The organism is Thermosynechococcus sp. PKX82 (assembly GCF_031583255.1).
Lineage (GTDB): Bacteria > Cyanobacteriota > Cyanobacteriia > Thermosynechococcales > Thermosynechococcaceae > Thermosynechococcus.
In genome coordinates, this window is sequence record NZ_CP134169.1 from 1,202,053 (window position 1) to 1,425,871 (window position 223,819).

The window sequence follows — 223,819 nt, forward strand, 5'->3', positions numbered from 1 at the left end:
CCGGGCACCACCATCGTAATGCGGGAGATGCCAATTTGCTCCGCAGGGCCTACCGCTAAGCTCTCAATGTTAAAGCCACGCCGCGCAAATAAACCGGCAATGCGAGTGAGCACACCCGCCTCATCTTCCACTAAAACCGATAGGGTATGTTTCATAACTGGGATTGAATCTTGCTGCCATGCTGGGATGCTGATTCTCTCTAGTTTAGCGGACAAGCCGACACTCTGCGAAGAGGCGATGGGCAATGCGAAAGAGTTCCTGCCCAGTGTGCAAATAGCGATCGTCGTAACTGTGGCTAAATTGCTCTAGCTCATCGAGACCATCCACCAGTTGATTCAAACAGTAATAGAGGTGGGCTGCCACCTTGGCCACAGCAGCGGGGTTGGGTTGGGCTTGGAACGTATAGCGGGCGCGGGTGAGGGCGCGACGACAGTCCTGCAAGTAGGTAAGGAAATGATCCATGAGGTCATCATCAAAGGGATCAGCTGCAAGGGCATCAATCTGGCGGGGGAGCGATCGCAAGACCGCCTCAATAATCCGACTCACGGGGTTGTAGGTGAGGGTCAGCCATTGCTCTAGCTCGCGATCGGCAGCTTGGGAACGCTGCACATCAGGCTGAGCGGTTGTTTGCTGGACACGGTGCTGGGCATCATAGGCCTGCCGACACTGCTCATCCCCCAAGATTTCATAGGCGGCGTTAATGGCGGCCATCCGCTCATGGCTGGAGCGATCGCTAGGATGGTAGTCGGGGTGATACTGCTTGACTAAGCGGCGATAAGCGGCCTTAATCTCGGCTTGGGTAGCCGTTACTGCCACCTGTAGTGTCACGTAGGGATTGGGCTGGGACATCGAAATGGTGAGAAGACCTCCATATTTAGGTTAAAGTGCTGATTTGGCGGTGTCGAGAAATGGTTATCTATGGAACTGCAAGAACGCCTTGGAGGAGTCAATATCTATCTGGTGGGCATGATGGGTGCCGGTAAAACCACCACAGGTCGCATCTTGGCGCAACGCTTGGGCTACAGGTTTGTGGATACAGATGCGGTGATTACAGAGTTTCGCCAACGACCCATTCGCGAAATTTTTGCCCAAGAGGGGGAGGCTGCTTTTCGGGAGTTGGAACAACAGGTCTTAGCACAAGTCTCTAGTTACCATCATTTGGTTGTGGCCACCGGTGGCGGCATTGTCCTCAACCCGATGAACTGGAGTTATTTGCGCCATGGCATTGTGGTCTGGCTTCATGTCCCCCTTGCGGTGCTCTGTCAGCGCCTGCGCCAAGATCAGGAACGTCCCCTGTTGCAGGATCAGCCCCTTGAGGAACGCTTGAGTGAACTGCTGCAAGCGCGTCAATACCTCTATGCGCAGGCGGATTTAGAACTGGCGATTACGGCTGAGGATACCCCAGAAACGGTGTGCGATCGCCTGTGGGAAACCCTCCCCAATATCTTGAAACCCATAGAGCCATCATGCTAGAAGTTCTAGCGATTCTTTCAGCAGCAGCGGCCGGCGGGCTACGACTGGCACTGCCCCTCCTGTTGATTGGTCTATTGCAGGGGGAACAACTGTGGTCACAGGTGCCTTTACTGCGCCATTTTTCCCCCTATGGCGTGGTTGGTGTGTTAGCCGCTTGGTCGTTTCTGGAGATCTTCCTGTCCCGCAATGTCTGGGGCTACCGCCTGATTATCCTTGTACAACTGTGCTTTAGCCCCCTTGTGGGTGCCCTCCTTGGCATGACCGTGGCAACAGCAACAGAGACACCCCAGTGGCTCATTGGTACCCTGAGTGGTCTTTTTGCCTTTGTGTTGCAATTGGTGCAGGTGGGTTGGTTTTATCGGCTGGGGAAGTTACCCCGCTGGGTGATTGTCGGGCAGGATATCCTGTGTATGCTGTTAATTTTATTTGCCCTCAGGGCACCCAAGCAGGGCGGGTTAATTGCCTTACTCCTGCTGTGGTTGGCCGTTCGCAGTGCTAAGGATTGGCAACAACGACATCAGCGCTCCCGCCGCCAACGGCTAAATTCCTAGGACTTGTGCTAAAGTCTCTCTAGCGTGGCAGGAGGATGTGGATGTGAACCAGCAAGCGTTCATCGCAACAGCAATGATTAGTGCAGCGCTTACCAGCGGTGCTGCTTTTGCCATGCCCTCCCCCATGCAGCAACTGGTGCAAACCAATGCTTGTCCCGGCTGTGATCTGCGGAATGTCGATTTACGGGGCTATAACTTAGCAGGGGCAAATTTGCGCGGCGCCAATCTTCAGGGCGCCAACCTCCAGGATACTAACCTCATGGTGGCCAATTTGGTCGGGGCAAATCTGAGTAATGCCAACCTCACCGCCGCTTATTTAGAACGAACTAACCTAGAACAGGCCAATCTCAGTGGTGCTAACCTGAGCCGTGCGATTTTGCGCCATAGTCGTGCCCGCCGTGCCAATTTCAACAACAGCAACTTAACGGGAGCCGATGTCCGCTATGGGGATTTTCGCCGCGCCAATCTCAACGGTGCCACTTTTGAGCAAGCCAATATGCAGTGGGCACGGTTAAACAATGCCACTGTCAGTCAGACCAACTTTAGCGATGCTTACCGTCCCCGTATGCCCTATCGCCTCAATCTCCACTAGGCGCTAGGGGTAGCGCTCATCAGTTCGTAGGGCACCTTTGTGCCCCCAAGGCCGCAGTAGCCATTGACATTGCGATGGAGATATTGCTGGTGGTAGGGTTCGGCAAAGTAAAATTCGGGCGCTGGTAGAATTTCAGTGGTGATCGTGCCATAACCGGCGGCTTTTAGGGCTGCTTGGTAGCGATCGCGACTGGCCTCGGCAAGGGCTTTTTGCTCAGGGGAATAGTAGTAAATACCGGAGCGATACTGCGTCCCCACATCGTTGCCTTGGCGCATGCCTTGGGTGGGGTCATGGTTTTCCCAAAAGACCTTGAGCAATTCCTCATAGGTCACCTTCTGGGGGTCAAAGACCACGCGCACCACCTCGTTGTGACCTGTCATGCCCGTACACACCTCTTCATAGGTGGGATTGGGGGTATAGCCGCCAGCATAGCCCACAGCGGTGACATAGACCCCCGGCACCTGCCAAAACTTGCGCTCAGCCCCCCAAAAACAGCCCATACCAAACATGGCTAACTCCATGCCTTCGGGATAGGGCGGCGTCAGCGGGCGACCGTTGACTAGATGTGCCTCTGGCACCGGCATGGGTTCTGCTCGGCCGGGTAGAGCGGCACTGGGGCTAGGCATTGTCAACTTTTTGAATCCGAAGAATCCCATGGCTGATGTTCACTCGATAGTTCACTACGCTTTTATATTCTGACGAGCTTTTGGGGAGTCGTGCCAGAAGTCACAGCGTTCTAGTTTGCTGCTTGCTGACGCTCCCATTCCTGTAGGGGGCGCTGGAGGGCATTTTTAAGATCAAGGGGCACGAGGGTCACCGTCATTTTTTCGCGCGGTTCCGCTGGCGGGTCAATTTCCGCGTAGAGCTTGAGGCCGTCAAAGGTGGTGTCTCCCAAGTGTAAACGGTGCTGCTGGCCATCTTTAAGGGTGATATCCACAGTGGCCATGGGGGGAGCAAGGCCATAATCCCCGGCACGTTCAGTAGGTACATCGAGAGAGCGATCGCGCTGACCCGTGGCCAATAAGTTTAATAAAAAGACAACCGTGCCCTCTTCTGCGGGGGTTTGCTTTGCCCGATCAATTACCCAGTTACCTGTAGCCAACTTTTTCAGGTTGAGGCTGTAATCAGGGGCAATAATTTTCAAGGCCACCACATCCCCTTCTTGAAAGCCAAAAAGAGGTTTTTTGGCCGCTGTATCATTGCTATTGGGAGTCGGTAACTGTTTCTCAAAGAGATAGAGACCGCCACCCAAAATGGCCGCCGTTGTTAAAAGAACGAGTGTTTTTGTGCGGATGCCACTTGCCATAGCCTATCAATTATAGACTCATTGATAGGGGAGACTCTCAAGCCCCCTGGCGCAACTTATCCAGCACTGACCGATCTTCCAATGTTGAAGTATCCCCAGATACCTCTTGGCCAGCTGCAAGGGAACGCAGGAGCCGCCGCATGATTTTGCCCGATCGCGTTTTGGGCAGGGCATCGGTAAAGCGAATCTCCGCCGGCCGTGCCAAGGCACCAATTTCATTGACAACGTGCTGCTTTAATTCCTGTTGGAGGGCATCGCTGGGGGTAGCCGACCCGTCAAGAATCACAAAGGCAACAATCTCTTCTCCCTTGACCTCGTCGGGTTTACCAACAACGGCTGCTTCAGCAACAGCAGGGTGAGAGACCAATGCCGATTCAATTTCCATCGTGCCCAAGCGGTGACCGGAGACATTGATCACATCGTCAACCCGTCCCATCACCCAAAAGTAGCCATCTTCATCCTTGCGGGCACCATCGCCAGCAAAGTAAACGTATTGGCCATCGCGAGGGGGAATGTGTTCCCAATAGGTGCGGCGGAAGCGATCGGGATCGCCATACACCGTGCGCATCATTCCTGGCCAAGGGTGACGAATGACCAGATACCCACCCTCATTGACCCCCACGGGGTTGCCTTCCCGATCCACCACATCGGCAAGAATCCCCGGAAAGGGCTTGGTGGCAGAACCGGGTTTCATGGGAATTGCCCCCGGTAGCGGTGTAATCATGTGCCCCCCAGTTTCTGTCTGCCACCATGTATCGACAATGGGGCAGCGTTCACCGCCAATGACCCGGTAGTACCACATCCATGCTTCGGGGTTAATCGGTTCACCCACGGTTCCCAAGAGGCGCAAAGAAGAGAGGTTCCGTGCGCGGGGCAAGTGTTCGCCCATTTTAATGAAGGCACGAATAGCCGTGGGAGCGGTGTAGAAAATAGTCACCCCATACTTCTCAATCACATCCCAGAAGCAACCGGGATTGGAGGCGCGGGGTGCCCCTTCATACATGAGGGTGGTTGCCCCATTGGACAGCGGCCCATAGACAATGTAGCTGTGACCCGTAATCCAGCCAACATCAGCGGTACACCAATAGACATCGGTATCTTGGAGGTCAAAGACCCATTGAGTGGTGATGTGGGTGTAGAGGTTGTAACCCGCTGTGGTGTGGACAACGCCTTTGGGTTTGCCGGTGGAGCCAGAGGTGTAGAGAATAAAGAGTAAATCTTCGCTGTCCATGGGTTCGGCAGGACAGTCAGCGCTGACCCCCTTTTGCAGATCATGCCACCAGTGATCGCGACCGGGCACCATGGTCACTGGCTGCTGCGTGCGCTGCACCACCAAGACATGTTCAACGCTGGGAACTGCCTGATTGGCTAGGGCTTTATCCACTTGATCCTTGAGGGGCACAATGGCATCTTTGCGCCAGCCACCGTCAGCCGTAACCACCAGCTTGGCTTGGGCATCAATGAGGCGATCGCGCAAAGCTTCGGCACTAAACCCCCCAAAGACCACTGAGTGGGGGGCGCCGATCCGCGCACAGGCCAACATGGCAATGGCTGCCTCTGGAATCATCGGCATATAGATACCGACGCGATCGCCCTTTTTCACCCCCAGTTGCTTGAGGACATTGGCAAATTGGCAGACTTCGCGGTGCAGTTGGGCATAGGTGAGGGTGCGGCTATCACCGGGTTCTCCTTCCCAGATCAAGGCTGCTTTATTCTTGCGCCAAGTCTTGAGGTGGCGATCCAAGCAGTTGTAGGTGATGTTGATTTTGCCATTGACAAACCACTTGGCATTGGGGGGCTGCCAATCCAGCACCTGATCCCAAGGTTGAAACCACTCTAATTCCTGTTGTGCCAATTCGCCCCAAAAGGCAGCGGGATCGGCTTTGGCCTTTTCGTAGAGGGCATTGTAGGCCTCAAGGGAATTGATCCGCGCCTTGGCCACAAAATCAGCGGGGGGATAAAAAAGGCGGTTTTCCTGAAGAATGGATTCAATCGTGGGATGACTCATCCGTTTTATCCGTGGCAGCAAGATCTATCATAGGGGCGATCGCTCCCCTACTGAAGATGACCCCTGCTTATCCCCGTTGAATCCAATCCAAACCAATCCCCCGCGCCATCATCGCTGCTAAAAAGGGAATGGCACTGAGAAAGGCCAGTTCAGCCCGAATCACCCAAGTCAAACGCTGCACCGTTGGTAACTCGAGGGTGGGAGCCTTCTCTTCCCGCAGCGGTTTAATCCACAGTAGAAAAGAGATCGTTGGATACAGCGACAATAGCCCCACCAAAATAAATAAGCCCACCTTGAGGTGAAAGATGGGGTTGGCCAAATAATATTCAGTGCCTTTGCCAAAATAGAGAACCCGCAAAATGCCCGTGACAAGAACAGTCACCGCAGCAATGCCATAGAGGGCATCCGTAATCACTAATCGCCAAGCCTGTTTAAGGTCTATATCCTTGCGCAGGGTGAGGTGCTCCACCACAAGGGCAGCAAAAGCCACCATAAAGCTGAGGTAGTGCAGATAGGCGATCGCGGCACTGCTCCAAAGGGTGTTCATCCGATAGCGTTCCTTGGCGAGTGAGAGACTTTGCAAAAAGGGCTGTATTGATCCTAGGGGGCAGCCTTGGGATGCGCAAGTGCCAACCCCCACAAGTTTTTAGGCTTTAGCCACGGCGTAGATCTTTGGCCATGGAGCGAAAGCGGTCTAAGCTGGGATCACTGCGACGGCGTTCCTGTTCTTCCACTGGGGGCGTTACCACATCACTGACACTGGGTTCGGGTTTACCTTTGTTTTCTGCCTCTGGATTTACCCTTTCGATGGCGGAGACCAACTCCACCACTTCTACCTCTTCTTTGGCACCGCCGGTTGCAGGGAACGTTTTTTTCACGACCTTGGCGGTACGCATGTACTCAATGTTGCCGTAGGTCTTGGCTGCATCGGGATCGAGAAAAAAGTCTTTGCTGGGTTGGGCGTCAGCTTGCTTGCCCCGACGGAAAAGGCCATCAAAGAGTCCCATAGCGGAATTGTTACCTTTTGTGAAGAAACCGCTGATCAGTTTACAATAAAAATCTCAAGGGGGGTTATCAGAAATTCCGCAAATGAGGGGCGATCGCCAACCCTAGTAGCAATTTTTGTCCCCGAGGTTTTCCAAGACCTGAATCCTCATGGTAGGTTAACGGTGGAAATGCCACAGGATGCAGGACCATGCACGCCAAAACCAAAGGGGAATCGCTCGTCCGCTTACTGGATGTGGGTAAGGCCTACCGTCAGCCCAACGGTCAGGTCATTAGCATTATGGAAAATATTAACCTTGAATTGCGCACGGGGGAAATTGTTGCGCTCCTAGGGCCATCGGGATCCGGTAAGTCAACCCTGATGCGCATTATTACGGGTTTGGTTGCGCCTACGTCTGGGCAGGTCTTGTACCGCGAGCAGCCAATGCAGGGCCTGAATCCGGGGGCTGCGATTGTCTTTCAAAGTTCGGCGCTCTATCCGTGGCTAACGGTTTTAGAAAATGTGGAATTGGGGCTAAAGGCTCTAGGAGAAGGCCCGCGATCGCGCCGCCGCAAGGCACTGCGGATGATTGACATTATTGGCTTGGATGGCTTTGAAAACGCCTACCCCAAGGAACTGTCGGGGGGAATGCGGCAGCGGGTGGGATTTGCCCGTGCTTTGGCGGTGGAGCCGGAACTCCTGTGTATGGATGAGCCATTTTCCGCCTTGGATGTGCTGACAGCAGAGAACCTGCGCTTTGAACTTCTCGATCTGTGGCTAGAGCATAAAATTCCTACCCAGAGTATTTTGATTGTCACCCACCACATTGAAGAGGCGGTCATTCTCGCCGATCGCATTATTGTTTTGGGGAGCAACCCCGGTCGCGTCCGCGCTGACTTTCCAGTGACATTGCCCCACTATCGCGATCGCAAGAACCCTGAGTTTCAAGCCACCGTGGATCGCATCTATAAAATTCTCACCAATCCCCATGTGGATGAATTGGAGCAACTGGAACCCAAGCCAGCTACCCTGCCCACGAGTCAAGAACCGCGTTATCCGCTGCTCCCCCATGTGCGCATTGGCTCGATCGCCGGTCTATTGGAACTCCTAGAACACCGCAAAGAAGACCTCTACCGCATTGCCCAAGAGCTGCAACTGGAGCTAGATGATATTCTGCCCATTGTCGAAGCCGCCCAGATGATGGAACTGGTGGAACTCAAGGAGGGAGACATCAGCGTGACCCCGATTGGCAATGCCTTTATTCAGGGGGACATTGACCAGCGCAAGCTGATTATTCGCCAACAACTCCTCAAGCATATTCGCCTTGTGCAGCAAATCCACACTTTCCTAATGGCCAAGCAAAACCACCGCATTCCCGAAAGTTTGGTGCTGGATATTTTAGAGCGGCACTTTACGCCGCAGGAGGCCGATCGCCAGCTCAATACCGCCATTGACTGGGGACGCTACGCCGAACTCTTTAGCTACGACGAACCGGCCAAAGAAATTTTCCTTGAAGTCAGTGAACCCGAGGAGCCATTGCCCCTTGAAACGACAGCAGTCTGAGGGGAATGTCCTAATGGGTCTGCGCTTGGGTAAACTCCTCTAGCGCCTCCATCACATGGGTGGCATACATCAAGGCAGGGCCGCCATCCATGGCTACAGTCACCATGAGGGTTTCCATGATTTCTTCAGGGGTTGCGCCTGCATGCAAAGCAGCACGGGTGTGGAAGGCAATGCAGCCGTCACAGTGTTTGGCAACCCCAATGGCTAGGGCAATCAACTCTTTGGTTTTGGTATCAAGAGCACCGGGGGTTGACGAGACCCGACTCAAGCTATAAAAGGCCTTCATGGCATCGGGCATCGCTGCCGTTAGCTTTGCCGTGTAGGATTTGATGTGGTTAATTTGCTCGGTGTACATCGCTGTTCTCAAACAATCGTGTTACGCCTATCATCGCCGCTGAAGCAGGCTACCCGCCCGAAACTTCAACGTTTTTTCTTCTTCATTGGTCTATTGGCAACTCCGCTTCGCTACATTACCGCGCCTTAACCCCCACCTGTGACGCGAGGATGGGGGAGTGCAGGCTAAACATGTTCGACGGTCACCGCCCTTGGTGATGAGCATCATCGGTTGCGGGTGAGAAACGCCACGGATGTTCTTAGTCAGCCCACCTAGGATAAGAGTATTCACCCCATAGGGGCTAGACAAAACTGTTCTCTCCATTCACACAAAGGACACCCAAATGCTGAATCAAAAAGGTTTACTCCTCGCCTGCCTCGCCGTTGCCCTCAGCCCCGCTGTGAGCCGTGCTGTACCTCTAGCTGCCACCCAGACCGTGCAATTGCAACCCCCAAGTAATGTACGGGTGCGCCCTACGATTATCGGCAAGATCAATAAATCTCCTTCTATCTCCTGCAATGAGATTGTGATTAATGCCACACTGCATCCTCCCGGCGGCTTTCCAGTGGGGGGTGCCACCGCTACTTTGTCCCCTGCTGGTAGTCATGGTTGCAGTTACAAAATTACCGTTCCGCCCGAGCTACTCGGTAAGAAGGTTCATCTCTGGGGAACGTTCAAGAGTCCCTCACCCCTGTTGTCAATTCAACCCGTGGGCTGGCAAAGTCCCATTTCTCTGCCTCAGCAATTAGGGATTTCCCAGAGCTATGACTTTGTTGCTAAGGACACCGTGATTCATTAAGCCTAAATAAAGGAATTCTGAGAGCGCCACTAGGAGTGACTGGTTTCTAGCCAGTCAAAGATGCGGTCAAGCTGCTCAAGGCTCACCAAGCCATACTGCCAGAGAACAACGGGCAACAGATTCACCTGCTCATCGCAGTGCTTGAGGCCGAAGTCAATGGCAGCGGTGGGCAGTGCCATCTCCCGCTGTAGGAAGTCAATGAGTCGTGTCCAACGTGGCGTTTTCATGATTCCTATAACTACCACACCTTACCCTCTATCCTAGGGATTAATCTGAGAAAATGCAACATTTCGTTACAAAACCACAGAAAGTGAAATAATCAGCCTGCTATTTGGTATGATGCCTGGTATTTTCGGGGACACTCTCCCCAGAGACTTCCCCCACCAGAGGGAATTTATAGGGGGGATTGCCGAATCATTGGTCTTGGGAAAAACACCCTAAGTAAAGATACTCAACCGTAGCTCGTTATACTAAAGTCTGATGGGTGTTGTTCAAGCTCAGCCTAGAGAGAACAGCAGCCGAATCAGTTGTTTTACGGATGTGTTCATGACCCAAGCCACCGTTGCCAAACCCCCCATTGCCTGGCCTACGGCGACCTTTATTATTTTTGTGCACCTCGGTGCTCTTCTTGCGTTTTTACCCGGCATGTTTAGTTGGAAGGCAGTCCTGCTGGCGCTTGTACTTCACTGGTTGACTGCTGGCATTGGTATTACCCTTGGTTGGCACCGCCTCGTTACCCATCGCAGCTTCCAAGTGCCCAAGTGGTTAGAGTATTTCTTGGTCTTTTGCGGCACACTCTCAATGCAAGGGGGGCCGATTTGGTGGGTTGGGCTGCACCGCCATCACCATCTGTACTCCGATCAACCCAATGATCACCACGATTCCCGTAAGGGCTTTTGGTGGAGCCATATTGAATGGATGTTTCGTGAGGTGCCAGCGGAGGCAGAGATTCCCCGTTTCACCAAAGATATTGCGGATGATCCGGTGTATCAGTTTCTTGACAAGTACTTTCTACCAATTCAGGTGGTCTTGGCCATTGTTCTTTACCTCTGGGGCGGTTGGCCATTTGTGGTTTGGGGAATTTTTGTGCGTCTTGTAACGGTCTATCACACCACTTGGCTGGTGAATAGTGCCACCCATGCCTTTGGCTATCGCACGTTTGAAACCACGGATCACTCAACGAATTGCTGGTGGGTCGCCCTGTTAACCTTTGGCGAGGGTTGGCATAACAATCACCATGCTTATCAATATTCGGCACGCCATGGGTTGCAGTGGTGGGAACTGGATCTGACGTGGCTCACCATTCGCTTGTTGCAATTGCTGGGTTTGGCTACGAAGGTGCGTTTGGTAGAAGCACCAGCAGCCTCTTCCCAAGAATAGAGCGCAATGCGGGTTCTCATTCTCGGTTGCGGTTATACGGGAACGTGGTTGGCGCGATCGCTCCAAGCCCAAGGCATTGATGTGGTCATTACCAACCGTCGGGGAGAGCCGCCGCCAGAACTCAGCACTGTTCCTTGTTTTCCCTTTACATGGGAGCAGCAGGGGGAGCAAGTTCCCTTAGCACCAGCCGCCCTTGAGGGGGTAACCCACATCCTCAATAGTATTCCTCCCGATCGCCAAGGGGAGGATGCGGTTGCGCTGGCACTGTTGCCGCAGTTAGAGAAACTGAATCTGCACTGGTTTGGCTACCTTTCGACAACGGGGGTCTATGGCGATCGCCAAGGGGGCTGGGTAGATGAAACCACACCCGTCAATCCCCAAAATTTGCGTTCACAACACCGCGTCAGCATTGAGCAAACCTTTCTCAACTCCAATCTGCCCACCCATATCTTTCGACTCCCCGGCATCTATGGCCCCGGAGAAGGACGCAATCCCATTGCTCGTATTCTCAAGGGTGATGTGCAACTCATTGATAAACCGGGGCACTACTTCTGCCGTATTCATGTGGTCGATATTGTCCAAACCCTTGAGCGATCGCTGGCACAACCCACGCCGCAGGAAATCTATAACCTCAGTGATGATCAACCCTCAGAGTCGCTCCCTGTTCTACTCGAGGCCTATCGTCTTTTGGGTCGCCCAGCCCCACCAGCCATCCCGTTAGAGGCAGCCAATCTGAGTCCAATGGCTCAGTCCTTTTGGCGCGAATCCCGCCGAGTCCGCAATGACAAAATCAAGCGGGTTTTAGGCGTTCAGCTCCGCTATCCTTCCTACCGCGAGGGGTTACTAGCGATCGCCCGCGAATTAGGTCTTTGAGACGGCCTGCCATCCCCTGTGAGAAATAGGCACCTTATAATACCTAAGGATTCGGTCGCCGTCGCTGGAGAAATTCAGGAATGTCTAACTTCGGCTTGGCTTCAACCTCTGGTTGTGTTGCGGGGGCTTCCGGGGGAGGCGATGCCGTCGTTAGGGGGCGGTTCGTTAGGGGTGTCGTTTTGGTTGTGGCACGGGTGCGGCTAATGGGTTCACCACTAAAGCCAGTGGCAATAACGGTGACTTGAACTTCCCCTTGCATTTGGGGATCAATCACCGCACCGAAAATGATATTGGCGTTAGCATCGGCCACATTGTAGATCACCTCGGCAGCGGCATTGACCTCATGGAGGGTGAGATCTGTGCCCCCCGTAATATTGAAGACAACGCCCTTGGCACCCTCAATCGACCCCTCCAGTAGGGGCGAAGAAATTGCACTGACGGCAGCTTCCGTAGCTCGTGACTTGCCAGAGGCAATACCAATACCCATCATAGCAGAACCGGCATCAGCCATCACCGAACGAATATCGGCGAAATCAACGTTAATCAGCCCCGGCAGGTTAATAATGTCGGAAATCCCTTGAACCCCTTGGCGCAGGACATCATCGGCCACTCGAAACGCATCCTGAACCGATGTTTGCTCCGAAATCACTGAGAGAATCTTGTCATTGGGAATCACGATGAGGGTGTCAACACGACTTTGCAGGGCTTCGATTCCTTCATCCGCTTGGCTCGCTCGACGACGACCCTCAAAGGTAAAGGGACGGGTGACGACTGCAACAGTTAGGGCGCCCTGTTCCTTAGCCACTTCAGCCACAATTGGGGCAGCGCCAGTGCCGGTACCACCTCCCATGCCGCAGGTAATGAAAATCAAATCGGCATCCTTGAGTGCCGCAGCAAGGTCTTCGCGGGATTCTTCAGCCGCTTTTTGACCAATGGCGGGGTTGCCACCGGCGCCGAGACCACGGGTGAGTTTCTGGCCAATTTGCAGGCAGCGGTGGGCCTGGGATTGGGCGATCGCCTGCGCATCAGTATTGACGCACCAAAATTCAACACCCGCCACATTACTGGCAATCATGCGGTTGACTGCGTTGCCACCGCCGCCACCGACACCAATCACTTTGATGCGCGCTGCTGAAGTTTCCACCAAGCTGTCATAACTCCTTAACACATCGGTTGGTGCGCCATGGCCATTGTCGCCAGATGCAATGCCTACCTCTCCCGAAACAAAGGAGGCGGGGACTTCAGAGGGAACAGGTTCCGTAGGCCACTGTTGATCTGACTCCATAACGCGACTGTCTTCACCCATGATAAATATGGGGCAACTATATCATGAACTCTAGCAAAGGCATCGGCAACACCCCACAAAATAATCCTTAAACCTAACTCAGGGGAGAGCGGGCTTTGGCCAACAGACCGTGCTTGGGGGCAAAAATCATCGCCAGCAAAAAAATCACTGTTTGCAGGACAACAATACAGCCACCTGTTGACGCATCGAGATAGTAACTGATGTAGGTTCCCAATAAACTGCCAAGGCCACCCACCGCCAAGGCAATGAGTACCATGATGCCAAAGCGATCGCTCAGCAAATAGGCCGTTGCCCCCGGTGTAATTAGCATCGCCACGACGAGAATAATGCCCACGGTTTGCAGGGCAGCCACGGTGGTGAGGGACAGCAGCGCCAGCAGGAGATAGTAGAGCAGGGTTGTATTTAAGCCAATGGTGCGGGCATGGGTGGGGTCAAAGCAAAATAGGATGAAATCGCGATGCAGTAAGGCGATCGTGATCAGTGTCATGAGGCTCACAATCACTGTTTGCCAGAGGTCGCGATCGCTAATCCCCAAGACATTCCCAAAGAGAATATGCATCAGGTCAACACTACTGGCGGTCTTCGAGAGCAGCACTAACCCCAAGGCAAAAAAGCCCGTAAACACCAAGCCAATGACTGTATCCTCCTTCACCCGTGTCTGCTGTTGAATAAAGCCAATGAGGGTCACGGCCATCAGACCAAAGACAAAAGCCCCCAAAGCAAAGGGCAGCCCCAGCCAGTAGGCCAAGACCACACCGGGCAAGACCGCATGGGACACCGCATCCCCCATCAAGGCCCAGCCCTTTAGGGTTAAAAAACAGGACAATACCGCACACACACAACCCACAAGGGTGCTTACCCCCAGCGCCTTAACCATAAATGCATGTTGCAGTGGCTCCAATAGCCAAGTGATCATCATTTGTCCTCTATGCCTGAAAAGTATGATAAGGTGCTGCCAGTACAGTCGGAGTGCGGTTCTCGTGGATGGCATCCTTTTGCTGAACCCTTGGTGGATAGGTATTTTGCTCAATACCGTCCTTGGGGCGATCGCCCTCCTTACACGGCAAAAATTACTCACCCTAGCAGGTCTCTTCCATGCGTGGCTCCTCGGCGTGCTGATTTGGGGCACCTTAGGCTGGCAGGGCTATCTGATTGTCATGGTCTATTTCCTTGTCGGTTCAGCCGTCACCCGCATTGGCATGGCCGAAAAAGAGGCCGCAGGCATTGCTGAAAAACGCGCCGGGGCGCGCGGCCCAGAGAATGTCTGGGGATCAGCCTTTACAGGCACCCTCTGTGCACTCCTTGCTCTCCTGCTACCCCAATGGCGGGAGTTATTTTTGGTGGGGTTTGTGGCCAGTTTTAGCACCAAGCTGTCAGACACCTGTGCCAGTGAAGTGGGCAAAGCCTATGGTCAGCGCACCTTTCTCATTACCACATTGCAACCAGTGCCCCGAGGGACAGAGGGAGCGGTGAGTTTAGAGGGAACACTGGCCGGTCTAATTGGTGCCACCGTGATTGCTGCGCTAGGCTGGAGTGTGGGCTTGATGGGGGCGATCGCCCTCCCCATTTGTCTCCTTGCTGCTTTCCTAGCCAACCTTGTGGAGAGTCTCGTGGGAGCCACCCTTCAGGAACGCTACACTTGGCTGAGTAATGAAATCGTTAACGGCATCAACACAACGGTGGGGGCTTTGGTGGCAATGGTAGCCGTTTTTATCGCTTCGTAAGCGTTGTAAGCGGGCTGTTAGTGACCTAGGGATTTACCTCGTTTGATTTATTGACATTTATCAAATTTTTTAGGTATGAACAAAGTTTTAGACTGGCTTGACTCATTGCTAATTCAAAACTCATTTCAAAGAGAGGTTCGTCGCTGGTTTCGAGATAAAGGCGATAGTACCTTGCGGCTTGATTATCCACTTGATGCAGAGAGCATTGTCCTAGATGTGGGGGGATATAAAGGAGACTTTACTGCTCTCATTCATGAGAAATTCAATTGTCGAGTATTTGTTTTTGAACCGGTTTCAGTCTTCTATCATATTTGTAAGCAACGGTTTACTGGTAATGCAAAGATTATTGCCCTGAATTATGGACTGTCTGACGCCGATAAAATTTCTCAAATTCACATAGCTGAGGACTCGTCAAGTTTTTATAAAAGAAATTCAAAAACATCAGAGGAAATAGCCCAACTACGAAACTGTGCTACTGTTTTCAAGGAGCTTGGTATCGAAAAAGTAGATTTGATGAAAATTAACATTGAAGGAGGAGAGTATAATTTAGTGAAAAAGCTCATCGATTCTGATTTAATAGAAAAGATAAAATATCTTCAGATTCAGTTTCATAATTTTGTTGAGAACGCAGAGGAAAAGCGTCAGAATTTACGCTCTCAGCTAACAAGAACTCATATTGAAATGTGGAATTATGAATTTGTTTGGGAAAGCTGGCGCTTAAAGAGCATTTGAGTTTTAACCTAGAAAATCATGCAATGACAAAGCAAAGATTAACTGGTCTTTTTGTCTATCCTGATATTCCCACAGCCGTATTTTTTGATCCGAATGGATCTCCAGACGGGCTAACACAGCCTTGGGTTGCCCTGCGGGAGGGGTTTCGTGCTCAAGGCGTTGAACTTGTTGGCCTTGATGAATGCTGTCATGACCCCGATTTTGAACTCCATCTTAATGTTCAAGCTCCCCGCTCTAAGTCTCCAAAGTTTGTAATTCTCGCTGAACATCCCTTGATCTATCCAGCCAATGGGCAGCGGTTCTTATTGCGTCGCTATCAAAGTGTGTTTACTTGGAACCCTGATCTAGCTATCAAGCAGGCTCAGCAAATTCAACTGCCTCACCCGTTCAAGATAACAGGTGGTGTAGATGGCTATGGGCAACGTCCTCAGTTGGTTGTTTTAATCAACAGTAATAAGGCTTTGGCTTGGTGGGCTCCCTCTCAAGATCTCTACCGCGAGCGGGTCAGAGCTATTCGCTGGTTTGAACGTCATGCACCACAGGACTTTGCCCTTTATGGTCACGGTTGGAATCATTCAGCCCAACAGCCCGTGGTAGGAGATATCATTCACGCCTTAGAAAAAAGGTGGATTCACAGACCATTGCCCCCATTTCCGTCTTGGCGGGGCATTGTGCTCACAAAGAGTGAAGTATTACGACAGTCCCGCTTCTCGATTGTCTATGAGAACGCGATTTTTCGTGGTTACATCACAGAGAAAATTTTTGATGCCTTTTGCGCCGGGAACGTGCCGATCTACTGGGGGGCACCAGACATTACCGACTACATTCCTAAGGCTTGTTTTATTGACCGTAGAGAGTTTTCTTCCTACGACTCTTTATACAACTTTCTCAAGACGATGCCAGAAGAGATCTATAAAGGCTACCAGCAAGCGATTTGGAATTTTCTGCACTCTCCCCAAGCACAGCGGTTTTCTATTGCTCACTTTGTGCAGACCATTGTTCACGGCATTTTGGATCAAGTCAACGCTAGTCATAAACACTCGGAATGATGATCTTTGTCAATCTTATCGGTGGCCTTGGCAATCAGATGTTCCAGTATGCTGTAGGAAGGGCTTTGTCTATGACTAAGGGAGTACCCTTGCGTTTAGATATTTCCGATTTTGCAAGTTACCAGCTTCATCAAGGGTTTGAGCTACATCGTGTATTTTGCTGTGAGGCTCCGATTGCTTCTCTTGAGGATTTGAAGTCTGTTTTGGGGTGGTGGGGGGTACCAAAAATCAGGAGAGCGATCGCCAACCTTAGACTTTCAGCACTATGTAAGGGACGACTAATTCTTGAACCTCACTATCACTATTGGGAGAAAATTCATTCTGTCCCCGACATTGCCTACCTTCAGGGCTACTGGCAATCAGAAAAATACTTTAGCAAAATTGCTGACGTTCTACGGGAAGATTTCAAGTTTAGGCAACCCTTGTCAGAAATAAATGCTCAATGGGCAGATAAAATTACCCAGTGTCATTCGGTCAGTCTTCACATCCGACGTGGGGATTATATTTCTAATTTAACAACACAAAAAGTTCATGGTGTCTGCAGCCTTGATTACTATCACAGAGCAGTTGAATATATCACTACCCTTGTCGCTGATCCTGTATTTTTCATTTTCTCAGATGAAATTGAATGGGCAAAATCAAACTTAGAGATCTGGCACCCTGTTTACTATGTGGAAAATAATACTGGTCAGGAGAGCTATAATGATATGCGATTAATGAGTCTATGTCGTCATCATATTATTGCCAACAGTACATTTAGTTGGTGGGGAGCTTGGCTAAATAATAGCCCTGAAAAAATTGTAATTGCTCCTCAAAAATGGTTCGCCACATCTGATAAAGATGACTCGGATTTAATTCCAAAGACTTGGATTAGAATTTGAGATGATTTAGTTATTGTTAATGATGAATATACACAATAGTCCGACTATTTCAGTTATTTTACCAGTTTTTAATTCTGACCAATATATTGAATTAGCTATAAATTCTATTCTTGATCAATCCTTTAATGATTTTGAACTCATTGTTATTGATGATGGTTCTTCAGATAATTCCTTTGAAATTTTATCAAATTATGCAAAACTTGATGCTCGTATTCATTTAATTCGTCGGGATAATCAAGGTTTGATTTATACACTGAATCAAGCAATTGAACTTGCTAAGGGTCAGTATATCGCTAGAATGGATGCAGATGATTTGACTTTACCTAACAGGTTAGAAAGTCAACTTGAATTTCTAGAAAAAAATAAACTACATCTTTGTGGCTCATCTGTTCAGCTCATTGGGGCAGCGATTGGTTCTTGGCACTATCCTCCTTCCCATGAAGGTTGCGAAATTGAATTGTTATTTGGTGTACCTTTTGCCCATCCATCTGTAATGGGTCACTCCAGTGTTTTCAAAGAACTGAGGTACTCCTTTGAGTGGTCACTGGTGGAAGATTATGATCTCTGGCAGCGGGCATGGGCGGCAGGATTCAAGATGGGGAATGTGCCAGAGGTGCTTCTGCAGTACCGAGTGCATCGCAAACAAACCTCCAGCCTTTATCGTCGGCAGCAAGCTCAAAATAGTCAACGGATTCGTTCGCGCCACTGGCAGCAACTCCTAAGTGCCAAGCTAGGAATTTCAGCAACTGAGGCTCAAGAAGCAGAGAAAGACTTGTGGAAAACATTCCAACTCCTGCGGCAGTTAAAGCAATGTTATAAAGGAACAGAAGCAGAAAAAATTCTCCACCATGCCTTCCCACGCCTTTGTTACCACCGTTTTCATAGTTGGGTTTTAGATAGAACAAGCTAGTTGAGTAGCTCAAGACCACATTTCTGGAGTGATCATGTTTTTTAGTGTCGTAATTCCTACCTATAATCGCTTGCCCATTCTAGAAAAGTGTGTTCGCGCGATCGCCCATCAAACGTGGAATCCAGACTTAGGCATTGAGGGCTATGAGGTCATTATTGTTGACGATGGCTCAACAGACAACACCATTGAGTGGCTTGAGGCACATCGTGAAGCGTTTCCCTGTGTCCGCTGGTTTCAACAGGAACATCTGGGTCCGGCAGCGGCTCGTAACTTAGGTCTGCAGGTGGCCAAGGGTGACTGGATTATCTTTATTGATAGTGACTTGGTGGTGACGGAAACGTTTTTAGAAGCCCATGGGAAGTGCTTAACTCAAGAAAAAGAACGTCTTGGCATTGAGGATATTGCTCAGGTTCCTGCTTTTTCCTATGGTCGTGTGATTAATACCTGTAATTTTGAAGACCCAACCTCAGAACCCTATAAAATTGTTGATTTTTCAGCCGCCTATTTTGCAACGGGAAATGTGGCGATCGCCCGCCATTGGTTGGAAAAAGCAGGCCTCTTTGATACCCAGTTTCAACTCTATGGCTGGGAAGATTTAGAACTAGGGGTGCGCCTCAAGAAATTGGGTTTGCGATTGCTGAAGTGCCCCGCAGCCGTTGGCTACCACTGGCATCCCCCCTTTTCCCTCAGTCAAGTGCCCACCCTGATTCAGAAAGAGATTGAAAGGGGACGAATGGGGGTCTTGTTCTATAAAAAGCATCCCATTTGGGAAGTGAAGCTCATGATTCAAATGACGCCCTTTCACTATTTCCTTTGGGCCATCCTATCCCTCGGCGGCATTCTCAATGAAAAAACACTGGCGCCCCTGTTGCAATGGCTGATTAATATCGGTCGCCCTCAAGATGCCTTGGAAGTGGCTCGTATCTTTTTGAACTGGTATAATGTGCGGGCAGTCTACTCAGCCTATCAAGAGCAAACACCGCAGCAGCAGCATTGAGCTTTCGTGGGAGTTATGTTAACCCTGTCTCCAGAGCTAAAAGCCCGTTTGGCAACGCCATTGCAGATTGGCTCTGTTACGGTCAATAGTCGGGTCTTGCAGTCCCCGTTGGCCGGGGTAACTGATTTGGTGTTTCGGCGATTGGTGCGCCGTTATGCCCCCGACTCAATGATGTACACGGAGATGGTCAGTGCTTCGGGGTTGCACTATCTGAAAACATTGCCCCGGATCATGGAAGTGGATGCCAATGAGCACCCCATTAGTATTCAGCTTTTTGACTGCCGCCCTGATTTTCTAGCGGAAGCAGCGATAAAGGCGGTAGCTGAAGGGGCGGATACGGTAGATATCAATATGGGCTGCCCCGTGAATAAAATTACGAAGAATGGCGGTGGTTCTTCGCTGCTGCGGGATGTGCAAACGGCAGCAACAATTGTGCGGACGGTCTCCAAGGCGGTGCCTGTGCCGGTTACGGTCAAAACCCGCATTGGTTGGAGCGATCAGGAGATTAATATCCTTGACTTTGCCAAGGCGATGGAAGATGCTGGCGCTGCCATGATCACAGTTCATGGGCGAACCCGTGCCCAAGGCTTTAATGGCCCAGCTCGCTGGGAGTGGATTGCGCGGGTGAAGGAGCGCGTCAGTATTCCCGTGATTGCCAATGGCGATATTTTCTCGGTGGAAGCGGCGGTGCGCTGCCTAGAGCAAACTGGGGCGGATGGGGTGATGTGCTCGCGAGGAACGATGGGTTATCCCTTCTTGGTGGGGGAAATTGATCACTTTTTGAAAACCGGGGAATTGCGGCCTGCGCCAACGGTGGTTGAACGTCTGCACTGTGCGCGGGATCATCTCATTGCCCTCTGGGAATACAAGGGGGAACGGGGGATTCGCCAAGCCCGTAAACATTTGACGTGGTACGCCAAGGGCTTTGCTGATGCCGCAGAACTGCGCAGTGAATTGTGTCGCATTGAAACCCTAGAGGCTGGTTTAGCCCTGCTGGATGCAGCAATTGAGCGCTTGCAGGTAAGTTCAGACACCGAGGCGATCGCGGCCTAAATACCTAAACAAATGAAAAAAAGATCTGTGTTGCGCAACAATTCCGCAAAAATTTCGTAAAAAAAGTCCCTAGAACCCACGGGTTATAATGAAAGTGTAGGTGTGAGCAGGCCAAAAAAGAGTGATGAGGCTTGGCCTACAAAAAGTTCACTTGCATTTCTCGTTTGATCGCAATCGCTTAATCTCTTGCGTATTTTCTAGCATTTGCAGTTAGCAGGTTCTTGCTGGTTTGAAGGGGCGATCGCTATTGGTGAAGGGCGATCGCGAGAAATTGCTGCACACTTGATGAGGAACATTGATTATGAACTGTACACGCTACACAGAATTGCCCGAAGCGGCATGGCGAGAATTTACGGGTGGTGATTGGGTCGATCGCATTGATGTGCGCGACTTTATTCAACGCAACTATACCCCCTACGCTGGGGATGCCTCCTTCCTCACAGGCGCTAGCGATCGCACCCAACAACTATGGGCAAAAGTGCGCGACCTGATGGCACTAGAGCGCGAAAAAGGGGTGCTCGATGCCGATACCAGTGTCCCCTCTTCGATTACAGCCCACGCACCGGGCTACATTGATCGCGAGTTGGAGCAAATCGTTGGCCTGCAAACCGATCAGCCCCTGAAACGGGCGATTATGCCCTTTGGTGGCATTCGCGTTGTTGAAACCTCCCTCAAGGCCTACGGCTACGAATTGGATCCGCACACGAAGGAAATCTTCACCAAATATCGCAAAACCCATAACGATGGCGTCTTTGATGCCTACACACCCGAAATGCGCCGCTGTCGTAAATCGGGGATCATTACGGGACTGCCGGATGCCTATGGCCGCGGTCGGATTATTGGTGACTATCGCCGCGTGGCTCTCTATGGGGTAGATCGCTTGATTGCCGACAAACAGGCACAGCAGGCTTCCCTAGAAGTGGATGTCATGGACGAAGAAACCATCCGCCTACGGGAAGAACTCTCAGAGCAAATCAAAGCCCTCAATGAACTCAAGGAAATGGCCGCCAGCTATGGCTTTGATATTTCGCGGCCAGCGGCCAATGGCAAAGAGGCGATTCAGTGGCTCTATTTTGGCTACCTTGCGGCTGTCAAAGAACAAAACGGCGCCGCCATGTCCCTTGGGCGGGTCTCCACCTTCCTCGACATTTACTTTGAACGGGATTTGCGCCACGGCACAGCCACAGAAGCTGAGATCCAAGAATGGATTGACCACTTTGTGATGAAACTGCGGATGGTGCGCTTCCTGCGGACGCCGGAATACAATGAACTCTTCTCTGGCGATCCCACATGGGTCACGGAATCCATTGGTGGCATGGGTCTTGATGGTCGCCCATTGGTGACGAAAACCAGCTTCCGTATTCTGAATACGCTCTATACCCTTGGGCCTGCCCCCGAACCCAACTTGACGGTGCTGTGGTCGGAAAACTTGCCAGAGGCCTTCAAACGCTTCTGCGCCCAAGTTTCCATTGACACCAGTTCGATCCAATACGAAAACGATGACTTGATGCGTCCCTACTGGGGCGATGACTACGCGATCGCCTGCTGTGTCTCAGCGATGCGGGTCGGCAAACAAATGCAATTCTTTGGGGCACGGGTGAATTTAGCCAAAGCCCTCCTCTACGCAATCAATGGCGGTCGGGATGAAGTCTCTGGCCAGCAAGTGGCACCGATGTTTGCGCCGATTACAGGCGACACCCTGAAGTGGGAAGAAGTGCTGCCGCGCTTTGAACAGATGATGGCTTGGTTGGCGAAGGTGTATGTCAATACCCTCAACGTCATCCACTACATGCACGATAAGTACTGCTACGAGCGGCTGGAGATAGCGCTCCACGATCGCGATGTCTTTCGCACCATGGCCTGTGGTGTGGCGGGTCTATCGGTGGTGGCGGATGCCCTCTCGGCCATTAAGTACGCCGAGGTGAAAGTGATCCGCAATGCCGAAGGGTTGGCGGTGGACTACGAGATTAAGGGTGATTTTCCGAAGTACGGCAACAACGACGATCGCGTGGATAGTCTCGCGGTGTGGGTCGTGGAAACCTTCATGAATGAAATCCGCAAACACAAAACCTACCGCAATGCCGTGCCTACGCAGTCAATCCTGACGATTACCTCCAACGTCGTCTATGGCAAGAAAACCGGCAATACTCCCGATGGCCGCAAAGCCGGTGAACCCTTTGCGCCGGGCGCCAACCCCATGCACGGTCGCGATACGAAAGGGGCGATCGCCTCACTGGCATCCGTGGCCAAGTTGCCCTATGTCCATGCCCAAGATGGCATCTCCAACACGTTCTCCATCGTGCCCAGTGCCCTTGGCAAGACACGGGAGGATCGAATCAGCAACTTGGTGAATCTGCTGGATGGCTACATCCACGACCAAGGCTTCCACCTCAACGTCAACGTGCTTAACCGCGAAATGTTGTTGGATGCCATGGATCACCCTGAACTGTACCCCCAACTCACCATCCGGGTGTCGGGCTATGCGGTGAACTTTATCAAACTCACCCGCGAACAACAGTTGGATGTGATTAACCGCACCTTCCATGAACGCTTTTAGGCTCATCTTTAGGCTCTTTAGGCGAACTGCCGCCTAGATGAACGTCGCGTCCTCTACCTCGGTTGCTCTGGCGATCGGGGTAGATTTTTTATGGTGCTAGCGTGTGGTGTTTGCGTACATTGGTGAATGTCGTTAATCTTCCCTTTTTCTATAGCCATGCTGCGGGCGATCGCGCCTGCTTGTTACTCCATGGCTTGGGGGGTGGGGTTTATGAACTGCAACTTTTGGGAGAGGTTCTCTACAAAGCAGGCTGGACGGTTCAGGGCATCCTCTATCCGGGGCACGATCGCCCCAGTGCCCAAATGCCCGCCTCGACATGGCCGCAGTGGTATGAGGCAGTAGTGACAGCCTTTAAGACCTTACGAGACAGCCATCGCACGGTTGCCGTGGTGGGCTTTTCCACTGGGGGAACGCTAGCCCTTCATCTTGCCTATGAGTATGCCGTTGATTCTCTTGTACTCCTTGCCCCCTTTTTGCGCATCTATCGGCCTTGGTTTTGCCCCGTCGCTCCAGAGAGGCTTGTGCAGTCCGTTGGCCAGTGGATTCCCTTTGTGCCTCGGCGCAGCCTACCAATCCGCGATCGCCCCCTACGCCAAGCAGCAGAAGCCGCCTGCTTTTTCAAAAGTTTCAACCTGCAAGCGGTGCGCAGTGCCCTTGAGCTGATTGCCCAAGTGGAGCGGGAACTGCCGCTGATCACAACGCCAGCACTGATTCTGCAAAGCCTTGCTGACACGGTCGTTGACCCCCAAGGGGCACAGAGAATTTATGAACACCTAGGCAGCCCCGAAAAGGAATTGCACTGGTTCAAGGAGTCGGATCACTTGCTCCCCCTTGATGTCGAGCGAGAACAGGTATTCGCCAAGGTGGTCGCCTTTTTGGGAAGATAGTTGCAGTTGGTTACTTGCCCTGCCATGGAAACATTGGATCTACGGGGAACGCCCTGTCCTTTGAACTTTGTGCGCACAAAACTGCGACTGCAACAGTTGCCCCCCCAGCAGCCCCTTGAGGTGTGGTTGGATGCAGGAGAACCCATTGAGCAGGTGCCCGATAGTTTGCGCATGGCGGGCTACGATGTCCTTGGGATTGAGCCACGGCAGGACTATTTTGCCCTTCAGGTGCAGCGTCCGGCATGAGTGATCTAGTGGGCTTGGTGCGGGCTGTTCAGGCCAATTACTACCGTGTCCGCCTGCGGGAAGCCACCAATGGTATTGAGGAGTTACTGTGTGTACGCCGCGCCCGCCTCAAGAAGATGGGGCAACAGGTGTGTGTGGGGGATTGGGTAGTGGTGAGCCATCCCGACTGGCAAGGACACCGCGGAGCGATCGCTGAGATTTTGCCCCGCCGCAATCAATTGTCACGCCCAGCGATCGCCAATGTCGATCAAGTGTTGCTCCTTTTTGCCTTGGCTGACCCTCCTGCTGATGTCCATCAAATTAGCCGCTTTCTCTTGACCGCCGAGGGATTGAATGTCGAGATTCAGGTGGTTTTTACGAAAGCGGATTTAGTCGCCAAAGCGGAACAGGAGCAGTGGCGCGATCGCCTGCATCAATGGGGCTATCACTGCCATGTCCTCAGTCTCACCCAAGGAAGCGACTGGCAACATCTGCATCCCCACCTCGCTGATAAGATTACAGTTGTCTGTGGCCCGTCGGGGGTAGGCAAAAGTAGCTTGATCCGCCATCTGACACCTCGGGAAGATATTCGCGTCGGTGCGGTCTCGGATCACTGGCACCGGGGGCGGCACACCACTCGCCATGTGGAACTCTTTCCCCTGCCAGCGGGGGGCTGGATTGCCGATACACCCGGCTTTAATCAGCCGGAACTGCCCCAAGACCCCCAGCAATTGGCGGCGGCTTTTCCGGAGATTCGCCAACGGCTGAGCAAGGATCGGTGTCTCTTTGATAACTGTCGCCACGATCAGGAACCGAGCTGCTGTGTACGCGGTGATTGGGAGCGCTACCCCCTCTACATTGAGTATTTGCATGAGCTAGAAACAATGGCCAGTTCAGAGCCATCCTTAGGGAAGGCACCCCCAGTGAAGGCCAAGAGTGACCGCCAAGGGCAGCAGCGCCTTGAACCCCTCTTGGATCCGAAAAAATATCGCCGCCGATCGCGCCGACAGCAGCATCAGCACCTCAACCCTATGGCTGAAGAAGTCCTCGATAGCGAACTGTGATGACGATGCCCCTTGTGTTAACTCTCATCCTGTTGAGTGTAACGGGTCTTTCCTTGGTAATCTGGTTGGTTTTGCTGCTGTTTTGGGGACAGTTTTGGCGCCCGGATCAGCGGCTACAGGGGGGAGACCTCAGGGTTTGGCCAAGGGTGGTGGTTGTCATTCCAGCTCGCAATGAGGCGGCGGTGATTGGCACCAGTGTGCGATCGCTCCTCGAACAGGACTATGCTGGAACCCTACATCTGATCTTGGTGGACGATCAAAGTAACGATGGCACAGGGGACATTGCTCGCCAAACGGCTTTGGAACTGGGCAAGGGCGATCGCCTAACGGTGATTGAAGGCACACCGCTCCCCCCCGGCTGGTCAGGTAAGCTCTGGGCGCTGTCCCAAGGCATTGAGGCCGCCCGAGCGTTTGATCCCGATTACTTGCTGCTCACAGATGCCGATATTGCCCACGATCGCCAAAATTTGCGCCAATTGGTCGCCCACGCCCGTCAGCAAAACTGTGCCCTTGTCTCGCTGATGGTGAAACTGCGCTGCCAAAGTATTTGGGAAAAATTGCTGATTCCCGCCTTTGTCTTTTTCTTTGCCAAGCTCTATCCCTTCCGCTGGATCAACGATCCACAGCGATCAACGGCGGCTGCAGCGGGGGGGTGTATTTTGATTGATCCTCTGGCCCTGGACAAGATAGGAGGCATTGCCTGTATTCGCGATGCCCTAATTGATGATTGTTCCTTGGCAGCAGCGGTAAAGCGCGCAGGCTACCGCATTTGGCTGGGATTAACACCGACAACAGTGAGTTTGCGGGCCTACAATACCCTCAGCAGTATTTGGCAGATGGTGGCTCGCACTGCCTATACGCAGTTGTCCTATTCACCGCTATTGCTGGTGGGAACCGTGATTGGCATGACACTGGTGTATTTGTGGGCGCCCCTTGCCCTTGCTATCGGTCTGATCGGTCAGTCGCTACCCTTAGCCGTCATGGCGGGACTCACTTGGGGGAGCATGGCGATCGCCTACGGGCCAACGGTGCGTTTCTATGGCCTCAATGGCGCTTGGGCGCTGACACTGCCTGTGATTGCCTTCCTCTATACGCTGATGACACTGGATTCGGCGCGGCGCCACTGGCAAGGTCGGGGCGGTGCTTGGAAAGGACGGGTTTATCCCCGCAAGTCATAGATGGGGCGATAGGCCATGACAATCAGCGTGTCAGTGGGGTCAAGACTCTGAAAGTCTGAGGGACGAGGGTTGAGCAACACCTGCTGATTTTGGCGGCGAATCCCGATCAGGAGCAGCGGGTTCTCTGGATGGCGGCTACTGTACTCACTCATCCAAGCACTGAGGGCAGCAAAGGAGAGGCCACAGAGGGTAGTGGGATAGTGCCCTGGCTCAATGAAGTAAAACTCATTGGTGTGATCAGAATAGGTCAGGAGTTGCCGATAGACCTCGGACATTTGGCGAAAGAGGGCACTTTGAGCCAGAATCCCAGAACTATAGTCCTGACTCAAAATCACTTCATCCACCCCCGCTTCCTTGAGGTGGCGCTGGCGATCGCTATTCACCAATTCGGCCACCACATGAATATCCTGCTCTTGGCCAGGGGTTTTCTCTAGGTGCTTTACCGCAAGGGCAATGAGGGCATTTTTTTCATCGGGAGCTTCCATGTCGGCATCGGCAAGCAGAATAATGGCTTTGGCTTGGGGGGCATTGAGGCGCTCTAGGGTGCCATGGTGGGTAGGATCCCCTTGCACTACAAAGACATCCGGGCGCCCTTGGAATTCAGGATCCAGTGCAATCGGTTCAGCACATAAAAGCACAATGTCACGGGGATGGTAGGCGTTGGCGGCAATCAGTTGGCGGAGCACAAGGGGCGCCTTGGCATTCCAGTTGCAAATAATGATGTGGTTGCTAAAGGGTTTCATGGGTAGGGTTTGGCTAAGAGCTTGGGTGACAAAGTAGGCGGAAAATTTGCCAATCAGGGCACCAAAGGCAAAGGTGCCAAAAAGCAGTAGCACTAGCTGCAGGACTTGCCCTAGCAGGGTGCGCGGGCGATCGGGATACTCCCCCACCAAGGTAATCACTGCATTACTGAGGGTCTCCCAAGCGCGGCTCGGCGACTGAAGTGCCTCTTCGCTCCAGAGGAAAGCCACAATTAACAGCACCAGAATCGCGATCGCCCCTAGGGTAAGGAAGCGTTGAAGTCGCTCGTGCATTGGTTGGCGAGGGAAACATCACGTCTATTCTAAGATTCCGCCCCCTTGTAGAGTCTCCCAGATTCCAGTATCCTGACTGCTATACAACCCTTTTCCCTAAGGATGAAACCCCCTCGAAACAGCCAAAACTGCTTAATGACCCAATCGCATCCCCTCAACAGGTCGATATCACTGGCAGAGGGGCGATTTATTCAGCATGATAGAAACAACATCGGCAGTAAAGGAGCAGTCTCTTGAATAAGCCTGACGACCCACAATGCCGACTCAGACTGTATATCTGGGGTTCCCCCTAGAAGAATAGCTGCAATGTCTGCCGCTGCCTTAGAAATTTTACTTGTGCTGCTGCTCATCATCGCCAATGGCATTTTTGCTGGTGCTGAAATCGCAGTGGTCTCTGCACGCAAGGTTCGTCTTGAGCAACTGGCAAAACGGGGTCAACGCAAGGCGAAGGTGGCTCTGAAACTTGCCAACTCCCCGAATAATTTTCTCTCGGCTATACAAATTGGGATTACCCTGATTGGGATTCTCAGTGGTGCCGTGGGCGGTGCCACCCTCGCCCAGCGGTTACAGGCTGCCCTCAGTCCCGTGCCATGGTTGGGGCAGTATAGTCAGCCTTTGAGTATTGCCCTTGTGGTGACGGGCATTACCTATCTCTCCCTAGTGATTGGGGAGCTGGTGCCCAAGCGCATTGCCATGACGTACCCCGAGGCGATCGCCTGCAACATTGCCAAACCCATGACATGGCTGACGAAATTAGCGGCTCCGATTGTGCATTTACTCAGCGTCTCCACAGACACCATCCTGCAAGTATTGGGCATTACCACCATTGCTGACCAAACGGTTACAGAGGATGAAATTAAAGTCCTGATTGAACAGGGGGCACAGGCGGGTCTCTTTGAGGTGGCGGAGCAGGACATGGTGGCGCGGATTTTTAACTTGGGCGATCGCCCGATTCAGTCGATCATGACCCCCCGCACCGATATTGTGTGGCTGGATATTGAATCCTCGCTTGAAGAAATAGAAACAGAAATTCTGGCCAGTTCCCATTCGCGGTTTCCCGTGGCCGAAGAGACCATTGATCACTGCTTGGGAATTATTTCAGCCAAGGACTTTTTGGCCGCTCGTCTCACCCAGCAAGAGATTGACCTGCGCCAGCTTTTGCAACCAGCGCTCTTTGTTCCCGAAGGCCTACCGGCACTTGATGTCCTTGAACTCTTTCGTCAGTCGAGTCAACACATTGCCCTGATTACCGATGAATACGGGGGCATCGAAGGACTGGTGACGCTCAATGATCTCACGGAGGCGATTATTGGCACACTGCGCCACGACGAGGGGGAGGAACCGCAAATTATTCAGCGGGAGGATGGCTCGTGGCTATTGGATGGGTTGCTCTCGACCTATGAACTCAAGGAATTGCTGCGGCGGGAAAGTTTACCTGAGGAGGACACGGCCAACTACCACACCCTTGGCGGGCTAATCATTACGCTATTTGGGCGTATTCCCCAGTCGGGAGATTACATTGAAACCGATGGCCTGCGCTTTGAAGTGGTGGATATGGATGGCAACCGCGTGGATAAGGTGCTGGTGACCGAACTAGTGAGCGATGATGCCCTCGCCGATGACAGCAACCCCAAGGACAAGGATTAACGACGGCGCAGATGCAGATCCGCTACTGTACGTTGCAGCGATCGCCAGCGTTGTTGTCGCAGTTGATTCAGGGCGCGTTTCAGGGGTGGCAAGGGGGGCTGATCACCACCATAGCGCCAAGCCACATAGGCCTGCGTCAGGGTTTCAATGGCTCGCTGACTGACGGCATCAAGACGGCCAGCGGTTTGCAGCGATCGCGCGTATTCCCACGGAGTTTGATTGGGTCGCTTCGGTAATCCCTGCTGGGCGAGACCATCGAGCATTTGTACATAGAGGCGGGCGATCGGCGGCAGTTTTTGCAGGCGTTGACGATATCGCCACGTCTGGAGAGCGTACCACAAACCCCAGACCACAATGACGCCACCAAAGAGAATCAAAATCCCTTGGACAATCCCCCCCAGCCCTTGGCTAAACAGATCAAAGAATTTTTGCAAAGCAGTTTCGAGGGTAGCAAAGATAATGCCAAAAAATCCCGTCACCGGGGTCGGCAACCATCCCGTGACCCACTGCCAAAACTGCTGGAGGACGCTAAAGGTCTGATCTACCTCTAGGGTGGCTGGATAGAGATCGTGCCCCGGAATTGGATCAAAGAGAAACCAGCCCAAATTGGGAAAGTAGGCTTCCGTCAGGGCATAGGCATCGGTATTGCGAACCACATACAAGCCCGTGAAGGGGTTAAATTCCCCCGTTCCTAAACCGGTGACCAAGCGCGTGGGAATGCCAATACTGCGCAGTAACAGCGTCAACGCCGTGGAAAAGTGATCGGGATAGCCGCCGCGCCACTCAAACAGAAAGGCTGCGACCAAGTCTTGATCTGTGCCTAGTTCGGGAGTGTCGGTTTTCAGGGCATAGGATTGCTTCAGGGCTTGGGTGAGGTAGAGAGCTTGCTCGTAGGGTTCGGGAATCGAGCGATCGGCCTTGGCAAGGAGGTCTTTGGCCAGCGCTTGCAGCCGTGGTTTCAGGTCAGGGGGGACTTCAAGGTAAAACTGATAGCCTACGGTGTGATTTAATTTTGGCGCTCTGCGCAACAGGGAGCGATCGCGCACGGGCACTTGGGAAATCACAGAATAGGTCAGCCCCTCGGGCAAGGGCACCGGCGCCCGCAGGCCACCCTCGGGGTCACGGGCAATTTCACGGGTGGGAAAATAGAGTTCGCGGGGTTCGTAGAGATGGGGAATCAGGTTACTAAACTCAGAGACAATGGTATAGGTCTGAATCACTTCCCGCGTCGGCATTTGGGAGAGTTGCTGTGGCAGCAGATAGCGAAAACTCCAAGGGGAACGCCGCAGCACTTCTGCCTTATCGTTGCGACTAATGCGCCAACCCCGCCCCGTATATTCATCAAAGGCAAGGACGCGCCAAAAGCCGGGGGCTTGCGATCGCACCCGCATTAACTCCCTAGGCGTCATGCTCCCGCCAAAGGTCTGATCAATCTCAGAGCCAAAGCCATAGTAAAAGTTCGGGTCAAAGGTTTGATTGGCCAGTTCCTCGCCACCACCACCACCACCACCACGGCCACTGACATAGCCCGGATTGATCACCCGGGTTTGGTCAAACTCCCCTGCCACTTGAATTTCAGCACTGACAGGCAAGGTGCGAATTTGATAGCCGGGGAAGCGCGGCAGCAGCACAAAGACCACCATCCCCAAGCCAAGAATCAGGGCAAAGAGGCCGACCCATTGCCGCCAAGGCAAGCGTAGCGATTTCAGGGTGGTGGAGAGTAGGCCAAGGCGCGAGCGGTAGTCAAGGACGAGTACGGGTAGGGCGATCGCCAGAAAGATGACCAGAAAAACCCCAAAGGTCATGGTTTGACTGAGGGTGGCCGCCACACTAATTAAAATCAGGGCAATGACCATTGAGTAGCCCAAATCTTTGCGGCGGGGCAGGTCAAAGCTATGGAGCACTTGCAGTTGAATCAAGAGTTCCGTCAGCAAAATCCGTGAATCCTGGTTCAGTGCTGCCAACCGCCCTAAAAAGACCGCTAATGCCGTCAACATCCCAACGGCGATCGCCAGCTTTGCCACCACATTTCTTTGTCGCCGTGCCCACCAACTCCAACTAAAGCCCGCAATGGAGAGGGGAACTGCCCAGAGACTATTGGCAGTATCCGCCGCCACATCGGTTGCCACTAGGCCAACAATCACCATGCCCAAGACCCCTAGGCGCAGCAGTAGGGAATCCTCAACATCCTTGGCGGGAGCTAGCATCGGGGAATTGGCAATGGGCTGTAACCAAGACTGAACCATCGAACAGCAGCGGCAAACAGTGCCCTGATCCTAACAAATCTCTTCCCCAGAAGCGGTGGATACCTTGGCGGCGATCGCGTCCTCTATCAGCGGCTTGCAGCATGGCTTAAAAATCAGCCCCTGACGGCGCAAATCTACACCGAAGAGGAACTCCAATCGCTTTTGGGTCTCTCCCTTCCCCCAGAGCTAAAATCAGGGTTCAATCCTCTCAACAGGAGCAAATTCCTCTTGCTTAGCCGCCAGCGATCGCGGGAATGATGCTGACTTCGTCGCCATCCTTGAGGGGCGTTTCAATGCCATTGAGGAAGCGAATATCCTCATTGTTGACGTAGAAATTGACGAATCGCCGCAGTTGGCCACTTTCATCGCAGAGGCGCCCTTTAATGCCGGGGCAGTCCTGCTCTAGCTTTTCCAGAAGCTCAGCGATCGATTGGGCTTGACACTCCACCGTTGCTTGATCGCGGGTGAGCTTTTGCAAGGGCGTCGGAATCAAAACAGTAACAGCCATAGACCTCTACAAACCATCCATAAACTTCAACACAGCGTCGGGAAAACCGACTAGACCAATACCGGTTGCCAATCCAACCGTTCGAGGGTGCGCGATCGCTCCAAGGCACGCTCAAAGCTAGCCAACTTGGGTTCAATTGTCAGGGGTTGGCCAATCTCGTTTTGCACTGCCTCTTGGGTTTTCAGGCCATTGCCGGTGATATAGACCACCGTCACCTCTTCAGGGTCAATTTTGCCCGATTCCACCAATTTTTTGAGAACGGCGATTGTGGTACCGCCAGCGGTTTCCGTGAAAATACCTTCCGTTTCCGCCAGCAGCTTAATGCCGGCCACAATTTCTTCATCGGTGGCGGCTGCGATCGCCCCATTGGTTTTGCGGGCAATCTCTAGGGCATAGACCCCATCGGCGGGGTTACCAATGGCAATGGACTTAGCAATGGTGTTGGGCTTCACGGGTGCCACAAAATCCCGCCCCTCGGCATAGGCTTGGGCAATGGGGGAGCAGCCCACCGCTTGGGCACCACTACAGCGCACGGGTTTATCCGCCACTAGACCCACTTCCACAAATTCGCGGAAGCCCTTGTAAATTTTCGTGAACAGAGAGCCAGAAGCCAAGGGAGCCACAATGTGGTCAGGAAGCTGCCAGCCCAACTGTTCAATCACCTCATAACCGAGCGTCTTTGACCCTTCCGAATAGTAGGGGCGCAAATTGATATTGACAAACCCCCACCCGTGGGTATTCGCCACTTCCGAGCACAGGCGATTCACTTGGTCGTAGTTGCCCTCAACGGCCATTACCGTTGGCTCATAGATGAGCGTCCCCAAGACCTTACCCGCTTCCAGATCCGCTGGAATAAAGACACAGCAATCTAGCCCTGCATGAGCCGCGATCGCCGCCGTTGAATTCGCCAAATTGCCGGTACTGGCACAGGAGACGGTCGTAAAACCCAATTCCCGCGCCCGCGTCAACGCCACCGATACCACCCGATCCTTGAAGCTCAAGGTGGGCATATTCACGGCATCGTTTTTGATGTACAGATGCTTGAGTCCGAGTCGCCGAGCCAGCCGCTGGGCTTTGAGGAGGGGAGTCATCCCTGTGCCCACATCAATGGGGTTGGCCGATGTCACGGGCAAAAAGGGACGGTAACGCCAAATGGACTTTGGCCCCGCCTCAATCGTGCTGCGCGTTACGGCTGCCGCCAATTGGCTCAGATCGTACTTCACCTCTAGGGGGCCAAAACAGTATTCGCAGACATGAATGGCTTGGGGTTCGTACTCGGCGCCACACTCTTTGCATTTGAGGTGGGTAAAATAGGCGGTTTCGGTGGTAGAGGTCAACGTTGCGGTCATGGGTCTCAGCCTGCCTCAGACAAGTTGTTGACCATCCTAGCAGGGGGCGATCGCCCTGTCAAATATATCCGACTATTTTTATCGGGATTTGAATAGCCATAAAAATTCTCCCCGTTTTCCTTGGAGATGTGCTGCTAATCAGCGGTTGGCGCTATCCTAGGGCTTTTTGAGGCTTCAGCGAATGGGGGTATGCACGGTCACCCGCTTCGTGCCATCGGGAAATGTTGCTTCGACTTGTACTTCTGTGGGCATTTCCGGCACCCCCTCCATGACATCGTCACGGCTGAGCAGCGTTGTGCCATAGTTCATCAAATCAGCAACTGTGCGCCCCTCCCGCGCCCCTTCCAAAATGGCAGCAGAAATATAGGCCACTGCTTCGGGATAATTGAGCTTGAGACCCCGTGCTTTACGACGTTCGGCCACAAGAGCGGCGGTAAAAATTAGGAGCTTGTCTTTATTCTTGGGGGAACAGTTGCATCGTTCCTCAGGCTAAACACTCACTTTGGCCTCTATCTTAACTTGTGGCTTTGGTGCCCAGAAAATCAATGAGCGATAAAGTCAAACTGCGACAACACTATCTTGAATGGCGGCAGCACCTGAGCGATCGCGAGTGGCAAGATCGCAGTCAGCGCATTTGTCAGCACTTGCTTGATCATCCCCAGTTTCAACAGGCAACCACAGTGTTGACCTATGTGCCCCATCGCCGCGAACCCGACTTGCGCTTCCTCTGGTCACTCCCGAAACAGTGGGGCTTGCCCCGTGTCGTGGGTCAGGATTTGCGGTGGCATTGTTTTAATGGCAACCAAGACACTCTCCAGCAAGGACGCTATGGCCTTTGGCAACCGCCCCCCGAAGCGCCCCCGATTGATCCAGCGTGTGTTGATCTCTGCCTAGTGCCTGCCGTTGCCTGCGATCGCCAAGGCTACCGTCTCGGCTATGGCGCCGGTTTTTTTGATCGCCTCTTTGCCCACCCCGATTGGCAGCACGTGTGTCGCTGGGGAATTGTCTTTGAGTCAGCCCTTCTAGCAGAATTGCCCCGTGACCCGTGGGATCAGCCACTGCAAGCTATCTGCACTGAATCAGGCCTCTTGGCAATCAGCTAAAGCCCCAGTTTTGCCAACACCGGTTGCATTGAAACCACGTGTTTTCTCAAACCCAGTTCCTCAGGACGCAGGCCAAGGGCTAGACCCACCAGTTGCGGCAGATGGAGAATCGGCAAATTGAGGGTAACTCCCACCTGCTGGGCAATTTCTGGTTGGCGAGCATCCAGATTCAAATGACAGAGGGGACAGGGGGTGACAATGCAATCCGCGCCATGGGCGATCGCGCTCTGGAGTCGTTGTGCCGCCATGGCAAAACTGGCCGCCGTCGCATAGCTGGAAATGGGCCAACCACAGCACTGGGTACGTCCCTCATACTCGATGGGGGTAGCCCCAACTGCCTCAAACACCTGTTCCATTGAGGTGGGGTGAATTGGGTGATCAAAGGGCAGCCTCTCTTGGGCACGCAGCAGATAGCAGCCATAAAAGGCCGCACAGCGCAGTCCCTTGAGGGGACGACGGACGCGATCGCGCAACTCGTCAATGCCCACATCGCCGATAATCGCCCAGAGCAAATGCTTCACTTCTGTGGTGCCTTGGTAAGGAGCGCAGCCCTGTTGCGTCAACACTTGGTTAATTTCTGCCACGTACGCCGGGCGATCGCGCTGAAAGGTCTTGAGGCGTTCATCCACATGGCCAATCACCCCCTGACAGGTGCTGCAATGGGTCAACAGGGGCAAAGCCAACTGTTCGGCAAGGGCAATGTTGCGGGCATTGACGGTATCTTCTAGCAGCCACGAATTCTCCTTAAACGTGCCTGAGCCACAACAACTGGCTTCCTTCAGTTCCACCAGCTCGATATTCAACAGGGGGGCGATCGCCCGCGTTGAGAGGTCTAATTCCCGACAGGCCCCTTGAGCCACACAACCGGGATAATAGGCATAGCGTAAAGCAGACATACAACTTGAAACGCCTAAAATCTGCCCCTAGTCTAGCCAATCATCACAATCACTCGTGTGTCCTACTGCTCAGGTATAATCCTAGGATTTAGAAACCAATCCTTGTTTTTTAGTCAAAAGTCCGTGTTACCATAAACCAATTTCTTGCAGTTCTTTCAACAACCCATGCCATAGGAGTGTTATCTTGCGTTACTTATTTAGTTCGGAGTCCGTCACCGAAGGCCACCCCGATAAGATTTGCGACCAAATTGCCGATGCCATTCTGGATGCGCTGCTCACCCAAGACCCCCAAAGTCGCGTTGCCGCTGAGGTCGTCGTGAATACGGGTCTGGTGCTGATTACTGGGGAAATTACCACCAAAGCACAGGTCAACTACGTCAACCTAGCACGGCAGAAAATCCGTGAAATTGGCTACACTGATGCTGAAAATGGCTTTGCCGCCAATAGCTGTGCCGTTATCGTTGCCCTTGATGAGCAATCCCCCGATATTGCCCGAGGGGTGGACACGGCTCAAGAAGCACGGGAACGTCTCAGTGATGCCGAATTAGATCGCGTTGGCGCCGGTGATCAGGGCATTATGTTTGGCTATGCCTGCAATGAAACCCCTGAGTATATGCCCCTGCCCATTAGCTTGGCTCACCGCATGGCGCGTCGCTTGGCTGCTGTCCGCAAAACGGGTCAACTTCCTTATCTGCGTCCCGATGGCAAAACTCAAGTCACTGTCATCTACGAAGATGGCCAGCCGGTGGGCATTGATACCATCCTGATTTCCACCCAACACACGGCCACCATTGGTGACATCAGCGACGAAGCCGCCGTTCAAGAAAAGATTAAAGCCGATCTATGGGAAGCCGTCGTCAACCCTGTCTTTGCGGATCTGGCAATTAAACCCGATGACAAGACCCGCTTTCTCGTCAACCCCACGGGCAAATTTGTCATTGGTGGTCCTCAGGGGGATTCGGGACTCACAGGACGCAAACTGGTGGTGGATACCTACGGTGGTTATGCCCGTCACGGGGGCGGTGCCTTTTCCGGGAAAGACCCCACCAAGGTCGATCGCAGTGCTGCCTACATGGCTCGTTACATTGCCAAAAACATTGTGGCCGCAGGCCTAGCCGACAAATGCGAGTTACAGATTAGCTATGCCATTGGTGTGGCTCGCCCCATGAGCCTCTTTGTGGATACCTTTGGCACGGGTAAACTTGCCCCAGAGCAACTGCTGGAGTTAATTACAACCCACTTTGATCTGCGCCCCGCTGCCATTATCCAAACCTTTGGTCTGCGCCACTTGCCCCAGGAGCGCGGTGGTCGCTTCTACCAAGATGTGGCTGCCTACGGTCACTTTGGGCGTCATGACCTCGACCTACCTTGGGAAAAACTCGATAAAGTCGCCGATCTGCAAGCCGCTGCCGCTCAATTTCTAAGCGCAGTCTAGGAACATATTGGGGGGGATTTCTCCCCCCTGCACTACTGGGTGACTCGTTGCAGGCAGGTTTGTGCCGTGTTGGTGAGCATCTGGCGCACTTCGGGATTGACATTGGTCTGTACATCTTCACCGATCGCCTGAAATTCTGCCAAGGTGAGCGAGGATTGCAGTTCATTGATCACACAGGTACAGTAGGCATTGCCGTATTGCGCCATTTGCGGCACCTGTTGTTGCAGGGCAGTCGTACATTCACTGGTAAATCGGGAAACCACTTCTGGGGGGTAGGGAGCAGCGATCGCCCCCCCGCCGAGGGACACCGCACTTAAAACCGTCAAAGAGATGGATGATTTTTTGAGTAAAGACATTGTTTCTATCCTTCGTGTATCAAAGTTTCATGCCCATTCTTTAGGGACTTCTCTAGTCTAGGCAGGTTCCAGAGAATGTGCCACTTTGGGCGATCGCCACAAAACGCAGATTTACATTCCTAGGGGCAAACGTTAAAGTAGAGGATTGGACTACTACAACACCGTTCACCTTAGCCCTATGACCCTATACAACCCCTCTTTGTACGAAGAACCCATTTCCCAAAAGAACTTAACCACTGCGGGTCGTTCCGATCGCTCCATTTTGGAATGGTTACAGCAAACGGGTCGATTAATTGCCCGTGATGCCAATGAGACAGACCCGATCGTGGATAGCACCCTCGATGATATGGGTGAAATTGAGGAATTTGTTGGTGACTCCTTGGGCGATTACGACGAAGAAGATGACCTAGGGCTTGAGGAGTAGGGCACCAATCCCCCTATTATCGGAGTGATGTGCTAGAGCTATCCCCATGCCCTCCACCAAAACCACGGCTGCCATTGAACCCCGTTGGCTGACAGGACAGCGACTTTTTGGCCTTCTCGCTATTGGCCTGCTCATGGCTAGCATTGCCTACGATACCGGAGCAAACCACTGGCAACAGCCGTTGAAAACCTTGACACTGCCTTGGTTGGTGAGCTTTGCCATCGTTGTAGGGCTAGGGATGGCGGTGGTGCCCCTGTTGCGGCGGTTGAAAACTGGGCAGATTATTCGCGAAGATGGTCCACAATCTCACCTGCAAAAATCGGGCACACCGACAATGGGGGGAATCTTTTTTGTGCCGACGGGGTTAGGTCTAGCCCTCCTGTGGACTGGAGTTGCGCAGGGGAAAGTATCCGCAACGGTGGGGGCGATCGCCCTCCTTGTTCTCTGGTATGCCGCCATTGGCTGGTGGGATGACTGGCAAGTTCTGCGGCGCAAATCCAACAAAGGGTTATCGGCGCGGCTGCGGCTCCTCCTTGAGGGCATTGGGGCAGCTCTTTTTTGTGCTTGGCTGGTGGGCAGTGATCCAACGGCAGCGGTGGTGACCGCGCCTTGGGGGTGGGTTTGGCCTTTAGGGATCGCCTTTATCCCTTTGGCGATTTTTGTGCCGATGGCGGAAGGGAATGCCCTCAATCTCACCGATGGTCTCGATGGTCTTGCCGCGGGCACGGCGGCGATCGCCCTCCTCGCTTTAGGCATGATTCTGACCGCCCATCCCGATTTGCAAATTCTGGCAGTGGTCATGAGTGGTGCCTGCCTCGGCTTTCTCTGGCACAATCACCATCCGGCACGGGTGTTTATGGGGGATACGGGTTCCCTAGCCCTTGGGGCACTCCTTGCGGGCATTGGCTTGGCCAGTCATCACCTCTGGGAACTGTTGATTGTCAGTGGTCTTTTCTTTGTGGAGTCTCTCTCAGTCATTGCCCAAGTGCTCTACTACAAAGCAACCAAAGGTTCCGATGGCGTGGGCAAACGGCTGCTGCGGATGGCCCCTCTACACCATCACTTTGAATTGGGGGGCTGGTCAGAACTGCGGGTGGTGAGTACGTTTTATGGGGTGGTTGCCCTCTTGGGACTGCTCTGTGGCCTCCTGCAATGGTTGGCTTGATGGGGGAAGTGCAATGAAAGCAGCAGTACTCTACGGCAAAGAAGATGTCCGCATTGAAACCGTCGCCGATCCCACGCCCGGTCCCGGAGAAGTGGTGATTCGTGTTCAGGCTGCCACTACCTGTGGTACCGATTTGAAGGTATGGCGGCGCGGCGGTCATGCACGGATGCTAACGCCACCGATTCTCTTTGGCCATGAAGCGGCCGGGGAAATTGTTGCCCTTGGGGCTGGGGTGACCGGCTGGCAGGTGGGCGATCGCGTGGTAGCGAATAATTCTGCCCCCTGTGGCCAGTGTTTTTACTGCCAACGCCAAGCCTTTTCTCTCTGTCCCCATCTGGAGTTTAACAATGGCACGTTTGCCGAGTATCTAAAAATTCCCGCCAGCATCGTCCGCCAGAATCTGCTGCCTATTCCGGCGTCCCTCTCCTTTGCCTTAGCTGCCCTCACCGAACCCCTCGCCTGTGTCCTCCACGGTGTGGCTCGCTCTGGCTTTGACCCCGCAATGGTTGAAACGTGGCCAAGTCCACCGCAAATTGTGGTGCTGGGGGATGGTGCCATTGGCCTGATGTTTATGGGGGTTCTGGCACAGCAGGGAGCACGGGTTCTCGCCTTTGGCGGTTCCGATCAGCGGCTGGCGATCGCCCGCACATTCGGGGCAGAGCAGATAGTAAATCATCACCAGTGCAGCGATATTCCTGCTGTGGTTAAAGACTGGACCCAAGGACGGGGTGCCGATATTGTCATTGAAGCCACTGGCGTACCTGAAGTCTGGGAAACGGCGATCGCCTGTGGTCGCCCCGGTGCCACCATTAACCTCTTTGGTGGCTGCCCCCGCGAAACTTCGATCCGCGTTGATACCGAACGCCTGCACTACGAAGAACTCACCCTCAAGGGGGTCTTTCACAACACACCCACATTTGTCCGCCAAGCCTTGCAACTGATTGCCAGCGGCACATTGCCTTTCGAGAAACTGATTAGTGGCCAAGCCCCCCTCACGGAGATTGAAAACGTCTTGCAAGCAATGAAGGCGCGCCAAGTGATTAAAGTAGCGCTGCAGCCCTAGCTATTCCCGCAGGAGCAAATAGTACAACTGCCCCGGTGTATTGATCAGACCCGCCCGCGCTTTGGCCACCTCCCCCGTGCCCATGAAAATATCGACACGACCCGGCCCGCGAATGGCACTCCCCGTATCCTGATCCAAAACAAAACGGCTGACGGGGGTTTGCTGCCATTGGCCTTGGGCTTTGAGGGGAATTTTCGTGTTGATCACCGCCAAGGCACCCGGAGGCATCAGGGACTTATCAGTGGCGATCGAACGCTCTGGAATCACCGGCGTTGAGAGACTGCCCGTGGGGGGGCGCCCTTGGGTATGTTCAAAAAAGACAAAGCTGGCATTGCGAGGTAAATAGCGATCTAACTCAGCGGGGTTGGCCTCAAAGTAAGCCATGAGGCGCGGTAGCGTCAGTTCCTCACGGGGAATTTTGCCATCGCGAATGAGTTCTTGGCCAATACTCGTGTAGGGGTGATTGGTCTTACCGGCATAGCCCACCGTAAAGCGGCGACCATCGGGCAGTTGCAGCTCAGCCGACCCTTGGACGTGAACCAGAAAGGCCTCTAGGCGATCGCGCAAATAGACCAGTTCCAGACCCCGCAAAGGCCCATTGCGCCACTGCTGACCATCCGCCCCTTCCAGTTCCAAGCGGGTTGGGTGCGGCTCTCGCCACTGCTCAAAATTGGGGGGGCGACGAAATAGGGGATAGCGGTATTCTGCGGTGGGCACTAAGCTGGCACGATACGTCGGTGCATAATAGCCCGTGAAATCCACTCGCCCTTGGCCATCGGTGCCAATGGATTGATAAAAGACAAATTCTCGCTTGACAGATGCTTGCAGTTCTGCCGCAGAGCGACGGGTTTGTACCAGATGGCGAAAGCGTTCGAGGGAGCGGATCACTCGCTGATGGAGATTGGGGCCAAGGGCGGCGCCGGGTTGACCGGGAGCAGTGTAGGCGGCGTAGTCGCGGCGCGCTTTATCGGTGCGCAGGTAACGCAAACTATGATCAATGGCTTGCAGCAGTCGTGCTCGTTCCCTGGGGGATTGCCAGAGGGCCGTATCTAGGGCAACCCTTGGGGGCAGTTGGCTTTGGCGCGTTAAGGGAGCAACCGTTGGTGCTGTGGCGATCGCGCTTGTTGCGAGGATCACGACCCCCTGAACCCATCCTGCGAATAAACCCGCCATAGACGTTAGGCAAACCGATCCACACTAGAGGCAAACACGGGTTCTACCCGAATTGCAAATACCTTTGAGGGGCGCACCACCATGTATTCCCCTTGAATGTTTTTAATGGGAACGGAAATAAAGTCGTTGGAATCTGCTTTGGCCACTAACTCGTTGCTGTACCACTTCTGGAAGTCTTGAATGGTGGGGAAGCGCACCTCCTCACGGTGACCGCCATCCAGAAATAAATGCACCGCAAATTCAGAAGGGGTTCTGGGCATAGGCGCGATCGCTCATCCTCATCATGCACATTATTCCCCTATTATCGCCGCAATCGGTGGCTTCAGGCACTAGGGACCGCCAGTGAGGGGACGGGGGGCGCGATCGTAGTACTGGGCTGTCATCGCTGGGTTGAGAGCGCGAGCACGCTCATAGTCCCGTTGCGCCAATTCCACATTGCCACTATCGAAGTGAGCCATGCCCCGACTATAGTAGGCAGCAACAAATTGCGGATCCCGTGCTAGGGCAGCATCAAAGTCGGCAATCGCCGCTGTGTAGTTTTGCAGAGCCAGATAGGCCATGCCGCGGTTGTAGTAGGCGGCAATAAACTGGGGATCGTTGCGCAGCGCAGTGCTAAAGTCCGCGATCGCCCGCTGCATATCCCCTTGGTCATAGTAGGCTAGGCCGCGCGCAAAGTAGTAGTCAGCACTGGGGTTGAGTCTGATTGCTTGGCTAAAGGCATGAATGGCAGCGGCCAGATCACCCGTACCTTGGTGCATTAATCCCACGTTGTAGTAGTCCTCGGCACTGCGGGGCACGAGGCGTTGCAGTTCTTGCAGTTCAGGAGGTGTGAGGGTGGCGATCGCCATGGGCTGTGCCACAGCAGCACTGCTGAGACCAACAAAAGCAGCTAAAACTGTCAAAGCACTGAAGAGTTGTTGGCGCATCGTCGGCCTCCTTTGGGCATCGCTCAGCCTTACTTCGATCCTAAAAGAAAATGAAGAAATCGCCCAGCAAACGATAACAGTTGTAATAAGTCGCTCGCTCCGACCCTTTTCTTGGCTACATACACAGCATTGCGCTCTGGAGTCGTAGTGCATGCCATGCTTGGGAAAGGGCTGTATGTTGATATCTTTAAGTTTTTCTGCGCAGAGGGCAGTGCGCGAGCTCTTGGATCAGATGTGATCTAGGGCACTGGCGCCGAACTCAAAGTCATGTTCAAAGGAGCTTGTAATTAACGATACGCCCAAAACTCTCCGGCTGCAAACTAGCGCCACCCACTAGCACCCCATCAATTTCTGGCTGCGCCATGATCGCATCAATGTTGTTGGCATTGACCGAGCCACCGTACTGAATGGGGACATCGGGATTCTGTAACTTGCTGCGAATCAGGCCAATGACACGGTTGGCTTCCGCTTCTTCACAGGTATCGCCCGTACCGATCGCCCAAATGGGTTCGTAGGCAATCACCAAATTGCTCTGATCGACATCCACCAAGTCCAGGGTCAACTGCTGAAGGATGTGGTTTTCAGTTTCCCCAGCATCCCGTTGGGCTTTTGTTTCACCGACACAGAGAATGGGGGTCAGGCCATAGTGTTGGGCAGCCTTGAGCCGTTGGTTGACCGTAGTATCGGTTTCCCCAAAATACTGCCGCCGCTCACTGTGGCCAACAATCACGTAGCGCACGCCCAACTCCACCAGCATCGGTGGCGAAATTTCCCCTGTAAACGCCCCTTGATCCGCCCAGTGGACATTTTGGGCACCCAGCTTCACCCGCGTTCCGTGCAGACTCTTGGACAATACACTTAAACAGGTGTAGGGAACACAGAGCACCACCTCGCGATCGCTGGGGGTGTCCACCAATTTCCCTAAGAACTCCTGTAGGAAGGCCACCGCCTCCTGTTGAGTTTTGTGCATTTTCCAGTTGCCAGCAAGAACTTTTGGGCGCACTCGTCCTGACTTTCCTCTGCGAAACTTAGCGTAATTAAGCGTACCACACGAGTTGCCTCATATAATTAGAGGTTTAACTGAGGAAGTGGCTCAGACTTAACCCAGCTTGTCCCAAACCGCCGCAATTCGGGGAGATTGACGCTTGGGTTGCACGCGCGGAGTCCGCCGTCCGAGTTTGACTTGGTAGGTGTCGTTGTCAACTGTCACATAGCCGAGTTGGCGAACCTCTGCGAGGGTGGCACTGACCTCTTCCGCAGACCACTGCAACTGCTCAGCCAATTCTGGCACGGTGAAGGGCGTTGGCTGGCGCATCATCAGTGTCAAGAGCGATCGCTGGCGATCGGGCAAAACCAACAAATCTGCTGGATTGAGACCCCCACCGCAAGCACTGCTAGCATTTTGACTGTCTATCATTGGCAATGTTCCTCAATGGCAGTGACTGGCAGTGGCACTCGAGAAGGATCAAAAGGATCAAAATTCAGTCAGTCTCCTTACTCCTAGGCTACCCTAATCCAACAGATGCTGCACAACACTCCTGACAACGAGACTGTAGGGATGCTCAGGGTAGCGTAAACAGAAAATATCGCTGCTCCCCAGTTGAAACATTTCTTCACAAACAGGCAAGATACCCGCAACGGGCACACCATAGGTCGTTTCCACCTGCTGCTTGAGGGAGTCCTTATTAAAGGCGCTGGGGACTTTGTTCACCACCATCACCATTTTGGGCACATCCAGCTGCCGCGCCACATCAACCGTGACCGCTGTTCCTTGAAAGTCTTGGCGATCGGGTCGCAGAATCAGCACCAAGGCATCGGAGACTGTAATCGAGAGCAGCGTTTCCTCATTCAGCCCTGGGTGGGTATCAATGAGCAAAAAGTCGAGATTCAGCCCTTGGAGCAACTGCTGAAAACCATCATTGAGCAAGCCGACATCGTAGCCTTCCCGCAGCACACGGGTAATTTCACTGGTTTTGAGGCTAGAGGGAATGAGATAGATTGCTCCTTTGGCTTGCTGGCCGTGAGCCGTAATCAGATGGCTGACATCCCGCGCCACATCAGTAATTTCACAGCGTCCCCACAGGTAGTCATTCAGGGCATGTTCCGTATCTTCCGACTCAAGGCCAAAGAGCACATGGATACCGGGGGATTGAATATCCGTGTCCACGATCGCCACCCGATAGCCCAAGGTTGCCAAGGTACAGCCCAGATTTGCTGTTGTATTTGACTTGCCTGTGCCACCACGAAAAGAATGCACAGAAATAATGCTACCCATGAGCTGTCCTCGCTGCTCTGAACAATTCAACGTCTATTTTCACATCCTGCCGTCGAGGAAACATCTCATCCCAAATTCAGAAGATAGAATCCAAACGGCCAGCCCATCAGACAAGGGGTCATTCCGCGTCTTGGAAATACTGCTGGGCGTAGAACTGGGCGTAGCGGGCAGACTGGGCAAGTAGTTCTTGATGGCTGCCACTTTCAATGATCCGCCCCTGCTCTAAGACAAGAATGCGATCGGCGCGACGAACCGTGGCCAAACGGTGGGCAATAATAAAGACGGTGCGCCCCTTCATTGCCTTTTCGAGAGCACTTTGCACCAAGGCTTCCGATTCAGAGTCCAAAGCAGAGGTGGCCTCATCCAAGATCAAGATACGCGGATCGGCATAAACTGCACGAGCGATCGCCAGTCGTTGGCGTTGACCCCCAGAGAGATTAATCCCCCTTTCCCCGACCCATGTCTGATAGCCATCAGGAAACTGAGTAATAAAGTCATGGGCATTGGCGATTTTGGCGGCCTCAATCAGTCGCTGCCAATCCGGTTCAGAGTAACCAAAAGCAATATTTTGGGCAATACTGCCTGAGAAAAGAATCGTTTCCTGAGGAACAATGCCAATTTGCCGCCGCAGGCTTTTCAGGGTCACAGTTTTAATGTCAATGCCATCAATCAAGACTTTTCCCGCTTGGGGGTCATAAAACCGGGGCAACAGGTTAACAATGGTGGATTTACCTGCTCCTGAATGTCCCACAAGGGCAATCACCTCGCCCGGCTCCGCCAAGAGATTAAAGTCCTTGAGCACGGGACGCTCTAGATCATAGCCAAAGCACACATCTAGGTATTGCACTTTGCCAGAAATGGGGGGTAGGGGCTGCGCATGGCTCATTTCCTTGATCGTGGGTTCGAGAGCCAACAGGCCAAAGCTACGCTCCACCGACGCCTGTGCCATCTTGAGTTCATTGTAATCAGCAGAAATCATATTAATGGGTTCCATCAGTAGCGCTACTGCGGCAACAAAGCTGAGGAACTGCGGCCCTGTGAGATGACCGGCATTGATTTGCCACGCCCCCAAGATAAACAGCAGCATAATGCTCAGAGCCTCAAGAAACCCCACCACCGGGTATTGCATTGACTTAATGCGTTCTGCACGGTAGCGAGCACGACGGTTCATATCAGCCTGCTGTTCAAACTGCTCTACAGCATAGTCCTCAGCCGCAAACGCCTTAATCAGACGAATCCCCGAAAAAATCTCCGTGAGGTGGGAGGCCAAATCCGCAATGCGGGCTTGACTCAGGCGCGACTGTCGCAACAACCGATTGCCAAACCAAGCGATGAGAAACGTCATCAGTGGCGCAATGATCATCGTCCCCAATGTCAGTTGCCAGTTGAGGTAGAACATATAACCAATGACGGCAACTGTGGTTAAAGTTGAGGGGATGAGGCGATGAAAACTGCTATTGACCATGACGCCAATGCGATCCACATCCTCAGTGAGGCGGTAGGTGAGATCGCCGGTCGCTGCCTTTTCAAAATAGTCCACCCCCAAACGATGCAGATGACGGTACAGCCGCACCCGAATGTCATAGACAATCCGTAGGGAAATATCGGACATTAGGACATCTTGGCCAAATTGGCAAAAACTACGACCGACAAACAGCAGCGAGGAGGCGGCACACCATTGAATCAGGCCTATCAAATCCCCTGCCCCGATGAGCTTCGCCGCTTGGCCAATCAGGTAGGCGATCGCCGGCATGGTCGAGACGTAGCCGAGGGTACACAAAAAAGCGACCAGCAACCGTCGCCGATAGGGAAGGATATAAGCAAGTAACGGCCGGTAGCTGGTATTCCAAAGCATGGGCTATTTTCCAATGCAAAAACGGCTAAAGATTTGTTCTAGCACAGACTCCGTCACCTCTTCCCCGGTTAGGGTACCAAGGGCACGAGCGGCAGCATGCAGGTCAATTGTCCAAAAATCGAGGGGGAGTTGGGCATCAATGGCCGCAAGCACATGATTCAGGGATTGGTGAACCTGCTCCAAGAGCGCGGCTTGACGTTGGTTGATGGCAAAGTCTAGGTTGGCGGCGGTAACCCCTTGGCCTTGGACAAGGTCTAAAATGGCGTCCTCGAGAGACTCAATTCCCCTTTGACTGAGGGCCGAGAGCAGCACAGTGGGAATGGGGGCAATGGGCAATGGAATATCTTGAACCTCTACGGTTTCGCTGAGGAGATCAGCTTTATTCAAAACCACCAAGACGGACTGAGGCGCTTGCTGCCGCCGCTGCTGCAGCTCGAGTTGGTCGTAAATCTCCTGATCGGCGGCTGTCCACCCTTGACTGGCATCAATGACAAGGAGGATGAGATCAGCACTGGCTGCGGCTTGGCGCGATCGCTGGACGCCAATTTGTTCGACAAGGTTATCGGTCTCGCGAATGCCTGCGGTATCAAGTACTTGGATTGGAATGCCACCGACAACCAATTGGGACTCGACAATATCGCGGGTGGTGCCGGGTAAATCTGTCACAATGGCGCGATCGCTACGGCTCCAAGCATTGAGCAGACTCGACTTACCGACATTGGGGCGACCCACAATGGCCACTTTTAGCCCAGTGCGGATCAGTGCTCCCCGTTCTGCTGTGGCCAAAAACGCTGCCACTTGGTGTTGCAGCTGGCGAATGTCCTCAGCAATGGCTGCGGGGTCAAGGGGGGGTAGCTCGTCCGTAAAATCGAGTCGCGCTTCAATTTCCGCCAAGAGGGATAAACAGGTCTGACGAATCTGCTTGAGGGGGCGGGCGAATTTTCCTGTCAGACCCGCCAAAGCAATTTGAGCGGCGGTTGTGGATTGGGCAGCCACCAGTTCAGCCACACTTTCGGCTTGGGTGAGATCAAGGCGACCGTTGAGGAAGGCGCGCAGCGTAAATTCCCCCGGCTCGGCGAGGCGTGCCCCGGCGGCGACACACAGTTGCAGCACGCGCTGGACAGGGATGAGGCCACCATGACAGTGAAATTCCACCACATCTTCGCGGGTGTAGGAGCGGGGCGCCAGCATTAACAGCAGGAGCGCTTCATCGACCCGTTCCCCAGTTTGGGGGTCGCGGACATAACCATAGAGAATGCGATGGGATTCCCAAGGCTGCTTGCCGGGGGCTTCAAATAAAGACTGAGCGATCGCGACTGCTTTGGCGCCTGAGAGACGGACAATGCCAATACTCCCTTGCTGGGGCACAATAGCCGTGGCGATCGCCACAATCGTGTCATGAAGGGATTGCACTAGCGTTGGCGCTATGACGCCCTAGAGACTCATCTCGGCGGCTTGCACTTTCTCGACCTGTTTCTTCTTCAGAACCAGCAGAATCTGCGAGAGGGTGATGGCGGCAAAGAAGACCAACAGCCACTTAATGCGGTTGGGATCCTGCAGGACAATTTCCGTATCCTTTTGCCCAAAACCACCCACATTGGGATTGTTGGTGAGGGCTTCACCCGCTGCCACCGTTTGGCCTTCACTGACAATGAGGTCAGGGCCAGCGGGAATGGTCTCTGTCACTGCTTCACCACTCTCGGGGGTGATCACCACCGCAGTACTGCCATCGGGGTTAGCGGTAATACTGGTAATCGTGCCCGCGATCGGTGCAGTAAAGACGTTATTGTTGCTCTTTTCACCATTGGGATAGACTTGGCCGCGACCGCGGTTGCCCCCAGCGTGAACGGAGTATTTACCGAAGTGGATCGATTTATCCGTGGCAGGGTTGGGGGCGAGGACGGGGAAAACAATTTCCTGATACTGCTCACCCGGTAAGGGCCCCACCAGAATAATGTTTTGCTTGTCCTCACTGTAGGGCTGGTAGTAAATGCCGCTGGTTTTGGCTTGTAACTCCTCGGGAATGCGATCGGGAGGAGCAATTTTGAAACCCTCGGGCAGCATGAGAACTGCACCGACATTCAGACCGCCCTTAGAGCCATCCCCCAACACCTGTTGCACACGGGTGTCGTAGGGAATTTTCACCACGGCTTCAAAAACGGAATCGGGGGTGACGGCTTGGGGCACTTCCACTTGGGTGGGTTTGGCGGCGAGGTGACAGTTGGCACAGACAATTCGCCCGGTCGCTTCGCGAGGACTGTCATAGCCCTGCTGCGCATAAAATGGATAGGCCTGTGCTTGCGGTGACCAAAGAAGCACACTGGCGGCAAGGGCGATCGCCAGCGTCAACGATTTGAAAAAGCGTTTCATACCACTCCCTAATTTCTTTTTACGTCCACCAAGGTTCTTTGCCCGTGCGGAAATCGGTTTCCGTCCAAGGGGTAAACACCAGTTTGTCATCTTCGGTAACCGTGGCATTCACCAGTGCCAAGGAGAGGGGAGCAGGGCCACGCACCACTTTACCCGTGCTGTCGTATTGAGAGCCGTGGCAGGGGCAAATGAACTTGTTTTCACTGACATTCCAAGGCACCACGCAGCCAAGGTGAGTGCAGACGGCATTCAAGCCGTAATTGGCAATTTGGTGATCCTCAGTAACAATCACGTAGGTGGGATCCCCTTTAATCCCTTGGACAAGGGAGCGATCGCCCGGCAGGTGCTTCGTCAGGTAGTCGGAAACCTTAATATCGTTGCCTAATGCATCCTTGGCAACTACACCACCACCCGTGCCGCCACTGGAGGGCGGAATGAAATACTTGACGACAGGGTACAGAGCGCCCAACGCTGTACCGGTAATGGTACCAAACGTCAGCAGGTTCATAAACTGTCGCCGCCCCATATCGGGCACATCAGACATTCCAGAAACTTGAGCCATGGTTTACGCTTATTTACTAAGGAATCGAAACGAACAGCCGTAAAATAATTACGTTTGTTAACTATTATCACACTGTCCGAGCCGTCCTAGCCGCAAGGGCTGAAATTCTTGCCAATGCTGACGCCCCTCACTGGTGATGAACTCCATGCCTTGCTCCTGCGCAAATGGGGGCGCTCCTTTGACCTTCAGTTTCGCCGCGTGGGCGATCGCATCTTTTTGCAAGTGATGTGGCGTTACCTCGAGCAGGCCTCCTATCCCGATACGCCTGAAGATTATGCCGCCCACCTTGGGGCGATCGCCCAGCACCTCAATGACTGGGGCTGTGCCCAGCAAGTTTGCACCTTTATTGAGACCACCCGTGAGAAACCCCGCCTCGGCAAAGCGGTGAATATTCCCCTCAACCTTGGCACCCGCATTATCGAATGGCTGGAATAGCTGCCCTTAGCAGATTTTTGAAAAAATGTTAAGAATGTTAAAAAGGATTGCGATGATGTGGGAGATGTCCCCCCTATGCCTGAGAATGTTTGCGGAAGGTTACGTCAGCCCGTCGGGTTCATCGCCGTACCTATCTCTCCTACAGGAGTGCGGTGAATCGTAACATTCCAATGGCAAATGCCACATTATCAAGACCCTTGTTTTACAATTCCAACTTTGGAGGAACTCAATGAGCGTCGTCACGAAATCGATCGTGAATGCAGATGCCGAGGCCCGTTACCTCAGCCCCGGTGAACTGGATCGCATTAAAAGCTTTGTCAGCACCGGCGAGCGCCGTCTGCGCATTGCCCAAACCCTGACCGAAAACCGCGAGCGGATTGTCAAGCAAGCGGGCGATCAACTCTTCCAAAAACGTCCTGATGTGGTCTCCCCCGGTGGCAATGCCTACGGTGAAGAAATGACCGCCACCTGCCTGCGTGACCTCGACTACTACCTGCGGCTTGTGACCTACGGTATTGTTGCGGGTGATGTCACCCCCATCGAAGAAATTGGTTTGGTGGGTGTGCGTGAAATGTACAACTCCCTCGGCACCCCCATTCCTGCCGTGGCCGAAGGGATCCGCGCCATGAAGAACGTTGCTTCCTCGCTGCTGTCTGCAGAAGATGCCGCTGAAGCCGGTTCTTACTTTGACTTCGTGATTGGCGCCATGCAGTAGGTCGCCTCAGCATCCTTCATTGATCCATCATCCAAATCAGTTTTTGAGGAAAAAGAACTATGCAAGACGCGATTACCGCTGTCATCAACGCCTCTGACGTACAAGGCAAATACCTCGACACCGCCGCCATGGAGAAGCTGAAAGCTTACTTCGCAACTGGCGAACTGCGGGTGCGGGCTGCGACCGTGATCAGCGCCAATGCCGCCAATATCGTCAAAGAAGCAGTGGCCAAATCTCTGCTCTACTCTGACATCACCCGTCCCGGTGGCAACATGTACACCACCCGTCGCTATGCGGCCTGTATCCGCGACCTCGACTACTACCTGCGCTATGCCACCTATGCCATGCTGGCTGGGGATCCTTCCATCCTCGATGAGCGGGTGCTCAATGGGTTGAAAGAAACCTACAACTCCTTGGGCGTGCCCATCGCTGCCACTGTGCAAGCCATCCAAGCTATGAAAGAAGTCACCGCCAGCTTGGTGGGTGCCGATGCCGGCAAAGAAATGGGCATCTACTTTGACTACATCTGCTCTGGCTTAAGCTAAGTACAGCTCTCCAGTCGCACATCTGTCTGGGAGTTAGGGGTTAGAGTGTCAGCCTGTCATGGCAATTGTGCTTAAACAGTCTGAGTCTGGCCTTTAGCTCCCAGACGTGTAATCACCCTACACAGATTTGGAGTCCCATCCCATGCGCATCTTCAAAATTACCGCCTGTGTGCCGAGTCAAACCCGTATTCGCACCCAGCGCGAACTGCAAAACACCTATTTCACAAAACTGGTGCCCTACGAAAACTGGTTCCGCGAGCAACAACGCATCCAAAAAATGGGTGGCAAAATTGTGAAAGTGGAACTGTTTACGGGTAAGCCGGGGGTCAACACTGGTCTAGCCTAGGTACCCCTCTAAAACTGTTTCCTAGCGATTTTGAGGCTTCACTGTTGAGATAGTTGATTGGGGGGGTGCTCCCTTCTGAGGCAATTATCTGGGCGGTGGAGCTTTGCTCATCAGAGAAGCTTTAGAGAACTTTTCCCAAGGCTGCTAAACGAGAAAACGCTCCCAGCCATCGCCATATTGGAACCGCATTTTCGGGAAAACGGCCTCTAAATTCTCGTGGGGGCGCGGGATCACCGTTGACGACAGATAGAGCGTTTTTTCCTTAGGACTTTGAGCTGGAATTTTCTTGGCGGCTTCCACACCCGCTGCAACCGCAATTTGCACTTCAGAAACGTCGCCGCGCACAATAATCGTCAGGCGAGCACCACTGACCACTTCATAGCCCACAAGGGTAACACGCGCCGCTTTCACCATGACATCGGCAACGGCTAAGGCAGGGGGATGACCCAGTACTTCTACCATCCCAAGGGCAATGGGCATGAAGACCGCTCCTAAACACAAAAATTTGTTAAAGTAATGCCATTCTTGCGATCGCGAAGGGATGCACTAATTTGGCAACATCAGCATATCATCTCTATTGAGAGCCTTGATAAGTTCGAGGGGCGATCGCGATAATTGATTTTTATCGCCAAAATCATCTTTTCTGATTGAGTCTTTTTTGAGGGTATTGCAAGTTTAAGCCTCAGAACGCCCCACCCCCATCAGCTTGGCCAAGCCAATCCCCGTAAAGTAGAGGGCAAGCAGAGCACCCGCCAACAGTCCTTGAGTAATCGGATCAATGGAGGGGGTCAAAACCGCTGCCACGGCTACGGCAATAATCACCACGTAGCGCCATTGGCTGAGCATTTGCGGGATGGAAACAATGCCGAGGGCAATGAGTACCAACTGGAGAATCGGGACTTGGAAGGCAAGGCCGGTGGCAAGGAGCAATAGCAAAATAAAATCCACATAGCGATCGATCGACCACAGTTGCTCAACCACATCTGCCCCATAGTTAATGAAAAAGCCAAGGGCTGCGGGTGCCAAGAGGGTATAGGCAAAGGCCAAACCGGCAATAAAGAGAATGGATGAACCAAAAACCACCGGTGCCAGCAAGCGTTGCTCACGTCGTGTCAATCCCGGCAGGATAAAACGGATGGCTTGGTAGAGAATCATCGGCGTCGCTAGGAGGATGCCACTGTAGGCCGCCGCTTTACAGGAGACAAAAAAGTACTCCCCCGGACTTAGTTGCAGGAATTTCGCACCATGGGCTGGTTTTTCAAGGAACTGAATGATCCAGCGGACTTGGGTAAAGCAGAGAACAATGGTGACAGCAACAGTGCCGAGGACAACAAAGAGCCGCTGTCGCAACTCCTCAAGGTGATCCCAGAGGGACATTTCCACTTCATTGGGCAGTTCATCCTCAGGGTCAATGGGGTCGCTTGCCTCAAGGGTGCTGTCAACAATCGCTGAGGATTCTGGAGCCGGACTATCAATATCGGGCGATCGCGTCATTCAATCTCTGCAATTCCTACTCTTTCACAATTATGAAGGAAGTGCCGACGGGGTTCCACCCTCTCTTCAGCAGTGATGTAGCTCTTTTTACAGGGATGGCACACACTGAAAACAGCCAAAGCAGCTACCAAACAGGAGCATCCCCCCTTCTTTACCCCCTAATTGTCGAAAAGCGCTTTAGCTAGAGTTTTCTGAATCCTTGTCCTGCTTTTTACAATGATAGGAGAGCGTAAGAATTATAATGCGTTAGCGCTGCCCCAAGGGGTCGCAATTCAATTCTGCAATCTTGATCACCTGCACTGACACTCGTCTATGTCCTTAATGGCAATTCCCCGCAGTTGGGGTAAGCTGCCGCTGACGGCTGAACTGCTCAGCAAATTACAACACCAACGGGAACTGATCCTCACGGGGATGCCCCGCCTTGTCAAGGGCTTTGTGGCCACCACATTGGCGCAGCAGAGTCAGCAATCGCTGTGTGTGATTACTTCCACCTTAGAGGAGGGGGGACGCTGGGCGGCGCAATTGGAACTCATGGGTTGGGAGGCGGTGCTCTTTTACCCGACATCGGAGGCCTCTCCCTATGACCCCTTTGACTTGGAAGCGGAGATGGTCTGGGGGCAACTGCAAGTTCTAGTCGAGAGCGATCGCCCCAATATTGCAATTGTCACCACCGAACGGGCACTGCAACCCCATTTACCCCCACCAGAGCAGTTTCGTGCCGCCTGTCTAACTTTAGAGGTGGGTCAAGAGCACTCCCTAGGGGAAGTGGCCACCGCCTTGGCAGCCCTTGGTTATGAGCGGGTTTCTCTCGTGGAAACGGAAGGCCAGTGGAGTCGGCGCGGCGACATTGTGGATATTTTCCCCGTCTCGGCGGAGCTACCGGTGCGCTTGCAGTGGTTTGGCGATGAGATTGAGTCCATTCGCGAGTTTGATCCGGCCAGTCAACGCTCCCTACACACCGAGGGCGATCGCCTTGATGCCCTTGCGCAGGTAACCCTGACGCCCATTAGTTTTACTCCCCTGATTGCCCAAGCCCTGCGGGCAGCAGATCACGCCCATCTCATTTCGGAGGATCAAGAGGGATTGCGGCGCTATCTGGGGGTGGCTTTTGCGCAACCGGCTTCGCTCTTGGATTATTTGCCTGCCCAAACCCTCATTGCCGTGGATGAGCCGCCCCTCTGTGCTGCCCATGGCGATCGCTGGTATGAGCACAGTCAAGCCTACTGGCAAAGCCTTGAAACGCCACCCCCCCCCATTCATCGTCCGTGGTCAGCCAGTGCCCAAGCCCTCGAGCGGTTTCAACGGGTGCACCTCTACGAACTGGCCAGTGAGGGACTCGGTCTCAATTTATCAGCACGGGCGGTTCCAGCCATTCCCCACCAATTTGGTCGCTTGGCGGCAACCCTGCGGGAGGAACGGGACAAGGGGTACACCGTGTGGTTGGTCTCTGCGCAGCCGAGTCGCTCTGTAGCCCTGTTGCAGGAGCATGATTGCCCCGCCCAGTTTGTGCCCAATCCCAAGGACTTTCCGGCCATTGATAAGCTGCAACAGCAGCGACTGCCCATTGCCCTCAAGGCCAGTGGTCTAGCGGAAATTAGTGGCTTTATTTTGCCTACGTTCCGCACGGTGCTGGTGAGCGATCGCGAGTTCTTTGGCCAGCACAACCTAGTCAACCTTGGCTATGTGCGCAAACGCCGCCGCGCTGCTGCCAAACAGGTGGATCTCAACACGCTTCAGCCGGGGGACTACGTCGTCCATCGCCAACACGGCATTGGTCAGTTCCTGCGCCTAGAAACGCTAACGATTAACAACGAAACCCGCGAGTATCTCGCCCTGCAATATGCCGATGGCATTCTCCGCGTTGCTGCCGATCAACTCAACAGCCTCTCCCGCTACCGCAAACAGAGCGATGGCGTTCCCCAACTCAATAAGTTAACGGGCAACACTTGGGAACGTACCAAAGCCCGGGTGCGCAAGGCCATTAAAAAAGTAGCGGTGGATCTGCTGCAACTCTATGCTCAACGTGCCCAACAACAGGGCTTTGCCTTCCCTCCAGATACACCGTGGCAGCAGGAAATGGAGGACTCGTTTCCCTATCAGCCCACTCCGGATCAACTCAAGGCCATCCAAGAGGTTAAGGCCGATATGGAGAGCGATCGCCCCATGGATCGGCTGGTCTGCGGTGATGTTGGCTTTGGCAAAACCGAAGTGGCCATTCGCGCTATTTTCAAAGCCGTGATGGCAGGCAAACAGGTGGTGGTTCTTGCACCCACAACGATTCTGACGCAGCAGCATTACCACACCCTCAAGGAACGCTTTGCCCCCTATCCCATTCAAGTGGGACTCCTCAACCGCTTTCGCAGTGAGCGGGAGCGCCAAGACATCCTACAAAAACTCAAAACCGGCGAAATGGATGTTGTCGTGGGCACCCATCAACTCCTGAGCAAAACCGTTAAATTTCGGGACTTGGGGCTACTGGTGGTGGATGAGGAACAACGCTTTGGCGTCAACCAAAAGGAGAAAATCAAAGCCCTCAAAATCCAAGTGGATGTGCTCACCCTCAGTGCAACGCCAATTCCCCGCACCCTCTATATGGCTCTGTCGGGGGTTCGGGAGATGAGCCTGATCACCACACCACCCCCCTCGCGGCGCCCGATTCAAACCCACCTTGCCCCCTATGACCCAGAAACGGTGCGCAGCGCGATTCGCCAAGAACTGGATCGGGGGGGTCAAGTTTTCTATGTCGTGCCGCGGGTTGAGGGGATTGAGGAGGTGGCGGCAAAGCTGCAAGGGATGGTGCCCAGTGCCCGCATTCTCATTGCCCATGGTCAGATGCCCGAAGGGGAGCTGGAATCGACGATGTTGGGGTTTAGCAATGGCGAGGCCGATATCCTTGTCTGTACGACCATCATTGAGTCCGGCTTGGATATTCCCCGCGTCAATACGATTTTGGTGGAGGATGCGCAGCGGTTTGGCTTGGCACAACTTTATCAACTGCGGGGTCGGGTTGGCCGAGCGGGCATTCAAGCCCATGCGTGGTTATTTTACCCCCGCCAAGAGGTGCTGACTGAAGCGGCACGCCAACGACTGCGGGCAATTCAGGAGTTTACCCAACTGGGATCGGGCTACCAACTGGCAATGCGAGACATGGAAATTCGCGGTGTGGGCAATCTCCTAGGGGCGGAGCAGCACGGTCAACTGGACAGTGTTGGCTTTGATTTGTATGTGGAACTGCTCGAGGAGGCGATCGCTGAAATTCGTGGCCAAGAGATTCCCACCGTTGACGATACCCAAGTGGATCTCAATGTCACTGCCTTTATTCCCGCCGACTATATGCCCGATTTGGAGCAAAAGATGGCCGCCTACCGCGCGGTGTCCGCTGCAACGACAAAAGAAGACTTGATGCAATTGGCGGCAGAGTGGAGCGATCGCTATGGGGCATTGCCCAAATCAGTTCAGCAACTGCTGCGGGTTGTGGAACTCAAGCAACTGGCACGGCAGTGTGGCATTAGTCGCATTCGCCCGGAAGGCAAGCAACATGTGATCTTGGAAACTCCGATGGCGGAGCCAGCATGGAAACTGCTCCTAGAGCAACTGCCCACCCATCTCCAAACTCGGTTTGTCTATAGTCAGGGCAAAATTACCGTGCGGGGTCTAGGGACGCAACCGGTGGAGAAACAACTGGCGCAACTCATCGACTGGTTCAGCCAAATGAAAACAACCGTTGCAACAACCCCCTAAAGCACGGATTGCGGATCTAGTTGGTCTAAAAGGGGCTGAAGAACCGCTTCCCAAGGGGGGAGGGGAGTCCCCAAAACCGCCTCCAACTTCTCGCAGTTGAGGGTGGAAAAGGCGGGTCGCTTGGCCGGTGTCGGATACTCACTGCTGGGAATCGCCTCTAGGGTGGCAGTTGCATAGCCCTTGGCACGCAGGTGATCAAAAATTTTTACCGCAAAGCCATACCAACTGGTACTGCCGCGGGGCGTCAGGTGATAGAGACCGCTCAGGGAGGAATCCACCTGCCAGTGTTCCAGCAGTTGATAGGTGACTTGGGCAATGAAGGGGGCAGCCGTGGGCGTACCGATTTGATCGGCAACGACCCGAACCACAGGACGGGTTTGGGCAAGGCGAACCATGGTGCGCAAAAAGTTCTTGCCCCGCAGGTCATACACCCAACTGGTGCGCAAGATCAGGTGGGCGGGGTGATGGGTGGCGATCGCCTGCTCTCCTAGCCACTTACTATAGCCATAGGCATTGAGGGGGGCAGTGGCATCGGTTTCGCGATAGGGTCGCGACTGCGTACCAGCAAACACATAATCCGTCGAGTAGTGAATCAACAGCCCTCCCAAAGAGGCCATCGTTTCTGCCAAAAGACCCACAGCTGTGCCATTAATCCGTTGTGCCCGTTCCGGTTCCTGTTCCGCCTGATCCACGGCAGTATAGGCCGCCGCATTGATGACCACATCGGGGCAAAGGGTTTTTACTAGGTTGGGAATGGCCTCTAAATCTTCCAAGTCCAGTGTTACGGCAGTGCCTTGGCGAGCAATGGGAATGACTTCTACCCCTTGGGGAGCCTGCTGCACCAATTGCCAGCCCACCTGCCCCGTTGCCCCCAAAATCACTAGCCGCATTTTCCGCCCTCCCTGATGATGAACTGATTGTTAAAATACTTTAAGAGTTTGCGCGACTGCCCATGAATACGGCAATTGTCCCCAGTGATTCCGCGCCCCAAGAGATTGCGATCGCGGCTGAAACCCTTCCCAATGATCCGGAGACCTTTCAACCCTATGATCCCGTGGCCATTGGTGCCTACTACCGGCAGCGACCTTTACTGGTCTTCAGTCGCTGGTTGCGGATTCTCTGGCCAGTGTTTTGGCTGCTCTTTAACCGTTGGTGGGACAGGGTCACAGGCCAAAGTAAACAAAATCAACACCAGCGAGCGATCGCCCTGCGGGAAACCCTCACCCGCCTTGGACCAGCCTATATCAAAGTGGGGCAAGCCCTCTCCACTCGTCCGGATCTCTTGCCAGCGGTCTATTTGGAAGAATTAACAAAACTCCAAGATCAGTTGCCACCCTTCCCCAATGAAGTGGCCTTTCAGTTTATTGAGGAGGAACTGGGCGCCCCCCCCAGTAAGCTTTTTGCTGAACTGAGTGATCATCCCATTGCGGCTGCCTCCTTGGGACAGGTGTACCGGGGCAAACTCCACAGTGGCGAAGAGGTGGCCGTCAAAGTCCAGCGTCCCGGCTTGGCAGAAAGTATCACCTTGGACATTTACATTCTGCGGGGGGTGGCCTATTGGGCAAAACGCCTGATCAAGGAGATTCGCAGTGATTTAGTGGCCATTCTCGATGAATTTGCTGGTCGCCTCTTTGAGGAAATGGATTATACCCAAGAGGGACGGAATGCCGAACGCTTTGCCCGTCTCTATGGCCACCTCACCGATGTCTATATTCCCAAGATTTACTGGAATTATACGCGGCGGCGGGTGCTCACCATGGAGTGGGTGACGGGGGTCAAACTCAACCAACCGCAGCAAATTCAAGCCTTGGGGCTTGATCCGCGCTACATGGTGTATGTGGGGGTGCAGTGCTCCCTGCGGCAGTTGCTCGAACATGGGTTTTTCCATGCTGATCCCCATCCAGGGAATCTGCTGGCCATGCCTAGCGGCAAATTGGCCTATCTCGACTTTGGCATGATGAGTGAGATTGCGCCAGAGCAGCGCTATGGCTTGCTGAATGCCATTGTCCACATTGTTAACCGTGAGTACGAAAGCCTTGCCTACGACTATGTTCATTTAGGGTTCCTAACCCCCGATACAGATCTGGAACCGATTATTCCGGCGCTGGCCTTGGTCTTTGAGGATGCCTTGGGGGCGAGTGTCTCGGAACTAAATATCCAACGCATTTTCGATCGCCTGTCAGAGGTGATGTACGAGTATCCCTTTCAGGTGCCTGCCTATTATGCCTTGATCGTGCGATCGCTCCTGACCATGGAAGGGATTGCCATGGGCGTTGACCCCAACTTTAAGGTACTCAGTGCCGCCTATCCTTACATTGCCAAACGACTGCTCACGGATCCTGCCCCAGAGCTGCGCACAAGTCTCACGAACCTGCTCCTCAAGGATGGTCAATTTCGCTGGACGCGCCTAGAAAATCTGCTGCGCAATGCCCGCGAGAGCCGTGACTATGACTTTAATGTGGTGCTGGAGCAGGCTTTAGATTTTCTCTTTTCGGAGCGGGGAGCGGAGTATCGCGATCGCCTAGCGGATGAAATTGTCAAGAGCCTTGACACGTGGGCACGGACAACCATAGGGCAATGGAACTTGGTGCAACTCTTACCCCTCGTCACCCGTCCCGTACCAGCAACGGCAAGTTCTAATATCATCAGTGAAGCCAATGCCCTAGAGCATTTGCGCCGCATTTTCAGCATTTTGCAGGATACCCCCGGCTTTGACTGGGGCAAAGTCATCCCTGCAATTCTGCGGATTATTGTGCGCCCAGAGGTACAGCAAATGGGTCAGCGTATTGTCAACGGCCTCCTGCAACGGGCGATCGCCCGCTTTATTCGGGAGATGTTGCTGGCGGACTCGCAGCCGGCGCTTCAGACGACGAGTTTGTCTCGCTAGGTTCTGGGGATACGGGCGGTGGTGCTTCTTCAGTGGGGGTGGGTGCTGGTGAGGCTTCACTCGCAGGGGATGGTCTAGCCTCTGGTTTTGGTGTTGGTGGTAGCGTTGCCGGTGCTGGCATGGCAGGCTGTGGTCTTGGGGTGGCAGCAGGTTGCTGACCTCGGCACACTTCGGGGCGATACTCAAAAGCAAAGGTGAGCGCTAGGGCTTGGTACTGCCCTGTGGCCTCAAAGGATTGCTGACGTACCCGTTCTAGGGCGGCTTGATCGAGGAGTACAGAACCACTGCTGCGAATAATCTGGGGATTGCGGGTGAGCAAACCCGTTTCTGGGGCGGCATTGGCAGGCAGCAATTGCCCTTGGGGAGTGACCACCACCGCAACGGTTGTTTCCCCCTGCAGGCGATCGCCACAGGCCTCTTGGGGATAAAAGTCCGTGATCCGCTGGGCTAAATTCACTTGTAGATTCGTCGTATTGAGGGTCAATCGCGTTTGATTCAACCACCGCGATAACGCTGCTGCCGCTTCGCCTTCTGTGGTTGCTAGGGGTTCTTCAGGGGTGGGTTCAGGCGTAGGCGTCGGTGAGACGAGTTCCGGCGCAACGGCCACCTCTTCATTCGGGGTTGTCGGGATAACGGGTAAGGGGCGGGCGGGCGGGGGCAATTGCCATAGCGGCGGCAAAGGTTGCAGCGGTACTGGATTGGGTAGGGGCGGCAGTTCCGTCAGCGGCGGCAAGGGGGGCAGGGGTGCCAAGGGGGCAAAGGAAAGAGGGGGTGGCTCAATGCCTGTAAACGGTAGAGGCGGTGGTGCGGTCGTGGCAAGGGGCGGCAGTTCCGTGGGCAAGAGCGGTTCAATCGAAGGTAAATCCGCTTCGAGTTCCGGAGAAAGGCTGACCAAGGGCACCAGTTGATCACTGGCCAACTCTGGCGGTGTGGGTTCGGGCACCCGCACAAAGGAAAGAATCACAGCGTGCAGCAGAATTGAACTAGCGATCGCCAGTCGTGTTGGCTCCCACACTGGCCACTGGGAAACCCTTTGCCAAATGGGTTGCATTGGTAGCCGCAGCACCCCAGATCCTCCACACCAATATTCATGACAATTGTATCTCGGCTGCTTAAATTTGTAACAAGACTTGCTATAATCATCCACATTTGCATTCTCTGTGAATCATGTTCGCCCAATTTCGAGAAGTTGAAGTTATACTCAATCGTTTTTTTGTGAAAAATCTGACTCAACAGGATCTCACATTTTATGAATACCAATGCCAATTTACTCAAGTGCCAGAGGAAGGTAGCGAGCAAAAAGCCCTTTCCAGCGTTTGCTACAAACTAGGTGTAACTGCTGTTCGACTAGGGAACCGCATTATTACAAGGCAGCCTATTGATACTAGTAAGATGCAAACTCAGGGTTGGCAGTTACAGCAAATAGGATGTAGAGAGCTGAGTTGTCAAAATGATCACGAAAGGCAGGCACTGGAATCCTTTGAACGCAAAATCCTAGAGTGCAAATTAAAAGAAAAATTTGAGAAAACCAGAATTGAAAAAGATTACGAAGTCGGATTGATTTGGTGGATTCCTGTTGAAAAAGGGATAGAAAAAAGGGGGGATGGCTGGGAAGTACATAGAGGTAGAGCAATCAACGTTAGAATTGAGCCAGATGGAAAATTATACTTGGAAATTGATATTCATCATCGCTTTTATACTCCATTTACACTTGAATGGTGGCTCAACAAATATCCCGATATTCAGATCAAGTACGTCAGAAATACTTACGAAGATAAAAAAGTTTGGATTCTTGAAGATTTTTCGAATAAAAGTCCAAATGACGTAGAAATAAAAGAACTCGGAATCAGTTTAGCGGATTACCACCGTCGAAAGGGTGCATCTGAAGAAGAAATAAATGAATCACGTGTTGTAATTGTTAGAAAAACTAGTGACTATAAAGCTAAGCCAGTATATCATCTATCTCAAAGACTATCACCAGTTCTCACAGTGGAAATTTTAGCACAAATTGCTGAACAAGGCAGAGAAAAAAGTGAAATTCAAGGTGTGTTTGACTGCATTAGGAAAAACATTAACCTGCGTTTGTCGGAATCCCAAAAAACAGCCGAACTCATTTTCAAACACATCTATAATCTTAGTTGTCAACCAGAGCCGATCAAAGTTAACGGGTTTGTCATGCCTCGCGCAAAACTATTAGCTCGCAATAATAAAGAAATTGACAAAACAGCTAAAATTAGCTCCTTTGGCTGTGCAAAAATTGGTGAAAAGAAATTTGGTTGCCTTAATCTTTCTGATGATAAAACTGAATATCCAGAAGAAGTACGAAAATGCTTACTGGAAATAGCGAAAAATAGTGGCACCCAGATACAAATAGACTCCTATTTTACCAAAAGCGAATACCCGGAAGGTTATCTGGCTCAACAAAGATTCTGGCAGCAATGGGCTGCTCAAGAAATTAAAACTGTCTTAGTGGTGATGCCTTGGTCACCCAATGAAGAAAAACAGAAATTGCGAAATCAAGCATTAAAAGCAGGTATAGCAACTCAGTTTATAGTGCCAGTTAATGTAAATAATTATAAATCTCTCAATGTTTGCCTAGGGCTGTTGTGTAAAGCCAAGTGGCAGCCTGTCTATCTAAAACCATTAGATCATCCTGAAGCTGCTGACTTGGTTATCGGTTTTGACACAGGTACAAATGGAAGACTGTACTATGGCACTTCTGCTTTTGCAGTTTTAGCCAATGGTCAAAGCTTGGGTTGGGAGTTACCACATGTGCAACGGGGAGAAACTATCTCTGGCCAAGCAATTTGGCAAGTTGTGTCTAAGCTAGTGCTTAAATTCCAAGACAATTGTCATTCCTACCCTAAAAAGATACTACTGATGCGTGATGGCCTTATTCAAAAAGGGGAATTTGAGCAGACAATTGAAGAACTAAATAAAAAAGATATTGCTGTCGATATTCTCAGTGTCCGTAAAAGTGGCTCAGGCAGAATGGGACGTGAGATTTGTTCAACTGATAGCAAAGTAACCTATCAGGACGCTGCAGTGGGTACTGTTGTCTTGTTCGAGGAAACGAACTCATTTATTTTACAAAGTAGCGAGGAGGCAAGCAAGAAAAAATATGGAGGCAGTGCTAGACCGTTGCGCGTTGTGCACACCCATGGCAAGACCCCTTTAGAACTACTGGCTTTACAGACCTATCATTTGACTCAATTGCATCCTGCTAGCGGATTTTGCTCTTCTCGACTGCCTTGGGTACTGCACCTCGCCGATAAAAGTAGCAAAGAGTTTCAGCGCATCGGTCAAATCAGCGTTTTACAGAATATTGATCGAGAAAAGTTAATTGCTGTTTGATAGAACAATAGATTTTAATCTAGCAAAATACAGGGCAACATTGAAATACCTTATGCAGTCTGCCCAAACAGCGGCAGAACCCTCTTAATCGAGCAATCAATCTATGAGAAGGTAACCAGTTTTAGATAAAATTCTATGGATTAACTGATTCATACTCACCTGCCTTGAGCTGAAATAGGGGTCAAGGGCTTAAAATTAGGTTTGATAATACGAGAAACTAGAAAATATTATCAATCATTATATTGTCAAAAGAAACCCCTGACCCTATGCTTGTTTTAGAAATAATGAGGACGGTGATTAACGTTACGATAACAATCGGCTATCCCGTCATTATTTTCTGTAGCGATCGCTCTGATTGCAACTCTAGCTTTTGTACTGCTTACCCTTATTCTAATTAGGAGAGCTTACTCATGCCAATTGCTGTGGGAATGATTGAAACGCGCGGATTCCCCGCCGTCGTCGAAGCAGCAGACGCAATGGTAAAAGCCGCTCGGGTCACCCTTGTGGGCTACGAGAAAATTGGGAGTGGTCGGGTCACCGTGATTGTGCGGGGTGATGTCTCCGAGGTGCAAGCCTCAGTGGCTGCCGGGGTCGATTCTGCCAAACGTGTCAATGGCGGCGAGGTACTGTCTACGCACATCATTGCTCGTCCCCACGAAAACCTTGAGTACGTATTGCCCATTCGCTATACCGAGGCAGTGGAGCAATTCCGAAACTAAGGGGTTTGGCAGTTGGGTGGAGTTTTCAGTTGCATCGCTTATCGATCCTCTAGTTCTTAACTTGTCTGACGTTTAGGAGTTATTACAATGGCAATTGCCGTCGGTATGATTGAAACCCTTGGTTTCCCCGCAGTGGTGGAAGCCGCAGACGCAATGGTGAAAGCCGCTCGCGTTACCCTTGTGGGCTACGAGAAAATCGGCAGTGGTCGGGTCACCGTGATTGTCCGTGGTGATGTCTCTGAAGTGCAGGCTTCGGTGGCGGCGGGGGTCGAAAACGTGAAGCGTGTGAATGGGGGTCAAGTGCTCTCCACCCACATCATTGCACGTCCCCACGAAAACCTCGAATACGTCCTGCCCATTCGCTACACCGAAGCGGTGGAACAATTCCGCGAAAGCGTTAGTGGCATTCGTCCGATGGGTCGCCCATAGTGAAAATCGCGCGAGTGTGCGGCACCGTTACCAGTACTCAAAAAGAAGACACCTTAACGGGAGTCAAGTTTCTCGTCTTGCAATATTTGGGTGAGGACGGCGAATTTTTACCCGACTACGAAGTGGCTGCAGATACGGTGGGTGCAGGACAGGATGAGTGGGTATTGGTAAGCCGAGGCAGTGCCGCCCGCTGTATTATCAATGGCACCGACAAACCCATTGACGCAGCCGTTGTCGCCATTATTGACACCGTAAGTCGGGATAATTATTTGCTCTACAGCAAACGTACCCAGTATTAGCATTGGAGACTTCTCCCTATGGCGGTTCAAAGCTATGCGGCACCTCCGACGCCGTGGTCTAGGGATTTAGCGGAGCCAGAGATTGCCCCCACGGCTTACGTCCACTCCTTTAGTAACCTCATCGGCGATGTCCGCATCAAAGATTATGTTCACATCGCACCCGGCACGTCCATTCGTGCCGATGAAGGAACACCCTTCCACATTGGCTCCCGCACCAACATCCAAGATGGCGTTGTCATCCACGGCCTCCAGCAGGGACGGGTGATTGGCGATGATGGCCAAGAGTATTCTGTCTGGATTGGTGATAATGCCTCAATTACCCACATGGCGCTGATCCACGGCCCTGCCTACATTGGCGATGGCTGTTTCATTGGCTTTCGTTCGACGGTCTTTAATGCTCGGATTGGCGCAGGCTGTGTGGTGATGATGCATGTCCTCATTCAGGATGTGGAGATTCCACCGGGAAAATATGTGCCTTCAGGAATGGTGATCACGACGCAGCAGCAAGCCGATCGCCTGCCGAACGTGGAAGAGTCGGATATTCACTTTGCCCAGCACGTGGTTGGCATCAATGAAGCACTGCTATCGGGGTACCACTGTGCTGAGAATATTGCCTGTATTGCCCCGATTCGGAATGAACTCCAGCGTCAAGAAGACCCACCCATCCTACACGTTGAAACGCTCACCGGGGAAAAGAACACTATGACCGCAGATTATGGGACTCATGTCCGCCAATTGTTGCAGCAGGGATACCAAATCAGCTTGGAATATGCCGATGCGCGGCGGTATCGTACGAGCTCTTGGCAGAGTTGCCCGACGTTGACGGGACGGCAGGAGTCTCAAGTGATGGCGGCGATCGCCCAACTCCTCAAGGAACACGAGGGTGAGTATGTACGCCTGATCGGCGTTGATCCCAAAGCCAAGCGTCGCGTTTTTGAGGAAATTATTCAACGCCCCGGTCAAGCACCTGTGGCCAGTACCAGTCCCTATCGTCCCAGCGCAACCGTGAGTGCGGCCCCAGTGGGTTCCTTGGATGCCTCCGTTGTGGCTCAGGTGCGGCAGTTACTTCAGCAGGGCTATCAAATTGGCACAGAGCACGCTGATGCTCGCCGCTATCGCACCAGTTCTTGGACCAGTTGTGCTCCGATTCAAGCAAAGCAGGAACGGGAAGTGCTCGCCGCCCTTGAGGCCTGCCTCCAAGAACATGCAGGGGAATATGTGCGCTTGATTGGTATTGATCAAAAGCAAAAGCGGCGCGTCCTTGAGCAAATTATTCAGCGACCCGATGGCGCGGTGGCGATCGCCACAAAAGCAGCAACCCCAGCGGCTACTAGCCCTGTCTCCGTCAGTTCGGCCAGCAATGAAACCGTTCTCAGCGCCGATCTCCTGAACCAAATTCAAGACCTGTTGCGCCAGGGCTGCCAAGTCACCACCGAGTATGCCGACCAGCGTCGCTTCCGTACCAGTTCTTGGCAAAGCGGCATCAAAATTACCTCAGCGCAGCAGCTCAATGACCTCAGTGCCTTCCTTGCCGAGCACCAGCGGGACTATGTCCGCCTCGTAGGTGTCAATCCCCAAGCCAAACAGCGGGTACTGGAAACGATTATTCACCGCCCCAATGGTAAAACCGCCAGCAATGGCAGTAGCACCCGTGGTCAAGGGTTCGCACCGCGCCCAACCGCCTCTAGTCAAGGGAGCACTAGCAGCCACAGTCTCAGTCAAGAGGTGGTTGAACAAGTACGGCAACTGCTACAACAGGGCTATACCCTCGGCCTAGAACACGTGGATGCCCGTCGCTACCGCACCAACTCTTGGCAAAGTGGCCCCCGCATTGAGGCCAAAAATCTCAATGAAGCCCTTGCTGCGATTCAGGCTTGCCTCCAAGAATACAGTGGCGAGTACGTGCGGCTGATTGGCATTAATCCTGCCGGTAAGCAGCGGGTGGCCGAAATCCTGCTCCAACAGGCTGCTAAGTAGCCCTCCCTGTGAGGTGCCCCAATGCCCCTGCCGCCTTTAGCCCTGCCCCCTTCACCTGCGGTTCGCATTGTTGGTGATGTGGTGGTGGATTCCCAAGCCGTTTTGGCACCCGGAGTGTTGCTTTGGGCAGAAGCAGGGGCTTCAATTCGCATTGCCGCAGGTGTCTGTATTGGTATGGGCAGCGTCATTCATGCCCACGGCGGCACCATTGAAATTGGCGAAGGGGTCAACATTGGCGCGGGCGTGCTGCTGATTGGGGCAGTGACCGTTGAACCCCATGCCTGTATTGGCGCCAGTACCACCGTGATGCAAACAACGATTCCGGCTGGTGCTGTGGTGGCCGCTGGTTCGCTTCTTGGTGATAGTAGTCGCCGTTGGCAGCCCCCCACAGAAACGAGTCCCCCCCAAGAGAGTGCCGTTTCCTCTGAGGATCCTTGGCAAGAGCCATCAACAACTGCCGATACTGCAGAGAATTCCACGCCAGAGCAGCAGGAGTCTACAGCCTCTCCCTCTAGCCCTCAGGAAAGTCCAACCGCCGCGCCACCAGAGACAAGCACTTCGCCAACAGCTAAGACCAGCGTGGTCTATGGCCAAGCCTACGTTAGCAAGATGTTTGCCAAAATGTTTCGCGTAGAGCCAATCCAACCCACTGGGGAGAATCCTGCCCTAGGAAGTAGTCAGTAAAGCAACCGTTTCTACATGGGCTGTTTGCGGAAACATATCGAGGGGCTGAATTTTGGTTAGTTGATAGGCACCGGTAGCGCAGAGGTGAGCCAAATCCCGTGCCAAGGTGGCAGGGTGACAACTGACATAGAGAATGCGCGGCGGACGGTGGCGGAGAATCGCCTCAAGAACGGGGCGATCGCACCCTTTGCGCGGTGGATCAAGAATTAGCACATCCACGGCCTGATCGGACTGGGGTAGCCACTCTTCTGCTCTGGCACAGAAAAAACGAGCATTGTTAATACCATTGTGTTGGGCGTTGGCGATCGCCTGTTGTACCGAAGCAGGATGCACTTCCACACCAATCACTTCAGCGACAGCGCCGGCAAGGGGTAGGCTCAGTGTCCCGACTCCACAGTAGAGATCGACCAGTCGTTCGTGACCTGTTGGGGCAATCCACTCTCGCAGGGTGCTAACCAGTTGCTCCGCTTGCGCCGTGTTGACTTGAAAAAAGGTGGTCGAAGCAATCTGAAACCTCACCCCTGCCATCTCTTCCCAAAGGTACGATCGCCCCGCCAATACCTGGGTCTCGTCACCAAAGATGCGATTTCCCACTTGATGATTGAAGTTGACACAGACCCCCACCACCCCTTGAAACTGCTGTAACCAACCTTCTGCCTCTGCCTGCAAGCCAGCGGGTAATGCCCCCGCAAGCACGAGGGTAATGAGCTGCTCCCCGGTACGCTGACCAATGCGCAAGCCCAAGTGGCGCAACCCCGGTTCATGGGTCTGCTCGTTGTATATCGGCCAAGGTTGTAACGCTTGCTTCAGGGCAGCCAAGAGCGGATTGAAGCGCGGATCTTGCACGGGACATTGATTCAGGTTTACTAGGTGATGGGAGCCTTTTTGGTAATAGCCCGCAACCACGGTACCATGGCGGCGACCGAGGGGGTACGTCACTTTATTGCGATAGCCAAAGGGGTTAGAGGCAGCCAAAATCGGTAGGAAAATTTGCGGTTTCAGATGAGCAATGCGAGCGATCGCGTCCTTCACCAGTTGTTCTTTGGCCGCCAATTGCGCCCCATAGGCCACCCGCTGCCACTGACAGCCGCCACATTTATCCGCCACAATACAGCTTGGCCGCACCCGCTGCTCTGAGGGTTGCACCACCTCCAAGACCTTGCCGTGGGCATATTGCCGCTTGACATGGGTCAGTCGCACCCGCAGGCGATCGCCCGGAACCGTATCCGCCACAAAAACCACCCGATCCTGCCAGCGTCCTACCCCCTCCCCCGTGTGGTTCAAGGAGTCAATTGTTAGCTCAATGGTGGCGCCCTGCTGCCAAACGCTCATCAATTTACGTCTAAGCCTACTAAACGTTAGGGATAAGTTAAGGAGAGCCAGCAAGCTCTATTTTCGCTGCTATACTGCTAGCGGTGCAATCCGACGTTTGTACTGAAGTGATTTTGGAGTCGATCCCCTATGCTGAAGCGTCTTTCGCCTTGGTTACTGGCACTGGCACTACCCGTGGGTGCCCTTTTCACCACCCCTGCCAAAGCAGCTAACTTTGTCTCCCTCACCTATGGTCCTTTTCAGCGCTCCTTCCCGATGTCGGAGCTAGAGGAATTTGTGTCCACTCAAGAAGCTACGGGAGAATTGCGAGCATTGATGCGGATGGTTTCCAAAGATGACCAAGCCAAGCTCCTTGAATTCTTGGGTATGCGGCTGCCCTTTAATGTTGTGCAAACCAATAAAATTTTGAGTAGTCCCATTGGCAAAGATTTACTCAAACAATTTTCTCAGGTCACGATTCGCCGCGATAAAGCCGGTGAAGTGGCTCTCCGTGGTGCCATGCTCACTGCCGCTGCTTCTCCGGAAGGGTTGAGCATGATGTCGTTTTTGAAAAACTATCCTGCTGAAACCATCAACCTTGATTTGCGCAAGCTCAACCAAATGCTCAAGAAACAAGATGGCATCATGAGCATGCTCGGGAAACTGCGCCCATAGCGCTAGACGATTGACGAAGAGTTAAAATTAACGATTCCAGTGCAGGGGCAAAGAGGCTCCTGCATTTTTTAGCAATCTACCAAAATTTGCCGTAGTACTCCGTCTATACCGCAAAGCGGTTAGGTGGTAGTGAGGTGATAGGCGACCATAGGGAGCAGTCACTCAATCTCAGCTTGTTGCTGGACATATTGAGCTAGCACCGAACATCGGGCGCGACTAATAGCTATAGTCCACTCATGCTCACCCTGACGTACGAGTACAGGCTAAAACTAACCCAGCAGCAGGCTAAGCAGATCGACCACGATCTAGACGTGTGTCGCCAAGTTTGAAATGATGCGCTGAGGGAGCGCAAAGACTGGATTGCTTCGCGCAAATGTCCAGTCAATGCCTGCTCTGTGCCTAGCGAGTACATCATCCCAGCGGATGCCCCCTACCCCAGCTTCAACGTGCAGTGCCAACGATTCACCCAAGCAAAGCAGACCAACCCTGATTTAGCGTCGGTTAACGCCCAAGCATCAGCAAGTCTTGAAGCGGGTGGTTAGCCTCGATGTTGGCTTGGAATACTTTCTCTCCATCTCGGACGGACTTCAACTAGCACGGCCTAGGTTTTTCGTAGAGATGCAACACAAGCTTCAATTGCTGCAACGCAGACTGAAGCGGAAACAGATTGGGTCAGCCAACTGGAAGAAGATTCAACGCAAGGTGGCGAAGCTGCATGAACAGATTGCCCGCACCCGCAGGGACTGTCACTTCAAGGTTGCCCACCAACTTTGCGACGGGGCTGATGTGATTGTGGTGGAGGATTTGAATCTGATTGGCCTCAGTCGTGGGACGCTGGGCAAGCACATGCTGGATGCGGGTCATGGGCCATTCCTGAACTCGGTGTTGCCTTGGGTGGCCTGCAAGCGTGGCAAGGTGGTTGTCAAGGAGAAAGCAGCGGGCACCTCTCAAGAGTGTCCCAACTGTGGCGAAGCAGTCCGCAAAACGCTATCAATCCGTTGGCATGAGTGCCCCTGTGGCTGTTCAATGCCTAGGGATATTGCCGCTGCGGAATCGATTGATAGGCGGTGGGGCGCACCGTCTTGAAAATGCCCCTGGAGAGGTTCTGGCGGGGATGACTTTCGGGTCATCTAGTCAAGACTCTGTGAACGGGGAATCTCCTGCTATACGCGTTGGCCTAAGCCTGCCGTTAGGCATAGCGTTACCGGGATGAGCGTCAACTCTGGTGGCGTAGTTGTTGAATGCTGTGGTGAATCTGCTGAAGCGCTAAATCAATCTCGGTCTCTGTGGTGGTACGTAATAAACCAAATCGCAGCGAAGCATGAGCAAGGGTGGGCGATCGCCCCAAGGCAAGCAGAACGTGAGACGGTGTTGGTTTGTCGCTACTACAGGCTGCCCCCGTTGAGAGGGCAACATGGGGATAAATCGACTGTAGGAGGGCATTGCCCTCAACCCCACCAATACTGACATTGAGACAGTTGGGTAAACTCTGTTGCCAATCACCATTGAGATAAATGTCTCCAAGGGAGGCTAAGCCCTGCCACAGCCGTTCTTTCAGGTGCCGCAGATGGGGAATATCCGTGGCTTGACGTTCCTGAGCGAGTCGTACTGCTACCCCAAAGCCGACAATGAGGGGAGTGGCCAAGGTTCCGGATCGCCAGCCCTGTTCTTGACTGCCACCATGAAGTTGAGGCGCAAGTTGGACGCGGGGGCGATCGCGCCGCACATAGAGGGCACCAATGCCCTTTGGTCCGTAGAGTTTATGGGCAGTCAGGGACATGAGATCCACCTGAAGCGCCTGAACATCCAAGGGAATTTTGCCCAAGGCTTGAGCGGCATCGGTGTGGAAGAGTACCCCGCGATCGCGACAGCGGCGACCAATCTCGGCCAAGGGTTGGAGCACCCCAATTTCATTATTGGCAGCCATCACGGATACCAAGATGGTCTCATGGGTAAAGGCTTGCTCTAACTCAGCCAGATCAATGAACCCTTTCTCATTCACCCCTAGATAGGTCACCCGAAAGCCAAGGGACTCCAAATAGCGACAGGGAGCGAGCACTGCATTGTGTTCTGTCTGCACGGTAATGATATGGCGACCGCGACTGTAGTAGGCTTCAGCCACCCCCTTGATTGCCAAGTTGTCTGCTTCAGTGGCACCACTGGTGAAAATGATTTCTTCGGGATGGGCATGGATGGCTGCGGCAATCGTTTCACGGGCAAGATCAATGGCGGCGGCGGCCTCCCAACCATAGGCATGGGCACGATTACTGGCATTGCCGGGGCGATCGCTAAAATAGGGCAACATGGCTGCCAGTACTTGGGGATCCACCGGTGTGGTTGCCAGTCCATCTAAGTAAATTGGCTTCATCCCCAGTCTTCTTGAAACCCCTTCTCCTTTAGCCTAGCAAGGAACCCCGCACTCAATGGCCATTCAGACCATCTGGCGGTAGAAAGCGCCAAGTGGGACTATATTGAAAAGTGATAGGCATTTTCCCAGGGTTGGCCGAGCGGATGAGGCAGCGAACTCATAATTCGCCATAGGCTGGTTCAACTCCAGCACCCTGGATCTTTTAATCCAGTCAACGCCAATCCAGCGATCGCCTTCCGCTAAACTGAAAGAAGTTTCGTGTCGCAAATTTTGCCATGAGTAGCACCTATAAACCGCAACAGGCCTCCGACAAAAATCTTGAAGCCATGCGCAAGTTTGCGGAAACCTATGCTAAGCGCACAGGAACCTACTTTTGCTCAGATTTGGGGACAACGGCGGTTGTTCTGGAAGGATTGGCCAAGCATAAAGACGACTATGGCTCTCCCCTGTGTCCCTGCCGCCACTATGAAGACAAAGAAGCAGAGGTAGAAGCGGCCTACTGGAACTGCCCCTGTGTGCCCATGCGCGAACGGCGGGAGTGTCACTGCCTTCTCTTTTTAACTCCGGATCATCCCTTTGCGGGTACAGCTCAGGAGATTTCCTTTGAACAAATTCGCGAGGAAACCAATCGCTTTACGGTTTCTTAGTATTCCAGTGTCACTACAATCGTATTGCTGTAGATGCCCGCAGGCACAAACTGCCGGGTGGGGATGCGACCAAAAATTTCAAGGGTTGTAGGGGCATGATTCACAGGCACTAAGGTACGCAAACTGCTCCCACCGGTACCATCCCCCCAGATTTGGGTGCGAGCGGCATCAATGTAAAGGTTGTAGTCAAGGCGCCCCCTGCCAGAGGTCATTTGTCGAGGGATAAAAGGATCGGCATTGCCAGTAGGCGCCAAAGTTTAGGCCAGTCACGCTGTTAATGGTGCAGTTTGCAAAAGTAACTGTCGGTAGAGCTAGGCCGCTGGCGATCGCGAGCAGGATACTGAGATGTAGCTGCACCACTCACAGGTATTTAAGAACAACCTACGCCAATCCAATCATAGTTCATCCGTGATTTCCCTTGGCAGACATCCCCCTAGGGGGGATATAGTAAACGCGTGGGTTCTGAGGTGGCCACCATGACCTTTCAACTTCCTCCCCTGTTGCAGTGCCTACGGAATCGAGCCTTTGCCGGTCTCTATACGGCGCAAACGATCAATCTGATTGGGGATGCGTTCACATGGCTCGGCTTAGCACTCCTTGCTTTTGAGTTAGCAGGAGAGAATTCAGGACTGTGGCTCTCAACTGCCTTAACGCTGCGGGTCACCATTTTTGTGCTATTGGCTCCTATTGCTGGTGTCTTAGCAGATCGATTGGATCGCAAGGGATTGATGGTGACTACCCATCTTGTGCGGATGGTTTTGGTATCCTTCTTGCCGTTTGTTACTGACGGCTGGCAACTGTATCTCGTAGTGGCTTTGCTGAGTGGCTTTCACGCCCTTTTTACCCCAACCTACACGGCCACATTACCCTTGATTACGACGGCTGAAGAGTGCCCACCGGCGATCGCCCTCTCGAATGCCACGTACCAACTCCTGAGTGTTTTAGGCCCAGCCCTCGCAGGTAGTGTTGCGGCGTTATGCAGTACCCGTTCAGTGTTCTTTTTGGATGCTTTGACCTTTTTGGTTGCAGCGGTGTTGATTGCTGGGCTGCCCACTGCTTTGATCGTACCTAGAGCAGGATCAGTCCCCCCCCGTAGCGGATTTCTTGAGGAGCTAAGTGTTGGTAGTCAGTGCCTTTGGTGGGATGCAGCAATTCGCTATGGATTACTACTGCAATTGGTGGCGGCGATCGCTGGCGCGGAAATTTTGGTGAATACCGTCGGCTATGTTCAGGGCACGCTACAGGCAGGAAGTCAGGCCTACGGCTCAATCATGGCGGCATTTGGTGTGGGTGCTACTTTGGCTGCGGTGATTTGGGGTTCTTCCTGTCGCAGGATGAGTGCAGTGGTGGTGATGGCCCTAGGGGGGATACTGACGGTGCTGCCGCTGTTGGCTGCCTATGGTGCCAATGTCCCTACCCTCGCTCTGTTGTGGGCGATCGCGGGTATCGGTAAAACCCTCGTCAATGTGCCTATGCAGACGGTAATTGCTGAGAGAGTGGCCGTGGACTTGCAGGGTCGGGTTTATGGCGCTCAGTTTGCTTGGAGTCATCTTTGGTGGGTCTTGGCCTATCCCCTAGCGGGATGGTTCGGCAGTCAGTTTCCAGCCCAACATTTTTTCTATACTGGCCTCAGTAGCATGGTGCTTTTCATCGCTTTTGTGGTGTTGACCCAACCGTGGCACCTGCGGCATCTCCCCGCTGGTTTTTGGCACACTCATCCCCATGAGCACGACAGCGAGCATGATCATTGCCATCGGCTACAGGCTCATCAGCACCTACACTTTCATCTCCAGCCAAGCCACGGCAATTAACTAACACCATCCGCAGTCAACAGGGCTTTGTAGAGGCCGGGTCGGCGATCGCGAAAGAAGCCATAGGCCGCCCGTAGGCGTTCAATTTCCTCTAAATCAAATCTATGGACAAGCACTGCTTCTTGGGTGCGATCGGCCTCGGCCACCAGATCTCCCCTTGGATTAGCAATAAATGAACTGCCATAAAATACCTGCCCCCCCTCGTCACCCACACGGTTGGCTGCCACCACTGGAATCACATTTGCCACTGCATGACCAACCATCACCCGCTGCCAAGGGTCTTTGGTGTCCAGTGTGGGATCGTGGGGTTCACTGCCAATGGCGGTGGGATACACCAGCACCTCTGCCCCCATGAGGGTCATCACCCGTGCAGCCTCTGGAAACCACTGATCCCAGCAGATGCCGACACCGATTTTGCCGTAGCGGGTACGCCAGACTCGAAAGCCTGTATTGCCGGGGCGGAAGTAAAACTTTTCCTCATAGCCGGGGCCATCGGGAATATGACTTTTGCGATAGACACCGAGGTTGACACCCCCCGCATCAATCATGGCCACACTGTTGTAATAGACGGTGCCCGCCTTTTCAAAAAAGGACACTGGAATCACCACCGCCAGTTCCCGCGCCAAGGCCTCAAAGTGAGCAATTGTTGGGTGGTTTTTCACGGGGTGTGCCCGCTGAAAGTGACTCTCCCGCTCTTCCTTACAAAAATAGTGACCTTCAAATAGCTCTGGCAGGACAATGACCTGTGCCCCCTGCTGATGCGCCTGCCGCACTAGATCACTGAGGTGCAGAATATTGGTCTCAACATCATCGGTCAGTTGAGCTTGAATGGCAGCAACGGTCAGTGTTCTCATAGTTCCTGCTGAGTAATGCAATGGAAGGCGCCTCCCCCTTCTAAAATCGTCCGTGCGGGAAGGCCAACAGTTTTGCGACTGGGAAAGAGCTTGGCGATCGCCTCAACCGCTTTGGCATCCGCTTCGACACCATAGGTGGGGACGACAACGGTGGTATTGGCAATATAAAAATTCACGTAGCTAGCGGGTAAAATCTCCCCCTTGCGACTCGTCACCCGCCCCGGCGAAGGCACTGGGATTACCTCTAGGGAGCGCCCCTTGGCATCCGTTAGCGTTTGCAACTGCTCATAAATCGTCAGCAGGACATCGTAGTTCGGATCCTCAGGGCTGTCGGGCAGCATACAAACCACGGTTGCCGGAGCCACAAAACGCACCAGCGTATCGATGTGACCATCGGTGTGATCGTTGGCCAGTCCCGATTCAATCCAGAGGATTTTGCTCACGCCAAGGGCGGGCTTGAGGCGGGCTTCCACTTCTGCGCTGTCTAAATAGGGATTGCGGTTGGGGTTGAGGAGGCACTGGCGGGTGGTGAGGCAGGTTCCTTCGCCATCCACTTCGATCGCCCCCCCCTCCAAGAATAACGGCATCGCCCCATAGGGGAGGCCGATGGCTAGAGCAAGGCGCACAGCCAAGTCACTATCGCCGGGAAGTTGATACTTCTTGCCCCAACCATTAAAGGGCAAACAGAGGAGTCGGCGCTCCCCTGCCTCATTGATTAAGCCCACAGGAGCGGTATCCCGCAGCCAAATGTCACCAAAGGGGAGCTGATAAAACTGTGGATTCAGATCCCCGAGATAAGAACGAGCAGTGGCTTCTCCCACCTCATCTAGCACCAGAATCTTCAGTTGCTCCCCGCGGCACTGACCTGTTACGGGATCGGGGTCAGCGATCGCGCGACACAGGGCAGTAAATTCTAAACGCACCTGCGGTAATAGTTCTCCCCACAAATCCTCGTGACTGGGGAAAGCTAACCAACAGGCGCGATGGGGCAGCCACTCAGCCGGCTGAAAAAAGGGGGACATGAAGAGCGATTAGCCCTTTTTGTTGGTTTTGGGTGCAGGTTTAGCGGCAGCTTTTTTCCCTTTAGCAGTTTGCTGGGGTTTGGCACCGCTGTATTTCCGGCGGAAGCGTTCCACCCGCCCTTCAGCGTCAACGATTTTCTGAGTACCCGTGAAGAAGGGATGGTTGCCTGACCAGATATCCACGTGCAGTTCGGGTTTCGTGGAACCCACGGTCATCACTACTTCACCGTCACAATAGACTTTGGCTTCGGGATACCACTGGGGATGAATGTTCGGTTTTGGCATAGGCGTCTCACCACAAACGAGAAGTAAAAGACGAAAATCCTAACGTTTTGAGTATTGGGGGGCTTTGCGGGCTTTGCGCAGACCGTATTTACGCCGCTCCTTGGCACGGGGATCGCGGGTGAGATAGCCTTCCGTTTTCAGCGGCTTGCGGTTTTCGATGTCCAGTTGACACAGGGCGCGGGCAATCCCTAAACGAATGGCATCTGCTTGCCCCGTCAAACCACCCCCCGTGGCATTGACATAAATATCATAGCTACTTTCAAGGCCAAGGGTTTCAAGGGGGGCTTTCACCAAGTTGAGATAGGTGGGGTTGTTTTGCAGGTAGTCAGCCCCATTGCGGCCATTGATCAACAGTTGACCGCTACCGGGGATCAGGCGCACCCGTGCCACCGCCGACTTACGGCGACCGGTTCCCAAATAAACTACCCGCTTAGACTGATCAGCAATCTGCATGTTAGGCTCCCGGAATCGTGTTAATGGTCAAAGGCTGGGGTTTTTGCGCTTGGTGGGGATGCTCTGGCCCAGCATAAACTTTCAGCTTGGTAAAGAGTTTACGGCCAAGGGAATTTTTCGGCAGCATCCCTTTGACAGCATGCTCAATAATCCGCTCGGGAATGCGGGCTTGCAGTTGATCAAAGGTTTCAATTTTCATGCCGCCGGGGCGTCCCGAGTGACGACGGTAGAGTTTTTGGGAGCGTTTTCTGCCGGTGACGGTGACTTTCTCGGCATTGATGACAATCACAAAGTCACCCGTGTCCATGTGGGGGGTGTAAATGGCTTTGTTTTTACCCCTGAGAATACGGGCAATTTCTGCGGCTAGCCGACCCAAGCGTTGATCAGCGGCATCAATGACATACCACTGGGGAGCAAGGTCATCCACGGCGGGCAGTGGTGTCTTTACGGTACTGGTCATCACAAACTCCATGATTCTATGCAATGGACAATTCAGGGCTAATGGAGGCTAACTGAAACTGGGGCATCGCCTCGGTGCACAGGGCAAGGGGGAAAGGCGATTCAGGATAACCCACCCCCAATAGACAAAGGCCTACAGGGGGGGCAGCATACTTGACGAGGTGGCGTTGCTCCTGCTGCCAAATTTCCGTAAAACTGGCGGGCGATCGCTGGCCTTGCCCCACCTGTACCAAGAGTCCCACCAACAGGCGCATCATGCCGTAGAGAAACCCCGAAGCTTGCACCTCAATTTCCACAAGGGCACCGCGCCGCTGGCAGCTCACCGCCTGCACCTCCACCCAAGAATGGGCACGATTCGAGCCCGAACGGTGAAAGGCACTGAGGTGATGCCGCCCCAACAATGGCTGAAGCACGGCTGCCATTTTTTCCACATCCAAAGGGGCATAGTAGTAGTGCCATGTCCAAGGGCGCAGAAAGATATTGGGGCAGGGATCGGTATAGAGGGTATAGCGATAGCGACGCCACAGCGCCGAGAAACGGGCATGCCAGTGATCGGGCACCACCGCCGCCGCACGAATCACCACATCGGCAGGCAAGCGAGCATTGAGAATCCCCGGCCAACGATGAACGGGAATGGGCGAGTTGACCGTGACGTGAGCCACTTGACCAGCAGCATGAACCCCTGTATCGGTGCGACCGGCTGCGACAACAGAGACGGGATGATTGACAACACTGGCGATCGCCTGCTCAATCACCTCCTGTACTGTGCGCTGTCCCACCTGCCGTTGCCAGCCGTGGAAATGGGTGCCCTGGTACTGAATAAGCAGTGCCAAGCGTTGGCCGCTCTGAGGAGGTGCGATCGCCGTCATCATTGCCTGCTACACCAGTTCAATGACCGCCAATTCGGCATTATCACCTCGCCGCCGCACACTGCGGATAATGCGGGTATAGCCACCCTTGCGATCGCCATAGCGCTCTGGAGCTTGGGCAAACAGAGCATGCACCAGTTGCTTATCGTAGAGATAGCCAAGGGCACGCCGCCGTGCCGCCAAGGAGCCATCCTTTGCCAAGGTGATCATCCGCTCCGCCTCTGCGCGTACCGCCTTTGCCCGCGCTTTGGTGGTGGTAATGCGGCCATGGCGAATCAATTCAGTGGTCAGTGCCCGCAGCAGTGCTTTTCGTTGATCGGCTGGCAGTCCTAGCTGGGGAACCCGACGTTGGTGACGCATAGACAAACCTCATTCAATCTCTCTAGTTACGGGCAGCTTTTTGGGGCGGTAGCGTAATGCCCAAGTGTTTTTGCAGTGCTTCGATCACTTCCTCGGCAGACTTTTGACCGAAGTTTTTGATCTCCAGTAGCTCTTCTTGGGAATACTCAAGGAGGTCAGCGACCGTATTGACTTGGGCACGCTTGAGACAGTTGTAGGCACGCACCGACAAATTGAGTTGCTCAATGGGAATTTGTCCCGTTTCGTCATGCTCATCGGTGGTGGTGGCCTCAGAGGTGTGCAGGGGCACTTCTTTCAAGGGGCTAAAGAGATCCACGAGAATCGTTGCCGCCTGATTGAGGGCATCTTGGGGGGTCAAGCTGCCATTCGTCCAGATTTCCAGTTTTAGATAGTCTTGGAGCTGGCGATCGCCCTCTGCACCCGCACTGCGCACCGAATCAACGGTATAGTTGACCCGCCGCACGGGCATAAAGACCGCATCCAATTGCAGATAGTCCAAGGCAAGGCGATCGTCCCGTACCCGCTCCACTGAGCGATAGCCGCGATCCTGTTCAATCTTGAATTCCATCTCCAAGGTTGCCCCCGGCATCAGCGTGGCAATATAGTGGTTGGGGTTGACCACTTCCACTTCAGAGCCAAGTTGCACCATGCCAGCAGTAACCGTCAATGGCTCATTCTCAGGGGCTTGGGCAAAAAGGCGACCCATTTGGGGTTCTGAGGTGTGGCTGCGAATCACCAACTGCTTCATTTGCAGCAAAATGTCCATGACATCTTCGCGCACACCGGGAATTGTTGAAAACTCATGATTCACACCGGCAATGCGCACCGCTGTCACAGCACTACCGGGTAAGTTGGCAAGAAGAACCCGCCGCAGGGCATTCCCCACCGTAATCCCTTGACCGGGGGCGAGGGGGTACAGCGCAAATTGGCCGTACTGCCCTTGATCCTCCTCAACCCGTGTTTCCAAACATTCAATTTGATATGCCATAACTGTGCTCCCAAGTGACCCAAACGAACCTAAACCCGCCGCCGTTTGGGGGGACGGCAACCATTGTGGGGAATGGGGGTCACATCCCGAATGAGGGTAATTTCTAGACCTGCGGCTTGCAACGCCCGAATCGCTGTCTCGCGACCAGAACCGGGACCACTCACCATGACCTCAATTTGCCGCATTCCCTGATCAATGGCACGGCGAGCTGCATTATCAGCAGCAGTTTGAGCTGCAAAGGGTGTGCCTTTTTTGGCACCTTTGAAACCACTGGAGCCAGCGGAGGCCCAAGCAATCACCTCACCATTGGGGTCGGTAATTGAGACAATCGTGTTATTAAATGTGGACTGAATGTGGGCAACGCCACTGGGGACATTGCGCTTTTGCTTACGAGGGCCAGAGCGTTTTGCAGAGGGTGCCATAATCTATCCAAACCGTGAATCAGGTAGTAGGAGCGGAAAAACTTATTTCTTAGCAGCGGGTTTTTTCTTACCCGCCACAGTGCGACGACCACCACGACGGGTGCGCGCATTGGTACGGGTGCGCTGACCACGAACCGGCAATCCAAGGCGATGCCGCCGCCCGCGGTAGCAGCCAATGTCCATGAGCCGCTTGATATTCATGGCCTCGAGACGGCGCAGATCCCCTTCCACTTGGTACTCGTCAATCGCAGCCCGCAGTGCCGCAATATCGGCATCCGTCAAATCGCGAGTGCGGGTATCTGGGTTAACACCCGTTTTTGCCAAAATTTCCTTGGAGCGGGTCAAGCCGATGCCATAGATGTAGGTGAGGGCAATTTCAATGCGTTTGTCGCGGGGTAAATCAACACCAGCAATACGAGCCATGAATCTAGTTCCTATGTGTGCAACAACAGTGGGTTACCCTTGGCGCTGCTTGTGTTTCGGATTGGTGCAGATCACCATGACCCGACCACGTCGCCGAATGACGCGGCATTTTTCACAAATACGCCGTACCGATGCTCTTACTTTCATATCAGTTGCTCATGTAGTCGCAAATTTTATATCTTAGCAGAGTGGCCAACAAAGATCAAACTACTTTTTGCGCAGGCGATAGGTAATCCGCCCTTTGGTCAGGTCATAGGGGGTCAATTCCACCTTCACGCGATCGCCCGGCAAAATTTTGATGTAGTTGCGGCGAATCTTACCGGAAATATGGGCAAGGACATTAAAGCCATTGTCCAGATCCACCCGAAACATGGCGTTGGGCAATGACTCGGTCACTGTCCCTTCAATTTCAATAGCATCCTGTTTAGACACGGTTCACCTCCCCAATACGTGCTTGAATGGCAGCAGTTACCTCTTCGATCGTACGTGTTCCATCAATGTGCACAAACTTGGGATGACTCATGTACTGTTGAATCATCGGTAGGGTTTCCCGCTCATAGACCTGTACCCGCTTGAGGATGGTTTCAGGGGTATCATCGGAGCGCTGCTGACCATTGGCCGCTTGCTGAGCACGCTTGAGGGCGCGTTCCTGGAGAATCGCAGCAGGCACATCTAAGAAGAGCAAGTAATCATAGTCTTGGTGAATGCTTTTGAGCATCTCCTCAAAGACTGCTGCTTGTACCACATTGCGGGGAAAACCGTCCAAAAGCCAACCCGCAGCCGTATCTGGCTGTTGCAAGCGATTGGCCACCATATCCACAATCACCTGATCCGGTACCAGTTCACCGCGATCCATGTAGCTTTGAGCCTGTTGACCGAGGGGGGTGCCCGCAGCTCGCTCTGCCCGCAGAATATCCCCTGTAGAAATATGGGGAATCCCCAAAAGTGTGGTCAGAATTGCTGCCTGTGTCCCTTTGCCCGAACCAGGGCCGCCAAACAAAATTAAGCGCATTACTGCTTCACCATCCCCTCATAACGTTGTGAAATCACATAGGTTTGAATCTGTTTTGAGGTGTCAATGGCCACCCCCACCAAGATCAACAGGGAGGTCGCCCCCAGCCCTTGAAATGTTGTTACTTTGGTTGCACTTTCGACTGCCGTGGGAATAATCGCCACCAGACCCAAAAAGATCGCCCCTAGGAATGTCAGGCGGTTGAGAACCCGCTCTAGGTAATCAGAGGTGGCTTTCCCCGGTCGAATTCCCGGAATACTAGCGCCCATCTTTTTCAGGTTTTGGGACATATCCACAGGGTTGACAATCAAAGAAGCGTAAAAGTAGCTAAAGAAGAGAATCAAGAGCAAGTAGAAAATCACATATGCCCATGGGGTAGGACCTGCGGGGGAAACATAGCTGGCCAGTCGTGCCACGAGTTCGTTGCGGGTAAACTGCGCCAAGGTGGAAGGCAGAATGAGTACCGCTGAGGCAAAGATAATTGGCATCACCCCCCCTTGGTTTAAGCGCAGGGGCAGGTAACTGGTTTGCTCGCGGTAGAGTTTGCGCCCCACTTGGCGACGTGCCGAAACAATGGGGATGCGGCGAGTCCCCTCTTGCACAAAGACAATGCCGACAATCATGGCCAAAAAGACGGCCACCAAAATAACGATGCCGCCAATATTGCCCCCACTTTCGGCGAGGGCGATCGTCTGACCCACTGAGGCAGGCAAGTAGGCAACAATGCTCAAAAAGATCAAGAGTGAGGCTCCATTACCCACGCCCCGCTCAGTAATCAATTCCGAAATCCACATCACCACCATTGAGCCAGCGGTCAGGCCAAGGACAATTTCAGCAACAAACCACGCCCCCGGATGCAAAGCCGCACCGGGAATGGAACTGACAAAAATGGCAATGCCAAAACTTTGCAGAACTGCCCAGCCCACAGCCACGTAGCGAGTAATTTGGGAAATTTTGCGGCGGCCGGCTTCTCCCTCATCCTTTTGCAGCCGCTCCAAGGAGGGGAGAGCAGCAGTCAGCAATTGCATGATGATGGAGGCGTTAATATAGGGCAGAATGCCGAGGGCAAAAATCCCAAGGGCAGAGAGGCCACCGCCTGAAAAGATGTCGAGGAAGCGAATCACGGCATTATCTTGGACGCTCTGGGCAAAAACGGCGCGATCGATCCCCGGAATGGGTAGATAAATCCCCAGCCGTACCAAGATCAATAGCCCAATGGTGATCAGGAGTCGACCCCGCAGACCAGCCGCTTGAGCCATCTGCATAAAGGTTTCTTGGGCAGTGGGTGCCTTGCCGCGATTCACAATCATATTGGGGTTCCTCTATTCACTGTCGGCAGCAACGGAGGTCTCCACACATACCCCACCAGCAGCTTCAATCTTGCTGCGGGCACTGCCACTAAAGGCAGCGGCATGAACCTCTAGCTTGACGTTTAGCTCACCATCCCCCAGCACTTTGAGGGGATATTTGGCGGTGGTGAGAATGCCAGTCTCAAGGAGAGACTCAACCGTCACTACACTATTGGCGGGTAGGGTATTGAGACGACCCACGTTGATCGTAGTGTAAACCTTCCGGTTGACGAGGGGAAAGTGCTTGAGTTTGGGGAGACGACGGTAGAGGGGGTTTTGACCGCCTTCAAAGCCGGGACGGGTGGGGCGACCAGAACGGGATTTTTGCCCGCGCATCCCAAAGCCACCACTTGCCCCTTGACCTGCGGCAATGCCCCGACCAATCCGCCGTTTGCGTCGTCGCGATCCCGCTTGGGGGTGCAGATCTTGAAACCGCATGGACAACTCCTACCTATTTGCTATAGAGGTTTTCAATGGGGATTTCCCGCTCCTCGGCAACTTCTTGGAAGGTGCGCAAGGCCGCAAGGGCTTCGAGGGCGGCGCGGGCATTGTTGAGGGGGTTGCTGGAGCCTAGTTGTTTGGCCAGCACGTTGCGTACCCCTGCTAGTTCTAGAACGGTGCGCACAGAGCCACCAGCAATTACCCCGGTTCCCGGTGCAGCGGGGCGAATCATGACGCGGGCAGCACCACCTTCGCCAAAAGTGGGGTGGGGAATAGAGTTGGATTTGGTGATCGGGACATCAATCAGGTGCTTTTTGCCATCGGCCACACCTTTGCGCACCGCACCAATGACATCGGCAGCCTTACCGACGCCCACACCCACTTGGCCACGCTCGTTGCCAACAACCACAATGGCGCGGAAGCTCAGTTTCTTACCGCCTTTGACTACTTTGGAGACGCGGCGGATCTGGACGACCCGCTCTTGCCAGTCGGTTTCTTTTTCAACTTTGCGGGGGTTTTTACGACGATTTGCCATCGGGTCATCCTCTAAAAGTCTAGTCCAGCTTCACGGGCGGCATCCGCCAAGGCCTTGACACGACCATGGTAGAGATTGCCACCGCGATCAAAGACAACGCGCTCAATGCCAGCGGCTTTGGCACGCTCTGCAATTAGTCGCCCCACTTCAATAGAGGCGGCACAGGTGCTGCCATCCCCCAGCTTTTGCCGCAGTTCTGGCTCAACACTGGAAGCGGCCACAAGGGTATGGTGCCGGGTGTCATCAATCACCTGAGCATAGATATGCTGATGAGAACGAAAGACAGCGAGGCGGGGGCGATCGCTGGTACCTTTGACTTTGCGGCGAATGCGCTGATGCCGACTTTGGCGAGCCGCAGTACGAGTTTGTTTCATCTATTTCTTCCCTGTCTTACCAACTTTACGACGCACAAATTCACCCATATAGCGAATGCCCTTGCCTTTGTAGGGTTCAGGGGGACGTACGGCGCGAATACGGGCAGAGGTGTTGCCGACTAGTTCTTTATCAATGCCACTGACAAGGACAATCGTGCCCTGCTGCACTTTTTTACCTTGGTTGTCCTCAATTTCTAGGGTAATGCCCTCGGGTGGCACAATCTCAACGGGGTGGCTGTAGCCCATACTGAGGACAAGGGTTTTGCCTTGGAGTTGGGCGCGGTAACCGACCCCTTGAATCTCCAGCTTTTTCGTAAACCCTTGGGAGACGCCTTCCACCATGTTGGCCAATAGCGTGCGGCAGAGGCCGTGGCGTTCTTTAGCAGGTCGAGAATCATCGCGGCGTTTGACAACAATATTTTCGCCCTCTTGGGCAACATTCACCTCGGGCGGCAAAACCCGACTCAGTTGACCCTTGGGGCCTTTGACCGTGACCTGCTGCCCGTCTAGGGTGAGGGTAACATTCTTTGGCAGGGGGATGGGACGCTTGCCAATACGAGACATGTGGGACTTCCTCCGAGCTTACCAAACGTAACAGAGTACTTCGCCGCCAATGCCCTGCTTCCGTGCCTCGCGATCAGTCATGATGCCGCTAGAGGTGGAGATGATGGCAATGCCGATGCCACCGAGCACCCGGGGCAACTCACGGGAATTGGCATAGACGCGCAGACCGGGTTTGCTCACCCGCTTGAGCGCAGTAATAATCGGCTGGCGCTGCTTACCGCGATATTTTAGGGAAACCACAAGATGCCGTTTGATGCCGTCCCCTTGCTCTTCAAAATCGCGAATAAACCCTTCCGCTTTCAGCACCTGCGCAATACTGCGGGTCATGCGCGTGGCCGGAATGGTGGTGGTTTGATGACGCGCAAGGTTTGCGTTGCGGATGCGAGTTAGCATATCGCCAATCGTGTCATTTACTGCCATAGTTGCTCCTTAAAAATCTGCCTCCGGCGTTAGTTCTCACGGAACGGCATGCCCATTGCTTTGAGCAGGGCGCGTCCTTCTTCATCAGTATTGGCAGTGGTGATGATTGAGACATCCATGCCGCGAATTTGATCAATGTCGTCGTAGTTGACTTCGGGGAAAATCAGTTGCTCGCGCAAACCTAGGGTGTAGTTGCCCCGGCCATCAAAGCTTTTGGGGTTGACACCGCGAAAGTCACGGATCCGTGGCAGTGCCAAGTTAATCAAGCGATCCAAAAAGGCATACATGCGATCGGATCGCAGCGTCACGGCCACACCAACGGGCATGCCTTTGCGAATTTTGAAGCCAGCGATCGCCTTCTTGGCGCGGGTGACCACGGGCTTTTGTCCCGTAATCGTGGCAATTTCGGCAATGGTGGCTTCAAGGGCTTTGGCATTTTGCGCCGCTTCCCCCAGACCGCGGTTGACGGTTATTTTGACAATCTTGGGGACTTGGTGAATGTTTTTGTACTGAAACTGCTGCATGAGCTGCGGCACAACGGTTTTGTTGTAGTGATCTTTGAGGCGTTGGGACATGGGGCTTCTCCTAGGGGCATTCTCTGGGCTGGGTCAGAGAGGGAAAACGGGTTAGACCTAATCAATGATTTCGCCAGTTTTCTTGAGCATCCGCACCTTACGGCCATCTTCGGTGTAGGTGTAACAGATGCGGCTGGCCACGTTGTGCTTGGTGGAGTAGAGCATCACTTTACAACTGTAGATGGGAGCCTCCTTGGTGATGATTTGGCCGGATTCTCCCTCTTGGCGGGGCTTCACATGTTTGGTTTTCAGGTTCACCCCTTTGACAATCACCTGACTGGTTTTGGGGAAGACCGCAAGGACTTCGCCGACTTTAGCTTTGTCGCTGCCAGCGATGACTTGAACCGTGTCCCCTTTTTTCACGTGCATGCGATAGCGCACTGGCTTTTTGTTTGCTTTCTTGGCCGCCATTAGAGTACCTCCGGTGCCAATGAAACAATTTTCGTAAAGTTTTTATCCCGCAGTTCACGAGCCACAGGACCAAAGACACGGGTACCGCGAGGGTTACCCTCTTGGTTGATCAAGACAGCGGCATTGTCATCAAAGCGAATGCTCATGCCACTTTCACGGCGGATGGTTTTGCGGGTGCGCACAATGACAGCGCGAACCACATCGGATTTTTTCACGGCCATATTGGGGGTGGCATCTTTGACGGTGGCAATGATCACATCGCCAACACTGCCGTAGCGACGGTTACCGCCGCCGAGCACACGGATGCAGAGGAGCTTTTTGGCGCCGCTATTGTCGGCAACGTTGAGATAGGTTTCCTGTTGAATCATGGCTGGCTCTCCTTAGGCAGTGCGAGGACTGAGAATCTCGGCAATGACCCAACGCTTGGTGCGACTCAGGGGACGGGTTTCCCGAATGCGCACGCGATCGCCCACTTTGGCTTCGTTATTTTCATCATGGGCTTTGTAGCGGCGGGTTTTGACGACAATTTTGCCGTACTTGGGGTGGGGGGCGCGGTTTTCGACGGCAACGACGACGGTTTTTTGCATTTTGTCGCTGACGACGACGCCAACACGTTCTTTAACTGCCATTAGTCTTGGCCTCCACTGCGGCGACGTTCATTCTCAAGGGTTAAAAGCTGTGCCAACTCGTGGCGCAGATGCTTAAATTGATGGGGCTTGACCTCTTGGCGGGTGGCTTTTTTGAAGCGGAGATCAAAGAGTTCTTTTTTAATGGCGGCAATGCGATCGCTCACCTCTTGATCACTCAGTTCCCGCAGGTCTTTCATTTTTGTCAGTGCCATTCTTAACCCTCCTGTTGTTCCTCTTCTTGATTGCGCACCAGAAAACGGGTCTTGATCGGCATTTTGTAGGCAGCAAGGCGCATGGCTTCGCGGGCAACCGCCTCCGGCACACCGGCAATTTCATACATAATGCGACCGGGTTTGACCACTGCCACCCAGTATTCCGGTGAGCCTTTCCCTGACCCCATCCGCGTTTCGGCAGGCCGCATTGTCACGGGCTTATCGGGGAAAATGCGAATCCAGATTTTGCCACCGCGGCGGATATAGCGGGTCATGGCACGACGGCCAGCCTCAATTTGCCGTGAGGTGATCCAAGCGGGTTCAAGGGCTTGAAGGGCATAGTCGCCAAAGTGGATAGAGTTACCGCGACTGGCAACCCCCGTCATGCGACCTCGCTGCTGTTTGCGAAATTTTGTACGCTTTGGACTTAACATCGCTGGCTTCCCTGTTAGTTAGAGCGATTTTCAAATTGGGGTAGGCGGCGTTGGGGACTGCGGCGACTGGGTTCCCGTGTTACGGCTTCGGTTTGTCCCGGCAGTACCTCACCTTTGAAGATCCACACTTTCACGCCCAAAATGCCGTAGATTGTGCGGGCGGTGCGGTAGGCATAGTCAATGTCTGCCCGTAGGGTATGCAGAGGAACGCGACCCTCCCGTGTCCACTCGGTACGGGCAATTTCCGCCCCATTCAGGCGACCCGCCACTTGGACTTTGATCCCCTCAATGCCTGCTCGCTGTGCCCGCTGAATGGCTTGGCGCACGGCGCGTCGGAAGGCCACCCGTCGCTCTAGTTGCTGGGTGATGTATTCCGCCAAGAGGCTGGCCTCAGCATCGACACGGTTGACTTCCACCACGTTCACTTTGATCGTGCGGTTGCTAGGGAGCATCTGCCGCAGTTGCTTGCGCAGTTCCTCAATCCCTTGGCCGCCTTTACCAACGACGACGCCGGGACGAGCGGTGCGAATTTGCAACTCCACTTGATCCGCTTTGCGCTCAATGCGCACTTCCGCAATGCCAGCGTTGGCCAGTTGCTTGTTAATAAACGTGCGGATGCGGTGATCCTCCTGTAATAGCTCAGGATAGCGATCGCTATCGGCGTACCAGCGGGAGCGATGTTCTTGTGTAATGCCGAGGCGAAAGCCAATTGGGTGAATCTTCTGTCCCACGGTGGTATCCTTCTACGATTCGTCAGCAGTGTTTTGGGGCGCCACAGCAATCGTGATGTGGCAGGTGGGCTTGCGAATTTGGTAAGCGCGGCCCTGGGCGCGAGGGCGAAACCGCTTCAGGCAAGGCCCTTGATCGGCATAGGCTTGACTAATTACCAAGGTGGCGGGATCCAAGCCTAAATTGTGGGTGGCATTGGCTGCCGCCGATCGCAAGACCTTTGTAATCGGCTCACAGGCACGATAGGGCATAAAGCGCAGCATAATCAGGGCATCGCGGTAGGTGCGACCCCGCAGTTGATCCAGTACCCGCCGCACCTTGTGGGGTGACATGCGGACATACTTGGCGCAGGCACGGGCAGTAGGAGAAGAGGTAGAAACCATAGACGGCTATCCCAGACGCGAACAAGAGAATCAATGGCGGGCTTTTTTATCGCCCTTAACATGACTGCGGAAGTTGCGGGTGGGGGCAAATTCCCCCAGTTTGTGACCCACCATCTGCTCAGTGATGTACACGGGCACGTGCTGCTTGCCGTTGTGGACGGCGATCGTGTGGCCAATCATTTCTGGCACAATCGTTGAGGCACGCGACCACGTTTTGATCACTTCCTTGGCATTGCGCTCATTGAGGGCTTCAATCTTGCGTAAGAGATGATCCGCCACAAAGGGGCCTTTTTTTAATGAACGTCCCATAACCTAACTTCTCCGCAAAAACCTAAGACTGACGACCACCGCGACCCCGCTTGGAAGACTTCTTACGACGCCGCACGATGAGAGCATCGCTGAGTTTTTTCTTCTTGCGAGTTTTGTAGCCAAGGGTGGGTTTACCCCAAGGCGTGACAGGCCCAGGACGACCAATGGGGGCGCGTCCTTCACCCCCACCGTGGGGGTGATCCACCGGGTTCATCACCGAACCGCGCACCTTCGGACGACGACCTTTCCAGCGATTGCGACCCGCTTTCCCTAAGCTGATGTTGTTGGCTTCAACATTCCCCACTTGGCCAATGGTGGCATAGCACTCCTTGCGGAAGAGCCGCACTTCACCCGAGGGAAGCTTGAGGGTGACCATATCCCCTTCTTTGGCCACTACTTGTGCCATCGCACCAGCAGCTCGCACCATTTGCGCACCGCGACCGGGGATAATTTCCACATTGTGCACACTGGTACCCAAGGGAATTTTGCCCAGAGGAAGGGAGTTACCCACTTCAATAGGGGCATCGGGACTGGCAATAACCTCGGTGCCGGGGGTCAAATCTCGAGGATGGATGATGTAGCGTTTCTCGCCATCGCGATAGTGGAGCAGGGCAATGCGGGCATTGCGGTTGGGATCGTACTCCACAGTTGCCACTTTGGCGGGGACATTGAGCTTGCTACTGCGGCGAAAATCCACAATACGATAGCGACGCTTGTGGCCACCCCCCCGCCGCCGACTGGTAATGACACCGCGATTGTTGCGGCCTTTGTCGCGCTTGAAGCCACGGGTCAGCGACTTTTCGGGCTTGTCGGTGGTAATTTCAGCAAAGTCAGAAACAGTTTTTTGGCGAACGCCGGGGGTGTAGGGTCGGTAAACGCGAATGCCCATGATCTACTCCGTTAAACTTCGGGGAAGAGAACGATCTTGCTGTCGGGGGCAAGGGTGACGATCGCCCGCTTGTAGCGAGGACGATGACCAACAAACCGACCCACACGGCGCTCTTTAGGGGGCAGATGATAGGTATTCACTGCTGTAACTTTGACGTTAAAGAGTTCTTCAATCGCAGCCTTGATTTGCGGTTTGGTGGCGCGCCGGTCTACATCGAAGCTGTATTGATTGTTTTCCAATAAAATCGTGGCCTTCTCTGTGATGATGGGGCGCTTGATGAGATCCGCAAGGGCGCGGGGTTGGACTTTAGTCACCGTACACCTCCTGAATTTTGGCGATCGCGCCAGTGGTGGCAACAATGCGATCGGCATAGAGTAAATCAAAAACATTCAATTGATCGGCACGCAGGAGTTTCAGGGTGGGCACATTTCGCGCCGAGAGTGCCACCATTTCGGCAATGTCTTCCACCAGTAGCAGCACCTTTTGCTCTGGCTCAATGCCCCAGCGTTGCAGCGCCGTCACCAGTTCCTTGGTTTTGGGACGGGGCAAGTGATCGGCAAAGTCTTGAACCACAATCAAGTCTTCAACGCGGCTCATCAGGGCTGTGCGCAGGGCAAGCCGCCGCTCCTTACGATTCATTTTTTGGCTGTAGTCGCGGGGCTTAGGACCAAAGATCACACCGCCCCCCCGCCAGAGGGGAGAACGAATCGAACCAGCACGGGCACGCCCTGTTCCTTTTTGCCGCCAAGGTTTGCGACCGCCGCCGCGCACTTCGGCACGGGTTTTGGTGGAAACGGTTCCCTGCCGAGCATTGGCTAACTGCCGCACAAGGGCACGATGAACAATATGACTGGCGGTTTCCGGTTTTGCCGTCGTTAGATCAAGGGTGGCTTCACCACTGTCGGCACCCTGCCAGTCTTTAACCACACATGCAACCATAACTACTCTCCAGCCCTTATTTGCGACCGACAACCTTGGCGGGGGTAATGCTCACCAGTGCCCCCGGTTTACCCGGTAGTGCCCCTTTGATCAGGATTAAGTTGCGCTCAGGATCAACGCGCACCACCTGCAATTTGCGAATGGTGACTGCCGTATTGCCCATGCGACCGGCCATCCGCTTGCCGGGGAAAACCCGACCCGGGGTGGTTCCTGCCCCAGTGGAACCGGGCAGACGGTGGTTTTTCGAGCCATGCGCCATTGGACCGCGCTTAAAATTGTGGCGTTTTTGATAGCCCGCAAAGCCTCGGCCAATGCTGGTGCCGTGGACATCCACAAGCTGCCCCGGACTAAAAATATCAACGGTGATGGCCTGACCCAATTGATAGGCAGAGGCATCTTCGAGGCGAAATTCCCGCAGATGACGCATGGGGGGCGTTTGCGATTTGTTGAGGTGGCCGCGCTCGGGGCGACTCAGGTTTTTCTGCCGCACTTCGCCGTAGGCCACTTGAATGGCCGTGTAGCCGTCGGTTTGGGGGGTTTTGATTTGTGTGATCGGACACGGCCCCGCTTGTACCACCGTAATGGGGACAGATCGACCCGCCTCGTCAAAGATTTGGGTCATGCCCAACTTTGTCCCTAAAATACCAACTGTCACGATCGCGTTCCTTAAAAATACGAATCACAACAAAACAGCGAGAGGCAGCCCGTAGGCTACACCTCGGCAGATTCCTACAGTTAGGAATGGTGGATTGACCCAGCAGTTACACGGTCAAGACGATGACGCTCAAGGCGCATCCATCGTTGATCAAGGACAGGCGCAGGTAAAGATGGCAAGGCTATGATTGCAAGTTGCGAACACGCTGCCACCCCTAGATCAGTGGAACCAAGGACTTAAGGGGGTTGAGGCGATCGCGCCCACTCAGTATCCGTTTTTGGTCACAAGTTTTAATCATAGATCAGCGATTGTGGGTTTGTCTAGGCATTTGGTAACATTTTTTACGCCTTCTTGTGGATCCAGCAGCGTGTTTGAATTTGTCTGCCAGCAGGACTGTGCCCATACCCAAGCGCGGGCAGGCCTGTTTCACACCCCCCATGGCGCAGTGGCAACGCCGCGTTTTATGCCCGTGGGTACTTTAGCGAATGTGAAAACCCTCACCCCAGAACACCTCAAGGCGGCGGGCGCTCAAATGGTTTTGGCCAACACCTACCATTTGCACCTGCAACCGGGGGAAGACATTGTGGCCGCAGCGGGGGGGCTGCACCGTTTTATGGGCTGGTCAGGGCCAATTCTCACGGATTCGGGGGGGTTTCAGGTCTTTAGCCTCAGCGAAATGCGGCAAATTTCCGATCAGGGGGTGGTGTTTCGTTCACCCCACGATGGTCAAATCATTGAACTGTCACCCGAGCGGGCGATCGCCATTCAAGAGGCCTTGGGGGCAGATGTGATCATGGCCTTTGATGAGTGCCCCCCCTATCCTGCAAGCCGGCAGGCAGTGATCCAAGCGACGCAACGCACCCTGCATTGGCTAGAGCGCTGCATTGCTGCAAAGCAACGATCCGATCAAGCCCTCTTTGCCATTGTGCAAGGGGGAGTGTATGCCGATCTGCGGCGAGAATGTGCTGCGGCGATGCTGCCCTATGACTTGGCGGGCTATGCCATTGGTGGCGTGAGTGTGGGGGAACCCAACAGTGCCATGCATGAAATTGTGGCGGTGACGGCTCCCCTCTTGCCTGCCCATAAGCCACGTTATTTGATGGGGGTGGGAACTCACTTAGAAATGTTGCGGGCGATCGCTGCCGGGGTCGATCTCTTTGACTGTGTGATTCCCACCCGCTTGGCTCGCCACGGCTGTGCCATTGTCCAAGGGCAGCGCTGGAACCTAAAAAATGCTCGCTTTCGCCGCGATTATGAACCCTTGGATCCCACCTGTCCCTGCTATACCTGCACCACCTTTAGCCGAGCCTACCTAAGTCATTTAGTGCGTGCCAAGGAGCTACTGGCCTACACCTTACTCTCGATTCATAATGTGACGGAACTGATTCGGTTCACCCAAGCAGCACGCCAAGCCATTTTAGAGGAGCGATTTGTGGCGTTTGCGGCAGAATGGGAGCAGCGACTGTTGGTGAATGCCGAGGAACCGGATGCTGCGCTTCTCTGATGCCGTTTTATCGAAACAGGAACGCTTGAGCCGCTGGGGCTTTTTGGGACTGACCACAGCACCTTTAGTGGGAGCGGCACTCTTTAACCATACGGGGACGCCGCCTTTTTTACTTTGTCTTTTTCGAGCAACAACGGGTATTCCCTGTCCAGGCTGCGGTCTGACCCGTTCCTTTATGGCGATCGCTCGCGGCAATGTTGAAGATGCCCTGAGAATGCATCTCTTTGGCCCTGTGCTCTTTCTCGCATTTACGGTGATGGCGGTTTTTATAGGCCTAGAGCTGAAAACTGGCCGGCGATTGCAGCACACCCCCTTTCGCTACATCAATGAACGCATTCAAAACTGGTGGTGGCTAGGGGTGATTTATCTTGGCTACTATGGTTTGCGGCTGTACAGCCTATTTCACACCGGGGAATTTTATATCAATCCCCTAAAAAACATCTTTCTGAGGAGTTAATCAATGACTATCTCCATTCATTACGTTGATCCCAAGACGAAAGCACCACTTAGAAAGGATCATACTGCGTACTATAGTGAGACGGGTTCTGTTTATCCAATTGTTAATCAGATTCCTAGATTTGTAGATTCAAGCCAAAACTACACCCAAAGTTTTGGTCTGCAATGGAATAAGTTCTCAAAAACACAAATAGATGATACAGATCAAAAACAATCTGAAACTCGATTCTTTGCAACAACAAACTGGCAGCCTGAGGAGCTTGCTGGCAAAAGTATTTTAGAAGCTGGTTCTGTACACGGGTTATCCTAGTCAGAGGCGTTCGCGAAACTTAAAGTAAAGATCACGGGAGTCGTCTTTAGCAAGAGTCCCTTTCATGGGATATTGAAATCGGTTGTGTGCGATCGAGAACCGGAGACCCATGAGATTACATCGCTTGCTTTATCTCAGTTGTGCCACAGATGGCCTGTCCTACCCAGACCTGCGGGATATTATGGCCAAGTCAGAGGTGAACAATCTCCGCGATGGCATTACGGGAATACTGTGCTACGGCAACGGCATGTTTCTGCAAACCCTAGAGGGCGATCGCCAGAAAGTGAGTGAAACCTACGCCCGCATCCTCAAGGATCCCCGCCACCACAGCGCTGAGATTATTGAATTCAAAGCGATCGCAGAGCGCACCTTCATCAATTGGTCAATGCGTCTGGTGCAGTTGGGCGAGATGGACAGTGATAAAATTCGGTACCTGCGGTTAAAATACTCACCAGCAGCAACCTTTCAGCCCACCTCAATGACGGCTGAGCAATGTTTTCACTTCCTCAAAGAACTCTATGAAATGAGCCAAGGAACTTAGTGTGAGCGATGCCCACTGGCTAAGTATTCCCGATCTACTGCGGCTGCCCGCCCAGACCTATGAGTGGCGGGTGGATACCGATTTTCCAGACTTGGCAACGTTGACTCCCGTGCAAGGAATGGTGACTGCCAGTCACCGCCACACCTACTTAGAAGTCAGCGCCAGTGTGCAGACAATTGTCACCCTCTCTTGCGATCGCTGTTTGCAGTACTATAACCATCGCTTGGTGTGTACCACTACGGAACTCATTTGGCTTGCAGAAACCCCAGCCAGTCAGCCCGACGATGATCTGGTGGAAACCTTGCCCGCCAACGGTCGCATTGATCTTGCAGACTGGCTCTACCAGCAACTCTGCCTTGCCCTGCCCTACCCCCAATACTGTGACCCCAATTGTGGCGGTATTCACCCCCCTGTCCCTGCGGAACCCCCCATTGATCACCGCTGGGCAATGCTTGCGCAACTACAATCGGTTCTGGAGCGTTCGGAACCATCGCCGTGAGTGCTCAGTCTGACCTTGAACTGTTGCTGCGGGCACGCTATCCCCTGTTGTATGTGGCCACAACAGAGGAAGAACGCCTTGAGGCAACACTGCACACAATTAGCGATCGCCTGAATCAGCGCCCCATCTACATTTGGGATTTTGTGGAGGGGTATCAGGGCAATCCCAATGATCTGGGGGTCGCCAAGCGCAATCCCCTCAGTGCCCTTGAATTCGTCGAAAGACTGCCGCGACCGGCAGCGGCCATGATTCTGCTGCGGGATTTTCACCGCTTTATTGAGGACGTGGCCGTCTCCCGCAAACTGCGCAACTTGGCGCGGCAGCTCAAGTCCCAGCCCAAAAACCTGATCCTGCTGGCTCCGACGGTGCAGTTGCCCCCGGAACTGCGGGATGTGATTACCGTTGTGGAGTTCCCTTTGCCCCAACGGGAGGAAATTCGCCTTGAACTGGTGAAGCTCTGTCAAAGCCTCGGCAACATTCCCGCAGAACCCATTCTCGATGAGTTGATCCGCGCCTGTCAGGGCTTGACCCTAGAGCGGATTCGCCGCGTCATTGGTCGGATCATTGCTTTGCACGGTGTGCTGGACGGCAGCCATGTGGATCTGGTCTTGGAGGAGAAACGGCAGATCCTGCGGCAAACCCAAATTCTCGAATTTTACCCCACCCAAGAAACGATTGCCGACATTGGTGGTCTTGATAACCTCAAGGAGTGGTTGCTGCGGCGCGGCGGTGCTTTTTCCGAGCGGGCACGGCGCTATGGGCTGCCCTATCCGCGGGGGGTGCTGCTAGTGGGAATTCAGGGCACCGGTAAATCCCTAGTGGCAAAGGCGATCGCCCACCAATGGCACTTGCCGCTGTTGCGATTGGATGTGGGGCGACTCTTTGGCGGCCTCGTGGGGGAATCCGAAGCACGTACCCGCGAGATGATTCAAATTGCTGAAGCCCTAGCCCCCTGCGTCCTCTGGATTGATGAGATGGATAAAGCCTTTGCGGGCATTGATGGCCGAGGGGATGGCGGTACCAGTAGCCGTGTTTTTGGCACGATTATCACTTGGCTAGCGGAGAAAACCTCTGCTGTTTTTGTTGTGGCCACTGCCAACAATGTGCAGGTCTTGCCCCCGGAACTGCTGCGTAAGGGTCGCTTTGATGAAATCTTTTTTGTCGGACTACCCAATGTGGATGAGCGGCGAGCGATTTTTGAAGTGCACCTCAGTCGTGTGCGGCGCGATCGCCTGCAAAACTATGATTTAGAGCGGTTGGCCTACGAAACCATTGACTTTTCTGGGGCTGAAATTGAGCAGTGTATCATTGAGGCAATGCACCTTGCCTTTAGCCAAGACCGCGACTTTACCACCGAAGATCTGCTGCACGCGGCCAGTGAGATTATCCCCTTGGCACGCACCGCCCGTGAGCAAGTGCACCAATTACAAGAATGGGCGGCCTCCGGGCGGGCACGGTTTGCCTCACGAATCCTGTCTCCCCCCACAGGGCGTTAGATCATGAAACCAGTGGTGCGTGTGCTGCAATGGCTCCTAGGAACCTTTTTGGGTTTAGGTCTGATTACCCTTGTGGCCGCTGCTATCATTACACCCCTTGTCTTTAACTTGCTCTGGCCACCCCCCCGCCCCGAGGTCGAAGCACAAAATTCACCACCGCCTACGCCACCAGAGTCGTCACCGAATTCCCCCTCACCCCCTCCTGAACCAACCCCGACCCCCTCACCGCAGCCAAACTCTGAAGGGCGGGTGATCTATGGCGATGGTTTACGGTTGCGCGATCGCCCCAGTCGCGAGGCAAATGCTCTGGGGGGTGTGGCCTTTGATGAAGTGGTGACGATCCTAGAGCGCAGTGAGGATGGGGAATGGCTGAAGATTCGCACCGCCAACAATCTTGAAGGCTGGGTACTGGCCTTTGGTGTGCAGGAAACAACAGCTCAATCTCCCACCTCCAGTGAGACGCCCCAGTAGGCGCTATTGGGAAAATTCCTGCATTTGCTGAAACGAACGGTACTCACGATCGCCACTCAGCCATTCCACGAGCGTGATTTTCACCCGCCCCCCCGCATTGGGAGTTGCCAGAAACTCCGCCTCTCCTTCGCTATTAATCACGCGATTGCGCAACTGGGTGGATCCCGCTTCCAGTAGTCGCTTGCTCGTCGGGTCATAAATCTCGTAGTAGATCTGGACATTGCGCGCTGGTGTCGCCGTTTCATTGCGCACGCGCCCCGTCAGGCGGTGGTACCAGACACCCGCAATATTCTCGCTCTGCAATTGGACATCGGTGACGCGCACCACTTTGGGCGCTTCGCGACGGCGGGCGATCGCGGGCTTGCCTTCAAAAGACAAGAACCCGACACTAGTCGTCAACAGCAGACCGCAGAGCCAAATTGTGCGTAAGCTAGGCATTGTTCTCTACCCGGTGTGACAATAATAGAGTCTAAGACGCAACATTTAGCGGGAGCGATCGGCCTCATTGGCCTTGAGGATACCACCTTAGTGACCGCTGCCCCGAGTCTGTACCTGCTGGATTGGATTCACCCCACTTAACTATGCCAACTGTTCATGTGATTGGTCTTGGTCGCTCTGGCATTGCCGCTGCCCGTTTACTGAAACGTCAAGGCTGGCAAGTGGAGGTGAGTGATAGTCGTCAAACCCCTGCCCTACAATCGCAGCAGCAACTCCTAGAAGCCGAAGGCATTGCTGTTCAACTCAACTACGACTTTGATTTACAAACCCTCGCCAGTGTGGGTCTGCGTGTCCCAGCGGAAATTGTCATTAGTCCCGGTGTCCCTTGGCAGTCTCCTGCTCTGATTGCCGCTCGCCAAGCGGGCATCCCCGTTCGGGGGGAAGTGGAAATTGCTTGGCAGACCCTCGCCCATCTGCCGTGGGTATGTATTACGGGCACCAATGGCAAAACAACGACCACCGCACTCACTGCCGCCATTTTTCAAGCAGCGGGGTACAATGCTCCCGCCTGTGGCAATATCGGCAATAGTATTTGCGAAGTGGCTTTGACCGCTAGCGCCCTTGATTGGGTGATTGCTGAGATCAGTAGCTATCAATTAGAGTCTAGCCCCCCCCTGCAACCCCAATTTGCCCTTTGGACAACCCTCACACCAGATCACTTGGAACGCCACGGCACCCTCGACGCTTATGTCGAAACCAAAGCTCACCTCATGAATGGTGCGAAACAGGCGATCCTCAATGGGGATGATCCCTACCTGCGTCAGCACATGGTGAATCGTTGGCCGCAAGCTTGGTGGATCAGTACCCAAGGGGCGGCAGCCCTACCCAAGGGGATTGAACAGGGCATCTATATTGCTAAGGATCAAGTGTGGTTTCAAGATCAACCCCTGCTGCCCACCCATGTCCTGCAAATGCCGGGTCAACACAATCAGCAAAACTTTCTTCTAGCCGTGGCAACGGCTCATTTAGCCGGTATTCCTGCCGAAACAATTGCCAAAGCGGTGGCAGGGTTTGCCGGTGTGCCCCATCGTCTAGAGCGGATTCGCCAATGGCGACAGGTGGAGTGGATCAACGACAGTAAGGCCACCAATTATGACGCCGCCGAAATTGGGCTGCGTTCTGTGACAGGGCCAGTGATTCTCATTGCCGGTGGACAGGCCAAAAAGGGGGACGATCGCGCTTGGCTCAAGCTGATTCAGGAGAAAGCCGCTTGGGTGCTCTTGATTGGTGAAGCGGCACCGCAGTTTGCGCAGCGCTTAGAAGCCACGGGCTTTACAAATTATGAGATCATGGAGACACTGGATCGGGCGGTGGCGGCGGCTGCTGAACTGGTGACCCAGTACCCGATCAAAACCGTTCTCTTTTCCCCTGCCTGTGCCAGCTTTGACCAGTACCAGAATTTTGAAGAACGTGGTGATCACTTTCGTCAACTGTGCTTAGAGCTATGAGCCAATCTGCGGCCTCGGGTCACTGGTGGAATCGCCTCTCCATTGCCAGTCGGTTTCTGATTATTGGCTTGGCAGGGCCTATCCTGACGCTGAATTTCTGGGCCTTTGCGACCATTCTCAAGTTTTTTGGGCCGCTGGTGGCGGTTCTGGTGCTGGCTTCCCTGTTTGCCTTTTTGCTGAACTATCCGGTGCGCTGGATGGAGGAGCAGGGAAATCCGCGAGGCCCCTCAGCCATTTTCGTCTTTCTGCTGGCCTTGGTACTGATTGCCATTATTGGCTTGGTGGTGGTACCCAATGTCTTTAATCAGGCACAACAGCTCATTGCCCGCTTGCCCGAATGGTTTAACTCCAGCCAACGGCGACTCTTGGAATTTGGCCAGTGGGTGGACTCCCTCAACCTGCCGGTAACGGTGGATGTGGATGCCCTTGCCAACCAACTCTTGGAAAAACTCAAGGATCAACTCCAAAGCTTGGCCCGTGAGGCTTTGAATTTAATCTTGGGCACCCTCAGCAGTGCGGTGGATGTGCTCATTAATCTGATTTTGACCGTTGTGCTCACGTTTTATTTGCTGCAGCATGGGGATGAATTGTGGGATGGCCTCCTCAGTTGGTTGCCAGATACGCTCCGCCCCACGGTTTCAGAAACGATACGCCGCAGTTTTGAGAGTTATTTCATTGGTCAGTTGGTGCTGGGGCTGTGCATGGGGATTGGCTTGACGACGATTTTCATTTTCCTCAAGGTGCCCTATGGACTGCTCTTTGGTGTCATTATTGGCGTGATGGCCTTGGTGCCCTTTGGCGGTACGGTGGGGATTATTTCAATTAGTTTGCTCGTCGCCCTTCAGGATGTGTGGTTGTCCCTCAAGGTGGCGGGATTTGCGTTTCTCTATCAGCAGTTTTTGGAGAATGTGGTTGCCCCTCGGATCATCGGTAGCTTTACGGGCTTAAATCCAGTCTGGGTTTTCTTGGCGATCCTGACTGGGGCTAGGGCTTCGGGGTTAGTCGGGGTTCTCATTGCGGTTCCGATCGCGGTAGTGATTAAAACGTTCTTGGTGAGTGTGCGATCGCGCCTCAATGCCGAGGATGTGGAGGAGACGGTCGCGTTGCCCAATAATCCACCCCCCTTGCCCCCTGTCTCTTCGTCAATGAAACCATCCTCAGTGGAGTAGAACGATGCTACGTGCCCTTCAACCCGGAGTTCTCACCTCCCTTGTGCTGATCAGTACCACAGCTGCCATTACCCTAGTCACGGCTTTTATTGGCTACCATTTGGGGCGAGAGTCATTGCGCGGTGTGTCCCAACCCGTCGTGAATCCGATTCTGGGCAGTGCCGTGAATGCCAATGATCAAACCCAAGGGGAGCGATCGCCCATTCTTGACGAGGCACAGATCATTGCCCAAACCAAAGCCCGCATTGCCGAAATGACTGAAGGTGCCAGCGATCGCGAGATTGTGCCTGCCCCCACCACTGCCAATGACCCCCCAGCAGCGGAACCGGCGACGAGTCGGACACTGCCCATCGTTGCTGAGGATAAGGGGGTGCGCCTAGAAATTAGCCATGTGGATACCATTGGCCAAGATTTAGCCCTGCACGTCAGCTTGAAAAACGACAGTAGCCAAGGGGTGCAGTTTATCTACACCTTTCTTGAAATCAAAAATGATAAAGGTACCCTTTTGAGTGCCCTCACCGAAGGCCTACCCACGGAATTACCCCCCGGTAGTGATCTGGTCAAAGGCACAATTTTGATTCCCAAAAGCCTCCTTGACAATGCAAAAACCTTGACCCTGCGCCTTGCCAGCTATCCGAATCAGGATGTGCAATTGCAGGCTGCCCATATTCCTGTGGAGTAGCCATGCCCGCCGCTGAATTTGTTCAAAAATGGTTGAGTGCTCGCGATTGGGTGCGGGTACGGGCAGATTTGACGGGCAAGACCACGTTTATGGCGTGGCAGGGAGCGGTGTATAGTTTTGTTCCCCAAGAGCGTCGCCGTCACCTCTTCAACATTGTTGGCATGAGTGCCGCTCGCTGTTTGCCCCATCCCGAGGGCGGGTGGTATTTTCTCTCCCGTGAATTGACGTTTTATCTGGATCCAGAAAAGCAATCCCTGTGCGATCGCTGGCACAATCCTTGGACAGAGGACGTGGTTCCCGTGATTCCCGTTGCTAATGATCCCGTGCAGGGGCTATTTCGCCGTGAGGTGCCTGCCCAAGTCAGTGAGCGAACCACTACGTTTCAGTTTGATCTATTTCCCTACTATGACAATCCCCTTGCGGGTGAGGAACGGTTTCAGGCCTACAGCCCCCAGCCGATCTACCAAGCGGCAGAACTCTTTAAGCTAACGGTGGCCACCGCCGATTTACAACAAGATACGGAGACGATTGCCGATGTCCATTTGTGTTGGAGTCGGATTGGGCCTTGGTTGCCTTGGATGAAGATGGGCGATCGCCCCGGTTATCTCATCTACAGTGCGACTGGCTGCAAAGCCCTGACCGTCGAAGACTTGCCCTCCCTCCTACAAGACCAATTAGAGCGACTGCCCCAATACCGTGAAGCCCCCACTGAATACCGCGAGGGTGCTGATATGACCTCTTGGCTGTATTTTCAGGAGCACTTTGAAGCCTATTTGGAGGGTGCACTGTTTCCAGTGACTTGATGAATACCAACCTGTCCCTATTCCCGTGGGGGCAGGCTAAAAAGCGGCAACTCGGTAAACTGTGGTTCTACAGGACGGGGTGAACGGGGGGTTGTTGGCGGAGCATGCGTTGACTGGGAATTTCGACGCGAAAGTGATCTCCCTCCAGAGAAATGGGAGCGCCAAAATTGCTCGCTGGCTTACTCATTGGGGATGCTACTGATACACGTCGTCGTGGGAGAGATTCAACTCTAGCTCTTTGGTAGTCTGCCCGACACCCTTGAGGACGAATGGATTGACAACATCGAGGAACTCGCAGACCTCATGGACAAGTACCTCCACCTACGCCAAGAAGCCCGCAATGCTTTTGAATTGCGCTATGAACGCCATGTCAGCGACGATCCCGATCAGTGGCGCAACTGTGCGCGGGTAGTGGCACGGCAGGACATTCTCAATGTACTCAGTCAACCGTGGTAAGCTCTTTGGGCTTAGAGGAGTCCTTGGTCAATCAGAGATTCAGCAATTTGCACTGCATTCAAGGCTGCCCCCTTGCGAATTTGATCGCCACACAGCCACAGTTCAAGGGCATTGGGTTCAGAAATATCTTGGCGCAGCCGCCCCACTAGCACTGGGTCTTTACCTGTGGCCTCTAGGGGCATGGGGAAATAATTGCGCTGCCAATCTTCAACAAACTGGACGCCTGCGGCCTGTTGCAGGCGATCGCGCGCCTCTTGCAGCGGAAAAGGCTCAAAGAACTCAACATTCAGCGCTTCCGAATGGGCACGCAGCACAGGAACGCGCACACAGGTGGCCGTTAGCCGCAACTCTGGGGCATGGAAAATTTTGCGGGTCTCATTGACCATCTTCATCTCCTCTTGGCAGTAGCCCTGCTCATTGAGGGGAGAATTGTGGGGAAAGAGGTTAAAGGCCAAGGGATAGGGAAAGGCCTCTGTGCGTGGTGGTTGCCCCTTGAGAATATCGAGGGCTTGATCCTTGAGTTCTTGCATGGCCTTTGCCCCCGCCCCACTGGCAGACTGATAGGTGGCCGCTACAATTCGCCGAATCGGTCGCACCTGATGCAAGGGCCATAGCGCAACCGTCATCAAAATCGTTGTGCAGTTGGGATTGGCAATGATGCCTTGGTGGGTTTTTAGATCTTCAGGGTTGACTTCGGGCACCACTAAGGGGACGTTGGGATCCATGCGATAGGCACTGGAATTATCAATGGCGATCGCTCCTTCCTGAACCGCAATTGGCAGCCACTGCCGTGACACACTTGCCCCCGCCGAAGCCAAAATCAAATCCAGTCCCTTGAGGGTCTCCTCACTCACCGCCTGCACAGGCAGCACTGTTTCCCCAAAGGAGAGGGTTTGACCGGCGGAGCGGGGCGAAGCCAACAGACGTAACTCTGCCACTGGAAACGAGCGTTCCGCCAAAATGGCCAAAATTTCCGTGCCAACGGCACCTGTCGCTCCTAAAATGCCAACCCGTAATCCCTGTGCCAACGTTATTACTCCTAGGAAGATAAGCTCATTTTACGATCGTCGGGGATTGAGAAATTAAGAAAGCGTAGCATTTTGGAAATTTTACTGCCATATCTATAATGGCTATAGCCAATTTCCACCACAGCCTCTGCACTCCCCCACAAGAGTCGCCAGCGGCAGGACTCGATAAATCATCTGGAGGCTGGGATCGTGAAAACTCTCCAACAGTACCTATTTTCCATCACCTTAGTCTTTTGGGGACTGTTGAGTAGCGCTGCTTACAGCCAAATTACCCCAGCCACCAATGGCACTGGAACCACCGTCATCCAAAATGGTCAACAGATTGATATTGGTGGTGGCCGCCTATCGGGGAATGGTCAGAATCTCTTTCACCTCTTCCACAACTTCAATGTCGGTAACGGCCAAGTTGCCAACTTTCTCTCTAATCCGCAAATTCGCAACATTCTCGCGGGCGTCAATGGTGGCAACGCCAGTTACATCAATGGCTTGATTCAAATTACGGGTGGCAACAGTAACCTTTATCTGCTCAACCCTGCGGGAATTGTCTTTGGCCCCAATGCCCGTTTGAATCTCCCCGCTGCCTTCCATGCTTCTACCGCTCAACGGGTGCTGTTTGAGGGAGGGATCTTTGATGTCAATGGCCAGAATCTCTATCAATCCCTCAATGGTCAGCCCACAGGTTTTGAATTTCTGAGTAAAGGCCTCATCATCAATGAAGGTGAGCTGAGGGTGGGTAGTGGTCAAACCCTCAGCCTAATGGCACACCAAGTGATCAATACGGGTACACTTGCAGCCCCTGCAGGAAATATCCACATTGCGGCTGTACCTGAAACAGGAATGGTGCGCGTCTCCCAAGAGGGAATGCTGCTCAGCCTTGAGATTCCTCAAGAGCGACTACCGACTGGGGGAGCGATCGCTGCCGTGGACTTACCCAGCTTACTCACTGGCAATGGTTCACAACCTGTCAACAGCGTCATTCAAAATCCCGACGGCACGATTCGCCTTGTCCATGACCCCAACAAAATTCCCACCACAACGAACACCGCCGTCATCAGTGGCAGCCTTTCCGTCGCCAATCCCATCGGTATGGGTGGCCAAATCACGATCACTGGTCAAAATATCGCCCTCATCAATGCCAACTTAACCGCCTCTGGTCAACTCGGGGGTGGCACGATTCTCTTGGGGGGCGATTACCTAGGGGGCACCACTGGCACTAACCGCTTGCATAGCAGTTTCAATGCCCAGAATCTCTTTATCAACAGCGGCAGTGTGATTGCAGCGGATGCCTTCAATCAAGGCAATGGTGGCACTGTCATTGCATGGGCAGACAACAGCACGCAATTTGCCGGCACGATCAGCGCACGCGGCGGGCAACTTAGCGGTAATGGCGGCTTTGTGGAAACCTCTGGGCGAGAATTACTCAGCGTTCGGGGAACAGTAGATGCCAGTGCAGTCAAGGGTCAGCCCGGTACATGGCTCCTTGATCCACGAAATGTCACCATTTCTAACTCCCCTACGAGTGGCGGGAGTTTCTCTGGGAGCAATCCTGATGTCTTTACCCCCACCACTGATGATGCTTTTGTTGTGAATACTGCCATTGAAGCTGCCCTGAATCTCGGCACTAGCGTCATCATCACAACTGGTGATACTGGAACCCAAGCAGGGGATATTTCTGTACTTGCCTCGATTACCAAAACAGGCGGCGGCGATGCCTCCCTAACCTTGCAAGCTGCAAATAACATTCTTGTTGCCGATGACATTCGCTCAGAAGAAGGCCGACTGAATATCATTCTCCATGCCGATGCCGATAACAGTGGTGCAGGAGCAATTAGATTAGACTCAGTTACACTCATTACCAATGGTGGCAATATTATTTTGGGGGGTGGCTCTAATCCCTTCACCAGTCCAGCGATCGGTGTCAGCACTGCTGGGGTTAATATCGGAAACTCTACTCTCAATGCAGGTGGCGGCCATATTAGGATTCATGGCAGCGGTGCAACAACTAATGGCCAAGAAGGGGTGCTGATCGGTGGGAGTTCAATCTTTACCTCAGGGTCTGGAGAGATCACCATTCTAGGGACAGGTGGTTCTAATATTGATAGCTATGGTTTTGTGAATGGTATCTCGATTCAAAACTCCTCCATCAGCGCCGAAGCTGGCAATCTGACCTTAACGGGTACTGGGAGCAACACCAATGCATTTTCCACCGTTGGCATCCATCTTGAAGAGTCAGGAATTCGAACCACGACTGGAAATATTACTCTGACGGGTACTGGGGGCAACGGCTTCTATGTAATTTCCTCCACCGTTGGCATCCATCTTGAAGAGTCAGGAATTCGAACCACGACTGGAAATATTACCCTGACGGGTACTGGTGGTACGGGCTTTGCCTTCAACCAAGAAGGTATTCTGAGTCGCTTCACATCCATCAGCGCCGAAGCTGGCAATCTGACCTTAACGGGTACTGGGGGCAACGGCTTCTATGTATTTACCTCCACCGTTGGCATCCATCTTGAAGAGTCAGGAATTCGAACCACGACTGGAAATATTACCCTGACGGGTACTGGTGGTACGGGCTTTGTCTCCATCCAAGAAGGTATTCTGAGTAGCTTCACAAGTATTACCAGTCAAAGTGGTGACATTATCCTGAGAGGTACAGGGGGTGAATTCGGTGCTGGTCTTGGCTTTAAGGCAGCAACTGACACAGAGTACTCTGCTGAGGTCAGAACGGCTGGAAATGGGAAGATTCTCATCGAAGGTCGCGCCACTGACGGCAATCCTGGTCTGGTCATGGAAGTCTCTGACGCCCCCCTGACATTAGCTGTTCAAGATGGCATGCTCACATTAGCAGCTCAGGGGGGGATTGAAGTCTTGGGTGATCTTCTAGATATCCATAGTGCCGGGGCAGGCCGCCTTGTCTTTCAACCGATTGATGCGCATACTCCCGTCGGCATTGGCGATGGTGCAACGGGTAACTTAATCATTGATCAGTCTCTCCTCAACCAAATCACGGGTGGATTTTCTTTGGTGACCATTGGTCACCCTAATGGTACTGGTCTCATTGATGTTCGTCCCTTCAGCCTCAACTACAATCTTGCGCTGCAAACCCCCGGCGTAAGTTCCCTAGGTATTGAGTTCAATGGCTCTGGCACGACGAATCTCAATGGTCGCAATCTCACACTCAATAGCGGTGGCGGCGTTACTCAGGGCAGCCATGTCATTTCTGCGGGAACGCTGCAACTTCTTGGACAGGGGACTTTCACCCTCAACAATGTCAACAATAGGTTTCAAACACTCTCAGGCAATGTCAGTGGAAATGTGAACTTGAGTAATCAAGGTGCCCTAGGTATCGTTAGTTTCAACAATGGTGTCAATGGCCTCACCACTGGCATCAATACCAACGGCAATACCCTAATCCTCAGCTTAAACAGTGGGAACCTAACGCAAAGTGCACCGATTCGAGCAGGCAACTTGGGTTTAACTTTACAAAATGGCAGTGCAATCCTAACCAACCCCAATAACCAAGTGGGGATCCTAGCTGCTGAGTTGAACAGTGCGAGTGATTTGCAATTTGTCAATAACAGTACCCTTACCGTTGGCAGTGTTAACCCAACAGGCATTACAGGGCGCAACATTTTCCTACAAACACTAACAGGCGATATTGTTCTCAATGCGCCAATTTCTGCCGTTGGGACTGGGGATGCGATTGTCCTTGCTGCCGAAAATAACTTTATTAACAACTATGGCTCTAGTGTCTTTAGTACCCCCAATGGTCGCTGGCTAGTTTATTCGACTGACCCGAATCTCAATATCAACGGCGGCCTCACAGGTTCAGAGCAATTCAACACCACCTATCCTGAGCTTGCCCTATTTTCTGGTTCTGGGTTTCTCTATCGGGTTTCTCAAGCACCGCCAACTCCACCCACGGAGCCATCCACACCGCCAACTCCACCCACGGAGCCGTCCACACCACCAACACCTCCAGAACCCCAAACTCAAGAGAATCTGGGTCGGATTTTATTGGGAGAGGAGATACAAGGCACTCAACTGCCCCAGAATACCGCTCAAGTCATTTACTTCCCCGGAGTTGAGATCATTCGTCAGCAAATCAGTACGGCTTTTGATCAGGGAGACTACAACAGTGCGATCAAACTGCTTCAGCAGCTTTATTCCTTTGAGTTTAGTGAGTACTTTGATGAATTTTTCAGCACTCCTAGTCAAGAGGGACTACAGTTCCTTGACATTGAGCAAATCAAGGAATTATTGGGGCGTATGGCTGAAGAAACAGGTCAAAAACCTGCCCTGAGCTATGTCTTTTGGCGACCTGAACAACTAGATATATTTATCATCACACCGGAAGGGGAACCCATTTACCAACCCCTTCGAGTGCCCCAAGAAGCAGTGCGCCGCGTCATTGCTGCTTTTAATCGTGAGGTGCGAGACCCAACGAAAACCAATAGTGAATCCTATCTACCCTTTGCGCAGCAGCTCTACCAATGGATCATGGGCGGCATTGATGCTGAATTGCAAAATCGAGGCATTAATACACTGGTTTTTGCCCTTGATCAGGGGTTGCGGAGTGTGCCGATCGCTGCTCTGCACACGGGGTCAAATCTTATTTCCTCGACGGTCAGCGATAGTCCAATCGGTCGTCGTAATGGTCAGTTTCTAGTGGAACGCTATAATCTGGGTCTCATTCCCAGTATCAACTTGGTGGATACCCGCTACCAGCCGTTGCAAAATGCTTCTGTACTGGCAATGGGTGCCTCTCAGTTCACAAAGCAAAGTCCTTTGCCAGCGGTTCCCATCGAGCTGCAAACCATTACGCAACTGGTAGGACGAGGGCAAGTATTCCTCAATGAAGCTTTTACGGTCTCAAACTTGCAAACCCAGCGGCGGCGCAGTCTCTACCCTATCCTACACTTAGCGACCCATGGTGAATTTAATGCGGGTAAGCCACAAAATTCCTATATTCAGTTTTGGGATAGCCAGCTTTCAATGGCTCAAGTGCGGCAGTTGCACTTATTCCGGCCACCCACAGAGCTAATGACGCTGAGTGCCTGTCGTACAGCGGTAGGAGATACCAATGCAGAACTTGGGTTTGCTGGACTGTCACTCCAAGCGGGTGTAAAGAGTTCGGTTGCTAGCCTTTGGTATGTCAGTGATGAAGGGACACTGGCTTTGATGACGGCATTTTATGGACAGTTGAGAACTGCTCCGATTAAAGCAGAGGCCTTGCGACAGGCGCAGCTTGCCCTGATCCATCAGCAGGTTGTGATTGAAGAGAATCACCTGCGCAGTGCTGGGGTGCGGGGAGGGCTTTCAATTCCTTTGCCCCAAGAAGTTCAAACTGGGGGTGGGCGTCAACTTTCCCATCCCTATTTTTGGGCAGGATTTACGATGATTGGCAGCCCTTGGTAGCCCTAGGAAGCAATTTCTGCTTCACCATTTGGATTACCCATCAGCGAGAACGGGGGTACTGGGGCTGAGTTTGGCTGTGGGTGGATTGATGCTGCTGGGCAGGGTTTGCATCAGGTTTGCCATTTCGAGGGCATTGAGGGCATATTCCCAACCTTTATTGCTTTTAATGCCAGCGCGCTCAAGGGCCTGTTGCATCGTGTCGGTGGTAAGAATGCCGTAGATAATGGGCACACCCGTTTGCATAGAGGCCGTGGCAATGCCTTTGGTGACTTCAGCAGCCACATAGTCAAAGTGGGGGGTTTGGCCACGGATGACTGCCCCGAGACAAATAATGGCAGCATAGCGACGACTGGCTGCCAGTTGAGCCGCCACAAGGGGAATTTCAAAGCTACCGGGAACCCAGGCGTAGTCCACCTGAGAACCATGGGGATTGGGATCAACACCATGGCGGCGCAGACAATCTTGGCAGCCCTCTAGCAGCTTGGTGGTAACCAAGTCATTGAAGCGGGAAATCACAATCCCAAAGCGAGGCGTTCCCAGAACGTGATAGGTGCCTTCAAAAACAGCCATAGGTGGAGGTGCCAAATCTTACCCAAAAGAGTATAACCTGCAATGGCCTAGGAGGAGCGATCGCCCTGCTCCACGAGGAAGTCTTGGGACTGCCACTGCTGCACAATACTAGTTAACTTGGTAACAAATGGGTCAGACGCTAAATCAGGGTGAAATTCACTAATTTTTGTATTGGTAGGTGTCTCTGAAAGGCGAGAGGGAGTAGGTTCCGGCACACTAATGGGCAATGACTGGCAGATAATGGCTTCAAACTCACTGTTGAAGTGATAAATCGGTTGCTCACGCCGTTGCCATAGCTCTAAAATTTGCTCTACGGAAATGGCTTTATAGCGCCCCAGATAGAGGGCTTCAATGAGGGCAAGACGAATCCAGCGGGGAGGAAAATGGCGCAACCAGCGATCTAGGATGACCTCAACTGAGGAGCCATCCAAATCAAACCCATATTGACGTAGCAGGCGATCGGCAGCCTGAATGGCGGCATTGTTGCCAATATGTGCCATGCACCAACTGTTGCACTCCCAAGGTTATGGTGCCTCTATGATGCCACAAGTTTTCCAAGGTCGCAGCAGCAGAGAGCGTAACCCTGATATGGTAGAAAGGCAAACTCTAGTGCTGTTCACTTCACAAGTGCATCATGGTGACTGCGCCTCCTCCTGAGCTGCTAATTGAAGATGCCCCGCTAACAATCGCTGGGCGGCAGTTTCGTTCACGCCTGATGACCGGTACGGGCAAGTATCGTTCCATTGCGGATCTCCAGGCCAGTGTTGCCGCGAGTGGCTGCGAAATTGTTACAGTAGCCGTACGTCGCGTTCAAACCAATGCCCCCGGTCACGAAGGACTTGTGGATGCCCTTGACTGGCGTAAAATCTGGCTGCTGCCCAACACCGCTGGCTGTCAAACCGCTGAAGAGGCGATTCGCGTTGCCCGTTTAGGCCGCGAAATGGCCAAGCTCTTGGGTCAAGAGGACAACAACTTTGTCAAGCTAGAGGTGATTCCCGACCCGAAATACTTGCTGCCCGATCCCTTTGGCACGCTTGCTGCCGCAGAACAACTGGTCAAAGAAGGATTTGCGGTTCTTCCCTACATCAATGCAGATCCCCTGCTGGCCAAACGCCTTGAGGAAGTGGGCTGTGTTACTGTGATGCCGTTGGCCTCCCCCATTGGGTCGGGGCAAGGTCTGCGTAATGCCGCCAATATTCAAATCATTATTGATCAAGCCAGTGTTCCCGTTGTGGTTGATGCGGGCATTGGCACGCCCAGTGAGGCGGCCGCCGCGATGGAGTTAGGGGCAGATGCACTCTTGATTAATACCGCGATCGCCCAAGCGGGCAATGCGCCGGCAATGGCCAAAGCCATGGCACTCGCAACCACGGCGGGTCGTCTTGCCTACTTAGCGGGTCGAATTCCCGTCAAAGCCTATGCCAGTGCCAGTTCCCCCCTGACGGGGACGATCGCGACAGCACCATGATGGTTGCCCTCATTCTCCTGAGCCTGCTGAGCCTCACGGGAAGCCTATTCTACATTGTTGCCACTGCCCTCACCTATCAATTTTTCACCCCCCAGCGGACGACTCGCCTAGAGTCCTTGCCGGCGGTCTCGATCTTGGTTCCTGTCTGCGGCTTAGAAGCAAGGGCTTGGCAAAACTGGTCTTCACTGTGCGAGCAAGATTACCCCGTCTACGAAGTCCTCTTTGGGGTTCAAGACCCCAGTGATCCAGCCATACCGGTGTTAAAGGCCATTTGCCAGACCTATCCCCACCGGGCTCGCTGGTATCTTTGTCAGCGGATTTGCGGGCTGAACCGTAAGGCCAGCAATGTCGCCCAATTGTTTACCCATGCGCGCTATGGGGTAATTGTTGAAACCGATAGTGATGTGCGAGTTAGACCCCATTACTTAGCCACTTTGGTGCAACCCTTGGCGGATCCCCAAGTGGGGGTCGTTACCTGTGGTTACATTGATCACCATCCGCGCCGCTTAGGAGCTGCGTTTCTGGCCATGGGGCGATGCCTTGACTTTATCCCCAGTGTGCTTGTTGCCCGCTTCCTTGATCGCGGGCTGCGCTTTGCCATTGGGCCAACCGTGCTGCTGCGGCGGGAAGTCCTAGAAACAATTGGTGGTTTTGAGATTGCACTCAATCGCATTGGTGAGGACTACCAACTGGGGTATGCAGCGTGGCGTGCTGGGTATCGCGTGGAGTTATCGTCCTATATTCTTGACAATGACTGCGCTGATGAGTCCTTTTTGAAGGCGGTGCAACGGGAACTGCGCTGGTGTCGCAGCATTCGTGCCAATCGCGGCAATCAGTATTTTGGCATGGTGTTTATGTTTGGCACCGTCTATAGTGCCCTGCTGTGGGGACTATTTCCAACCCCATGGACTCTCAGCGTCTTTCTGGGGGTTCAGGGTCTTCGCTGGTTGCAGGCGATCATGAGCATGGTGTTGATGGGTACCCCTCGGCTGCTGTTGTGGCTCTGGCTATTGCCCCTGCGGGATGTGATGAGCTTCCTGATTTGGCTGGGGGGCTGTTTTGGCAATCGCATCTACTGGCGCGGTCGCTGGTTGCGGGTCTATCGCCACGGTCAATTGCAAGAAATTGTTAAGGATTCTCAAGACTCGTAAAGTTCGCTTGTTAGAATAGCTGCACTGTAACGCTGAATTGAGGTTTGTTTCGATGCGCTATACCACCGATGAGGGCGGTCGCCTCAACAACTTTGCCATTGAGCCTAAGGTCTATCAAGCACAGCCTTGGACACCGCAGCAAAAAGTACGGGCAGCCCTGTTGGTTGCGGGCGGATTGCTCTTAGTGGCTGGCTTGGTGGCGATCGCCGTCGGAGTGAGCTAAGCTGCTTTGTCTTGGTTTTGATACCAGCGATGCCACCCTAGTGGCAGGCCTCTATGACTTGGGGGCAGATCAACTGCTGGAGATGAAAACATGGCCCTTGGGTCGAGAACTGGCCAGCCAACTTCACCCTTGCCTTGGGGAACTGATGGGTCGCTACACTTGGGGTGAACTAGGGGCGATCGCTATTGGCTGTGGCCCGGGCAGCTTTACGGGAACGCGCTTGGGGGTCGTGACTGCCCGCATCCTAGCCCAGCAACTGGAAGTTCCCCTTTTGGGTCTGTCTAGCCTTGGCACAATGGCGTGGCACTATCGTGATGAACTCATAGAACGGGATGGGGTGGTGTCGCGTCGTGCCCAGCAGGGGCATCAATACCTTGGCATTTACCGTTATCAGGGGGGGAGTCTCAACTCTCTTTGGGGCGATCGCCTGCTGGCAGACCACGAAGCAGAAACGCTTTTAGCCACTTGGCCTCACCCCTACAAACACCTGAGTCCCCCTAACCCCACCGACTATGGCCGCGCTTTGCTCACATGGGCAGCCCAACAGTGGCACGATACACTAAGGGCAGGGGAGAAACTTCCCCATTGGTCAAGCGTGGTGCCCCTCTATGGCAAATAACTGGGAACTTGGTCGCTTTCTCGATACACTGCGCTTTTTTCAAGCCCTTCCCTTTGTGGGAACCCTAGAACCTCTGCGCCCTGTGCTGTCACCCCTTTTACCGGATCTCTTTAAGCCGCCCGCCTATCGGGGCAGTGGTCTTGTTGTGGTGATGGGGGCAACGGGTCGAACCGGTCAAGCGGTGGTGAAAACCCTCTTGAGTCAAGGCTATGCGGTGCGGGCAGGGGTGCGCGATCGCGCCAAGGCGGAGAGTGTACTTCCCTCAGACCCTTTTTTAGACATTGTTGTTGCCGACGTGACTCAACCCTTGCCTGCCGATCTCTTGCAGGGCAGTCGGGCGGTGATCAACTGTGTTGGGGCAAAGGTACAGCCCAATCCCAACGCGCCACCCCCCGGCCTTGAAATTGTCGGTGCGAGTCCAGAGGCGGTTGAATTTGAGGGCATGCGGCATTTGTTGGAACGTGCCCAACCCTATTTTCAAAGTCAACCCAACACCTATCCCCTCTTTGACTATCGCTATCCCACACCCCCCCTGAAGGAAGTTTGGGGTGCCCTCGATGATGTGGTCATGGGCGGCGTCAGTGCCAGCCAGTTTTACCTCAAGGATCACAGTGCCCTCTTCACGGGGCTGGTTTCTACGGAAAATTCTGGGGGGTTTGTCTCGATTCGCACCCGCAACCTCACCCCAGCCCTCAATCTCCAAGGCTACACGGGCATTCAACTCCGGGTTCGCGGCGATGGGCAGCGCTATAAATTTTTCCTACGCAGTGACCCCGCTTGGGATGGCGTCGGCTATGCCATGTCCTTTGATACGGTGGCCGATCAGTGGATCACGGTTGAATTGCCCTTTAGCCACTTTATTCCGGTGTTTCGGGCCCGCACCGCCACCAATGCGCCGCCTCTGAATGTGGGGCAAATTTACTCGCTGCAACTGATGCTCAGCAAATTTGAGTATGACGGTGCCCTCAACCCCCACTTCCGCCCCGGCACCCTCAGCCTTGAGATTGAGTCGATTCAAGCCTATGGGGGGTTGCCCTTGCCCCGCATGATTCAGGTGAGTTCTGCGGGGGTGACCCGTCCGCAACAAGCGGATCTTGACCTGAAGGAGCAGCCCCTAGCGGTTCAATACAACGACCAATTGGGGGGCATCCTCACTTGGAAACTGGCGGCAGAAAATATGCTGCGCCAAAGTGGCCTCCCCTACACCATTGTCCGTCCCTGCGGTCTGACGGATCAGCCCGCTGGCAAAGAGCTGCGCCTTGATCAGGGCGATCGCCTGACGGGTTCTCTGAGTCGCGAAGATTTAGCGGCGTTTCTGGTCAGCTTACTGAATTTGCCCGTGGCCTGCTATCGCACCGTAGAAGTGGTGGCCACAGATCAAGCCGCCGAGGCCTATCCCAATTGGGCAGCACGCCTTGCCCAAATCCCTAGCGATCGCCCCTAGGAGACAGTGCGAAATGGTGCGTTTTCTCCATGTTGCCGATGTTCACCTTGGCTTTAACAAGTACCGCCAAGAGAATCCCAATCGCACGTTTGATTTTTTCACCGCCTTTGACAGTGCCCTGCAAACCTACGCCATCGAGGCACAGGTGGATTTTGTCCTGATTGCTGGCGATCTCTTTGAGGAGCGGATGATTACCCCCGGCATTCTCAATCAAGCGGAATACGTCCTCGACAAGGTGCGATCGGCGGGGATTCCCGTGCTGGCGATCGAGGGTAACCACGATAACTGCCCCTACGGTGTCAAGTCCAACTGGCTCCGCTACCTCTGTGAAAAAGACTATCTCTATCTACTGGAACCTGACGAAAGTGGCCAATTACAGCCGTGGGACGCCGAGGCAGCGCGGGGTGGCTATATGGATCTCCCCTGTGGCGTGCGCGTCATTGGTTCCCAGTGGTATGGTGCCAGTGCCCCCCGTGCCATCCAACAGCTGGCCAGTCAAATTCAGGCACTACCGCCCGCTGCTGGTGCGACGATTTTGCTCTTTCACCACGGCCTTGAGGGGCAAGTCTCCCGTTACCAAGGGGCATTGCGCTACAACGAACTCCTACCTCTGCGCCAAGCAGGTGTAGATTACCTCGCCCTAGGGCATATCCATCGCCATTACGCCGTTGAGGATTGGATCTTTAATCCCGGCTCCGTTGAGGCCAATTCGATTCAGGAAAATCAGCAGCAAAATCCGCGGGGGGTTCTCTTGGTTACCCTCGATCAGGGACCACCCCAAGCGGAACTCAAGCGCGACTATTGGCAGCGTCCCATCCATCGCTACACCCTCACCCTCACCCCCAGTGACACCGTGAGCCATATAGAAAGCCAACTGCAGCAACTGGTGCAGCGGCATCGCTCAGACATGGCAGAGGCGATTGTCGAAGTCACCCTAAAAGGCGAAGTGGGGTTTGAGCGGGGCGATTTGTCTGTGCGATCGCTCCAAGGGGAATTGCAGGAGGCAGCCAATGCGTTCATTTTTCGATTGGGGTTTGCCGCAACCCCTGTGGCCTATCAAACCTACCGTGATGCGACGGCTGAACCACCCCCCCGCGCCCAGATTGAAGAACAGGTATTTACGGATCTGCTGGCCAGTGTTGCTGAGTATCGCGATCGCGCCGAACCCTTGGCCAAGGTGCTGATGCACATCAAAGAAGATCTGCTGCAACCCAACGCCAATATTCCTGACCTTTACCAGTGGCTGGCAGACCTTTCCCTAGAGAGTTAGGGCTGGGGTGGTAAGGGGATGAGGGGTTGATTCGCCACATTGGCCAACTGGACAGCGGCAGACTGCAACAGGGCTTGCCATTTTTGCTGAAGTTGGGCATTCCCCGGCTGCGCTAGGCGTTGTTTGGCCAGTTGATTGAGGGTGTCGTACCAGTAGCCCGCCATGGCAAAGGCATCCGCCACATCTTTAGCTTGCACGATTCGCTGCTGTTGGCTTGGCGATAAGGGCATCGGTCGAAACCAACTGACGGTTTTGACGGCTGTGGTGCCATTGGTACAGGTGAGGGTGAGTTGCCACTGGTAATCCACACCATTTTTGAGGGCAACATTCTCCACAGGCCAGCCAATAATACCCGCTTCCGTGGGGGCAAGACGCTCTTGGCGATAGACTTCTGTGCCTTGGGGATCCCGCAGCGTCAGGGTTAGGGTGGCCCCCTTGTTGGCGGGAATGAAGCTATAGAGGGTAGGGGTGGGGGTGCTGCTAAGGCCATTGTTATCCTTGGGCACGAGGGCAACCACAGTTTGTTTTGGCTCAGTTAGACAGCTTTCGATGCCACCAGTACTTTCCCGCAGTAGCATGGGACGGGCAATCCGCGTTGCAGCTCCCTCACGGTTACCGGGGCGGCCAATATTAGCGGGTGGACGATAACTTGCCCAAGAGGCATGGGCGATCGCCCCAATCATGACCACTGCCAAACTTAGGGGAACGGCAAGGGGGCGGATCCTCAATCGAGTAGCCATGGCCACTAACCCCGTTGCTCCGAGCGTCGCACCCCTCACCCATGCGTAGCTCATCATACTTCCTACCTGACGACACCGATAGGACGATTCTAAGGGGCAAATTGTTGCCTTGCCAGTGATGGTGATCAGTGATTTTTTGTGCGTTGGGTCAACTTCCGTACCATTCTGTTTAGGCTGCTAAATGGGATGCGAGAAAGGCAATCACCTGATCTAGCCCAAGGCCAGTTTTCAAGTTCGTCATCACATAGGGGCGATCGCCCCGCATTTTCAGGGTGTCCCGTTTCATTACCTCTAAATCAGCACCCCCATAGGGGGCAAGATCAATTTTATTAATCACCAATAAATCCGACTTGGTAATCCCCGACCCGCCTTTACGGGGAATTTTATCGCCAGCAGCCACATCAATCGCGTAAATCGTTAAATCCACCAGCTCTGGGCTAAAGGTCGCAGCCAAGCGGTGTGGGGACATCCCCCGTTTCAACACTGAGAATTCGCTCGGGGGGAAGGGCTTGGGAACGCACCAAAAACTGGGCATCCACAAGGGCGGTTTTACCTGACCCCACAGGCCCTGCCACACCCACTCGCAATGCTGTCTCCATCGGCTTAATCCTTCTCAATGCGATAGCCCAACTCCGCCAAGCGCAACCGATCCTGTCGCCAGCGGGGGCGTACCTTGACAAACAGTTCTAAGTAAATCTTGCCACCAATGAGGGTTTCCATTTCTTGGCGGGCAGCGGTGCCCATTTGTTTGAGCAACTGACCCCCTTGGCCGATAATAATCGCCTTTTGGGTTGGACGCTCCACATAAATCACGGCGTGGACACGAGTCAGGTTGCGATCTTGCTGCACCTGTTCAATCGTCACGGCCACCGAATGGGGGACTTCCTCGCGGGTGTGATGCAAAATTTGCTCACGGATCAATTCCGCCATGATGAAGCGCTCCGGCTGATCGGTGACCATCTCTGGCGGATAGTAATAGGGGCCAAGGGGCAACTGCGCTTCAATCGCCGATTGCAATACACCAACTCCCTCTCCCGTGAGCGCCGAGCAGGGATAGGCTGGCCAAGGGCCAAGGGTTTGATAGTCCTGTTGCCGCTGTGGACGCTCCCCTGCCGGCAAGAGGTCAATTTTATTGATGGCCAAAAGCACAGGGGATTTTACTTTAGCCAGTAATTCTGCTACGTAGCGATCGCCCCCACCGGGGGCACTTGCCGCATCCACCACAAAGACAATGGCATCCACCCGATTGAGAACGCCCTTGGCATTATGCACCAGCACTTCCCCAAGGCGATGGTGAGGCTTATGGATGCCGGGGGTATCCACAAAGATCAATTGCGCCGTTGCCGTTGTCAGGATGCCCCGCAAGCGATTGCGGGTGGTTTGCGCTACGGGAGAGGTAATGGCGACCTTTTGCCCCAAGAGATGGTTAAAGAGGGTGGACTTGCCTACATTGGGACGACCCACTAAGGCGACAAAGCCAGAGCGAAAGCCGTCTGGGGCAACAGGAATACTGGAAATGGGTTCCACCGTCACTGCCTATGGCTTAGAGGGTATGGGTTGATCGTTGGCTGGTGGCGAGGGGAGAGGGTTAGGGCGGGTCTGTGTACTCAGCACCGGTTGTTCGACGGGTTGCGTGGCCAAGGCCACACGATTGCCCCCGAGCGATCGCAGGAGATCCAAGACTTGGATGACTTCGTTGTAGCTCACCACCTGTGATGCCCGCAAAATCACCATTCCTTGGGGATTCGTTTTCAAGTAGGTGGCCAAGCGTTCATAGAGTTCACTGCGGTTGACGGGGTCTTTATCCACAAAAAGTTGCCCCGCCGGATCAATGCTCACCACCAACATCTTTTGCGACTGCGCTTGACTGGTGCTGGCTTGGGGCAGATTCAAGGTAATCGCCTGCTGCCGCGTCAGACTCACCGCCGCCAAAATAAAGAACGTGAGGATACAAAAGACCACATCAATCAGCGGCAGCATTTCAATGCGAGCATTTTCACTCTCACTGGGCAAATGAATCTTCACGGCCATTCCTCAACCACGCTGCCTTAATGATAAAACTCTGAGCAAACAGAGTAGGATCAAAAAGTTTCCCCCCCGTGCAGTTATGACCAGTGCAACGCCCCAGCCCGGACAACTCATTGTGATTACTGGCCCTAGTGGGGTCGGCAAAGGGACGCTTCTACGGCAACTGCGACAGCGACATCCCGAACTGGCACTTTCGGTTTCGGCAACGACCCGTCCGCCACGCCCCACGGAGGTTGAAGGGGTGGATTACTATTTTGTCTCTGTAGAAGAATTTAAGGGAATGATTGCTGCTGGGCAACTCTTGGAATGGGCAGAGTTTGCTGGCCACTACTACGGCACCCCACGCAATCCGTTGCTGCAACTCATTGCCCAAGGAAAAACCGTCATCCTTGAAATTGAACTGCAAGGGGCACGCCAAGTTCGCCAGTCCTATCCTCAAGCGCGTCACATTTTTATTCTGCCGCCATCTTTAGCGGAACTTGAACACCGTCTGCGTAGCCGTGGCCAAGATAGTGAGGAGGCCATTGCCCGCCGTTTAGCTCAAGCGGAAACCGAAATTGCTGCGGCCCCAGAATTTGATGTTCAAATTGTCAATGATGATTTGGAAAAAAGCCTGATTGCTCTCGAAACAGCAATTTTTAGCCCTGTGCCCTAAGGCTCTGCCCGCACAATTCCGAGGTAGAGTTCCCCCACTTTAGGGTCATTGAGTAGTTCGCTGCCCAATCCCTCATAGCGATCTTTGCCCATTTCTAAGACATACCCGCGATCGCTCATGGCAAGGGCTTTGCGGGCATTTTGCTCCACCAGAATAATAGCGGTGCCTTGGGCATTAATTTCCTTGATTTTGGCAAAGACATCATTGACAAGAGCTGGGGAGAGAGCCGCGGAGGGTTCATCCAAGACCATAATTTGCGGGTCTAGCATCATGGCGCGTCCCATGGCCAGCATTTGCCGTTCTCCCCCGGAAAGTGTGCCTGCCCGTTGCTGTCGGCGCTCAGCCAAGCGGGGAAAGGTGTCATAGACCCGCTCTTTGAGGGTCTTGAGGTTGCCGCTTTTCGTAAAGGCACCCATCTCCAGATTTTCTTCAACCGTCAGGGTACGAAAGACATTGGCAATTTGCGGCACGTAGCCAATTCCCTTTTTGACAATTTGGTTGGGACGCAAGTAGGTAATATCTTCGCCAGCGAGGGTAATTGTGCCGAGGCGGGGCGTCAGTAACCCAGCGATCGTTTTTGCCAAGGTTGATTTTCCCGCTCCATTGGGGCCAATGACCGCCACTAGCTCGCCGGCTTCGAGACGAAAATTAACGCCCCGTAGAATATCCACATCGGGAATATAACCAGCATAGACATCAGCAACGTGGAGCAAGCTCATGGTGCAAAGGACATCGCCAGAGGTTCAACATCCTCAGTATAGAGGTTTCGCGCTGTGTCCCTAATTTTGCTCCTGAAGGCAAAAGATTGCTGTTGTGAATTGAGATCCTTGAGGACTTGATCAAGCACCTCTGGACAAAAATATCCTCTCAGCTCGGCAATTTTCTCAAACCCAGTCTCCACAACGCTTTGAGCAATTTCTAACAGATTTGGAGGTGCTTGAATTTTCCCGAAATTCAGTTCCAGATTGACTTTCACGTCCTGTGACCCTACGGATCTAAAAATTTTACAAAAACAAAAAAATGATCCCGTCTAGATGCTTGAAAATGACCTGTGCTATAGTAGTCGTAGAGCACCTTCTAGGAGGGTGCCGTGCTGGGATTCTTTCCCAGCCGAATTAATGGAAACTTAACAAATTCTCGATCTAAAAACTCAGCAATAAGTGCTGGGATTCTTTCCCAGCCGAATTAATGGAAACCTTAATAGACATAATAGTAACCCTCAAAAACAACAAGTGCTGGGATTCTTTCCCAGCCGAATTAATGGAAACAGAGTTTTCGTGAAACAATTACAAATATACCTTCTCGTGCTGGGATTCTTTCCCAGCCGAATTAATGGAAACTTAAAACGGATTTTATTGATTTATCTTGAAGTTTTGTGCTGGGATTCTTTCCCAGCCGAATTAATGGAAACTCAGCTCTTTGAATTTGCTTGGCAGGTAGTACAGAGTGCTGGGATTCTTTCCCAGCCGAATTAATGGAAACTTTTGCTGAATAAATAGCGCAAACACTGGCAAGTTTAGAGTGCTGGGATTCTTTCCCAGCCGAATTAATGGAAACTTTGAGTACGTGGATATTTGTAATGAACTTGATGGTGCTGGGATTCTTTCCCAGCCGAATTAATGGAAACTTAGAGCATTAGAATCAATTGCACGCACAATGGAAGGGTGCTGGGATTCTTTCCCAGCCGAATTAATGGAAACTTGTTGCTGCCACCCTGTTGATTATTCACAATGTGTGCTGGGATTCTTTCCCAGCCGAATTAATGGAAACGCATTGGAATATTTTCCTCTTTCCCACGATTGATATGTGCTGGGATTCTTTCCCAGCCGAATTAATGGAAACATTACAAGTGCCAACGGCTCGAGTACTACCTGAGTAGTGCTGGGATTCTTTCCCAGCCGAATTAATGGAAACAGCCCATAGTAAACTCCTACTAACTAACAACACTAGGGTGCTGGGATTCTTTCCCAGCCGAATTAATGGAAACGAAATGGCTTCCCGTCACTAAACTCGACGGGATGGTAAGAGGTGCTGGGATTCTTTCCCAGCCGAATTAATGGAAACACTTCCTCCTAAAAGGGGGCTTCAGGGGGGGAGATCAGTGCCTGAACCTGAGGTGGCAAGCAAGGTCGCGGAACCAGTAACAAGCATCCCTGACCTTTAGGGCGGGCAGTGTGTCAAAATTGGTGTTAAGTCGTGCACCCAGCGGAGTCAACGGAAACGCAGCAACAATGAAAGCCGTTGCCATCACAGAATTTGGTGACCCCGATGTTTTAGCGCTGCGGGAGATGCCTGAGCCGCAGATTCAAGCTGCCAATGAGGTGAAAATTCAACTGCGGGCGGCCAGTGTGAACCCCATTGATACAAAGCTGCGACAGCGGGGAACATTTTTTCCCGATCGCCGGCCCGCCATTCTCGGCTGTGATGGCGCAGGGGTGGTCGTGGCTGTGGGTGCAGCGGTGCAGCGGTTTCGCGTAGGGGATGAAGTTTATTTTTGCTATGGGGGCTTGGGCGATCGCGGCGGCTGCTATGCCGAATACACCGTTGTTCCTGAAGTTGCCGTTGCCCACAAGCCCAAAACCCTTTCCTTTATTCAGGCCGCTGCCTTGCCCCTAGCAGTGATTACGGCCTGGGAAGCCTTGGGCGATCGCGGGGCAGTCCCACCTTTGAATGTCCTCTCCACCGCAAAAACCGTTCTCATCCATGCCGGGGCGGGCGGGGTGGGGCATCTCGCTATTCAACTGGCGCGGCGATCGGGGGCAACAGTTGCCACAACGATTAGTTCCGCAGCCAAAGCCCGTTTTGCTGAACGTCTCGGAGCCACCCTTGCCATTAACTACACCACCAGTGATTGGGTACAGGCAGTCTTGGACTGGACAGAGGGCAAAGGAGTTGATTTTGCCCTTGATACCGTTGGTGGTACCACCTTTAGCGACACCTTCAAAGCGGTGCGTCCCTATGGCACCCTCGCCACCCTCTTGGAACCCGCCGCCGATACGCCGTGGAAAATTGCCCGCCAACGCAACCTCTTGATCCAACTCACACTGATGCTGACGCCGCAACTCATGGGGTTGAGTGATGCCCTTGCCCATCAGGGCAAAATCCTTGAGCAGGTGGCCACCCTCGTGGATCGCGGCGAACTAGAGGTTGTTGTCGATAAAACCTTTCCCCTCGGTGCAGCGGCGGATGCCCATCGCTATCTCAGCCAACGCTTGGTGCAGGGTAAGGTGGTACTCGTCCCATAATTGGGGATTTTCTGATGGTTGCTCAGATTCTTGGCGCCCTTCTCATCGGGCTGGAACAGGCTCAAGGGGTGCCGACATGGCTCAGCCAAACGCCCCGCAGTGATGTTTATCGGGTTTGCCGCATTTTTAACGGACGCCTTAGCTATTGTGGCCGTTGGTTCACAGGGGAAACGGTGCTGTTGCAGAACAACTTCTATCGCACCTGCCGCATCTTTAATGGACGCCTCAGTTATTGTGGCCGTTGGTTCACAGGGGAAACGGTGCTGTTGCAGAACAACTTCTATCGCACCTGCCGCATCTTTAATGGGCGCCTCAGTTATTGTGGCCGGTGGTTCACGGGGGAAGCAGTACTGTCGGAGCCTCGACGCTAACTTATTCTGGCTGCGAAGAGGGATACAATTCTGGTGGCATTGGCTCCGGTTGCAGGCTCACGGTTTGCCGGCGATCGCCCCGTTGAATCTCTAAGGTAATGGTCTGCCCTAGCTTTGTTTGCTCAACCACGCTTTGCACCTGTTGCGGGGTGGGTTGATTGAGATCGTTAATTTTGGCAATCCAATCTCCCACTTGCAGACCCGCTTTAGCCGCCGGCGAATTGGGGGCAATACCAACGATTAGCGTCCCTTGGGTTTGATTCAGTGTCCAGTTGGGCTGATCTTGACGGATTTGGGCAGCCACTTCTGGCGTCAATTGCACCATGCGAATCCCCAGATAGAGGTGCTGGGCGCGCCCCGTAGTAATAATCTGTTCAGCAATGCGATAGGCCGTATTGATGGGAATGGCAAAACCCAGGCCCTGCGCTTGGGAAATCACGGCGGTATTGACGCCCACCACTTGACCAGCAGCATTCAGAAGAGGGCCCCCGGAATTGCCCGGATTAATCGCCGCATCCGTTTGAATGAAGCTCACCCGCTTATCGGCAGCGCCAATTTCATTACTGGCACGCCCCGTTGCACTAATAATGCCGGCGGTTACGGTGTTACTTAGCCCCAAGGGGTTACCGATGGCGATCGCCCACTCGCCCGGGACAAGGGTATCCGAATTCCCCAGCTGTACGGTGGGTAAATTTTCGGCATCAATTTGAATAACAGCCACATCCGTCAGGGAATCAGCACCCACCACCTTGCCGTCATATTGGCGACCATCGGGGAGCGTGACTCGCACGGCAGTAGCCCCCTCCACCACATGGGCATTGGTCATAATCTTGCCATCGGGGGTAAAAATAAACCCAGAGCCTTGACCTTGGCGCAGCGGCACATCTGGTATTGGAAAAGGATTGAGAAAACTATCCTCTTGACTGCGGGGCAGTCGTAGGGTATCAATGCTCACCACCGCTGGCCCTGCCTCAGCAACCACCTTGGCAATGAAATTCTCCCCCGCATTGGGTCGCTCCGTGGGGGCAAGGGGAGGCAGAGACGCCTCCGTATTAGGGGTGGGGGAGTTGCGATCGGGCAAACGCAATGGACAGCCCGTCAGTGCCACAAGGGCGATCGCCATCCCAACGAGACTCAACCGCGTGCGAACCATACTCAACTCAACTCGGCAGCAGATCCACTCTAGCCTTATCCTGAAAATAGTGAGTTTGTCGAACCTCTGCTGGCATGCTGACTGTGATTAGCTACCTCGAACAGCCCATGACCTTTGATAGTTTCTTTGGACCTGTGACCCTGCAGCCCGGTCGCAATGAAAATGTCGATGAGCGGCGCTGGCGCAACTGCAAAACCCACAATGCTGACCTGCAAGCGCTGCTCAAAAAGGGGCTTATTGTGGTCGAAGACGTGGGGGTCAGCTCATAGGCCATGACGGATGCAGTCGCTGCCCTCTTTCAGCAAGGGCAACAGGCCTTCGAGCGGGGAAACTACCAACAATCGATTGCCCTTTTAGGACAGGCGGCGGCGCTGGCGGAGGGAAATGCGGTGCGATCGGGGGAAATTAGCCTCTGGTTAGTCACGGCCTATAGTGCTGCTGGCGATCAAGGGGCTGCCGTCAGCCTCTGCCGTCAACTCCAACGACACCCAGATCATCACACGCGGCAGGAAAGTCGTCGCTTGCTGGCGATTTTGGAGGCTCCCCAACTCAAACGCCGTCCGGAATGGTACAGCGAAATTCCCGACCTATCCCATGTGGGCGATCGCGCCTACACGTCCCCCTACAGCCGTTCCCCGAAAAAGCCATCGGCTGCCACCCCAAAACCCCAAGAACCACCGCCCCCTGCTACGCCTTTACCGAATGCCTTCATCTGGCTTGCCCTCACGGGCTTGGGCGTGGTCACACTCTTGGCAGCTTGGCTATAGTAAACTTCCCACCGACTAAAGTCGGGGGCTTTCAGTATCGGAATCTAGGAACACATGGGTAGAGAGCCACGGCAAGGAAACGCTGGTGTCTATCGATGAGAGGGGGTTTGACTCTCGAGTGGAGTGTGAGTATGGGTGGTCAGCGCAAGGCCAACGAATTGATGGAGAGCGAGCGGGGAAGCGTCAGAAAAGAGAGAGTTGAGTCGCAGGACGGTATAGACACCAGAAAGACTTCATCGCCCCAATCCTGTTTTCAGGATATTTGAATGCGGTAGGGTTTGTGAGCTGGCTGAGTCAGTACTGTTTGCCGGCATTAAAGAGACCTTCGTTGTTGATGATGGATAATGCACCAATTCATCCAAAAGGGGCGATTCAGGCAGTGGTGAAAGCGGCGGGTCACGAGGTGTTATTTTTACCGAAATACTCTCCTGATTTGAATGTGATTGAGCACGACTTCAGTGCGTTGAAGCGAGCGCGGATGTATGCAGGGTCAAACAGTTCGATTGATGAGGTGATTGGCAATTGTTGTGCTGGATAATGTCTTATTCTTTATTGGAATAACTATATTTGCCCACTTGTGCATCAGTGGAACCAACAACGTGTCTTTTCATCCGCCTAAAGTCACTAAAGAGGGGTATCAGCGCAGACCGGCCTAGGCGATCGCGCGCTGCAGATGATTTTGCAAGGTTTGAGTGGGCAGGCCACTCTGGAGATGCTGCCACGGTAAGATCGTCTCCTCTGGCCAATGGGCAGTGACGTAGGCTTCAAAGTCGGGCAACTGGCCTTGCAGTTCCTTAAATGCCCGCCGATAACTGCCCAAGGAAGTGCCGTAGTGGCGTACCTGCTCAAGCAGGGGAGCAAGCCGGCGATCGCCCCGCGAAATTAAAGCTTGAATCAGCGAGTCATTATAGGATTCAGGACGAAACTCAATCCCCAATTTGGCCAATTCTTTTTTCAGGAACTTAAGACGTTTTTCGGCCACGGGTTGCACGCCCCACCACTGAAAAGGAGTATGGGCCTTGGGCACAAAGGTACTACAGCCAAGGGTGAGTCGCAGGCGCGGCGCTGTTTTTTTCAATTGACGAAAAAGCTCTACCGTGGCTTCGACATCGGCATCGGTTTCTGTGGGCAGTCCCACCATGCCATAAAACTTTAGCCCCTTGAGGCCACCGGCTTGGGCATGGCTGGCAGCAGCAAGAATCTCCTCAGTCTCAAGCTTTTTGTTGATCACTTGGCGCAGCCGCTCAGACCCCGTTTCGATGGCGATCGTCAGGGATTGACTGCCCCGTTGACTCAAGAGTTGGGCAAGGGATGCAGTGACCGTATTTGTGCGCACAGACGCTAAACTCACCCGCACATGGTCAAATTGTGGTTGGCCTAGATGCTCAATCAAGGCGGGAAATTCGGGATGCTGGGTAATCGAGGCACCCAAAAGCCCTAGGCGATCGGTGACCGCTAGCCCCCGCTCAATGGCAGGAATCAGTGTTTCGAGACTGGGCGTGCGAAAGGGCAAGGTCAAATAACTGGCCAAACAAAAGCGACATAGCTCTGGACAACTGCGCACCACCTCCACCATGTAAATCTTTTCCCAAGCGGCGAGGGGGGTGACCACCGTTGAGGCAGCAAGGGTATTGCCGCGATGGACTTGTTTGGTCACTGTGGCGGGTACCGTGGGCTTTCGGGGTTCAATTCCTTGAATCGGGCCTGTGGCACTGGCATAACTGACGGCATAAAGACTGGGGACATAGAGGCCGGGCACTTGGGCAAGGGCTTCCAACTGTTGCGATCGCGGGGCAGCGCGCACCTGTGCCATGGTCGTCAAAAACGGCTCAAGGAGGGGTTCGGCATCCCCCAGTAAAATCACATCGAAAAAGTCGGCAAAGGGTTCGGGATTGGCCGTCAGCACTGGACCACCGCCAAAGACCAAAGGATGGCGATCGTGGCGATCGCGCTGCCAAATGGGAATGCCCAACTGCTCCAAGAGGGCCAATAGATTGCCGTAGTCCAACTCCCACGAGAAGGAAAAGCCCACCAACTGCGGATCCCGAGGCAGTGGCTCCTGCACATCGGTAAAGAGGCGACTCACGGCCACATCAGGACGGCTGGCCAGTTGTGCCCACACTAGTTGATACCCTAAGCTGGTGATCCCAACGCTGTAGGTATTGGGAAAGCCGTAGATGACCCGCAGTGCCTCTGGCCGCGGGCGGGATCGCTCAAAAAGGAGGGTTTCAGCAGTAAAGGGGGAATTCACCTAGGTTTCCGTTGACTTGCGGCGGCTGGTTTTTGCGGTCTTGGTGGCCGTCTTTGTACTGGTCTTTTTGGTGGTTGATTTTGGTTTCGGGGCAGTGGCTGTTGCGCTGCGGCGGGTTTTCTTCGGTGCTTTCTCCGCCAAGAGGGGCAGGGCTTGCTCAAGGGTCATGGTCTCTGGACTCACCCCCTCCGGTAGTGAGGCATTCACCTTACCGTGGTTGACATAAAGACCATAGGGACCATCAAAGACTTGCACTGGCTCGCCATCCTCTGGGTGAGTCCCCAACACCGCGAGCACCTGCTTCTTGGCACGGCCACGACTGGATTTTGGGATTGCCAGTAGCTCTAGGGCACGCTCTAGGGTAATCGTATAGACATCATCCTCCCCCTTGAGGGAACGATAGTCCTTCTCACCGTCAGGGTCATGGACAATGTAGGGGCCAAAGCGACCTTGATTGGCCTGAATCAGCTTGCCCGTTTCGGGATGAACTCCCAATGTGCGGGGCAGCGACAACAGCGTAATCGCCAAGTCTAGGGTAACTTCGTCGGGACTGACCCCCTTGGGTAGAGAAGCTCGTTTGGGTTTTGGATTGGCCGCTGTGGCTTCCCCCAACTGTACATAGGGGCCAAAGCGTCCCGTGAGTAAGAAGATCGGTTCCCCGGTCTCAGGATGCACGCCCAGCTTGTCGGGACCCTCTAGTTTTTGGCGAATTAATTGCTCCACTTGTTCGCGGGTGAGGCTACCGGGAGTGGCATCTTGGGGCAAGGAGGCTTTAATGGGTTCGCTGCCATTGCCATTTTGATAGACGACAAAAGGACCAAAGCGACCCACCACCACTTCGGCATTCAGTTCTGGCAGGGCGATCGCCCGGGCTTCTGTGGACTCAATTGTGCGCTCCCGCTCTTTGACCTGCTGCTCAAGGCCATTTTCACCCAAGTAGAAGGATTCAAGGTAGGGCTGCCACTGCACCTCCCCCGTGGAAATATCATCAAGGGTTTGCTCCATCCGCGCCGTGAAGTTAATGTCCACTAAGTCGGGGAAGTATTTCTCCAGCAGTGCCGTAACCGCAAAGGCAGTAAAGGTGGGTTCAAGGGCATTGCCCCGCCGAATGGCATACTCGCGGTCTTGGATCGTGCTGATGATGGTGGCGTAGGTGCTGGGACGCCCAATGCCGGCTTGCTCGAGGGCTTTAACTAGGCTGGCTTCGGTGTAGCGTGGCGGCGGCTGGGTTTCGTGACCGACACTTTCAAGGGCTTGGCAGCGGAGAATATCGCCCACCTGCATCAGGGGCAGCATCACCTCTTGGCTTTCGAGGGCGGCATCGGGATCATCCGACCCTTCCACATAGGCACGGAAAAAGCCGGGAAAATCAATGCGTTTACCGTGGGCACGGAAGAGGGCATCCCCTGCCGTAATCGAGACCGTTAGCAGGGTGACGCGGGCATCGGCCATTTGTGAGGCCACTGTGCGCTTCCAGATCAGGTCGTAGAGTTCCAGTTCCCGATCCTTAAGGCCAGTTTCTTGGGGGGTGCGAAACTGACTACCCGCAGGGCGAATCGCTTCGTGGGCTTCTTGGGCGCCCTTGGTTTTGGTGGTGTACTGCCGCGGCTGGGGCGACAAAAAGGCTTTGCCATACATGGCTTCCACACAATTGCGGGCAGCAGCGATCGCCTGTTCCGACAGATGCACCGAGTCCGTGCGCATATAGGTGATATAGCCCTCTTCATAGAGCTTTTGGGCAATGCGCATCGTCTCTTGGGCGGAGAGGTGCAGTTTGCGGTTGGCTTCCTGTTGCAGCGTCGAGGTGGTAAAGGGGGGAGCCGGTTTGCGGGTTTGTTGGCGCTCCTCCTGTTCAGTGACCGTCCATGTTTCCGTCAGCAGGCGATCGCGCAGGGCATTGGCCGCCGCCTCATCCAAAAGCAAGACCGCCTCAGGGTTGCGCACCTTTCCCGTGGCAGGATCAAAATCATTGCCCGTGGCCAAACGTTGACCGCCGACACTCACCAAACGGGCTGGAAACAGGGTTCCCCGTTGATCCAGCGTGGCCTTGAGATCCCAAAATTGCCCCTTGCGGAAGGCCAGCCGTTCTCGCTCCCGTTGCACCAATAGACGCACTGCCACTGACTGCACCCGCCCCGCCGACAGATGGGGAGCAATTTTCCGCCACAGCAGGGGCGACAGGGTATAGCCCACCAGGCGATCGAGGATACGCCGCGTTTCTTGGGCACGCACCAGTTGTTGATTGACATCGCGGCAATTGCGCAGGGCTTCTTGGATGGCCTCTTCCGTAATTTCATGGAAGACCATGCGCCGCACGGGCACCTTTGGCTCCAACAGTTGCAGTAAGTGCCAACTAATACTTTCCCCTTCGCGGTCTTCATCGGTCGCAAGCAGGAGTTCGTCAGCAGTTTTCAGTGCGGTTTTCAGGTCTTTGACAACTTTTTGCTTGTCTTTGGGGACAATGTAGAGGGGTTCAAAGCCAGCAGCGACATTCACCCCTAGGGTTGCCCACTCCTCCCCCTTGAGTTCAGGGGGCACATCAGCAGCGCTGCGGGGCAGATCACGAACATGACCCATCGAGGCTTCAACGCGATAGTCCGGGGGCAGAAATTTGCGAATGGTACGGGCTTTTGTCGGGGATTCAACGATAACAAGGGTGGACATAGCAGATGCTGCGGGATGGGTTTTTCGGCACTCTCAAGTTTAGCGATCGATCATAGAATTGTGTTCTCCCACCGTATCATGGGGAGCAAGGAGAAGCACTTCTTATATTGATAACCCTAGCCTAACCAATAGGCGATGCGGAGAATCTGTTTAGTCAGCATAACGGTTTTTTTGCCCGTGAAGTCTCTTGCCGCGTCGTCTTTCTTGCCGATGGCCAAATTATTGAGGAAGGATCGCCCCAAGAACTGTTTCGTCGTCCGCAACAGGAGCGAACCCGCCTCTTTTTAGAGCCTGTGCTGGTAAGATACTAGCCCTTGTAGGCCTTGATGCATTTTTCAACAAGGGGCTGCACCGCATCCACATCCTGCCAGCCAAGAATTTCAGTCACTTTCTTTTGCAGATTCTTGTAGGTACGGAAGAACTCAGCGATTTCTTCGAGGCGGTGGGGCGCAATGTCCTTGAGGGACGTCACCTCAGCATAGCGAGGATCATCAACAGGCACACAGAGAATTTTCTCGTCGCGATCGCCACTGTCAATCATCTCCAGCATGCCAATGGGACGGGCAGGAATCACACATCCCGGAAACGTCGGCTCATCCATGATCACTAGACCATCGAGGGGATCGCCATCATCCGCCAGTGTATTGGGAATGAACCCATAATCATAGGGATAGGTCACCGCCGAATAGAGCACGCGATCGAGGGCAAAGACGTTCATTTCCTTGTCAAACTCATATTTATTCCGACTGCCCCCCGCAATTTCCACCAGCACATTGACAACACCCGGCTTGGGTTGGGCAGGAATACGGCTCAGATCAATACCCATAGAATCATGTCCACGCAACAAGTCTCCATTTAATCGAGATCGGGACATTGAAGCAAGCACTGAATTGATCCCTTGGGTCGCTTTCCGCTAAGGTTTTGGGGAGTCCCTTGTCAGCTTTGCCCTATGTCTCTAAAGCGGTTGGTGCTTGCAGCCCTCAGTGTCGTGGTCGCTGCCCTCATGACGGTGTCGTTGCTGGGCAGTTATTTAGAACCCCAAACCCAAGGGCAAATTAACCTATTTCAGACCAATTTGTCACTACAAGCCCGAGAATGGCAGGGTCTGGGAGATGCCACAACCCGCGATCGCCTAGTGGGCAATTTAGAAGCTGCCATCCAAGCCTACGAAGCGGTGCTGGCAACCCCCACACCGCAAAATCAGCCTCTGCGTCTGCAGTTGGGACTGCTCTATGCTGAAGCAGGGCAGCGCGATCGCGCCCTCAACACATGGCAACTCCTCATTAATAAGGCTCAAGGGACAACCCGCAGTACCGCAGAAGTGCTGATGGCTTTGTGGGCTGATTCCCCCCAACTGCTTCCCGATGGGGAAACGTTGATTAAAAACACCCTTCAAGGCTGGTTTCGCGATCGCGCCCTCGAACGCCTCTATGAACTGCAACAGCGATCCGACGCCCTGATGACCTTGACCCGTGCAGAACAGCAGCGCGCCCAAGCAGCCTTCTATCGCCTTGCCCTGATTGGCACAACTCCTCTGCTAGGAAGTTTGATTGGGATTGTTCTTTGGATTGTCTGGATCTATCAACACCTGCGCCGCCGCCAGCACGGGAACACTCTGCCACCCCTGACCCCCGTGACATGGGGCTGGGAAACCCTCTGGGAAGGCATGGTAATCTGGTTTACTCTCTTTTTTGCCATTAGCTTGGTGCTCATGCCCTTGGTGCGCTCCCTGATTGGCATGGGACTGCCGCTGCGCTCTGCGATGGCTCAAACGCTGTATGCCTTAGTGAGCTACGGGATGATGATGGTTGCTGGCTTGGGCTGGCTGTGGTACTTTCTGCGTCCCTTTGGTAAGCGCCCTGCGGATTGGTTATGTTGGCAAGGGGGGTTAGGGGGTGCCTTGCGTTGGGGGGTCGGCGGTTATTTGGCGGCACTGCCCTTAGTCGTGGTCAGTTCGCTGATTAGTCAAGCCCTGCTGAAAAATCAAGGGGGCGGCAATCCTTTACTGGAAATTATTTTACAAAGCCGCGATTACACCACCTTTGCCCTACTCTATGTCATGGTGGCAGTGATGGCGCCCTTCTTTGAGGAGATTCTCTTTCGGGGATTCTTCTTTCGTTCGGTGCAATCCTATTTGCCCCTCGGCACTGCCATGGGGGTGACGGGACTCCTCTTTGCCATTGCCCACCTGAATTTAGCCGATCTATTGCCCTTGACAGTTTTGGGAACCGTGCTCAGCTACATCTACTGGCGATCGCAAAATATCGGTGCAGCCATGATTCTCCACAGCATCTGGAACAGTGGCTCCTTTTTGGGCTTGCTTCTATTGAGCGGCGGGACGGAAGCGGGGTTCTAACTGCTGCACCAACCACTGGCGGGGCACCAACCGACCAGCAAGGGCAAGGAAGCGATTGGCGGGCTGACCGGGAATGACCGTGGCCACATCGGTTTGCAACGCCGCAAGGGTTTCGGCAACCACCTGTTCGGGAGTGTCCTGCCGGGCAATGAGAGCCGAGTTGCGGGTCATATCGGCACGCTCAAAGAAGTTGGTGGCAGTGGGTCCGGGACAGACGGCAAGTACCCGAATACCCAAGGGTTTAACTTCTGCCCACAGGGCTTCGCTGAAGTGGCGAACAAAGGCTTTGCTGGCGGCATAGACGGCGAGATAGGGCAGGGGCTGAAAGGCAGCAATGGAGCTAACGTTGATAATCGTGCCTTGACGACGGGGGCGCATTTCTTGGAGCACGAGATGGGTGAGTTCTACTAGCGCTGTGATGTTCACTTGGAGCATGGCTGTCAATTGCTGGCGATCGCGCTCGTCAAAGGCCCCATAATCGCCAAAACCAGCATTATTGACTAATACATCCACCGTTAGTCCTAGGGATTGAATCTGTTCATAGAGGCGGAGCGCCGCATTGGGTTCGCTAAGGTCTTGGGGAATACCTACAACCGGTACTTGGGTGCTGAGCTGCGTCTTTAGCTTTTCTAGGGTGTCGAGGTGGCGACCAGTGAGAATCAAAGCGTGCTGGCGATCGGCCAAGGCTTGGGCAAAGGCCTGCCCTAATCCCCCCGTTGCCCCCGTAATCAGTGCGGTTGCCATAAAATAAAATTGTTACGAAACTTAAAGATCGCTATTCTAAAAGTAATACATTTCGGGAATGGGCAGAATGACCTCTACGCTTTCAGCCACCGCAGCTTTTCCCACCGCAGATTGGACTTGGCGTGGCCATCACATTCGCTACAGCGTCAATGGCAGTGGTGCCCCAGTGGTGTTGGTTCATGGTTTTGGTGCCTCTATTGGTCACTGGCGCAAAAATATCCCTGCCCTCACCGCCGCAGGTTACCGTGTTTATGCCCTTGATTTACTGGGTTTTGGTGCTTCGGCAAAGCCGGATTTAACCTACAGTTTGGATCTGTGGACCGAGCTACTGGCGGACTTTTGGCAAGCCCACATTGGGGAACCCGTGGTTTGGGTAGGGAATTCCATTGGTGGTCTGCTGTGTCTGATGATGGCGGCTCGCTATGGCCACACCTGCCGTGCGGTGAGTGTTCTCAACTGTGCCGGGGGACTCAACCACCGTCCCAATGAACTGAATTGGATGCAAAGCCTCTTTACGGCCATCTTTCGCACCTTGGTTGCCTCTCCCGGCATTGGTCATTTGATCTTTAACCAGATTCGGCAGCCGGAGCGCATCCGCAAAACCCTGACCCAAGTCTATGCCAATCCCGACGCCATTACCGATGAATTGGTGGAACTACTGCATCGACCCGCCATGGATGCCGGCGCCAAGGAAGTGTTTGCCCGTGTGATTTCAGCACCGCCGGGACCGAAAATTGTGGATTTGCTGCCAGAAATTCAAGTGCCGATTCTGGTGCTCTGGGGTGAGGTGGATCCTTGGACGCCGGTGTCGGGGACTCAGCACTTTGCAGCCCATCAAGATCGCTTGCCGATTCGCATTGAGCGACTGCCCAATACTGGCCACTGCCCCCATGACGATCGCCCGGAGCTGGTGAACCCGATCCTCATTGAGTGGTTGCAACAGTTGGGACACGCCTAACTCAAGAGGCAAGCAAGGGCATCGAGGCTTTCTGGCAACTGGGGCAAGAGAATGCGATCGCCGACCATGGCAGCACACAGCAGCATCATATAGAGAATCGAGAACTTAAAGAGGCTGCGTGCCTGTTCTTTGTCCTCTGGGGCTTGGGTCAACTGCCACGCGCGGTAAATAAACCAACTACCAAGGGCGATCGCCACCACACCATAGCCCCAGCCCACGACACCACAGGGGTAGATTAACAGCAGACTGGTGGGCACCAGTGCCAAGGTGTAGAGAAAAATCTGCCGTGCCGTGACGCGATCGCCGTTAACCACCGGCAGCATCGGCACCCGCACACGGGCATAGTCCTCTTGAATCAGCATCGCCAACGGCCAAAAATGGGGCGGCGTCCAGATAAAGATAATGGCAAACAGCACCCAAGCCGCCCAACTCAGTTCTCCCGTCACCGCTGCCCAACCCACCAAGGGGGGAATCGCCCCAGCCGCACCGCCAATCACGATATTTTGCGGCGAAGACCGCTTCAGCCAGTGGGTATAGACTCCCACATACACCGCAATTCCGGCCATAGCAAGGCAGGCACTCAGGAGATTGGCAAAGACCGCCAAGAGGCTAAAGGCCGTTGTTGCCAAGAGCACTGCTAGAAACACCGCTTCCCAAGGAGCCACCCGACCCGCTGGCAAAGGGCGATGGCGCGTCCGCTCCATAATGGCATCAATATCGCGGTCATAGAGACAGTTGATCGTATTCGCTGCCGCCGCTGCACAGGCACCACTGACAAGGGTTATTAGGAGCAATTGGGGAGCCACCCGACCTTGGCTTGCTACTTCCATTGCTGCTGCAGTTGTAATCAAAAAGAGCAGAATTAAGCGCGGTTTGGTGAGTTGGACATAGTCCACTAATTTTGTCGAGAGATCCCCCGTTGAGGAGGAAAGTCTGGCTAGGAATGTCATGCGAGCCTCAAGATCGTTCAAAATTCATGCTTCAGGGAACCAGCTTGGCGATCGCGCCATGCCAATGTGGAAATGGCAACCAACACCCCCAAGAGGGTGGCGCCAATCATTTGATGGGCAACGGTGAGTGCCGGCACCTGTAGCTTTAGTTGTAGGGTGCTCCAGCCCAAGGCTACTTGCAGAGCCACCACCGGCAGAAGCGAGAAACTCAGTTGCCGCAAGAGGGGAGCCGAGGCTGGGCTACGCCAAGCAACAATCACCACCCCTAAAACGCTCAGGGTGGCTGGGACAACACCGATCAGATGGCTATTGAGGACTACACACAGGCGATCGCCATAGAGGCACTGCTGCACTGCCCACTGCGAAGACACCAAGCCCCCTAACAAACTTTGGCCATAGACACATAGCGCGGCAATCACTGCGGCAATCCGCAACCAACGGGCGCTCCCCGTACCCCGAAAGGGAGCTAAACCAACGGTGATGGCTGCCAAAAGGCAAAAGAAGAGCAGTCCTGTGCCCAAGTGAGCGGTAACAATTTCAAAGCGCAGCAACTCAGTCACCGTCAGGCCACCGAGAATCCCCTGCACAATCACAAGGCACAATGCCGCCGCAGCAGCAGAGGGCACCCAAGGGGGCAGAGCTTGCCGCCAAGCCACACTCAATCCTACAAAGGCGATCGCCATCAGCCCTAAACTGGTGGCCAGCAGGCGGTGGAACCACTCTAGGAAGATCTGCAAATCCATTTGCGGTACCAGCGTGCCAAAGCACAACGGCCAATCGGGACAGGCTAAACCGGCATCCATCACCCGTGTGGCACTGCCCACCGCCATCAAAAAGAGGGTAAAGACCGTCATCAGCAGCACGAGGCGAAAAATCCACTGGCGACGGGCACTGGGATCACTGCCTAGGGTCAAGGGTGAGACATGAAAAGGCCCCAGCACGGATTTTTCCTCGACAGCAACAACTTCTTCATGGTAAAGAAGCTAAGGGGGAGATCAGGGCTGGCGTGAAAATCTATAGCTTTTCTTTAAGTTTTCGCTAGAGTATAAATTTTTCTTGCATTTGATTGCCGAGTTTGAAGGTCTAAAACGATGGCTCTCCGGCACTGGGTTGACGCTGCAAAAAGTGGAGAAAATCCAAGAGTTCTTCATCGCTCAGTTGCTGGCGCGATCGCTTGCCATAGCGTTGCAGCAAACAAGCCCGCCCTTGGGCTTCTGTCCATCCCAAGCGTTTCATTTCCACGGTAGTTTGGGCAATTTCATCCGCTAAATCCACGGGTTCGCGCTTAGGGGGGGGCTTCTCGCTAGTCGGTTTGACCGCTGGCTTACTGCGGCGGGAATTGGCAGGAGTGGTGGGTTCCAAGAGCAGATCAGTATTGCTGGCCTCTGACCAAGGAGCTGCCTCGAGGACTGCGGGGGTGCGGGGAATCAGTTCCGCCTCCGTTTGCACAGGGAGGTGAATACCGAGAAGTTGCAGGGCACGCTGGCGAGCACTATCTTCCGCCTGTTCTAGGGTGGGGGCAGCAGCCATCCCCGTGGCTAGAATCGTGTCGCCCACAAGGAGGGTGGTTTTGACAATAAAGAGGCCGTCATGGATTTGCAATAAATCACTGACAATGCTGCCGGTGGGATAGCGGCGGTGGAATTCGCTCATGGGGTTGCCGCAATAAAACGACGCATCGAGTTGATCTTATCCTATCCTTGCTGAAGGGCTGGCCTAGAGGAGATTCAGTACTGCCTTGTGAACCGCAGCCGATTGCAGGTAGGGTTGATAGTCGGGCACGGGGGCTGTGAAGGTGTGTTGCCATTGGTGGATCAAGGCAGTGGGGTCAGGGGGCAATGCTGCTAGTTCAACCCCCGCCATACCCGTATCGGCCATGAGGTAACTCACCTTGGGATCATAACTGAGGGCAAAACAGCGACAACCCACACTAGCCGCCATGATCAGGGCATGGAGGCGCATGGCGATCGCCCCCGCCGTTGTCGCCAACAGTCCCTTCATCTCGCGGGGATCCTCACAGGACACGAGTTGCGTCTGCTCAGGGACTAATGCCCCATAGAGATCCTCAGCCAAGGGCAAATCCTGTTGGGGCTGAAAGGGCAACAGCAAAAGCGGTACCCCCGTCTCTGCCTGCCACTGCCGCAAGGCCATTTTCAGAAGCTGCCAGCGATCGCCCGTGAGGTGTCGATGGGGACGTAAACACACAGCAATGGGTGCCTTGTCCTTGGGAGGTAGCACAGGACGGGCTGACATCAGCCACACGGGATCGGCACCCTGTTGATGGGGAATGCCCCACTGCCGCAAGAGAGCCGCTGACCCAGAATCGCGCACCGTGACTGCAAGACAACGCCGCAGAAGGGCCCGTGTCCACCAACGATAGAAAGGCGATCGCAGAGGGCCAATCCCCTGTGCCCAAGCAATAGTGCGACAGCCAAAGCGCTGTGCAAGGGTCATCAAACCAAGGTAATAGAGGGGGCTGCGCCAACTGGTGACATCCTGAATGAGGCTCCCACCACCCCAAATGAAGGCTTGGCTCTGTTGTAGGGTGCGCAGCACCTTTGGCCACTGGCGGCGATCGCAGGTAGCAACGCCATAGCGGGCTGCTGTGGCTGTAGGATTGCCGCTGAGGACAACCGGTGAAACGTGGGGCGGCAACTGTTCGAGGAGCGTTGCCAAGAGGGCTTCATCCCCGGCATTGCCATAGCCGTAGTAGCCACAGAGAAAGACTTGACTCATGCGACAGGCTCCACTAGCGGCACTGCCTGAAGAATGTCTTGAAGAACGTTGATCAAGGCGGAGGTGGGTTGAATGGCTGGCACCAAGGAAACAGCGTGGTGGGGATACCTGACTTGCAATGTCGCCAGTTGGCTGTGAACCTGATCAACGGTTTTACCGCCAAAGAGAAAGTAGCCATAAATTTTGCTACTGGTATACCCCTGAGCCATCCGCGTCTCAAGGGCATGGTCTAAACTTCCCACTTCGGTCAGCAGCGCTGGACGCACACCACAGGTCTGACACAGTTCCTCAAACCAAGGGTGAACTTCAGGCCGACGACTGCCGTGGCCAAGGAGAATATCGGCGGCTGCATCGGCGATCGCCTGCCGTAACCACGCTTGAAACAGGGGTTGCCCCCCTAAGAAGGTCAATAGTTCTAAAGGTAAAGGCGAGTCAGTACTCGCGATCGCCTGCGGCAGATCCACCACCACATGGTTGCCCGGTAGTAAAAACAGGGGTAGGATGACTACCCGCTGAGCGCCTTGACGTTGCGCTTGGCCACTGAATTCCTGAATCTTGTTAGGTAGTGGTTCTTCCTCAAGGGTGCCCCAGCCCACCATTCCTAGGCGGGTGAGTTGCTGACACAAAAAGGCCATTGCCGCCTGTGGCTCAGGGGCAGGACTGCCGTGGCTAATGAGAAAATAGGCCATCATGATGGGGCAGAAAAGCGCGATCGCCAAGTTTCGCTCAACAGTTCCTGTTGCGGTACCAAGACCTGTTCCCCAGAGGCCAGCCACTTCAGCTGTACTGTGCCATCGGCCGCTTCGCTCTCGCCAATCACCAAACAAACGGTGGCACCGACGCGATCGGCGCGTTTGACCTGTTTACCAAAGGCACTGCCGCTGAGATCCATTTCTACGGTATAGCCTTGATGCCGCAATTGCTGTGCCAAAATCAGGCCTTGGCGTTCGGCAGCTTTGCCACGGGTCACCATATAAAGGTAGGGTTGATCACGCGGCGGCAACGGGCGATCGCGCAGGAGTAAAATCAACCGTTCCAGTCCCATCGCCCAACCAATGGCGGGGGTGGCAGGTCCCCCTAATTCCTCAACCAAGTGATCGTAGCGACCGCCGCCACAGACGGTTCCCTCGTTGCCCAAACGCAAATCCTGAAATTCAAAGGCGGTATGGGTATAGTAGTCGAGGCCGCGCACAAGGGCAGGATTTATCTGGTAGCGGATGCCCAGATCCTGCAAGAGGGATTGCACCTGCTCAAAATGGTCGCGCGATCGCGGACTGAGATAGTCCAACAGCCGCGGCGCTTCCTTCACAATCGCTTGGGTGTGAGGGTCTTTGCTATCGAGAATGCGCAGGGGGTTGCGGTGCAGACGCTCTTGGGAATCGGGGTCTAACTCTGCTTTGTAGGGGGTGAGGTAATCCACCAAGGCCTGACGATATTCACTGCGATCCTCGCGATCGCCCACGGAGTTGAGCATCAGGGTTAACTCCTTCAGTCCCAAGGCCTGCAAAATATCTAAAGCCACAGCAATGACTTCGGCATCGGCACGGGGATCGGCACTGCCTAAAACTTCCACCCCCAACTGGTGAAACTGGCGATAGCGACCGGACTGTGGCCGCTCGTAGCGAAACATGGGCCCTAGGTACCACAGGCGTTGGACGCCCCCTTGGCTGTGCAAACCATGTTCAATATAGGCGCGCACCACCCCCGCCGTGCCCTCTGGCCGCAGCGTCAGCGACCGTTGACCGCGATCGCTAAAGGTGTACATTTCCTTACTGACAATATCGGTGGCTTCACCAATGCCCCGCTCAAACAGAGGGGTTTGCTCAAAAATGGGAGTGCAAATTTCGCGGTAGGCAGCGCGATCTAAAATCTGGCGAGCAATGGTTTCTAAATACTGCCAATAGACCCGCTCAGCGGGCAAAATATCGCGAGTTCCCCGTGGTGCTTGCAAACCCATGTGTGGTCAATGCGCAAATGAAACAGACGTATTATACCTGCCTAGCTTCCTAGTAACTTCTCCACCCGCTCTAGAACCTCGCGAATGTGCTTTAATTCCCCGAGAATTTCCTTGAGGAGATCATCTGTCGGATTGGGGGGCGTGGTTTTTAATTCCACTTGGAGGGTAGTAATGCCCATCACGTCACGGGCAAAACGAGCCACTTCATTGGGGTGAAACAGCAGCGGTTCACGGCGGCTTTTGCGATGCTCTGGATTGAGGCGTTGGGGATCAAAGGGGGGATTCATGGTTTCATGATTGGTGTTGACATAACGATAAATAGACGCACGGGAGCGGCGGAGAGTTTGCTGCACTTGATCAATGGTCATTAACTCATCCCCCCCCGCAGGATAGGAAGAACGCTGCATTGAGAACGGCCAAACGGTAATGTTGCTATCAAACTTATTTTACTGTAAGGATATGGACATCAAATCGTCAGGTTTTCATGCTAATTCCTTTGGCGTTAGGCGGAAAGGGGCGTTGTTGCTGTGCCAATAGGCCACTGGCAAATGACAGTGCCATTGCCGAGCGATCGCCCCCCGCTAAATCCGCAAGGGCTTGGACACGTGCCTCACTGGTTAAGTATTGCACACGAATTACCGTTGTGGCGGTACTGGGATCAATGTCCTTTTGCACCAAATAGTGATGATCAGCCGCTGCCGCAATCAAGGATTGATGGGTAACGCACAACACCTGATGGGTTTGCCCCAATCGGCTTAAACTCTCGGCGATCGCCCCCGCGACGCGGCCAGAGACCCCGACATCAATTTCATCAAAAATCAACGTTTTCGGTGTTTGCTGTGTCGTCAAGCAGGTCTCCAACGCCAGTAAAAATCGGCTCATTTCACCGCCAGAGGCCACCTCCCCAAGGGGTTGCAGGGGTTGACCGGGGTTGGCGCTCCAGAGAAAGGTAATCTCATCACTGCCGCTACTACTGGCTTCTGTGGTCGTCAACTGCACAGTAAAACGGGCTTGGGGAAGTCCAAGGGGGCAAAGGTGGGTAAGGAGGTCTTGTTCGAGGCGTTCTGCCGCCCTTAGTCGTAATTCGTGAAGTTCAGCACTGGCTTGTTCAAGGGCCTGCCGCAGTTGGGCAACTTCTGCCGCTAGGCGCTCTTGGCTGATGGATTGTTGACTCAGGGCTGCTAATTCTGCTTGGATGCGATCGCGATAGGCAATAACACTGGCCAAATCAGGGCCATACTTGCGACACAGGCGTTGTAATTGGTGAATGCGCTGAGCTAGGGCATCGAGCGTAGCTGGATCCGCATCGAGGCGATCAGCATAACTGCGCAGTTGGCGGGCGGCTTCTTCGGTGTGGGCGATCGCCCCCTCTAACAATTCGCTCATCGGCTGAAGCGCTGGATCCCAGTCGACAATGGATTGCAGTGCCCCTTGGGCTTGCGCCAGCAACGTCACCACACTGGGTTCCCCTTCGTAGAGGAGGTGATAGGCCTGTTGGCTTTGGCTTTGCAGTTCCTGCACATGGCTGAGGCGTTGGTAATCCTGTTGCAATTGGGTCAGTTCTTCAGGGTCGTCTAGGGCAGCCGGCAGCAGTTCTTGCAGTTGAAAGTGCAGTAAGTCGAGTCGCTGGAGCCGTTGCTGTTCCTGAGCGGCAAAATTCTGCAATTCCCGTTGCCGTTGTTGCCATACTTGGTAGGCGTCTGCCACCCGCTGCCGCTGGCTCATTAAGGCCTCGCCCCCATAGCGATCGAGCCAATCCCGCTGTTGAGAAGCGCTGGCCAGTTGCACTGCCTGTCCTTGAGCTGTCAGGCGCACAAGGTGCCGCCGCAATTCCTGAAGTTGCTGGCGATTCACTAGCACACCATTGACCCGGCTGCGACTGCGAAAGGTTTCCCCCTTGAGACTAAACTCGCGGCTACAGATCACCTCATCCCCTTCAGCATCAATTTCTAGGGTGGCCAGCCAGTCTCTCACTGGGGGGGTCAGGGTGAAAATAGCTTCGATACAGCCCTGCTCTGTCCCCGATCGCAATTGCCGCGCCGAGAGCTTCCCCCCAAGGAGAGCATCAATGGCATCGAGGAGAATCGACTTGCCTGCCCCCGTTTCCCCCGTGAGGACATTCAACCCCCGCTGAAAGGTCACCTCTAGCTCCGCAACGAGGGCAAAGTTCTGAATCCGCAGCGTTTGTAGCATTGTGGCTCCACTAGAGCAACGGTTCTAGGGCCATCCTTGAGCAAAGGGCGGTGACCCACTTTTGGGATCGTGCGACTTGATTTTGTACCGCTGATTAGCCTACATAGTATGAAGGTAACATTTTGCAACAATGTGAGGAGCGACCGCGCGGATGATCACGGAGGCAGCGATCCCGGCCACGGTTCCCAAGGAATTTTTAGGTCCACCAGTGGGCTTTAATCCCACTTTAGTGATGTTTTTTGCCGCATTTGCGATCGCCATTCTATCCACTTGGGGCTACTTTCAGGGTCACTGGCCGGGCTGGGTCTCATTTGTGGCCAATATGCTGGCCTTGCACCTCATGGGCACAGTAATCCACGATGCCTCCCACAATGTTGCCCACAGTAACCGCATCATGAATGCAATTATGGGTCATGGCAGTGCCCTGATGTTGGGCTTTGTTTTCCCTGTCTTTACGCGGGTGCACATGCAGCACCATGCCCATGTCAATGATCCCGAAAACGATCCCGACCATTATGTTTCCAAAGGGGGTCCCCTGTGGCTAATCGCGCCCCGCTTTTTCTACCACGAGGTTTTCTTTTTTAAGCGGCAGCTTTGGCGGAAGTACGAACTCCTAGAGTGGTTTCTCAGTCGCTTGACGCTGGTGGGCATTGTCACCTTTGCGGCGCTTAATGGCTATTTAGACTACGTGCTCAACTATTGGTTTTTGCCCGCTGGGGTGGTGGGTCTGATGTTGGGGCTATTTTTTGACTATTTTCCCCATCGTCCCCATACCGAGCGCGATCGCTGGCACAATGCGCGGGTCTATCCCAGTCGCCTCCTGAACATTCTCATTTTTGGCCAAAACTATCACCTCATCCATCACCTCTGGCCGAATATTCCTTGGTACAAAGTGCAGCCGGCCTACTACGCCGTTAAACCGCTTCTCGATGCCCACGGCTGCAAACAAACCCTTGGTATATTGGAACCAGGGAATTTCTTGCCCTTTCTCTATGATGCTTTGGTGGGTTTGCATTTCCATCGCCCTCGTTCTTCCTGAGGTGAATCTCCGATATGCTGGCTGACGCTGCGGGCGATCGCCCCCCTGTGGTGGCGGTTGAGAACTTACAAAAGTCCTACCGTAGCGGATTTTGGCTGCGGACGGTGCTCACGCCCCTCAAGTCTGTCTCGCTGCAAGTGCACCAAGGGGAAACCTTTGGCCTGCTGGGACCCAATGGTGCCGGTAAAACCACCCTGCTGAAGATTCTCTTGGGGCTAGTGCAACCCAGTGCAGGGCAGGGTACGCTGCTGGGACATCCCTTGGGCGATCGCGCTGTGCGACAGCGGATTGGCTACCTGCCGGAAAATCCCTACTTTTACGACTATTTAACCGCTTGGGAGTTTCTAGAGTTTACGGCGGGACTCTTTGGCCTCAGTGCTGCCACCCGCAAGGAACGCATTCCTCTGCTGTTGGAAATGGTGGGCCTCAACCTCAAGGATGCCCGCAAAAAGCAAATGCGCCGCTACTCGAAGGGGATGGTGCAGCGGGTAGGATTGGCGCAAGCCCTGATTAACGATCCCGAAGTGGTCTTTTTGGACGAACCCATGTCGGGTCTCGACCCCCTTGGCCGCTACCAAATTCGCGAGATCATTCTTTCTTTAAAACAGCAGGGTAAGACTATCTTCTTTAATAGCCATGTGCTGGCGGATGTCGAGGCCATTTGCGATCGCATTGGTATTTTGGCGCAAGGGCAATTGATTTGCGCAGGCGGTGTGGATGAACTCCTTGGCAGTAGCGAAGCTTATCACGTGGTGGGCAAAGGCGGTCATGTGGATGGCCTTCAGGAATGGCTCTATTCCTTAGAAATTCAGGGCGATCGCTGGCAAGGCGTGATCAAAATTCCCCTCCAACGCTTCCTCACCCTCGTTGAAGAGATGGGCGGCAAAATCCTCCAACTGCGCCTTGCGCGCCCCACCCTCGAAGAGTTTTTTGTCGAACAACTGCGTCAACAGGGGATTCAAGTGACCCATTAGGGAGCTTGGGATAGCGACAATCCGTCTGAAGCTCTAGTGATCTAAGGGTTGATTCATGCTGAACTGGCGCCGTTTTCTCTGGTTGAGTTGCTTGGCCGCTCTTTTAGTGGTTGCCTGTGGTACCTCTGCCTCTTCTGTGGCCACTGATGCCCTCAGCCAGCAAATTGAGCAATTGCGACAGGCGCCCCTCACCGTCGTTGTTGAGAATGGCCAAGGCCGTCCGATTCCCAATGCCCGCATCCAACTGCTGCAGCAAAGCCATGCCTTTCCCTTTGGCGTTGCCCTTGACACCGAGATGTTTCGCCCCTCCCCACCCGCGGCTGCGCCTTGGTACAAACAAACGGCTCAGGCAAACTTCAATGCGGCGGTTCATGAAAATGCCCTCAAGTGGTATCAATTGGAGCCAGAGCAGGGCAAGCTGGACTTTACCATGGCTGACACCATTTTCAGCTGGGTGCAGGCCCAAGGCTGGCCAATGCGGGGGCATACCCTTTTTTGGGAAGTAGAGCAGTTTAATCCCCCATGGCTGAAAACACTGCCACCAGAGCAATTGCGCGCAGCGGTGAAAAACCATGCCATTGCCGTGTGTCGCCACTATCGCGGTCGGATCAACGAATTTGATGTCAACAATGAGATGCTCCATGGCAATTTTTTCCGCAGTCGCTTGGGTGAGGGCATTGTCAAAGAGATGTTTGCATGGTGCCGTGAGGGCAATCCCGATGCGATTCTCTATGTCAACGACTACGGCATCATTGAGGGCGATCGCCTGAATGACTATGTTGAGCAGATTCGTCGTCTCTTGGCGCAAGGGGTTCCCCTTGGCGGGATCGGTATTCAAGCCCATCTGGAATATCCCTTGGATGAGGCCAAAATGCAGCGTGCCCTCGATACCCTCGCCCAGTTCAATCTGCCCTTGAAAATTACCGAAGTGAGTGTGAGTTTGGCGGACGAACAACAGCAGGCCCAGACCCTGCGCCAAATTTACCGCATTGGTTTTGCCCACCCCGCAGTCAAGGAAATTTTGCTTTGGGGCTTTTGGGCGGGGAACCATTGGCGTCCCCAAGCCGGACTCTATCGCCAAGACTTTTCCGCCAAGCCAGCGGCGATCGCCTACCGCAAACTCCTTTTTGAGGACTGGTGGACAAGGGTGACGGGTCAAACCAATGCCCAAGGCCAATGGCAAGGACGCGGCTATCTTGGTCGCTATCGCCTAACAGTGACAGCCCAAGGCCAAACCCGCACACAGGAGTTGACACTGCCTCAAGGGGGGAAAACCGTCACCGTTCGGCTATGAGCCTAGCCCCGCATCGCCGCCATCAAGAGGGACAGCCAACCCAAGGGATTGCCGCCAGCGTAAATGTCCATGACCGCCTGCGCCAGTTGGGGTAGGCTGCGATGGCCATAGAACCAAGGGGGCGTGACCGGTAACTGGAAGGGAACACGAACCACGGCTTTTTCGGGATAGTCAAACAGAAAGCTATTGTGAACCACGCCCACCCCAGAACCAATGGCCGCTGGTGTATGTCCAGGAAAGGCTCCCCAAGGGGTACAGCCCAACCCATAGGCCAAGGAAACCCATGCATTGATGGCAATAGAACCATAGCGCAATTGGGCGATCGCCTGTTCCAGCACGTCTGCATAGCTGGCCTCAGTACGCGGATCAACGATTAGACTACAGCCGAGGGTACCCCAGAGCCGCTCATTGACAAAGGGCACGGCAGTGGTGAGGTAGGCGGCGGCATCGCTAACGGGCAATTGCACCTCTGCCAACAGACCACAGAAGACCTCCTCTTGGAAAATGCGGGGATTGGCCGTGGGGGTGAGGCCTTCAATCAGGGTCCAGGGAATCGTGCCTTCGACAGCGGGACTCAGCACTGTGGCTTGGGGATAATCCGCCAGAAACGACTCATAGCGGGCGATCGCGCCCGGATAATAGGCAGGGCGAGGGGGAATCGCTTGCAGTTGTGCCTTCAGGGTGTTGAGGAATGCCTCTCGCTGGGGCCATCCCGCAGCCGTGACGAGGATTTGCGCCCCAATGCAGTTAAAGCTGGCGTTATGGACAAGGGCACTGGCCACTTGGCGGGCTTGGTAGGTCAGTTCTGCTGCTGTCCATTCGCCGGGAACGATCAACAGGGGAGTGACATTTCCCAATTCTGCTGTCACGGGTTTGGTCAGCTTCCGTTGTTGGCGGGCTTTGCGAATGGCCTGTTCTGCAGCGGTTTCCCCCCAAACTAGACGATTGTAGGTGTGGTGGGACCCAGTAATATGAATGTGCTGCGTCAATGGATGATGGCAGAGGGCTTCCCCTAGGGCGGCATCTCCTTCAACAATCTCAAGGAAACCCGCCTCAATTAAGGGCGCACAAATCTTGCGAAAACACTCCGTCAAAGGCGCCAAGAGGGGATTCATCTTCAGTAGTGCCACTCGATTGGCCGCCACCAGTTGATAGAGGGCATCCGCCAAGCACAATGATGTGATATTGCCCGCCCCCAGCACCACAGCGACCCCCGGCGGCGGTGGGTTACGGTAAGCACTGCCCTGACTTGGGGGTTGATCGGGTTGGAGCCAAACTTCGGCTTTCACCCCAAACCAAAGTAAACGCTCTTGCCAATTGCGCGGCAGAATGTCAGCGATCGCCTGACCACTGGGGGCAGTTCGCCAGCGCGGCACTGGAGGAGTTGCCTCGTGACGCAGGGCATGGAGATAGTGATCGAGCTTGAGAATTAAGCCCAAAGGGCCTGTTGTCCATTCTTCCCCTGCCCAAACCCCCTGGGGGTCAATACCTTTGATTTGACAGGCCAAGGTCACCCATTCTGGAGCATGGCGACGGGCAAGGGTCTTCATGGCTTGAAGATAGCCCATGCGCTCTCGCGGTGCGAGGCATTGCCAGCGGCTGGCCTGCTGATGGAGGCGTTCCAGTTCGGGAATGGTGGTTGTTGAGAGTGTCATAAAAGGTGGTTGATTTTCTCCTGTGGGCATGGTTTGACAGCGGTGCCGGTGTACTGTTGTCGTCAATACTCCTCTGCCAAGAAACTCAATCGCGATCGCCAGCCCGCTGCGCTACATTAAAAAATTATGAACGATGCAAGGGAGGTAAGGCGTGATTCGTCCCGACAGCGAAGTCATTTTAGAAGTTCGAGAGTTAACGGCCAGTGTGGAGGACACCCCCATTCTCAAAGGCCTGAACTTGACGATTCGCGCTGGGGAAATTCACGCCATCATGGGTCCCAATGGCTCCGGCAAAAGCACCTTCTCAAAAATTCTCGCGGGTCATCCCGACTACACCGTAACTGGTGGCGAAGTGCTCTACAAAGGCAAGAATCTCTTGGACTTGCCCCCTGAAGAGCGTGCCCGTGAAGGCGTCTTTTTGGCGTTTCAATACCCCCTTGAAATTCCGGGGGTGAGCAATCTCGACTTTTTGCGGGTGGCCTACAACGCCAAGCGCAAGCATCAAGGTCTCGAGGAACTGGATGCCTTTGACTTTGATGATCTCGTGCGACAGAAAATTGAACTGGTGAAGTTGGATGAAGGCTTCCTCAATCGCGGGGTGAATGAGGGCTTCTCTGGCGGCGAGAAAAAGCGCAACGAAATTCTGCAAATGGCTCTGCTGGAGCCGACTCTAGCCATTCTCGATGAAACCGACTCTGGGCTTGATATTGATGCCCTGCGCATTGTCGCCAATGGGGTCAACCAACTGACTCGTCCCGATAACTGCATTCTCCTGATTACCCACTATCAACGGCTGCTGGACTATATCGTGCCTGACTATGTCCATGTGATGGAGGGGGGTCGGATTATCCTCACAGGGTCGAAGGAACTGGCCCTAGAACTGGAAGCGCGGGGCTATGACTGGGTTCGCGAAGAGGAGGGGGCTGTATCATGACCATTACAGTCAACGCCAATTCCGATCAAGCGGATCTGCCCAAGGCCAGTCGCACGAATGAACTCAATGATCTATTAAACTGCGCACCGCCCCCGCGCCATGCTGAGTTAGAATCCCTGCGGCAAGCGGCCTGCGATCGCCTCCATGAGCAAACCTTGCCCACCCCCCGCGATGAGGATTGGCGCTTTACGGATTTATCGGCTTTACGGACGCGATCCTTCCAAGCCCCCATTGCCCCCCTCAATCCAGAAATTGTTGCCGAAGTGCGGCATCTGCTGTGTGAGCGCAGCTTTCCAACCGTTGCCCAAATTGTTCTGATTGATGGCTATTTTTGCGGAGAACTCTCCCGTGTGAATGCCGCTGGGGTTGAGCTATTGCCCCCTTCCTTACCAGCGATCGCGCCCCCAGAGGTCTTTAGTGATCTCAATACCGCCATGCTTGCGGATCGGGTTTGTCTGCGTCTATCGGGGACTCTCCCTGAACCTGTGGAGGTGTTCTGTGTCAGTAGTCGGCAGCAGCAGAGCGTTGTTTCACCGCGCCTCTCGGTTGAAGTGGCTGCCCACGGTCAAGCTACCCTGATTGAACGCTTTTTGTCCCTCACGGGCGATCAACAGTTCACCAACAGTGTCACGGAACTCTCCCTAGGCGCCAGTGCCCGCCTGCGCCATGTGCGGATTCAACACCAATCACCAACGGCGATTCACATTGGCTGTACAGCGGTGTGCCAAGCCCAAGACAGTGACTACGAGGGGCACGCCGTTGATTTGGGGGGATGCTTGAGCCGCCACAATTGGCAGGTGCAGATCCAAGGCAGTGGCAGCCAGACAATCCTGAAGGGACTGGCGATCGCCATGGATAGCCAAATTATGGACACCCACTCGGCAGTGTTCTTTAATGCTCCCCATAGCGGCAGTGAACAGATTCACAAGTGCATTCTTGGCGATCGCGCCCACGGCATTTTTAATGGCCGTATTGTTGTGCCACAGGTTGCCCAACTAACCGATGCCAGTCAACTGAACCGCACCCTGCTGCTTTCGGACAAAGCGCGTATTGATACCAAGCCTCAATTGGAGATTGTTGCCGACAACGTCAAGTGCTCCCATGGTGCCACGGTGAGTCAACTGGCCAGCGAGGATCTGTTCTATCTGCGCAGTCGGGGTCTAGAGGTGAGCCAAGCGCAGGATTTGCTGGTCAAGGCCTTTGCCCTTGAACAACTGACGGATCTTCAACCCGAGCCCCTGCAGCAGGAAGTGGAAGCGGCGCTCTTGGCTAAGCTACACTAACCCCTGTTCTTTGGGCAGCATGAATCTTGGCCAAGAAGAATCAGGTGGCGATCGCGCCCCCAGCGGAGCTGCTGTTGCTGACGCAGTTGGTGGAGCAAGCGGGTTACGGTTACCCGAGTAATGCCTGTGTAGCGGGACAGTTGGGCATGGGTGAGCCGCACAGGGAGGCGAACACCCGCGGGGGTGCTGACCCCAATCATTTGCCCCAAAACCACTAAAACTTCATACAATCGCTGCACAGCAGTGGGATAATGACCGGCCTTCAGTAACAGATCACTGTAGTACTGCCGATACTGTTGCCCCTCGCAAATGAGGCGTGGTAAGTGGGCAGATGCGTGTACCTCAGCGGCCGTAAATGAGAGGAGGCGACTTGGGCTTAGCGCCTGTATTTCATAGCAAAGATCAGGGGAGCCACAAACGGCCATTCCCGCCGTCCCTAACCCAATAAAACAGAGGTTGCCGTCGCTGTCGACGAGGTTGATCTCAATAATCCCTGTTTGAATCAGCCAAACACGCTCCCGCAGCACGAGGGATGCATTGCGGCCTAGCTCAAAAGCTGGGTAGGCTTTCGCCACAGTTGTGGCTGGATCAATAGGTGTATAGAGGGGGACGGACATCATTCCCATACCCAAAAACGGAATGATTACTATTATCAAAATTCAAAAGAGAGGCAACCCCGCATTCACTGAGTTGCCCCAAAACCATCTAGAGACCAAACTCTTGCTTGAGTTGTGCGACCCACTGCTGAACGCGTTGATCCGTAAGATCGGACTGGTTGTCTTCATCAATGAGTAGACCCACAAACCGATCTCCCCGCAGCGCTTGGGAGGCATTGAATTCATACCCCGCCGTCGACCAGTATCCTACCGTCTCACCACCCCGTTCACTAATTTTTGCCTCAAGAATACCAATGGCATCGCCAAAGTTGTCAGCATAGCCCACTTGATCTCCTGCGCCAAAGTAGGCCACTTTTTTGCCAGTGAAATCAATGCTGTCTAGCTCCTCGTAAAAGCCCTCCCAGTCGGCTTGAAGTTCGCCCACATTCCACGTTGGACAGCCGATAATCAGACGATCGTAGGCCTCAAAGTCAGAGGGACTTGCTGATGCTATATCATGCAGTTCTACCACCGCAGCATTGGCAAAGGCGGACTGGATTTTCTCTGCAATCATCTGGGTGTTGCCAGTTTGGGTTCCATAAAATAAGCCAATTGTTGCCATCGATAACATCCTCGTAAATTTTTGCTGGCGTTCTCCTAGGATGTTCTGGGGCGATCGGCAGGATTGGGGAGCCTGTGAACACTGTCGTGCTCCCCTATTTATTATTGCAAATTTATTTCAACTGGAAACCTGTTTTAGAAGACTCGCTGTTGATCGTCCAAAAATTTCGAGCCTCTGTTCAGCACCGATTGTGCCCTCAATGGAGTCGTCGTAGTTGGCAATCAAAGCTCCCTTGTACTGAAGCAGCTATGGTCAAGAGGCCAACCAAGGGCAGAAGGTTCTTAGGAATCTGAGTAAGCGATCCCCACCATCTAGGCGGTGCTGCTGGCGAGATCACCCGAAGCGCTTACCGCGCATTTTCCAGCCCGTTAAAAACATCAGGAGCAAGACGCCACTGAGCGCCAAGATGTAGAGAGGCTTGAAGACGACACCCAAATAGGCTCCTTCATGGATCTGGAGTAAGACAGCCAGCTGCTGTTTTGGCAAATGCAGCCACTGTTGACTCAAGTGGTAAGCAACTCCTGTGATGGCACTCACCAAAAGCGGCAGCAAGACAACAATAGCTCCATACTGATGGATGAGTCTCAGGCTGCTGCTTGGCTGAGCCAGCCGGTGGTACTGCTTGAGTCGTCTGGGATTGATTAACCTAAAACCACTGACGGTCAGTACGACCACCCCTAAGCCCAAGCAGAGCACATAGAGCAAACTGAAGGACTCCCCCAAAAAGGCGCCCGTATGGATTGTCATCATCAATTTGCCAAAGTCTTTGGATAGTCCTAACCAACTGCGACCCAACCGATAGGCCAAGCCTGTCCACATCGTTAACCCCAAGGGCAGCCACAGCGCGATCGCGACTTGACGATGCAGTTGACGTATTTTCATTCTCGCCCGTCTCCATTCAACTCAGTAGATTCCTGAAAGGAATACCTTGGCTTAAACATCTGCCCATTTGCGCAGTAAATTGGCGTGCACCTTGCAAAGCAGGTCAAACTCAATGGTTTTCCCCTGTTTTTCAAAAATGCTGCGGCGAACAGTATCCAGTTCAAACAGCAGTTCTCGTTCCAAAGGATCGCGAATTAAACTTTGCACCCATGTGACTGCTACAAGGCGAACACCCTGACTCAGCGGTTCCACTCGATGCAAAAAGATGGCTGGATACGCAATCATTGAGCCCGCAGGCAACCTAAAGGACTGTTCGCCCAAACTGGTATCGAGAACCAAGGCTCCCCCTTCATAGGTACAAGGATCACTCAGAAAGAGGGTGAGGGACACATCAGAGCGACTCAACTGCTCACCGCTACCCATTAGGGCATTATCCATATGGCTGCCATAGACCATGCCGGGTTCGTAGCGGCTAAAAAGGATGGGACGGATGACCTTAGGTTGTACATAGGCTTGGAAGAGATGATTTCTTGTTAAGGCTGCAAGCACGATTTCTGAAGCCAGCGCATACGCCTCACTGTCTTGCGCCAATTGTTGATTGTCTTTAACCGTTTTTGCATAGAGCCCGGCAGTCAATTTGCCATCTACAAAGACCCCTGACTCAAGGATGACATTTAGGCGATGCAGTTCTTCAGAGGTTAAGACTTGATGGACTTGCAGTAGCATTGGCTTGCTTTCCTAGGGGCTGACCCATAAAGACAACAACTTGGGGGGAGGAAAAACAAGGTTGACATCCTCCCCGGCCTGAAGGTTGTAGATTCCTCACCTCGGAATTCGGACTTCCTGCTCTAACTTTACGAATGGGAATAGGACCACCAGCGTCGGCGTCGATAACGACCCTCTCCACCTTCCTCGCCTTCGCCCCATTCACCTCCTTCGGCCATCAGGTAAATGCTGGAGCCAATAGTTCGGTTTTTCGTAGCAGCGACAGCAGAAGCGCTGGCAGCCGGCGCTGGAAACTCATAGGAGACCCCTCCCTCTTCATTACCGGCACTGAGATTGCTGCAACTCGCCATTGTGCTTGCCAATCCTAGGGAGACAAATAGGCAGAGGGCTTTTGAACCGTAACTATTCATAGGTTGCTCCTTGTTCAATGGGCTTTTACTCTATGATTGTGCTCAAGAAAAGTAACAATCTAGGGAAGGTTGCTGTACTTAGGAGCGGGCGAGGAGCTTGACTGTAAAGGTGGTTCCCTGATGCCGCTGACTCTGGACGTCTACCGTGCCCCCATAGTGCTCAACCAGCGCCTTCACCACTGCTAAACCTAACCCTGAGCCTTGGGCATGGTACAACTGTGCCTCCTGAGAACGCCAAAAGCGATTAAACACTTGGCAGATGTCTTCGGGAGGAATACCGATGCCAGTATCCTGAACCTCAACAATCGCAAACGCCCCCCTTTTTTTGAGGTTAATGGTTACAGCCCCATGGCTAGGGGTATAGTGAAGCGCATTATCCAAAAGATTGCTAAAAATCTCATAAATTTGTTCAGGATTGCCATAGACATAGGCATTGGTATCACAGTGATAGGTCAGATGAATCTGTTTCTTCTTAGCGCGATCGTACTGTAGCTCAACGAGTGACTCCAATAGCTCATCCAAGTCAACATTGACCCATTGACTCTGATCAAGTTTATGATGATCCATACGCGCTAGAAGCAATAGCTGATTGATCAAGGTATTCATCTGGTAACAGGCGGATAAAATTACTTTGAATTTATTTGATTGGGATGGTTCAAGATTCTTGGAGTATTGCTCTAGCAAGGAAATCGAAGATTGAATTGCCGTTAGGGGATGTCGCAATTGATGGGAGGCATCTGCAGTGAATTGTTTTAATTGATTGAGTAAAATGAGAATCGGTTGAAGACTTTGATTAGTTAACCAAAATGCTGCCAAAAGCGTAATCATACTAATGCCGAGGATATTCAATAGAAAGATAGATTTTAAGTATTCTAGCTCCCGATCTAACTCAGCGGTTGATTCTATGACACAGACATAGCCAATGGCTTGGCGATGAGGCTCCATTTTGTTTGCTCTGGCATATACCGGCAGAAAGAAATAGCGATATTGATCTTCTTTGACAATTGTTCCAGCGTCAGAAAGATGATTCGGTATACTCACTTTGTCCATCCTTCTGCCTTCATAAACAATTAATTTCTTATCCTTGTCATACCATTGAACACTCTGAGAAAAATGACTGGGGAAGTTTGTCATGACTTCATAGACAGACTCAAAATAATACTTGCCCATTAATTGAGAAACTGTAATTGGTTGCAAGTCTCCTGAAACATTTTTAGGAACATACCCTTTATATTTTGGTTCTTTCTTTAACTCTTCATACTCGTGCTGCAGGATTTCCAAGATATTTGCAGACTGGGTGCCTACTTCTTTTAGATGATCGTCGAGTTGATTGTAGCGGTGATAAACAATCAGAGAGTAAATTGAGAATGAAGAGATAGATAAAATTCCAGTAATCACCAAAAAGTATATAAAAAACAGGCGATGCCGCAGATTGCTAACTTGGCGATTCAAAGTTGGGATTAAGCCGATAGCCAAAACCATAGACAGTTTCAATAAAATTAGGAGGAGCCCCGCCTGCGTTTAGTTTGTGCCGCAGTCTCTTTAAGTGTACTTTAACGGCTTCTTCCCCTGGCACTTCCTCTAATGACCACGCATGATCGATAATTGCTGAGCGGCTAAGGATGCGACTGCCGTTACGCAACAACACCTCCAAAATGGCATACTCTTTGGGGGTCAGCTGGAGCTCTTGGTTGTTATAGGTGACTTTGGCTTTGTCTAGATACAGGGTGAGGGCGCCCCACCTAAGAACAGAGGAAAATGGTAACGACTGACGCCTCAGTAGGGCACGTACCCTGGCCAACAGTTCAGCCAGATCAAAGGGCTTGACTAGGTAGTCATCGGCGCCGGCATCAAGACCCATGACTTTGTCAGTACTGGTGTTTCGAGCCGTTAGGATCAAAATAGGCAGCTGGTAGGCTCTCTGGCGAAGGATTTGGCACAGTCTTAGGCCGTCCATGCGCGGTAAGCCCAGATCTAAAATCAGTAGGTCAAAGGCAGTGGCCTCTAAATACTCAAGAGCTGATTCGGCATCATGTACCACTTCAGGGGTGTAGCGCTGATGGGCTAGGGATTCGGCAATTAAGTTGGCGATGGTTTGATCGTCTTCAACAATTAAAATTTTCATTAAGGCCGGCGGCGTGGGGACACCCCTGTGTTCGTTGCCCAGCTGTAGGACTAGGTGGTGTACTCGGCATTAATTTTAACGTAATCATAGCTGAGATCACAGCCCCAAGCGACACCTCGACCACTGCCATGACCAATACTGACTTCAATCACCACCGGCTGTTCGAGGGACTGCTGGCCACTGGGATCGCTACTAGCGGCGGCTTGATTGACTAAGTAGGCATTGGCAGCGGCGCGATCGAAGGGTAAGGGTTGACCTTGGCGCATCATGGCAATTCCCCCAAGGGAAATGGCCAGATTACTGGCATCAAAGGGCACCCCAGCGCGGCCAGCAGCGGCGGCAATGCGTCCCCAGTTGGGATCCCGTCCATAGATGGCTGATTTGACGAGCATTGAACCCGCAATGGTTCTGGCCACTTGACGGGCAGCGGCATCATCACTGGCACCACTCACCTGAACTTCAATGAGACAGGTCGCCCCCTCGCCATCACGGGCGATCGCCTTGGCTAAATGGACACAGACCGCCGTTAACATTTCCTCAAGGCGGCTGGCTGCTGCGCCCGGCGCCGTAATCGCAGGGGTGCGCGATTGTCCATTGGCCAAAGCAATCACACTGTCATTGGTGCTGGTATCGCCATCAACGGTAATTTGATTGAAGGAGCGATCGCAGGCACGTTGCAGCATCTCCTGCCACAGAGGGGGCGACACAGCAGCATCACAGGTAATAAAAGCCAGCATCGTCGCCAGATTCGGGTGAATCATCCCTGACCCCTTGGCCATACCGCCAATGCGAATGGGCTGCCCCTCCCACTCGGCTTCGAGGGCAATTTGCTTGGGCACCAAGTCTGTGGTCATAATTGCCCGCGCCGCGGCATCTCCACCTGCATCACTCAAGTTCGCTGTCAGTGTCGGTAGAGCTTGGCGCATTTTCTCAAGAGGAATGGGTTGACCAATGACCCCCGTCGAAGCCACGAGCACCATCTCTGGACTTACCCCCAAGGCCGTTGCCACCATATCTGCTTGGGCGAAAACCGCCTGCCAGCCCTGTTCTCCCGTAGCCGCATTGGCCTGACCGGAATTACACAAAATCGCCTGCGCTGTTCCCTTCGTTTGTAACCGCTGACGACAGTAGGTGACAGGTGCCGCACACATGTGGTTCGTCGTAAATACCCCAGCGGCGATCGCCGGCACATCGGAAACAATCAAGGCCAAATCCAGTGCCCCCGAAGCCTTCAGTCCTGCCGCAATGCCCGCAGCTCGATAGCCTTTGGCGGCAGTCACACCACCCGTAATCTGTTGCCAGTGGCTCATAGCGTCGTCAATAAGAGAATCGTTGCGATTATATCAAGGGTCTTTCCCAAAACAGCCACTATTAACGGTTTTTGCAGAAGTCTAGGGGAAAATACGACTCAAGAGGAGCCGTTGTTCAGTGATCGGCAGGGCGATCGCTCCCGTCGCGGGCACAATTCGCCGATTCAAATACCCAAAGGTTGTCGGTGTAATTTGCGCTGGTTCACTATAGGCTTCGAGAGTGCGATCCACCAAGTTAAAAAGCCAGTAGTGGGGAATCCCTGCCTCGGCATAGAGCATCAATTTCACAGTGCGATCGTACTCTAGGGAAGAGTCCGCCACCTCAATTAGCAATTGCACTGCCGCTGCTGTCGGATGCGCCGTGGCGTAATCATCCTCCCGATTGTCAACAAGGGTAATGTCTGGCTCAGGTTCACTGTGATCTGCAATTACAATCGGCGATTGACAGCGTAGGGTTGCCCGCTCACCCACCATTGGCATTAAGACCCGCAGGAGTCGGGTGATACAGGTTTCGTGGGCTGTCCCCTTAGCCGCCATCTTAATCAGTTCCCCCCGCACTAATTCGATGGGATCATCCTCGCCCAAAAAGCCGAGTTCAGCTAAACGGTGATAGTCCTCAATGCGGAAGTGCAGCGGGGATGGTGTTAATGTGCGAGTCGTCGGGTTCATGATTGTTTAGCCCGTATTGCGCATACCTGCCGCCACACCATTGATCGTCAAGAGAGCGCCCCGCAGCAACTCACCCCGGCCATAGCGGGAGCGGAGAATCGCCCCAGAGGTGGTTTGGCTGTTGTGCTGGCGTAGCCGTTTCAGGAGAGATACTTGCAGGAACCCCAAGGGAACAATGGTGCGATTGCGCAGTTGCACCGATCGCTGCAGGGCGGGATCGCCATCGAGCAGCCGCTGATGGCCAGTAATCGTGAGCACCAATTCCGTGGTCAGGCGATGTTCCTGAGCAATCTGATCGTAGAGGCGGAAAAAGGCTTCACGGTTTTGGGGTTGGCTGAGTTCTTGGACATAGTAGCGGGCAATCTCTAGATCCACTTTGGCAAGGGTCATCTCAACTTTGGAGATCACCATGCGGAAAAAGGGCCATTTGTAGTAGAAGTAGCGCAACAGGGAGAGATGCTCAGCGGGTTTTTCCTCAAGGAATTCCTTCAGGGCAGTGCCCACACCATACCAAGCCGGCAGCAGGAAACGGGTTTGCGTCCAACTAAAGACCCAAGGAATTGCCCGCAAACTCTCAAGGGTTTTCTTACCTCCCCGCCGCGTGGGTCGGGAGCTAATTTGCAGTTGGCTAATTTCTTGAATCGGAGTAACTTCGTTAAAGAATTCAATGAATTCTGGCTGCTCATAGATGAGATGGCGATAGCATTGGCGCGATCGCGTGGCCAACTCCTCCATAATCTCGTGCCAAGGCTCAATTTCATCAATACTACTGCGCAGCAAACTCGCTTGGATCACCGCTGTCGCCACTGTTTCGAGGTTAAAGAGCGCCAATTCCGGCAACGAGTATTTAGAAGCCAGCACCTCGCCCTGCTCCGTAATCTTGATTCGTCCTTTGATCGTTTGCTCTGGCTGTGCCAAAATGGCTGCGTAGGCAGGCCCACCCCCCCGTCCCACAGAGCCACCCCGGCCGTGGAAAATCCGCAGTTGGAAGCCAAAGTTTTCAGCAATTTTTTGTAGCCGTTGCTGTGCTTTATAAATTTCCCAGTTGCTGCTGAGGAAGCCCGAATCTTTGTTGCTGTCGGAATACCCCAGCATCACTTCCTGTAAAAAGGGAGTGCTATGACTGCCTAGATAGCTGTGGCAAAAGGGGAGAGAAAATAATTCCGTCAACACCGCTGGGGCGTGCTTGAGATCCTCAACGGTTTCAAACAAGGGAATGGCCTGAAGGGTACTTGTCCCGGTGGCTGGGTCGAATAGCCCCGCCTCCTTGGCAAAGAGGAGCACCTCCAACAGATCGCTGACCTCGTGGCTCATGCTGATGATGTAGGTATTGCACAAATCCGTGCCAAACTCTTGCTGAAGTTGCCGCACCATGCGGAACGTTTCAATGATTTCATTGGTGCGATCGCTAAAGGGGAGTTCCCCCGGAATCAAGGGGCGACGGGTTGAGAGTTCACTGAGGAGCCAGCGAGTGCGCTCCGTTTCCGACAATTCCGTATAGGGACAGGGGAGAATGCCCAAATAGGCGGTAATTTCATTAAGCGCCTCAGCGTGACAGGTGCTTTCTTGGCGAATATCCAAGGCTGCCAAATTAAAGCCAAAAACCTCGACTTGGCAAATCAAATCATCCAGTTCGCGGCAGGCCAGTCCCGTTTCCTTGAGGTTGCGCTGAATTAGCAGCAGCTCCGCTAAAAAATCTTGACCATGGCGATAAAATTGACCGCTGTTGAGATCTTCGGCCTCATGGCGGCGAATACAGTAGGTTTGCAGCGCTCGGTTGCGATCGCGGGTATTTTGCAGCCGTTTGAGCACATAGGTGAGTTTCAGACGGTAGGGTTCCTGCCGATAGCGCACGGCATACTGGTCATAGACGCTAGGGAGTTGCCGTTGATCCTGCTCAAGGGAATCCAGTAAATCCGGCAGCACATCACACCAGTGCAGGGACAAACTCAGCAGATTGATCAACCGCTCAACGGACTTAATATATTCCTCAAGAACTAGGTTGCGCTGATAGCAGGCGGTTTGCCACGTTACTTCTGGTTTGACGTAGGGATTGCCATCGCGATCGCCCCCCACCCAAGAGCCAAAGCGACAGAAGCTGCAGCGGGGTGGCTGTAGCTGGGGAAAGGTTTCCTGTAGGGCTTGCCCAAGGCGGCGATAGAGCTTGGGAATAACAGCAAAAATCACCTCCTTAAAGTAGTGCAGGGTGTATTCCACCTCGTCGAGCACTTCGGGCTTAAATTGGTGCAGCTCATCGGTGCGCCACCAGAGGCGAATTTCCTCCATCAGTTGTGCCCGCAGGGTTTGGGCATCCCAATCCGTCAGGTGCGGAGAAGCCCCCTCTAGCACATCCAGTTGCTCGAGTAAGCGGGCAACCCGCCGCTGCTTATCACGAATCGTTTGCCGCACAATCTCTGTCGGGTGAGCGGTGAAGACCAGCTTAATGTCCAGTTGATCCAGCAGCTTTTGAATATGGCGCGGCGGTACATTCAGTGTATGCAGCCGCGGAAAAAGCCAAGCAAAGGAACCATACTGCTGAGTGGCGGGAATGGCTTCGTAGAGACTATGCTCTAGGCGTTCACTCGGTCCACTGCGCACATCCGTTGCATTGGCAGCATGATGGGGCAAGGGAAAGCCTTCACCACTGACACCGGAAATCGGTTCACTCATGACACTGCGGCGGCACAGTCCCTCTTGGGCAGCTCGTTCGCGATTGTATTGTTGCTCGTAGTGCTGCTCGACAATGTTGATAATTTGAAAGTAGAGGTTAAAAGCACGCGCTGCTCTGATCGCTTGATTGAGTTCGAGGGATTCAATGACCTTCAGCAGTTCCCCTTCTGGGGCATGGAGCGCATGGCCTTCTGGCGAAGAGAGAGCACCCAAGCGCCGCAATAGATCAACCAATTCTTGACCGGATTCTGCCGCCAAGACATCTACCAAGACCTCTTCCACCAGTCGCAAACGTGCCTGTAGGGTGCGGGCTGCTAAACTTTCACTTTCAATCAAGCGATCGCGATTGGTCGCATCGAGGACTGATGTCATATTTACCCCAGTCTGCAAAGATAATACTCCCTACTTTACCCAATCCTGAGCCAGGGCAGTACAACAATTGATAACAGGCGTATTAAGGATTTGTTAACAGTTCTAATCTTTTTTGCTGCTGAGAATCAGTTCTAGGTGTTGCAAGCGATCGCGCACGCCATAATTCACCAAAGTCATGCTTTGCAGACGTTCCAGCCAGCCGGCACTGATGCCATTGAGATACTGAAGTAGCGGCCAACGCTGGCTCAAGGGAGCAAATAGCTCTGGCCAACGGGCATAGACCAACCCACGAATCCCTTGCCGCTGTCGCAGGAGGTTCTCCGGCAGCCAAGACACCTTTTTGTGCTGGCTAGGGAACAGTACCGATAGGGAGGAGGCCAAGATCAGGCGATCGCCCCGTTGCTCATAGGCCGCGGCCACATCAGAGACCAAGCCTTCACTGGTCTGCGGGTCAAGAATTAATTTCACCCAAGCAGTGACGGGTTCTTTATTCAAGACCAATTGATTCACCTCATAGCCATTGGCTCGGGCAAGATCATCCAATTGTTGCAGCACAGTTGCCGCCTCTGGGGTATTGCGCGTCTGCCACCACCATTGCCACTGTTCATCGCCTTGGCGCCAAAGGGCAAGGCTAAAGCGATCGCTGCTGGCCAAGGGAAAAATTTGCCTCGTCACGTCCAAGGGTATCTCTGCTGTCAAATCCCGCAGCAGTTGGCTGGCAATCTCATCCCCTTGGGGCGTTCTGCCAAAGCGGTAGTCTGCCAAAGCCTTGGTGAGTTGGCTATAGCCCTCTGGCAAGTGGGAACCCGCAACCACCACCGTCGGCAGCGGTTCTTGGGCACGGCGGAACTCAAGGTCAAGGGGATCAGCAGCTAGTGTCGGATCACTGGTGCGGTGCAGCAGCGTTTCCAGATGCAGCTCGTTGTTTTGCGCCTTCACGGCCAACAGCAGGCGATCGTAGGTGGGTGCCAGTTCACGATCCTCACGACTTAGGGATTGCAGGTTGGCATAGTAGAGGGCCGTAGGTTGAGCGTCTAATTGAGATCGCGCCGCTTGATAAAAGCTCAAACCCGCCAGATTGCCATCCCCAGTCACCGCTGACCCCAAGCTAGCGATCATGGTCTCCACATCGGCAGCAAGGAGCAGGCGATCGCCCAGTCGTGCCGTCACCAAATCCTTACCCACTTGGAGGGGGATATTTTGATAGACTTGCGCCTCAAAAGGATGGCTCTGCCAGTAGGTCTCTAAGAAAGCCGTTGCTGCATCTGGCCGCTTCAGGGGCAGAACCCACAACTGCCGCGGGGATGGACACACTTCAGAACAGGGGAACTGGGCAACCGTCACCCCTTCTCCCACCCAAGTACTAACCTCAGACCACGACCAACCCCAATGAGCCAGTTGGGATACCCCAAAACGCTCCCACAAAAGCGGATCGCTACTGGGACGTTGATTGAGCTTGAGGACACTCTGGGCTTGGCGGGGGACAAAGATCAGGTCATCGCTATCGGCAGCGAAGGCTGGCTGGCCACAGGTGAGAACCAACCAGCAGAGGATAAAGACCAAAAACGATGACCATAGCGATCGATGGTGCGGTTGCATCAGTGCCCTCAATGTGGCAAGCCAAATTAGCGGTTGGTGACAGTGGCCACATCCCGCGAGGTCAAGCGCTCATAGGTCGCCCGCATTTTCAGCCCCGTCAGCACTTGGAACAGACCCGAACCATTATCGGAACCCGGATAGTCACGGTGCTTCAGCAGCAGTTCCGTCATTTCACCATAGTGCTTGGTGGAGGTGTTGCTCAGGTGGCTTTCGATGTAGATCAATTCATCGAGTTTTTCAAAGCGACCGTCCACTTCTAACACCGAAACGGGGTGACCATAGTATTCATCAGGCCCATAGCTGAGGCGGATGCCCGGATAAGAGCAGGTGAGCTTACGACCGCAGGGAATCCAAGTAATCGTGGAGCCTTCATCAAAAAGATAGACTGGCTCAAAGCCGGGGATGCCTTCCCGTTGCAGCATCCGTACCCGCAGGATATTGCCGACTTTTTCCTCTTTGACCAACTGGGTCGGCAGAATTTGCAAGACCACGTCAGCGTACTGCTTTTGGGGATCGATATAGGCCATGAAGTCGGGGCGACGGGCATTGATAGAGGCAATCACGTCTTCGTAGCTGTGACCCCGCTCGGCCATGTCGCGCTTGATCTTCCAAGCAATTTTTACATCGTCGCTGATGTCGAGATAGACACTAAAGTCAATCAGCGATCGCACCCGTTCATCGTAAAGGGGATGCAGCCCTTCAATCACAATCACGTGGTTGGGATCAACCCTCTCTGGCGGGTCAATCGTCCCCGTTTCGTGGTTGTAGATGGGTTTCATGATTGATTCGCCATTTTTGAGAGCCTTGATCTGCTCATACATCAGATCAAAGTTGTTGGCACGGGGATCAAGAGCCGTAATCCCCGTTTCTTTCCGCTGCTTGCGATCCAGACTGTGATAGTCATCCAAGCAAATCACAGTCATAAACTCTTCGCCAAACAGATCGGCCAGTCGGCGCAAAAACGTTGATTTACCACAGCCGGAGTCTCCAGCAACGCCGATGAGAACCACACGGTCTGGCTTACTGCTCATAGCTGACGATTCCCTTTGCTCGTAGAAGTGGACATCCCCTGATGGGGTGGTTCAGTATTCCCTTACTGATATTACAAGGGTGGTGTCCCTCTGTGATAGTTTTTTGGTCAAAAAGAGGAACATTGCCCTCCATAGGGGGGAGCGGTGGTTGCCCTAGGGAAGCGTTTGGGATACACTAGTAGATTGCGAAAGTTAGTCCTAGGGATCATCATGGCCTGCCCCAAGAAGAAAACCTCGAAGTCCAAACGCAGTATGCGTCGTGCGGTCTGGAAGCGCCAAGCTGCCCTTCAAGCGCAACGTGCCCTTTCCATTGGCAAGTCTATTTTGACCGAGCGCGCCCAAGGCTTCTACTTCCCTGAAGCTGAAGAAGAAAACGAAGACGAACAGGAGTAATCCATGGCCACTCCCACGGAGCCAAGCCGCACCCCAAAACTGGAAACCCCCAAGTACGGCTTTAATACTTTTGCTGAGCGGATCAATGGTCGTGCTGCTATGGTTGGTCTTGTGGCTCTTTTGTTATGGGAATATTGGACAGGAGAGGGCTTGCTCCACTGGTTGGGCTGGGTCTAGGGGACGCATTTAGCACTTTTTTGCATGATTCCCTACAACCTCAGTGACCCCCGCCTCTTTGGCATTATGGTTGGGGTCATGTTTTTGATGGTGGTCAGCCGCCTCGTTCTGGTGGCCGGCTTTTTTTCGCTTGTATATGTGGTGGCTCGCTGGACGCCCCTGAGGAAACGGCGGGTCAATTTGCGCCCCTACCAGCGGGGACAGTTTTGGCAGGAGTTTGGCTGGTCGTTGGTGACAGCGGCTATTTTTGCGTTGGCGGGGGCGATCGCCGCAGTGATGTGGCAGCGGGGCTGGACAGCCGTTTATCTGGAGTTAAATTCCCTCTGGGACTATATTTACTTTCCCTTGAGTATTGGCCTTGTGCTGCTGCTTCACGAAACCTATTACTATTGGCTCCATCGCTGGATGCACCAACCGAAAATTTATCGCCGTGTCCATCGGGTGCATCACCATAGCATTGTGGCCTCGCCCTGGACGGCCTTTTCCTTTCACCCGTGGGAAGCGCTCCTACAGGCCATTTTCCTGCCGCTGATTATTGTGCTTGTGCCGCTGCACCCCTACGCGATCGTGATTCAGCTCAGCCTGATGACGGTCTCCAGTGTGATCAACCACCTGAATTTAGAGATTTATCCCTGTGGCTTTGCCGAGCATTGGTTGGGGCAGTGGTTGATTGGCGCCACCCACCACAGTTTGCACCATAGTCAGTTTCGCTGTAACTATGGCCTCTATTTCACCTTTTGGGATCGCTGGCTGGGGACAGAGAGCCGCGATTACCTGCCCCTGTTTCGCGATCGCACCCAAGGCTAAGGCAACGATGAATTCTGCATAGGCCAATCGGCAAAGGCGTAGGACAGTTCGTCTAGTTCAGTGGCAGTGAGATGGTCAAGGCACTTTCCTTTCCGATGATGGCGGAGCGGCAACATCCTTTAATTCAGCCGCTACTCACTTGGTCTGATGAAGCACTGATCAAAGCCTTTCAGGAGGAGCGCGATCGCGGCTGCTACTTTGTTGCTCTGTATTGTCGCTATGCCGCCCTTGTCTATAGTGTGCTGCAACACCACGGGCGATCGCCCGTACAAGTGGACTATCTCTTTGCCAAGGTGTGGCATGGGCTATTTTTTAGCCTTGACCGTTTGGAATTTACTCCTGAAGGGGTGAAAATTGGCGATGAGGAAGCTCGCTCCCTGCGCAATTGGATTGTCAACCGCACCGCTACCCTGATTCAAGAGGAACTCCCCGGCATTGAGCACATTACCTATGTCCTGCAGGATGCGCCACCGCCCCTTTGGTGCTACTTAGAAGCCAGCCTTGCCTACTTGAGTCCCCTGAGCCGCCTCGTGCTAGTGACCACCCAAACCTTTCACTGGAACCTTGAGCGCGTGCGCGCCTATTTAGAAGTTCAAGGGGAAACCTACAGCCTTGAGGAACTCAACCAGCATTTAGAAGAGGGGCTAGTACGCATCGCGGAGTATCTGCCGCCGGATATTCGCCAAATTTACTTAATGCCCGATCTCGCTTCAGAGGAACCCCCCACCGTTCAACCCACTCTCGAAGAACTCTTTCCCAATAGCGTTGAGGAAGTGGGCACCCACCTTGAGAGTAACCCGACGGACGCTAGTATTGATAACCTACTGGCAGAGTGGGAGCGGATTCTCTCCAGCTAAGATTATTTTTCCACAGGTGAATCTCACAACGATCTGGGATGCCCCCAAGACCGTCCCTTGTATGCTAGACTCAATTTGTTGAGAAAAATTTCTAACAAGGTTTGACGTTCATGGGTCTGGGTGTTATTGATTTGCCGACATTTTCCCTTGAGGGCACTGTCGAAGCGGTCTTTTATAAGAAGGGGCGACCCAAAGTCGTGATTCTAAAAACCGCCACAGGAACGGTCTGGGTTAAGCTAGAAAAGTCTCTGCGCCGTGAGTTAGCGCAACCCCCCAAGGTGGGCGATCGCCTGCGGTTAGAGGGAATGATCAGCGATAAGTACGATGGCTGGGTCAAGCAATACAAGGCCAGCCATTTAGAATTTTTAGCAACGGCTCAACCCGCAGCGGCAAAGCGTTCTCAGCCCTGTAAGGTGCTCATTTGTCAAAAATCCTCCTGCTGTCGGCGGGGTGCCAAGGAACTCTGGCAAGAACTAGAGGCACAACAGCTCCCCATTGCCCTGAAGGCGACGGGCTGTATGGGGGAATGCAAACGGGGACCCGCGGTGGTTGTCCTGCCCCACAAGAAACGGCTGACCCGCGCCAATGCCCAACAGATTCGCGAGCTAGTTTGCTCGACTGAGGCTTAGGGAATTCAGGACAACGGCAATCGAACTCACAGCCATACAAGCGGCAGCAATTCCGGGGGTGAGACTAAGACCCCATAGGGGTAATCCAACACCGGCTGCAAGGGGTAAACCGACGATATTGTAGGCCACTGCCCAAAGAAGATTCTGCTGAATTTTGCGGAAGGTGGTGCGGCTAAGGCTTAGCACAGCGAGCACATCCTCTAGATGATTGCGGGTGAGGATAATATCCGCTGCTTCAATGGCCACCTCTGTACCCGTACCAAGGCTAATCCCCACCTGAGCTGCCGTTAGAGCTGGCGCATCATTCATGCCATCCCCGACCATGGCCACGGTTTTGCCTTGGGCTTGCCAACCTTCAATAAGAGCCAGCTTTTGTTGCGGTTGGAGGTCTGTGTGAAGATGGGTTGTGGGTAAGCCTAGTGGTTCTAGGAGTTGCTGTGCGGCTTTGGCCGTGTCTCCCGTCAGCACATGGATCGCATAGCCTTGGGCTTGCAGGGCTTGAACGGTGCTCACTGCCTCTGGGCGCAGGCGATCGCGAAAGGTCACAACGGCAATCAACTGGCGATCGCAGGCCAAGGCCACATGGGTTTCCACTTCTAGGGAAGGGCAGTCAACCCCCTGATCACGCAGCCAACTGAGGCGACCCGCCTGATAGTAATGCCCCTCAATCCAACCGCTGATCCCCAGTCCGAGGGCAGTTTCCACCTCTGTCACCGTTGCTAGCTCTGTTGTCTGGCCGGTCGCAACCCACGCCTTCTGAATCGCCACTGCAAGGGGATGGCGACTCTCGCGCTCTAAACTGGCTAGCAGATACAGCACCTCTTGAGAGGAGTGATCGCCATAGAGCTTGATCTCGGCCACTGCCAGTTCACCGGTCGTCAGTGTGCCCGTCTTATCAAACACAATTGTGTCCAACGTCTGACTGCGCTCAAGAACATCACCACCTCGAATAATTAAGCCTTTGGCAGCGGCGTGACTGGTGCCCACAAGCAGCGCGATCGGGGTGGCAAGGCCAAGGGCACAGGGACAGGCAATCACCAGAACACTCAAGGCTAGCTTTAAGGGCAATAGGGGTGTGCTATTGGTCATTTCTGGGAAGAAATGGGGGGCGATCGCGCTCCAAAAGAGAGCCGTTGCTGCCGCCAAGGCTAGCACCCCATAGCCAAAATAGCCGGCCACCCCATCCGCCATTTGCTGCACCGGTGCTTTGCGATTTTGTGCCTGCACCACGAGGTCTAGAATCTGCCCCAAAAATGAGGCACGACCACAGCGTTCCACCCGTAGGGTAACGGCAGCACCAACATTGCGACTGCCCGCCAGAACGGATGCCCCCACCCCCTTGGCCACCGGTAGAGATTCCCCTGTGAGCATGGATTCATCCACCAGGGTTTCCCCGGTCACAATCGTGCCATCGGCAGGAAAGGGTTCTCCAGCATCTACCCACAGCCAGTCCCCGACTTGGATACGACTGACGGGAATGGGCCAGCGATCGCTAGCGGTCAAACTGGGTTGCCATAGCGCCTGTTGTGGCTGAAGCGCAAGGAGGGATCGCAAGTCCCGTTGTGCCTGTTGACGTACCCGTTGCTCCAGCGATCGCCCCAGCAAAATAAAGCCAAGGATCATCACCGGTTCATCAAAGAAACACGCCCAGCCCAAGGCCGGCCAGAGCCACGCCACCGTACTCGTGAGGTAAGCCCCCAAGGCGCCAAGAGCCACCAGCGTATTCATATTCGGGCGACGTTGGAACAGGCCCATCATTCCTTCCCGCAGAATTTCCCACCCCGGTAGGACAAGGGCAATGGTTGCTAGCCCCCAATGCCAGATCATTGCCTCTAACATGGGCCAGTGCCCCGGCAGCAGATCAATCCCGTGGCCGACACTGGAGAGAACAAGGAGCACAAGGGCGATCGCCAACCTTGGCAAAGAGGTTTCCTCAGAGGCCGTGGGCAGTTCCAAAAGGGCATTGGCTTCTGCGAGGGTGGCTTGAAAGCGACCTTGGTTCAGGCTCTCGACAATGGCGCTGGGGGTCGTCTCAGCGGGGGAATAGGTGACAACGGCGGTTCCCGTGACCAGATTGACTGCCGCAGCATCTACGCCCGGCTGCTCTTTTAACTGATTTTCCAGCGATCGCACGCAGCCAGCACAACGCAAGCCGCTCACCCGCAGGATGGCTACCTCAGGGGCGTGAGAATCAACACTTGAACTTAGGGACACGTCGCACCCTCTCCAAAAAGAACTACGTTCAATCTCCTAACTGCGTCCCCACCGCCTATTGTGGCACGTTGGCTTTGGGATGTCAGGGAAAGGGCGAGCTATCCTAAAGAAGTGAGGTTTTCACGAGAAATACAGAGAATGGTGACTGCCAAGGAGACGGGCGATCGCTATTTCACACCAGAAGAATACTTCGCGTGGGAAGAGCAGCAGTTAGAAAGGCATGAGTTGATTGATGGTTACGTGTATGCGATGGCGGGTGGTACAAGAAACCACAGCGATATTGCTGGTAACTTTTTGTTAATTATTAAATCCCACTTACGGGGTAAAGGCTGCAAAACCTATACTTCTGATTGTCGCGTGAATATTTTTGAGACATCGAATTTTACCTATCCCGATCTGAGTGTCACCTGTGACGATCGCGATCGCCAGAGTCCCTTTTTCATCACTTATCCCTGTCTGATTGTGGAAGTGCTCTCACCCGCCACCGAAGCCTACGATCGCGGCAAAAAGTTTGATCTCTACCGTCGTAACCCCAACCTCGTGGATTATGTGCTCGCTAGCTCAGAGGAAATGGCGATCGACATTTACCAGAAAAATGAAGGGGGGGATTGGCTGCTGCGCTGCTACCGCGCGGGCGATCGCGTTGAGTTGAGGAGCATTGACCTCAAAGTGCCTATTGAACAGTTTTATGAAGACGTTGACCTCTCTGCCCCCGCCGTAAATACCACTGCTCCGTGAAACAGCAAGCGGCTCTCCCTATGAACGCCGAGGCTATCGAAAAAGCAAAATTGGGTATTCTTTGAGAGGAGAGTAAATTCAAGGGGTACCAGACATGTTGCCGTTAACGGTGAGTCGCCTCTGGACAATTAGCCGTAATGTTTTCAATGAAACCCTGCGGGAGCGGGTTCTTTACGTCACTGCTGTTTTTGCCATTGGCCTCGCCTTGGCGATTGTCATTTTGGGACAGGTCTCCGCAGGCACCCAAGACAAAATTAGCCTTGATGTGGGGATGGCAGGAATTTCCCTCTTTGGCTTGCTGATTGCTGCCTTTGTCGGGGGTGGTCTGCTCAATAAAGAGATAGAAAAGCGCACGATCTTAGTGATGTTGGCGAAACCCATCAGTCGCGCGGAATTTATTATTGGCAAACATTTGGGTCTATCGGCGGTTCTGCTGGTACTGGTAGCACTGATGACGCTGATTCTGTTTATTCTGATGAGCTTGAATCAGTTTGCCTATCCCGCAGGATCTTTGATGGTGACCTCTTTCTACATTGCGCTGCAACTCGCCCTCTTGACGGCAGCCGCTTTGCTCTTTGGCAGTTTCACCAGTTCCCTGATTGCCACGCTGTTAACGGTGGCACTGTACTTTATGGGGCACTTTAGTCAAAACTTGGTGATCCTCAGCCAAAAGATGGAGAGTGATGCCGTACGGCAACTGATGCAGTTTCTCTATCTGATCTTTCCCGATTTATCCCGCTTGGATTTTAAGAATACAGCGGTCTATGGCATGCTGCCCTCTGTACCAGAACTCGTGGCCAATGCCTTCTATGGCGTGATTTATACGGTAGCACTGCTGGCGATCGCCACTTGGATTTTCTCCCGTCGCAATTTTTAAGAAAAACCCACCGCCCCGCTGTGCAATTGCTCCCCCAATGGGCTATGATAAAGCTCTGGGAATTTTTGCCCGTGTAGCTCAGTGGTAGAGCACACCCTTGGTAAGGGTGAGGTCACGAGTTCAATCCTCGTCACGGGCTTTGTTTGACCAACCTCAGGGAATTTCCCATCTGCGGTGGGGGCATTTATCGCTGTCGCTTCCAGTAAATGAGTGCCAGCACAACAGCCAAAAGAACCACTGTACGGCGTAACAGCAGAGGGTTAACCGCACGGGCAAATTTACCCCCCAAAAGTCCGCCAACAATGGCAGCGATCGCCATCCCCAAGGCAACGGGCCACACCACCTCCCCCGATACAACAAAAAATGCGGCAGCGGCAACATTGATTCCAAAGGCCAAAATGTGCTTCAAGCCATTGAGGCGCGTCAAGCTTTCCCCGAGAACAATGCCCAGCACGGCGAGTAGAATCACACTCACCCCCGCGCCAAAATAGCCGCCATAGACCGCCGCTAAAAACACAAGGGGAATAGCTCCCACTTCAGATACGGCTGGCGCACTGATTCGCCGCAGTAACCAAGCCCGCACCTGCTCCTGAATCCCCAAGAGGACGGCGGCCAAAAGCAGCAAATAGGGAATCAAGGCATTAAAGAGTGCCTCGTTGGTGTGCAACAGTAACATTGCCCCTGTGATGCCCCCGGCCACCGCACTGGGAAAGAGCCAACCAAGGCGCCGTTGCTGACCCTTCAGATCCTGCCGTTGCGCCACTGTCGCCCCCAAGTAACCGGGTACCAAAGCCACCGTGCTCGTGAGATTGGCAACCACTGGCGGCAAGCCGATCGCCACCAAGGCCGGGAAACTAATCAGTGTTCCCCCACCGGCAATGGCATTGACAAAGCCCGCCGCCAGACCTGCAACGGTCAGCAGTCCGATCTCGCTGATCATGCCCCTGACTAGCTAGAGCCTAAGCAAGGTAGCGTTGGATGGTCTCGCGGTACTGACTCTTGGGTTTCATGCCCACCATCACCTCTAGGAGTTCTTTGTTCTTGAAGAGTTGAATCGTGGGTGTACTGGTAACCCCTGCTTGCTCGGCGATCGCGCTATCTTCAGTAATGTCAATTTCAATCAGCTGCACCCTGCCATCGAACTCCTCGACTAGGCGATCCAAAATCGGCTTGAGGGTGTGGCACGGGCCACAGGTGGGCGAGACATATTTCACCAGCAGCAGGCGATCGCTCTCGTGGAAAAGCTTGCGCAAGGCATAGCTACCCCGATGCTTAATGGCCTTGGGATCAAACGCCTGTTCTGGGGAGGTCGTAGGTTTCGTCGTTTCTGCGGGTTTGGTTTCGGTTTCCGTTTGGTGAAACTCCTGAATCAAACCCCGCGCCGAGAGCCAGCGTTCCGCATCAAGGGCGGCCATACAGCCACTGCCTGCCGCTGTTACTGCTTGGCGGTATTCATGGTCTTGAACATCCCCTGCGGCAAAGACCCCTGCCACATTCGTTTGTGTCCCGTGGTGGGTGACGATATAGCCCACACTATCCAATTCCAGAAAATCTTTGAACAGTTGCGTATTGGGGGTGTGACCAATGGCGTAGAATAGCCCGCGCACCGGCAGCACAGATTCTTCCCCCGTGGCTTTGTTAATAATCCGCAGACCCGTCATTAAATTGCCATCGCCAAGGATTTCCCGTGCTTCAGTTTGCCAGTGAACCGTAATTTTAGGATTGGCAAACACGCGATCCTGCATCGCCTTACTAGCGCGCATTTTGTCACTACGCACAAGAAGATGGACGTGGGAGCCATATTTAGTGAGATAGACTGCTTCCTCCGCCGCACTATCACCGCCGCCAATCACCGCCAACTCGACATCCTTGAAAATTGGCGTTGCCCCATCACAAATGGCACAGGCGGAGACCCCCTTAGTCCAATACTGCTCTTCGCCGGGGAGATGGAGTCGTTTGGCCGTGGCACCCGTACAGATAATGACGCTGTGGGCATAGACCTGCCGCTCTGCTGAGCTAATGAGAAAGGGGCGTTGACTAAAATCCACCTGAATCACATCTTCAGTGACCATTTCTGTGCCCCAGCGCTCTGCTTGCGCCTTCATCCGTGCCATCAGTTGCGGCCCTTGAATGCCTTCCGGAAAGCCGGGAAAGTTTTCCACTTCGGTGGTGGTCATGAGTTGTCCCCCCGGCAGCCCCCCAATTTGATAGCCTTCAAACATAAAGGGCTTGAGGTTGGCGCGAGCGGCATAGATGGCTGCTGTGTAGCCCGCAGGGCCAGAACCAATAATGACAACGTTTTCAATCCGTGGCGGTGTCATGGCTAAAACAAACTCGAAACGACTATGAGTTATTTGATTTTAGCTTGATTTTCCGTGGCAAACAAGGGAAGCATCTTTGGGCATAATGAAACGGTTAGGCACGCTCCTTGGCTGTGTATATCAAGCAGTTAGAACTCACGAATTTTAAGTCCTTTGGCGGCACAACCGTGATTCCGCTGCTGCCGGGGTTTACGGTCATTTCAGGCCCCAATGGCTCAGGGAAGTCGAACCTCTTGGATGCGTTGCTGTTTGCCCTTGGCCTTGCGGGGTCTAAGGGGATGCGGGCAGAACGATTGCCAGATTTGGTGAACCATAGCCAAACGCGGCGTGGCCATAGTGTGGTCGAAACGCGAGTCACGGTGACCTTTGCACTAGATGCTGAAACGGAATGGCGCGTGACGCGGCGACTGCGGGTAACCAAGCAGGGCACCTATACCTCGACCTACGCGGTGAATGATCAACCCTGCACGCTGAATGAACTGCACGACCAGTTGCAGGCATTTTGTATTTATCCCCAAGGGTATAACGTGGTCTTGCAGGGGGACGTCACCAGTATCATTTCTATGAATGCCAAGGCACGGCGGGAAATTATTGACGAATTGGCGGGGGTGGCGGATTTTGACCGCAAGATTGCCCAAGCTCGCGAAAAATTAGATACAGTCAAGGAGCGCGAAGAACGCTTTCGCATTGTTGAGCAGGAATTGATTCAACAGCGCGATCGCCTGCAACGGGATCGCCTGCAAGCGGAAAAATATCAAGCCCTACGGCTAGAACTGCAAGAGCGAGAGCAATGGCTGTTGGTGCGCCAATGGCAAGCCCAGGAAGCGCAAAAGGTGCAACTACAAACACAGATTCAGACGCTACAAAAAGAACAAGCCCAACGCCAAGAGCAACTGCAACAAAAGGCACGGGAGATGGCAGCGGCAACGGTTACGCTAGAACAACTCAATCAACAGGTGAAAGCCCTCGGCGAAGAAACGTACCTCCGCCTGCAAGCAGCGTTGGCGGATCTCCACGCCCAACAGCGGCAGTGTCAACGCCAGCAAACAGCCTACCAACAGCAGCAGGCACAGTTGGCAGAACAACTCCAGCAACGGCAAGCCCAGTACCACAGTCAACGGTTGCAGCAACAGCAACTTACTCAAGAGTTAGAACAGCAACAGGGCGATCGCCCCCCCTTAGTGACAGCGGTTGCCACCAGCCAAGCCACCCTCGACGCCCTACGGCAGCAAGCTCAGGAGTTGAATACGGCAGCCCAAGCTTGGTTTCAGGAGCACAGTCGGCGACGGCAGCGGATTGATGCCCTGATCCACGAACTGGAACCGAGTCGCAGTGAACTCTCTCGCCTTCAGGAGCGATCGCAACAATTGCGGCAACGGCAGGGGGAATTGCACCAAGCGGCCACCAGTTTAGAAGCTCAACAATTGGAATTGCAAGACGCGCTCACAAAAGCTGCAGCAGCAGTCCAACAAGAGGAGCAGCAACTACAAAACCTCGCCCAACAACTGGCCACAGCTCAGCAACAATTGAGCTTAACAGAAGAAACCTATCAACGCCTTGAGCGAGAACAGCGCCAAAAGCAGCGAGAACTGGATCAACTGGAAGCACGGCAACAGGCGGTTCAGGAAAGCCAAGGGAGTTTTGCGGCGCGGCTCATTTTAAGTGCTGATCTCCCCGGCGTGTTTGGGCTGGTGGCACAGCTCGGTCAAGTGGAACCCCGCTATCAACTGGCCTTGGAAATTGCGGCCGGGGCACGCCTAGGCAATATCGTTGTGGCGGATGACAGTGTGGCGGCAGCAGCGATCGCCATCCTGAAGCGGGAACGGGCTGGTAGAGCGACATTTTTGCCCCTGAACAAGATGGCACGTCCCAAGACCCTACCCCTTATCTCCTTGGCAGGCTGTATTGACTATGCCTTGAATCTTGTGACCTTTGAGCCGCAATATGCCCCCATTTTTGCCTACGTGTTTGGCAGTACGCTGGTCTTTGAGAGCCTTGAGGCGGCGCGACCCTACCTAGGGCAATATCGGATGGTCACCCTAGAGGGAGACTTGCTAGAACCCTCAGGGGCAATGACCGGGGGTAGCTATAGTCGCACAAATACCCTCCGTTTTGGTCAGGGGGCCACCCCCCAAGAATCGGCAGAAGTCCAACAACTGCGCGATCGCCTTGGGGAACTGGAACGCCTCTTAGATCGCCTCATTCAAGAGCGCACGCAAAAACAGGGGAGAGTGAATGAGCTGAGCCAAGCCCTGAGTGACGCCCGCCAAAGCCATCGCGATCGCCAGCGGCAATGGGAGCAACTTCAGCAGCAACAGCAGCACCTCAACCGCCAGCAAGCAGACTTAGCGCGCCAACAGCAGCACCTTAGCCAAGAGTTAACCGCCGCAGAGACTGAACTCGCGCACCTAGAGGCTCGTCTTCCTGAACTCGAAGCAGAACTCGCCGCCGAACGCCTTGCCCTCAATGCCCTTGAAGCCAATCCCAGCCATCAGCAGTGGCAGCAGCTTCAGGAACAGCTTCAGGCACAGGAAAAAATTCACGCCGACCATGTGGCCGCCCTGCAAGCGGTGGATCAAGCCTTGGGCGATCGCCACCGTCAACTCGAGCAACTAGCACGAGACCTAAAACAAACAGAACAGGAGATTCAGCGACTGCACCAAGCCCAACAGGAGACGCTTTGTCAGCAGCAAGCCCTCGATCAGATGCTTGGGGACTTAGCGACGCAAACTCAAAGCACGCAAACTGCCTTGAGGGAATTGGACGCCCGCCTTGGCCACCTCAAGGGCGATCGCGATCGCCAAGACTACCAACTACGACAGCAGCAAAAGGACTACCAACAACTGGAATGGCAATACCAAAAAGCCAGCGACACCCTCACCACGCTGCAAGCCCAACTTCAGGAATTCAGCACCATCGAGGCACCCCCTTTACCCCAGCCATGGCCGGAAGTGCCCGCCAATCTCTCCCTCAGCGACATTCAACAGCAGTGCCAAGCCCTCGAAAAACAGCTGCGTGCCATGGAACCCGTCAATATGTTGGCGATTCAGGAATTTGAGGAGACACAAGGGCGGCTTAATGAGCTACAGGAGAAGCTCGCCGTTCTAGAAGCGGAGCGCACGGAGATCCTACTGCGGATTGAGAACTTCACCACCCTGCGTCAGCAGTCCTTCCGTGAAGCTTTTGATGCCGTCAATGCCAACTTCCAAACCATTTTTGCCACCCTCTCCGAGGGTGATGGCTATCTGCAACTGGAAAGTCCTGAGGATCCCTTTGCCGGGGGTCTGAATCTGGTGGCACATCCCAAGGGGAAACCCGTACAACGCTTGGCCTCAATGTCGGGGGGAGAAAAATCCCTCACGGCCCTCAGTTTTATCTTTGCCCTACAACGCTATCGCCCTTCCCCCTTCTATGCCTTTGATGAGGTGGATATGTTTCTCGATGGTGCCAATGTTGAGCGCCTTGCCAAAATGATTCAGCAGCAGAGCCAAGAGGCACAGTTTATTGTTGTCAGTCTGCGGCGACCAATGATTGAAGCGGCTCAGCGCACGATTGGCGTCACCCAAGCGCGGGGTCAACATACCCAAGTGATTGGCCTCGATTTGACCGCTCACCATTGATGCCTAACGGTGGCTGAAAAATAATTCCTAGATTTTCGATAGTTGATCGGCGTGGATCGTAGAGGAACAGTAGAATCCATTTAACTGTCAAAACCTCGAAGTTCTGCTGAGGAGTGTCCCTATGAAATACTGGCAAAAATTTGGCCTGAGCTTACTGACGGTGGCCTGTTTGGGAACAATTGCCCCTCGACCTGCCCAAGCCAATATGTTTACACAAACGGAAGTGGATCAAAGCCGCTATGTGGTGATGGCTGTGCCCCTTGCCCGCGGTGGCTATCGCCTCTTAGTGGTGGAGCAAATTAAGGATACTCGTCCCTGCTGGAGTGAGTCGGGCAGCAACCCCGTGGTGATTGACCCACTGTTGACGACGTTTGACTTTACGGGCATTTGTGGGCGGGCTACGGATAGCAATGGCTACTCGATTCGGGTGGCGCAACAGGATTTAGGGTTGCAGTATGGTCTGCGCATTGAACAGGGGGATGGCGAGTTACTCCTTGTTGGCAGTAGCAATCGCGGTGGCCCGCGTATGGTCATTGGCCGCACCCACGGTATGCAGGAAGGGCAATTTCTCAAGTTTCATCTGGAACCCACTTGGCGGCTAACGCGGCGCACCTATGAGGGGCAAGTGCTGGGTCATGTGTATTTCACCAATGACTCTTGGGAAGCAGCAACCGGGAGTATCCCTGCCCCTGCAACGCCCATCGGCACGGAAACCAACATTGATCCCATACCCACTCCCCAAAGCTAGGTTTACCGCTGCTTCATTGCCCGCTCCATCTCCCGTTTATCTTGGCGCTGCTTGAGGTCTTGGCGTTTGTCGTGGAGCTTCTTACCACGGGCTAGCCCTAGGGAAACCTTGACCCGCCCATTTTTTAGGTAAAGCTTCAGGGGCACAAGGGTTAGCCCCTTTTGTTCCACCTTGCCCACTAGCTTGCGAATTTCCTGTTTGTGGAGAAGGAGCTTGCGATCGCGCAGGGGGTCATGGTTGTAGGATTGGTTAGTGCTCTCATGGGGCGAAATGTGCACATTCATCAACCAAACTTCACCATTGCGGATGCGGGCAAAGCCATCCCGTAAATTCACCTTGCCAGCCCGAATGGATTTGACCTCAGTGCCAAGTAACACGAGACCACATTCATAGGTTTCCAGAATTTCGTATTGGAAGCGCGCTTGGCGATTTTCACTCAGGACTTTAACGCTATCACCCATTTGAGACTCACAAGGGTATTGCCAATATACCGTAGTTTAGGGGTAGGCGGAGTTTTCATCTTATCACTGCCCTCCCACCCCCCTGCTCAATGGTTATGACGCTATGCCCAAGCCGCAGCAGTTAGCGTTTTTGCAAGGCCTGCCTTTGATTGCAGTGGTGCGTGCTGCTCATCCTACTGCAGCGATCGCCCACGCTCAAGTCTGTATCCAAGCGGGCTTCACCTGCCTAGAGGTGACTTGGACAACCCCCGATGCTGCTGGCGTCTTGCAACAACTCCGTCAAAACGCTCCCCACTGCACCATTGGCGCTGCGAGCCTGCAAAACCCAGAAATGGTTAAAGGAGCGATCGCTGCTGGCGCACAATTTTTAGTGACCCCCCATACAGCCCTAGAGGTGGTGCCCCTCGCAAAGGCGGCCAATTGTCCTCTGATTTTGGGGGCATTAACGCCAACGGAAATTCTCCAAGCGTGGCGGGCGGGGGCAACGGCAGTGAAGGTTTTTCCAGTGATGGCGGTGGGGGGGGCGAGCTATTTACGCGCCTTGCGACCCTTGTTTGGCGAGATTCCCCTCATTCCCTGTGGCGGTATTGGTTGGGGGGATGTGGTACCCCTCTGGAAAGCAGGGGCGATCGCCATCGCTATGGGCAGTCAACTGGGTACGGATGTCACAATGCTCAAGCAGCAGGTGAACCAGGCTCGTCAGGCGTATCAGGCACTGACGCAGGGGTAAGGGTGCGCACCCGCTCAGCATGGAATCGTTTGCGGCGCCAGCGTTTGCCCAAATCGAGGCCAATGGTTTTGTGGAAATCATCCTGCACCTTTGCCGTGAGGCGGTAGGACACTTGGCGGACAATTTGAGCCAAGACGCGATTGCCTGTCCCTTGAATCAGGCCATGGGGCAAACGGTAGATAAACCGCGGAAAGTACATTTCCACCCGCAAATCCAGTTCCCAATTGACCCGCGTGTAATCAATGACATTCAGCGCCAACAGGTCGCTATCCGTCTCAGGGGTGGCTCGCATCGGTACCAAGGCCATGGCCGCTTGAAAATTCACCTCATAGTTCAAAAACGGCTGTTCGGGCACAGGAATTGTTTCAATGCGATAGACCCCCTGCTCTTGGGGCAGTAGGTGCAGTCCAATTTTGGGTTCCACTTCATAGCCATGGGAACCATAGCGGCCAATGGTGAGAATGTAGCCATGCTTGCCCACAGGTTCTGTTTTCATGGGATGGGCGCAGCGGTGAAACCATTCTTGGTGATTGTTCAAATAGGTCTCGTAGCGTTGAACGGGCGCATAGACTTCCATCCAGCCTTGGAATTGGTTGTGAAAAATAAAGGGGGGTAGCTTTGTCCCCTCTTGGGCATCGGTCATAGTATTAGATCAGCATTAGATCAGCATTTGGTGATTTTGATCCTGACATACGGCTGGGGGCGATCGATCGCTACTGCGGGGAACCTTGGAAATATTGTCCCTGTCCAATGGTTGGTTTACATTTCGTTACATTACTATTCAGTTGCTTGAGGCTCCAGCGATGCCCCCTGTCCCTCCTTGGCTCGCCATTGAACACTTGGACAAGCCGTGGATTTTTTGGCCATTGTGCTTGATCGTGCTTCTCAGCAGTATTGTTTTGCGCTGGGGGAAAGTGCAGCAGCAGTGGGCGCGGGTCATTGTCGTTGGCAGTTTAATGGCCGTGATGCTGCATTATCTGCTGTGGCGATCGCTGGCTACCCTCAATCTACGCACTCCCCTAGAGGCCACCTTTAGCCTACTCCTACTGGCGATTGAAGGTTTTATGATGGCGGGCTATGGCCTGCAACTCTACCTCCTCTTGCACATCAAAAATCGTCGTCCTGAAGCCGATGCTGCTGCCCTTGCGGTCAAAAGTGGCCACTATCAGCCTTGGGTGGATATTTTTATTCCGACCTACAATGAACCCCTGACGATTTTGCGACGCACGATTGTTGGCTGCCAAGCCCTCGACTATCCCCACAAACGTATCTATGTTCTTGACGATACCCGTCGCCCTGCCCTACGGGAATTGGCCTGTGAACTGGGCTGTGAGTACCTCAGCCGTCCAGACAATCGCCATGCCAAAGCGGGCAACCTGAACCATGCCCTTACGCAGACCAAGGGTGAACTGATTGCGGTCTTTGATGCTGACTTTGTTCCCACTCGAAATTTTCTCACCCGCACTGTGGGCTTTTTTCAGACCCCTGATATCGGCCTTGTCCAAACCTACCAGAGCTTTTACAATCCCGATCCCATTGCCCGTAACCTCGGCCTAGAGGCGCATCTGCCCCCAGAGGTGGAAATTTTTTCCCGTCACTATCAAGTCCTGCGGGATGGCATTGAAACAGCGCTGTGCTACGGCAGTTCCTTTATGGTGCGGCGATCGGCCCTCGAGGCCATTGGCGGCTTTGTTACTGAATCCCTCAGCGAGGACTACTACACAGGAATTCAATTGGCGGCAGCAGGTCATCGGTTGATTTACCTGAATGAAAGTCTCAGTGCAGGCTTGTGTGCAGAGGACATGACGGCGCATATTCGTCAACGTCAACGCTGGGCACGGGGCACCCTCCAAGGATTATTCATTGTGGCAAGTCCACTGCGGGTACCCAATCTCACTGGGCTTCAGCGCCTTGCCCACCTAGAGGGGATCACGCAATGGTTTCACAGTCCCATGCGTTTGCTGTTGCTGCTGTTGCCCTTGATTGCCGCCTTTTGGGGTGTCGTCCCCCTTGAAACCACCCTGCGGCAGTGGCTCTACTATTTTGTGCCCTACTACTGGCTGCTGTTGAGTACATTCCGCTGGCTCAATGGTCAAAGTCGCTCTGCCTTGGTATCTGATATTTATGCGGTTCTTCAATGTGTGCCGTTGACATTGACAGTGATTGACACGTTGTTGCGTCCCTTTGGTCGCGGCTTTTGGGTGACTCCCAAGGGGAGTTATCGCGATCGCTACCATTTTCAGTGGCACCTAGCGGCACCGCTCCTCGTGCTTTTTCTTCTCTCTGTGGCGGCTGCTGTATTAAATTGGCAGGCATTACACACCAAGGGGCTACTATTGGCTTGGGTCTGGAACCTCTACAATCTGGTAATTCTCGCCCTTGCCCTCTACAGCCTCATCGAACGCCCCCGCCCCGATCCCTATGATTGGCTCAATGTCCAGCAAACCGTTGAACTCCATCTCGCTTGGGATCAAACCACTGCCCTGTGGGGCACGACAATTCGCCTTTCTGAAGGGGGGGCGATCGTGCATCTGCATCAACCCCTCCCCCCCTCCGCAATGGGTGTACCCCTCACCTGTCGGCTTTTGGAGGCAGGCATTGACCTCAGCGGCCAAGTTGTTGATATGCCCAATCCAACGACCCTAGAGATTTACTTTGACCCCCTGACCTTGGCTCAATACCGCCAATTGGTCACCTTACTTTTTTGTGAACCCAACCGTTGGCAATGGCAAAAAGCCCCCAGTGAATTACAAACCCTGTGGCTGCTTCTGCACACTCTCATCTCGCCTCCCCTGAGTCGTCACTGGATGCGGATCACCCGCCCTAGTCAGGCAAAAGCGTGGCATCGAGCCTACAGCTATGCCAAGGAAAAATGATTTTTGCTAGCTCTTTGTAACATTAAGCTTATAGGTCTTAAACGAGGGGACTATCCATCCAAAAGCCGTCCACAAATTGCCTAGTTGCTCCATCGCAACGAGTCCACCATTACTCGCTGGCTCAATGTCTATCGTCCAGTGTTGAATTCTGCATTGGCAGTCACTGTCTCTCCTCTGAAAAAAACACTTGAATGGTGCATTGGCTAAGATATAGCTTGGCTAGAGCGACAACACTTTCTTGGAACACTAAAGATGCACCGATACCTCCTCCGAATCTGTATTGCTCTGGTGTTGGTGCTGTCTCTTCAGTCCATTGCTCAAAGTGCCTTACCCGCTGGTGCAGGGGAATTTCTCACAGGTCGCGAGGCCACTTGGCAACGGGAATATGAAGTTTATTTTCAAAATCAATTTACTAGTCGGCGACTCAATCCCTCTGCCATTCAGCGCATTCTCAGGCAAATGTCCAAGCGTACGGGTTGGCACACAGCTCTTTTGCACTTGGCACCAACGGCCAACGAGATTAAGCTCTTAGTTACCTCTCTACAGGGAGAGCCACTGTTGCTGACTGTGCCAGCAGTGTCGCAAGCTGATCTGATGGCATCGTTCATCTGGCTACCCATGCCTTGTTTCGCCCCGGTCAAGCCCAAGAGTCCTTTATTCAACTGTGGGGCAGTGAAACAGTCACGCTGCAAAACCTCCCCCAACTTAATCTAGAGCAACCCCCTCTCGAACTGCTGGTTTTGAGTGCCTGTCAAACCGCTCTGGGAGACGATCGCGCGGAGTTAGGCTTTGCGGGTCTTGCCCTTCAATCGGGTGCCAAAAGTGCCGTCGCTAGCCTCTGGCAAGTGAGTGATGCGGGTACCCTAGAACTCATGGAACACTTCTATGGCCATCTGCACCACACTGCTAGTAAAGTTGCTGCTCTGCAAAAGGCTCAATTACACCTTCTGAGATATTCAAGATTCCAAGCACCTTATTTTTGGGCAGGCTTTACACTCGTGGGCGCTCCTTGGTAAAGCAATTTTCTGGCCATCGTTTTAAGATTTGTTAGAAGAAAATTTATTTTTGCAAGCAACATCTGAGAAAATTGCATTGAGAGATACAGGATTAAGCACAGATGGATTGGCAAGTGGCTTGGAAAAACGGCATTCGCTATCTTTTGCTGGCACTACTCGCTAGTACGTTGTGGGTCACCCCCGTCTGGGCAACCAGCGCGATCGATATCCCTTTGCCGGAAACAGCGGCCGGGGTCGTTGATGAAGGTAATGTGCTTAGTGCCGTCACCCAAGGCAGTGTCGGGCGATCGCTCCAAGACCTCTCCGAGGCAGCGGGCATCAATGTTCATGTAGTTACACTGCACCGCCTCGACTATGGTGAAACCCCCCAGAGCTTTGTGGATGACCTCTTTAACCAGTGGTTTCCCGATCCTGAGTCCCAAGCCAATCAGGTGATCATTGCCCTCGATACCGTTACCAATGGCACAGCGATTCACTATGGCGAGGCCGTGGCCGAACGCTTGAATCCTGAAACTGCCGAAAGTATTGTCCAAGAAACGATGCGGGTGCCCCTACGGGATGGCAACTACAATCAATCAGTCCTTGACACCGTCGATCGTCTTGCGAAAGTCCTCAAAGGCGAACCGGATCCAGGCCCGCCCGTAGTACGCGAAGTGGTTGTCGAGAAAACCTACAAGAGCAAAGAGGAAACCGACGATCGCTCCGCCACAATTATCGTCGTTGCCCTGCTAATCGCCGCTACAGTGATCCCAATGGTGACATACTTTATGTATCAAGGATCATCGTAGCCAAGCTCCCCTTCCATTTATGAAAATCTATACCTACCACACACCAGAGCGTGTACCAGCCGACTGGCAACCCGACTGTGCCATTGCTGTTGATGTCCTGCGGGCAACCACTACGATCGCCACTGCTCTTGCGGCTGGCGCAGAAGCCGTTCAAGTCTTTAGTGATCTAGCAGAGCTAGAACAAGTGAGTCAGCAGTGGCCGGCAGCCAAGCGGATTCGCGTTGGTGAACGGGGTGGGAAAAAAGTTGCTGGCTTTGACATGGGCAACTCTCCTGCTGAATGCTTGCCAGAGCGGGTAAAAGGATGTCGCCTCTTTATGAGCACCACCAATGGCACCCGTTCCCTTGAGCGAATTCAAGCCAGTCCCCTCGTTCTTGCCGCCGCCCTTGTCAACCGTGCTGCCGTTGCCGAGTTTGTCCAAAAACATCAACCGGAAACCATCTGGATTGTTGGTTCGGGCTGGGAAGGTAGCTATTCCCTCGAAGATACCGTCTGTGCTGGCGCGCTGATTCATTACCTCTGGGGTCAGCAGGATGCCCCCCTCGAAGCCCTTGCGGGTAATGACGAAACTATTGCTGCCACTGCTTTGTACCGCTACTACCAAGATGATCTATTGACCCTCTTTCACCATTCCAGCCACGGGCAGCGCCTGCTCAACCTTGGCAATGAAGCCGATCTCAAATATTGTGCCCAAGTGGATATTCTGGCCATTGTGCCGTGGCAGGTTTCCCCCAAGCTCTTGACTAAGGCCTAGGGCACCACATCCCCACCCAGAGCAAAAAGCCCAACCAGACATTTTCATTGAAGTAACGACCATAGGTCTGAATGGGGAGCGTTGTGGTTTGGGTGTCACGGCGTTCGTGGGTATAAATTTGTAGAGATTGCCGCAGCCAAAAGTAGGTGGTCACGGCCAAGGCCAGCCAAAATCGCCAAGTGAGTCCCGCACTCCAGCCAACAATGATCAGGAACACCACCGTCAGCCCATAAAATAGCGCGATCGCCAAGGGCGCATAGGCACCGAAAAATAAGGCACTGGAATTTACCCCCAGTCGGCGATCGTCGGGGCGATCGGGCATGGCATACACCGTATCAAAGGCCAATGTCCACATCACCACTGCCGCCCACAACCACGCGGTGGTCAAGGTTAAGCGTCCCTGTACCGCTGCCCAAGGAATGAGGACAGCAAACCCCCAAGCCACTGCCAAAACGAGTTGCGGAATGGGAAAGACTCGCTTCGCCAAGGGATAGAGCAGAATCACCGGCACTGCGGCCACCGCCAGCCAATACCCCAAGGGAGTGAGGTAAAACGTCAATCCCCAAGCACAGAGGAAGGCAATCACCATCAAGCCCAAGGCCACACTGAGGGAAAGGCGGCGACTGGCTAGGGGGCGGTTTTGAGTCCGCTGCACATGGGGGTCAATATTGCGGTCCCAGCAGTCATTGACAATGCAGCCCGCCGCACTGGTGGCGATCGCCCCCACCGTGATAATCAGCAGCAACTGCAACGACGGCAAGCCCTCACTCGCCAAAGTTAAGGACCACAGCGCCGGAATGAGGAGAATCAAACGACCCGCAGGCTTATGCCACCGCAACAGTTGGGCAATGGCCACCCAAGTTGGCACTGAGGTTCTCGAAACTTGAGAATTCACCACACCGCTCCCACCGTGAATGCCACTACACTTAAAAATCTTAACTTTTCAGGCGATTTTGGGACGTTGCCGCCCCATTTGCCCTAGGTTTCTAGTTAGCCCGTTTGCACTCTGTCGATTTCCCCTTTTATGGCCAGAAAACCCTTTCACTTTTTCCGTAGTGCTGCCCCGCCAGACCCCACACCCCCCGCCGAGGAAGAAGATAACTATCTCGAAGATTACTTCTTTGATGAACCCGGCGCCATGCCCGGTACCCTCAGTATTGAGGCCGATGCGCCACCGCCGACAATTATTCTCATTGACTATCAGCCGGATCAGGCCAGCCGTCGCGTTTTAGAAACGCCGGAAGAATGTGGCCCCTACCTCAGCAGTCCCTCCGTCAGTTGGATAGATGTTCAAGGGATTGGCGATGAAGACGTGATGCGGCGACTTGGCCAAGTTTTTCACCTGCACCCCATTGTCCTTGAAGATATTGTCAATGTCCCCCAGCGCCCCAAAGTTGAGGATCATGACGATTACCTTGTGCTGATTACCCGCATGGTCACCCCCAAGGAAAATGAACACGGCTTTTATACTGAACAAGTGAGCTTTGTCTTGGGGCCGCATTTCTTGCTCACAGTACAAGAAGAACCCGAACGGGATTGTTTTGACATGGTTCGGCAGCGGATTCGCACCAGTCGCGGCATCATTCGTCGCTATGGCCCCGATTATTTAGCCTATGCCCTTTTGGATGCCATTATTGATGGCTTCTACCCGGTTCTAGAAGACTACGGCGAGCGCATTGAGGAATTAGAAGATGCCGTAGTTACCCGTCCTAGTCGCGCCATTCTCGAAGAAGTCCACCAAGTGCGCCGCGAATTACTGGCGCTGCGCCGTGCCATTTGGCCACAACGGGATGCCATCAATGCCATGATTCGCGATCCCAGCCCCCTTCTCTCCGAGGAAGTGCGCATCTACCTACGAGATTGCTATGACCATGCCATTCAAGTGCTAGATATGGTGGAAACCTACCGTGAACTGGCGGCCAGTTTGATGGATGTGTATCTTTCTTCCGTTGGCAATAAAATGAACGAAATTATGAAAATTCTGACGATCATTTCGACCATTTTCATACCGCTGACCTTTATTGTCGGTATCTATGGCATGAACTTTGATCCCGATACCTCCCCTTGGAATATGCCTGAACTGGAGTGGTATTGGGGCTATCCAGCCTGCTGGGCGGTCATGCTTACCGTGGCGGGCAGTTTATTTTTCTTTTTCTGGCGCAAGGGCTGGTTCCAAAGCAGCACCAGTATAGGCTCCCTAGATACTGAACGCTAGTTCCCCATCGACTTTAGAAACTTGCCCCTTGTCCCTTGCGTCAAATTGGCTTAGGGTGGGAAAGCAAAGGGAGTACTTCATATGTAAAAATACTCACTTGTTACGTGCATAAGTTTTGGTGTGAGTTAGGTACTACAGGGCGATCGCCCCTCTCTCCACACGTGAAGAATGGGATTGGGAGAGTTAACCGACTGCAATCAAGCATGAATTAGGAGACTGTATGAAAAGATTGGCACACTTGGGTGTTTTGGCAGGGTTAGTGAGTAGCCTATGGCTAGCACCCGCCATCAGCCGCTATGACATTGCCACTGCCTTGCCCGAAGAACAAGTGTTGCGCATCCTCAACAATGTGCCCATTTTTATGATCACCAATGATAAGGGGGAACCGCTGACCTTTGAGATGCCCAATCCCCAAGATCAAAGCAAGAAAATTCAAGTTTTTACCTTCTTTGTCAATCAGCAGGATGCCCAAACTGCCCTGAACACCATTAAAACCCAGCAACCGGATGTGGGTCGCGTGGCGCGGGTCTCGGCAGCCGCTCTCAGTGGGGCGGTGAAAATTGCCCTCGAAAGCCAAAAAAATCCTGCCATTGGTGTGGACATTATCCCCTCCAGACCACAACTGGAAGCAGCGGTGAATCTGCTCAAACAAAGTGGCGATCTAGTGGAACGCGATGGCAAAATTCTCACCAAGGATGGTAGGCCGTTCATGGGCGGTACCCCCCTCTTTTTCCTAGCAGATAGCAAAACAGGCAACCCCATTGCCATTGAAGCCCAAATGCGCGAAAACGGCCAGACCCGCACCCAGCGGTTTATTCCCTTTTACTTTGATAAAACCCAACTCCAACGGGAAGTGGATCAAGCCCGCCAGCAGCGTCCTGAACTGGCCAAGGATACCGGGATTCGCGTCGTCATGCTGGATAATTTGGTGGCAACCATGTTGAGCACCAACGATCCTGTGGCGGGTCAAATTCAACTGGTACAAACCCCTGAGGCGATTCAGTTTGCCGTGCAACAGAGCGGTGGCAATAATGCCCAGCGACCCAATCAAGCGAATCAACCCGCGTCTCCCCAGCGCCCAAATCAACAGGGGGGCGGTCAAGGCACAAACCGCAACCGCTAAGACACACCCATGCCCTGGCGACACCTGCTAACGGCAATTCTGCTCCTTGGCTTCCTGTGGGGATGTGCCCTGCCTCAAGTGCGAGCAGAGGAGCGCCTGTTTCTGAATGTCGGGGTGGAATTTCGTGGCGAAGTGCAATTAGCCGTTGGCAGCCAGTGGCAGAATACCGAGGTGGGGGGGCTGTCGGGTTTGATCTACGATCCGCGTCAACAGCAGTTCTATGCCATTAGTGACGATCGCCAGCAACCTCGGTTTTACACCCTCGAAATCACTCCCGAAACCATTACCCCCAAGGACGTAACCTTTCTCCAGCAGCCTAATGGTGAGGTGTATCCGCCCAACACTGCCGACACTGAGGGGATTGCGCTGACGCCTGAGGGGCACCTTGTAATTAGCAGTGAAGGGGTAACGGCCACGGCTAGCCCCCCTTGGATCAAAGAGTTTGAGCGCGCGAATGGACGAACCATTGCAGCTCTCCCTATGCCCAAGTACTATCTCGCCAATGGTCAGCAGGGCATTCGCAATAATCTCGGTTTTGAGGCACTGACGCTTTCGCCGGCGGGCGATCGCCTGTTTGTCGGCGTTGAATCGGCCCTTGCCCAAGATGTCCGCCCCAATATCCCCATTTACTGCCGCCTGCTCCATTACCTGCGGGGGGATGTTGCCCCTGTGTTGGTGGCGGAGCATCTCTATCCCTTGGAACCCTCAGAGGCCGTGTTTAATGGCCTCGTGGAGCTACTTGCCCTTGACAATGGTGGCCATTTTCTGAGCTTGGAGCGCACCTATAGTCCGGGAGCAGGGCATGGCATCAAGCTCTTTGAAGTATCCTTGGCAGGGGCGACAGATACCCTTGGCATGGCCACGTTACCGGTTGATCTGCGCACTCTCCGCCCTGTGCAGAAACGGCTGATTTTGGATTTCAAGACGCTGGGGATTCCCTTGACCAATTTGGAGGGGATGAGCTTGGGTCCCCCCTTGGCCGATGGGGCGCGATCGCTCTACATCATTGGCGACAACAACTTTGATGGCAAGACGCCGACCCAAGTCCTGATTTTTGCCTTAACCTTCCAGCGCTAGGCCTCAACGGTCAAGAGTCCCAGTTGTGCTAACAGGCGATCGCCCTCCACATGCTCCTGCATCATTTGTTCGACGCATTTGACTTTAGCGATTTCATGGAGGCGCACCTGACCAAAGGCACGATCCACAATTTCCACGGCTGTTAGGGTGTCTAAGTCCACCGAGAGAATGGGAATTTCCAACTCTTCGGCACGGGCAAGAATCGCAGGGGAAGGCGGCAAATGCCCCGTGAGGATCAGACAGTGGGTGGAGGTCTCCAAGGCCGCCCATTGAATATCGGTGCGATCGCCCCCGGTAATCACCGCCATATTGTTTGCTTTACGGAAATACTTCAAGGCAGCACTGACGTTCATTGCCCCAATGGTGAGTTCTTCTACCAGCAAATCCAAGCGATCCGGGCGGCACAAAACTTCGGCATTTAACTGGCGTACCAATTCCCTGACACTGACACTGCGCAGCAGCTGACTGCGGGGCAACATCCCAAAAACGGGGATCTGATGGGTCTCCAGATAGTGGCGAATGGCAGGCAAGGGTTGGGCCTCGGGTTGGGGAATATCGTTGATGATCACCCCCAATAGGCGATCGCCCAATTCCGACTTGGCGAGGAGGAGCGATTCCACCACCAAGGGGGACTCGTAGCGCACCACCAGTAAAATGGGTGCATCCAACACCGCTGCCATCTGAGCTAACCCCAAATCAAACAGCCGCCCCTCGGCTAATGTGGCTGGCCCTTCGAGAAGCACCAAGTCTTCACTATTGATAGTGTGATAGGCTGCTAGGGCTTGGCGATAATCCTGCTGATCTGTGCCCATCAGCCGTGCCTTGATCACTTCTGGCGTCAGCGTGAGCAATGTCGGCCGCACATTCTCTAGGTTAAGGGTTTGCTGTAAAAAACTGACATCGGCTTCAGTGTCTTCACTCTCGGTAGCGGGTTGGTAGGTGCCCAAGGGCTTACCATAGGCAATGCGCAGATGGCGATCGCGACAGAGCTTGGCCAAGCCTAAAACCGTTGCCGACTTACCGCTATAGGGCACAATGGAACCAATTAATAAATGCTTCGCCACCGTTTAGTTACTCCTCCCACAACCCCAACCCTGAACACGCTATCCTTAGTCAAGCCGTAACAGCTTACGATAAAACGCTTTTGAAAAATCGGCAATACGATGTTTTTTATAGTTAATAATTACATCAATGAGATGATCCACCAGTTCAAACGTGGTGATGGACATTTCGTACTGGAGATCAGGCGAATTATCAAAGGTCACCGTACAACGGGATAAATCCGCCGGCAAATTGGCGATTGTCCATGTGGCAATAAAATCAACATTGTTACCGCCTTCAATCCCCCGTTGTCCCTCCAACTTCCCCAAACGGTAGAGGGCGATGCCCAAGGGCAGCAGCGGACGTTTCTCAGCACGCATATAGGGGGCAAAGATATTGACTTCCCGGGGGTTGGCAGGCTGAAGCTGATCGAGGGCGGTCATGCAAGAATCCTTGTGTATTCAGTCTCACCGAGTGCTGAGGTCTATTCTACAGGTAGAGCAGGTAGCACGGGAGTCTTCGCTCTAGTAGCGCATTTCGGTTTGGTAACATATAGTTAACATAACTAACGAGCACTGCCTATGGTTTTTGATCCCGGAAACGCTAATTTCTACCAGTCTTCTACGGATGATGGGCAGCCCAATCTGCTCCTGAAGTACCTGCAAAGCCAATCGCCAGAAGTTTTGACCCGTATTGCCCGTTCCGTCAGTCCAGAAATTCGCCAAATTATCAGCCAGAATGTCCAAGGTCTCGTGGGCGGCCTTCCCTCCGAGGATTTTAATGTCCAAATTGCCACCGATCGCGACAATCTTGCGGGATTATTGGCCTCAGCCATGATGACGGGGTATTTTCTGCGCCAGATAGAACAGCGCATGGAACTGGAAATGAGCCTCGGCGATTTACCTATGCCCTAGGGTCTACCCACATACTTATTGTGAGTCTTGCTTGTGTCCGATCCTTGGCAACAGTTTAAGGCACTGCCTTGGCGATCGCTGGTGCCCACAGGTCTTCTCGTTGCTTTGCTTGCAGCGCTGTTTGATACGGGGCTTTACTATATTGCCGGTGCCGTCGCATCTGTCGGCGAGGCGTTGATCATCCTACTTCAGCCTCCTTTGGGTCTGTTAGTCCGCCTTGGTCTGAGCATTGGCCTTGGAATGGTGGCAGTGATCTCTTTGGAGGTGTGGTTTAACCCAGCGCCGATCTATAGCGGCACCCTCTGGGCGTTATTTCTGTGTGTCCTAATGGCCAGTGTGTTCTTGAGCTTTTTTAGCGGTACCTTGGGACTGCGCCCCCTATTTTTTCCACTCACAGAGGTGTTCCTGATTGGCACAGCCGTGGGGATTTTTTGGCAGGGTCGTCGCTACTGGCGGTATTAATTCGCTTCCTCAAGACGAGACGCAGGGAGCTTCGGAACGACGGCACTAATCTCAGGATTGAAGGTGACATCAAAGGCATCGGCTCCCTGAAACAAATACCACACGGCCTCAATCACACAGGCAATGCGAGCAATGCTACCCAGAGAACCGTAGGGCACCGTCGAAAAGAGTAGCCCCAGCATGAGGTAAACGCCACCCCACAGGGGTTGGCGCAAATAAAACTTATGGAGTCCGGGGAGAAAGATGCCGGCCAAGGCTAAGAGAATGGCGATCGCGCGATTACGGTAGCCCATTATTGCTCACTGTGAATGACTCTAAATGCGATATTCAGTTAATCTTTAGCAAAACGCAACCTTGAGGAGTCTGGATTGCCACAACCACTATCTGTTGCTGTCTTTATTTGCCTAGAATGGCAACCCAATGCCGGGGGACACGTCAAATGTTGGGAACGTTTTGCGGCAGCTGCCAGCCACTACCCAGACCGCGTTGACCTGACCATTTACTTCCTTGGTGCCAAACAGCAAACCCTAGAGGTAGCAGCCAATGTTCGCTACCAATTGCTACCGCCCCAGTTCAGCACGCACTCACTGGAAATTATGCGCCAAGGGGCAGGCGTGACCGATGTAGCTCCCTTGCATTGGGGATTGCGCCGTTATTTACCCCAACATCAGGTGTTTCACATTACGGATACTTTTAGCTTTGCTCAAACGGTGCGCCGCTTTTGTCGCCAGTACCATCGTCCTCTCCTCAGTTCGATTCACACGGATTTGCCCTTATTGACCCGCACCTATTCGCGGGAAATTATTTGGCGCATGAGTGGCCGCAGTTGGGGGCGAGAATTTTGGCGGTGGCTATGGCTGGAGAAATTACAAGTGGATCAGTGGTTTGGTTACCGAGCCGAACGTAAATTAGCGGGTTTTATGCGTGCTAGCGATCGCGTCTTGGTCTCGCGGCAGCAGGATGCCGATTGGCTGCTCACGTTTTTGCCCCCTGAGCGGGTGGCGTGGTTTCAGCGGGGCATCGATCGCGATCGCTTTCATCCGCGATTTCGCAATCCCCAATGGCTACGGGAGGAGTATCACCTGCCAGAGGTGCCGATCGCGCTTTTTGTCGGTCGGGTAGATGCCAGTAAAAATGTGCTCCTGTTGGCGCAGGCAGCTCAAGTGTTAACCAATCAAGGAAAGGCATTCCATGTGTTGATTGTTGGCGAAGGGGCACAGGCTACCCTTGTCAAAGACCTTTTGGGCGATCGCGTCACCCTCACAGGCAAGGTACCCCAAGAAAAATTAGGGGCAATTTATGCCAGCAGTGATCTATTCGTCTTTCCCTCAGAGTCGGAAACAGGGCCCAATGTGGTGGTGGAAGCACGGGCGGCAGGATTACCCGTCGTCATTTCTGGGTTTGATGGCGGGCGCAAATATGTCCAAACCTCAGGGGAGGATGGGGTGGTGGTTTACAGTCGCGACCCCCAAGATTGGGCAGCCGCCATTACCCCGCTGTTAGATGATGCCCCCTATCGCCAGCGGATGGGAACACAGGCACACCAGATCACCCAAGCAACGTGCCCCACGTGGCAGGACGCCTTTGAGCAGAGCATTTTGTGCCAATGGGAAGCGGTTGCCCAAGCCTACGGCTGGCCTCAAAAAGCCTGATCCTCTAGGAGAGCCTCTAAAATCAAGGCCATATGGGTCCAGTGGGTTCCCCCCTGACAAAAGACAATATAGGGTGGACGCAAAGGGCCATCGGCAGACAGTTCCGACGTGCTGCCGTCAATAAACGTGCCCCCAGCCATCACTAGATCATCGGCATAGCCGGGCATGGGCGCAGGTACAGGATCAAGATAGGAACCCACCGGGGAGTAACGTTGCAACGTACGGCAAAAGGCAATCAGCTTTTCAGGACTGCCCAATTGGATCGCTTGAATGACATCGCGGCGGGGGGCAAGGGGGGCGGGGTTGACGGGATAACCCAATTGGTCAAAGACATAGGCCAAGAGATGGGCGCACTTGAGGGCTTCGCCGACCATTTGCGGTGCTAAGAACAGCCCTTGAAAGAGCAGACGATGTTGATCAAATGTGGCACCCCCTTCGTGGCCAATCCCCGGTGCCGTAAGGCGATAACTGGCTTGCTCAATGAGATCAGCGCGTCCTGCTAAGTAGCCCCCCGCGGTGGCGATCGTGCCGCCGGGATTTTTAATCAGAGAACCCGCAATCAAATCGGCGCCAACATGGGGCGGCTCTTGGGTCTCGACAAATTCGCCGTAGCAATTATCCACAAAACAAACCACATTGGGATTTTGCCCCTTGATCAGTTGGATCATTTTGCCAATGTCCTCAAGGCTGAGGCTCGGCCGCCATGTATAGCCACAGGAGCGTTGAATGAGCACCATGCGGGTTTGAGGTTGAACACAGGTGGCGATCGCCCCCCAATCCGGTTCGCCCGTACTCAGGAGGGGAATCTGGCGATAGTGAATCCCAAAGTCCTTGAGGGAACCTTGGCCGCGACCCCGCAGGCCAATCACCTCTTCTAGGGTGTCGTAGGGGGCACCCGCAAGGGAAATCAGTTCATCCCCAGGGCGGAGCACACCAAACAGGGCGGTGGCAATCGCGTGGGTACCAGAAACAAATTGCACCCGCACCAAGGCCGCCTCAGCCCCCATCACCTGCGCAAAAACGCGATCCAGCACCTCACGCCCTAGGTCGCCATGACCATAGCCCGTCATGCTACTGAAGTGATGCACCCCCAGCCGCTGCTGCCGAAACGCCCCTAGAACCCGATCCAAATTTTCCTTAACGCGGCCATCAATTTCGTTAAACGTTGGGGCAAGTGCCTCTTGGGCAGCAGTTACAAGTGGAGTTTTCACGTCGAGACTAATCATTGAGCAACGGCAAGTGTCATAAAGATAAAGACTTAAACCAAAGTCTGAGTCTTGGCAGGATAAATGCGTCCTCGCCACTGCTTAGGGCGTTGCCAAGAGGAGAGGGTAATTCGCAGGGCGGCGAGGGGATCCGCAAGGGGAGACAGCCAAAAGAGCCAGTGCCCTTGACCCGTCTGCCAATCATAGACAGGGGCGATCGCCAGTGTCATGCCGCAGCGGATCAGCACCAGCAAGCCATTGAGCAGTGTCGCCATCTCTAAAGGAAGGGTGGGAGTAGTCATTGCCAGTGCCATCAAGCCCAAAATCAACAGGGGCAACGGTAATCCCTGTACTGCCCAGAGGAAATAGGCATCGCCCCAGAGCTGGGCGGCTGGGGTGGCATCCTTGAGATCCAGCGATCGCCCCCATTCTCGCCATGTCTCCGCCATGCCCTCATACATCCGCACCTTGAGCACCTTGGAGCCATCGCGAAAGGCCACCCGTGCTCCCCTAGCTGCTGCCGCCCGCACTAACGTTACATCATCACAAAAGGAGGAAGCGGCAACTTGGTAGCCGCCCATTGCCTCGAGGCGCGATCGCCGAATGAGTAGGCACTGACCATTGGCCAGAATCCGCTCCGGCTGAGTTTCCACAGCGCGCGCTGCGCCAAAGCGGTAGATCAGCGTCAAGAGCAACGCCGGTTGCAGCCACCATTCACCGCCGGTCTTGAGGATAAAGCGAGGCGAGAGAGAAATCAGATCCAGTTGCTCCTGCTCTGCTGTCGCCAAAAGACTAGCTACAAGGCCGGGTTGCGGTTGGGTATCCGCATCAATGCCCAAAATCCACTCACTATCGGGATGGGCACGACAAAAGCCCGTATGTAAAGCCCAAGGCCGCCCCACCCACCCCGGCGGTAAGGGGGGATCAAACTCCAGTCGCAGACGCGGATCGCGGTGTTGTGCCGCGTGCACGATTTCAGCCGTGCCATCTTGGGAATGACTATCAACAATCAGAATTTCCCGCACCTCATAGCCTTGACGCATTAAGCCCTCTAAACAGGGTTGCAACCGCTGTGCCTCATTGAGGGTGGGGACAACAATTGAGACTTTGGCTAAGTTCTCTGGGCGGGAGGGCTGGGGGGTTAAGGGAGTCGGTCGTCGCCAACCTGATCCTAAACGGGCGATTAAAACAGCCGCCCAAGGTGCCTGTGCCAGGATCGCGGCGCTGGCGATCGCTGCTATGCCAACTGCAACGGTACTCAATTTTCTTCTGCCTCGTCCTCTGCTGGCGAATTTTCGGGGGGCGGAACATCCTCTGGAGACAGTTTCAGCCGTTTAATCGGTAAATTGGCAATCAAAGCCGTTGTCCGCTGATCCGACTCTAGGGAAACCGCTAGCCCCTCCGTTTCTAGCTCCACATAGCGGGAGACCACCTCTAAAATATCGCGCCGCAGATTGTCCAAAATTTGCGGTGTCAGGGCCGTGCGATCGTGGGCAAGAACTAACTTTAAACGCTCCTTGGCAGTGGTGCGACTGGGGGGAGTACGGGTAAACAGCCGCTCTAAAAGTTCACTGATCATCCCTTTGCCCCAAACAAGCGTCGAATGCGACCAAAGAGTCCACCGCTTGCCGCCTCTAAATCAAGAAACTCAACCTTTTCCCCCTCCAAGCGACGGGCAATATTCATAAAGGCCTGCCCCGCTAGGGACAGCGACTCTGCCAAGACCAAGGGTTCCCCTTTGTTGGTGGAAACAATCACCTTCTCATCCTCGGGGACAATGCCAATCAGGGGAATCGAGAGAATTTCTTGGACATCTTCGACGGACATCATATCGTTGGCAGCCACCATTGCTGGGCGTAAGCGATTCAAAATGAGATGGCTATTGCGAATGCGGTAGGCCTCCAGCAGGCCAATCACGCGATCGGCATCCCGTACAGCGGCAATTTCTGGCGTGGTCACCACCAAGGCTTCCTGCGCAGGGGCAATGGCATTGCGAAATCCCGCCTCGATCCCCGCTGGACAATCAATGAGCACGTAATCATAGTGCTTGCTCAGGGCTGAGGCCAACTGTCGCATCTGTTCTGGGGTAATGGCATCCTTATTGCGGCTTTGGGCTGCGGGCAGCAACACCAGCCTATTCAGGCGTTTATCGCGCACAAGGGCTTGATCCAAGCGACACTGCCCGGTCAGCACATCAATGGCGGTGTAAACCACGCGATTTTCCAAGCCGAGTAGTAGGTCAAGGTTGCGCAAGCCAAAGTCGGCGTCAATGAGCACCACCGATCGCCCCAATTTGGCCAAAGCCACACCAATATTGGCACTGGCGGTTGTTTTCCCCACGCCCCCTTTGCCCGAGGTAATGACAATCGTGCGCCCCATTGAACTCCCTAGGAATTGGCTTACTAGAATAGATTATCTCAAGGTGCCTCGGATACGGCGAAGGCTCGCCCCCAAGTATCGGCGGGGGCAATCTGAATCCCTTGGTCTGTGGCGTAGGCCACCTCTGGATAAGGCGGGTTTGGCGGCTCTGGGGTACGTGCCAACAGATCAGCAATCCGTAACTGTGTGGCTGCCATTTCAAGGGTCATAATCCGTGCCCCCCGATTGCCCTTGGCACCGGCGTGGGCGATACCGCGTAATCGCCCCCAGACGATAATATCGCCGGCAGCAATGATACTGGCTCCTGCATTGACATCGCCAACAATCACCACAGTGGCGTCATGGTGAATTTCCATGCCTGATCGCAGGGTTGTTTTCAAGTAAAGGGGGTTGGCCATGGGGTCTGAGTCCCCCTCAGTCTCTTTTGCAATTAAGGGTGGCAGTTCCCCCTGCTGGACACTGTAGCCAAGGGTAGCGGCAGCGATCGCCGTCTGGCGGCGTTCGGTAATAATCTTGTCCAGTCGCAACTGATGCTCGCTGAGAGCCTCGGCCAACTGTTGAAGCTGTGACTGATCTAAAAGCCGCTGTCCGCAGGCACAATCTACGGGTAAGGTCTCTGACCAGAGGTGTTCTTGACCGACAAGGTAAAGTTGCAACTGCGGCCACAGGTCAATCCAGTCTAAATCGGCCGGCAACGTGAGTCGGTAGCGCCCTCCACAGTGTTCTAAAGCAAGGCCGCTGACAATGGGTGTGCTTTGCTCCACCTCAAGAGTTACCGCAGGGCTTTCAGCAGGTTCCTCTACGGGGGTTGACTCAGACTCACTCATGGTTTTTCCACTCGCAGTCGCTGTGTAATCAGAACCATGCCCGTATCGCGAATTAAGGCCACAGAGACCCAGCGATTACCGGCTTCTTGAGGCGCACGTCCCACCTTAAAAATCCCGCCCGCAGAGAGGAGTTCCAATTTGACGGGGCTAGGATTGGCGTAGGTTTGGGCGTTGATGGGCTGATCGCTGGCGGCGCCGAGGAGAATGGCATTGCCAATGGGTTCTTGCACAATCGCATCAAGGCTAAATTCTTCACCCGCACGCACGGCTTGGGGGAGGGAGAATTGCACCGTAGGCGGTGTCGCACCAATCGTGATCGTAGTTTTTTCGCTGGTAATGTCTTGGCGGATGATTTTGCCGTTGCGGATGACTTGGGTGGCTTGCAGGTTGCCACGAATGTTTTGCGGGCGATCGCTCGTGCCGCCGGCTCCTTCAATGGTTGTACTAATCTCTAGAATCCACTCATTTCCCTGCTGTTGCCAACGGTTCACCGTCGTGCGGTAGCGGATGTCACGGTAGGGTTGCCAAAACGTCGGCAGTTGTTTGCGCAAAATTTCAAGGGTGAGGCCGTCCCCTGTTTTGAACTCAGGGTCATAAAAGGCTAGCACTGCCTCTAGATTCTTTTGACTGGCTGCTGTATCCAACCCGTTAAGGAGGGATTGCAACGATTCTGGCAGAGCAGCCGGAGTGGCTTGCGCGAGGGGAGCCGCCCAAGTCTGCTCCTGTATCCCCCCACAGATCACTGCCAAGCCAAGAACTGAAACCAAAAAAGAGCGACGCATCATTCACTGCCTTTGCGACTCGTTTGCCATTAAGGTCTATTCATCAAAATTGGCGGAGTTATCTTGCTCGTCAGTGGGAGGACGATCCAAGGGTTGATAGGGCACATACTCACTGCCATCCGTTGTGCCTTCCGGACGGGGGCGGGGGGGTCGCCGTCGCACAGGGCGATCGCTCACTTCCGCAGTTTCCGTAATCGGCGGCGGCGGTCGGCGGGTTGGCCGGCGGGTTGTCGGTGTTGGTGGACGATAGGGTTCATCGACAATCTCATCTGCCGGTGGTGGGGTCGGTCGCGGACGCCTTGAAGGGGGACGCCGAACACTGGGGCGGCTAGGGGGTGGGCTACTGCGGCGCGAGGGTAAACGTCCGACCGGGGGGGCATCCTCTACATCCTCGTCTTCATAGCGCGATCGCGACACCTCACGACTACCCCGAATTCGCCGCAGGGGTGGGTAATCCTCCTCCTCTTCCTCTTCATCCTCGTAGGGCTCGAGTTCCTCCAGCTCCGCTCGATAGGTGTAGCTACGGCTCACGGGTCGCTCTTCATCCACAATCGGGGTATTTCGCCGCGCCTGCTCAGTGGCCACCCGTCGTAGCCGAATACTCTCGTAGGCAAAAAAGGCAGCGGTGCCTGTTAGTAGAAACTGGCCAAACAGCAGAATTGGATCGAGGCGCCACCCTTGGAAAAAGAGAATCCCACCGCACAGAAGAGCCACTGCGGCGAAGAAAATATCGTGATCTCGCGCTAACTCTGGCTGAATCGAGCGCAGAAAATAGAGGAGCGCCCCCGCAACCGCTAGGCCAATGCCCAAAATACCAGCAGGCCCAAGCCCGACATTAACAATTTGACCAAGGAGGGGGGAAAAGGAAAGATACGTCATTTAACCGGTTGATTGAAGGGGCAAAATAAAACACAGAGTCACAGCGCTATGGCCATGACTCTATTTTAGCGATGATTGCAAAGCCCACCAGCTGCTTGGCTGCCTATGAAGAACGCTGCACTTTATCAATTTGACTAATGGTGATCAAAGCAGCGAAGGTTAAACCCAGCACCACCGCGCCGGACAATAGCCCAATAAAGAAACCTTTAAGAGAAGGGGTAATGGTCAACAGTAGAGGGTACGCAGAATGAATCATGGCTGTTGCTTGCAGGTCAAAGTGAACACTAGGATTTTAACAAAATCTGGCTTCGCTGCTATTAGACCCAGTGTCGCCAAGCTCGGAGTCGCGTCAGTAGCCGCTGCTGAAGGCGTTCCCAAAACGCAAAGGAAAGGACGCCTCGGGGTTGCTCTCGTGGGACTAAGCCGATATTTGCCCCGACCGGTCTGAGCGATCGCCCCATGGCCATCGCCGCTTCGCGAGCCTCTTCTCTAGGAGGAATAAACGTGAGGGTGGGAGCGGGTAGCCAACGCGCCAGTTCGCAATAGCGATCGCGGGGATGATTTTTTACTTGTCCCTGCACCACCAACGTCGTCGATTCGCCACCATCCACCGCCGTTGCATCAGTGACGCCCTGCTCCAGTAAAAACGCCTGAAGCTGCCCAAAGGAGACCCCCGGCGAACCACCATTGCCCCGCCCATCGCTGACGACGAAAATATATTCATTGCCCCGTCTGCCGAGAATCGCCTTAGGAGAAGTGCGATCGCTGTCATCCACAGGTAGCTTCCTGCCGCCCTCTAAAAGCTGCTGCGAGCCACTCACCACATGAAACGGCTGCGCAGGTAAGCTGCCTCGGTAAAACTCCATCCCCCCTTGAGCCGGGAAATGCACAATCGCTAAATAGCCCCCCTCATAGGGACGCACCACCTGACCATTCACGATGTAGGCTCCGAGAACCCCCGCTGGAATCGTGCCTCGACCGCTTAAGCAGGTCTGCCGTAGTGCCCCATAGTCAATACCCTCAGGCTTTAATTCCCCCATAACCCATTTCTGATAGTCCTGAAAGGAACGCAGGGAATTCGCATTTAACCAGCGGAAGAAATTCGTATTCATCGCTGCCACAGCTCCCGTCCGCCGCGCAAAAGCCGCTGTCGTTTCTAAATAGGTATCTTGGCCATTGGGGGCAGGTTCTGTCATGACCACCCGATAATCCGCCATCGGCGCAGCCACCATATATACCTGCGTTTGATCCACTCTATGGGTCGAGTACTGAAGAGTGGCTAATGAGAGGCCAACCCAAGGCAACACACTCAGCATCTATTTTCCTCCAGCACAGCCTTCAGTTTCGGTGGGCTATCTCTAACCTAGGACGCAAAAACAGATGATTCTGTCCCCAAGCTGCTTTAAGGATAGTGAATAAATCAACATAAATCTTTAGGTTCTTTTAACCCACATCCTTGGGGAATCTGCCTAGGATCAGGGTGGGATTTTCTGGACGCTTTGGCACCATGGAACAAATACCCGCTTCAATTTGGACACTCACCGCTGGCATTGTTGTTACCCTGATTAGCTTCTGGGTTGGTCATCACCATGGCCTCCTGCCGGAACAGGCCTCTGAGCAGGCTCCCTTGGTGGATAACTTCTTTGACATTATGCTCACAATTGGTACCGCTCTCTTTTTGGTGGTACAGGGTGCGATCATCCTCTTTGTGATTCGCTATCGCCGCCGTGCCGGTGAGGAAGGGGATGGCCTACCCATAGAGGGCAACTTACCCCTAGAGGCCTTCTGGACGGCCATTCCTGCCCTGATTGTGATTTTCCTTGGTATCTACAGCGTGGATATTTTCCAGCGCATGGGGGGACTGAATCCGGGGGATCATGCTCTGCACTCCATGCACACCCCTAAACCAGCAGTGGCGGTTGTTGCCGAAGCCCCCTCAAAAACCACCAGCGATGCAACTGCCCTTTTAGCAGCAGCGCCAACCCCTGAAATTGGCATTGGTGCCAGCCCCGATGTTCAAGGCAAAGCCCCAGACGTAGTGGTGGATGTGGCGGGTATGCAGTATGCATGGATTTTCACCTACCCCGACAGTGGCATTGTCTCCGGCGAATTGCATATCCCAGTGGGCAAGGATGTCCAATTGAACCTCTCCGCACGGGATGTGATCCATTCCTTTTGGGTGCCGCAGTTTCGCTTGAAGCAGGATGCGATTCCGGGTGTGCCCACTGAACTGCGCTTTAAGGCTACCAAGGTCGGGACATACCCCGTCGTCTGTGCTGAACTCTGTGGTGGCTACCACGGTGCCATGCGCACGCAGGTGATCGTGCATACTCCAGAGGATTTTGAAGCGTGGCGTAGTCAAAACCAAGCGATCGCAACGACTCCCGTGATCCCCTCCCTGAGCGATCGCCATGTCGAGGAGATGGGCGTCACCCCCCAATTAGTGGCGCAAGTAGAAGCAATGACCCACCACCATTCTCCGTCAAAGCTTTAGTTTTCTTCCTACTGTTGCATTCTTGAGAGAGTTATGGCGCAAGCACAACTGCCGCTAGATACCCCCTTGTCGCTCCCTGAGCATCCCAAGGCGTGGAAGTGGTACGACTATTTCACCTTTAATGTTGATCACAAGGTAATTGGCATTCAATATTTGGTCACCGCCTTTATCTTTTACTTGATTGGCGGACTGATGGCGGTGGCCATGCGCACGGAGCTGGCAACGGCAGATTCAGATTTTCTCAATCCCAATCTCTACAATGCTTTCATGACCAACCACGGCACCATTATGATTTTCTTTTGGGTGGTGCCAGCGGCCATTGGTGGCTTTGGCAATTACTTGGTGCCCCTGATGATTGGGGCGCGGGACATGGCCTTTCCCCGCTTGAATGCCTTAGCCTTTTGGCTGAACCCGCCGGCGGGGGCATTACTCTTGGCCAGTTTCCTGTTTGGCGGTGCCCAAGCGGGTTGGACCTCCTATCCGCCCTTGAGTACGATCACGGCCACTACTGCCCAGAGTATGTGGATTCTGGCGATCGTCCTTGTGGGTACCTCCTCGATCATGGGATCGGTGAATTTCATCGTTACCATCTGGAAGATGAAAGTGCCTAGTATGCGCTGGGATCAATTGCCCCTCTTTTGCTGGGCCATGCTAGCCACCTCTCTGCTGGCTCTAGTGTCAACGCCCGTGCTGGCGGCGGGGCTGATTTTGCTGCTGTTTGATATTAACTTTGGCACCTCGTTTTACAAACCCGATGCCGGTGGGAACGTTGTCATTTACCAGCACCTTTTCTGGTTTTACTCTCACCCGGCGGTGTACCTGATGATTTTGCCGATCTTTGGCATTATGTCTGAGGTGATCCCGGTTCATGCCCGTAAGCCCATCTTTGGCTATCAGGCGATCGCCTACTCCAGTTTGGCCATCTGCTGCGTGGGTCTCTTTGTCTGGGTACACCATATGTTCACCAGTGGTACGCCCCCTTGGATGCGGATGTTCTTCACGATTTCGACACTGATTGTGGCGGTGCCGACAGGAGTAAAAATCTTTAGTTGGGTCGCCACCCTCTGGGGGGGCAAGATTCGCCTCAACAGTGCCATGCTCTTTGCCATTGGCCTACTGTCGATGTTTGTCCTTGGTGGCCTCAGTGGTGTGACCTTGGGGACTGCCCCCGTGGATATTCACGTCCACGACACCTACTATGTGGTGGCACATTTCCACTATGTCCTCTTTGGGGGCTCCGTGTTTGGTCTCTATGCGGGGATTTACCACTGGTTCCCCAAAATGACAGGACGGCTCCTCGATGAGCGCTTAGGGATTCTCCACTTTGTGCTGACCTTTATTGGCACGAACTTGACCTTTTTGCCGATGCATGAGTTGGGTCTTAAAGGGATGCCCCGCCGCGTGGCCATGTATGATCCCCAGTTTGAGCCAATTAATCTCATCTGTACGATTGGTGCCTTTGTCCTAGCTTTCTCAATTATTCCTTTCCTGATTAACATCATTTGGAGCTGGAATAAGGGCAAAATTGCCGGCGATAACCCTTGGGGCGGTCTCAGCTTAGAGTGGACGACCAGTTCACCGCCGCTGATTGAAAACTGGGAAGTGCTGCCTGTGGTCACCAAAGGTCCCTACGACTACGGCATTGAGCAGCGCAAGGAAAGCACTGATGAGGATGAGGACGAGGAAGAGTAGGACGCTTTAGGAGCAAGCCATGCAAGGTACTGTTGACTCTCAAGCGACGGCCATAGCCGTTGATCATGCCCATGAGCACCCTGATTTTCGGGTTTTAGGGTTGCTGGTCTTTTTGATTTCTGAATCCCTAATGTTTGGTGGCCTCTTTGCGGCCTATTTACTTCTGCGGGGCATGAATGAGCAATGGCCGCCCGAAGGCACTGAGGTGGAACTTCTTGTGCCCACCATCAACACCATCATCCTTATTTCCAGTAGCTTTGTCATCCACTACGGCGATGTTGCCATCAAAAAGGATGACGTTCGCGGCATGCGCCAATGGTACTGGATCACGGCGGCCATGGGGGCAGTGTTCTTGGGCGGTCAAGTTTATGAGTACCTCACCCTCGGCTACGGCCTGCGCACCAATGTCTTTGCCAACTGCTTTTATGTGATGACGGGCTTCCATGGCCTCCATGTCTTTGTGGGGATTTTGCTGATTTTGGGGGTGATCTGGCGATCGCGCCGTCCCGGCCATTACAGTGCCCACAAGCATACGGGGGTCACCATGGCAGAGATCTACTGGCACTTTGTGGATGTGATCTGGATTATCCTCTTCACCCTGCTGTATATCCTGACTCGCTTTTAGGGGCAGGTCTTGAATTGGGGCGATCGCGGATCAAAGTTGCACTGATAGACCACAGGTGCTTGCCAACTCAAGGGAATTTCCAAGAGGTCACGGGTACCCGTAATTCCCTGCAAAAGAAAAAGAACAAGGGCAAGGGAATTCAAGCCAATGTGAATCCGCCGCCACCTGAGCGATCGATCTTGGTAAATCTCCCGCACAATGGCCACAGAAAAAATCATCAGCATCACCGCCGCCAAGCCAAAGTAAAAGTGGGAAACCCACCACTCGTCATCACGGCGAAAGACCCCCGGTTGAAAAGCTAGAATGGTCACCCCCATCCCTGAGAGGGTGGCAAAAACAGCACGCCATAGCTTCGATTGAGCACGATACAGCAGCGCCGTTGCTGCAATGGTGACAACAAACATCAGTGCCACGAGGACAACAGAGAGCGGTTGCAGTGTCTGATTCTCCGCCTGCATCAAGAAGCCCTGAAATCCAAACACCACTGAATAGGCCAAGGCCACCAATGTGATGCCAACCACGCCGGCTGCTAAAAGATTGCCCAATTTGACATGCAGGGTGCCCACTGTGGGTGGGATGGTGGTGTCTTTGAGACGACGCTGCCGCGTTTGCAGAGCAAAGAATGTGGTGATACCAATGACCGGAAAGACAAATGTGCAGGCCAAGATGGGATGCAACAGCAAAATGATGTCTTTGAGGTTGAGAAACATACTGGCTAAGAATGATAAGGCCAGTTTTAGGGTAACGAATCTAGGGGCGGGGCAAATCAAAGAACAGCACTGTTGTCAGTAAGCCAACTGTGGCCACCAACAAGGTCACTAGGAATCCCCAAAGCCGGGCATCTGTGCCCGCTTGTCGCTTAGAAATATCCTGCAAGGTGGACTCTACCGTATCAATCCGCTGCCCTAACTGTACTTCTATGGAATTGATACGCTGCTCCAGTTTGGCCTCCACGGCCTTCATCTGTTGCTCCAGCTTAGCTTCGACAGCATTGATGCGCTGCTCCAGTTTGGCTTCGACGGCGTTGATGCGCTGCTCTAGCTTAGCCTCCACAGCATTGATACGCTGTTCAAGTTTGGCCTCGACAGTATCAATTTTGTCCTCAAGCCTTTGGAATTTCTCGTTACTCGTGGCGATGTGAATATCCAGCTTTTTATCCATGGCTTGGATGGCAGCCTGCATTGACTGCATATCGGCCTGCATCCCTTGGATAGCATCTAAAACTTGGCTCAATTCGGAACGGGTAACGGGTTCAGTCATGATGCTGATGCTTGATTAACGGACGTGGAGGGATTCGAACCCCCGACCCTCAGAACCGGAATCTGATGCTCTATCCACTGAGCCACACGTCCAGCTTTCTCATCATAGCATTAACCAAGGTAGGCTTGCTGAACCCGTGGATCATTCAGGAGATCTGCTGCACGACCGCTGAGGGTCACTTGACCCGCTTCAAGCACATAACCGCGATCGCCCAATTGTAAGGCTAGGTAAGCATTTTGCTCGACCAGTAGCATTGTCATCCCCTGTTGCCGCAGTTGTGCCAAGATGGCAAAAATTTCCCGCACTAAATTGGGCGCTAAGCCTAAACTGGGTTCATCAAGGAGCAGTAAGCGAGGACGACTCATCAGGGCACGGGCGATCGCCAGCATTTGTTGCTCACCGCCACTGAGGGTTCCCGCCAGTTGGTATTGCCGCTCCCGTAGTCTAGGAAAGCGCTTGAGTTGTTCTTCGAGGTCTTGTGCAATCTGCGCCTCATCTCGACGACAGTAGGCACCGAGAAGAAGATTGTCGCGTACGGTTTGGCGGGCGAGAACCTGACGCCCCTCTGGACAATGGGCAATGCCCAGGCTCACTAATTCATGGGGCGATCGCCCTGCAATCGATTGACCGGCAAAGCGAATGGTACCTTTACTGGGAACGAGTCTAGAGATGGCACGCAGCAGGGTGGTTTTGCCAGCACCATTGGCACCCACAAGGGTAATGCACTCGCCGGCTGCAATGGCCAGACTCACCTCGCGCAGAGCGCAAATGCCACCGTAGTGGACACTCAGGGACTCAATTTCCAAGATGCGCGCTTGAGAAGTCATCCCCTAGGCCGTGGTCTGTGATTCCTCCGTATTGGGGGAGCTACCCCGCGCCTCTTCCCATTCAGCAATAGCGGCATTTTCGGTTTGGGCAGCAGCACTGGTGACGAGGGCGCTAATTTCCCGAGAAAAGAACCCTTCTTCCAGTAGCTCCATATAGATAGGATGGAGGTTGCGTTGCAGTTCTTTGAAGATGGCGCGGGCGCGATCGGTATAGCGAAAGTTTTGGTCAAATAAGCTGGCCATCTGAGAAATCCAAGAGCACTGCCACTATCCTAAATCCTATCGGCACACCCATTGCTAGTGGTGGCGCGGACTTTTGTTTTCTTTCCCTTGGGCAATGATGGCAAGTCAATTTGTTATTCATTTTTCGATTGAACTTGACTTGAAGGTGCTGGTGTTGTTAAAGGATGTGTTCCTGTAGATACACCTCAGCCTTGTCCGTAGTCAGCGGTGGGGCAAAAAGATAGCCTTGGCCAGAGGGACAGCGCAGCGATCGCAACAGTTGCAGTTGAGTTGTGTTTTCAATGCCCTCGGCGATGCAATCGAGGTGGAGGTTGCGCGCCAGCACCAAAATCGTGTGAACCACCTCCAGATCTTCTTGGCTGCGATCTATTTGGGAAATGAAGGAGCGGTCAATTTTAATGCCATCGAGAGGCAGATTGCGTAAATAGCTCAGGGAGGAATACCCAGTGCCAAAGTCATCAATGTTAATGCGCACCCCCATCGCCTTCAGCTCGGCAAGAATTTCGCGGGCAGAATCTAAGTGCTGCATCAAGGTACTTTCAGTAATTTCTATCTTTAGAAAGTGCCCTGCTAAATGGTAATGCTCAAGGGTTTGTTGAATCTCAGCTACAAGGGTGGGCAAAGAAAATTGATTGGCGGACAGATTGATGCTCATCGTAAAGCCCACGGACTGAAGCTTGGGATAACGCTGTTGCCACTGCTGCAACTGTTCACAGGCATTGTGCAAGACCCAGCGGGAGAGTTCAAAAATCAGCCCCGTTTCTTCAGCGACGGGAATAAAAACTTTGGGGGAAATCAGCGTATCCCCCTTTTGCCAGCGCAGGAGTGCCTCAAAACCTTTGAGAGATTGGCTCCGGAGCTTGACGATGGGCTGATAGTGGAGGACAAAGTCCCCCCGTTCAATCGCTTGCCGCAGTTCCACTTCTAAGTACAGGCGATCGCGCACCTGTTGCAGCATCACAGGATCAAAGACATCAATGCGATTGTGTCCCTTGGTTTTAGCGTGGTACATGGCCATGTCAGCATCCCGCAGCAGTTCCTCACTACTGGTGTAATGGGGGTTACCCATCACAAGACCGATACTCACCGTGCTGTACAGGGTGTAGTGATCGATTTCAAAGGGATGGTTGAGGCGATCCTGCAGTTGGTGGGCAATGGCTTGGGCATGTTCTATCCCCTCAATATCATTGAGCAAGACCGCAAATTCATCTCCCCCTAGACGTGCCACTACGTCCTGAGGACTCACACAACGCGTCAGCCGCTGAGCAAAGGCTTGGAGGAATAAATCCCCTGTGCCATGTCCCAGACTGTCATTGAGGGTCTTGAAGCGATCGATATCCAAGCAGAGAACAGCATAGTGGTACTTGGGGTGCTCGGCTGCATAGCTGAGGGTAAGGCGCAACTGTTCCTCAAAGAACCAGCGATTGGGTAAATGGGTGAGGCGGTCATGGCGGGCTTGGTAGAGGAGTTGGGCTTCGATTGCTTTGCGCTCTTGAATTTCCGCTTGCGCCTTTTGATAGAGTTCTGCCTGCAGGATGGCGATCGCCAACTGGGTCGAAATTTGCTTAATCAGTTCAATTTCACTGTCTTGCCAGTCGCGGGGATGGGCGCATTGATGACAGATGAGCAACCCCCACAGCCGCCCTTCGACAATAATCGGTACCACTAGATTAGCCTTAACCTGATAGTGCGCCAGCAAATCGCGATAGCAGGGAACGAGAGGGGCGGTGTCTAAATTGTGCACGACATGAATGCGACCGCGTTTGTAGGCCTCTACATAGCGTTCCGTAAAGCAGGAATCCCCCACGACATCCCCAAGAGCTGACAACCAAGGAGGGATCACCGCTTCAACGTCCATAATGCCGCGCCAATCCTCGAGGAAGCGATAAATGAGCACGCGATCGCAGCCCAAGAGTTCTCGCACATCCTTGACGGCAGCTTCGAGAATCGTGGCCAGATCAAGGGATTGGTGAATGTGCTGGGTAATTTGTACCAGCAGGCGATCGTACTGGGCTTGGCGCAGGAGTTGCTGTTCCACCTGATGGCGATCGATGGCATGGCGGATACTGCGCGCCAGCAAGTTGGGGCTGAGTTCCTGAAAGCTCAAGTAGTCCTGAGCACCACTGTGGAGGATCTGCGTGGCCAGATCCGGACGATCGCTGGGATCAATCACAACTAAGGGTAAGTGTGGATAGCGTTGCTGGAGTGTTTGCACTGCTTTAAGAACGTGATCCCCTTGAGCAATGAGGACAAGGAGATTGGGCTTGGCCTGAGCAACCACCCCAGGGGTTAAATGAGAATACGGACAGGTGTGAACTTGATAGCAAATGTAATCAATCTCGGCGAGATGGGGATATAAAATTTCACCCGATTGGGGGATGTTTTCGATCAGTAATATGTTGATGGATGGCAATAAGCATTTTTTTTGAGGATATTTTTGCGCAGAGTCTTCTGCGACGACTTCAAGGGTCGCTAGTGATTCTAAAGGGCAGTCATCAACAGCGGATAAAACAAGGAGTTTCTCAATCATTGCTAAGTCATCATTCAACACATTAAAATCACAAACTATACAAAAACTTATCAAGGAATATTATTTGTTGCTTCTTCCTAAGTCCATCATACAGCCCTTTTCTAAACTATTGGAGCAGCGATGGCGCTTCATCCCTCAAAGAGCGGTTTTGAGGTTTTTCTGACCGTGATCTCGTCACTGTGAAAAGGGGTGGGGATCGCTGTGAGATCGTGATAGAGAACACGTTTAGACTGCTATCAAAATTGCTAGGTTAGGAGCAGCATTCCCCAAAGGCAGGGGGTTGATCATTGTGCTGCAAAAACAACTTCAAAGCTGGCTGCGGGTTTCTTTATCGACATTGACGCTGGCGATCGCCCTTGTAGTTTCCCCATCCCCGGGTCTCGCCCAGCGGGATTTGATCCCCATTGACGGTTCCGATGAGGATATTCAGCTTCTCTTTGATCTGGTTTATTATCCGCGCCGCGATCCTGCCCGTTTTCGGCTGCAAAACAGTGCTGAGGTGGAAGCCTATCAGTTGATTCGCACCATTTTGCGTACGGGCACGACCCTCTATATCCGTCAACGCCAAGATGATAATTACGGCTCCTATAGTTTTAGTCGCGATCGCTTGATCTTGCGTCCCCGCGCCCTTGCCCATTGGCCAATTTTTATCGAAACGCTGCGCCACGAGGGCTGGCACGTCGTTCAAGCCTGCTTTGCCGCCAAACGAGATTTGGATTCCTTGGTGCCCGTGGGCATTCGCGTCAGCCCCGGTATCGTTGCGGATCTCTACCGCAAGAGTGGCTATAACCCCGAAGACATTCCAATTGAGGCCGAGGCTTTTGCTGCTGAGCGGGTACCCAATATGACATTGCAGGGGCTACAGCGTGAGTGTGCCGACTGGCTCAACCGCCCCAGCAAGGACTAGCCAGAAGAACGGGTCGATGCACCGCAATGCCGACAATAGGGTAAGTGGCGATAGGTGGGCTGCTGACAATTGGGACAGGGCATCCACTGCAAATAACCACAGTGGGGACAGTGCTGATCGAGATCCCGCAGTCGTTTGCCACAACGGACACAGCGGAGTTTTTGGACTCGCCCTGCCGCCTGTCGCTGTGGATTGAGGAAAAGAGCTTGCGCCACTTTAATCATGCCAAACCCCACCGCTGGAATCAGCAAGATATAGAGGTAGCTGACCAAAAAAAGCAGACCGCCAAAGAGAGCAAGAATGACATTAGCCAGCCACTCAAAGAGGGCTCCCACCTGCAATAGTTCAAAAATCTTCAGCACCAAAGGAATCAAGAGGATCACCAGTAGGTGCCAACTCATGAGGGCAAGCAGGCCATGGCGGTGGCGATCGGCAAAACGATGCACCACTAGGGCGATCGCAATCAGCGGTAATAGAAAGAGGGCTTGTAAAACAAATTGGAGACTGGGATACCAAAACTGAGAGCGCTGATATTGGTTCTCAAGCTGGGCAAAGGTGGCGTCCTCGGCTAAAAATTTCAAGAAGGCTTGGCTATCGGCTTCTTGGAGAATCGCCTGTTCAAGGGCCGCCATCTCATTTTTGAGAGCGGCAATTTGGCGGTTGTTGGCCTCAAGGGTGGCTTTGGCCTTGGCGGCTTCCACCAAGTTGATCGATTGATCCGGGGGTTGCCCCGCAAGCTGCTCTAATAGTGTCGAGTCATACTCTTGACGAATGCGGGCATTGGTGGCCTCGAGGGTTTGAATTTGTGCCTGTTTCTGCTGTCGTTGCTGGAGTCGCTCCCGATAGGTAGGGCGGTTGACGGCATCTTGATACTCTGCATAGGTGAAGCAAATGGCGGAGATGGTTCCCAGTTTGCCCTTGCTGCTTTCCTGTAGGCGCTCCACAGCGGTCTGGAGCGGGGGGTCAAGGCTAATCTGCTGCTCTAGAAAACGAATGTCGCGCTCCCTAGCGGTGTCTTGGCGATAGGCTTGCCAAGGAGCATAACAGGGCTGGGCTTGACTGGGACTCAAAGGCCAATTGCTAATTTCGCTGAGGCCACTAAAGACATTAATGAGGATAAAAATATCCACCAAGATAATGACAATGAGACTGACCCAATTCAGGGGTTCGTCATTGACAAGGCGCGATCGCCGCCAAAATCCCCGCCAGAGTCGCCTCAACCCGCTTGTGATATTCATGGCAGCGTAAACCCAAAGGCAAGTTTTACCCGCTCTAGGGTTGCATTGGCCACGCGGGCAGCCTGTTCTTGGCCTTTTTTGAGCAAATCCTTGAGATAGCTGGGGTCTGCCATAATCTCTTGGTATCGCTGCTGAATCGGTTCTAGGGTAGCAATCACCGCATCGGTGAGGAGGGGCTTAAACTGTCCCCAGCCCATATCGGCACATTCTGCTGCCACTGCCTCTTTGGTTTTTCCCGTGAGTACTTGATAGAGACTCAGCAGGTTATTGGCTTCGGGGCGATCGGGATCGTTAAAGGTCAAGCCACGAATCGGGTCAGTTTTGCAGCGCTTGATCTTCTTGCGAACCTCATCCGGCGAGTCCAAAAGGTTAATGCGACTCAGTTCCGAGGGATCCGACTTCGACATTTTCTTGGTGCCGTCGGTGAGACTCATCACCCGTGCTCCCGCCTTGGCAATCAAGGGTTCCGGTAGCTTGAGAATTGGCGGCTGATTGCGGGCAAAGAGGTAGTTCACACGAGCGGCAATATCGCGGGTCAGTTCCAAGTGTTGCTTTTGATCTTCCCCCACAGGAACCAGATCGGCATCGTAGAGCAAAATATCCGCGGCCATGAGCACAGGATAGTCGAGTAGTCCTGCCGCCACGTTTTCCCCCTGCTTGACGGCTTTTTCCTTGAATTGAATCATGTCCTCCAGCCAGTTGAGGGGGGTAATGCAGTTCAGTAACCAAGTGAGTTCGGCATGGGCGCTGACGTGGGATTGGACAAAGATGGTGGCGTGGGCTGGGTCAATGCCACAGGCCAAGTACAGAGCAGCAACAGTATAGGTATTAGCCGCCAGTTCTGCGGGATTGTGGGGGACGGTAATGGCATGTAAATCCACCACACAAAAGTAGTTTTCATACTCGGCTTGCCCCGCCACCCAGTTGCGAATGGCTCCGAGATAATTCCCCAAGTGCAAGCTACCTGTGGGCTGGACTCCCGAAAGCACCCGTTTTTTGGTCACCCCAACCTCCTCTAATTGTGTTCCTACTATGCTACAGCCCTTTTCCTATGGATGGAACACGGCTTAAACGATGAAAGCCCCTATCCCATGGCAGGGTCATCTGGGCTTGCCCAATGCCCGCAGGGGTCTGGGTGTCGCTATCCCTAACTTAGCGCTGAGTCCTGCTGGGTCGCTTTAGTGCGTGCTTCTAACTCTTCAAGGCGGCTTTTTAGGGTTTGATTTTCCTTTTGTAACTCGTTGAGGGTGGTCTCAAGGGTCTTGAGGCGGTCATCGCTGCCAAGGGCTTTCTGAACTTTGGCGATTCCTTCATCAACTGATCGTTTGATACGGCCGTCGGTGGTGCGATCGCCCAGCTGCTGCAGCAGGCCTAGAACTTGGGGATGGTCAATTTGACTCAGGGCTTGGACAACGGCCATCTGGGTAAAGAAAAAGGTCTCGTGGCTGAGTTGCTCTAGCCGTTCCAGAATTTGCTTCAGTTGGGGATGGTGGCGATCGCCAATGGTGCCAAGGGTACGAATGGCGGCCAAGCGTAGGGGTTGCGGGACATCAATAGCGGTGTAGTCAAGAACCAAATTCACCGCCTCTGGAGACTCCTTGAGTTGCCCCAAGCCAGCGATCGCCCCACAGCGTACCACCTCATTCCAGCCTTGTCGTTTTTCCAAAGCCTTCCGCAGTCGTTTCAGCACTTTTTCGAGCTTGGGTTTCGGTTGCGGTTTGGCAGCGGCAATCACACCAATTCCCTTCAGGGCGGCAGCTTCAACGCTATAGCTGGGGTCGCCGTGCTTGGCAATGGGCTTGAGAAGTTCGTAGGCTTTGGCGGACTTAAACCCAGCAATGGCCTCCACTGCGGCGGCACGAACATGGGGGTGATCATCGGCTAGTGCCAGCTTGAGCGCCTCTAAGCTTTGATCCAGTTGAATCGTGCCCAGCACTTTGGCAATTTCACGCCGCACTCCCCAAAAGGGTTCCCGTTGCAGCGCCGCCGCCAAGGTTTGCACAACTTCTAGGTTTCCTTTTTTGCCTAGGGCAATGGCAGCTTGAACCCGCCCCAAAACATCGGGGTCGTACTGCAGTTGGGCTTTGAGTTCAGGGAGGGGGTACTCTAGGGTAACGGTTTTGAGGGTATGGTTGCCGGCATCAAAACTCACAAAGATGGGCTGCTGTGGCAGCGGCAAATAGAAGGTGTGCTCTGGTTCATGAATGCGCAGGGGAATGGTTTTGACCGTCACCTGCCCCTGATCATCCACCGTACCGATGCCAACAGGAATCCGCAGATCAAAAAGGTTGCGCTCTAGGGGCGTGACCCCATCGGTCACCTGCTGCTGCTTGACGGTAAGAACGGCTAGTTGATCGGCTACCTCCCAGCGATAGCTCACATGGAAGTCGGGATGTCCCCCACGAAAAACGTATTGGTCAAAGAGGGGAAGTAGGTTGCGCCCAGTGGCCATTTCAATCGCCCGCAGCAGATCCACCGTTTCCACAGCTTGGTGGGCGTAGGTGCGGACAAAGGTTTGAATGGCTTTCCAGAATAACTCTTCTCCGAGTTCCTGGCGGATCATGTGATAGACACAGGCGCCTTTTTCGTAGAGGTGGCGATCGTAGAGTTCAATGGCTTCGCGATAGACATGGGTGACAATGGGGCGGCGGTAGCGATCGCTATCCTCACTGAGGTAGTTGCGCAATTCCTCAAGGCGATAATAGGCGGCAAAATCAGCGCCATATTCCTCCTCAAACCAGAGCACCTCGGCATAGGAGGCCATGCCCTCCTTGATCCAAGCGTGAGACCAGTGCTTGATCACCACCAGATCGCCAAACCACTGGTGTGCCAACTCATGGGCCACTAAACTTTCACTGCGAAAATCTTCAGCGGCGGCTCGCTCATCCAACAGACAGCGGTCTGTCAATAGGGTTGTCGAGGTATTTTCCATGCCGCCAAAGATAAAATCGGCCACACAGACTTGGGCATATTTGGGGTAGGGATAGGGATAGCCGTAGATGCGGCTGAAAAAGTCCATCATCTTTGGCGTTTTGCCCAAGGTGCGGCGGGCATCAGCAGCGCGATCTTTAGCAACGTAGTAGGTGACGGGCTTCCCCTGCCACTGGTCATCAAAAACCGCAAAATCCCCCACCGCTAGGGTCATCAGATAAGTGGGATGGACCTGGGGTTGATACCAGTGAAAGATTTGCCACTCTCCCTCGCTGTAGCAGGCACGCAATTCCCCATTGGAAATGGCCTGTAAGGGTTGGCGCACCCGCGCTCGTACCTCTGACGTCGCCAGCTGCCCAGGAGAATCAAAGCAGGGAAACCAATAGCGGGAGTCCTCATCTTCCCCTTGAGTCCAAGCTTGGGGGGGATCAGTGGCAACAAAGTACAATCCCCGCTGGGGTTTCTGCAGACGGTAGTCAATGGTGATCACCAGCACCTGATCTGGGTGAATCCCCAAGCTCGCATCAAGAGAAATATCCAGAAATTCACCATCGTAGTGGAAGGCTTGGGGTTGGTGCTGCACAGTCACACTCTGGATCTGTTGCCCCACGGCATTGAGGCGCAGCTGGCGCACTTGGGAGTGCAATGGTCGTAGATGGATATGACACTGTCCCCAGCATGCCTGGGTCTCTAAATCTAGGGTCAAGTCCAAGCAGATATGTTCCACCTGCCCCACTCGATCGGGACTGTAGTGGGGACGCGCACCGCTGAGGACAAAGGATTTGGCTGGAGTGACATCAAGAGTCATAGGTCATGTTGAGCCGCACTTGCTCTTAGTCTAAGGGGCATCAATCGAGGAGTTCAACCACCTTATAGCGACTGGTATGACCCTTAATCAGCTGAATACGGGACTTGGGTACCTGAAAATAGGCCGCCAAGACAGCAATGAGTTCCTCATTGGCTCTGCCCTCAGTAGCTGGGGCACGCACCGCCACCACTAGCTGGCCGTCAGAATTCACGGAAACAGAAGACGTTCTTGCATTGGGTTTGACCACCAGATGGTATTTTTTCATGCCCTCCTAGCCTGAAGCATGGGCACAGATGTGCTGCCCAATTTGCTTGTCAATCTTCATAATGTGATTCACTAACCAGTCTGCTAACTTACCATGGATCCGGGTGGCGATCGCCGCATCCGCTTGGCTGTCGCGGTACTGCTGCTGCAGCTCTTCAATCATCTCGATGAACTGTTTATGGGCGCAGCGGTTAACTTCTGCTAGGGGGCACTGGTATTTTTCAGCACAGCCTTCTTCATTCCCGAAGTGCCACTCTGCATAATACTTCATGAAAGCAATTAGCTGTTTAATCGCAGCGCTTCCCCGACCCTGTTCAATGGCATCCGCCAGATCATTGACAGCACAGACGAGTTCCTTGTGCTGTATATCAATCATGGGCACGCCGGTCTGCAGCTGCTCTGTCCACGCGAAGCGTTGCATTGTTTTTTATCCCCCTAGACCGATTGCGGGTGGGTTTTTGTTTTCAGAAACGTAAAGATTCCCTCTAGAAAGGAGGAGCTAATTTCTGTTGTTTCAATGAGTTCTGGTTCCCTAGGGCTGGCGGCGGGAGCAGCAATGCCAGCAATTTCCTCGGCAATCCCCACCACTATTAGGCGAAAACAAATTTTTTGCACCTCTAGAATGGGTAAGTTCAACGCTTCACTGATTTCTTGGAGGGTTTTGGTACCGTTAGCGTACTCCCACACTTGCCACTCATGATGATTGAGGCGGTAGGGGGGCTGTCCTTCAATCGTGCTGGCAATGGTTGAACTCGGCAAGGGCAGCTTGTCCATTAGGGCTGTCCAATCCCGCAGCAGTCGTAGACCCGCCAAGGAAATTTCCATGGGTGAGGCACTCAGTCCCGTCATTTCGCCAAAAGGCAGTGGATGGTTGGCATCGAACTTAAACCAGCCCTCATTGAGACTAAAGAGGTGAGGAATCGGTGTCAGTACCTGTTGCTTGAACAATAGCCGCAGCTGTTCTGGCTCAAGGGCACCTTGGGTTTTCAAGCACAGTCCAAGGGATCCGGTTAGGGAACAAAAGGGTAAGAGGCGTTGAATGGTAGTTGGGCGCAGCCAGCCCCGCTGCTCAATGAGCCGTTGCAATCCTTGGTGATCCAAGGTCGTTGTTGCGGCTACAATTTGACCCAAGCGAAAGAAGATATAGTACTCCTGCATTTGGGGAATCAGCGGCATCATCCCCGCCATTTCCACGGGCTTAATGGAAAGGCAACCCGTTTTTTGCCCCTGCTCCAGAAAACGGAAAATTTCCCCCAACGAAAACTCTGATAGATAACCGGTGATTTTCATAGATTCCCCCTAATAAGTTGAGTGATTCTGCGTTCAGTTACGTGGCTAGAGCACTGCGGTTTAATTGCGAGGATTGGGCACTGGCATAGGCTTGAATGAGTGCCATCATGGCAGCGGCAACAGAGGACTGATCTAAAGCATTCACAGGCACCATGGGTGGGCGACGGTGGGGACTCAAGTAGCCAAGGGCGATCGCGATCTCTTCAGCAGGCCACGCATTGGGATTATCGGCATGGCTCAGACCCACTAGCATTGGAATCTTTGTGCGATGGCGCATGAAGGCCAAAATCCGCCGTGCCGCTCGAAAATCTTGGGGACGGTGAGAACTGACCAGTAGGATAAACGCATGGGCTTTGCGAATAAGAATATCCCACATAAAGTCAAAGCGTTCTTGACCAGGCGTGCCATACAGATGCAGGGCAACATTAGGACCAAACTGCAGCCGCCCAAAATCCATCGCTACCGTTGTCTTTTCCTTGAAAGCAGCAATTTCATCCGTTGCCTTGCGATCGGTATCCACCACCTCAATTTCGCTGATGGTACGGATGAAGGTGGATTTGCCTGCGCCCACTGGTCCTGTGATGACAATGCGCATAATTTCCATGGGTTGGCACCTCAATTACGGCAAAACACAGAGGAATCAGGCTGGTCTAAACATTCACGGCTTGCCCCATACCCATAAGTTGGGTTTGCAATTCAGCCAGAACATTTTTAATTTCAAGGTTGATAATGCCCAATTTGGCAGAGGCATCCGCCAGCACAAGGAAAACCGCATCTTCGGTACAACTGGTGAGAATGCCATACCCACTGGCACCCTCTACAAGGATGCGCTCGATTTTGCCCCGGCTTAGCTCTCGTCCAATACGTTCCCCCAACGACAGCATGGCCGCTGACATCGCTGCCACCCGTTCATCATCCATTCCCCCCGGCAAGGTTGCCGCCAGCGTCAGACCATCGGGAGACACAAGGGCGGCTCCTTGGACATTACTGGCATTGGCAACAAAGTTTTGCAGTGTAGCTTCAAGTTTTGCGGCATTAATTGGCATAATCTAATCCTCGTAAAGATATGGGAACTTTTTGAACAATGACTGCTAGGTGACCTACATGGCAGCAGCCCCTGTGGCAATTAGCCGTTGAAACAGTGCCTGGGTCCAACCGGTTTCCTTAAGAACCGCTTGGGAAGACACCTCGAAGTAGGCCTGCTCAATAAAGGCAAGATCAATCATGCAAATTTTGCCTAGGGCATCACTGAGAGCCTCGGATTTGTTGGCTTCCCTTAACTTTTGCCGCACGGCGTTGACAACAATTGCCATCGCGGGTACCACATGCTGTGGCCCAATGCCAATGCGCACGTGAACCAGACCAATTTTCCAGCGTCGCTCAGCGTAGGCCTTGCCCCAACCATCCATCCCTGTGAACATTTCATGGAACCAGTCGATGAAGGTTTGATGGAGGCGATGAATGCGTCCTTCTGTGGCGTTGAGAATGGCATTCATCTCTTCATCCCGCCCTAGGTAGTCATAAAAAATGTCGGCCATTTGGGGGGCAATTTCCTTTCCCCACGGCGCGGCCTCCGCCAACAGGGATTTGTCTGCATCGGTCAACTGGACTCGCCGTACCATCGTTGCCATAAAATTGACTGGCTCAATTGTCATCTCTTTCGCCTCGAAACACTGAATAACTTTAATTACTAGATCAGGTGAATTGACTGGGCGTCCGTGATTCAGTGATTAGAATCAAGTCAGGCACTTACTCCTGCAAGCTAACAAACAATATTCGGAAAAGCTGAAAATTTTAGAAACAATTAAAGATTCCCCCTTAAAAATCCAAGCACTGCTGGTACAGACCTCTGCATTAGATGCTTGAAAAGCGCTTCCTCACTCCACGACATGCAACCTCAACTCAGATTTAGCCGATTTCACAGGGACTCAACACAGAAATACAAAGTTGCTCCTCATTCTAAAAAGTGTGAAGTTAGCTTACTTATCACTCTGCGTTGCAGAAACAGGCTGCGGTTAATGCAGAGTATTCCCCTGACTTTCTAATGAAAAGTATAGATTTCTCTGTAGTTCTTTGACTGTATTTCTCGACACACTACACAAAATAAAATGATTAGATACATTTTTTAATTATTCTTTAGTTTTTTAATTCGCTTTGTGTGGAAATGAAAGTAACTTTTACAAAATATCCCCAATGCCTTGATCCCATGGCACGGAGTATGCCACCCTTGCATTGTTATCCATCTAGGGTGCTTTGAGTCATCGTAGGTATTTATCTTGAGCAAGGGAGGATAGTTGTATGTCCGATCGCTTGACCTACCAAGGCGAAATGGAAACGAAGCTGCAACAACTCGGTGCCCAGCTTGACCAACTCAAGGCAAAGGCGGATCAAGCGGGTGAAGATGTCAAGGCAGATATTGAAGCTAAAATTGAAGCCCTCAAGGCCAAACGCGATGAGATTACTCAGCAATTGGCTGCCCTCAAAGAAGCGGGCGATGATGCTTGGGAGTCCCTCAAAGCAGGGTTCCAGAGTGCGTGGGATGAGTTGAGCAAGGCCTTTGAGGAAGCAGCCAGTAAGTTTAAGGGTGAATAACTGTTTTCTTAGCTCCAGCCCTCAATGGTGACATCGACGCGATCGCCCTCGTGGGATAGGGGCGCAATGTTAAGGTAATACAACGGCTGATCGGCAGAAAGATTCCGCAGCCAATGGAGACATTGGGCATCCACATGGACATAGGAGCCGGTTTCCACGGGGGTACGGATCAAGGCGGTTGCTGCCACAGAACTCGCAGGGGGCGTCATCGGGCAGGTAATGAGTTCTCCCACGCCCGACACAATCAGAAAGATGTCATCGCCTCGATGGTGATAGTGGGGATAATTGGCTTGTCCGGGTTCAATGCGATAAAGGCTAGAGGCTAGTTCCGGATTGTGGTGATCCAAAGGACAAACGGCGTAGCCTGGTCGCTTAGGCATCCAGTTTTGGCAACGCTCGATTAATTCAGGAAAGGAGAAAACTAACATTGTGCCCTTAGGATAAATCTTGACCATTATGAATATTAAATTATTGTATCGCCAAGCGATCGCGCTATCCTAGCCAATGGCCGCGGTTCGGAGTTTTGAATGAGTACACCCATTCCGGTCATTGTTGTCGGTGCTCTCGGCAAAATGGGACGCGAGGTCGTTAAAGCCGTACAACAGGCTGCCGACACTGCCCTCTATGCTGCTGTTGATCGCAAGCAGGTGGGGGAGGATATTGGTGAAGTCCTGGGGCTAGGGGCGCTGGGCATTCCAATTAGTGGCAGCTTGCAAGAGGTGTGTGTCGCCGCTGCCCAAGAAAAACAAGGGGTGGTGATGGTGGATTTTACCCATCCCACAGCCGTCTACGAAAATGTGCGCATGGCGATCGCCTACGGTATCTATCCTGTGGTCGGAACAACGGGCTTGAGTCCAGAACAAATTGAAGATCTGGCCGAGTTTGCTGACAAAGCCGATATGGGGGGGGTGATTGCTCCCAACTTCTCCATTGGTATGGTGTTACTGCAGGAGGCGGCCATCCGGGCGAGCCAGTATTTTGACCATGTGGAGATCATTGAACTGCACCACAACCAAAAGGCTGATGCTCCTAGTGGTACCGCCATTCAAACCGCGCAGCGTTTAGCAGAATTGGGCAAAACCTTTAACCCACCGCAAGTGCAGGAGTCGGAACATCTCAGGGGTGCCCGCGGGGCGTGTACAGAGGGGGAGATTCGCATCCACAGTGTGCGCTTGCCGGGACTGATTGCCCATCAGGAGGTGATTTTTGGCGCACCGGGGCAAATTTATACGTTGCGCCATGACACCAGCGATCGCCAGTGCTATATGCCGGGGGTACTGCTGGCAATCCGCAAAGTACGGCAGCTCAAGCGCTTGATCTATGGCTTGGAGAAGCTGCTCTAATTTCGCTTTAACTTTAGACTTCGGGTGTTTGCTGCAACAACCAAAAGCCTTGCAGGGTCTCCTGTTCTGGTCTTTCCTTCACGGCAATGAAATGCAAGCCTTGGCTTTGGGTACAGGCGTCCCTAAAGGCGGCCAGTTCTTTCTGAATCTGGGGATTGCGGCCACTGATGAGTACCCAGCGATCGCTCGCTCCTGTTTCCAACACTAGCAACGGTTGAGGTTCTTCCTCAAAACTCAAATAGGCCGGCTCTAATCCCGACAGCCAACCCGCCAAGGGCAGTGCGCGCTGCGAATAGATAATTAACCCCGGCAGTAGCGTATCGTCACTGAGGGTCAAAAAGGGCAGTGGGGGTACCTCACCAAAGGGCAGTTCCCATTCACCAGCCGTTTTAATTTCCCCCAGAGGAAGACCACTGAATTGCCAGAGATCGCCCCTCAGGGCTGGTGGTAAAGGTTGAGGCGCAGGGAGGATCAACTGGGGTGGCGTTGCCAGATCGGCTTGGTAGTTGGGTAGGGTTGGATAGAGGTTTGTGGCGCGATCGCGCAGCCAATCATAGAGGGCAAACGTGCGCCGACTGGGCACCATCACTAATCCTGCCGCTTCTCCCCCCCGCGTAATAATGCTGGTCATGGCTCGGCGGAAAAAACGTACCCGATCGGGTTGAGCACTGTTTGCCAGTCCCAGTTGCTGCCGCCATTGATCCATGGCTTCTTTGAGGGCAGCTTCTAACCAGCGGGCATTGGCTTCAGCTCCGGCACAAGTTTTGCTGAACTGAAATTGTTGCTGGCGATCGCAAATCAGCAATTCCCAGATTTTTTTGTTGCTTTCATCCACAAGGGGACGGGAATAAAAATCCAACTCCCAGATCGTATCCATTCACACCTAGAGGAACGTTACCCGCAAACTTGAAGCTATTTGCCTTTCCTAGGATAGGCGGTTTTGGCCGTCAAGGTAAATGTATAACCCGATACAGATTTTCCACTGTGAGAACTGGTGCAATCAAAGGTTAATTGCGGGTCAATGCTTTGCTCAGCTCCAGCCAAACAACAGCCAGATCACTTTCTGGCGCAATGGTGCCGCAACTGCGATTTCTCCTCCGCTGAACTCATGTGCAACTCTACTCCATAATCGTTGAGAATGAAAGCGATGTCCAAGTTAAAACTGAAACGTGCGAGACGGCAAAAGCGCCCGTTACGCAACCTTGACCGGCAGCCCAATTTCCGCTGGCGATCGCCAGCCCTTGTCGCCTGCATTCCCCTAGCTTTAATCATTGTGGCTGTTTGGGGAGTGGCTGCTCAGGCACAGGATAAACCCCTCACTCCTGAAGACGTTCAAGGCGTACTCAACACCATTTGGGTACTCATTGCAGCCATTCTGGTGATTTTCATGAATGCTGGCTTCGGCATGTTGGAAACTGGCTTCTGCCGCCAGAAAAATGCTGTCAACATTCTTTCTAAGAACCTCATTGTTTTTGCCTTGGCCACCCTTGCCTACTGGGCGATCGGATTCTCTTTCATGTTTGGTACCGAGGGCAATGCTTTTATTGGCCTGGGGGGCTTTTTCCTCAGTAGTGAAAACCCCGAAACCTACGGTCTTGATCCCTTTCCGGAGGGCTTACCCATCGCTGTGGCCTTTCTGTTCCAAGCTGCCTTTGCAGGAACCGCAGCCACCATTGTTTCTGGGGCAGTGGCCGAGCGGATCAAGTTTGTTGACTTTTTGATTTTCAGCCTCCTGCTCACTGGTATCTCTTACCCCATTACGGGTCACTGGGTTTGGGGGGGTGGCCTTCTCAGCAACATTGGTTTCCTTGGCCCAGATATTGCCTTTAAGGATTTTGCCGGTTCAACGGTGGTTCATGCCGTAGGCGGTTGGTCGGCACTGATGGGCGCTGCGTTCCTAGGACCACGGCTTGGCAAGTATGCCGCAGATGGTACGCCTCGGGCGTTGCCCGGCCACAACATGGGCTTTGCCATGCTGGGGTGTTTGATCCTCTGGATCGGCTGGTTTGGTTTTAACCCTGGTTCTGAACTGGCCGCAAATGAAGCTGTACCCTACATCGCAGTTACAACAAACTTGGCGGCGGCAGCCAGTGGGGTTGCGGCAACAATTACCGCTTGGCTAGCCATTGGTAAACCTGACCTCTCCATGATTATCAACGGTATTCTGGCGGGATTAGTGTCCATTACAGCACCCTGTGCAGGTGTGTCTTACTGGAGTGCCGTGATCATTGGTGCCATTGGCGGTGTGATTGTGGTCTATTCTGTCCTTTTCTTTGACCGCATCAAAATTGATGACCCCGTTGGTGCCACCTCTGTCCACTTGGTCTGCGGCACTTGGGGTACCTTAGCTGTTGGCTTGTTTGACAAAGAGTTAGGCTTGCTCACCGGCCACGGAGTGACTCAGTTGATTGCTCAGATTATCGGTATTTTGACAGTCGGTGGCTTTACTGTACTGCTGACCAGTATCTTTTGGCTGGCTCTGAAACAAACGCTTGGCATTCGTGTTTCCGAAGAAGAGGAACTCAAAGGCTTGGACATCGGCGAGCATGGCATGGAAGCCTACAGCGGTTTCTTGAAGGAGTAACTCGCCTGCCAATAAGTTTGGGGTCGTACCACGCCGCTGAACGATCCCATTGCCCTAGGTGGTTTTTGCTGTCCTCAGCGTTTGAGGGCAGTTTTTTTCTAACTTTGCAGTGATATACGCTACGCTATAGCGGCAGTACATTAGGGAGTTTTGGATGAGCGATCGCGCCATGGCGGTACGGGTGCGACAACACGTTAACCCTCTCAGTCAAAAGTTCCAGCAGGACATTGCTGTTCCCGATTGGTCAACGATTTACGAGCAACCTTCGCAGCCTTTACATCTCGATATTGGCTGTGCCAAGGGCACGTTCTTGTTAGAAATGGCAGCACTGTATCCAGAGCAAAATTTTCTGGGTCTGGAAATTCGCTACCCGCTGGTGGTGGCAGCCAATGAGCGGCGCGATCGCCAGCAACTTCGGAACCTCCACTACCTTTGGGGCAATGCCAATGTCCACTTGGGCAAAATCCTCGGCGGACTCCCCCTGCACACCGTCACGATTCAGTTTCCAGATCCGTGGTTCAAGCGCCGTCACCATAAACGCCGCGTCGTCACCCCTGAACTGGTGGCCACCCTTGCCGAACTCCTGCCCGCTGGTGGGCGTGTTGTCCTTCAGTCAGATGTCTTTAAGGTGGCTGAATCAATGGTGCAACAGTTTCGTGCCCATGCCGCCTTTAGCTCAACCTGTACCGATTGGTTACCCCAGAGTCCTTGGCCCGTCGCGACAGAACGGGAAAAATGTGTCCTCAGTAAAGGATTACCCGTTTACCGCTGGCAATTTGAGCGGTGTGCCCTCTAACTGGCTTTCAAATACTGCTGCCAAGTAGCGACAATTGCTGGGGAGCCGTACCAAGGGGCATCGGGGCGATCGCGCAAGCGACTGCGAGGCGCATGGAGCACATCTTCATAGACCAGATTCTCTGCCCCCTCAAGGTGGGCTGCTGCCACTGGTGTCACCCCATCTCCCCAACAGGCACCCTCGCCACAGGTGAGTTTATAGCTTTGATACGTAAACCAATTGGCAAACGAACCGCGTGGTGTGCCATAGATGGCCTTGCCCGCCAGACAGACATAGCGAATTTTGGGGTAATAAGCGCCGGGGTAGGTGGTGTTCACAAAGTCAAGATTGCGGCGCGTCCAACGCTCCTGACTCCGATGGGGAGTACCCAACGTGATTAGCGTGTGCACCCATTTGTGACCCGCCCAAACTTGGCCCTCATAGGGTTGATCCCCTAGGTAAATGCGGCTAATCCAGCCCCCCGCTGAGTGGCCAATGAGATGCACGGCGGACGCCCCTGTTGCATTCAGAACATGCTGAATGGTGGTATCCAAGGCCTGTAAAATTGGCGCCACCGATCGCCCCCCCAACGTGGGAAACCACGAGCGTACCCTGAGGGGCACCACCTCCGCCACAAACCCCAATTGCCGCAGATAATCCCGCAGTGGGTAGTACTCAGGGGCAGCCGCTAAATATCCCGGCAAAATAACGACAGGCAACACAGGACTAACTTGCTTGAGGCGTCGCCGGGAAGTGTATCACATTTGGATAGACGGAAATCATTAGCCCCTCGCGAGCCAACAGCGTCTGCGGAAATCGTGCCCGTGCCAACTCACCAATGCGATCTAGACAGTCATCATCATGGCTAGGGTCATGGTGAAACAAAATCAGTTGCTTGACCTGGGCGGCTTGGGCAAGCTTAACCGCCTCCTGCCATGTGGAATGCCCCCACCCCACCTTGCTCTGCTGCGGGTGATAGTATTCTTCATCGGTATAGGTGGCATCGTAGATCATCACATCGGCGCGATCGGCCAAGGCAAACGCCCCCGGATGCAGCTGATCAGGCAAATGCTCCGTGTCTGTGATATAGGCCACATGGATACCCTGCCAACTCACACGGTAGCCCACCCCCCCACCCGGATGATTCAGGGCTTCATTACTCACCACCACACCGCCGCCTAGGTGTACCTGTTCGCCCGCCTCCAAGTCATAAAAACGCAAATCTCCCCCCATAATCTGCAACGGGACAGGAAAGTTGGGGTGCAGCATTTGATCATTCAGTCGTCGTTCAATGCCCTGACCATTTTTCCCCGGCACTGCGTAGATATGGAACTGATTCCCCGGTACAAAGGCGGGCTGAAAGAAGGGAAAACCCTGAATATGATCCCAGTGGGTATGGGTAAAGAATAAATGTGCCGCCACCGGATGTTGACTCATTAAGTGCTCCCCCAGAACCCGTAAACCCGTACCGCCGTCAAAAATGATGCGTTGACCATTAGCTTGAATTTCCACGCAGGGAGTGTTACCGCCATAGCGGACAGTGTGGGAACCGGGACAGGGAATACTGCCGCGCACGCCCCAAAACCGAATGGTGAGTGGGTTAAACATGGGCATATCGCAAATCTTGATCGTAGTGTGCCACAGAAAACACGCTTGACTTGTGATATGGATCATCCTCCCCCTGTGACGCTAGGAGTTGATAGAGTGGGGGCTAGCCGCCACGAAGGTTGGTGAAAAATTTTTTCTAAAATCTGCAAGGCGAGTGCATATTTGTAAAAACGCCATTGGATAAATGAATAGAGGGTTGTAACAGGAGGATGGATGAATAATGAGGAGTGAATAAAACAGGCAGTCACGTTTCTTCGTACGGTTGTCCTTTGATTGATATCTAGTGAGAGCGATTGATGACACGCCAACCCTGCGATAAACTCATTGCTTTGCTCCGATTTGACGGTTCCGATCGCCCGCGCTGGTATCGAGATCGCCAACTACAGGCCTACTTCACAGCAGCGGGGTACAACCTCGAGGAGCCAGAGTCGACGGCTGTCTTCCTCCTCCAAAAATTACAGAGTCAGCCGAACCATGATGATGCCCAGTACTGGCAGCGGGGTCTATTTTGCTATCTCCAAGAAACTAGTTGGTCTGTAGCCATGACCCTGCGGGAGAAACTGGGCGGGATGCATCAGGTCAGTGACTGTTTTCAGCAGGCTTGCTGTCTCACTAATGATCCCCTCAAGTTATTGAGCAAATTTAAGCCCGGGCGGGGTACGCGGCTATCCACCTATGCCTATCTCCGTATCTATGACGGTGTGTATGCTGCGCTGGTGGGGGTTCGGAAATCAGATTGGGGCCTACTCAAACACAGTGGTCTGCGTTCTCTCTCCTCAGCCTTGGGGAACCAAGGATACACAGAAGATCGAGTTCGTCAAGTTTGTGCCCTTGTCGAATTGTGGCAGGAGTTGGCGGATCAGACCACTGCTCCCGATCAGGCACTGCTGGCTCAGGTGGCTAAAACCTATCGTCAATGTTGTCCTGATCTCCCCGCTGTAACCCCTAGCGAAGTTGAAACCCTGCTCCGCACAGCGATCGCTGCCTTGCGAGCTTATCGCCAACCACAGGTGGTGAATCCTGCTGAGCAAAGGTTTTGGGACACCCTAGAAGGAAGAAATACGCCTTGGGAAGCAACCCTGAAACAGGAAGAACAGGAAACCCTTAAACGGGTCTTTGAAATGATGAAAAATGCGATTGCAGCACTGGATGACACTAGTCGTCAGGTGTTTTGTCTGTACTATTGCGAGCAGGTCAGCCAACAAGCAATTGCCCAGCACTTAGGCTTTGCAAAACAATATCAAGTGTCTCGTGCCCTAGAGCGGATTCGTGGTCATTTGGCGAAAGCGGTACTCGCCGGCCTTAACCAACCCACGCATCCTGAACGCCTTAAGGAGGCAACAGTGGCTGTCAACCTGTGGTTGAAGGAGGGTTATAAAGTGTTAGCAGGGTCTTGTCAGCGGTGTGATCAGGTAGGTATGGCAGAACACTGTCGTTATGAGGGTGCATTTTGACTGTTTTGTAAACGGTATGAACTTTTGGGAGTTGTTGTACTTAGGTAAGGAACCATGACATCGCTATCACTTTCGTTTCTCACTGCTATAGATGCGCCACCGATGGCGCACACGGAACACGTTCACATTGATTTAGCAGATGCTGGCGATCGCCAGTGGATTGAGCAGATCACAGCGGCTGCCCGCGCTTACCGTCGTGGCAGTGTGCGAATAAATGCGATGGCCTATGTAGCCGTACGTAACTGGTTCGCAGCAATGGGCATTAGTGCCGACCCCTTCCTCTCCACCGTCGAACTGCCCATCTTCTGGGAGTTTGTCAACGGCACCCTCTTGACGACCGCCATTGGTCAAGTGTTGATTGTGCCTGATACTTCTATAGAGCTTGACGAGTGCCGCATTCCTCAGGAATGGTTGCACATTGCTGCTTGGAAACCCGATTACATCCTAGGCGTCCAAGTCTTTGCCGAAGAAGCGCAGGTCAGACTCTGGGGCTATGCACCAAGCAGCAGTGTGAATCCTTCTGCCATTGATGCCTTGAGCCGTACCTACACCCTCGATCGCGAGGACATGATCGAAGATGTGCCCCTCCTCGCTGCCTTGCCGGCCTGCCATCACATCCCTGTTCCATCACCTGCCGCAACTGCGATTCCCACAGCCACGCTTCAGCAAATTGCCAGTGGTGAGATGCTCTTGCCCCGCTTGGTGTTGCCCCTAGAGGAATGGCTGCACATCATTGGGCAACCTCGCCATCGCCTTGATCTCTTTTTGGCCTGTCATCCGCAGCGGCTGAGTCTCTGGCTTTATGCCAAGACCAAGGGCGTGAGTAACCTGTTGGGTCAAGTGTGGCAAGAGGCGCAGGAGTTGCTGGCGGAGGGCGCGATGCTCAATCCCTACATCAGTTGGAAGCTGGGCTGGACATCGCCAGAGTGGGCATTGCGCTCCAATGACACCTTAGAAGCCATGCAAGCTCAAGCTCAATTACGCCAAGCCTTGGAAACGGAGGATTGTCGCCAAGCGGTTGCCCTCCTCAAAGACCTGATTGCCACCACTGCCGATGAAGGATTGCGCTGGATGGCGGCAGAATATCTCCACGCTAAAGATGCCACTGCCCCAGAAGCAGGGGTGTGGAAAACTCGTACCGTGGACTTGGGTCTTGCCCTCGGCGGACAGTCCTTCGGCTTGGTCATGGCCGTACTGCCGCGAGATACGATGTCTGCCAATATTCTTGTGCGCGTCACTGCCCTCAAGGTAGGTGAAACGTTGCCCCCAGACTTGGTTTTGATGATTACTGAGGCCAATGGCAATACCTTTGCCCAAGTCACTAGTCGGCAGCAGGATCAAGCGGTGCAGTACAAGTTTTGGGGACAAATTGGCGAAACTTTTGGCATCACATTGGCCTATGGAGATGCTAAGATCACGGAAACTTTTGTTGTCTAGCTGCATTGGCTCTTTTTGATTGCCGCTGCGATGAAACACGTCTGTCTTGAAATCTACGGGGGTTGCCTTGAGCAGCATTCCTTCAAGGGTCGCCTATTATTGGGGACAGAAAGCCAAGTGGATGCCTATGGGGTGTATCCTGTAGAGTTTCCAGCAATGCCTCACCTTCCGCACCGGTATCGGCAGTGGCGCGACGCCTATCACGGCTATGCGAAGAATACTCGTCTGGGGGCTAGCGGTAACCAGATTACGAACATTGGTACTCAGCAACCCACCCTCCTTAAAGAGGTACGGCAAAACTACACTGACCTTGTGACTACCCTTGGCACGTGGTTGCACAATACGCGCATCAGTTATCTCTGCGAGGAACAGATCAATGAGCAAACTTCACTTTCTAAGGAGCAGACTTCATTTTTTGGCCTAGGCAACTTTATCTTGCCGCCGCCGATGAACGAGATTCACCGCATTTCTGTGCAGACAGATTTTGTTGAACTGTGGCACTATCCATGGCACGACTGGACACCGATTCGCCAACACAGCAATCTGGATGTGGTGTTTTCACCAATGGTGTATCAGTCCCTGAAGTCTTCGACAGCGCACCATGAGGGAGTACGGATTCTGGC

At 53.5% G+C, this 223,819-nt stretch carries 244 protein-coding genes, 3 tRNA genes, 2 pseudogenes and 1 CRISPR repeat array (2 of these 250 running past the window's edge); of the genes and pseudogenes, 109 read left to right on the plus strand and 140 right to left on the minus strand.

The window, feature by feature from the left end; translation table 11 throughout:
* Both ilvN and RHH53_RS05780 read right to left on the minus strand, forming a co-directional pair.
* Positions 1–155, minus strand: partial view of an acetolactate synthase small subunit gene (gene ilvN, locus RHH53_RS05775; RefSeq protein WP_149817577.1) — the 5' portion only. The gene continues 364 nt to the left of window position 1, outside the view; 155 of the gene's 519 nt are visible here — the first part of the coding sequence; its start codon is at positions 153–155; its stop codon lies beyond the left edge, outside the window.
* Positions 156–204: 49 nt separating this feature from the next.
* Positions 205–849 carry a DnaJ domain-containing protein gene (locus tag RHH53_RS05780; RefSeq protein ID WP_310438403.1) on the minus strand — a complete coding sequence of 215 codons (645 nt, stop codon included), beginning with the start codon at positions 847–849 and terminating at the stop codon, positions 205–207.
* A 69-nt stretch (positions 850–918) separates the two neighbouring features.
* On the opposite strand from RHH53_RS05780, the gene RHH53_RS05785 reads away from it, so the two are divergent.
* The 3 genes from RHH53_RS05785 to RHH53_RS05795 all read left to right on the plus strand — a co-directional run bounded on the left by RHH53_RS05785 (position 919) and on the right by RHH53_RS05795 (position 2,616).
* On the plus strand, positions 919–1,473 hold the full coding sequence (locus RHH53_RS05785; RefSeq protein ID WP_302679075.1) for a shikimate kinase: 555 nt from the start codon (positions 919–921) through the stop codon (positions 1,471–1,473).
* Positions 1,467–2,024 carry a DUF4126 domain-containing protein gene (locus RHH53_RS05790; protein WP_149817571.1) on the plus strand — a complete coding sequence of 186 codons (558 nt, stop codon included), beginning with the start codon at positions 1,467–1,469 and terminating at the stop codon, positions 2,022–2,024. Before RHH53_RS05785 ends, RHH53_RS05790 begins: the two co-directional genes overlap by 7 nt.
* 73 nt (positions 2,025–2,097) lie before the next feature.
* Positions 2,098–2,616 (plus strand): pentapeptide repeat-containing protein, encoded by a 519-nt coding sequence (locus RHH53_RS05795; protein ID WP_206201450.1) that lies wholly within the window; start codon positions 2,098–2,100, stop codon positions 2,614–2,616.
* On the opposite strand, the gene msrA is transcribed toward RHH53_RS05795, so the two are convergent.
* From msrA to RHH53_RS05820, 5 genes are all read right to left on the minus strand, one after another.
* Entirely contained in the window at positions 2,613–3,272 is a 660-nt protein-coding gene (msrA, locus tag RHH53_RS05800) for a peptide-methionine (S)-S-oxide reductase MsrA (RefSeq protein WP_310744216.1), read from the minus strand. The two genes, RHH53_RS05795 and msrA, sit on opposite strands and share 4 nt — an antisense overlap.
* A gap of 80 nt (positions 3,273–3,352) precedes the next feature.
* Entirely contained in the window at positions 3,353–3,922 is a 570-nt protein-coding gene (locus RHH53_RS05805; RefSeq protein WP_302679076.1) for a DUF4340 domain-containing protein, read from the minus strand.
* 37 nt (positions 3,923–3,959) lie between these two features.
* Positions 3,960–5,930 (minus strand): acetate--CoA ligase, encoded by a 1,971-nt coding sequence (gene acs, locus RHH53_RS05810; protein ID WP_310438401.1) that lies wholly within the window; start codon positions 5,928–5,930, stop codon positions 3,960–3,962.
* 67 nt (positions 5,931–5,997) lie between these two features.
* Positions 5,998–6,477 (minus strand): DUF2214 family protein, encoded by a 480-nt coding sequence (locus tag RHH53_RS05815; protein WP_310438400.1) that lies wholly within the window; start codon positions 6,475–6,477, stop codon positions 5,998–6,000.
* Between the two features lie 106 nt (positions 6,478–6,583).
* On the minus strand, positions 6,584–6,937 hold the full coding sequence (locus tag RHH53_RS05820; RefSeq protein ID WP_302676502.1) for a hypothetical protein: 354 nt from the start codon (positions 6,935–6,937) through the stop codon (positions 6,584–6,586).
* A 188-nt stretch (positions 6,938–7,125) separates the two neighbouring features.
* On the opposite strand from RHH53_RS05820, the gene RHH53_RS05825 reads away from it, so the two are divergent.
* Entirely contained in the window at positions 7,126–8,478 is a 1,353-nt protein-coding gene (locus RHH53_RS05825) for an AAA-associated domain-containing protein (protein WP_149817559.1), read from the plus strand.
* Between the two features lie 10 nt (positions 8,479–8,488).
* On the opposite strand, the gene RHH53_RS05830 is transcribed toward RHH53_RS05825, so the two are convergent.
* Positions 8,489–8,833, minus strand: coding sequence for a carboxymuconolactone decarboxylase family protein (locus RHH53_RS05830; protein WP_310744217.1), 345 nt, complete (start codon positions 8,831–8,833; stop codon positions 8,489–8,491).
* 322 nt (positions 8,834–9,155) lie between these two features.
* Here RHH53_RS05830 and RHH53_RS05835 point away from each other — a divergent pair, with 322 nt between their 5' ends.
* Positions 9,156–9,611, plus strand: coding sequence for a hypothetical protein (locus RHH53_RS05835; protein ID WP_206201455.1), 456 nt, complete (start codon positions 9,156–9,158; stop codon positions 9,609–9,611).
* Between the two features lie 29 nt (positions 9,612–9,640).
* On the opposite strand, the gene RHH53_RS05840 is transcribed toward RHH53_RS05835, so the two are convergent.
* Positions 9,641–9,838, minus strand: coding sequence for a DUF2949 domain-containing protein (locus RHH53_RS05840; protein ID WP_190278154.1), 198 nt, complete (start codon positions 9,836–9,838; stop codon positions 9,641–9,643).
* Between the two features lie 319 nt (positions 9,839–10,157).
* Here RHH53_RS05840 and RHH53_RS05845 point away from each other — a divergent pair, with 319 nt between their 5' ends.
* Complete coding sequence (locus RHH53_RS05845; RefSeq protein WP_206201629.1) at positions 10,158–10,991, plus strand: fatty acid desaturase; 834 nt, start codon at positions 10,158–10,160, stop codon at positions 10,989–10,991.
* Between the two features lie 6 nt (positions 10,992–10,997).
* Entirely contained in the window at positions 10,998–11,864 is an 867-nt protein-coding gene (locus RHH53_RS05850; RefSeq protein WP_310438398.1) for an SDR family oxidoreductase, read from the plus strand.
* A 43-nt stretch (positions 11,865–11,907) separates the two neighbouring features.
* Here the strand turns inward: RHH53_RS05850 and ftsZ are convergent, their stop codons facing one another.
* Positions 11,908–13,170, minus strand: coding sequence for a cell division protein FtsZ (ftsZ, locus tag RHH53_RS05855; RefSeq protein ID WP_302679082.1), 1,263 nt, complete (start codon positions 13,168–13,170; stop codon positions 11,908–11,910).
* A gap of 73 nt (positions 13,171–13,243) precedes the next feature.
* Positions 13,244–14,089, minus strand: a complete 846-nt coding sequence (locus tag RHH53_RS05860; protein ID WP_310744218.1) for a metal ABC transporter permease — start codon at positions 14,087–14,089, stop codon at positions 13,244–13,246.
* Between the two features lie 22 nt (positions 14,090–14,111).
* Between RHH53_RS05860 and RHH53_RS05865 the strand changes: the two genes are divergently transcribed.
* From RHH53_RS05865 to RHH53_RS05920, 12 genes are all read left to right on the plus strand, one after another.
* Positions 14,112–14,894, plus strand: coding sequence for a TIGR00297 family protein (locus RHH53_RS05865; RefSeq protein WP_310744219.1), 783 nt, complete (start codon positions 14,112–14,114; stop codon positions 14,892–14,894).
* A 75-nt stretch (positions 14,895–14,969) separates the two neighbouring features.
* Positions 14,970–15,626, plus strand: a complete 657-nt coding sequence (locus RHH53_RS05870; RefSeq protein ID WP_206201459.1) for an FkbM family methyltransferase — start codon at positions 14,970–14,972, stop codon at positions 15,624–15,626.
* A complete protein-coding gene (locus RHH53_RS05875; RefSeq protein WP_310438394.1) occupies positions 15,596–16,675 on the plus strand; it encodes a glycosyltransferase family 10 domain-containing protein in 1,080 nt (359 codons plus the stop codon). Before RHH53_RS05870 ends, RHH53_RS05875 begins: the two co-directional genes overlap by 31 nt.
* Entirely contained in the window at positions 16,672–17,556 is an 885-nt protein-coding gene (locus RHH53_RS05880) for an alpha-1,2-fucosyltransferase (protein ID WP_310744220.1), read from the plus strand. The genes RHH53_RS05875 and RHH53_RS05880 overlap by 4 nt, the downstream gene beginning before the upstream one ends.
* Before the next feature lie 19 nt (positions 17,557–17,575).
* Positions 17,576–18,466, plus strand: coding sequence for a glycosyltransferase (locus RHH53_RS05885; protein WP_310744221.1), 891 nt, complete (start codon positions 17,576–17,578; stop codon positions 18,464–18,466).
* Positions 18,467–18,500: 34 nt separating this feature from the next.
* Entirely contained in the window at positions 18,501–19,463 is a 963-nt protein-coding gene (locus RHH53_RS05890; protein ID WP_310453446.1) for a glycosyltransferase family 2 protein, read from the plus strand.
* Positions 19,464–19,478: 15 nt separating this feature from the next.
* Entirely contained in the window at positions 19,479–20,516 is a 1,038-nt protein-coding gene (gene dusB / locus RHH53_RS05895; protein ID WP_206201463.1) for a tRNA dihydrouridine synthase DusB, read from the plus strand.
* Positions 20,517–20,817: 301 nt separating this feature from the next.
* Positions 20,818–23,073, plus strand: a complete 2,256-nt coding sequence (gene pflB / locus RHH53_RS05900) for a formate C-acetyltransferase (protein ID WP_310744222.1) — start codon at positions 20,818–20,820, stop codon at positions 23,071–23,073.
* A 101-nt stretch (positions 23,074–23,174) separates the two neighbouring features.
* Positions 23,175–23,960 carry an alpha/beta fold hydrolase gene (locus RHH53_RS05905; protein WP_310744223.1) on the plus strand — a complete coding sequence of 262 codons (786 nt, stop codon included), beginning with the start codon at positions 23,175–23,177 and terminating at the stop codon, positions 23,958–23,960.
* 24 nt (positions 23,961–23,984) lie between these two features.
* Positions 23,985–24,206, plus strand: a complete 222-nt coding sequence (locus tag RHH53_RS05910; RefSeq protein ID WP_149817527.1) for a sulfurtransferase TusA family protein — start codon at positions 23,985–23,987, stop codon at positions 24,204–24,206.
* Entirely contained in the window at positions 24,203–25,249 is a 1,047-nt protein-coding gene (gene rsgA, locus RHH53_RS05915; RefSeq protein WP_310744224.1) for a small ribosomal subunit biogenesis GTPase RsgA, read from the plus strand. Before RHH53_RS05910 ends, rsgA begins: the two co-directional genes overlap by 4 nt.
* Entirely contained in the window at positions 25,249–26,427 is a 1,179-nt protein-coding gene (locus tag RHH53_RS05920) for a glycosyltransferase (RefSeq protein WP_310744225.1), read from the plus strand. The genes rsgA and RHH53_RS05920 overlap by 1 nt, the downstream gene beginning before the upstream one ends.
* On the opposite strand, the gene RHH53_RS05925 is transcribed toward RHH53_RS05920, so the two are convergent.
* Positions 26,409–27,461, minus strand: a complete 1,053-nt coding sequence (locus tag RHH53_RS05925; protein ID WP_302676487.1) for a TrkA family potassium uptake protein — start codon at positions 27,459–27,461, stop codon at positions 26,409–26,411. The genes RHH53_RS05920 and RHH53_RS05925 overlap by 19 nt on opposite strands.
* Before the next feature lie 306 nt (positions 27,462–27,767).
* Here RHH53_RS05925 and RHH53_RS05930 point away from each other — a divergent pair, with 306 nt between their 5' ends.
* Positions 27,768–29,108, plus strand: coding sequence for a hemolysin family protein (locus tag RHH53_RS05930; protein WP_302679088.1), 1,341 nt, complete (start codon positions 27,768–27,770; stop codon positions 29,106–29,108).
* Here the strand turns inward: RHH53_RS05930 and RHH53_RS05935 are convergent.
* The 4 genes from RHH53_RS05935 to ureA form a co-directional block, all read right to left on the minus strand.
* A complete protein-coding gene (locus RHH53_RS05935; protein ID WP_310744226.1) occupies positions 29,105–31,354 on the minus strand; it encodes a DUF3488 and DUF4129 domain-containing transglutaminase family protein in 2,250 nt (749 codons plus the stop codon). The two genes, RHH53_RS05930 and RHH53_RS05935, sit on opposite strands and share 4 nt — an antisense overlap.
* 232 nt (positions 31,355–31,586) lie before the next feature.
* A complete protein-coding gene (locus tag RHH53_RS05940; protein WP_149817514.1) occupies positions 31,587–31,862 on the minus strand; it encodes a MoaD/ThiS family protein in 276 nt (91 codons plus the stop codon).
* A gap of 50 nt (positions 31,863–31,912) precedes the next feature.
* Entirely contained in the window at positions 31,913–33,211 is a 1,299-nt protein-coding gene (thrC, locus tag RHH53_RS05945) for a threonine synthase (protein WP_310744227.1), read from the minus strand.
* Between the two features lie 174 nt (positions 33,212–33,385).
* Positions 33,386–33,652, minus strand: a complete 267-nt coding sequence (gene ureA / locus RHH53_RS05950) for an urease subunit gamma (protein ID WP_310744262.1) — start codon at positions 33,650–33,652, stop codon at positions 33,386–33,388.
* Between the two features lie 104 nt (positions 33,653–33,756).
* Here ureA and RHH53_RS05955 point away from each other — a divergent pair, with 104 nt between their 5' ends.
* Entirely contained in the window at positions 33,757–34,314 is a 558-nt protein-coding gene (locus RHH53_RS05955; protein WP_206201470.1) for a 5-formyltetrahydrofolate cyclo-ligase, read from the plus strand.
* On the opposite strand, the gene RHH53_RS05960 is transcribed toward RHH53_RS05955, so the two are convergent.
* Positions 34,311–35,210, minus strand: a complete 900-nt coding sequence (locus RHH53_RS05960) for a CoB--CoM heterodisulfide reductase iron-sulfur subunit B family protein (protein ID WP_206201471.1) — start codon at positions 35,208–35,210, stop codon at positions 34,311–34,313. The two genes, RHH53_RS05955 and RHH53_RS05960, sit on opposite strands and share 4 nt — an antisense overlap.
* 184 nt (positions 35,211–35,394) lie before the next feature.
* Between RHH53_RS05960 and metK the strand changes: the two genes are divergently transcribed.
* Complete coding sequence (gene metK / locus RHH53_RS05965) at positions 35,395–36,645, plus strand: methionine adenosyltransferase (RefSeq protein WP_206201472.1); 1,251 nt, start codon at positions 35,395–35,397, stop codon at positions 36,643–36,645.
* Positions 36,646–36,677: 32 nt separating this feature from the next.
* Here the strand turns inward: metK and RHH53_RS05970 are convergent, their stop codons facing one another.
* Positions 36,678–37,001 (minus strand): hypothetical protein, encoded by a 324-nt coding sequence (locus RHH53_RS05970; protein WP_206201473.1) that lies wholly within the window; start codon positions 36,999–37,001, stop codon positions 36,678–36,680.
* A gap of 178 nt (positions 37,002–37,179) precedes the next feature.
* On the opposite strand from RHH53_RS05970, the gene RHH53_RS05975 reads away from it, so the two are divergent.
* Genes RHH53_RS05975 through RHH53_RS05985 form a run of 3 tightly spaced genes read left to right on the plus strand, consistent with a single transcriptional unit; the run spans position 37,180 to position 39,653 of the window.
* Positions 37,180–37,425 (plus strand): DUF3134 domain-containing protein, encoded by a 246-nt coding sequence (locus RHH53_RS05975; protein ID WP_310743515.1) that lies wholly within the window; start codon positions 37,180–37,182, stop codon positions 37,423–37,425.
* 46 nt (positions 37,426–37,471) lie between these two features.
* Positions 37,472–38,590: a phospho-N-acetylmuramoyl-pentapeptide-transferase gene (gene mraY, locus RHH53_RS05980; RefSeq protein ID WP_302679091.1), complete on the plus strand. Its 1,119-nt coding sequence runs from the start codon at positions 37,472–37,474 to the stop codon at positions 38,588–38,590.
* Between the two features lie 13 nt (positions 38,591–38,603).
* Positions 38,604–39,653 carry an alcohol dehydrogenase catalytic domain-containing protein gene (locus RHH53_RS05985; RefSeq protein ID WP_310744228.1) on the plus strand — a complete coding sequence of 350 codons (1,050 nt, stop codon included), beginning with the start codon at positions 38,604–38,606 and terminating at the stop codon, positions 39,651–39,653.
* On the opposite strand, the gene RHH53_RS05990 is transcribed toward RHH53_RS05985, so the two are convergent.
* The 10 genes from RHH53_RS05990 to petC form a co-directional block, all read right to left on the minus strand.
* Positions 39,654–40,826 (minus strand): murein transglycosylase A, encoded by a 1,173-nt coding sequence (locus tag RHH53_RS05990; RefSeq protein WP_206201476.1) that lies wholly within the window; start codon positions 40,824–40,826, stop codon positions 39,654–39,656. It lies immediately after the preceding gene.
* Between the two features lie 5 nt (positions 40,827–40,831).
* Positions 40,832–41,086 carry a hypothetical protein gene (locus tag RHH53_RS05995; RefSeq protein ID WP_149817491.1) on the minus strand — a complete coding sequence of 85 codons (255 nt, stop codon included), beginning with the start codon at positions 41,084–41,086 and terminating at the stop codon, positions 40,832–40,834.
* A 69-nt stretch (positions 41,087–41,155) separates the two neighbouring features.
* Positions 41,156–41,752 (minus strand): tetratricopeptide repeat protein, encoded by a 597-nt coding sequence (locus RHH53_RS06000; RefSeq protein ID WP_302676478.1) that lies wholly within the window; start codon positions 41,750–41,752, stop codon positions 41,156–41,158.
* 271 nt (positions 41,753–42,023) lie between these two features.
* Positions 42,024–42,755 (minus strand): triose-phosphate isomerase, encoded by a 732-nt coding sequence (gene tpiA / locus RHH53_RS06005; protein WP_206201478.1) that lies wholly within the window; start codon positions 42,753–42,755, stop codon positions 42,024–42,026.
* A 96-nt stretch (positions 42,756–42,851) separates the two neighbouring features.
* The gene (locus RHH53_RS06010; protein ID WP_310744229.1) at positions 42,852–43,169 is read right to left on the minus strand and encodes a hypothetical protein; all 318 of its coding nucleotides are present in this window, start codon (positions 43,167–43,169) and stop codon (positions 42,852–42,854) included.
* 93 nt (positions 43,170–43,262) lie between these two features.
* Positions 43,263–44,027 (minus strand): MinD/ParA family protein, encoded by a 765-nt coding sequence (locus RHH53_RS06015; protein WP_149817487.1) that lies wholly within the window; start codon positions 44,025–44,027, stop codon positions 43,263–43,265.
* 118 nt (positions 44,028–44,145) lie between these two features.
* Positions 44,146–45,882, minus strand: a complete 1,737-nt coding sequence (locus RHH53_RS06020; RefSeq protein WP_302679094.1) for an ABC transporter ATP-binding protein — start codon at positions 45,880–45,882, stop codon at positions 44,146–44,148.
* 3 nt (positions 45,883–45,885) lie between these two features.
* Positions 45,886–47,295, minus strand: a complete 1,410-nt coding sequence (mnmE, locus tag RHH53_RS06025) for a tRNA uridine-5-carboxymethylaminomethyl(34) synthesis GTPase MnmE (RefSeq protein ID WP_310438387.1) — start codon at positions 47,293–47,295, stop codon at positions 45,886–45,888.
* Between the two features lie 21 nt (positions 47,296–47,316).
* The gene (petA, locus tag RHH53_RS06030; RefSeq protein ID WP_149817480.1) at positions 47,317–48,252 is read right to left on the minus strand and encodes a cytochrome f; all 936 of its coding nucleotides are present in this window, start codon (positions 48,250–48,252) and stop codon (positions 47,317–47,319) included.
* 19 nt (positions 48,253–48,271) lie between these two features.
* Entirely contained in the window at positions 48,272–48,814 is a 543-nt protein-coding gene (gene petC, locus RHH53_RS06035; protein ID WP_310744230.1) for a cytochrome b6-f complex iron-sulfur subunit, read from the minus strand.
* 114 nt (positions 48,815–48,928) lie between these two features.
* Here petC and RHH53_RS06040 point away from each other — a divergent pair, with 114 nt between their 5' ends.
* From RHH53_RS06040 to RHH53_RS06055, 4 genes are all read left to right on the plus strand, one after another.
* Positions 48,929–49,249: a DUF3067 family protein gene (locus tag RHH53_RS06040; protein ID WP_149817476.1), complete on the plus strand. Its 321-nt coding sequence runs from the start codon at positions 48,929–48,931 to the stop codon at positions 49,247–49,249.
* Positions 49,250–49,478: 229 nt separating this feature from the next.
* On the plus strand, positions 49,479–49,964 hold the full coding sequence (gene apcA / locus RHH53_RS06045) for an allophycocyanin subunit alpha (protein WP_149817474.1): 486 nt from the start codon (positions 49,479–49,481) through the stop codon (positions 49,962–49,964).
* Between the two features lie 59 nt (positions 49,965–50,023).
* Entirely contained in the window at positions 50,024–50,509 is a 486-nt protein-coding gene (gene apcB, locus RHH53_RS06050; protein WP_149817471.1) for an allophycocyanin subunit beta, read from the plus strand.
* Positions 50,510–50,651: 142 nt separating this feature from the next.
* Positions 50,652–50,855: a phycobilisome linker polypeptide gene (locus RHH53_RS06055; RefSeq protein ID WP_206201483.1), complete on the plus strand. Its 204-nt coding sequence runs from the start codon at positions 50,652–50,654 to the stop codon at positions 50,853–50,855.
* A 144-nt stretch (positions 50,856–50,999) separates the two neighbouring features.
* On the opposite strand, the gene RHH53_RS06060 is transcribed toward RHH53_RS06055, so the two are convergent.
* Both RHH53_RS06060 and tatC read right to left on the minus strand, forming a co-directional pair.
* Positions 51,000–51,335: a carbon dioxide-concentrating mechanism protein CcmK gene (locus RHH53_RS06060; protein WP_024125880.1), complete on the minus strand. Its 336-nt coding sequence runs from the start codon at positions 51,333–51,335 to the stop codon at positions 51,000–51,002.
* 195 nt (positions 51,336–51,530) lie between these two features.
* On the minus strand, positions 51,531–52,349 hold the full coding sequence (gene tatC, locus RHH53_RS06065; RefSeq protein ID WP_149817467.1) for a twin-arginine translocase subunit TatC: 819 nt from the start codon (positions 52,347–52,349) through the stop codon (positions 51,531–51,533).
* 312 nt (positions 52,350–52,661) lie between these two features.
* On the opposite strand from tatC, the gene mfd reads away from it, so the two are divergent.
* On the plus strand, positions 52,662–56,090 hold the full coding sequence (gene mfd / locus RHH53_RS06070) for a transcription-repair coupling factor (RefSeq protein WP_310744231.1): 3,429 nt from the start codon (positions 52,662–52,664) through the stop codon (positions 56,088–56,090).
* Here the strand turns inward: mfd and rfbD are convergent.
* Positions 56,087–56,980 carry a dTDP-4-dehydrorhamnose reductase gene (rfbD, locus tag RHH53_RS06075; RefSeq protein ID WP_310438384.1) on the minus strand — a complete coding sequence of 298 codons (894 nt, stop codon included), beginning with the start codon at positions 56,978–56,980 and terminating at the stop codon, positions 56,087–56,089. The two genes, mfd and rfbD, sit on opposite strands and share 4 nt — an antisense overlap.
* Before the next feature lie 62 nt (positions 56,981–57,042).
* Between rfbD and RHH53_RS06080 the strand changes: the two genes are divergently transcribed.
* The gene (locus RHH53_RS06080; RefSeq protein ID WP_310744232.1) at positions 57,043–58,977 is read left to right on the plus strand and encodes an AarF/ABC1/UbiB kinase family protein; all 1,935 of its coding nucleotides are present in this window, start codon (positions 57,043–57,045) and stop codon (positions 58,975–58,977) included.
* On the opposite strand, the gene RHH53_RS06085 is transcribed toward RHH53_RS06080, so the two are convergent.
* Complete coding sequence (locus tag RHH53_RS06085; protein ID WP_310453452.1) at positions 58,913–60,043, minus strand: hypothetical protein; 1,131 nt, start codon at positions 60,041–60,043, stop codon at positions 58,913–58,915. The two genes, RHH53_RS06080 and RHH53_RS06085, sit on opposite strands and share 65 nt — an antisense overlap.
* 101 nt (positions 60,044–60,144) lie before the next feature.
* Here RHH53_RS06085 and RHH53_RS06090 point away from each other — a divergent pair, with 101 nt between their 5' ends.
* The 6 genes from RHH53_RS06090 (at position 60,145) to RHH53_RS06115 (ending at position 66,439) form a co-directional block, all read left to right on the plus strand.
* Positions 60,145–62,331, plus strand: coding sequence for an argonaute PAZ domain-containing protein (locus RHH53_RS06090; protein WP_310744233.1), 2,187 nt, complete (start codon positions 60,145–60,147; stop codon positions 62,329–62,331).
* Positions 62,332–62,741: 410 nt separating this feature from the next.
* The gene (locus RHH53_RS06095) at positions 62,742–63,050 is read left to right on the plus strand and encodes a carbon dioxide-concentrating mechanism protein CcmK (RefSeq protein ID WP_011056791.1); all 309 of its coding nucleotides are present in this window, start codon (positions 62,742–62,744) and stop codon (positions 63,048–63,050) included.
* 87 nt (positions 63,051–63,137) lie between these two features.
* On the plus strand, positions 63,138–63,479 hold the full coding sequence (locus RHH53_RS06100) for a carbon dioxide-concentrating mechanism protein CcmK (RefSeq protein WP_011056790.1): 342 nt from the start codon (positions 63,138–63,140) through the stop codon (positions 63,477–63,479).
* Positions 63,479–63,778, plus strand: a complete 300-nt coding sequence (locus RHH53_RS06105) for a EutN/CcmL family microcompartment protein (protein ID WP_149817455.1) — start codon at positions 63,479–63,481, stop codon at positions 63,776–63,778. Before RHH53_RS06100 ends, RHH53_RS06105 begins: the two co-directional genes overlap by 1 nt.
* Before the next feature lie 18 nt (positions 63,779–63,796).
* Positions 63,797–65,755, plus strand: coding sequence for a ribulose bisphosphate carboxylase small subunit (locus RHH53_RS06110; protein WP_206201489.1), 1,959 nt, complete (start codon positions 63,797–63,799; stop codon positions 65,753–65,755).
* A gap of 21 nt (positions 65,756–65,776) precedes the next feature.
* Positions 65,777–66,439 (plus strand): hypothetical protein, encoded by a 663-nt coding sequence (locus tag RHH53_RS06115; RefSeq protein ID WP_310744234.1) that lies wholly within the window; start codon positions 65,777–65,779, stop codon positions 66,437–66,439.
* Here the strand turns inward: RHH53_RS06115 and rlmD are convergent.
* Entirely contained in the window at positions 66,422–67,771 is a 1,350-nt protein-coding gene (rlmD, locus tag RHH53_RS06120; protein ID WP_310744235.1) for a 23S rRNA (uracil(1939)-C(5))-methyltransferase RlmD, read from the minus strand. The genes RHH53_RS06115 and rlmD overlap by 18 nt on opposite strands.
* A gap of 129 nt (positions 67,772–67,900) precedes the next feature.
* On the opposite strand from rlmD, the gene RHH53_RS06125 reads away from it, so the two are divergent.
* The 4 genes from RHH53_RS06125 to RHH53_RS06135 all read left to right on the plus strand — a co-directional run bounded on the left by RHH53_RS06125 (position 67,901) and on the right by RHH53_RS06135 (position 69,511).
* Positions 67,901–68,425 (plus strand): alpha/beta hydrolase, encoded by a 525-nt coding sequence (locus RHH53_RS06125; protein WP_206201492.1) that lies wholly within the window; start codon positions 67,901–67,903, stop codon positions 68,423–68,425.
* A gap of 236 nt (positions 68,426–68,661) precedes the next feature.
* On the plus strand, positions 68,662–68,754 hold the full coding sequence (locus RHH53_RS13160) for a helix-turn-helix domain-containing protein (RefSeq protein WP_315862904.1): 93 nt from the start codon (positions 68,662–68,664) through the stop codon (positions 68,752–68,754).
* A gap of 66 nt (positions 68,755–68,820) precedes the next feature.
* Positions 68,821–68,967 (plus strand): hypothetical protein, encoded by a 147-nt coding sequence (locus RHH53_RS06130; RefSeq protein WP_310744236.1) that lies wholly within the window; start codon positions 68,821–68,823, stop codon positions 68,965–68,967.
* Complete coding sequence (locus RHH53_RS06135; protein ID WP_310744263.1) at positions 68,960–69,511, plus strand: transposase; 552 nt, start codon at positions 68,960–68,962, stop codon at positions 69,509–69,511. Before RHH53_RS06130 ends, RHH53_RS06135 begins: the two co-directional genes overlap by 8 nt.
* A 130-nt stretch (positions 69,512–69,641) precedes the next feature.
* Here the strand turns inward: RHH53_RS06135 and RHH53_RS06140 are convergent, their stop codons facing one another.
* Complete coding sequence (locus tag RHH53_RS06140) at positions 69,642–70,793, minus strand: cysteine desulfurase family protein (protein ID WP_206201495.1); 1,152 nt, start codon at positions 70,791–70,793, stop codon at positions 69,642–69,644.
* Between the two features lie 125 nt (positions 70,794–70,918).
* On the opposite strand from RHH53_RS06140, the gene RHH53_RS06145 reads away from it, so the two are divergent.
* Positions 70,919–70,991 (plus strand) — tRNA-Ile (locus tag RHH53_RS06145).
* 77 nt (positions 70,992–71,068) lie between these two features.
* Positions 71,069–71,440, plus strand: a complete 372-nt coding sequence (locus tag RHH53_RS06150) for a ferredoxin-thioredoxin reductase catalytic domain-containing protein (protein ID WP_206201496.1) — start codon at positions 71,069–71,071, stop codon at positions 71,438–71,440.
* On the opposite strand, the gene RHH53_RS06155 is transcribed toward RHH53_RS06150, so the two are convergent.
* Positions 71,437–71,652 carry a spore coat U domain-containing protein gene (locus tag RHH53_RS06155; RefSeq protein ID WP_302679104.1) on the minus strand — a complete coding sequence of 72 codons (216 nt, stop codon included), beginning with the start codon at positions 71,650–71,652 and terminating at the stop codon, positions 71,437–71,439. The genes RHH53_RS06150 and RHH53_RS06155 overlap by 4 nt on opposite strands.
* A gap of 264 nt (positions 71,653–71,916) precedes the next feature.
* Between RHH53_RS06155 and RHH53_RS06160 the strand changes: the two genes are divergently transcribed.
* Positions 71,917–73,251 (plus strand): MFS transporter, encoded by a 1,335-nt coding sequence (locus RHH53_RS06160; protein ID WP_302679105.1) that lies wholly within the window; start codon positions 71,917–71,919, stop codon positions 73,249–73,251.
* Here RHH53_RS06160 and aguB read toward each other — a convergent pair.
* The 32 genes from aguB to rplC are packed head-to-tail and all read right to left on the minus strand — an operon-like array spanning position 73,248 to position 90,246.
* A complete protein-coding gene (aguB, locus tag RHH53_RS06165) occupies positions 73,248–74,105 on the minus strand; it encodes an N-carbamoylputrescine amidase (protein ID WP_302679106.1) in 858 nt (285 codons plus the stop codon). The genes RHH53_RS06160 and aguB overlap by 4 nt on opposite strands.
* Positions 74,102–75,127, minus strand: a complete 1,026-nt coding sequence (locus RHH53_RS06170; protein ID WP_206201500.1) for an agmatine deiminase family protein — start codon at positions 75,125–75,127, stop codon at positions 74,102–74,104. The genes aguB and RHH53_RS06170 overlap by 4 nt, the downstream gene beginning before the upstream one ends.
* 9 nt (positions 75,128–75,136) lie before the next feature.
* Positions 75,137–75,412: a 50S ribosomal protein L31 gene (gene rpmE, locus RHH53_RS06175; protein WP_149817874.1), complete on the minus strand. Its 276-nt coding sequence runs from the start codon at positions 75,410–75,412 to the stop codon at positions 75,137–75,139.
* Between the two features lie 39 nt (positions 75,413–75,451).
* The gene (gene rpsI / locus RHH53_RS06180; RefSeq protein WP_149817876.1) at positions 75,452–75,865 is read right to left on the minus strand and encodes a 30S ribosomal protein S9; all 414 of its coding nucleotides are present in this window, start codon (positions 75,863–75,865) and stop codon (positions 75,452–75,454) included.
* Position 75,866: 1 nt separating this feature from the next.
* Positions 75,867–76,325 carry a 50S ribosomal protein L13 gene (rplM, locus tag RHH53_RS06185; RefSeq protein ID WP_024125583.1) on the minus strand — a complete coding sequence of 153 codons (459 nt, stop codon included), beginning with the start codon at positions 76,323–76,325 and terminating at the stop codon, positions 75,867–75,869.
* Between the two features lie 16 nt (positions 76,326–76,341).
* Positions 76,342–77,196 carry a tRNA pseudouridine(38-40) synthase TruA gene (gene truA / locus RHH53_RS06190; protein ID WP_206201502.1) on the minus strand — a complete coding sequence of 285 codons (855 nt, stop codon included), beginning with the start codon at positions 77,194–77,196 and terminating at the stop codon, positions 76,342–76,344.
* Between the two features lie 6 nt (positions 77,197–77,202).
* Complete coding sequence (rplQ, locus tag RHH53_RS06195; RefSeq protein WP_206201503.1) at positions 77,203–77,553, minus strand: 50S ribosomal protein L17; 351 nt, start codon at positions 77,551–77,553, stop codon at positions 77,203–77,205.
* Between the two features lie 22 nt (positions 77,554–77,575).
* Positions 77,576–78,541 carry a DNA-directed RNA polymerase subunit alpha gene (locus RHH53_RS06200; RefSeq protein WP_206201504.1) on the minus strand — a complete coding sequence of 322 codons (966 nt, stop codon included), beginning with the start codon at positions 78,539–78,541 and terminating at the stop codon, positions 77,576–77,578.
* A gap of 29 nt (positions 78,542–78,570) precedes the next feature.
* Positions 78,571–78,963 carry a 30S ribosomal protein S11 gene (gene rpsK / locus RHH53_RS06205; RefSeq protein ID WP_011055959.1) on the minus strand — a complete coding sequence of 131 codons (393 nt, stop codon included), beginning with the start codon at positions 78,961–78,963 and terminating at the stop codon, positions 78,571–78,573.
* A 42-nt stretch (positions 78,964–79,005) separates the two neighbouring features.
* On the minus strand, positions 79,006–79,386 hold the full coding sequence (rpsM, locus tag RHH53_RS06210; protein WP_024125578.1) for a 30S ribosomal protein S13: 381 nt from the start codon (positions 79,384–79,386) through the stop codon (positions 79,006–79,008).
* A 33-nt stretch (positions 79,387–79,419) separates the two neighbouring features.
* Positions 79,420–79,533, minus strand: coding sequence for a 50S ribosomal protein L36 (gene rpmJ / locus RHH53_RS06215; protein WP_011055957.1), 114 nt, complete (start codon positions 79,531–79,533; stop codon positions 79,420–79,422).
* 60 nt (positions 79,534–79,593) lie between these two features.
* Positions 79,594–79,818, minus strand: a complete 225-nt coding sequence (gene infA, locus RHH53_RS06220; protein ID WP_011055956.1) for a translation initiation factor IF-1 — start codon at positions 79,816–79,818, stop codon at positions 79,594–79,596.
* Positions 79,811–80,398 carry an adenylate kinase gene (locus RHH53_RS06225; RefSeq protein ID WP_206201505.1) on the minus strand — a complete coding sequence of 196 codons (588 nt, stop codon included), beginning with the start codon at positions 80,396–80,398 and terminating at the stop codon, positions 79,811–79,813. Before RHH53_RS06225 ends, infA begins: the two co-directional genes overlap by 8 nt.
* Positions 80,398–81,708, minus strand: a complete 1,311-nt coding sequence (gene secY / locus RHH53_RS06230; protein ID WP_206201506.1) for a preprotein translocase subunit SecY — start codon at positions 81,706–81,708, stop codon at positions 80,398–80,400. Before secY ends, RHH53_RS06225 begins: the two co-directional genes overlap by 1 nt.
* Positions 81,709–81,720: 12 nt before the next feature.
* The gene (gene rplO / locus RHH53_RS06235) at positions 81,721–82,185 is read right to left on the minus strand and encodes a 50S ribosomal protein L15 (protein ID WP_206201507.1); all 465 of its coding nucleotides are present in this window, start codon (positions 82,183–82,185) and stop codon (positions 81,721–81,723) included.
* Positions 82,186–82,198: 13 nt separating this feature from the next.
* Entirely contained in the window at positions 82,199–82,723 is a 525-nt protein-coding gene (rpsE, locus tag RHH53_RS06240; protein WP_011055952.1) for a 30S ribosomal protein S5, read from the minus strand.
* 11 nt (positions 82,724–82,734) lie between these two features.
* Entirely contained in the window at positions 82,735–83,097 is a 363-nt protein-coding gene (rplR, locus tag RHH53_RS06245; protein WP_206201508.1) for a 50S ribosomal protein L18, read from the minus strand.
* The gene (gene rplF / locus RHH53_RS06250; RefSeq protein WP_206201509.1) at positions 83,098–83,661 is read right to left on the minus strand and encodes a 50S ribosomal protein L6; all 564 of its coding nucleotides are present in this window, start codon (positions 83,659–83,661) and stop codon (positions 83,098–83,100) included.
* 18 nt (positions 83,662–83,679) lie between these two features.
* The gene (rpsH, locus tag RHH53_RS06255; RefSeq protein WP_149817898.1) at positions 83,680–84,081 is read right to left on the minus strand and encodes a 30S ribosomal protein S8; all 402 of its coding nucleotides are present in this window, start codon (positions 84,079–84,081) and stop codon (positions 83,680–83,682) included.
* A gap of 29 nt (positions 84,082–84,110) precedes the next feature.
* Positions 84,111–84,656: a 50S ribosomal protein L5 gene (gene rplE / locus RHH53_RS06260; RefSeq protein WP_206201510.1), complete on the minus strand. Its 546-nt coding sequence runs from the start codon at positions 84,654–84,656 to the stop codon at positions 84,111–84,113.
* Between the two features lie 57 nt (positions 84,657–84,713).
* The gene (gene rplX / locus RHH53_RS06265; RefSeq protein WP_225901675.1) at positions 84,714–85,067 is read right to left on the minus strand and encodes a 50S ribosomal protein L24; all 354 of its coding nucleotides are present in this window, start codon (positions 85,065–85,067) and stop codon (positions 84,714–84,716) included.
* Positions 85,067–85,435, minus strand: a complete 369-nt coding sequence (rplN, locus tag RHH53_RS06270; RefSeq protein ID WP_149817900.1) for a 50S ribosomal protein L14 — start codon at positions 85,433–85,435, stop codon at positions 85,067–85,069. The genes rplX and rplN overlap by 1 nt, the downstream gene beginning before the upstream one ends.
* Before the next feature lie 12 nt (positions 85,436–85,447).
* Positions 85,448–85,696, minus strand: coding sequence for a 30S ribosomal protein S17 (rpsQ, locus tag RHH53_RS06275; RefSeq protein WP_011055945.1), 249 nt, complete (start codon positions 85,694–85,696; stop codon positions 85,448–85,450).
* Positions 85,696–85,908, minus strand: coding sequence for a 50S ribosomal protein L29 (gene rpmC, locus RHH53_RS06280; RefSeq protein WP_206201511.1), 213 nt, complete (start codon positions 85,906–85,908; stop codon positions 85,696–85,698). Before rpmC ends, rpsQ begins: the two co-directional genes overlap by 1 nt.
* A 2-nt stretch (positions 85,909–85,910) precedes the next feature.
* Entirely contained in the window at positions 85,911–86,342 is a 432-nt protein-coding gene (rplP, locus tag RHH53_RS06285; RefSeq protein ID WP_149817904.1) for a 50S ribosomal protein L16, read from the minus strand.
* 14 nt (positions 86,343–86,356) lie between these two features.
* Positions 86,357–87,073, minus strand: coding sequence for a 30S ribosomal protein S3 (gene rpsC / locus RHH53_RS06290; protein WP_149817906.1), 717 nt, complete (start codon positions 87,071–87,073; stop codon positions 86,357–86,359).
* Between the two features lie 12 nt (positions 87,074–87,085).
* On the minus strand, positions 87,086–87,454 hold the full coding sequence (gene rplV / locus RHH53_RS06295) for a 50S ribosomal protein L22 (protein WP_011055941.1): 369 nt from the start codon (positions 87,452–87,454) through the stop codon (positions 87,086–87,088).
* Between the two features lie 30 nt (positions 87,455–87,484).
* Complete coding sequence (gene rpsS / locus RHH53_RS06300; RefSeq protein ID WP_011055940.1) at positions 87,485–87,763, minus strand: 30S ribosomal protein S19; 279 nt, start codon at positions 87,761–87,763, stop codon at positions 87,485–87,487.
* Positions 87,764–87,785: 22 nt separating this feature from the next.
* On the minus strand, positions 87,786–88,652 hold the full coding sequence (gene rplB / locus RHH53_RS06305; RefSeq protein ID WP_302676458.1) for a 50S ribosomal protein L2: 867 nt from the start codon (positions 88,650–88,652) through the stop codon (positions 87,786–87,788).
* Positions 88,653–88,663: 11 nt separating this feature from the next.
* Positions 88,664–88,966 carry a 50S ribosomal protein L23 gene (locus RHH53_RS06310; protein ID WP_206201513.1) on the minus strand — a complete coding sequence of 101 codons (303 nt, stop codon included), beginning with the start codon at positions 88,964–88,966 and terminating at the stop codon, positions 88,664–88,666.
* Entirely contained in the window at positions 88,959–89,591 is a 633-nt protein-coding gene (rplD, locus tag RHH53_RS06315) for a 50S ribosomal protein L4 (RefSeq protein WP_302676457.1), read from the minus strand. The genes RHH53_RS06310 and rplD overlap by 8 nt, the downstream gene beginning before the upstream one ends.
* Before the next feature lie 16 nt (positions 89,592–89,607).
* Positions 89,608–90,246 carry a 50S ribosomal protein L3 gene (gene rplC, locus RHH53_RS06320; protein WP_206201515.1) on the minus strand — a complete coding sequence of 213 codons (639 nt, stop codon included), beginning with the start codon at positions 90,244–90,246 and terminating at the stop codon, positions 89,608–89,610.
* Between the two features lie 367 nt (positions 90,247–90,613).
* Here rplC and tgt point away from each other — a divergent pair, with 367 nt between their 5' ends.
* The 7 genes from tgt to RHH53_RS06355 all read left to right on the plus strand — a co-directional run bounded on the left by tgt (position 90,614) and on the right by RHH53_RS06355 (position 95,523).
* A complete protein-coding gene (gene tgt / locus RHH53_RS06325; RefSeq protein WP_206201516.1) occupies positions 90,614–91,750 on the plus strand; it encodes a tRNA guanosine(34) transglycosylase Tgt in 1,137 nt (378 codons plus the stop codon).
* A complete protein-coding gene (locus tag RHH53_RS06330; RefSeq protein WP_302676455.1) occupies positions 91,734–92,207 on the plus strand; it encodes a DUF2752 domain-containing protein in 474 nt (157 codons plus the stop codon). The genes tgt and RHH53_RS06330 overlap by 17 nt, the downstream gene beginning before the upstream one ends.
* Before the next feature lie 3 nt (positions 92,208–92,210).
* Positions 92,211–92,516 carry a hypothetical protein gene (locus RHH53_RS06335; protein ID WP_310438373.1) on the plus strand — a complete coding sequence of 102 codons (306 nt, stop codon included), beginning with the start codon at positions 92,211–92,213 and terminating at the stop codon, positions 92,514–92,516.
* 109 nt (positions 92,517–92,625) lie between these two features.
* Positions 92,626–93,057, plus strand: a complete 432-nt coding sequence (locus RHH53_RS06340) for a BLUF domain-containing protein (protein ID WP_206201518.1) — start codon at positions 92,626–92,628, stop codon at positions 93,055–93,057.
* Between the two features lies 1 nt (position 93,058).
* Complete coding sequence (locus RHH53_RS06345; RefSeq protein WP_302676454.1) at positions 93,059–93,556, plus strand: DUF177 domain-containing protein; 498 nt, start codon at positions 93,059–93,061, stop codon at positions 93,554–93,556.
* On the plus strand, positions 93,553–95,052 hold the full coding sequence (locus tag RHH53_RS06350; protein WP_302676453.1) for an AAA family ATPase: 1,500 nt from the start codon (positions 93,553–93,555) through the stop codon (positions 95,050–95,052). Before RHH53_RS06345 ends, RHH53_RS06350 begins: the two co-directional genes overlap by 4 nt.
* Positions 95,053–95,055: 3 nt before the next feature.
* On the plus strand, positions 95,056–95,523 hold the full coding sequence (locus RHH53_RS06355; protein ID WP_206201520.1) for an SH3 domain-containing protein: 468 nt from the start codon (positions 95,056–95,058) through the stop codon (positions 95,521–95,523).
* A 3-nt stretch (positions 95,524–95,526) separates the two neighbouring features.
* Here the strand turns inward: RHH53_RS06355 and RHH53_RS06360 are convergent, their stop codons facing one another.
* Positions 95,527–95,961, minus strand: coding sequence for a hypothetical protein (locus RHH53_RS06360; protein ID WP_310438370.1), 435 nt, complete (start codon positions 95,959–95,961; stop codon positions 95,527–95,529).
* A gap of 15 nt (positions 95,962–95,976) precedes the next feature.
* Between RHH53_RS06360 and RHH53_RS06365 the strand changes: the two genes are divergently transcribed.
* The 6 genes from RHH53_RS06365 (at position 95,977) to RHH53_RS06390 (ending at position 100,579) form a co-directional block, all read left to right on the plus strand.
* Complete coding sequence (locus RHH53_RS06365; protein WP_302676450.1) at positions 95,977–96,102, plus strand: hypothetical protein; 126 nt, start codon at positions 95,977–95,979, stop codon at positions 96,100–96,102.
* Between the two features lie 2 nt (positions 96,103–96,104).
* Positions 96,105–97,469 carry a UDP-N-acetylmuramoyl-L-alanine--D-glutamate ligase gene (murD, locus tag RHH53_RS06370; RefSeq protein ID WP_206201522.1) on the plus strand — a complete coding sequence of 455 codons (1,365 nt, stop codon included), beginning with the start codon at positions 96,105–96,107 and terminating at the stop codon, positions 97,467–97,469.
* Positions 97,466–98,638, plus strand: coding sequence for an AI-2E family transporter (locus RHH53_RS06375; protein ID WP_225901677.1), 1,173 nt, complete (start codon positions 97,466–97,468; stop codon positions 98,636–98,638). The genes murD and RHH53_RS06375 overlap by 4 nt, the downstream gene beginning before the upstream one ends.
* Positions 98,639–98,642: 4 nt before the next feature.
* The gene (locus tag RHH53_RS06380) at positions 98,643–99,320 is read left to right on the plus strand and encodes a hypothetical protein (protein ID WP_206201524.1); all 678 of its coding nucleotides are present in this window, start codon (positions 98,643–98,645) and stop codon (positions 99,318–99,320) included.
* A 2-nt stretch (positions 99,321–99,322) separates the two neighbouring features.
* On the plus strand, positions 99,323–100,123 hold the full coding sequence (locus tag RHH53_RS06385) for a DUF1838 domain-containing protein (RefSeq protein ID WP_206201525.1): 801 nt from the start codon (positions 99,323–99,325) through the stop codon (positions 100,121–100,123).
* Positions 100,124–100,426: 303 nt separating this feature from the next.
* A complete protein-coding gene (locus RHH53_RS06390) occupies positions 100,427–100,579 on the plus strand; it encodes a hypothetical protein (protein ID WP_310744237.1) in 153 nt (50 codons plus the stop codon).
* An 11-nt stretch (positions 100,580–100,590) separates the two neighbouring features.
* Here the strand turns inward: RHH53_RS06390 and RHH53_RS06395 are convergent, their stop codons facing one another.
* Positions 100,591–101,607: an aspartate-semialdehyde dehydrogenase gene (locus RHH53_RS06395; protein ID WP_310744238.1), complete on the minus strand. Its 1,017-nt coding sequence runs from the start codon at positions 101,605–101,607 to the stop codon at positions 100,591–100,593.
* A 189-nt stretch (positions 101,608–101,796) separates the two neighbouring features.
* Here RHH53_RS06395 and RHH53_RS06400 point away from each other — a divergent pair, with 189 nt between their 5' ends.
* The gene (locus RHH53_RS06400) at positions 101,797–107,028 is read left to right on the plus strand and encodes a CHAT domain-containing protein (protein WP_310744239.1); all 5,232 of its coding nucleotides are present in this window, start codon (positions 101,797–101,799) and stop codon (positions 107,026–107,028) included.
* Between the two features lie 33 nt (positions 107,029–107,061).
* Here RHH53_RS06400 and ribH read toward each other — a convergent pair whose 3' ends face one another.
* Positions 107,062–107,598 carry a 6,7-dimethyl-8-ribityllumazine synthase gene (gene ribH / locus RHH53_RS06405; RefSeq protein ID WP_206201529.1) on the minus strand — a complete coding sequence of 179 codons (537 nt, stop codon included), beginning with the start codon at positions 107,596–107,598 and terminating at the stop codon, positions 107,062–107,064.
* A 47-nt stretch (positions 107,599–107,645) separates the two neighbouring features.
* Entirely contained in the window at positions 107,646–108,098 is a 453-nt protein-coding gene (locus RHH53_RS06410) for a hypothetical protein (protein WP_206201530.1), read from the minus strand.
* 134 nt (positions 108,099–108,232) lie between these two features.
* On the opposite strand from RHH53_RS06410, the gene RHH53_RS06415 reads away from it, so the two are divergent.
* From RHH53_RS06415 to RHH53_RS06440, 6 genes are read left to right on the plus strand one after another with little or no spacing between them, the layout of a single operon-like run.
* Positions 108,233–109,066, plus strand: coding sequence for a thiazole synthase (locus RHH53_RS06415; protein ID WP_206201531.1), 834 nt, complete (start codon positions 108,233–108,235; stop codon positions 109,064–109,066).
* On the plus strand, positions 109,063–110,217 hold the full coding sequence (locus RHH53_RS06420) for a glycosyltransferase (RefSeq protein ID WP_310744240.1): 1,155 nt from the start codon (positions 109,063–109,065) through the stop codon (positions 110,215–110,217). Before RHH53_RS06415 ends, RHH53_RS06420 begins: the two co-directional genes overlap by 4 nt.
* 52 nt (positions 110,218–110,269) lie before the next feature.
* Positions 110,270–110,440, plus strand: coding sequence for a photosystem II assembly protein Psb34 (psb34, locus tag RHH53_RS06425; protein WP_206201533.1), 171 nt, complete (start codon positions 110,270–110,272; stop codon positions 110,438–110,440).
* A gap of 40 nt (positions 110,441–110,480) precedes the next feature.
* The gene (gene tsaB, locus RHH53_RS06430) at positions 110,481–111,059 is read left to right on the plus strand and encodes a tRNA (adenosine(37)-N6)-threonylcarbamoyltransferase complex dimerization subunit type 1 TsaB (protein ID WP_310744241.1); all 579 of its coding nucleotides are present in this window, start codon (positions 110,481–110,483) and stop codon (positions 111,057–111,059) included.
* Positions 111,049–112,503, plus strand: a complete 1,455-nt coding sequence (locus RHH53_RS06435; protein ID WP_310744242.1) for a CIA30 family protein — start codon at positions 111,049–111,051, stop codon at positions 112,501–112,503. The genes tsaB and RHH53_RS06435 overlap by 11 nt, the downstream gene beginning before the upstream one ends.
* Positions 112,504–112,516: 13 nt before the next feature.
* On the plus strand, positions 112,517–113,773 hold the full coding sequence (locus RHH53_RS06440) for a metallophosphoesterase (protein ID WP_310744243.1): 1,257 nt from the start codon (positions 112,517–112,519) through the stop codon (positions 113,771–113,773).
* On the opposite strand, the gene RHH53_RS06445 is transcribed toward RHH53_RS06440, so the two are convergent.
* From RHH53_RS06445 to RHH53_RS06460, 4 genes and pseudogenes are all read right to left on the minus strand, one after another.
* Positions 113,770–114,570: a DUF928 domain-containing protein gene (locus tag RHH53_RS06445; RefSeq protein ID WP_302679125.1), complete on the minus strand. Its 801-nt coding sequence runs from the start codon at positions 114,568–114,570 to the stop codon at positions 113,770–113,772. The genes RHH53_RS06440 and RHH53_RS06445 overlap by 4 nt on opposite strands.
* Positions 114,571–114,682: 112 nt before the next feature.
* A pseudogene (locus RHH53_RS06450) lies at positions 114,683–115,112 on the minus strand (GTP-binding protein).
* A gap of 4 nt (positions 115,113–115,116) precedes the next feature.
* Positions 115,117–116,040 (minus strand): GTPase Era, encoded by a 924-nt coding sequence (gene era, locus RHH53_RS06455; protein WP_310744244.1) that lies wholly within the window; start codon positions 116,038–116,040, stop codon positions 115,117–115,119.
* 9 nt (positions 116,041–116,049) lie between these two features.
* Complete coding sequence (locus tag RHH53_RS06460) at positions 116,050–116,544, minus strand: biopolymer transporter ExbD (protein ID WP_310744245.1); 495 nt, start codon at positions 116,542–116,544, stop codon at positions 116,050–116,052.
* Between the two features lie 76 nt (positions 116,545–116,620).
* Between RHH53_RS06460 and gmk the strand changes: the two genes are divergently transcribed.
* Positions 116,621–117,196 (plus strand): guanylate kinase, encoded by a 576-nt coding sequence (gmk, locus tag RHH53_RS06465; protein WP_302679128.1) that lies wholly within the window; start codon positions 116,621–116,623, stop codon positions 117,194–117,196.
* On the opposite strand, the gene RHH53_RS06470 is transcribed toward gmk, so the two are convergent.
* The gene (locus tag RHH53_RS06470) at positions 117,193–117,915 is read right to left on the minus strand and encodes an ABC transporter ATP-binding protein (protein WP_302679129.1); all 723 of its coding nucleotides are present in this window, start codon (positions 117,913–117,915) and stop codon (positions 117,193–117,195) included. The two genes, gmk and RHH53_RS06470, sit on opposite strands and share 4 nt — an antisense overlap.
* Positions 117,912–118,172: a hypothetical protein gene (locus RHH53_RS06475; RefSeq protein ID WP_310744246.1), complete on the minus strand. Its 261-nt coding sequence runs from the start codon at positions 118,170–118,172 to the stop codon at positions 117,912–117,914. Before RHH53_RS06475 ends, RHH53_RS06470 begins: the two co-directional genes overlap by 4 nt.
* Positions 118,173–118,286: 114 nt before the next feature.
* A CRISPR array of direct repeats spans positions 118,287–119,260; the repeat unit is 36 nt; unit sequence GTGCTGGGATTCTTTCCCAGCCGAATTAATGGAAAC.
* Between the two features lie 167 nt (positions 119,261–119,427).
* Here RHH53_RS06475 and RHH53_RS06480 point away from each other — a divergent pair.
* Both RHH53_RS06480 and RHH53_RS06485 read left to right on the plus strand, forming a co-directional pair.
* Positions 119,428–120,441 carry a zinc-dependent alcohol dehydrogenase family protein gene (locus RHH53_RS06480; RefSeq protein ID WP_302679130.1) on the plus strand — a complete coding sequence of 338 codons (1,014 nt, stop codon included), beginning with the start codon at positions 119,428–119,430 and terminating at the stop codon, positions 120,439–120,441.
* 14 nt (positions 120,442–120,455) lie between these two features.
* Entirely contained in the window at positions 120,456–120,812 is a 357-nt protein-coding gene (locus RHH53_RS06485) for a hypothetical protein (RefSeq protein ID WP_310744247.1), read from the plus strand.
* A gap of 1 nt (position 120,813) precedes the next feature.
* Here the strand turns inward: RHH53_RS06485 and RHH53_RS06490 are convergent, their stop codons facing one another.
* Complete coding sequence (locus RHH53_RS06490) at positions 120,814–121,965, minus strand: trypsin-like peptidase domain-containing protein (RefSeq protein ID WP_302676437.1); 1,152 nt, start codon at positions 121,963–121,965, stop codon at positions 120,814–120,816.
* 74 nt (positions 121,966–122,039) lie between these two features.
* Here RHH53_RS06490 and RHH53_RS06495 point away from each other — a divergent pair, with 74 nt between their 5' ends.
* The 3 genes and pseudogenes from RHH53_RS06495 to RHH53_RS06505 all read left to right on the plus strand — a co-directional run.
* A complete protein-coding gene (locus RHH53_RS06495; RefSeq protein WP_149817974.1) occupies positions 122,040–122,234 on the plus strand; it encodes a hypothetical protein in 195 nt (64 codons plus the stop codon).
* 3 nt (positions 122,235–122,237) lie between these two features.
* Positions 122,238–122,732 (plus strand): hypothetical protein, encoded by a 495-nt coding sequence (locus RHH53_RS06500; protein WP_206201544.1) that lies wholly within the window; start codon positions 122,238–122,240, stop codon positions 122,730–122,732.
* Positions 122,733–122,961: 229 nt separating this feature from the next.
* Positions 122,962–123,270 (plus strand): annotated as a pseudogene (locus RHH53_RS06505) (transposase); the annotation flags it as partial.
* 114 nt (positions 123,271–123,384) lie between these two features.
* Here RHH53_RS06505 and RHH53_RS06510 read toward each other — a convergent pair.
* The 4 genes from RHH53_RS06510 to RHH53_RS06525 form a co-directional block, all read right to left on the minus strand.
* Complete coding sequence (locus RHH53_RS06510) at positions 123,385–124,983, minus strand: radical SAM protein (protein WP_310438358.1); 1,599 nt, start codon at positions 124,981–124,983, stop codon at positions 123,385–123,387.
* The gene (gene topA / locus RHH53_RS06515; RefSeq protein WP_310744248.1) at positions 124,984–127,647 is read right to left on the minus strand and encodes a type I DNA topoisomerase; all 2,664 of its coding nucleotides are present in this window, start codon (positions 127,645–127,647) and stop codon (positions 124,984–124,986) included.
* 116 nt (positions 127,648–127,763) lie between these two features.
* On the minus strand, positions 127,764–127,910 hold the full coding sequence (locus tag RHH53_RS06520; RefSeq protein WP_302679136.1) for a hypothetical protein: 147 nt from the start codon (positions 127,908–127,910) through the stop codon (positions 127,764–127,766).
* Positions 127,911–127,954: 44 nt separating this feature from the next.
* Positions 127,955–128,467 (minus strand): inorganic diphosphatase, encoded by a 513-nt coding sequence (locus RHH53_RS06525; RefSeq protein ID WP_149821614.1) that lies wholly within the window; start codon positions 128,465–128,467, stop codon positions 127,955–127,957.
* Between the two features lie 129 nt (positions 128,468–128,596).
* Here RHH53_RS06525 and RHH53_RS06530 point away from each other — a divergent pair, with 129 nt between their 5' ends.
* Entirely contained in the window at positions 128,597–130,003 is a 1,407-nt protein-coding gene (locus RHH53_RS06530; RefSeq protein ID WP_310743556.1) for a type II CAAX prenyl endopeptidase Rce1 family protein, read from the plus strand.
* Here RHH53_RS06530 and RHH53_RS06535 read toward each other — a convergent pair.
* Positions 129,971–130,747: an SDR family oxidoreductase gene (locus tag RHH53_RS06535; RefSeq protein WP_302676432.1), complete on the minus strand. Its 777-nt coding sequence runs from the start codon at positions 130,745–130,747 to the stop codon at positions 129,971–129,973. The two genes, RHH53_RS06530 and RHH53_RS06535, sit on opposite strands and share 33 nt — an antisense overlap.
* 67 nt (positions 130,748–130,814) lie before the next feature.
* Here RHH53_RS06535 and RHH53_RS06540 point away from each other — a divergent pair, with 67 nt between their 5' ends.
* Positions 130,815–131,705 (plus strand): alpha/beta fold hydrolase, encoded by an 891-nt coding sequence (locus tag RHH53_RS06540; protein ID WP_206199465.1) that lies wholly within the window; start codon positions 130,815–130,817, stop codon positions 131,703–131,705.
* On the opposite strand, the gene RHH53_RS06545 is transcribed toward RHH53_RS06540, so the two are convergent.
* The 8 genes from RHH53_RS06545 to recN all read right to left on the minus strand — a co-directional run bounded on the left by RHH53_RS06545 (position 131,702) and on the right by recN (position 139,541).
* The gene (locus RHH53_RS06545) at positions 131,702–132,655 is read right to left on the minus strand and encodes a heme o synthase (protein ID WP_302677839.1); all 954 of its coding nucleotides are present in this window, start codon (positions 132,653–132,655) and stop codon (positions 131,702–131,704) included. The two genes, RHH53_RS06540 and RHH53_RS06545, sit on opposite strands and share 4 nt — an antisense overlap.
* Before the next feature lie 17 nt (positions 132,656–132,672).
* The gene (locus RHH53_RS06550) at positions 132,673–133,593 is read right to left on the minus strand and encodes a heme A synthase (RefSeq protein ID WP_399378062.1); all 921 of its coding nucleotides are present in this window, start codon (positions 133,591–133,593) and stop codon (positions 132,673–132,675) included.
* 145 nt (positions 133,594–133,738) lie between these two features.
* On the minus strand, positions 133,739–134,308 hold the full coding sequence (locus RHH53_RS06555) for a hypothetical protein (RefSeq protein ID WP_310743557.1): 570 nt from the start codon (positions 134,306–134,308) through the stop codon (positions 133,739–133,741).
* 63 nt (positions 134,309–134,371) lie between these two features.
* Positions 134,372–135,391 carry a polysaccharide pyruvyl transferase CsaB gene (gene csaB / locus RHH53_RS06560; protein WP_302677841.1) on the minus strand — a complete coding sequence of 340 codons (1,020 nt, stop codon included), beginning with the start codon at positions 135,389–135,391 and terminating at the stop codon, positions 134,372–134,374.
* The gene (locus RHH53_RS06565) at positions 135,388–136,110 is read right to left on the minus strand and encodes a CbiX/SirB N-terminal domain-containing protein (RefSeq protein WP_310438354.1); all 723 of its coding nucleotides are present in this window, start codon (positions 136,108–136,110) and stop codon (positions 135,388–135,390) included. Before RHH53_RS06565 ends, csaB begins: the two co-directional genes overlap by 4 nt.
* Complete coding sequence (hisS, locus tag RHH53_RS06570) at positions 136,080–137,348, minus strand: histidine--tRNA ligase (protein WP_310743558.1); 1,269 nt, start codon at positions 137,346–137,348, stop codon at positions 136,080–136,082. Before hisS ends, RHH53_RS06565 begins: the two co-directional genes overlap by 31 nt.
* A gap of 41 nt (positions 137,349–137,389) precedes the next feature.
* Positions 137,390–137,755, minus strand: a complete 366-nt coding sequence (locus RHH53_RS06575) for a resolvase (protein WP_206199471.1) — start codon at positions 137,753–137,755, stop codon at positions 137,390–137,392.
* A gap of 67 nt (positions 137,756–137,822) precedes the next feature.
* Complete coding sequence (recN, locus tag RHH53_RS06580) at positions 137,823–139,541, minus strand: DNA repair protein RecN (protein WP_310743559.1); 1,719 nt, start codon at positions 139,539–139,541, stop codon at positions 137,823–137,825.
* Between the two features lie 154 nt (positions 139,542–139,695).
* On the opposite strand from recN, the gene crtR reads away from it, so the two are divergent.
* Genes crtR through RHH53_RS06595 form a run of 3 tightly spaced genes read left to right on the plus strand, consistent with a single transcriptional unit; the run spans position 139,696 to position 142,848 of the window.
* On the plus strand, positions 139,696–140,580 hold the full coding sequence (gene crtR, locus RHH53_RS06585) for a beta-carotene hydroxylase (protein WP_399364977.1): 885 nt from the start codon (positions 139,696–139,698) through the stop codon (positions 140,578–140,580).
* A gap of 14 nt (positions 140,581–140,594) precedes the next feature.
* On the plus strand, positions 140,595–141,554 hold the full coding sequence (locus tag RHH53_RS06590; RefSeq protein ID WP_302677845.1) for an ABC transporter ATP-binding protein: 960 nt from the start codon (positions 140,595–140,597) through the stop codon (positions 141,552–141,554).
* 55 nt (positions 141,555–141,609) lie between these two features.
* A complete protein-coding gene (locus RHH53_RS06595; RefSeq protein WP_310743560.1) occupies positions 141,610–142,848 on the plus strand; it encodes an endo-1,4-beta-xylanase in 1,239 nt (412 codons plus the stop codon).
* A gap of 2 nt (positions 142,849–142,850) precedes the next feature.
* Here the strand turns inward: RHH53_RS06595 and RHH53_RS06600 are convergent, their stop codons facing one another.
* Positions 142,851–144,503, minus strand: coding sequence for an aldehyde dehydrogenase family protein (locus RHH53_RS06600; RefSeq protein ID WP_302677846.1), 1,653 nt, complete (start codon positions 144,501–144,503; stop codon positions 142,851–142,853).
* A 151-nt stretch (positions 144,504–144,654) separates the two neighbouring features.
* Between RHH53_RS06600 and sufC the strand changes: the two genes are divergently transcribed.
* Together sufC and sufD are read left to right on the plus strand one after the other, a co-directional pair.
* Entirely contained in the window at positions 144,655–145,437 is a 783-nt protein-coding gene (gene sufC / locus RHH53_RS06605) for a Fe-S cluster assembly ATPase SufC (RefSeq protein ID WP_286626523.1), read from the plus strand.
* Positions 145,434–146,720, plus strand: coding sequence for a Fe-S cluster assembly protein SufD (sufD, locus tag RHH53_RS06610; protein ID WP_310743561.1), 1,287 nt, complete (start codon positions 145,434–145,436; stop codon positions 146,718–146,720). Before sufC ends, sufD begins: the two co-directional genes overlap by 4 nt.
* Here sufD and RHH53_RS06615 read toward each other — a convergent pair.
* From RHH53_RS06615 to RHH53_RS06665, 11 genes are all read right to left on the minus strand, one after another.
* Positions 146,717–147,340 (minus strand): Crp/Fnr family transcriptional regulator, encoded by a 624-nt coding sequence (locus tag RHH53_RS06615; RefSeq protein ID WP_302677847.1) that lies wholly within the window; start codon positions 147,338–147,340, stop codon positions 146,717–146,719. The genes sufD and RHH53_RS06615 overlap by 4 nt on opposite strands.
* Before the next feature lie 85 nt (positions 147,341–147,425).
* Positions 147,426–147,938, minus strand: coding sequence for a flavodoxin FldA (fldA, locus tag RHH53_RS06620; RefSeq protein WP_302677848.1), 513 nt, complete (start codon positions 147,936–147,938; stop codon positions 147,426–147,428).
* 333 nt (positions 147,939–148,271) lie between these two features.
* Positions 148,272–148,820 (minus strand): PepSY domain-containing protein, encoded by a 549-nt coding sequence (locus RHH53_RS06625; RefSeq protein ID WP_310453541.1) that lies wholly within the window; start codon positions 148,818–148,820, stop codon positions 148,272–148,274.
* A gap of 51 nt (positions 148,821–148,871) precedes the next feature.
* Complete coding sequence (locus RHH53_RS06630) at positions 148,872–149,546, minus strand: Fe2+-dependent dioxygenase (RefSeq protein ID WP_310743562.1); 675 nt, start codon at positions 149,544–149,546, stop codon at positions 148,872–148,874.
* 488 nt (positions 149,547–150,034) lie between these two features.
* On the minus strand, positions 150,035–151,438 hold the full coding sequence (locus tag RHH53_RS06635) for a HAMP domain-containing sensor histidine kinase (protein WP_310743563.1): 1,404 nt from the start codon (positions 151,436–151,438) through the stop codon (positions 150,035–150,037).
* Entirely contained in the window at positions 151,392–152,081 is a 690-nt protein-coding gene (locus RHH53_RS06640) for a response regulator transcription factor (protein ID WP_310743564.1), read from the minus strand. Before RHH53_RS06640 ends, RHH53_RS06635 begins: the two co-directional genes overlap by 47 nt.
* A gap of 50 nt (positions 152,082–152,131) precedes the next feature.
* Complete coding sequence (gene argJ, locus RHH53_RS06645) at positions 152,132–153,391, minus strand: bifunctional glutamate N-acetyltransferase/amino-acid acetyltransferase ArgJ (protein ID WP_206199484.1); 1,260 nt, start codon at positions 153,389–153,391, stop codon at positions 152,132–152,134.
* Positions 153,392–153,472: 81 nt separating this feature from the next.
* Positions 153,473–154,060: a Uma2 family endonuclease gene (locus tag RHH53_RS06650; protein ID WP_310743565.1), complete on the minus strand. Its 588-nt coding sequence runs from the start codon at positions 154,058–154,060 to the stop codon at positions 153,473–153,475.
* 6 nt (positions 154,061–154,066) lie between these two features.
* Positions 154,067–157,102, minus strand: coding sequence for a phosphoenolpyruvate carboxylase (ppc, locus tag RHH53_RS06655; protein ID WP_310438346.1), 3,036 nt, complete (start codon positions 157,100–157,102; stop codon positions 154,067–154,069).
* A 102-nt stretch (positions 157,103–157,204) separates the two neighbouring features.
* Positions 157,205–158,701, minus strand: a complete 1,497-nt coding sequence (locus tag RHH53_RS06660; RefSeq protein WP_310743566.1) for a DUF3352 domain-containing protein — start codon at positions 158,699–158,701, stop codon at positions 157,205–157,207.
* Positions 158,702–158,727: 26 nt separating this feature from the next.
* Positions 158,728–159,732: a phosphoribulokinase gene (locus RHH53_RS06665; protein ID WP_149818046.1), complete on the minus strand. Its 1,005-nt coding sequence runs from the start codon at positions 159,730–159,732 to the stop codon at positions 158,728–158,730.
* Between the two features lie 210 nt (positions 159,733–159,942).
* Between RHH53_RS06665 and RHH53_RS06670 the strand changes: the two genes are divergently transcribed.
* The 5 genes from RHH53_RS06670 to RHH53_RS06690 all read left to right on the plus strand — a co-directional run bounded on the left by RHH53_RS06670 (position 159,943) and on the right by RHH53_RS06690 (position 162,595).
* The gene (locus RHH53_RS06670) at positions 159,943–160,125 is read left to right on the plus strand and encodes a 50S ribosomal protein L32 (protein WP_024124949.1); all 183 of its coding nucleotides are present in this window, start codon (positions 159,943–159,945) and stop codon (positions 160,123–160,125) included.
* A gap of 3 nt (positions 160,126–160,128) precedes the next feature.
* Positions 160,129–160,302, plus strand: a complete 174-nt coding sequence (locus tag RHH53_RS06675; RefSeq protein WP_149818048.1) for a hypothetical protein — start codon at positions 160,129–160,131, stop codon at positions 160,300–160,302.
* 24 nt (positions 160,303–160,326) lie between these two features.
* Complete coding sequence (crtG, locus tag RHH53_RS06680; RefSeq protein WP_206199488.1) at positions 160,327–161,109, plus strand: 2,2'-beta-hydroxylase CrtG; 783 nt, start codon at positions 160,327–160,329, stop codon at positions 161,107–161,109.
* A gap of 71 nt (positions 161,110–161,180) precedes the next feature.
* Complete coding sequence (locus RHH53_RS06685) at positions 161,181–161,966, plus strand: hypothetical protein (protein WP_302676411.1); 786 nt, start codon at positions 161,181–161,183, stop codon at positions 161,964–161,966.
* 110 nt (positions 161,967–162,076) lie between these two features.
* Complete coding sequence (locus RHH53_RS06690; RefSeq protein WP_206199490.1) at positions 162,077–162,595, plus strand: (2Fe-2S) ferredoxin domain-containing protein; 519 nt, start codon at positions 162,077–162,079, stop codon at positions 162,593–162,595.
* Here the strand turns inward: RHH53_RS06690 and RHH53_RS06695 are convergent.
* Positions 162,572–164,809 carry a heavy metal translocating P-type ATPase gene (locus RHH53_RS06695; RefSeq protein ID WP_310742792.1) on the minus strand — a complete coding sequence of 746 codons (2,238 nt, stop codon included), beginning with the start codon at positions 164,807–164,809 and terminating at the stop codon, positions 162,572–162,574. The two genes, RHH53_RS06690 and RHH53_RS06695, sit on opposite strands and share 24 nt — an antisense overlap.
* 138 nt (positions 164,810–164,947) lie before the next feature.
* Here RHH53_RS06695 and RHH53_RS06700 point away from each other — a divergent pair, with 138 nt between their 5' ends.
* The 3 genes from RHH53_RS06700 to RHH53_RS06710 all read left to right on the plus strand — a co-directional run bounded on the left by RHH53_RS06700 (position 164,948) and on the right by RHH53_RS06710 (position 166,563).
* Complete coding sequence (locus RHH53_RS06700; RefSeq protein ID WP_310743567.1) at positions 164,948–165,547, plus strand: Uma2 family endonuclease; 600 nt, start codon at positions 164,948–164,950, stop codon at positions 165,545–165,547.
* A 94-nt stretch (positions 165,548–165,641) separates the two neighbouring features.
* Entirely contained in the window at positions 165,642–166,424 is a 783-nt protein-coding gene (locus tag RHH53_RS06705) for an ABC transporter permease subunit (protein WP_310743568.1), read from the plus strand.
* Positions 166,425–166,491: 67 nt separating this feature from the next.
* Positions 166,492–166,563 (plus strand) — tRNA-Thr (locus RHH53_RS06710).
* 45 nt (positions 166,564–166,608) lie between these two features.
* Here the strand turns inward: RHH53_RS06710 and RHH53_RS06715 are convergent.
* The gene (locus tag RHH53_RS06715; protein ID WP_310743569.1) at positions 166,609–167,364 is read right to left on the minus strand and encodes a sulfite exporter TauE/SafE family protein; all 756 of its coding nucleotides are present in this window, start codon (positions 167,362–167,364) and stop codon (positions 166,609–166,611) included.
* A gap of 19 nt (positions 167,365–167,383) precedes the next feature.
* Positions 167,384–168,745, minus strand: coding sequence for a thioredoxin-disulfide reductase (gene trxB / locus RHH53_RS06720; protein WP_310743570.1), 1,362 nt, complete (start codon positions 168,743–168,745; stop codon positions 167,384–167,386).
* A gap of 113 nt (positions 168,746–168,858) precedes the next feature.
* On the opposite strand from trxB, the gene smc reads away from it, so the two are divergent.
* The gene (gene smc / locus RHH53_RS06725; RefSeq protein WP_310744264.1) at positions 168,859–172,365 is read left to right on the plus strand and encodes a chromosome segregation protein SMC; all 3,507 of its coding nucleotides are present in this window, start codon (positions 168,859–168,861) and stop codon (positions 172,363–172,365) included.
* 121 nt (positions 172,366–172,486) lie between these two features.
* Complete coding sequence (locus RHH53_RS06730; protein WP_206199496.1) at positions 172,487–173,113, plus strand: DUF3747 domain-containing protein; 627 nt, start codon at positions 172,487–172,489, stop codon at positions 173,111–173,113.
* A 2-nt stretch (positions 173,114–173,115) separates the two neighbouring features.
* Here the strand turns inward: RHH53_RS06730 and smpB are convergent, their stop codons facing one another.
* The gene (gene smpB / locus RHH53_RS06735; protein WP_206199497.1) at positions 173,116–173,574 is read right to left on the minus strand and encodes an SsrA-binding protein SmpB; all 459 of its coding nucleotides are present in this window, start codon (positions 173,572–173,574) and stop codon (positions 173,116–173,118) included.
* Positions 173,575–173,677: 103 nt separating this feature from the next.
* Here smpB and RHH53_RS06740 point away from each other — a divergent pair, with 103 nt between their 5' ends.
* On the plus strand, positions 173,678–174,304 hold the full coding sequence (locus RHH53_RS06740; RefSeq protein WP_310743571.1) for a bifunctional 4-hydroxy-2-oxoglutarate aldolase/2-dehydro-3-deoxy-phosphogluconate aldolase: 627 nt from the start codon (positions 173,678–173,680) through the stop codon (positions 174,302–174,304).
* Here the strand turns inward: RHH53_RS06740 and RHH53_RS06745 are convergent.
* Positions 174,249–174,947 (minus strand): DUF1997 domain-containing protein, encoded by a 699-nt coding sequence (locus tag RHH53_RS06745; RefSeq protein WP_310438341.1) that lies wholly within the window; start codon positions 174,945–174,947, stop codon positions 174,249–174,251. The genes RHH53_RS06740 and RHH53_RS06745 overlap by 56 nt on opposite strands.
* Before the next feature lie 160 nt (positions 174,948–175,107).
* Between RHH53_RS06745 and RHH53_RS06750 the strand changes: the two genes are divergently transcribed.
* The 4 genes from RHH53_RS06750 to RHH53_RS06765 all read left to right on the plus strand — a co-directional run bounded on the left by RHH53_RS06750 (position 175,108) and on the right by RHH53_RS06765 (position 179,738).
* Complete coding sequence (locus tag RHH53_RS06750) at positions 175,108–177,180, plus strand: glycosyltransferase (RefSeq protein WP_310743572.1); 2,073 nt, start codon at positions 175,108–175,110, stop codon at positions 177,178–177,180.
* 623 nt (positions 177,181–177,803) lie between these two features.
* Positions 177,804–178,196 carry a CHAT domain-containing protein gene (locus RHH53_RS06755; RefSeq protein WP_302677864.1) on the plus strand — a complete coding sequence of 131 codons (393 nt, stop codon included), beginning with the start codon at positions 177,804–177,806 and terminating at the stop codon, positions 178,194–178,196.
* A gap of 101 nt (positions 178,197–178,297) precedes the next feature.
* A complete protein-coding gene (psb32, locus tag RHH53_RS06760) occupies positions 178,298–178,984 on the plus strand; it encodes a photosystem II repair protein Psb32 (protein WP_302677865.1) in 687 nt (228 codons plus the stop codon).
* A 19-nt stretch (positions 178,985–179,003) separates the two neighbouring features.
* On the plus strand, positions 179,004–179,738 hold the full coding sequence (locus RHH53_RS06765; protein WP_310438337.1) for a 2-phosphosulfolactate phosphatase family protein: 735 nt from the start codon (positions 179,004–179,006) through the stop codon (positions 179,736–179,738).
* On the opposite strand, the gene RHH53_RS06770 is transcribed toward RHH53_RS06765, so the two are convergent.
* Positions 179,728–180,606 carry a 4-hydroxybenzoate solanesyltransferase gene (locus tag RHH53_RS06770; protein ID WP_286668923.1) on the minus strand — a complete coding sequence of 293 codons (879 nt, stop codon included), beginning with the start codon at positions 180,604–180,606 and terminating at the stop codon, positions 179,728–179,730. The genes RHH53_RS06765 and RHH53_RS06770 overlap by 11 nt on opposite strands.
* 156 nt (positions 180,607–180,762) lie before the next feature.
* On the opposite strand from RHH53_RS06770, the gene corA reads away from it, so the two are divergent.
* The 3 genes from corA (at position 180,763) to RHH53_RS06785 (ending at position 184,153) form a co-directional block, all read left to right on the plus strand.
* Entirely contained in the window at positions 180,763–181,953 is a 1,191-nt protein-coding gene (gene corA / locus RHH53_RS06775) for a magnesium/cobalt transporter CorA (RefSeq protein ID WP_206199502.1), read from the plus strand.
* Positions 181,954–182,173: 220 nt separating this feature from the next.
* Positions 182,174–183,076 (plus strand): Tic22 family protein, encoded by a 903-nt coding sequence (locus tag RHH53_RS06780; protein ID WP_206199503.1) that lies wholly within the window; start codon positions 182,174–182,176, stop codon positions 183,074–183,076.
* Between the two features lie 9 nt (positions 183,077–183,085).
* Entirely contained in the window at positions 183,086–184,153 is a 1,068-nt protein-coding gene (locus RHH53_RS06785) for an esterase-like activity of phytase family protein (protein ID WP_310742796.1), read from the plus strand.
* Here the strand turns inward: RHH53_RS06785 and RHH53_RS06790 are convergent.
* A complete protein-coding gene (locus RHH53_RS06790; RefSeq protein ID WP_310438334.1) occupies positions 184,150–185,217 on the minus strand; it encodes a phosphotransacetylase family protein in 1,068 nt (355 codons plus the stop codon). The genes RHH53_RS06785 and RHH53_RS06790 overlap by 4 nt on opposite strands.
* A 45-nt stretch (positions 185,218–185,262) precedes the next feature.
* On the minus strand, positions 185,263–185,637 hold the full coding sequence (gene ebsA / locus RHH53_RS06795) for a type IV pilus biogenesis protein EbsA (protein ID WP_206199506.1): 375 nt from the start codon (positions 185,635–185,637) through the stop codon (positions 185,263–185,265).
* 138 nt (positions 185,638–185,775) lie between these two features.
* Here ebsA and RHH53_RS06800 point away from each other — a divergent pair, with 138 nt between their 5' ends.
* Both RHH53_RS06800 and RHH53_RS06805 read left to right on the plus strand, forming a co-directional pair.
* Positions 185,776–186,108, plus strand: coding sequence for a DUF760 domain-containing protein (locus RHH53_RS06800; RefSeq protein WP_206199507.1), 333 nt, complete (start codon positions 185,776–185,778; stop codon positions 186,106–186,108).
* A gap of 33 nt (positions 186,109–186,141) precedes the next feature.
* Positions 186,142–186,570, plus strand: a complete 429-nt coding sequence (locus RHH53_RS06805) for a hypothetical protein (protein ID WP_206199508.1) — start codon at positions 186,142–186,144, stop codon at positions 186,568–186,570.
* Here RHH53_RS06805 and RHH53_RS06810 read toward each other — a convergent pair.
* Positions 186,567–186,863 (minus strand): hypothetical protein, encoded by a 297-nt coding sequence (locus RHH53_RS06810; RefSeq protein ID WP_310438333.1) that lies wholly within the window; start codon positions 186,861–186,863, stop codon positions 186,567–186,569. The two genes, RHH53_RS06805 and RHH53_RS06810, sit on opposite strands and share 4 nt — an antisense overlap.
* Before the next feature lie 75 nt (positions 186,864–186,938).
* On the opposite strand from RHH53_RS06810, the gene RHH53_RS06815 reads away from it, so the two are divergent.
* Entirely contained in the window at positions 186,939–188,222 is a 1,284-nt protein-coding gene (locus RHH53_RS06815) for a glycosyltransferase (protein ID WP_206199509.1), read from the plus strand.
* Here RHH53_RS06815 and RHH53_RS06820 read toward each other — a convergent pair.
* The 9 genes from RHH53_RS06820 to RHH53_RS06860 form a co-directional block, all read right to left on the minus strand.
* Entirely contained in the window at positions 188,210–189,433 is a 1,224-nt protein-coding gene (locus RHH53_RS06820) for a methionine gamma-lyase family protein (protein ID WP_302677868.1), read from the minus strand. The two genes, RHH53_RS06815 and RHH53_RS06820, sit on opposite strands and share 13 nt — an antisense overlap.
* Positions 189,434–189,480: 47 nt before the next feature.
* Positions 189,481–190,689 (minus strand): 2'-O-glycosyltransferase CruG, encoded by a 1,209-nt coding sequence (gene cruG, locus RHH53_RS06825; protein WP_310438331.1) that lies wholly within the window; start codon positions 190,687–190,689, stop codon positions 189,481–189,483.
* Positions 190,686–191,006 (minus strand): cell division topological specificity factor MinE, encoded by a 321-nt coding sequence (minE, locus tag RHH53_RS06830; RefSeq protein WP_206199511.1) that lies wholly within the window; start codon positions 191,004–191,006, stop codon positions 190,686–190,688. The genes cruG and minE overlap by 4 nt, the downstream gene beginning before the upstream one ends.
* The gene (gene minD, locus RHH53_RS06835; RefSeq protein WP_206199512.1) at positions 191,003–191,806 is read right to left on the minus strand and encodes a septum site-determining protein MinD; all 804 of its coding nucleotides are present in this window, start codon (positions 191,804–191,806) and stop codon (positions 191,003–191,005) included. Before minD ends, minE begins: the two co-directional genes overlap by 4 nt.
* A 38-nt stretch (positions 191,807–191,844) precedes the next feature.
* Positions 191,845–192,633, minus strand: coding sequence for a septum site-determining protein MinC (gene minC / locus RHH53_RS06840; protein WP_206199513.1), 789 nt, complete (start codon positions 192,631–192,633; stop codon positions 191,845–191,847).
* Positions 192,630–193,418, minus strand: coding sequence for a nuclear transport factor 2 family protein (locus RHH53_RS06845; RefSeq protein WP_225901512.1), 789 nt, complete (start codon positions 193,416–193,418; stop codon positions 192,630–192,632). Before RHH53_RS06845 ends, minC begins: the two co-directional genes overlap by 4 nt.
* A gap of 33 nt (positions 193,419–193,451) precedes the next feature.
* On the minus strand, positions 193,452–194,294 hold the full coding sequence (locus RHH53_RS06850) for a Ycf66 family protein (protein WP_302677870.1): 843 nt from the start codon (positions 194,292–194,294) through the stop codon (positions 193,452–193,454).
* A gap of 103 nt (positions 194,295–194,397) precedes the next feature.
* A complete protein-coding gene (locus tag RHH53_RS06855) occupies positions 194,398–194,550 on the minus strand; it encodes a photosystem II reaction center X protein (protein WP_149818106.1) in 153 nt (50 codons plus the stop codon).
* Between the two features lie 61 nt (positions 194,551–194,611).
* Entirely contained in the window at positions 194,612–195,526 is a 915-nt protein-coding gene (locus RHH53_RS06860; protein ID WP_310743573.1) for a phosphodiester glycosidase family protein, read from the minus strand.
* A 275-nt stretch (positions 195,527–195,801) separates the two neighbouring features.
* Between RHH53_RS06860 and RHH53_RS06865 the strand changes: the two genes are divergently transcribed.
* The 3 genes from RHH53_RS06865 to RHH53_RS06875 are packed head-to-tail and all read left to right on the plus strand — an operon-like array spanning position 195,802 to position 199,105.
* Positions 195,802–196,788 (plus strand): cytochrome c oxidase subunit II, encoded by a 987-nt coding sequence (locus RHH53_RS06865; RefSeq protein ID WP_310438328.1) that lies wholly within the window; start codon positions 195,802–195,804, stop codon positions 196,786–196,788.
* Positions 196,789–196,821: 33 nt separating this feature from the next.
* Positions 196,822–198,480: a cytochrome c oxidase subunit I gene (ctaD, locus tag RHH53_RS06870; protein WP_302676383.1), complete on the plus strand. Its 1,659-nt coding sequence runs from the start codon at positions 196,822–196,824 to the stop codon at positions 198,478–198,480.
* Positions 198,481–198,499: 19 nt separating this feature from the next.
* Entirely contained in the window at positions 198,500–199,105 is a 606-nt protein-coding gene (locus RHH53_RS06875; protein ID WP_206199518.1) for a heme-copper oxidase subunit III, read from the plus strand.
* Here the strand turns inward: RHH53_RS06875 and RHH53_RS06880 are convergent.
* The 6 genes from RHH53_RS06880 to RHH53_RS06905 form a co-directional block, all read right to left on the minus strand.
* A complete protein-coding gene (locus RHH53_RS06880) occupies positions 199,102–199,815 on the minus strand; it encodes a DUF4079 domain-containing protein (protein WP_206199519.1) in 714 nt (237 codons plus the stop codon). The genes RHH53_RS06875 and RHH53_RS06880 overlap by 4 nt on opposite strands.
* A gap of 40 nt (positions 199,816–199,855) precedes the next feature.
* Complete coding sequence (locus RHH53_RS06885; protein ID WP_310742801.1) at positions 199,856–200,365, minus strand: hypothetical protein; 510 nt, start codon at positions 200,363–200,365, stop codon at positions 199,856–199,858.
* Positions 200,366–200,384: 19 nt separating this feature from the next.
* Positions 200,385–200,457, minus strand: a tRNA-Arg gene (locus RHH53_RS06890).
* Positions 200,458–200,475: 18 nt separating this feature from the next.
* Positions 200,476–201,192 carry an ABC transporter ATP-binding protein gene (locus RHH53_RS06895; protein WP_310743574.1) on the minus strand — a complete coding sequence of 239 codons (717 nt, stop codon included), beginning with the start codon at positions 201,190–201,192 and terminating at the stop codon, positions 200,476–200,478.
* Between the two features lie 3 nt (positions 201,193–201,195).
* The gene (locus RHH53_RS06900) at positions 201,196–201,435 is read right to left on the minus strand and encodes a hypothetical protein (RefSeq protein WP_206199522.1); all 240 of its coding nucleotides are present in this window, start codon (positions 201,433–201,435) and stop codon (positions 201,196–201,198) included.
* A gap of 157 nt (positions 201,436–201,592) precedes the next feature.
* Complete coding sequence (locus tag RHH53_RS06905; RefSeq protein WP_310743575.1) at positions 201,593–203,716, minus strand: EAL domain-containing protein; 2,124 nt, start codon at positions 203,714–203,716, stop codon at positions 201,593–201,595.
* Between the two features lie 538 nt (positions 203,717–204,254).
* On the opposite strand from RHH53_RS06905, the gene RHH53_RS06910 reads away from it, so the two are divergent.
* Positions 204,255–204,872 (plus strand): hypothetical protein, encoded by a 618-nt coding sequence (locus tag RHH53_RS06910; RefSeq protein ID WP_302676378.1) that lies wholly within the window; start codon positions 204,255–204,257, stop codon positions 204,870–204,872.
* Here the strand turns inward: RHH53_RS06910 and RHH53_RS06915 are convergent.
* From RHH53_RS06915 to RHH53_RS06955, 9 genes are all read right to left on the minus strand, one after another.
* Positions 204,869–206,110 carry a zinc ribbon domain-containing protein gene (locus RHH53_RS06915; protein WP_302677876.1) on the minus strand — a complete coding sequence of 414 codons (1,242 nt, stop codon included), beginning with the start codon at positions 206,108–206,110 and terminating at the stop codon, positions 204,869–204,871. The genes RHH53_RS06910 and RHH53_RS06915 overlap by 4 nt on opposite strands.
* Positions 206,107–207,114 (minus strand): tryptophan--tRNA ligase, encoded by a 1,008-nt coding sequence (gene trpS, locus RHH53_RS06920; protein ID WP_310743576.1) that lies wholly within the window; start codon positions 207,112–207,114, stop codon positions 206,107–206,109. Before trpS ends, RHH53_RS06915 begins: the two co-directional genes overlap by 4 nt.
* Before the next feature lie 143 nt (positions 207,115–207,257).
* Positions 207,258–209,849, minus strand: coding sequence for a M1 family metallopeptidase (locus RHH53_RS06925; protein ID WP_310743577.1), 2,592 nt, complete (start codon positions 209,847–209,849; stop codon positions 207,258–207,260).
* A gap of 40 nt (positions 209,850–209,889) precedes the next feature.
* Positions 209,890–210,114, minus strand: a complete 225-nt coding sequence (locus RHH53_RS06930; protein ID WP_206199527.1) for a DUF167 domain-containing protein — start codon at positions 210,112–210,114, stop codon at positions 209,890–209,892.
* Positions 210,115–210,120: 6 nt separating this feature from the next.
* Positions 210,121–210,489: a hemerythrin family protein gene (locus tag RHH53_RS06935; RefSeq protein ID WP_255521430.1), complete on the minus strand. Its 369-nt coding sequence runs from the start codon at positions 210,487–210,489 to the stop codon at positions 210,121–210,123.
* Positions 210,490–210,548: 59 nt separating this feature from the next.
* Positions 210,549–211,403: a DUF4388 domain-containing protein gene (locus RHH53_RS06940; protein ID WP_206199529.1), complete on the minus strand. Its 855-nt coding sequence runs from the start codon at positions 211,401–211,403 to the stop codon at positions 210,549–210,551.
* A 37-nt stretch (positions 211,404–211,440) separates the two neighbouring features.
* Positions 211,441–212,007: an ATP/GTP-binding protein gene (locus tag RHH53_RS06945; protein ID WP_302676372.1), complete on the minus strand. Its 567-nt coding sequence runs from the start codon at positions 212,005–212,007 to the stop codon at positions 211,441–211,443.
* Between the two features lie 46 nt (positions 212,008–212,053).
* Entirely contained in the window at positions 212,054–212,449 is a 396-nt protein-coding gene (locus RHH53_RS06950) for a roadblock/LC7 domain-containing protein (RefSeq protein WP_206199531.1), read from the minus strand.
* Between the two features lie 54 nt (positions 212,450–212,503).
* Positions 212,504–213,058, minus strand: a complete 555-nt coding sequence (locus tag RHH53_RS06955; RefSeq protein ID WP_206199532.1) for a protoglobin domain-containing protein — start codon at positions 213,056–213,058, stop codon at positions 212,504–212,506.
* 643 nt (positions 213,059–213,701) lie between these two features.
* On the opposite strand from RHH53_RS06955, the gene RHH53_RS06960 reads away from it, so the two are divergent.
* The gene (locus RHH53_RS06960) at positions 213,702–213,995 is read left to right on the plus strand and encodes a hypothetical protein (RefSeq protein WP_206199533.1); all 294 of its coding nucleotides are present in this window, start codon (positions 213,702–213,704) and stop codon (positions 213,993–213,995) included.
* Between the two features lie 8 nt (positions 213,996–214,003).
* Here RHH53_RS06960 and RHH53_RS06965 read toward each other — a convergent pair whose 3' ends face one another.
* Positions 214,004–214,375, minus strand: a complete 372-nt coding sequence (locus RHH53_RS06965; RefSeq protein ID WP_225901514.1) for a cupin domain-containing protein — start codon at positions 214,373–214,375, stop codon at positions 214,004–214,006.
* A gap of 147 nt (positions 214,376–214,522) precedes the next feature.
* Between RHH53_RS06965 and dapB the strand changes: the two genes are divergently transcribed.
* Positions 214,523–215,338 (plus strand): 4-hydroxy-tetrahydrodipicolinate reductase, encoded by an 816-nt coding sequence (gene dapB / locus RHH53_RS06970; protein ID WP_206199535.1) that lies wholly within the window; start codon positions 214,523–214,525, stop codon positions 215,336–215,338.
* Between the two features lie 13 nt (positions 215,339–215,351).
* Here dapB and RHH53_RS06975 read toward each other — a convergent pair whose 3' ends face one another.
* Positions 215,352–216,215 carry a Tab2/Atab2 family RNA-binding protein gene (locus RHH53_RS06975; protein ID WP_310743578.1) on the minus strand — a complete coding sequence of 288 codons (864 nt, stop codon included), beginning with the start codon at positions 216,213–216,215 and terminating at the stop codon, positions 215,352–215,354.
* A 261-nt stretch (positions 216,216–216,476) separates the two neighbouring features.
* On the opposite strand from RHH53_RS06975, the gene RHH53_RS06980 reads away from it, so the two are divergent.
* Both RHH53_RS06980 and trmB read left to right on the plus strand, forming a co-directional pair.
* Positions 216,477–217,922 carry an ammonium transporter gene (locus RHH53_RS06980; RefSeq protein ID WP_302676370.1) on the plus strand — a complete coding sequence of 482 codons (1,446 nt, stop codon included), beginning with the start codon at positions 216,477–216,479 and terminating at the stop codon, positions 217,920–217,922.
* 154 nt (positions 217,923–218,076) lie between these two features.
* On the plus strand, positions 218,077–218,718 hold the full coding sequence (trmB, locus tag RHH53_RS06985) for a tRNA (guanosine(46)-N7)-methyltransferase TrmB (protein WP_310743579.1): 642 nt from the start codon (positions 218,077–218,079) through the stop codon (positions 218,716–218,718).
* Here the strand turns inward: trmB and RHH53_RS06990 are convergent.
* Together RHH53_RS06990 and RHH53_RS06995 are read right to left on the minus strand one after the other, a co-directional pair.
* Positions 218,715–219,419, minus strand: a complete 705-nt coding sequence (locus tag RHH53_RS06990) for a triacylglycerol lipase (protein ID WP_302677882.1) — start codon at positions 219,417–219,419, stop codon at positions 218,715–218,717. The two genes, trmB and RHH53_RS06990, sit on opposite strands and share 4 nt — an antisense overlap.
* A 4-nt stretch (positions 219,420–219,423) precedes the next feature.
* The gene (locus RHH53_RS06995; RefSeq protein WP_206199539.1) at positions 219,424–220,311 is read right to left on the minus strand and encodes an MBL fold metallo-hydrolase; all 888 of its coding nucleotides are present in this window, start codon (positions 220,309–220,311) and stop codon (positions 219,424–219,426) included.
* A 290-nt stretch (positions 220,312–220,601) separates the two neighbouring features.
* Between RHH53_RS06995 and RHH53_RS07000 the strand changes: the two genes are divergently transcribed.
* The 3 genes in view from RHH53_RS07000 to RHH53_RS07010 are tightly spaced (at most 54 nt apart) and all read left to right on the plus strand, a layout consistent with a single transcriptional unit that may run on beyond the window.
* Positions 220,602–221,759, plus strand: a complete 1,158-nt coding sequence (locus tag RHH53_RS07000; protein WP_310743580.1) for a sigma-70 family RNA polymerase sigma factor — start codon at positions 220,602–220,604, stop codon at positions 221,757–221,759.
* 54 nt (positions 221,760–221,813) lie between these two features.
* A complete protein-coding gene (locus RHH53_RS07005) occupies positions 221,814–223,196 on the plus strand; it encodes a DUF1822 family protein (RefSeq protein ID WP_302677884.1) in 1,383 nt (460 codons plus the stop codon).
* A 30-nt stretch (positions 223,197–223,226) separates the two neighbouring features.
* Positions 223,227–223,819: the beginning of a CHAT domain-containing protein gene (locus tag RHH53_RS07010; RefSeq protein ID WP_302677885.1), read on the plus strand. It continues 1,828 nt past the right edge of the window; the window shows 593 of its 2,421 coding nt (coding positions 1–593); the start codon lies at positions 223,227–223,229; its stop codon lies off the right edge, out of view.

Bases quoted from the DNA above. Each gene is read 5' to 3' on its own strand.
- RHH53_RS06555 (WP_310743557.1), bottom strand. From the start codon at position 134,308: ATGAGCGAATTCCACCGCCGCTATCCCACCGGCAGCATTGTCAGTGAT.
- sufD (WP_310743561.1), top strand. From the start codon at position 145,434: ATGACCATTACAGTCAACGCCAATTCCGATCAAGCGGATCTGCCCAAG.
- RHH53_RS06915 (WP_302677876.1), bottom strand. From the start codon at position 206,110: ATGAATATCACAAGCGGGTTGAGGCGACTCTGGCGGGGATTTTGGCGG.
- RHH53_RS06545 (WP_302677839.1), bottom strand. From the start codon at position 132,655: ATGACATTCCTAGCCAGACTTTCCTCCTCAACGGGGGATCTCTCGACA.
- ctaD (WP_302676383.1), top strand. From the start codon at position 196,822: ATGGCGCAAGCACAACTGCCGCTAGATACCCCCTTGTCGCTCCCTGAG.
- RHH53_RS06650 (WP_310743565.1), bottom strand. From the start codon at position 154,060: ATGAACCCGACGACTCGCACATTAACACCATCCCCGCTGCACTTCCGC.
- rpsH (WP_149817898.1), bottom strand. From the start codon at position 84,081: ATGGCAGTAAATGACACGATTGGCGATATGCTAACTCGCATCCGCAAC.
- RHH53_RS06410 (WP_206201530.1), bottom strand. From the start codon at position 108,098: ATGGCACATATTGGCAACAATGCCGCCATTCAGGCTGCCGATCGCCTG.
- RHH53_RS06950 (WP_206199531.1), bottom strand. From the start codon at position 212,449: ATGCCAATTAATGCCGCAAAACTTGAAGCTACACTGCAAAACTTTGTT.
- rplQ (WP_206201503.1), bottom strand. From the start codon at position 77,553: ATGCGTCACCAACGTCGGGTTCCCCAGCTAGGACTGCCAGCCGATCAA.
- RHH53_RS06140 (WP_206201495.1), bottom strand. From the start codon at position 70,793: ATGAAGCCAATTTACTTAGATGGACTGGCAACCACACCGGTGGATCCC.
- RHH53_RS06660 (WP_310743566.1), bottom strand. From the start codon at position 158,701: ATGCAACCGCACCATCGATCGCTATGGTCATCGTTTTTGGTCTTTATC.
- RHH53_RS05920 (WP_310744225.1), top strand. From the start codon at position 25,249: ATGACGATGCCCCTTGTGTTAACTCTCATCCTGTTGAGTGTAACGGGT.
- mraY (WP_302679091.1), top strand. From the start codon at position 37,472: ATGCCCTCCACCAAAACCACGGCTGCCATTGAACCCCGTTGGCTGACA.
- RHH53_RS06495 (WP_149817974.1), top strand. From the start codon at position 122,040: ATGCTGACTGTGATTAGCTACCTCGAACAGCCCATGACCTTTGATAGT.
- RHH53_RS06340 (WP_206201518.1), top strand. From the start codon at position 92,626: ATGAGATTACATCGCTTGCTTTATCTCAGTTGTGCCACAGATGGCCTG.
- RHH53_RS06060 (WP_024125880.1), bottom strand. From the start codon at position 51,335: ATGCCCATTGCCCTTGGGATGGTAGAAGTACTGGGTCATCCCCCTGCC.
- RHH53_RS06380 (WP_206201524.1), top strand. From the start codon at position 98,643: ATGCTACGTGCCCTTCAACCCGGAGTTCTCACCTCCCTTGTGCTGATC.
- RHH53_RS06435 (WP_310744242.1), top strand. From the start codon at position 111,049: ATGGCAAATAACTGGGAACTTGGTCGCTTTCTCGATACACTGCGCTTT.
- rlmD (WP_310744235.1), bottom strand. From the start codon at position 67,771: ATGAGCGTTTGGCAGCAGGGCGCCACCATTGAGCTAACAATTGACTCC.
- argJ (WP_206199484.1), bottom strand. From the start codon at position 153,391: ATGAGCCACTGGCAACAGATTACGGGTGGTGTGACTGCCGCCAAAGGC.
- minD (WP_206199512.1), bottom strand. From the start codon at position 191,806: ATGGGGCGCACGATTGTCATTACCTCGGGCAAAGGGGGCGTGGGGAAA.
- RHH53_RS06100 (WP_011056790.1), top strand. From the start codon at position 63,138: ATGGCAATTGCCGTCGGTATGATTGAAACCCTTGGTTTCCCCGCAGTG.
- RHH53_RS06385 (WP_206201525.1), top strand. From the start codon at position 99,323: ATGCCCGCCGCTGAATTTGTTCAAAAATGGTTGAGTGCTCGCGATTGG.
- pflB (WP_310744222.1), top strand. From the start codon at position 20,818: ATGAACTGTACACGCTACACAGAATTGCCCGAAGCGGCATGGCGAGAA.
- petC (WP_310744230.1), bottom strand. From the start codon at position 48,814: ATGGCTCAAGTTTCTGGAATGTCTGATGTGCCCGATATGGGGCGGCGA.
- ppc (WP_310438346.1), bottom strand. From the start codon at position 157,102: ATGACATCAGTCCTCGATGCGACCAATCGCGATCGCTTGATTGAAAGT.
- RHH53_RS06360 (WP_310438370.1), bottom strand. From the start codon at position 95,961: ATGCCTAGCTTACGCACAATTTGGCTCTGCGGTCTGCTGTTGACGACT.
- rpsS (WP_011055940.1), bottom strand. From the start codon at position 87,763: ATGGGACGTTCATTAAAAAAAGGCCCCTTTGTGGCGGATCATCTCTTA.
- RHH53_RS05890 (WP_310453446.1), top strand. From the start codon at position 18,501: ATGTTTTTTAGTGTCGTAATTCCTACCTATAATCGCTTGCCCATTCTA.
- RHH53_RS06895 (WP_310743574.1), bottom strand. From the start codon at position 201,192: ATGACTTCTCAAGCGCGCATCTTGGAAATTGAGTCCCTGAGTGTCCAC.
- RHH53_RS06170 (WP_206201500.1), bottom strand. From the start codon at position 75,127: ATGTCCCCCTTTTTTCAGCCGGCTGAGTGGCTGCCCCATCGCGCCTGT.
- RHH53_RS05880 (WP_310744220.1), top strand. From the start codon at position 16,672: ATGATGATCTTTGTCAATCTTATCGGTGGCCTTGGCAATCAGATGTTC.
- RHH53_RS06665 (WP_149818046.1), bottom strand. From the start codon at position 159,732: ATGAGCAGTAAGCCAGACCGTGTGGTTCTCATCGGCGTTGCTGGAGAC.
- rplF (WP_206201509.1), bottom strand. From the start codon at position 83,661: ATGTCTCGTATTGGCAAGCGTCCCATCCCCCTGCCAAAGAATGTTACC.
- fldA (WP_302677848.1), bottom strand. From the start codon at position 147,938: ATGGCAACAATTGGCTTATTTTATGGAACCCAAACTGGCAACACCCAG.
- rpmE (WP_149817874.1), bottom strand. From the start codon at position 75,412: ATGCCAAAACCGAACATTCATCCCCAGTGGTATCCCGAAGCCAAAGTC.
- RHH53_RS06800 (WP_206199507.1), top strand. From the start codon at position 185,776: ATGGTTTTTGATCCCGGAAACGCTAATTTCTACCAGTCTTCTACGGAT.
- RHH53_RS06445 (WP_302679125.1), bottom strand. From the start codon at position 114,570: ATGATGAGCTACGCATGGGTGAGGGGTGCGACGCTCGGAGCAACGGGG.
- rplO (WP_206201507.1), bottom strand. From the start codon at position 82,185: ATGCGGTTTCAAGATCTGCACCCCCAAGCGGGATCGCGACGACGCAAA.
- RHH53_RS06095 (WP_011056791.1), top strand. From the start codon at position 62,742: ATGCCAATTGCTGTGGGAATGATTGAAACGCGCGGATTCCCCGCCGTC.
- RHH53_RS06995 (WP_206199539.1), bottom strand. From the start codon at position 220,311: ATGCCCATGTTTAACCCACTCACCATTCGGTTTTGGGGCGTGCGCGGC.
- dapB (WP_206199535.1), top strand. From the start codon at position 214,523: ATGAGTACACCCATTCCGGTCATTGTTGTCGGTGCTCTCGGCAAAATG.
- RHH53_RS06540 (WP_206199465.1), top strand. From the start codon at position 130,815: ATGACCTCTACGCTTTCAGCCACCGCAGCTTTTCCCACCGCAGATTGG.
- rplP (WP_149817904.1), bottom strand. From the start codon at position 86,342: ATGTTAAGTCCAAAGCGTACAAAATTTCGCAAACAGCAGCGAGGTCGC.
- RHH53_RS05985 (WP_310744228.1), top strand. From the start codon at position 38,604: ATGAAAGCAGCAGTACTCTACGGCAAAGAAGATGTCCGCATTGAAACC.
- minC (WP_206199513.1), bottom strand. From the start codon at position 192,633: ATGAGTGAGTCTGAGTCAACCCCCGTAGAGGAACCTGCTGAAAGCCCT.
- crtG (WP_206199488.1), top strand. From the start codon at position 160,327: ATGATTCCCTACAACCTCAGTGACCCCCGCCTCTTTGGCATTATGGTT.
- RHH53_RS06530 (WP_310743556.1), top strand. From the start codon at position 128,597: ATGTCTCTAAAGCGGTTGGTGCTTGCAGCCCTCAGTGTCGTGGTCGCT.
- RHH53_RS06705 (WP_310743568.1), top strand. From the start codon at position 165,642: ATGTTGCCGTTAACGGTGAGTCGCCTCTGGACAATTAGCCGTAATGTT.
- RHH53_RS05785 (WP_302679075.1), top strand. From the start codon at position 919: ATGGAACTGCAAGAACGCCTTGGAGGAGTCAATATCTATCTGGTGGGC.
- RHH53_RS06865 (WP_310438328.1), top strand. From the start codon at position 195,802: ATGGAACAAATACCCGCTTCAATTTGGACACTCACCGCTGGCATTGTT.
- RHH53_RS06415 (WP_206201531.1), top strand. From the start codon at position 108,233: ATGGTGACTGCGCCTCCTCCTGAGCTGCTAATTGAAGATGCCCCGCTA.
- RHH53_RS06150 (WP_206201496.1), top strand. From the start codon at position 71,069: ATGAGTAGCACCTATAAACCGCAACAGGCCTCCGACAAAAATCTTGAA.
- RHH53_RS06335 (WP_310438373.1), top strand. From the start codon at position 92,211: ATGACTATCTCCATTCATTACGTTGATCCCAAGACGAAAGCACCACTT.
- RHH53_RS05940 (WP_149817514.1), bottom strand. From the start codon at position 31,862: ATGGCTGTTACTGTTTTGATTCCGACGCCCTTGCAAAAGCTCACCCGC.
- RHH53_RS05805 (WP_302679076.1), bottom strand. From the start codon at position 3,922: ATGGCAAGTGGCATCCGCACAAAAACACTCGTTCTTTTAACAACGGCG.
- RHH53_RS06090 (WP_310744233.1), top strand. From the start codon at position 60,145: ATGTTCGCCCAATTTCGAGAAGTTGAAGTTATACTCAATCGTTTTTTT.
- dusB (WP_206201463.1), top strand. From the start codon at position 19,479: ATGTTAACCCTGTCTCCAGAGCTAAAAGCCCGTTTGGCAACGCCATTG.
- RHH53_RS06900 (WP_206199522.1), bottom strand. From the start codon at position 201,435: ATGGCCAGCTTATTTGACCAAAACTTTCGCTATACCGATCGCGCCCGC.
- msrA (WP_310744216.1), bottom strand. From the start codon at position 3,272: ATGGGATTCTTCGGATTCAAAAAGTTGACAATGCCTAGCCCCAGTGCC.
- RHH53_RS05925 (WP_302676487.1), bottom strand. From the start codon at position 27,461: ATGCACGAGCGACTTCAACGCTTCCTTACCCTAGGGGCGATCGCGATT.
- RHH53_RS05825 (WP_149817559.1), top strand. From the start codon at position 7,126: ATGCACGCCAAAACCAAAGGGGAATCGCTCGTCCGCTTACTGGATGTG.
- RHH53_RS06115 (WP_310744234.1), top strand. From the start codon at position 65,777: ATGCCCCTGCCGCCTTTAGCCCTGCCCCCTTCACCTGCGGTTCGCATT.
- RHH53_RS06785 (WP_310742796.1), top strand. From the start codon at position 183,086: ATGCCCTGGCGACACCTGCTAACGGCAATTCTGCTCCTTGGCTTCCTG.
- RHH53_RS06355 (WP_206201520.1), top strand. From the start codon at position 95,056: ATGAAACCAGTGGTGCGTGTGCTGCAATGGCTCCTAGGAACCTTTTTG.
- corA (WP_206199502.1), top strand. From the start codon at position 180,763: ATGGCCAGAAAACCCTTTCACTTTTTCCGTAGTGCTGCCCCGCCAGAC.
- rsgA (WP_310744224.1), top strand. From the start codon at position 24,203: ATGAGTGATCTAGTGGGCTTGGTGCGGGCTGTTCAGGCCAATTACTAC.
- RHH53_RS06625 (WP_310453541.1), bottom strand. From the start codon at position 148,820: ATGAAAATACGTCAACTGCATCGTCAAGTCGCGATCGCGCTGTGGCTG.
- RHH53_RS06930 (WP_206199527.1), bottom strand. From the start codon at position 210,114: ATGAAAAAATACCATCTGGTGGTCAAACCCAATGCAAGAACGTCTTCT.
- RHH53_RS06730 (WP_206199496.1), top strand. From the start codon at position 172,487: ATGAAATACTGGCAAAAATTTGGCCTGAGCTTACTGACGGTGGCCTGT.
- rpmC (WP_206201511.1), bottom strand. From the start codon at position 85,908: ATGGCACTGACAAAAATGAAAGACCTGCGGGAACTGAGTGATCAAGAG.
- RHH53_RS05960 (WP_206201471.1), bottom strand. From the start codon at position 35,210: ATGTCTGCTTTACGCTATGCCTATTATCCCGGTTGTGTGGCTCAAGGG.
- RHH53_RS06040 (WP_149817476.1), top strand. From the start codon at position 48,929: ATGCTGACGCCCCTCACTGGTGATGAACTCCATGCCTTGCTCCTGCGC.
- rplE (WP_206201510.1), bottom strand. From the start codon at position 84,656: ATGTCCCAACGCCTCAAAGATCACTACAACAAAACCGTTGTGCCGCAG.
- RHH53_RS06960 (WP_206199533.1), top strand. From the start codon at position 213,702: ATGTCCGATCGCTTGACCTACCAAGGCGAAATGGAAACGAAGCTGCAA.
- RHH53_RS06010 (WP_310744229.1), bottom strand. From the start codon at position 43,169: ATGATAGACAGTCAAAATGCTAGCAGTGCTTGCGGTGGGGGTCTCAAT.
- petA (WP_149817480.1), bottom strand. From the start codon at position 48,252: ATGAAACGCTTTTTCAAATCGTTGACGCTGGCGATCGCCCTTGCCGCC.
- ebsA (WP_206199506.1), bottom strand. From the start codon at position 185,637: ATGACCGCCCTCGATCAGCTTCAGCCTGCCAACCCCCGGGAAGTCAAT.
- rpsQ (WP_011055945.1), bottom strand. From the start codon at position 85,696: ATGGCAGTTAAAGAACGTGTTGGCGTCGTCGTCAGCGACAAAATGCAA.
- rplR (WP_206201508.1), bottom strand. From the start codon at position 83,097: ATGAAACAAACTCGTACTGCGGCTCGCCAAAGTCGGCATCAGCGCATT.
- RHH53_RS05840 (WP_190278154.1), bottom strand. From the start codon at position 9,838: ATGAAAACGCCACGTTGGACACGACTCATTGACTTCCTACAGCGGGAG.
- RHH53_RS06955 (WP_206199532.1), bottom strand. From the start codon at position 213,058: ATGACAATTGAGCCAGTCAATTTTATGGCAACGATGGTACGGCGAGTC.
- RHH53_RS06685 (WP_302676411.1), top strand. From the start codon at position 161,181: ATGGTCAAGGCACTTTCCTTTCCGATGATGGCGGAGCGGCAACATCCT.
- RHH53_RS06375 (WP_225901677.1), top strand. From the start codon at position 97,466: ATGAGCCAATCTGCGGCCTCGGGTCACTGGTGGAATCGCCTCTCCATT.
- acs (WP_310438401.1), bottom strand. From the start codon at position 5,930: ATGAGTCATCCCACGATTGAATCCATTCTTCAGGAAAACCGCCTTTTT.
- RHH53_RS05820 (WP_302676502.1), bottom strand. From the start codon at position 6,937: ATGGGACTCTTTGATGGCCTTTTCCGTCGGGGCAAGCAAGCTGACGCC.
- RHH53_RS05955 (WP_206201470.1), top strand. From the start codon at position 33,757: ATGAGCGATAAAGTCAAACTGCGACAACACTATCTTGAATGGCGGCAG.
- RHH53_RS06715 (WP_310743569.1), bottom strand. From the start codon at position 167,364: ATGATCAGCGAGATCGGACTGCTGACCGTTGCAGGTCTGGCGGCGGGC.
- RHH53_RS06925 (WP_310743577.1), bottom strand. From the start codon at position 209,849: ATGACTCTTGATGTCACTCCAGCCAAATCCTTTGTCCTCAGCGGTGCG.
- RHH53_RS06635 (WP_310743563.1), bottom strand. From the start codon at position 151,438: ATGGTTTTGGCTATCGGCTTAATCCCAACTTTGAATCGCCAAGTTAGC.
- RHH53_RS06860 (WP_310743573.1), bottom strand. From the start codon at position 195,526: ATGGTGGCTGCGCCGATGGCGGATTATCGGGTGGTCATGACAGAACCT.
- RHH53_RS06020 (WP_302679094.1), bottom strand. From the start codon at position 45,882: ATGCTTTGGAATACCAGCTACCGGCCGTTACTTGCTTATATCCTTCCC.
- RHH53_RS06420 (WP_310744240.1), top strand. From the start codon at position 109,063: ATGATGGTTGCCCTCATTCTCCTGAGCCTGCTGAGCCTCACGGGAAGC.
- rplM (WP_024125583.1), bottom strand. From the start codon at position 76,325: ATGACCAGTACCGTAAAGACACCACTGCCCGCCGTGGATGACCTTGCT.
- RHH53_RS06640 (WP_310743564.1), bottom strand. From the start codon at position 152,081: ATGAAAATTTTAATTGTTGAAGACGATCAAACCATCGCCAACTTAATT.
- RHH53_RS05870 (WP_206201459.1), top strand. From the start codon at position 14,970: ATGAACAAAGTTTTAGACTGGCTTGACTCATTGCTAATTCAAAACTCA.
- RHH53_RS06595 (WP_310743560.1), top strand. From the start codon at position 141,610: ATGCTGAACTGGCGCCGTTTTCTCTGGTTGAGTTGCTTGGCCGCTCTT.
- RHH53_RS07000 (WP_310743580.1), top strand. From the start codon at position 220,602: ATGACACGCCAACCCTGCGATAAACTCATTGCTTTGCTCCGATTTGAC.
- smpB (WP_206199497.1), bottom strand. From the start codon at position 173,574: ATGGGTGATAGCGTTAAAGTCCTGAGTGAAAATCGCCAAGCGCGCTTC.
- RHH53_RS05795 (WP_206201450.1), top strand. From the start codon at position 2,098: ATGATTAGTGCAGCGCTTACCAGCGGTGCTGCTTTTGCCATGCCCTCC.
- RHH53_RS06740 (WP_310743571.1), top strand. From the start codon at position 173,678: ATGCCCAAGCCGCAGCAGTTAGCGTTTTTGCAAGGCCTGCCTTTGATT.
- rplV (WP_011055941.1), bottom strand. From the start codon at position 87,454: ATGGTTTCTACCTCTTCTCCTACTGCCCGTGCCTGCGCCAAGTATGTC.
- rfbD (WP_310438384.1), bottom strand. From the start codon at position 56,980: ATGCGGCTAGTGATTTTGGGGGCAACGGGGCAGGTGGGCTGGCAATTG.
- RHH53_RS06885 (WP_310742801.1), bottom strand. From the start codon at position 200,365: ATGACTGAACCCGTTACCCGTTCCGAATTGAGCCAAGTTTTAGATGCT.
- RHH53_RS05835 (WP_206201455.1), top strand. From the start codon at position 9,156: ATGCTGAATCAAAAAGGTTTACTCCTCGCCTGCCTCGCCGTTGCCCTC.
- RHH53_RS06440 (WP_310744243.1), top strand. From the start codon at position 112,517: ATGGTGCGTTTTCTCCATGTTGCCGATGTTCACCTTGGCTTTAACAAG.
- RHH53_RS06780 (WP_206199503.1), top strand. From the start codon at position 182,174: ATGAAAAGATTGGCACACTTGGGTGTTTTGGCAGGGTTAGTGAGTAGC.
- RHH53_RS06750 (WP_310743572.1), top strand. From the start codon at position 175,108: ATGCCCCCTGTCCCTCCTTGGCTCGCCATTGAACACTTGGACAAGCCG.
- RHH53_RS05910 (WP_149817527.1), top strand. From the start codon at position 23,985: ATGGAAACATTGGATCTACGGGGAACGCCCTGTCCTTTGAACTTTGTG.
- rpsI (WP_149817876.1), bottom strand. From the start codon at position 75,865: ATGCAGATTGCTGATCAGTCTAAGCGGGTAGTTTATTTGGGAACCGGT.
- rpsE (WP_011055952.1), bottom strand. From the start codon at position 82,723: ATGGCAAATCGTCGTAAAAACCCCCGCAAAGTTGAAAAAGAAACCGAC.
- rpsK (WP_011055959.1), bottom strand. From the start codon at position 78,963: ATGGCACCCTCTGCAAAACGCTCTGGCCCTCGTAAGCAAAAGCGCAAT.
- RHH53_RS13160 (WP_315862904.1), top strand. From the start codon at position 68,662: ATGCTCACCCTGACGTACGAGTACAGGCTAAAACTAACCCAGCAGCAG.
- RHH53_RS06600 (WP_302677846.1), bottom strand. From the start codon at position 144,503: ATGACACTCTCAACAACCACCATTCCCGAACTGGAACGCCTCCATCAG.
- rplN (WP_149817900.1), bottom strand. From the start codon at position 85,435: ATGATTCAACAGGAAACCTATCTCAACGTTGCCGACAATAGCGGCGCC.
- RHH53_RS06975 (WP_310743578.1), bottom strand. From the start codon at position 216,215: ATGGATACGATCTGGGAGTTGGATTTTTATTCCCGTCCCCTTGTGGAT.
- RHH53_RS06670 (WP_024124949.1), top strand. From the start codon at position 159,943: ATGGCCTGCCCCAAGAAGAAAACCTCGAAGTCCAAACGCAGTATGCGT.
- csaB (WP_302677841.1), bottom strand. From the start codon at position 135,391: ATGAGTCAAGTCTTTCTCTGTGGCTACTACGGCTATGGCAATGCCGGG.
- rplX (WP_225901675.1), bottom strand. From the start codon at position 85,067: ATGGCGGCCAAGAAAGCAAACAAAAAGCCAGTGCGCTATCGCATGCAC.
- RHH53_RS05780 (WP_310438403.1), bottom strand. From the start codon at position 849: ATGTCCCAGCCCAATCCCTACGTGACACTACAGGTGGCAGTAACGGCT.
- RHH53_RS06200 (WP_206201504.1), bottom strand. From the start codon at position 78,541: ATGGCATATCAAATTGAATGTTTGGAAACACGGGTTGAGGAGGATCAA.
- murD (WP_206201522.1), top strand. From the start codon at position 96,105: ATGCCAACTGTTCATGTGATTGGTCTTGGTCGCTCTGGCATTGCCGCT.
- RHH53_RS06490 (WP_302676437.1), bottom strand. From the start codon at position 121,965: ATGGTTCGCACGCGGTTGAGTCTCGTTGGGATGGCGATCGCCCTTGTG.
- apcA (WP_149817474.1), top strand. From the start codon at position 49,479: ATGAGCGTCGTCACGAAATCGATCGTGAATGCAGATGCCGAGGCCCGT.
- rplB (WP_302676458.1), bottom strand. From the start codon at position 88,652: ATGGGCATTCGCGTTTACCGACCCTACACCCCCGGCGTTCGCCAAAAA.
- RHH53_RS06160 (WP_302679105.1), top strand. From the start codon at position 71,917: ATGACCTTTCAACTTCCTCCCCTGTTGCAGTGCCTACGGAATCGAGCC.
- RHH53_RS06390 (WP_310744237.1), top strand. From the start codon at position 100,427: ATGGACAAGTACCTCCACCTACGCCAAGAAGCCCGCAATGCTTTTGAA.
- RHH53_RS06590 (WP_302677845.1), top strand. From the start codon at position 140,595: ATGCTGGCTGACGCTGCGGGCGATCGCCCCCCTGTGGTGGCGGTTGAG.
- minE (WP_206199511.1), bottom strand. From the start codon at position 191,006: ATGATCAGTGAACTTTTAGAGCGGCTGTTTACCCGTACTCCCCCCAGT.
- RHH53_RS05970 (WP_206201473.1), bottom strand. From the start codon at position 37,001: ATGTCTTTACTCAAAAAATCATCCATCTCTTTGACGGTTTTAAGTGCG.
- RHH53_RS06875 (WP_206199518.1), top strand. From the start codon at position 198,500: ATGCAAGGTACTGTTGACTCTCAAGCGACGGCCATAGCCGTTGATCAT.
- RHH53_RS06940 (WP_206199529.1), bottom strand. From the start codon at position 211,403: ATGAAAATCACCGGTTATCTATCAGAGTTTTCGTTGGGGGAAATTTTC.
- ribH (WP_206201529.1), bottom strand. From the start codon at position 107,598: ATGGCTGTTTTTGAAGGCACCTATCACGTTCTGGGAACGCCTCGCTTT.
- hisS (WP_310743558.1), bottom strand. From the start codon at position 137,348: ATGGGTTTGCAAGCACCACGGGGAACTCGCGATATTTTGCCCGCTGAG.
- tatC (WP_149817467.1), bottom strand. From the start codon at position 52,349: ATGACGCGATCGCCCGATATTGATAGTCCGGCTCCAGAATCCTCAGCG.
- RHH53_RS06485 (WP_310744247.1), top strand. From the start codon at position 120,456: ATGGTTGCTCAGATTCTTGGCGCCCTTCTCATCGGGCTGGAACAGGCT.
- RHH53_RS06500 (WP_206201544.1), top strand. From the start codon at position 122,238: ATGACGGATGCAGTCGCTGCCCTCTTTCAGCAAGGGCAACAGGCCTTC.
- psb34 (WP_206201533.1), top strand. From the start codon at position 110,270: ATGCGCTATACCACCGATGAGGGCGGTCGCCTCAACAACTTTGCCATT.
- RHH53_RS06080 (WP_310744232.1), top strand. From the start codon at position 57,043: ATGAATACGGCAATTGTCCCCAGTGATTCCGCGCCCCAAGAGATTGCG.
- RHH53_RS06965 (WP_225901514.1), bottom strand. From the start codon at position 214,375: ATGCCTAAGCGACCAGGCTACGCCGTTTGTCCTTTGGATCACCACAAT.
- RHH53_RS06155 (WP_302679104.1), bottom strand. From the start codon at position 71,652: ATGACCTCTGGCAGGGGGCGCCTTGACTACAACCTTTACATTGATGCC.
- gmk (WP_302679128.1), top strand. From the start codon at position 116,621: ATGACCAGTGCAACGCCCCAGCCCGGACAACTCATTGTGATTACTGGC.
- RHH53_RS06225 (WP_206201505.1), bottom strand. From the start codon at position 80,398: ATGCGCTTAATTTTGTTTGGCGGCCCTGGTTCGGGCAAAGGGACACAG.
- topA (WP_310744248.1), bottom strand. From the start codon at position 127,647: ATGTCCACCCTTGTTATCGTTGAATCCCCGACAAAAGCCCGTACCATT.
- RHH53_RS05975 (WP_310743515.1), top strand. From the start codon at position 37,180: ATGACCCTATACAACCCCTCTTTGTACGAAGAACCCATTTCCCAAAAG.
- RHH53_RS06535 (WP_302676432.1), bottom strand. From the start codon at position 130,747: ATGGCAACCGCACTGATTACGGGGGCAACGGGGGGATTAGGGCAGGCC.
- RHH53_RS06000 (WP_302676478.1), bottom strand. From the start codon at position 41,752: ATGCGCCAACAACTCTTCAGTGCTTTGACAGTTTTAGCTGCTTTTGTT.
- RHH53_RS06615 (WP_302677847.1), bottom strand. From the start codon at position 147,340: ATGATGTCCGTCCCCCTCTATACACCTATTGATCCAGCCACAACTGTG.
- RHH53_RS06330 (WP_302676455.1), top strand. From the start codon at position 91,734: ATGCTGCGCTTCTCTGATGCCGTTTTATCGAAACAGGAACGCTTGAGC.
- aguB (WP_302679106.1), bottom strand. From the start codon at position 74,105: ATGAGAACACTGACCGTTGCTGCCATTCAAGCTCAACTGACCGATGAT.
- RHH53_RS06935 (WP_255521430.1), bottom strand. From the start codon at position 210,489: ATGATTGATATACAGCACAAGGAACTCGTCTGTGCTGTCAATGATCTG.
- RHH53_RS05860 (WP_310744218.1), bottom strand. From the start codon at position 14,089: ATGATGATCACTTGGCTATTGGAGCCACTGCAACATGCATTTATGGTT.
- RHH53_RS06690 (WP_206199490.1), top strand. From the start codon at position 162,077: ATGGGTCTGGGTGTTATTGATTTGCCGACATTTTCCCTTGAGGGCACT.
- RHH53_RS05885 (WP_310744221.1), top strand. From the start codon at position 17,576: ATGATGAATATACACAATAGTCCGACTATTTCAGTTATTTTACCAGTT.
- apcB (WP_149817471.1), top strand. From the start codon at position 50,024: ATGCAAGACGCGATTACCGCTGTCATCAACGCCTCTGACGTACAAGGC.
- rpsM (WP_024125578.1), bottom strand. From the start codon at position 79,386: ATGGCTCGTATTGCTGGTGTTGATTTACCCCGCGACAAACGCATTGAA.
- ftsZ (WP_302679082.1), bottom strand. From the start codon at position 13,170: ATGGGTGAAGACAGTCGCGTTATGGAGTCAGATCAACAGTGGCCTACG.
- RHH53_RS06855 (WP_149818106.1), bottom strand. From the start codon at position 194,550: ATGATTCATTCTGCGTACCCTCTACTGTTGACCATTACCCCTTCTCTT.
- RHH53_RS06880 (WP_206199519.1), bottom strand. From the start codon at position 199,815: ATGTTTCTCAACCTCAAAGACATCATTTTGCTGTTGCATCCCATCTTG.
- truA (WP_206201502.1), bottom strand. From the start codon at position 77,196: ATGATGACGGCGATCGCACCTCCTCAGAGCGGCCAACGCTTGGCACTG.
- RHH53_RS07005 (WP_302677884.1), top strand. From the start codon at position 221,814: ATGACATCGCTATCACTTTCGTTTCTCACTGCTATAGATGCGCCACCG.
- trxB (WP_310743570.1), bottom strand. From the start codon at position 168,745: ATGACACCGCCACGGATTGAAAACGTTGTCATTATTGGTTCTGGCCCT.
- RHH53_RS06980 (WP_302676370.1), top strand. From the start codon at position 216,477: ATGAAAGCGATGTCCAAGTTAAAACTGAAACGTGCGAGACGGCAAAAG.
- RHH53_RS05830 (WP_310744217.1), bottom strand. From the start codon at position 8,833: ATGTACACCGAGCAAATTAACCACATCAAATCCTACACGGCAAAGCTA.
- RHH53_RS05865 (WP_310744219.1), top strand. From the start codon at position 14,112: ATGATAAGGTGCTGCCAGTACAGTCGGAGTGCGGTTCTCGTGGATGGC.
- RHH53_RS06575 (WP_206199471.1), bottom strand. From the start codon at position 137,755: ATGCAGCGTTCTTCCTATCCTGCGGGGGGGGATGAGTTAATGACCATT.
- RHH53_RS05990 (WP_206201476.1), bottom strand. From the start codon at position 40,826: ATGGCGGGTTTATTCGCAGGATGGGTTCAGGGGGTCGTGATCCTCGCA.
- RHH53_RS06460 (WP_310744245.1), bottom strand. From the start codon at position 116,544: ATGGCCGTGAAGATTCATTTGCCCAGTGAGAGTGAAAATGCTCGCATT.
- RHH53_RS06675 (WP_149818048.1), top strand. From the start codon at position 160,129: ATGGCCACTCCCACGGAGCCAAGCCGCACCCCAAAACTGGAAACCCCC.
- RHH53_RS06055 (WP_206201483.1), top strand. From the start codon at position 50,652: ATGCGCATCTTCAAAATTACCGCCTGTGTGCCGAGTCAAACCCGTATT.
- RHH53_RS06470 (WP_302679129.1), bottom strand. From the start codon at position 117,915: ATGAGCTTGCTCCACGTTGCTGATGTCTATGCTGGTTATATTCCCGAT.
- RHH53_RS05790 (WP_149817571.1), top strand. From the start codon at position 1,467: ATGCTAGAAGTTCTAGCGATTCTTTCAGCAGCAGCGGCCGGCGGGCTA.
- RHH53_RS05815 (WP_310438400.1), bottom strand. From the start codon at position 6,477: ATGAACACCCTTTGGAGCAGTGCCGCGATCGCCTATCTGCACTACCTC.
- mfd (WP_310744231.1), top strand. From the start codon at position 52,662: ATGTCCTTAATGGCAATTCCCCGCAGTTGGGGTAAGCTGCCGCTGACG.
- RHH53_RS06845 (WP_225901512.1), bottom strand. From the start codon at position 193,418: ATGATGCGTCGCTCTTTTTTGGTTTCAGTTCTTGGCTTGGCAGTGATC.
- RHH53_RS05930 (WP_302679088.1), top strand. From the start codon at position 27,768: ATGTCTGCCGCTGCCTTAGAAATTTTACTTGTGCTGCTGCTCATCATC.
- RHH53_RS06125 (WP_206201492.1), top strand. From the start codon at position 67,901: ATGCTGAAGCGTCTTTCGCCTTGGTTACTGGCACTGGCACTACCCGTG.
- thrC (WP_310744227.1), bottom strand. From the start codon at position 33,211: ATGACCGCAACGTTGACCTCTACCACCGAAACCGCCTATTTTACCCAC.
- secY (WP_206201506.1), bottom strand. From the start codon at position 81,708: ATGATTGTGAATCGCGGCAAGGCACCCACTGCCCAAGAAACCTTTATG.
- RHH53_RS05845 (WP_206201629.1), top strand. From the start codon at position 10,158: ATGACCCAAGCCACCGTTGCCAAACCCCCCATTGCCTGGCCTACGGCG.
- RHH53_RS05850 (WP_310438398.1), top strand. From the start codon at position 10,998: ATGCGGGTTCTCATTCTCGGTTGCGGTTATACGGGAACGTGGTTGGCG.
- RHH53_RS06945 (WP_302676372.1), bottom strand. From the start codon at position 212,007: ATGGAAATTATGCGCATTGTCATCACAGGACCAGTGGGCGCAGGCAAA.
- RHH53_RS06110 (WP_206201489.1), top strand. From the start codon at position 63,797: ATGGCGGTTCAAAGCTATGCGGCACCTCCGACGCCGTGGTCTAGGGAT.
- RHH53_RS05995 (WP_149817491.1), bottom strand. From the start codon at position 41,086: ATGCCCAGAACCCCTTCTGAATTTGCGGTGCATTTATTTCTGGATGGC.
- RHH53_RS06810 (WP_310438333.1), bottom strand. From the start codon at position 186,863: ATGGGCTACCGTAATCGCGCGATCGCCATTCTCTTAGCCTTGGCCGGC.
- psb32 (WP_302677865.1), top strand. From the start codon at position 178,298: ATGGATTGGCAAGTGGCTTGGAAAAACGGCATTCGCTATCTTTTGCTG.
- RHH53_RS06765 (WP_310438337.1), top strand. From the start codon at position 179,004: ATGAAAATCTATACCTACCACACACCAGAGCGTGTACCAGCCGACTGG.
- rplD (WP_302676457.1), bottom strand. From the start codon at position 89,591: ATGGTTGCATGTGTGGTTAAAGACTGGCAGGGTGCCGACAGTGGTGAA.
- RHH53_RS05935 (WP_310744226.1), bottom strand. From the start codon at position 31,354: ATGGTTCAGTCTTGGTTACAGCCCATTGCCAATTCCCCGATGCTAGCT.
- recN (WP_310743559.1), bottom strand. From the start codon at position 139,541: ATGCTACAAACGCTGCGGATTCAGAACTTTGCCCTCGTTGCGGAGCTA.
- RHH53_RS06480 (WP_302679130.1), top strand. From the start codon at position 119,428: ATGAAAGCCGTTGCCATCACAGAATTTGGTGACCCCGATGTTTTAGCG.
- RHH53_RS06850 (WP_302677870.1), bottom strand. From the start codon at position 194,294: ATGACGTATCTTTCCTTTTCCCCCCTCCTTGGTCAAATTGTTAATGTC.
- rpmJ (WP_011055957.1), bottom strand. From the start codon at position 79,533: ATGAAAGTAAGAGCATCGGTACGGCGTATTTGTGAAAAATGCCGCGTC.
- trmB (WP_310743579.1), top strand. From the start codon at position 218,077: ATGAGCGATCGCGCCATGGCGGTACGGGTGCGACAACACGTTAACCCT.
- RHH53_RS06015 (WP_149817487.1), bottom strand. From the start codon at position 44,027: ATGGGTAGCATTATTTCTGTGCATTCTTTTCGTGGTGGCACAGGCAAG.
- RHH53_RS06745 (WP_310438341.1), bottom strand. From the start codon at position 174,947: ATGACCGATGCCCAAGAGGGGACAAAGCTACCCCCCTTTATTTTTCAC.
- RHH53_RS06630 (WP_310743562.1), bottom strand. From the start codon at position 149,546: ATGCTACTGCAAGTCCATCAAGTCTTAACCTCTGAAGAACTGCATCGC.
- RHH53_RS06700 (WP_310743567.1), top strand. From the start codon at position 164,948: ATGGTGACTGCCAAGGAGACGGGCGATCGCTATTTCACACCAGAAGAA.